Source organism: Paenibacillus sp. IHB B 3084 (assembly GCF_001447315.1).
Lineage (GTDB): Bacteria > Bacillota > Bacilli > Paenibacillales > Paenibacillaceae > Paenibacillus.
Window position 1 is genome coordinate 5,261,405 of sequence record NZ_CP013203.1, and the last position, 230,686, is coordinate 5,492,090.

146 protein-coding genes, 36 pseudogenes and 1 riboswitch (1 of these 183 only partly in view) are annotated in these 230,686 nt (G+C 47.2%); of the genes and pseudogenes, 49 read left to right on the forward strand and 133 right to left on the reverse strand.

Annotated features, from left to right (window positions below):
- Positions 1-175 carry the 5' portion of an IS3 family transposase gene (locus ASL14_RS29695; protein WP_223264391.1) on the reverse strand. Its footprint begins 92 nt before the window's first position, so 175 of the gene's 267 nt are visible here — the first part of the coding sequence; the start codon lies at positions 173-175; its stop codon lies beyond the left edge, outside the window.
- Positions 176-562: 387 nt separating this feature from the next.
- Here ASL14_RS29695 and ASL14_RS24605 point away from each other — a divergent pair, with 387 nt between their 5' ends.
- From ASL14_RS24605 to xerS, 3 genes and pseudogenes are all read left to right on the forward strand, one after another.
- A complete protein-coding gene (locus tag ASL14_RS24605; protein WP_134914065.1) occupies positions 563-1,162 on the forward strand; it encodes a TetR/AcrR family transcriptional regulator in 600 nt (199 codons plus the stop codon).
- Positions 1,163-1,228: 66 nt separating this feature from the next.
- A complete protein-coding gene (locus ASL14_RS24610) occupies positions 1,229-2,455 on the forward strand; it encodes an MFS transporter (protein ID WP_134914067.1) in 1,227 nt (408 codons plus the stop codon).
- 257 nt (positions 2,456-2,712) lie between these two features.
- A pseudogene (gene xerS / locus ASL14_RS24620) lies at positions 2,713-3,782 on the forward strand (tyrosine recombinase XerS).
- Between the two features lie 161 nt (positions 3,783-3,943).
- Here the strand turns inward: xerS and ASL14_RS29700 are convergent.
- Both ASL14_RS29700 and ASL14_RS24630 read right to left on the reverse strand, forming a co-directional pair.
- Entirely contained in the window at positions 3,944-4,069 is a 126-nt protein-coding gene (locus tag ASL14_RS29700; protein WP_134914069.1) for a TnpV protein, read from the reverse strand.
- 113 nt (positions 4,070-4,182) lie between these two features.
- On the reverse strand, positions 4,183-4,458 hold the full coding sequence (locus ASL14_RS24630; RefSeq protein ID WP_134914071.1) for a hypothetical protein: 276 nt from the start codon (positions 4,456-4,458) through the stop codon (positions 4,183-4,185).
- 92 nt (positions 4,459-4,550) lie between these two features.
- Here ASL14_RS24630 and ASL14_RS29705 point away from each other — a divergent pair.
- A pseudogene (locus ASL14_RS29705) lies at positions 4,551-4,673 on the forward strand (hypothetical protein); the annotation flags it as partial.
- A 43-nt stretch (positions 4,674-4,716) separates the two neighbouring features.
- Positions 4,717-5,214 carry an SIS domain-containing protein gene (locus tag ASL14_RS24640; protein ID WP_134914072.1) on the forward strand — a complete coding sequence of 166 codons (498 nt, stop codon included), beginning with the start codon at positions 4,717-4,719 and terminating at the stop codon, positions 5,212-5,214.
- Positions 5,215-6,323: 1,109 nt separating this feature from the next.
- On the opposite strand, the gene ASL14_RS28540 is transcribed toward ASL14_RS24640, so the two are convergent.
- Complete coding sequence (locus ASL14_RS28540) at positions 6,324-6,542, reverse strand: hypothetical protein (protein WP_223264121.1); 219 nt, start codon at positions 6,540-6,542, stop codon at positions 6,324-6,326.
- Positions 6,543-6,577: 35 nt separating this feature from the next.
- Entirely contained in the window at positions 6,578-7,474 is an 897-nt protein-coding gene (locus ASL14_RS24645) for an epoxide hydrolase family protein (RefSeq protein WP_223264122.1), read from the reverse strand.
- Positions 7,475-7,960: 486 nt separating this feature from the next.
- On the opposite strand from ASL14_RS24645, the gene ASL14_RS24650 reads away from it, so the two are divergent.
- From ASL14_RS24650 to ASL14_RS24660, 3 genes and pseudogenes are all read left to right on the forward strand, one after another.
- Positions 7,961-8,866 carry a LysR family transcriptional regulator gene (locus ASL14_RS24650; protein ID WP_134914074.1) on the forward strand — a complete coding sequence of 302 codons (906 nt, stop codon included), beginning with the start codon at positions 7,961-7,963 and terminating at the stop codon, positions 8,864-8,866.
- 354 nt (positions 8,867-9,220) lie between these two features.
- Complete coding sequence (locus ASL14_RS24655) at positions 9,221-11,383, forward strand: amidase (protein WP_134914076.1); 2,163 nt, start codon at positions 9,221-9,223, stop codon at positions 11,381-11,383.
- Between the two features lie 210 nt (positions 11,384-11,593).
- Positions 11,594-12,722, forward strand: a pseudogene (locus ASL14_RS24660) (LLM class flavin-dependent oxidoreductase).
- A 415-nt stretch (positions 12,723-13,137) separates the two neighbouring features.
- Here the strand turns inward: ASL14_RS24660 and ppsA are convergent.
- Together ppsA and ASL14_RS24670 are read right to left on the reverse strand one after the other, a co-directional pair.
- The gene (gene ppsA / locus ASL14_RS24665) at positions 13,138-15,750 is read right to left on the reverse strand and encodes a phosphoenolpyruvate synthase (protein WP_134914078.1); all 2,613 of its coding nucleotides are present in this window, start codon (positions 15,748-15,750) and stop codon (positions 13,138-13,140) included.
- 303 nt (positions 15,751-16,053) lie between these two features.
- A pseudogene (locus tag ASL14_RS24670) lies at positions 16,054-16,326 on the reverse strand (transposase); the annotation flags it as partial.
- Here ASL14_RS24670 and ASL14_RS24675 point away from each other — a divergent pair.
- Together ASL14_RS24675 and ASL14_RS24680 are read left to right on the forward strand one after the other, a co-directional pair.
- A pseudogene (locus ASL14_RS24675) lies at positions 16,320-16,502 on the forward strand (substrate-binding domain-containing protein); the annotation flags it as partial. The pseudogenes ASL14_RS24670 and ASL14_RS24675 overlap by 7 nt on opposite strands.
- Before the next feature lie 22 nt (positions 16,503-16,524).
- A pseudogene (locus tag ASL14_RS24680) lies at positions 16,525-16,775 on the forward strand (PfkB family carbohydrate kinase); the annotation flags it as partial.
- A 322-nt stretch (positions 16,776-17,097) separates the two neighbouring features.
- Here ASL14_RS24680 and ASL14_RS24685 read toward each other — a convergent pair.
- Genes ASL14_RS24685 through ASL14_RS24695 form a run of 3 tightly spaced genes read right to left on the reverse strand, consistent with a single transcriptional unit; the run spans position 17,098 to position 20,067 of the window.
- Complete coding sequence (locus ASL14_RS24685; protein WP_134914080.1) at positions 17,098-17,328, reverse strand: hypothetical protein; 231 nt, start codon at positions 17,326-17,328, stop codon at positions 17,098-17,100.
- A gap of 5 nt (positions 17,329-17,333) precedes the next feature.
- Positions 17,334-18,557: a Ger(x)C family spore germination protein gene (locus ASL14_RS24690; RefSeq protein WP_134914082.1), complete on the reverse strand. Its 1,224-nt coding sequence runs from the start codon at positions 18,555-18,557 to the stop codon at positions 17,334-17,336.
- Positions 18,544-20,067 (reverse strand): spore germination protein, encoded by a 1,524-nt coding sequence (locus ASL14_RS24695; RefSeq protein WP_134914084.1) that lies wholly within the window; start codon positions 20,065-20,067, stop codon positions 18,544-18,546. The genes ASL14_RS24690 and ASL14_RS24695 overlap by 14 nt, the downstream gene beginning before the upstream one ends.
- A 120-nt stretch (positions 20,068-20,187) precedes the next feature.
- Here ASL14_RS24695 and ASL14_RS24700 point away from each other — a divergent pair, with 120 nt between their 5' ends.
- The gene (locus tag ASL14_RS24700; protein ID WP_223264124.1) at positions 20,188-21,357 is read left to right on the forward strand and encodes a GerAB/ArcD/ProY family transporter; all 1,170 of its coding nucleotides are present in this window, start codon (positions 20,188-20,190) and stop codon (positions 21,355-21,357) included.
- A gap of 195 nt (positions 21,358-21,552) precedes the next feature.
- Here ASL14_RS24700 and ASL14_RS28545 read toward each other — a convergent pair whose 3' ends face one another.
- The 3 genes and pseudogenes from ASL14_RS28545 to ASL14_RS29710 form a co-directional block, all read right to left on the reverse strand.
- The gene (locus ASL14_RS28545) at positions 21,553-21,966 is read right to left on the reverse strand and encodes a hypothetical protein (RefSeq protein WP_237171659.1); all 414 of its coding nucleotides are present in this window, start codon (positions 21,964-21,966) and stop codon (positions 21,553-21,555) included.
- A gap of 593 nt (positions 21,967-22,559) precedes the next feature.
- Positions 22,560-22,892 (reverse strand): chaperone CsaA, encoded by a 333-nt coding sequence (gene csaA, locus ASL14_RS24710; protein ID WP_134914086.1) that lies wholly within the window; start codon positions 22,890-22,892, stop codon positions 22,560-22,562.
- 57 nt (positions 22,893-22,949) lie between these two features.
- Positions 22,950-23,854 (reverse strand): annotated as a pseudogene (locus ASL14_RS29710) (DMT family transporter).
- Positions 23,855-24,011: 157 nt separating this feature from the next.
- Here ASL14_RS29710 and ASL14_RS24720 point away from each other — a divergent pair.
- Positions 24,012-24,902 (forward strand): annotated as a pseudogene (locus tag ASL14_RS24720) (AraC family transcriptional regulator).
- 584 nt (positions 24,903-25,486) lie between these two features.
- On the opposite strand, the gene ASL14_RS28560 reads toward ASL14_RS24720, so the two are convergent.
- The 9 genes from ASL14_RS28560 to ASL14_RS24765 all read right to left on the reverse strand — a co-directional run bounded on the left by ASL14_RS28560 (position 25,487) and on the right by ASL14_RS24765 (position 34,179).
- Positions 25,487-25,717 carry an HAD-IA family hydrolase gene (locus ASL14_RS28560; RefSeq protein ID WP_237171593.1) on the reverse strand — a complete coding sequence of 77 codons (231 nt, stop codon included), beginning with the start codon at positions 25,715-25,717 and terminating at the stop codon, positions 25,487-25,489.
- 302 nt (positions 25,718-26,019) lie between these two features.
- Complete coding sequence (locus ASL14_RS24730; protein WP_189338204.1) at positions 26,020-26,490, reverse strand: hypothetical protein; 471 nt, start codon at positions 26,488-26,490, stop codon at positions 26,020-26,022.
- Positions 26,491-27,061: 571 nt separating this feature from the next.
- A complete protein-coding gene (locus tag ASL14_RS24735) occupies positions 27,062-28,183 on the reverse strand; it encodes an acyltransferase family protein (RefSeq protein WP_134914088.1) in 1,122 nt (373 codons plus the stop codon).
- A 79-nt stretch (positions 28,184-28,262) separates the two neighbouring features.
- Positions 28,263-28,883, reverse strand: a complete 621-nt coding sequence (locus tag ASL14_RS24740) for a malonate decarboxylase holo-ACP synthase (RefSeq protein ID WP_134914090.1) — start codon at positions 28,881-28,883, stop codon at positions 28,263-28,265.
- Entirely contained in the window at positions 28,877-30,550 is a 1,674-nt protein-coding gene (gene mdcD, locus ASL14_RS24745; RefSeq protein ID WP_134914092.1) for a biotin-independent malonate decarboxylase subunit beta, read from the reverse strand. The genes ASL14_RS24740 and mdcD overlap by 7 nt, the downstream gene beginning before the upstream one ends.
- Positions 30,540-30,839: a malonate decarboxylase subunit delta gene (locus ASL14_RS24750; RefSeq protein WP_134914094.1), complete on the reverse strand. Its 300-nt coding sequence runs from the start codon at positions 30,837-30,839 to the stop codon at positions 30,540-30,542. Before ASL14_RS24750 ends, mdcD begins: the two co-directional genes overlap by 11 nt.
- 28 nt (positions 30,840-30,867) lie before the next feature.
- A complete protein-coding gene (locus ASL14_RS24755) occupies positions 30,868-31,692 on the reverse strand; it encodes a triphosphoribosyl-dephospho-CoA synthase (RefSeq protein ID WP_134914631.1) in 825 nt (274 codons plus the stop codon).
- Positions 31,693-31,696: 4 nt separating this feature from the next.
- Positions 31,697-33,343 (reverse strand): malonate decarboxylase subunit alpha, encoded by a 1,647-nt coding sequence (mdcA, locus tag ASL14_RS24760; protein WP_134914096.1) that lies wholly within the window; start codon positions 33,341-33,343, stop codon positions 31,697-31,699.
- Positions 33,340-34,179 (reverse strand): ACP S-malonyltransferase, encoded by an 840-nt coding sequence (locus ASL14_RS24765; protein ID WP_335338607.1) that lies wholly within the window; start codon positions 34,177-34,179, stop codon positions 33,340-33,342. Before ASL14_RS24765 ends, mdcA begins: the two co-directional genes overlap by 4 nt.
- A 200-nt stretch (positions 34,180-34,379) precedes the next feature.
- Between ASL14_RS24765 and ASL14_RS24770 the strand changes: the two genes are divergently transcribed.
- Entirely contained in the window at positions 34,380-35,246 is an 867-nt protein-coding gene (locus ASL14_RS24770) for a LysR family transcriptional regulator (RefSeq protein WP_134914100.1), read from the forward strand.
- 437 nt (positions 35,247-35,683) lie between these two features.
- Here the strand turns inward: ASL14_RS24770 and ASL14_RS24775 are convergent, their stop codons facing one another.
- Positions 35,684-36,724 (reverse strand): NAD(P)-dependent alcohol dehydrogenase, encoded by a 1,041-nt coding sequence (locus ASL14_RS24775; RefSeq protein WP_134914102.1) that lies wholly within the window; start codon positions 36,722-36,724, stop codon positions 35,684-35,686.
- A 304-nt stretch (positions 36,725-37,028) separates the two neighbouring features.
- On the opposite strand from ASL14_RS24775, the gene ASL14_RS24780 reads away from it, so the two are divergent.
- Positions 37,029-37,433: a MerR family transcriptional regulator gene (locus ASL14_RS24780; RefSeq protein ID WP_134914104.1), complete on the forward strand. Its 405-nt coding sequence runs from the start codon at positions 37,029-37,031 to the stop codon at positions 37,431-37,433.
- 151 nt (positions 37,434-37,584) lie between these two features.
- On the opposite strand, the pseudogene ASL14_RS29715 reads toward ASL14_RS24780, so the two are convergent.
- From ASL14_RS29715 to ASL14_RS24805, 5 genes and pseudogenes are all read right to left on the reverse strand, one after another.
- Positions 37,585-37,691, reverse strand: a pseudogene (locus tag ASL14_RS29715) (hypothetical protein); the annotation flags it as partial.
- Between the two features lie 505 nt (positions 37,692-38,196).
- Positions 38,197-38,511, reverse strand: coding sequence for a DMT family transporter (locus tag ASL14_RS24790; RefSeq protein WP_134914108.1), 315 nt, complete (start codon positions 38,509-38,511; stop codon positions 38,197-38,199).
- Positions 38,512-38,514: 3 nt separating this feature from the next.
- Positions 38,515-38,856: a DMT family transporter gene (locus ASL14_RS24795; RefSeq protein ID WP_134914110.1), complete on the reverse strand. Its 342-nt coding sequence runs from the start codon at positions 38,854-38,856 to the stop codon at positions 38,515-38,517.
- Between the two features lie 95 nt (positions 38,857-38,951).
- Positions 38,952-39,050: riboswitch (guanidine-I (ykkC/yxkD leader) on the reverse strand.
- Positions 39,051-39,132: 82 nt separating this feature from the next.
- Positions 39,133-39,651 (reverse strand): spermidine/spermine N(1)-acetyltransferase, encoded by a 519-nt coding sequence (locus ASL14_RS24800; RefSeq protein WP_134914112.1) that lies wholly within the window; start codon positions 39,649-39,651, stop codon positions 39,133-39,135.
- Positions 39,652-39,677: 26 nt separating this feature from the next.
- Positions 39,678-40,130, reverse strand: coding sequence for a MarR family winged helix-turn-helix transcriptional regulator (locus ASL14_RS24805; protein WP_134914113.1), 453 nt, complete (start codon positions 40,128-40,130; stop codon positions 39,678-39,680).
- 113 nt (positions 40,131-40,243) lie between these two features.
- Here ASL14_RS24805 and ASL14_RS24810 point away from each other — a divergent pair.
- A pseudogene (locus ASL14_RS24810) lies at positions 40,244-40,923 on the forward strand (YczE/YyaS/YitT family protein).
- 857 nt (positions 40,924-41,780) lie between these two features.
- Here ASL14_RS24810 and ASL14_RS24815 read toward each other — a convergent pair.
- The 4 genes from ASL14_RS24815 to ASL14_RS24825 all read right to left on the reverse strand — a co-directional run bounded on the left by ASL14_RS24815 (position 41,781) and on the right by ASL14_RS24825 (position 45,657).
- A complete protein-coding gene (locus tag ASL14_RS24815; protein ID WP_237171594.1) occupies positions 41,781-43,283 on the reverse strand; it encodes a glucose PTS transporter subunit IIA in 1,503 nt (500 codons plus the stop codon).
- Positions 43,284-43,324: 41 nt separating this feature from the next.
- Complete coding sequence (locus tag ASL14_RS28565; RefSeq protein ID WP_223264130.1) at positions 43,325-43,645, reverse strand: PTS transporter subunit EIIB; 321 nt, start codon at positions 43,643-43,645, stop codon at positions 43,325-43,327.
- Positions 43,646-43,749: 104 nt separating this feature from the next.
- On the reverse strand, positions 43,750-45,195 hold the full coding sequence (locus tag ASL14_RS24820; protein ID WP_134914115.1) for a glycoside hydrolase family 1 protein: 1,446 nt from the start codon (positions 45,193-45,195) through the stop codon (positions 43,750-43,752).
- A gap of 21 nt (positions 45,196-45,216) precedes the next feature.
- Positions 45,217-45,657 carry a DMT family transporter gene (locus ASL14_RS24825; RefSeq protein WP_134914117.1) on the reverse strand — a complete coding sequence of 147 codons (441 nt, stop codon included), beginning with the start codon at positions 45,655-45,657 and terminating at the stop codon, positions 45,217-45,219.
- Between the two features lie 377 nt (positions 45,658-46,034).
- On the opposite strand from ASL14_RS24825, the gene ASL14_RS24830 reads away from it, so the two are divergent.
- A complete protein-coding gene (locus tag ASL14_RS24830) occupies positions 46,035-46,928 on the forward strand; it encodes a LysR family transcriptional regulator (protein ID WP_134914119.1) in 894 nt (297 codons plus the stop codon).
- A gap of 672 nt (positions 46,929-47,600) precedes the next feature.
- Here the strand turns inward: ASL14_RS24830 and ASL14_RS24835 are convergent.
- From ASL14_RS24835 to ASL14_RS24910, 16 genes and pseudogenes are all read right to left on the reverse strand, one after another.
- Positions 47,601-48,561, reverse strand: a pseudogene (locus ASL14_RS24835) (alpha/beta fold hydrolase).
- A gap of 234 nt (positions 48,562-48,795) precedes the next feature.
- Positions 48,796-50,163 carry a sensor histidine kinase gene (locus ASL14_RS24840; RefSeq protein WP_134914120.1) on the reverse strand — a complete coding sequence of 456 codons (1,368 nt, stop codon included), beginning with the start codon at positions 50,161-50,163 and terminating at the stop codon, positions 48,796-48,798.
- A complete protein-coding gene (locus ASL14_RS24845; protein ID WP_134914122.1) occupies positions 50,160-50,834 on the reverse strand; it encodes a response regulator transcription factor in 675 nt (224 codons plus the stop codon). The genes ASL14_RS24840 and ASL14_RS24845 overlap by 4 nt, the downstream gene beginning before the upstream one ends.
- 476 nt (positions 50,835-51,310) lie before the next feature.
- Positions 51,311-52,891 (reverse strand): gamma-glutamyltransferase, encoded by a 1,581-nt coding sequence (ggt, locus tag ASL14_RS24850; protein ID WP_134914632.1) that lies wholly within the window; start codon positions 52,889-52,891, stop codon positions 51,311-51,313.
- 72 nt (positions 52,892-52,963) lie between these two features.
- Entirely contained in the window at positions 52,964-54,277 is a 1,314-nt protein-coding gene (locus ASL14_RS24855) for an amidohydrolase family protein (RefSeq protein WP_134914124.1), read from the reverse strand.
- Positions 54,274-54,714 (reverse strand): cupin domain-containing protein, encoded by a 441-nt coding sequence (locus ASL14_RS24860; protein ID WP_134914126.1) that lies wholly within the window; start codon positions 54,712-54,714, stop codon positions 54,274-54,276. The genes ASL14_RS24855 and ASL14_RS24860 overlap by 4 nt, the downstream gene beginning before the upstream one ends.
- Positions 54,715-54,760: 46 nt before the next feature.
- Entirely contained in the window at positions 54,761-56,443 is a 1,683-nt protein-coding gene (locus ASL14_RS24865) for a CocE/NonD family hydrolase (RefSeq protein WP_134914128.1), read from the reverse strand.
- 95 nt (positions 56,444-56,538) lie between these two features.
- A complete protein-coding gene (locus tag ASL14_RS24870) occupies positions 56,539-57,873 on the reverse strand; it encodes an FAD-binding oxidoreductase (protein WP_134914130.1) in 1,335 nt (444 codons plus the stop codon).
- Positions 57,874-57,924: 51 nt separating this feature from the next.
- Positions 57,925-58,955 (reverse strand): annotated as a pseudogene (locus ASL14_RS24875) (ABC transporter substrate-binding protein).
- A 24-nt stretch (positions 58,956-58,979) separates the two neighbouring features.
- Positions 58,980-59,858, reverse strand: a complete 879-nt coding sequence (locus ASL14_RS24880; protein ID WP_134914132.1) for a fumarylacetoacetate hydrolase family protein — start codon at positions 59,856-59,858, stop codon at positions 58,980-58,982.
- Positions 59,855-60,697 carry a creatininase family protein gene (locus ASL14_RS24885; protein WP_187644822.1) on the reverse strand — a complete coding sequence of 281 codons (843 nt, stop codon included), beginning with the start codon at positions 60,695-60,697 and terminating at the stop codon, positions 59,855-59,857. The genes ASL14_RS24880 and ASL14_RS24885 overlap by 4 nt, the downstream gene beginning before the upstream one ends.
- Before the next feature lie 75 nt (positions 60,698-60,772).
- The gene (locus ASL14_RS24890) at positions 60,773-61,951 is read right to left on the reverse strand and encodes an amidase (protein ID WP_134914135.1); all 1,179 of its coding nucleotides are present in this window, start codon (positions 61,949-61,951) and stop codon (positions 60,773-60,775) included.
- Positions 61,952-61,973: 22 nt separating this feature from the next.
- Complete coding sequence (locus tag ASL14_RS24895; RefSeq protein ID WP_134914137.1) at positions 61,974-62,786, reverse strand: cysteine hydrolase family protein; 813 nt, start codon at positions 62,784-62,786, stop codon at positions 61,974-61,976.
- A gap of 60 nt (positions 62,787-62,846) precedes the next feature.
- Positions 62,847-63,875 (reverse strand): ABC transporter substrate-binding protein, encoded by a 1,029-nt coding sequence (locus ASL14_RS24900; RefSeq protein ID WP_134914139.1) that lies wholly within the window; start codon positions 63,873-63,875, stop codon positions 62,847-62,849.
- A 25-nt stretch (positions 63,876-63,900) separates the two neighbouring features.
- Positions 63,901-64,779, reverse strand: coding sequence for an ABC transporter permease (locus tag ASL14_RS24905; RefSeq protein WP_134914141.1), 879 nt, complete (start codon positions 64,777-64,779; stop codon positions 63,901-63,903).
- Positions 64,780-64,809: 30 nt separating this feature from the next.
- Positions 64,810-65,607, reverse strand: coding sequence for an ABC transporter ATP-binding protein (locus ASL14_RS24910; protein WP_134914143.1), 798 nt, complete (start codon positions 65,605-65,607; stop codon positions 64,810-64,812).
- Between the two features lie 274 nt (positions 65,608-65,881).
- Between ASL14_RS24910 and ASL14_RS24915 the strand changes: the two genes are divergently transcribed.
- Entirely contained in the window at positions 65,882-67,486 is a 1,605-nt protein-coding gene (locus ASL14_RS24915; protein WP_134914145.1) for a PucR family transcriptional regulator, read from the forward strand.
- Positions 67,487-68,089: 603 nt separating this feature from the next.
- Here the strand turns inward: ASL14_RS24915 and ASL14_RS24925 are convergent.
- The 6 genes and pseudogenes from ASL14_RS24925 to ASL14_RS24950 form a co-directional block, all read right to left on the reverse strand.
- Positions 68,090-68,857: a hypothetical protein gene (locus ASL14_RS24925; RefSeq protein WP_134914147.1), complete on the reverse strand. Its 768-nt coding sequence runs from the start codon at positions 68,855-68,857 to the stop codon at positions 68,090-68,092.
- A 29-nt stretch (positions 68,858-68,886) separates the two neighbouring features.
- Positions 68,887-70,032 (reverse strand): FtsX-like permease family protein, encoded by a 1,146-nt coding sequence (locus ASL14_RS24930; RefSeq protein WP_134914148.1) that lies wholly within the window; start codon positions 70,030-70,032, stop codon positions 68,887-68,889.
- A 91-nt stretch (positions 70,033-70,123) separates the two neighbouring features.
- Positions 70,124-70,771 (reverse strand): FtsX-like permease family protein, encoded by a 648-nt coding sequence (locus ASL14_RS24935; protein ID WP_134914150.1) that lies wholly within the window; start codon positions 70,769-70,771, stop codon positions 70,124-70,126.
- A 64-nt stretch (positions 70,772-70,835) separates the two neighbouring features.
- Positions 70,836-71,609 (reverse strand): ABC transporter ATP-binding protein, encoded by a 774-nt coding sequence (locus tag ASL14_RS24940; protein WP_025682142.1) that lies wholly within the window; start codon positions 71,607-71,609, stop codon positions 70,836-70,838.
- Positions 71,610-71,749: 140 nt separating this feature from the next.
- Positions 71,750-72,745, reverse strand: coding sequence for a sensor histidine kinase (locus tag ASL14_RS24945; protein WP_134914152.1), 996 nt, complete (start codon positions 72,743-72,745; stop codon positions 71,750-71,752).
- Positions 72,742-73,442: pseudogene (locus ASL14_RS24950) on the reverse strand (response regulator transcription factor). The gene ASL14_RS24945 and the pseudogene ASL14_RS24950 overlap by 4 nt, the downstream one beginning before the upstream one ends.
- 290 nt (positions 73,443-73,732) lie before the next feature.
- Here ASL14_RS24950 and ASL14_RS24955 point away from each other — a divergent pair.
- Together ASL14_RS24955 and ASL14_RS24960 are read left to right on the forward strand one after the other, a co-directional pair.
- Positions 73,733-75,234: pseudogene (locus tag ASL14_RS24955) on the forward strand (alpha/beta hydrolase family protein).
- A 358-nt stretch (positions 75,235-75,592) separates the two neighbouring features.
- Positions 75,593-75,799, forward strand: a complete 207-nt coding sequence (locus ASL14_RS24960) for a helix-turn-helix domain-containing protein (RefSeq protein ID WP_134914154.1) — start codon at positions 75,593-75,595, stop codon at positions 75,797-75,799.
- 218 nt (positions 75,800-76,017) lie between these two features.
- Here the strand turns inward: ASL14_RS24960 and ASL14_RS28575 are convergent, their stop codons facing one another.
- A complete protein-coding gene (locus ASL14_RS28575) occupies positions 76,018-76,182 on the reverse strand; it encodes a hypothetical protein (protein WP_223264401.1) in 165 nt (54 codons plus the stop codon).
- Here ASL14_RS28575 and ASL14_RS29720 point away from each other — a divergent pair.
- Positions 76,120-76,269 carry an IS3 family transposase gene (locus tag ASL14_RS29720; protein ID WP_223264393.1) on the forward strand — a complete coding sequence of 50 codons (150 nt, stop codon included), beginning with the start codon at positions 76,120-76,122 and terminating at the stop codon, positions 76,267-76,269. The genes ASL14_RS28575 and ASL14_RS29720 overlap by 63 nt on opposite strands.
- Before the next feature lie 226 nt (positions 76,270-76,495).
- Here ASL14_RS29720 and tnpC read toward each other — a convergent pair.
- The 8 genes and pseudogenes from tnpC to ASL14_RS25015 form a co-directional block, all read right to left on the reverse strand.
- Positions 76,496-78,042 (reverse strand): annotated as a pseudogene (gene tnpC, locus ASL14_RS24975) (IS66 family transposase).
- A gap of 69 nt (positions 78,043-78,111) precedes the next feature.
- Positions 78,112-78,465 carry an IS66 family insertion sequence element accessory protein TnpB gene (gene tnpB, locus ASL14_RS24980; RefSeq protein ID WP_134914158.1) on the reverse strand — a complete coding sequence of 118 codons (354 nt, stop codon included), beginning with the start codon at positions 78,463-78,465 and terminating at the stop codon, positions 78,112-78,114.
- Entirely contained in the window at positions 78,459-78,800 is a 342-nt protein-coding gene (gene tnpA / locus ASL14_RS24985; RefSeq protein ID WP_134914160.1) for an IS66 family insertion sequence element accessory protein TnpA, read from the reverse strand. Before tnpA ends, tnpB begins: the two co-directional genes overlap by 7 nt.
- A 374-nt stretch (positions 78,801-79,174) precedes the next feature.
- A pseudogene (locus tag ASL14_RS24990) lies at positions 79,175-80,160 on the reverse strand (aldo/keto reductase).
- A 199-nt stretch (positions 80,161-80,359) separates the two neighbouring features.
- Positions 80,360-81,346, reverse strand: coding sequence for an aldo/keto reductase (locus ASL14_RS24995; protein WP_189338281.1), 987 nt, complete (start codon positions 81,344-81,346; stop codon positions 80,360-80,362).
- A 41-nt stretch (positions 81,347-81,387) separates the two neighbouring features.
- A pseudogene (locus ASL14_RS25000) lies at positions 81,388-82,427 on the reverse strand (NAD(P)-dependent alcohol dehydrogenase).
- A 326-nt stretch (positions 82,428-82,753) separates the two neighbouring features.
- Positions 82,754-83,341, reverse strand: coding sequence for an SDR family oxidoreductase (locus tag ASL14_RS25010; protein WP_134914633.1), 588 nt, complete (start codon positions 83,339-83,341; stop codon positions 82,754-82,756).
- A gap of 27 nt (positions 83,342-83,368) precedes the next feature.
- Positions 83,369-84,463: an MFS transporter gene (locus ASL14_RS25015; RefSeq protein ID WP_223264394.1), complete on the reverse strand. Its 1,095-nt coding sequence runs from the start codon at positions 84,461-84,463 to the stop codon at positions 83,369-83,371.
- A 265-nt stretch (positions 84,464-84,728) separates the two neighbouring features.
- Between ASL14_RS25015 and ASL14_RS25020 the strand changes: the two genes are divergently transcribed.
- Complete coding sequence (locus tag ASL14_RS25020; protein ID WP_134914166.1) at positions 84,729-85,646, forward strand: AraC family transcriptional regulator; 918 nt, start codon at positions 84,729-84,731, stop codon at positions 85,644-85,646.
- A 145-nt stretch (positions 85,647-85,791) separates the two neighbouring features.
- Here the strand turns inward: ASL14_RS25020 and ASL14_RS25025 are convergent, their stop codons facing one another.
- The 4 genes and pseudogenes from ASL14_RS25025 to ASL14_RS25035 form a co-directional block, all read right to left on the reverse strand.
- Entirely contained in the window at positions 85,792-86,529 is a 738-nt protein-coding gene (locus ASL14_RS25025) for an aldo/keto reductase (RefSeq protein ID WP_250636799.1), read from the reverse strand.
- Entirely contained in the window at positions 86,514-86,774 is a 261-nt protein-coding gene (locus ASL14_RS29020) for an aldo/keto reductase (RefSeq protein ID WP_250636800.1), read from the reverse strand. Before ASL14_RS29020 ends, ASL14_RS25025 begins: the two co-directional genes overlap by 16 nt.
- Positions 86,775-86,796: 22 nt before the next feature.
- Positions 86,797-87,542 (reverse strand): annotated as a pseudogene (locus ASL14_RS25030) (SDR family oxidoreductase).
- A gap of 77 nt (positions 87,543-87,619) precedes the next feature.
- Entirely contained in the window at positions 87,620-87,949 is a 330-nt protein-coding gene (locus ASL14_RS25035; protein WP_134914168.1) for a carboxymuconolactone decarboxylase family protein, read from the reverse strand.
- A gap of 202 nt (positions 87,950-88,151) precedes the next feature.
- On the opposite strand from ASL14_RS25035, the gene ASL14_RS25040 reads away from it, so the two are divergent.
- Positions 88,152-88,694 carry a TetR/AcrR family transcriptional regulator gene (locus ASL14_RS25040; RefSeq protein WP_023988832.1) on the forward strand — a complete coding sequence of 181 codons (543 nt, stop codon included), beginning with the start codon at positions 88,152-88,154 and terminating at the stop codon, positions 88,692-88,694.
- A 40-nt stretch (positions 88,695-88,734) separates the two neighbouring features.
- Here the strand turns inward: ASL14_RS25040 and ASL14_RS25045 are convergent, their stop codons facing one another.
- Together ASL14_RS25045 and ASL14_RS25050 are read right to left on the reverse strand one after the other, a co-directional pair.
- Complete coding sequence (locus ASL14_RS25045; protein WP_134914170.1) at positions 88,735-89,727, reverse strand: Gfo/Idh/MocA family protein; 993 nt, start codon at positions 89,725-89,727, stop codon at positions 88,735-88,737.
- A 1-nt stretch (position 89,728) separates the two neighbouring features.
- Positions 89,729-90,537 (reverse strand): annotated as a pseudogene (locus tag ASL14_RS25050) (Gfo/Idh/MocA family protein).
- Positions 90,538-90,719: 182 nt separating this feature from the next.
- Between ASL14_RS25050 and ASL14_RS25055 the strand changes: the two are divergent.
- Positions 90,720-91,586, forward strand: a complete 867-nt coding sequence (locus tag ASL14_RS25055) for a MurR/RpiR family transcriptional regulator (RefSeq protein ID WP_134914172.1) — start codon at positions 90,720-90,722, stop codon at positions 91,584-91,586.
- Between the two features lie 171 nt (positions 91,587-91,757).
- Here the strand turns inward: ASL14_RS25055 and ASL14_RS25060 are convergent, their stop codons facing one another.
- On the reverse strand, positions 91,758-92,885 hold the full coding sequence (locus ASL14_RS25060) for an NAD(P)/FAD-dependent oxidoreductase (protein ID WP_134914174.1): 1,128 nt from the start codon (positions 92,883-92,885) through the stop codon (positions 91,758-91,760).
- A 117-nt stretch (positions 92,886-93,002) separates the two neighbouring features.
- Between ASL14_RS25060 and ASL14_RS25065 the strand changes: the two are divergent.
- A pseudogene (locus tag ASL14_RS25065) lies at positions 93,003-93,188 on the forward strand (IS256 family transposase); the annotation flags it as partial.
- Positions 93,189-93,336: 148 nt separating this feature from the next.
- Here ASL14_RS25065 and ASL14_RS25070 read toward each other — a convergent pair.
- The gene (locus tag ASL14_RS25070) at positions 93,337-94,299 is read right to left on the reverse strand and encodes an alpha/beta hydrolase (RefSeq protein ID WP_134914176.1); all 963 of its coding nucleotides are present in this window, start codon (positions 94,297-94,299) and stop codon (positions 93,337-93,339) included.
- Positions 94,300-94,340: 41 nt separating this feature from the next.
- Positions 94,341-95,363 (reverse strand): peptidoglycan DD-metalloendopeptidase family protein, encoded by a 1,023-nt coding sequence (locus ASL14_RS25075; protein ID WP_223264131.1) that lies wholly within the window; start codon positions 95,361-95,363, stop codon positions 94,341-94,343.
- A gap of 221 nt (positions 95,364-95,584) precedes the next feature.
- Here ASL14_RS25075 and ASL14_RS25080 point away from each other — a divergent pair, with 221 nt between their 5' ends.
- Genes ASL14_RS25080 through ASL14_RS25090 form a run of 3 tightly spaced genes read left to right on the forward strand, consistent with a single transcriptional unit; the run spans position 95,585 to position 98,132 of the window.
- On the forward strand, positions 95,585-96,337 hold the full coding sequence (locus ASL14_RS25080; RefSeq protein ID WP_134914178.1) for a response regulator transcription factor: 753 nt from the start codon (positions 95,585-95,587) through the stop codon (positions 96,335-96,337).
- Positions 96,334-96,792 carry a hypothetical protein gene (locus ASL14_RS25085; protein ID WP_134914180.1) on the forward strand — a complete coding sequence of 153 codons (459 nt, stop codon included), beginning with the start codon at positions 96,334-96,336 and terminating at the stop codon, positions 96,790-96,792. Before ASL14_RS25080 ends, ASL14_RS25085 begins: the two co-directional genes overlap by 4 nt.
- Positions 96,793-96,827: 35 nt before the next feature.
- Complete coding sequence (locus tag ASL14_RS25090; protein WP_134914182.1) at positions 96,828-98,132, forward strand: sensor histidine kinase; 1,305 nt, start codon at positions 96,828-96,830, stop codon at positions 98,130-98,132.
- 102 nt (positions 98,133-98,234) lie between these two features.
- Here ASL14_RS25090 and aguB read toward each other — a convergent pair whose 3' ends face one another.
- From aguB to ASL14_RS25150, 11 genes and pseudogenes are all read right to left on the reverse strand, one after another.
- Positions 98,235-99,110, reverse strand: a complete 876-nt coding sequence (gene aguB / locus ASL14_RS25095) for an N-carbamoylputrescine amidase (protein ID WP_134914184.1) — start codon at positions 99,108-99,110, stop codon at positions 98,235-98,237.
- Positions 99,111-99,140: 30 nt separating this feature from the next.
- The gene (locus ASL14_RS25100) at positions 99,141-100,172 is read right to left on the reverse strand and encodes an agmatine deiminase family protein (RefSeq protein ID WP_134914186.1); all 1,032 of its coding nucleotides are present in this window, start codon (positions 100,170-100,172) and stop codon (positions 99,141-99,143) included.
- A gap of 166 nt (positions 100,173-100,338) precedes the next feature.
- Positions 100,339-100,890: a phosphodiesterase gene (yfcE, locus tag ASL14_RS25105; RefSeq protein WP_134914188.1), complete on the reverse strand. Its 552-nt coding sequence runs from the start codon at positions 100,888-100,890 to the stop codon at positions 100,339-100,341.
- Positions 100,891-101,098: 208 nt separating this feature from the next.
- The gene (locus tag ASL14_RS25110) at positions 101,099-101,479 is read right to left on the reverse strand and encodes a VOC family protein (protein ID WP_134914199.1); all 381 of its coding nucleotides are present in this window, start codon (positions 101,477-101,479) and stop codon (positions 101,099-101,101) included.
- Between the two features lie 186 nt (positions 101,480-101,665).
- The gene (locus tag ASL14_RS25115) at positions 101,666-103,081 is read right to left on the reverse strand and encodes a glycoside hydrolase family 1 protein (protein WP_134914201.1); all 1,416 of its coding nucleotides are present in this window, start codon (positions 103,079-103,081) and stop codon (positions 101,666-101,668) included.
- A gap of 175 nt (positions 103,082-103,256) precedes the next feature.
- The gene (gene treR / locus ASL14_RS25120; RefSeq protein WP_134914203.1) at positions 103,257-104,012 is read right to left on the reverse strand and encodes a trehalose operon repressor; all 756 of its coding nucleotides are present in this window, start codon (positions 104,010-104,012) and stop codon (positions 103,257-103,259) included.
- A gap of 86 nt (positions 104,013-104,098) precedes the next feature.
- The gene (gene treP, locus ASL14_RS25125; protein ID WP_134914205.1) at positions 104,099-106,051 is read right to left on the reverse strand and encodes a PTS system trehalose-specific EIIBC component; all 1,953 of its coding nucleotides are present in this window, start codon (positions 106,049-106,051) and stop codon (positions 104,099-104,101) included.
- A 96-nt stretch (positions 106,052-106,147) separates the two neighbouring features.
- Positions 106,148-107,875: an alpha,alpha-phosphotrehalase gene (gene treC / locus ASL14_RS25130; protein WP_134914635.1), complete on the reverse strand. Its 1,728-nt coding sequence runs from the start codon at positions 107,873-107,875 to the stop codon at positions 106,148-106,150.
- Positions 107,876-108,221: 346 nt separating this feature from the next.
- Positions 108,222-109,673, reverse strand: coding sequence for an IS1182 family transposase (locus ASL14_RS25135; RefSeq protein ID WP_134910922.1), 1,452 nt, complete (start codon positions 109,671-109,673; stop codon positions 108,222-108,224).
- A 576-nt stretch (positions 109,674-110,249) separates the two neighbouring features.
- Positions 110,250-110,851 (reverse strand): annotated as a pseudogene (locus ASL14_RS25145) (DUF1349 domain-containing protein).
- A gap of 35 nt (positions 110,852-110,886) precedes the next feature.
- A complete protein-coding gene (locus ASL14_RS25150; protein ID WP_134914636.1) occupies positions 110,887-111,795 on the reverse strand; it encodes an ROK family protein in 909 nt (302 codons plus the stop codon).
- A gap of 382 nt (positions 111,796-112,177) precedes the next feature.
- Between ASL14_RS25150 and ASL14_RS25155 the strand changes: the two genes are divergently transcribed.
- The 5 genes and pseudogenes from ASL14_RS25155 (at position 112,178) to ASL14_RS25175 (ending at position 116,907) form a co-directional block, all read left to right on the forward strand.
- Positions 112,178-112,513 (forward strand): ribosomal protein L7/L12, encoded by a 336-nt coding sequence (locus ASL14_RS25155; protein ID WP_134914209.1) that lies wholly within the window; start codon positions 112,178-112,180, stop codon positions 112,511-112,513.
- Positions 112,514-112,596: 83 nt separating this feature from the next.
- Positions 112,597-113,076: a Cys-tRNA(Pro) deacylase gene (ybaK, locus tag ASL14_RS25160; protein ID WP_134914211.1), complete on the forward strand. Its 480-nt coding sequence runs from the start codon at positions 112,597-112,599 to the stop codon at positions 113,074-113,076.
- Positions 113,077-113,164: 88 nt separating this feature from the next.
- Complete coding sequence (locus ASL14_RS25165; RefSeq protein ID WP_189338282.1) at positions 113,165-114,358, forward strand: oxalate decarboxylase family bicupin; 1,194 nt, start codon at positions 113,165-113,167, stop codon at positions 114,356-114,358.
- Positions 114,359-114,402: 44 nt separating this feature from the next.
- A pseudogene (locus ASL14_RS25170) lies at positions 114,403-114,910 on the forward strand (hypothetical protein); the annotation flags it as partial.
- Positions 114,911-115,494: 584 nt separating this feature from the next.
- Positions 115,495-116,907 carry a hypothetical protein gene (locus ASL14_RS25175; RefSeq protein ID WP_134914215.1) on the forward strand — a complete coding sequence of 471 codons (1,413 nt, stop codon included), beginning with the start codon at positions 115,495-115,497 and terminating at the stop codon, positions 116,905-116,907.
- Between the two features lie 68 nt (positions 116,908-116,975).
- Here the strand turns inward: ASL14_RS25175 and ASL14_RS25180 are convergent, their stop codons facing one another.
- From ASL14_RS25180 to ASL14_RS25190, 3 genes are all read right to left on the reverse strand, one after another.
- Entirely contained in the window at positions 116,976-117,773 is a 798-nt protein-coding gene (locus ASL14_RS25180) for an NmrA family NAD(P)-binding protein (protein ID WP_223264395.1), read from the reverse strand.
- A 179-nt stretch (positions 117,774-117,952) separates the two neighbouring features.
- On the reverse strand, positions 117,953-118,537 hold the full coding sequence (locus tag ASL14_RS25185) for a TetR/AcrR family transcriptional regulator (protein WP_134914219.1): 585 nt from the start codon (positions 118,535-118,537) through the stop codon (positions 117,953-117,955).
- A gap of 193 nt (positions 118,538-118,730) precedes the next feature.
- Positions 118,731-119,450, reverse strand: coding sequence for a YebC/PmpR family DNA-binding transcriptional regulator (locus tag ASL14_RS25190; protein ID WP_134914221.1), 720 nt, complete (start codon positions 119,448-119,450; stop codon positions 118,731-118,733).
- Positions 119,451-119,675: 225 nt separating this feature from the next.
- On the opposite strand from ASL14_RS25190, the gene ASL14_RS25195 reads away from it, so the two are divergent.
- The 3 genes from ASL14_RS25195 to ASL14_RS25205 all read left to right on the forward strand — a co-directional run bounded on the left by ASL14_RS25195 (position 119,676) and on the right by ASL14_RS25205 (position 121,281).
- The gene (locus ASL14_RS25195; protein ID WP_223264132.1) at positions 119,676-119,978 is read left to right on the forward strand and encodes a phosphatase PAP2 family protein; all 303 of its coding nucleotides are present in this window, start codon (positions 119,676-119,678) and stop codon (positions 119,976-119,978) included.
- A 100-nt stretch (positions 119,979-120,078) separates the two neighbouring features.
- On the forward strand, positions 120,079-120,489 hold the full coding sequence (locus ASL14_RS25200) for an alkaline phosphatase family protein (RefSeq protein WP_223264133.1): 411 nt from the start codon (positions 120,079-120,081) through the stop codon (positions 120,487-120,489).
- A 27-nt stretch (positions 120,490-120,516) separates the two neighbouring features.
- Positions 120,517-121,281 (forward strand): spermidine synthase, encoded by a 765-nt coding sequence (locus ASL14_RS25205; protein ID WP_134914637.1) that lies wholly within the window; start codon positions 120,517-120,519, stop codon positions 121,279-121,281.
- Between the two features lie 109 nt (positions 121,282-121,390).
- Here the strand turns inward: ASL14_RS25205 and ASL14_RS25210 are convergent, their stop codons facing one another.
- The 3 genes from ASL14_RS25210 to ASL14_RS25220 form a co-directional block, all read right to left on the reverse strand.
- Positions 121,391-123,103 (reverse strand): proline--tRNA ligase, encoded by a 1,713-nt coding sequence (locus tag ASL14_RS25210; protein ID WP_134914223.1) that lies wholly within the window; start codon positions 123,101-123,103, stop codon positions 121,391-121,393.
- Between the two features lie 495 nt (positions 123,104-123,598).
- Positions 123,599-124,642, reverse strand: a complete 1,044-nt coding sequence (locus tag ASL14_RS25215; protein ID WP_134914225.1) for a carbohydrate kinase family protein — start codon at positions 124,640-124,642, stop codon at positions 123,599-123,601.
- 412 nt (positions 124,643-125,054) lie between these two features.
- Complete coding sequence (locus tag ASL14_RS25220) at positions 125,055-126,344, reverse strand: glycoside hydrolase family 27 protein (protein WP_134914227.1); 1,290 nt, start codon at positions 126,342-126,344, stop codon at positions 125,055-125,057.
- A 222-nt stretch (positions 126,345-126,566) separates the two neighbouring features.
- Between ASL14_RS25220 and trhO the strand changes: the two genes are divergently transcribed.
- Positions 126,567-127,460 carry an oxygen-dependent tRNA uridine(34) hydroxylase TrhO gene (gene trhO / locus ASL14_RS25225; RefSeq protein WP_134914229.1) on the forward strand — a complete coding sequence of 298 codons (894 nt, stop codon included), beginning with the start codon at positions 126,567-126,569 and terminating at the stop codon, positions 127,458-127,460.
- A 219-nt stretch (positions 127,461-127,679) separates the two neighbouring features.
- Positions 127,680-128,603, forward strand: coding sequence for an AEC family transporter (locus ASL14_RS25230; protein WP_134914231.1), 924 nt, complete (start codon positions 127,680-127,682; stop codon positions 128,601-128,603).
- 26 nt (positions 128,604-128,629) lie between these two features.
- Here ASL14_RS25230 and ASL14_RS25235 read toward each other — a convergent pair whose 3' ends face one another.
- From ASL14_RS25235 to ASL14_RS25250, 4 genes and pseudogenes are all read right to left on the reverse strand, one after another.
- Positions 128,630-129,409, reverse strand: a complete 780-nt coding sequence (locus ASL14_RS25235; RefSeq protein ID WP_134914233.1) for an ABC transporter ATP-binding protein — start codon at positions 129,407-129,409, stop codon at positions 128,630-128,632.
- Between the two features lie 268 nt (positions 129,410-129,677).
- Positions 129,678-130,571: a cupin domain-containing protein gene (locus ASL14_RS25240; RefSeq protein WP_223264134.1), complete on the reverse strand. Its 894-nt coding sequence runs from the start codon at positions 130,569-130,571 to the stop codon at positions 129,678-129,680.
- A 76-nt stretch (positions 130,572-130,647) separates the two neighbouring features.
- Positions 130,648-131,055, reverse strand: a pseudogene (locus ASL14_RS29725) (DUF421 domain-containing protein).
- Between the two features lie 643 nt (positions 131,056-131,698).
- Positions 131,699-132,070: an iron chaperone gene (locus ASL14_RS25250; RefSeq protein WP_134914235.1), complete on the reverse strand. Its 372-nt coding sequence runs from the start codon at positions 132,068-132,070 to the stop codon at positions 131,699-131,701.
- Between the two features lie 438 nt (positions 132,071-132,508).
- On the opposite strand from ASL14_RS25250, the pseudogene ASL14_RS25255 reads away from it, so the two are divergent.
- Positions 132,509-133,435: pseudogene (locus ASL14_RS25255) on the forward strand (ISL3 family transposase).
- Positions 133,436-133,636: 201 nt separating this feature from the next.
- Here the strand turns inward: ASL14_RS25255 and ASL14_RS25260 are convergent.
- Complete coding sequence (locus ASL14_RS25260) at positions 133,637-134,458, reverse strand: YheC/YheD family protein (RefSeq protein ID WP_134914237.1); 822 nt, start codon at positions 134,456-134,458, stop codon at positions 133,637-133,639.
- A gap of 211 nt (positions 134,459-134,669) precedes the next feature.
- Between ASL14_RS25260 and ASL14_RS25265 the strand changes: the two genes are divergently transcribed.
- Together ASL14_RS25265 and ASL14_RS25270 are read left to right on the forward strand one after the other, a co-directional pair.
- Entirely contained in the window at positions 134,670-135,545 is an 876-nt protein-coding gene (locus ASL14_RS25265; RefSeq protein ID WP_134914239.1) for a DUF6492 family protein, read from the forward strand.
- A gap of 26 nt (positions 135,546-135,571) precedes the next feature.
- Positions 135,572-136,915, forward strand: a complete 1,344-nt coding sequence (locus ASL14_RS25270) for a sugar phosphate nucleotidyltransferase (RefSeq protein WP_134914241.1) — start codon at positions 135,572-135,574, stop codon at positions 136,913-136,915.
- 134 nt (positions 136,916-137,049) lie between these two features.
- On the opposite strand, the gene ASL14_RS25275 is transcribed toward ASL14_RS25270, so the two are convergent.
- A complete protein-coding gene (locus ASL14_RS25275) occupies positions 137,050-137,778 on the reverse strand; it encodes a succinylglutamate desuccinylase/aspartoacylase family protein (RefSeq protein ID WP_134914243.1) in 729 nt (242 codons plus the stop codon).
- A 15-nt stretch (positions 137,779-137,793) separates the two neighbouring features.
- Positions 137,794-138,819: a glycosyltransferase gene (locus ASL14_RS25280; RefSeq protein ID WP_134914245.1), complete on the reverse strand. Its 1,026-nt coding sequence runs from the start codon at positions 138,817-138,819 to the stop codon at positions 137,794-137,796.
- Between the two features lie 394 nt (positions 138,820-139,213).
- Here ASL14_RS25280 and ASL14_RS25285 point away from each other — a divergent pair.
- Positions 139,214-139,641 (forward strand): annotated as a pseudogene (locus ASL14_RS25285) (C40 family peptidase).
- 82 nt (positions 139,642-139,723) lie between these two features.
- Here the strand turns inward: ASL14_RS25285 and ASL14_RS29405 are convergent.
- Positions 139,724-141,099, reverse strand: a pseudogene (locus ASL14_RS29405) (sensor histidine kinase).
- Positions 141,096-141,808, reverse strand: a pseudogene (locus tag ASL14_RS25295) (response regulator transcription factor). The pseudogenes ASL14_RS29405 and ASL14_RS25295 overlap by 4 nt, the downstream one beginning before the upstream one ends.
- A gap of 146 nt (positions 141,809-141,954) precedes the next feature.
- On the opposite strand from ASL14_RS25295, the gene ASL14_RS25300 reads away from it, so the two are divergent.
- The gene (locus ASL14_RS25300) at positions 141,955-142,560 is read left to right on the forward strand and encodes an undecaprenyl-diphosphatase (protein ID WP_134914247.1); all 606 of its coding nucleotides are present in this window, start codon (positions 141,955-141,957) and stop codon (positions 142,558-142,560) included.
- Positions 142,561-142,713: 153 nt separating this feature from the next.
- Here the strand turns inward: ASL14_RS25300 and ASL14_RS25305 are convergent, their stop codons facing one another.
- The 5 genes and pseudogenes from ASL14_RS25305 to nadA all read right to left on the reverse strand — a co-directional run bounded on the left by ASL14_RS25305 (position 142,714) and on the right by nadA (position 146,714).
- Complete coding sequence (locus ASL14_RS25305) at positions 142,714-143,385, reverse strand: phosphatase PAP2 family protein (RefSeq protein ID WP_134914249.1); 672 nt, start codon at positions 143,383-143,385, stop codon at positions 142,714-142,716.
- A gap of 171 nt (positions 143,386-143,556) precedes the next feature.
- Positions 143,557-144,136, reverse strand: a pseudogene (locus ASL14_RS25310) (GNAT family N-acetyltransferase).
- A gap of 256 nt (positions 144,137-144,392) precedes the next feature.
- Positions 144,393-145,229, reverse strand: a complete 837-nt coding sequence (gene yidC / locus ASL14_RS25315; RefSeq protein ID WP_134914251.1) for a membrane protein insertase YidC — start codon at positions 145,227-145,229, stop codon at positions 144,393-144,395.
- The gene (locus ASL14_RS25320; RefSeq protein ID WP_134914253.1) at positions 145,195-145,515 is read right to left on the reverse strand and encodes a hypothetical protein; all 321 of its coding nucleotides are present in this window, start codon (positions 145,513-145,515) and stop codon (positions 145,195-145,197) included. The genes yidC and ASL14_RS25320 overlap by 35 nt, the downstream gene beginning before the upstream one ends.
- 92 nt (positions 145,516-145,607) lie before the next feature.
- Positions 145,608-146,714: a quinolinate synthase NadA gene (gene nadA, locus ASL14_RS25325; protein ID WP_134914254.1), complete on the reverse strand. Its 1,107-nt coding sequence runs from the start codon at positions 146,712-146,714 to the stop codon at positions 145,608-145,610.
- A 168-nt stretch (positions 146,715-146,882) separates the two neighbouring features.
- On the opposite strand from nadA, the gene ASL14_RS25330 reads away from it, so the two are divergent.
- Both ASL14_RS25330 and ASL14_RS25335 read left to right on the forward strand, forming a co-directional pair.
- Complete coding sequence (locus ASL14_RS25330; RefSeq protein WP_134914256.1) at positions 146,883-148,037, forward strand: IscS subfamily cysteine desulfurase; 1,155 nt, start codon at positions 146,883-146,885, stop codon at positions 148,035-148,037.
- Positions 148,034-148,573: a transcription repressor NadR gene (locus tag ASL14_RS25335; protein ID WP_134914258.1), complete on the forward strand. Its 540-nt coding sequence runs from the start codon at positions 148,034-148,036 to the stop codon at positions 148,571-148,573. Before ASL14_RS25330 ends, ASL14_RS25335 begins: the two co-directional genes overlap by 4 nt.
- Positions 148,574-148,732: 159 nt before the next feature.
- Here the strand turns inward: ASL14_RS25335 and greA are convergent, their stop codons facing one another.
- Positions 148,733-149,212: a transcription elongation factor GreA gene (gene greA, locus ASL14_RS25340; protein WP_134914260.1), complete on the reverse strand. Its 480-nt coding sequence runs from the start codon at positions 149,210-149,212 to the stop codon at positions 148,733-148,735.
- Between the two features lie 255 nt (positions 149,213-149,467).
- On the opposite strand from greA, the gene ASL14_RS25345 reads away from it, so the two are divergent.
- Positions 149,468-149,821: a hypothetical protein gene (locus tag ASL14_RS25345; protein WP_025685804.1), complete on the forward strand. Its 354-nt coding sequence runs from the start codon at positions 149,468-149,470 to the stop codon at positions 149,819-149,821.
- Between the two features lie 29 nt (positions 149,822-149,850).
- A complete protein-coding gene (locus ASL14_RS29145; RefSeq protein WP_257721136.1) occupies positions 149,851-149,985 on the forward strand; it encodes a hypothetical protein in 135 nt (44 codons plus the stop codon).
- A 147-nt stretch (positions 149,986-150,132) separates the two neighbouring features.
- Here ASL14_RS29145 and ASL14_RS29410 read toward each other — a convergent pair.
- From ASL14_RS29410 to ASL14_RS25415, 23 genes and pseudogenes are all read right to left on the reverse strand, one after another.
- A pseudogene (locus tag ASL14_RS29410) lies at positions 150,133-153,164 on the reverse strand (endonuclease).
- Between the two features lie 98 nt (positions 153,165-153,262).
- Positions 153,263-153,679: a hypothetical protein gene (locus ASL14_RS28600; protein WP_223264137.1), complete on the reverse strand. Its 417-nt coding sequence runs from the start codon at positions 153,677-153,679 to the stop codon at positions 153,263-153,265.
- Positions 153,680-153,754: 75 nt separating this feature from the next.
- On the reverse strand, positions 153,755-154,000 hold the full coding sequence (locus ASL14_RS28605; RefSeq protein ID WP_223264138.1) for a hypothetical protein: 246 nt from the start codon (positions 153,998-154,000) through the stop codon (positions 153,755-153,757).
- 50 nt (positions 154,001-154,050) lie between these two features.
- The gene (locus ASL14_RS28610) at positions 154,051-155,160 is read right to left on the reverse strand and encodes a serine hydrolase domain-containing protein (RefSeq protein ID WP_223264139.1); all 1,110 of its coding nucleotides are present in this window, start codon (positions 155,158-155,160) and stop codon (positions 154,051-154,053) included.
- A 435-nt stretch (positions 155,161-155,595) separates the two neighbouring features.
- Positions 155,596-166,770, reverse strand: a complete 11,175-nt coding sequence (locus ASL14_RS25360; protein ID WP_134914262.1) for a non-ribosomal peptide synthetase — start codon at positions 166,768-166,770, stop codon at positions 155,596-155,598.
- 168 nt (positions 166,771-166,938) lie between these two features.
- Positions 166,939-168,357 carry a condensation domain-containing protein gene (locus ASL14_RS29730; RefSeq protein ID WP_442953273.1) on the reverse strand — a complete coding sequence of 473 codons (1,419 nt, stop codon included), beginning with the start codon at positions 168,355-168,357 and terminating at the stop codon, positions 166,939-166,941.
- Between the two features lie 4 nt (positions 168,358-168,361).
- Positions 168,362-176,458, reverse strand: a pseudogene (locus tag ASL14_RS29735) (non-ribosomal peptide synthetase); the annotation flags it as partial.
- A pseudogene (locus ASL14_RS29740) lies at positions 176,432-182,680 on the reverse strand (amino acid adenylation domain-containing protein); the annotation flags it as partial. The pseudogenes ASL14_RS29735 and ASL14_RS29740, both read right to left, overlap by 27 nt.
- 60 nt (positions 182,681-182,740) lie before the next feature.
- A pseudogene (locus ASL14_RS29745) lies at positions 182,741-192,253 on the reverse strand (amino acid adenylation domain-containing protein); the annotation flags it as partial.
- Positions 192,227-193,264 (reverse strand): annotated as a pseudogene (locus tag ASL14_RS29750) (amino acid adenylation domain-containing protein); the annotation flags it as partial. The pseudogenes ASL14_RS29745 and ASL14_RS29750, both read right to left, overlap by 27 nt.
- Positions 193,265-193,278: 14 nt before the next feature.
- Positions 193,279-195,261 (reverse strand): condensation domain-containing protein, encoded by a 1,983-nt coding sequence (locus ASL14_RS29025; protein ID WP_250636802.1) that lies wholly within the window; start codon positions 195,259-195,261, stop codon positions 193,279-193,281.
- Complete coding sequence (locus ASL14_RS28895; protein ID WP_442953274.1) at positions 195,243-207,857, reverse strand: amino acid adenylation domain-containing protein; 12,615 nt, start codon at positions 207,855-207,857, stop codon at positions 195,243-195,245. Before ASL14_RS28895 ends, ASL14_RS29025 begins: the two co-directional genes overlap by 19 nt.
- Positions 207,846-209,167, reverse strand: a pseudogene (locus ASL14_RS29755) (condensation domain-containing protein); the annotation flags it as partial. The gene ASL14_RS28895 and the pseudogene ASL14_RS29755, both read right to left, overlap by 12 nt.
- Positions 209,168-209,169: 2 nt before the next feature.
- Positions 209,170-211,035 carry an ABC transporter ATP-binding protein gene (locus ASL14_RS25370; RefSeq protein ID WP_134914638.1) on the reverse strand — a complete coding sequence of 622 codons (1,866 nt, stop codon included), beginning with the start codon at positions 211,033-211,035 and terminating at the stop codon, positions 209,170-209,172.
- Positions 211,010-212,905 carry an ABC transporter ATP-binding protein gene (locus tag ASL14_RS25375; RefSeq protein ID WP_134914264.1) on the reverse strand — a complete coding sequence of 632 codons (1,896 nt, stop codon included), beginning with the start codon at positions 212,903-212,905 and terminating at the stop codon, positions 211,010-211,012. The genes ASL14_RS25370 and ASL14_RS25375 overlap by 26 nt, the downstream gene beginning before the upstream one ends.
- A 215-nt stretch (positions 212,906-213,120) precedes the next feature.
- A complete protein-coding gene (locus ASL14_RS25380) occupies positions 213,121-213,945 on the reverse strand; it encodes a thioesterase II family protein (RefSeq protein ID WP_134914266.1) in 825 nt (274 codons plus the stop codon).
- An 803-nt stretch (positions 213,946-214,748) separates the two neighbouring features.
- A pseudogene (glpX, locus tag ASL14_RS25385) lies at positions 214,749-215,725 on the reverse strand (class II fructose-bisphosphatase).
- Positions 215,726-215,805: 80 nt separating this feature from the next.
- Complete coding sequence (locus ASL14_RS25390; protein WP_134914268.1) at positions 215,806-216,609, reverse strand: pyruvate, water dikinase regulatory protein; 804 nt, start codon at positions 216,607-216,609, stop codon at positions 215,806-215,808.
- 13 nt (positions 216,610-216,622) lie between these two features.
- The gene (locus ASL14_RS25395) at positions 216,623-217,243 is read right to left on the reverse strand and encodes a helix-turn-helix transcriptional regulator (RefSeq protein WP_134914270.1); all 621 of its coding nucleotides are present in this window, start codon (positions 217,241-217,243) and stop codon (positions 216,623-216,625) included.
- Between the two features lie 236 nt (positions 217,244-217,479).
- Positions 217,480-218,689: pseudogene (locus ASL14_RS25400) on the reverse strand (ABC transporter permease).
- Positions 218,686-219,405 (reverse strand): ABC transporter ATP-binding protein, encoded by a 720-nt coding sequence (locus tag ASL14_RS25405; protein WP_134914272.1) that lies wholly within the window; start codon positions 219,403-219,405, stop codon positions 218,686-218,688. Before ASL14_RS25405 ends, ASL14_RS25400 begins: the two are co-directional and overlap by 4 nt.
- A 6-nt stretch (positions 219,406-219,411) precedes the next feature.
- The gene (locus ASL14_RS25410) at positions 219,412-220,869 is read right to left on the reverse strand and encodes an efflux RND transporter periplasmic adaptor subunit (RefSeq protein ID WP_134914274.1); all 1,458 of its coding nucleotides are present in this window, start codon (positions 220,867-220,869) and stop codon (positions 219,412-219,414) included.
- Positions 220,870-220,882: 13 nt separating this feature from the next.
- Positions 220,883-222,058, reverse strand: coding sequence for a TolC family protein (locus ASL14_RS25415; protein WP_134914276.1), 1,176 nt, complete (start codon positions 222,056-222,058; stop codon positions 220,883-220,885).
- Between the two features lie 322 nt (positions 222,059-222,380).
- On the opposite strand from ASL14_RS25415, the gene ASL14_RS25420 reads away from it, so the two are divergent.
- Positions 222,381-222,569 (forward strand): hypothetical protein, encoded by a 189-nt coding sequence (locus ASL14_RS25420; protein WP_014281398.1) that lies wholly within the window; start codon positions 222,381-222,383, stop codon positions 222,567-222,569.
- A 97-nt stretch (positions 222,570-222,666) separates the two neighbouring features.
- Here ASL14_RS25420 and ASL14_RS25425 read toward each other — a convergent pair whose 3' ends face one another.
- The 3 genes from ASL14_RS25425 to ASL14_RS25435 form a co-directional block, all read right to left on the reverse strand.
- Positions 222,667-222,993, reverse strand: a complete 327-nt coding sequence (locus ASL14_RS25425; protein WP_134914278.1) for an MGMT family protein — start codon at positions 222,991-222,993, stop codon at positions 222,667-222,669.
- 142 nt (positions 222,994-223,135) lie between these two features.
- Positions 223,136-224,296, reverse strand: a complete 1,161-nt coding sequence (locus ASL14_RS25430; protein WP_134914280.1) for a rhamnogalacturonan acetylesterase — start codon at positions 224,294-224,296, stop codon at positions 223,136-223,138.
- A gap of 304 nt (positions 224,297-224,600) precedes the next feature.
- Positions 224,601-225,023 carry a hypothetical protein gene (locus ASL14_RS25435; RefSeq protein ID WP_134914282.1) on the reverse strand — a complete coding sequence of 141 codons (423 nt, stop codon included), beginning with the start codon at positions 225,021-225,023 and terminating at the stop codon, positions 224,601-224,603.
- Positions 225,024-225,193: 170 nt separating this feature from the next.
- On the opposite strand from ASL14_RS25435, the gene ASL14_RS25440 reads away from it, so the two are divergent.
- On the forward strand, positions 225,194-225,601 hold the full coding sequence (locus tag ASL14_RS25440; protein ID WP_134914284.1) for a CHRD domain-containing protein: 408 nt from the start codon (positions 225,194-225,196) through the stop codon (positions 225,599-225,601).
- 239 nt (positions 225,602-225,840) lie between these two features.
- A complete protein-coding gene (locus tag ASL14_RS25445) occupies positions 225,841-226,200 on the forward strand; it encodes an acyltransferase family protein (protein WP_223264140.1) in 360 nt (119 codons plus the stop codon).
- A gap of 179 nt (positions 226,201-226,379) precedes the next feature.
- Here the strand turns inward: ASL14_RS25445 and ASL14_RS25450 are convergent, their stop codons facing one another.
- The 3 genes from ASL14_RS25450 to licT form a co-directional block, all read right to left on the reverse strand.
- A complete protein-coding gene (locus ASL14_RS25450; protein ID WP_134914286.1) occupies positions 226,380-227,810 on the reverse strand; it encodes a glycoside hydrolase family 1 protein in 1,431 nt (476 codons plus the stop codon).
- A gap of 19 nt (positions 227,811-227,829) precedes the next feature.
- Positions 227,830-229,719, reverse strand: a complete 1,890-nt coding sequence (locus ASL14_RS25455; protein ID WP_134914288.1) for a beta-glucoside-specific PTS transporter subunit IIABC — start codon at positions 229,717-229,719, stop codon at positions 227,830-227,832.
- A gap of 116 nt (positions 229,720-229,835) precedes the next feature.
- A complete protein-coding gene (gene licT / locus ASL14_RS25460) occupies positions 229,836-230,678 on the reverse strand; it encodes a BglG family transcription antiterminator LicT (protein ID WP_134914290.1) in 843 nt (280 codons plus the stop codon).
- Positions 230,679-230,686 lie beyond the last annotated feature (8 nt).

Consider the following 230,686-nt stretch of genomic DNA (forward strand, 5'->3'; position numbering starts at 1 on the left):
ACTTACACTGGTGGGGGTACGACTTCTCAGTTTTGAGATGCGAAAAGAAAGATTCAATGCAGGCGTTATCCAGACAGGTAGCTTTGCGAGAGTGACTGCCCTTGACGCTGAATTCTTCAAGTCGTGTGTTGTACGCTTGAGACGTATACTGGAAGCCTTGATCCGAATGGAGCACAGCTCCAGATACGTCTCTTTTTCGTGTCCACTGTTCAACTGGCTCTAGGGATTCCAGCAATGTCTAAATTAATCAGAATGAATTTTCAAATAAACAATTATTGAATTTTATTCTTGTCCAAAAAACAGGGATAGTCCGCAATTGGCTTAAAATTTTTATAGGGGGGTCAATTTTAGATAGACGGATAACCAGAACCAGGTATATTGAAGATACCTGTCCGTTTCAAAAGAGTATTTGGTCTATAAATTTAATTAGATGCTTGATGTATGGATGCATGTGGAGAGAAAAGGAAGGAATAGCTTTTCTACTTTTTAGTTTACTTCTTTAGGCATCTAATGATAAAATACAGAATGAACGTTCAGTATTCATGAAAGAGAAGTGGATGGAATGAACAAAAAGCAGCTTCAAACCGAGCAAACCAAACGCAGGCTTGCCGAGGCTTCCAAAGCGCTGTTTGCCCAGAAGGGATACAAGGCAACCTCGATCGAGGACATCGTGGCGGCAACGGGCAGCAGCAAGGGCAACATCTATTATCATTTCAAAAGCAAAGAGGGGCTCTTCCTCTATCTGATTGATGAATGGAATCGGGAATGGGAAGAGAGCTGGGCATCCAATGAGCATTTGTACCAAACCTGCACCGAAAAAATATACGGGCTAATGGAACAGCTTGTGTTGGACGATATGAATCACCCGCTAACGAAAGCGGCGGATGAGTTTTTTACAGGGGAGAAGAAGGAAAACGATATTGAGGAACGGATCGACCAAATTCTGAAGCATCACATCCAATTTAACCGGCAACTGGTACAGCAAGGAATCGAAAACGGGGAATTCAAGGCGGATCACGCGGCTCGGCTCGCCATTATACTGGAAAGCACTATTATCGGTCTGAGCCAGCTGTCACGCGAGCTGGAGCCGGAGGAGGCGCTTACGCTCTATCGCCAGGCGGCTGACGTGTTCCTGCACGGCATCTCTCGAGGGGTAAAGTAAGCTCAAGCCTGAGGGATGGTTGCCGGTAAACAAGACGTATTTTGAAGAAACATGGAGGAAGTAATCATGGCATTGCTAATACGTAACAGGGGCGCATTGCTGCTGTTGATGTTTAATATTTTTCTAGTATTTACGGGCATCGGCTTGGTAGTACCTATTATGCCGGCCTACATGGATTTGTTGCACATTACAGGCACGACGGTAGGCCTGCTGGTGGCGGCGTTCTCGTTCACCCAGTTCCTGTTCTCACCGATCGCGGGCCGATGGTCCGATGCGTGGGGACGGAAAAAGATAATTGTCATCGGTATGCTATTTTTCGCCGTATCTGAATTTATGTTCGGCGCCGTAAATGCACCTGTCCTGCTGTTTGCGGCTCGAATGCTTGGGGGTATCGGCGCGGCGATGATCTTCCCAGCGGTGATGGCGTATACGGCCGACATTACGTCCGAAGAGGAGCGCGGCAAGGGCATGGGACTTATTAATGCCGCCATTACGACCGGATTCATTATCGGACCGGGAATCGGCGGATATATCGCCGAATACGGCATCCGGGTACCATTCTATGCGGCGGGTATTGCCGGATTGCTTGCAGCCATCATCACGCTAATCATATTGCCGGAGTCTACTCGCCTAACCGGACAGCAGGACGTTATCGCTGCAGCGGGCGCGGCGAGAGCGAAAGGCCCGGGGCTGGTTACCCAATTGCTCCGCTCCTACCGTGAGCCGTATTTCTTCAGCCTGATCATCGTTTTTGTCATGGCCTTCGGACTTGCTAATTATGAAACAGTGTTCTCGTTGTTCGTCGATCACAAATTTGGTTTTACAACCCGGGATATTGCATTTATCATTACGTTTGGCTCCATTGCGGGCGCGGTTGTGCAGGTTTCCTTGATCGGCTGGCTGTTGAACCGCTTTGGTGAGAAGAAGGTTATCTCGGTATGCCTATTCTTCGTTGCGTTGTTCATCTTGTTGACGTTGTTCGTCCACACGTATTGGCTCATTTTCGTCGTGACTTTCATCGTATTTCTAAGCATGGATATTTTGCGCCCAGCCGTCAGCACGAATATGTCGAAGCTGGCCCAGGACCAGCAGGGCTTCGTCGCAGGCCTGAACTCAGCATATACCAGCCTTGGAAATATCGCAGGCCCGATCGTAGCCGGGGCGCTGTTTGACGTGAACATCAATTATCCATACGTTTCTGCCGCAGTCGTGCTTGGCCTCTGCTTCCTTCTGTCCTTCGGGGAACGAGGCCGGTGGGCCAGCTCAAGGCGGAAATGTAATCTCTTCACTTAAGCATGGAGTAAAATTGAACGAAATCGGAAGGATTATTGAAATCGAGGCTAAAAAAGGCGGCTATAATGTAATTGCGCAGCAATATTGGGGAGCGGTAATCGGCCCAAGTTCTTGTCGTCCGCAATAATAATTTTTGTGTCGTTATTTAATGGGGCATTTAAAAGGGTTGTTTATTGGGATATAATAATTACGTAAAATAATAATTTGACGAATAAATGTAAATCAGATATATTGAAAACACGGAGGTATGTACATATATGGATAAACAAATGAAAATGCACTATATGCAACGAATTGATGATAAACTATCTGATTTACCTTGGTACGTTACAGAATTTATCGATAGTAAGAAACGAAAGTTATCTCCAACCACACTTCTTAATTATTGCCATGATTACATTATCTTTTTTGATTGGCTTATCGTTGAGAATATAACTTCATCAACTCGTAAAGAAATACATTTAGAAACATTAGAACGATTAACCATTCGTGAGGCGGAAAACTTTATGTCATTCCTGGATTATCAGTTGGGAAACAAAGGCTTACAATTAATCGAAAATTGTCCTCACTAAAATCTTTGTTCGATTATCTGCAAAATAAGGCTGAAACCCGCGATCTAAAGCCTTATATTCAACGAAATGTTATGGCCAAGATGGACTTGAATACTATAAAAGAAAGCCAGGAAACTATCGCAAATCGCATTGAAGGAAAAATTCTAAGAGAAGACGATTTTGAATTGTTCAGACAATTTGTAGCCCATGATTTTGGCGAAAAGCATAAAGACAATAAACGGATCTTTTCGTTTCATCAATTTAACCGTGAACGTGACACCGCAATTGTTTCGTTGATATTGGGTTCGGGGCTTAGATTATCCGAAGTTGCAGGGATTAATACGGATGACTTAGATATGAATAAAGCTTTAGTCCGAGTGATACGCAAAGGTGATAAAGAACAATATGTTTACTTTAGCAGGCAGGCGTTAATGGATTTAGAAAGTTATCTTCAGATCAGAGAAACAAAATATGTGCCTGAAAAAAACGAGAACTATTTGTTCATAGCAGCTCCTGTAGGCCGTAAAGGAAAAAGCCGGCGTTTGACACAACGATCAATCGAGAAACTCGTTGAAAAGTATGCAACAGCCTTTGGAAAGCCTTCGTTAACAGTGCATTCTCTCAGACACTCCTTTGCAACACGATATCATCTGGAGAATAACGATGTACCCAGGTTAAAGAATCAGTTAGGACATTCGTCGATACAAACGACAATGATATACACACACCTAACTGATGAAGAGATGCGTAATGCAGTAAATAACATGGATCGATAAACCCGCGGCACTATGCGGTTTTTCTAAGACTATTACACAAAATCCGTATTTTGACTAATAGTCTAGAAAGTTAAAGGTAATACCTTTAAGGACTATGATAAACATCCTCAGGCTCGTGTTTTTATCCAGGCGGCAAGAGCAACACTCTTGCTGCCATATTCTTATGAGTATATTAAGTTATGATTTATGATATCTGTTGCTCGTACGTAGATGCTGTTCATTTGCTGTACCCACAACATTTGTTCCTGAGCCTCGAGCTGTTCGGTCACGCCCTCATGCTCTGCCATCTCTTTGTCAGCAGGAGCATATGTTCTTCTGACTGATTATTGATGTCAACAAGGTAGACATCTAGTCTGCCGCTTGAATATACCGGATATAAACAAACTTAAAGTTACTCACGTTACTTCTCATAGTCATCGTCATAATGACGTTCTTGCCAGAAAGCTTGAGCTTCCTTATGTCGCTCATACTCTTCGTCAGCTCTATTATATTCATCTTCACTTACATACTCTTCTCTAGCAGCTTGTTCATCCAAATACCTTCGGTGTTCCTCCTCCTGCTGTTCAAAATCAATATCTTCTTCATGATCAGGTTCATTTCCTTGCTCATCATCGTCATCGTTGCCTAATGGATCTGTCGAGTCTATTACTTCAATATCTAAAAATTCAATTTCCATCGAATCAAATCAATTATCTTAATATGCTCATTGTGTTCTCCTGATAAAACGTAAAAATTAACGATCGCATTTAAGACCCCTCTTTTGTAGCTAGAAGTGGGATTGTAGGATTAGCAGAATGGTGTGGAGTTTCTCAGCCCACCATTACTCGATTTTGTAAAAAAGTTGGTTTCAAAAATACTCTGACTTTAAATACACCATGTATCGTTATGTAATGATGAAAATAATCCTATACAAGCTGAAAACCAAGTATCCTCAATGTTTCAATATTATAAGGATTTAATTACTTTATCGGAACAAGTACTAACTAAAGAATTGATGATCAATCTTTCTAATTATATTCTTTCCTCTAAACATCTTTTTGTTTCGGGTATTATGGAAAGCTTTGTTCCTGGAAAGTTTCTCGAAACCAAGTTAAGAAAACTTGGATTGTATATATCATCCATTCATTCATCAGAATTAAATGATGTATTCAATTATGCTCAGACTGATGACCTACTCATTTTATTTTCTATGAGAGGAAACACATCTGTTTTAGGACAGTTTCTTTCTCAAAGAGAAAGTTTCAAGGGAAAGGTCCTTCTGATTACCATGAATAGAAATAGTAAATACAAAGATCTTGTAGACAAAATGGTCGTTTTACCACAAATTACTCTTAGTACTTCGCTCAATCAAACAAAAACAGATATCTTATTTTATGTCTTTGTTGAAAACTTAGTATCATATATCGCCTATCTTTTAAATGATTCACAATAGTAACGAGGGTAAGGTTGATTTCTTCCAAGGAGAGGTTTGGTGCATTGTTTTCTGACTGTACAAAGAGGCTATCTGTCTTCAAAGTGCCCCCTAATTCAAAGTTATCTCTATATGAATCTAGAGAAGTTGGGCCGATTTACCCTGTGATTGAAAATAGGATCTTGATATTGACTATACTGGTAAAGCGTGAATATATTGACTTATTTTAAATGTCCACCAGTCCCTTCAATCAGTATTGCACTAAATTTGCATTTATCGGAGGTTTACGCAATTTGGGATTCGAAATGAATTACTACTCCACGCTTTCACCTATGCAATTTGTAGCAAACAAGTCAGGGTACCTTCACCGTGTACTAAATTAAAAAGGCTCAGCGTTTCCACATGGAGACGCTGAACCTTTTTTTCATTTATTGAAATAAGTTTTCATTGTATCCCACATCCGGTTAAACACACTTTATTCCATAGATTGGCTTCCTGTAAGCAGTTCAGGCTTTTCATTGGTCCCCGGATAAAAGGCTAAAATTCCTCACAAAAATTATTCTTCAATGTGGCTACCTATTTATATAATCACCAAAATCATTAGTCGGACAAATTTTGATAAGTCGCCTATTGTGAATAATTTTCTGCCTATTCAAATCTCTAAATTAGGTAACCTTCTCATTTTTTTGTGAACATACAAATTAAGGGAGTTGCATAACATGGAAGTTTTTTAGTACATATAACCCAAAAGATTAGCGACTAAATAATGCCATGTACTGTGTCCGATGCATCCGTATTCCATTGAAAAGAAGAAAAGCTGCCACTTGGTAGTTTACTCGCCTTATCCACGATTTCATTCTCTGTTCTTGTCACTGAATTACTGCCTGCTGGTGTACTTCCTGAAATGAGTGCTGATCTAGAGACTTCAGAGGCGCAAAATTGAAATTTGGTTTTTGTATATGCCATCGTATCAGCAATCGTCTCTGAGACTAGGTTTAAGGGCCAACTTTGTGTCATTTCCCTTTTAAGGGATAAATATATGTCTGGTAAAAAAGCACCTGAAGAGTTGCATTCTGAAGACGGTAACCAATTGTACTGGTTGCTCATAACCCTCTCAAGGATAGAGACTATCAGATGCTTAATGAATGAAAAAAATGATTTAGATGGTCGGCAAACAATTTAGGATTTTCCATAGCGGCGAAATGACCGCCTTTATTCGCTTTCTCCCAGTACGTAATATTATAGACGCGTTCTACCCAGCTTCGGGGAGGCGTGGGCAGCTCCTTGGGAAATAAGGAAACCCCTGTTGGAACAGTAACACGCTGACCTTCGGTGAAATGCAGTGGCATTTTGGTACCTTCAGTATATATTCGTATGGAAGAAGCTATCGAATTGGTAAACCAGTAATCGATATGTTGGTGAGGATATGATCAAGTGAAAAAGACCTTTCCATATCTCCGTCACAGTCACTCCAACCTTGAAATTTTTCTACCATCCAGCTGGCAAGACCGGTTGGGGAATCACTTAGTGCAAAAGCCAGTGTTTCCGGCTTCGTTCTATGAAGAGCGCTATAAGCACCTTCTCGGTCCAACCACTCAGCTACGATGTCAAAGTAAGCTTGCTCTTCTTCGCTAACAGATGGTGTATTTTGAGTGAGGGGTGGCTTGTAGCTTCCAGGAATATAATTGAGATGAAGTCCCCTCACCCGTTCAGGGTACATGAATGCTAACCATGTTGAGACCCCTGCTCCAATATCCTCTCCCTGAACCAAATACCTTTCATAACCCAAACGATCCATAAGTTTTGCCCAAAGCGTGGCTACGTATTTGGACCCCACTCCCGGCCGTGAGGGTTTACTCGAAAATGCAAAGCCTGGCAAAGAGGGAATAATAACGTCAAATGCCTCTTCAGCATGTCCACCATATAGCGATGGGGTTGTTAGATAAGGTATTAGTTCTAACATCTCTACAAATGATCCTGGCCACCCATGAGTCAGCAACAGTGGTCGTTCGGATGTCCCTTCACCCCGAACGTGCACAAAGTGTATATCGAAGCCGTCCACATGTTCAATAAACTGTGGGAAACGGTTTAACCATGCTTCCTGTTCACGCCAGTTGTATTCCGAGCCCCAATAATCAACTAATCCCTTCAAAAAGGAATAGTCTGTCCCCAGAGCCCATGGTTCTATAGAGAAACTTGAAGGCCATCGAACCTGTTTTAGTCTGATAGATAGATCGTGCAATTGTTGCTCTGGAATTGAAATTTTGAACGGCTCCATCATTGTTTCCTCCCTCTATTCGTGTTAAATAAAAATACGTATCGCTGAATATATCAACAATAAACACATAATCAATCGAAATGACTTATCGTGTATAGCAAAGAATGTTTTGAACATGGAGCCGAACGCTGACCATAAAAGTAATGCCAGACATCCGATTACAATGGATAAACTCAAATAAAAAACGATGGTTCCATATGAATGAGTAAATGGCAAAATAAAGGCACTCATGACCGTTAGAAAAACAAAATGCTTTTGACGTTGATGAGTTGAAGCATGAAATCGGATAAGAATGAGGATTGCGCCTCTCTATAATCCTTTCCTGAACTTTTATGCCAACCAATCTGCACTCATAGATTCCTCTCTTGTAGATTAATTTACGATCAGAAGGATTCTATTGTATGATGGATCTGTTCATTAATAAAATTTAAATATTCAAAATCATTATCATTTTTATCGATAGAAATTAAACCTAAGGAGAACACCGCGATGGAAATTAGACACCTTATTACATTTCAGACGATTATCGAAATCGGAAGTTATATAGGGGCTGCATCGCAATTGGGATACACTCAGTCCACGATCACTGCCCATATGCAGTCGCTTGAAGAAGAGATTGGCGGGGAGCTTTTCACTTACGAAAGAAGGCATTTGAAACTTACTCAATTAGGGAGAGAATTAATACCTCTGGCAGAAGATCTACTGGCTACTCATGACCAGATTAGAAATATACGAAGCAACCAGGAGGTTAAAGGTGTTGTAAAGGTGGCTGCACCAGAGTCTTTAACGATTTCTAGATTAAGTCCGATTATAAGGGAATTCTCTTTGAAATATCCTCATGTCAAATTCATCCTTATCAACGGTACATGTGAACAAAACCAGGTTGACTTAATCAGTGGACGTGTAGATGTGGCTTTGATGGTCTACCCGGAAATACATCCGGAAAAATACATTCATTATTCTTTGGTTGAGGAGAACATTGTCCTGGTGTGCAGCAATGACGGCCCAGACCATTTCGATGAATATAAGCGAGAGAACACCAACCATTTTTTTATTACGAATGAAGAAGGCTGTAGTTATCGGACCATGTTTGAAAGATATCTTGTAAAGCATGATATTCATCCATTTCAAACCATGGAGTTATGGAGTATAGAGGCGATTAAACAAACCGTTATGAGTGGGCTTGGATTTTCTTTTTTGCCTTATATTACAGTTAAAGAAGACGTGGATAGAGGAAAACTTAAAATTGTAAGTCATTCCGAAAAGTTCGATCCGATATACTCCCATATGCTGATTAAAAAGAAAAAGTGGCTATCTCCAACAGTGAAAGCTTTCTCTGAACTTGTCATAAAGTCGATCCGTGAAACGGATAACGAGATCGAAAGATCAAGATGACCACCATTTGTTGGATAATTGGTATTATCTACTCGAATCATAATATTCTTTTTGCCTTTGGCTGCATGAGATGTCGTATCAGGTAATGAAATGACCATGTATTTATCTTAGCCTAGCGAATGATTTATTTAGAACAATCACTTTATCGTATCTGAGATACATATGCTGTTCTCAAAGAGGACAAAAACTTCTTGTATCGTTAGCCGAACTTCCCCGCTTTTTTTCATTACAAAAATTGACATTTCACATGAAAATAAGTAGTATAATTAGAAACAATTATACTGTAAAAGAGGCCTTTTCTCATTCCCCTCTATTCAAATTCCTGATCCTACCTATTTAAGGAGTGAAAATGCTATGTGCGCACGAACGCTAAAAGCGAATACAAGGTATGTAATCGGTAACTATTGCAAATGGATCGCAGTTGGTATGATTTTAACTTTCACGGGATGCCCGCTTGCATCCGCCGCTCCTTCACCCTCATCCTCTAGTAAAACTAGTGAACCCACGTCCTCCCTAGTTACATTTCAATTGCAAGAGGCTACGATTGCTCAAATGCAGGAAGCGATGAAGTCAGGGGCACTGTCAAGTGTCGAGCTCACCGCCCTGTACCTTAACCGGGTATATGCCTATGATTCTAGTGGCATTCGGCTGAATTCCATCCCTGTTCTGAACCCCGACGTACTAAAAGAAGCTGCTCAGGCTGATCAACTAAGGGCACAAGGTATTAAGACCGGGCCTCTGCAAGGCATCCCCTACACGGTTAAAGACAGCTACAAGGTTAAGGGACTCACTGTCGCTTCTGGATCTCCGGCTTTCAAAAACCTAATGGCAAAGGACGATGCCTTTACAGTAGAGAAGATACGCAAATCCGGTGGGGTGCTCATTGGTAAAACCAACATGCCGCCAATGGCAGCAGGGGGAATGCAAAGAGGCGTTTATGGCCGTGCTGAAAGTCCGTACAATTCAGATTATTTGGCTGCAGCCTGGTACTCTGGCTCCTCTAACGGATCTGGCGTATCAACAGCCGCCAACCTCGCTGCCTTCGGTATGGGGGAAGAAACGGTATCTTCTGGAAGATCACCAGCATCTAACAATGGTTTAATTGCCTACACGCCATCGCGGGGCCTAATCTCCATTCGGGGGAATTGGCCGCTCTTCCCTATACGGGATGTCGTTGTCCCACATACGAGGACTGTCGAGGACATGCTCCGCTTGCTTGACGTGATCGTTGTAGAAGATAAGATCACCAAGGGTGATTTCTGGCGAGAACAGAAAGCCGTTCGGCTCCCTTCTGTCAATAGTGTCCGTCCCAAATCCTATTTAGAGCTGCGAGACATTCAAGCTTTGAAAGGCAAACGCATTGGCGTTCCGAAAATCTATATCGGTAAGGACCATGAAACCACAACTCCGATCAAATTCAGACCTTCGATACAGGCATTATGGGAAAAAGCTGTAAGGGATTTAACTGCTCTTGGAGCTGAGGTTGTGGAAGTTGACTTCCCCTTGCAGGAGAACAGCGAGAAGGACCGGGCAACAGCGAAAACACCTGAGGAACGTGGTTTGATGCCGGCAAAGTGGGTTGAAAAGGAATTCGGGCTGCTTAATCCTTATGCAGCTGAGGAATTCCTTAAAAGTGTGGGCGATCCGAATTTCCCGTCATGGGCTAATATCGACCCTGCAACCGTCTTCCCGAATCCGCCCGGTTCGGTAGATGCCAAACGTGGCAGAGACCTTGGCCACTATGACGTATTCATTGAAACCATAAAGAAAGGCGTCACCCCTTACGAACAAATTCCTCAGTTTTATGAAGGGCTGCGGGGGCTTGAAAATGTACGAAAGATTGATTTTGAAGATTGGATGAAGCAAAACAACCTTGATTTTATTGCATTCCCGGCAAATTCGAATATCGGCAAAGCTGACTCCGATGTGAATGAAACATCCTATGAGGAGGCTTGGGAGAATGGCAACTATTTCTCCAATACGAATTTCATTCTACGCGAATACGGGATTCCAAGTGTATCTGTGAGTATGGGCGCTATGAAGGATACCGGTATGCCCGTTAATCTGACGATGGCAGGTGCCGCATACAGCGATAATGACCTGCTTCGTTACGCTTATTCCTATGAGCAGGCGACCAAAAACCGTCCTATTGCAGCACGCACGCCAGCGCTTGAGGATGAAACCTTTTCCTATAACCCGCAAACTGCTCTCCCACCCTCTAAACGTAAGGAAACAGGAGCCCCTGCACTTAAGTTGAATGCTTCGATCAAGGACGATGTTCTCGCTTTGGAAGGTTCAGTCACAGATCAAAGCGATATCGCACAGCTTAAAGTTTATGTCAATGGCATTCGTGCCGTTATTACAGAAGATAAAGCCAATTGGTCAGCAACGCTTCCAACTACTAAATACAAACAGGGTGGTGCCTCCCAAGCCGATACGCTGCATATTCTCGTGCTGGCCAAGGATATTTACGGAAATACCTCTGCTCAAGTCAAGTCTGTCACTTTACCCCAATGACGAAGGACATCATAGAACTCACTATAATTGCGGGTTCATTATTAATATATTCGAGAGGGTCGCATTATGATCACCGAGCGCTTGTTGCCCTGGAAAGGCGTCGATGCTGGATATTAACTCGGTTGGCTTCGCCTACTTGAGCATGCACTGATCGGAATATTTCCTAGGCGTAACATTATTTTTCTATAGAAAAAGGTTGATAGAGTTGAGTTGACTACAAATAGACAATTATGCATTGGATTATCCTTATCTGCAACTTGGATGAAAGGAGACGGTTGGCGGCGCCCAGACAGCGGTGTGGAAAAGATGGGGTCAATTGACTATTACATTGATTTGGCAAATATGGCGGAGAAGGCAAAGCTCGATTTTCTTTTCAAGGCGGATTATCTTTATGTTAGCCCGCAGATGCTGGGCGATTCCGCTAATTTTGGCAGTCCCGATCCTACAATGATTTTTGCGGCGATTGCTCGTGAAACCGAGCGGATTGGATTAGTGACAACGGTTTCCACTACTTTCAATCCGCCGTATGTGTCCAAATGAAGCCATTGTGATTGACCGCGAGTCAGGCATTTTTTCTGATAAGGATAAGGTTTCTTCAATTAATCATTCAGGTGATTTTTTCAGTGTCCAAGGACCGCTTACTTTGCCTGCCCATACATCGGGATCTATTCCTATATTTCAAGCAGGCGCGTCAGATACAGGACGAAATTTTGCCTCTTCAATAGCGGATGCTATTTTTGCGGCGATGCCAGACCTTGAATCCGGAGTGGAATTGCGAAATGATCTAAGAAAAAGAGCCAAAGAACATGGACGCCATCCGAACGCCATCAAAGTTTTGCCTGGATTATATTTTTTCTTGGCAGAAACTCGCGAGGAAGCGCATGAATTACATAAGTCAGCACATGCGCATTTGAGTATGGAGCGCAGACATGCACTGCTCAAGTCAGTGCTTGGCCTTGATTTAAGCAGCTTTGCTTTGGATCATCGCGTAACTGCCGATATGCTTCCCGATCCGAATCAGCCAGTCCGTAGCCGGACACATGCTGAACTTTTGCGCCGGTATATTATAAACCATCAGCCTACAGTGGAAGATATGTTGGCAAGGCCCGAGGTCGTCGGATCTGCTCATTGGGTTTCCGTTGGAACGGTTGAGGACGTATTGAACGATATTATTGAGCGGTTTGAGGCTGGGGCTATAGACGGATTTATAGCTCTTCCGGGCGGTTCAGAAGAATCTATGAAAATATTTTTTGAAAAACTGATACCGCAGTTGGTTGAAAGAGGCTTGTTCAGAAGCGAATATGCAGGTTCGACTCTGAGGGCACATTTGGGTATTTAACACCTGATACTGTCGAGGGACAAGAACATTAAAAGTCGCTATTTTAGCGGCCATTTTGTTTTAACGGTACAAGTTCTTGTCTCGAGTCGAGGACAAGAACTTGTACCTATCGCCGTAAAGGACAAGAGATTTAGATCGGATCGGCTATGTATAAATCATTGTGTTGTTTTGAGAATAATATTATTATGCTTCATTGAACTACATAGAATCGCAGCAAGGGAAACCGTCGATAACTCCTAAAGGCTCCTGATTATTGTTAAAGTACAGCCCCAAATTAAAATCATTTGGTTTTTTTGGGGTGCTTTGTGTCACGGGTAGATAAAAGGACGAACAGGGTAACCGCCCTTTTATCCATGACAGGTTGCATTTAATGCCGTCCATTATGATAAAGGCTCTTACTTGACGAATTCAGCCATTACAATATTTCGATATACCCTTCTGTTCCATGCACGCGAATTCGTTGCCCATCTTTTATCAGTTTGGTAGCATTCTCCACTCCGACAACTGCTGGTAAGCCATATTCACGTGCGATAACGGCTCCATGGGTCATCAGTCCACCAACTTCGGTGACCAGGCCTTTTATGGATACAAACAATGGTGTCCAGCTGGGGTCAGTAAAGGAGGTGACTAATATATCTCCAGCTTCTAGATCAGCATCGTCCATGTTTAAGATGACACGTGCTCGTCCTTCTATAAGTCCGGAAGAAACAGGTAGACCTACAATAGCTTCGGCTGGGAGATTTTCTCGTTTGTACTCACCTGCAATGATTTCACCATCAGACGTGATAACACGTGGTGGAGTTAGTTTTTCATACAATTTGTACTCGTCTTTTCGTTTGCTAATGATCTGGTAATCTAGTTTATTTGTGCGTACGACTTCGTGAAGTTCTTCAAAAGTGAGATAGTATATATCTTCTTTTTCATGAATAACGCCCGCTTGTACGAGTTGTTCGGCTTCTTTCAGTAAAGCCTGCTTATAAACAAAGTAGCGATTAACCATGCCGTATTTTGGATATTCCCGATAACCGATGAAATTTCGGATGAGGTCGATCATTCGTTTTGTTTCTTTGGCTTTTTGTTCACCATCCGGTAATTGCTTCAATTGATCTAATAACTCTTGTTCTTTTTTCAAAGCTTCCTGTCGCCCTTGCTCAAATTTCCGATGGCTAGCATTAGGCTCAAAGTTTTTGATATTACCAAGAATCATGGGGACAAGTGTAGTTGGTTTTTCGCTCCAACGAGTTCTCGAAATATCGATTTCACCGGCACATCGCATTCCGTATTTGTTGAGATAAGCATAGATAGCGTCTTGAGTTTCCTGTCCACCATCAAACTTAACCAGTTCATCCAAAAAATTATCATCTTTTACATGTTGTAAATAATCAATTATTTCCGGATAAGGACGAATCACATCTGCGACATCCAATAGCGCCAGACCCATTTCCGAAGTAATGTTGTTTGGTACAGATTGAGAAAGCGTATCTGCTGCGTTTTTTTCACCTAACCACTCGTACATTTTTTCATTGATCCATGACGAAGCATTCATAGCAGTCATAAAAACCTTTGAACTTTGTGGGTCAAATAAGATCTTCTTTAATTCCTGGAGATCTTCCAGAATAAAATCAAATAAATCTGCTCCTGATTTCGTTTGGATGTTTTGTTTTAATTCTTCTATCGATGTTTGACTGTTCTTAATCAAATCAGAAACGATTGCCGGATCGTTTTCGATTTGTGCTTGAAAACCTGCAGCCGACCTACCTTTACTGCTATTACCGGGACTCCGTTCTTTTCTATCATCTGGTAACGATTTTATAAAATCTCGCTCTATTAGGGTCATAAATGCATCTTTTATGAGCGGATCGGATTTTCCCAGGGTATTTAAGAAAGTTTCTCTGCTGACAGGTGAAGCCAGCATATGTGTAACATCAACAAACAACCTTCCACCGGCTTTACGCATGGGTGCAGGAGTTATTAACAGGTAAAAAGACAATCCCAATGGTTTTATCGGGTCAGTCATCATTTGTTGATGACCGACGGATACATAAACGTGATTTTCCTGATCATTTACTTCAGGGATCGGGTATAAAGTCGTGATTGGCCGACTCTGGACAATATAAAATGTATCATCAACCAAACACCATTCGATATCTTGCGGGTAACCAAAATAAGCTTCGATCTGTCTTCCGATGCGTGCCAGTTGCAAAATTTGTTGTTCAGTAAGTGTTTGAGTCTTTTGCTGATCAGGATCGATCTGCTTTGTCTCTGTTCCGCCTTCTTTTCGTCCGTAGATAGCTATTTTTTTGGTTGCTATCCTCTTATCGACAATTTCCCCATCCTGTACTCTATAACAATCGGCAGATACCAAGCCAGATACCAGCGCTTCTCCAAGTCCAAAACTGGCATCAATTGATAGCAGCTTTCGGTTGGAAGTAATCGGATCAGCGCTAAATAAAATCCCCGAAGCCTGTGGGAAAACCATCCTTTGAACGATAACGGACAAATAAACCTGACTGTGGTCAAATCCATTTTGCATACGGTAGATTACCGCACGGTCCGTAAATAGGGAAGCCCAACATTTGCTAATATGCTGCAAGATCGCTTCTTTGCCGATGATATTTAAATAGGTGTCTTGTTGACCGGCAAATGAGGCATGCGGCAAATCTTCAGCAGTCGCACTAGAACGCACTGCATATGCATGTTCATCGCCAAACTGGGAGAGATAGTGAGTCACTGCTTTCACAACATCGGAAGGAATTTCTACTTCCATAATGATTTGTCGAATTTTCCTGCTGATTTCACCAATTTGATCTCGATCTTCTACTTTTAGCATTGTTAGTCGATCCAACAAAGTATGATACGTTTCGTTTTGTTCGATGGCTTTTTGATATCCCACTGTTGTAACACAAAATCCTTCTGGTACTTGTATTCCTTCAATTTTTGATAATTCCCCTAAATTTAATCCTTTTCCGCCAACGAGCAAAAGCTGCGTTTTTTCCATTTCCTGAAAACCGAGAACCAAAGAACTCATTCAATATCTCTCCTAACCATTAAATTGAGAAAAAACATTTGACAAGAGTTTATCGGCATGGTACACTTAAAGTGTAAGATGTAATAATTATGTCAATTTAAAATGCAAAAGTCGTAATCTGATTATATCATCGTGTCTGTTTATATGCAATATAAAAGAACCTGATAAAACTACGAGGCCACTGAAAAACTTGTGTTTTTCTGGTGAGTAACCATAAAGGACAAAACAAAAGACGACCCTTATCCAGATATTTGGATAAAAGGTCGTTTTTTGCTGTTCCAGAAGGTCTATGGATCCGTTATTTTATTTCATCAGTTTCAATATTCTCTTTAGGTTTACAGTGAAAATGGCCATGGCACCTTGTAACTCCATGCCAACTAGACCCGAGGAAGACGCTACGTTATACCCGTCACTGTGTTTAAGCTCGCTGTTCTTTGCTTCGATTTTGTAGCGTTCTTTGGCTTTCTCCTTGAAGTACTCGCTTTCTTGAAATGCCATTTGTTCGGTATGCTCGGCAGATTTAATACTCACGGAATAGGTTTTGCTTTTTGCTCCTTCTTTGTAGCACTGATGCTTCGGAATCCCGGGTTGTCGAGCCCCATCTTACAACCGTGCATATTTACAGTAGTCAGATGGGTATTATTGCAGCCGAAATGTTATTGTCCAGAATCAAAGACAATACCATGCCATACCGAGTGACCCATGTTGCAACGGATATCGTATACCGGGACTCGACGCCCGTTCTAAACTAAATCTGCCAAGAGGTGAATCAAAGTGAAAAATGTCGGAACGGTTCTTTGTGTGGGCGAGCTGCTCATTGATTTTTTTGCACGGATATTGATGTTAATCTTGCCAAGGGTCAGCATTTCTCCAAGCAGGCCGGCGGCGCTCCAGCGAATGTAAGCGCAGCCGTAGCCAAGCTCGGAGGAAAAGCGTCATTCTTGGGGAAAGTCGGAGCCGATCCCTTCGGTATGTACCTGAAGCAAACGTTGGATGAGCAGCATGTGGATACGTCCATGCTCCTTTTTATGATAGAGTTGCAAATTTCTTCGATTCGGCGAAAAATTTCGCTTGAAGTTTCTGTGTCCATAGGATCATTCATCCAAGCCTTGTGAAAACAAATTCTTTAACGAATTCACTTTTAAAGAAATGATGAATCATCTATACAATTAAACCTGCACGTTTAGCAATGAATTCAATCTTCGCACAGCTGTTGCCTTTCCAAACTCTTCCTTCTCCGCATCGAGTATTTCACCCAATTTTCATAGAGTTTCAACTCAGAAGCAACTCGGGAAATCTTCTCTCAATTACAGTATTCATTATAAACGGCTGTGATTCCCTTACAACCTAATAAAACCAGGATGTAAACAGATTGTTAACCGGTTTATAGATCATCATGACCAGAAACAATGGGCTCGGCACATTGATCTTGTACAAGGAGCAGACCACCACACCAATGCCCGTGATCCAGAACAAGCCCCAGACCAGAAGGTCGCGGCGCCTGCTTCCTCGTGTCAGCAAAGGCACATCGATGACCGCACAAACCGCCGCTGTTGCCAGAAAAAGCAGTAACACCATTGCGCTCACTCCTTGATATCTTCAATAAAAGATTTGTCTGTAATGCCAATTCGGTTAATCGACACGCTGGCTTGGTAATGGATAGGTAGCGATTTTAGGTAATTGTCCCCTTTTTCCTGTTGTAGCCTAGCCCAAGCTTGGGGGTTGGCACGGTAGATCAACTGTCCAAAGCCCATAATATCAACATTATAGCGCTCACTAATTTGCTTAACTGCAGTTTTCATCCGCAAGATAATTCGTTCTTCCGATTTCCTTTCCAGCTCTGTAATCACGCGCTCTGCCTCCAGATTATCTTTGCTCATTACCTCTTCCACATTACACAAGGCCTTTACATGGATGTAAATATGGGGTTCGCCGTCAATCATCTTGACTTTACGTTTGGTCTCTGTATGTAGTGCTTCAATGACGATGGGCCGTCCGTCGTCTCCTGTTACAGGACCTGAGCTTTTGACAACGTTATTGGTGATATAATTGTAGCCGATCGTCTCGTTATCGCTTAACCACCCGATCATCTTATCCTTCCGAAATACGGCTACATTACTGTAATGTAATCTGGCTGTGGGCGAGCTATCTTCCACATTGCCCTTATTTTCGCCCTCACTAACACTGCCGGACATCTTCACTCCGGTCAACACCGGGTTAATCCCCTCGTACAGCAAATCTTCAATAAATTTGTTCAAAGAAACAGCGACTGTTTTTGCTGATGACTTATATGATTTGTCCAGGGAATTATACAATTTACTTGCCGGCAATCTCTCTAGCGGGGTAAGGACCTTCAGGACATCTTCGGCAGTGGTGTCTTTGGCGACCATAGCGTAGAAGTCATTACGCGGCTCTCGGCTCCGCTTCAGCATATCAAGTGCCTCGCCAATTCCGGCCCGGGCAAGCTCCTCTCCGATCACCAGTATACGTATATGTCCATAGTAGCCAGCTCTCGCACTCTCGAGACTGTACTTGCGCTGGGCTTCATAAATCGTGGGGACCGTGAAGGTAGATACAATCACCGGCACCCCGGGCCCTCCCGTCCCTCCTGCCGCCTGCGAGGCAATTGCTGAAGGAATAACTACCTGCAGTGTAACCTTATAGCCAGATTCAGCCTTATCTAGCCCCATTCCCAGCACAAAGGCCATTTCATTTAACTCCTGTCTTTCCCAGCACCCGCTGAGCAGCATAGGGACCAAAAGGGCAAGCAGCAGTCGCGGAACAGTTTTACGTTTATTTAGGCTCATCTGCCGACTCCTTTCGCCTGTTTGTGCTTTGACGGTCAAGGTTTTGAATCATACTATCTGCTGGCCTTGTCTTTAAAAGCGGCCAAGGAAAACGGAAGATGGAATCCTTCAGATCATTTGAACGGTATGGCCCGATCGGGCTCATATAGGGCATGCCGAAAGAACGCAGACCCGCTAAATGCAGCACAATCAAAAAGACACCGAATAGTATTCCGTATAGTCCAATAAAGCCAGCTAGCCCGATAAGAACAAAGCGAATGATTCTTGCAGCGATCGACATGCCTGTCTCTGGTATGACAAAACTGGATATGGCCGTAATAGATACAATGATAACCATTGCTGATGAGATAAAGCCCGCTGCAACCGCCGCCTGGCCTATTACAAGTGTTCCAACAATGGATATCGCCTGTCCTATATTTTTCGGAATCCTCACTCCCGCCTCCCGCAGAATCTCATACGTTAATTCCATGAGCATCGCCTCCACAAATGCGGGAAAAGGAACGTTTTCCCTCTGTGCAGCAAGGCTAATAACCAGATTGGTAGGGATCATCTCCTGATGATAAGTCGTAACCGCCACATAAAAAGAAGGGGCAAGCAACGTAATGAAAAAGGAAAGAAAACGGATAAACCGCAGCAAGGTGGCAATATCGGCCCGCTGATAATAATCTTCGGCAGATTGAAAAAAGGCGACAAAAAAGGTAGGCACCAACAGGACAAATGGTGTTCCATCCACAAGAATCGCCACTTTGCCTTCTAGGATTCCCGCTGCGATGGTATCCGGCCGGTCGCTGTTATAGATCGTGGGGAACGGCGTAGCAGCCGTATCTTGAATAAACTCCTCAATATATCCGCTCTCCAGGATACTGTCCGTATCTATTTTGGCCAATCTGCGCTTCACCTCCTGCACCAGGTCAGGATTTGCGATGTTGGCGAGATACATAATGGATACACTGGTTTGAGTCACCTTACCAATTTGGAAGGTTTCTAGCCATAGCTGGCTATCTTTAATTTTCCTCCGGATCAGCGCCGTGTTTGTCCGCATATTTTCCGTGAACCCTTCCATCGGCCCACGTACAACTGATTGTGAGCTTGGTTCGCTTACATTGCGGTCCTCCCATCCAGGCAGTCCGATCCGTAGGGCGCTGGATGTTCCGTCAACCAGCACCATGATATTACCGGATAACAGCTCATGAACAAATTGCCCAAGGTCACGGGTGACAGACAGATCCCCCGCAATCAGCATACGTTTTTGCAAAAGTTCAATCTTCTGATTGGCATCAAGATCTCTCATCTGATCAGGGGTACAGCGTTCCTGAAGCGAAAATAATATGGAGTTATGCAGAACCTGTGTATCCACTAGACCATCAATATAAAGCAAAGCGATATGCGTAGACTCATCCAATTCCAGCTTTTTAGTTATAAAGTCCGTGCTTGTCCCGAGCAGTTGAACCAACTGCACCAAATTGTCCTCCAAGCGGTGTGATAATGTGCCAGTAATTGTATCCTTCATGTCACAACCTCCGCATTCCGTGAGCAAACTAAAAATAGTATGACAGAAGAAGTTGATAATTATCCCCTTACCATTCCTTTTCGACTATCAATTATAATTATGTTATAAAATCACATACTAATGGAAATGACAAAAGAAAACTTGAGGGGCAGTTTGCAGCAGATTTGGAGGAATCTCATGAATCTTGAAAAAGACCGGATCAGTACGGCTCAAATGATAATGCTTGGGTTTTTCTCGCTCATCGGGGAAATGGCACTTGTTTATCCTGCGGCAATGACAACAGGAGCCCACGAGGACGCGTGGATTGCCGCCTTGATTAGTATTCCACTAGGACTTGCATGCGTAAAGCTGATGGTATCTACATCAAATATTGATCCAACTAAAACGATTATTGAGCTTTCATTACAAATATTAGGAAAATGGGTGGGTGGAGCTGTAGCGTTGAGTTATTTATTCTTTTTCCTGATCGCAGCCTCCACCTATGTCAGAGAAATGGAAGATTTCATGTGCACACAGATTTACGAAGGGACACCCGGCGGGGTCATTCGCTTCATGGCGATTTTTCTACTGGTGTATGGCTTGCGGCTGGGTCTTGAAACGCTGGGCAGAGCAGCCCAGATTTTTTTTCCTTTCTTTGCGTTTTTTCTGATTTGCCTAATCGTTCTCCTGTTCCCCGATGTCCAGATAGAGCGTATCTATCCTATTTTGAATACACCGTTCCCTGACATGCTACACACCATTATGTTCGGCGTATTTTATCCCTTTGGAGAAATGTGCGTGTTCTTCATGGTGTATCCCTATGTCCAAAAACAAAGCAATACGAGCCGCAATATATTCATCTCCCTGTTGATCGGGGCTGTTGGACTCAACCTCATTTTGTTTCTCTCCCTAACAGTACTCGGGGCATATTTCTCAGAACACGAATTTTACGCTGCCTATATTCTTGCCCAGAGAATCAACATTGCTAATTTTCTGCAGCGGATTGAGGCTTTAATGGCCACCACGTGGATCATTAGCACGTATTTCAAAACAGCGCTTTTCTTTTACGCATTTGTTTTGGGGACAGCTCAGCTACTAAAGCTAAAATCCTACCGACCATTGATCTTTCCAGTGGCGTTTCTGATTTACGGACTGTCGCATCTGATTGCAAAAAATATTATTTTCTACGTCAAGGAGATCCCAACCTACTGGGTAGATTGGGATCTCACCCATGCCTTCGCTTTCCCTCTAATTCTGCTCGTTGTTTATCATATCAGGAAACGTATCAGTCACAACAACCAGCTAACGTAACCCTCGGGGCAAAGAAGAAATGCCGTTAAAACAAAGCAGGTCTTAAGAAATTTCAACGAAAAATGAGGAAGACAACTGAAAATAATCCTTCATTGGCATGAAGGATTATGGATAATTGTAGGAATTAAATGTGGTAGGGTTGGTCTTTATTAAGGATGGCGTAAACGTGATGGAGTAGCTTGTTGGCGCAAGCAATCACAACCACCTTGTAGGCTTGCCCTCTTTTCTTTTCATATCATAATCCACTTCCGGTAATGTCGCGGAAATTTCCTCCATGGTTTCTTCCAGCCTACTTAATTGCTTCTGGAACTCAAGTAGGAGGGATACCATCCCCACAAGGGCCATGCTTTGCGTTATGCTCCTTTTATTATTGGCCCATTCAAGTAATGCTTGTCTCAACTGATTTGCCTTCTCTCCTACCCCATCTTTCGAATGAGACTTCCCGGTTTGTTCCTGAATGATAGATTCTACCTTTTCAAACTCGTCGTTCAGACAACTCTGCAGCACTCTAAGTGCAGTAGCTGAGAAGAGATTACTGAACACCTTCTCAAACGCGGGAAATACCTGATCCAGTAAAGCTCTCGAGTTTAGCTTTGCCTGAACATACATCGAGGTTATAAACTCATGTTGTCTCGTCACATGCTGTAGCTCGGTGTACAACTCGTCCCATGTACGATGTGGCGTTACATCACCCCGAGAGTACCTTCAATTCATCAAGCAATTCTCCCAATCGTTCAAAACCGCTCTCCTCGTGCGTAACTCTCCAATATTCCGTAAGGTTCATTCCTTCCTAGAAAAGCCTGAACGACGCTGGCTCCTTTAGCCACATCTAATCCTACAACCGGCTCCATAACACACTCCCTAATTTTAAAGTTGCCGTCACTCCCACGATGGTTCCAAACCCATAGCTTCGCTTGTGATACGAGATCCCTGTCTCAACCAGCTCAAACATGGTCATTGGGGGCAGTGAGAGAACTGTTTTCACGACGGGGTTGACCCCAATAAATTCCACGTTCTCTCGGCTACCGCCATCATATGACGCCTAAGAAAAAAGGCCAACCAGAAATCTCTGGTTGACCTAATAATACGAAATAAAGTCCTAGACTGCCGCTGTTTTATTGAACTATCGTTTCTCTTAGTTTCAATGCCTTGCCTTTGGTGAAGTTGTATATTTTTACGCTAATTAAAACAGGAACGATGTATCACCCAATTGGTGTTCCATCAGGTAGTTTAATATCTGGTTTCAATAGAACCACATCTCCCTTTTCGGGTATTCCTCCAAGGACTAATACCTCTGAATTAAAGCCTGCTATCCGTCGAGGAGGAAAGTTGACTACACCTATTATTTGTTTGCCTATAATATCTTCAGCCACATATCTTTTTGTAATTTGTGCACTCGAAGTTTTTATTCCGATATCTTGTCCAAAATCAATTTCAAGTTTAATAGCAGGTACTTTTGCTTCTGCAAAAAACTCAGCTTTAATTATTGTTCCAACACGAATATCGAGTTTCAAAAAATCATCAATCGTTGCCATTTAAACATTCTCCTCATCTATTGTTATCTTAAATTTCGCGAATAATCAGTTACAATGTTAATATTTTGCAACTGTAGTATACTTTAAAGATTTTGCCCAAAAATACATCCCCATACCGAATAAAGTCATGATTCCACCTATGAATTGAAATGCAGAAATTATTTCTCCCAAGAATAAGTAGGCGAGAATTATGGCAAGAACAGGCTCTCCAATAATACCAACTGAGACAGTAGTTGCACCCATTGATTTCAACAACAGATTAAAAATATATTGTCCAAAAATAGTTGGGATTACTGCAAGTAACAAGAAATACATCCAATCCGACGAGTCATATTCAATCAAGGAATAATTATTCAACAAATTGTAGACCAGCATGACGCTGCCACCAATAAAAAAAACAATAACACTATATAAATTTGCATTTATTTTGTGGCTTACTTTCTGTCCTGCCAACATATATGCTGAAACCAAGATTGTTCCTAATAAAGATAATCCATCTCCTATTAATGCCTCTCTCGAAATCCCTATGTCTCCCCAAGCTATAATGATTGAACCAACAAGAGCGGCGATCAAACAAAGAATGGTCAATATGTTTGCTCGTTCTCTGAACATAAAGTATGAACCATCATTACAAATAAAGGCTGTAAGGATAAGATGACCATAGAGCTCGCAACTGAGGTATATACTAAAGATTCCATCCAGAATAAGAAATGTAACCCGAGAAAAAGACCAGCTATGAAAACGGTACTCCAATCTTTTTTGTTCATTTCTAAGGAACGGAACATTTTCCAAGGTACAAAAGGAAGCATTATGAGTACTGACATATACAATCTGTACATCCCAGCCACAGAGGTTGGAGTATCTGAGGATTTTATCATGATGGATGAGATGGAAACAGACAGTATGCTGATTAAAAGTAAAATATACGGATGAAACGGTAACGACGATTGATTTATTTTCACATGTACGCCTCCAAGATGTCTTATCCAATCGCCTGTGCACAGGATTGTAATGATAAGCCGAAGATCTGGTATAATAATATCACCACTTTTATTTTATTTGTGTAACTATATCTTTAATTTATATAGAAATATCGTCATCAGAAAGGACCTCGCTAAAATGGAAAAACAATTGCACGAGACCATTCTATATCCCGATGTTTCATTTCCATACATTATGTACACCCATACTATTCATGCAAGTAATCCTGAAGGTAGAGGATTCAACGATTTACATTGGCATGAGGAACTACAAATCACTTTGGTTACCAAAGGAAAGCTAGTGATACAAGTTAACGGGATTGATCATGAATTAGAACAGGTCAGGCCATTTTAATTAATAAAGGTGTTCTTCACGTTACTACACACCTTACACATAACGGTCAATATGTCAGTTTTAATTTCCCTGAGAAGCTGCTGGCCTTTTATGCAGATAGTGCGATGGAAAAAACTATGTACTGCCTTATACAAACTCTCTCTTATTGTCATTAGTAATCAAAGGAGATGTTGAATGGCAAATTCAAATACTGCAAATGCTTTGGGATATGAAACAGAAATTTGATATGAAAAAAAATGGGGCTGGGAATATGAGGTTTCCATCAAAACGGCACAATTATGGTTAGTCTTAATATCTAATATTTCGCTTTCTTCTGAGGAAGCACCTAAATACATGAAATTGCAACAAGAGAGGCTTCAATTGATGCTCAGCTTTATCCATCAAAACTACTCAAACAATATAACACTGCAAGAAATTGCTGATGTAGTACATCTGAGTGTGTCAGAGTGCAATCGTGGTTTTAAGAGAACCATTCATATGACACCTTACGACTACTTAATTAAGTACCGTATCAAGAAAAGCAGCGAGTTATTAATTTCAACAGATTCTACAATAACTGAAATAGCCTACAGAGTGGGGTTCAATCATGTAAATCACTTCATTCAGTCTTTTAAGAAACATCATAAAAAAACACCTAATGAATTCCGGAAATTTAGAAATGAATTCATTAATTAAGGAATGAGGCAGCCGATGGAATGTTGGCACTTCGTTCAAAAAGGCAGCCGGTTTAACTGACCGGCCGCCTTCTCTAAAACCTCACCCTTAGTTTTCTATAACAAGCTCTACCCTCGTTAAACTATCCTGTCCGTTCGTATTATGAGGTAACCATTTCATTCTGGTTGATCCTTTTTGCATTTGCTTTGAGGATTAAGTACAGTTAAATTGCAGGTGAAGATCGGCTCTTCTTTATCCAGTCTTGTCTGGACATTTACGGCCGTTCTGTGTTCGCTTACCATATTGGCTTGCGATGTGAGGAGCAAAGACGTCATTCGCACGCTTCAAATGGCCTTTTTTAAGCGACACGGGCTATTTTTAACCTGTGATTTGCTCTAACAATGGCCCTCAGTTTATTTCTCATGGGTTTGAAACTGCCTGTGAAATCTTCTGGTAATACCTTCATAAGCTCCGCTTCTTTTATTATTCGCAAATTTGCAACAGTTCTCTAAATGAATTCATGCGATAAGTCGCCAGATCATACTGTGCAGCGTCTCCAATCGCAGCTGAATCCATTTTGGCGTTAACAGCAGCCTTGATGCCAGCTATGCGTCTTCAACTACCAGACAATCCTTCTCGGAAACACCAATATATTGAGCAGCTTTAATAAACACTTCAGGATCTGGTTTGGAATTAGCAATGTTGCTGCCATCCGACACAGCATCAAAGAAGTCGCCCAAGCCAATTCGTTCCAAAATATACCGTGCATTTTGACTTGACGAGTCGATAGCCAGCTTCAGACCCTGTTCTCTCAGTTGAAGTAAAGTCTCTCTCACTTCATCGCTTAAATCAGCAGGAGACATTTCTGTAAGAAGCGTTTTGTAATAAGCATTTTTTATCTTCGGCTATTGCCAATTTCTCCTCTTCCTTCAACTCCCGGGGATGGTTCTCCAGGATTATATTCAGACTCTCCATGCGGCTCACCCCACGAAGACGATTGTTAACTGCTTCGTCAAAATTAATTCCGAGGGAATCGGCAACTTTTTTTCAGGCTTGATAATGGTAGTCATCTGTAAAACAAATTACTCCGTCCAAATCAAAAATGACAGCTTTATACTTCATGCCTCTTCTCCCCTTCTTATAATTTAGTATCCCAGTAAGAACAAAAGGGATCAATGGGATTTTTACCTTTGAATTCGCTTTTTCCTACCAATTTTTCTACAATCAGCTTAGGATTATATTCATTTGCCGTATAAGCATTGATGTAGGTTTTGATCATAGGAACATCCTGCAAATGATATGGATTGGCAACCGAAACAAAGATTGTAGGAATCTCGTGAACAAACCACGGAGTGTCCAGCCCCATAGGAGGCAGCCAGTTTATTCTTACAGTCGTCTGGTTGCTTGCAGTTTTAATATTGGCAAAGTAAATAACCAGATCGTACTGTTTTCTAATATCGGCGATCGGTCTCTTTCTGAATAAATCACTATGGATGTCGGCATCGAATTTATCTACTTGGAATCCTTCATCTTGCAAGGTTTGTATAAATAAATTACTAACCGGAGGTTTACCGCTGGCACTTACGATATCTCCAAGAACAAAAACCATAATTTTTTTATATTTTTCCTTGTCAATAGGAAAAATATGTTGCGTATCTTTGACGAGTGTTATGGATTGATCCGATAATTCTATCTATTCCTCCTTGTTAAAAATCATTTGAGAATTATCATTCTAATATGCCTATAAGAGCTCCACGGCAAGATCTCACACCACTTCTCATAACTCTTGGCTTCTTATGGGAGAATGTGAAGCTGAACACTGTTCAGATTGTTGCGAAGATTGCTCTTGAGCTGATTGCTGCTGATGGGTCTTCTTCATTCATTGGATCATTGATCAACAAACAGATTTCTATGGAATTATACTTCCTGAAAAATATTCATACACAATTGTTAAAAATATAAAATTCTCTCGACCGAGCCTGAACCAGGGTCCGCGAAAGTGTATGTTCGTTCCGTATGAACACATTCAATATGAAATGGGAGGAACACAAAAAAGGTATCTCTTCAATCATCGAGATACCCTTTATGGTTGCCGTCTTATATATCAATAACTTAGATACACCCAAATTATAGCGTCATATACACGATGTTACGTGAATTATTTGTATTAAGCACCTATCTTAGTGATTAATGCTGTGTGCTCCTTTTTGTTTTAAGAATAACCGCTCACCCCATACCTTTAGCTGCGCAAAAGCATAAACGACGCCGAACGAGCATGCTAAAGTCGAAAGATAAACCAAGAGCAGCGCCACGAAGAAAGGAAGCTGGCCTATCAAATTACCGAACAAGCGCAGCACGATGACCAGAATGAACACGTTCGCTGTAAAGGCCCGATACGCGTAAGTAGAGAGCCATTTATAGTATGGAAGTGAACGGGAATTCAGGTTGATCAAATGTCTGGCCAGCATGTATATCAGGAAGATCACTAACAGACTGTACAAGGTCATGGACGGCTTCAGATAAATCAGATTTCCGAAGGACATATCCTCAAATCCAAAACTGAAAAACTCGCGATTTGTCCAAATGAGAATAAGCAGCATTACCGGAATGAGTATGAACTGAATCCGGCGAATCACTCCGTCAAACTGTTCCTTATATACCCAAGCGATTCCACCTAGTAAAGCATAAATAAAATAACTGACGAAAAAGCGGTCAAGGTAACGCAGACTAATCGCATATGCTCCTTGGAATACGAAGGTATCGTACATCCATAGCCACGCTCCGAAGATCACGAAGCTCACAATAAGCAGCGGAATAACCCGCTTAGGCTTAGCCAGGTATTTGTAGCAGATGAAAATAAGGACCGGCATCAGCAATTGAAATTGCAGCATCATCACGGTGTACCAATACTGTGATGATGCATTACCGAGCACAAATGACTCGATGAGCGTCCAGAATGATGTAACGTGCTGATTAGCCTGAATTTCGGGGAAGAAGATTAAGCCAGCCGATGCCCACAGTAAATAAGGAATCACGAGCTCACCGAATTTTTCCTTATAAAAATGGGATACCTTAGTATGCTGATTATTTTTCACCATCCCATATACGATGGCAAAAATAAAGACTGGTGCAGTATACTTCACTATATTGAAAATAACGCCTAATAAGGCTAGATCATCATTAGTGTGTGCATACTTCAGAAACATTCCCAGAACGCTTTGCAAGACCGCTCCGCTGACGGCAAACACCTTTAAGATATCGCTCTCATTAATATTAATATTCCGCTCTTCAGTGTTTTCCATAATACGCACTTCCCCTTTGACAGCTTGCCTGAAGCCAAATGGTCGTGCATTCCTCCCTTTTGCCGTTGATTATAGCTCCTCATTGCCAAGGATTACGGACGAGCTTGGGGCCCGAAGAAGTTCGCAGCACCACAGTGCTGGCCCGTCTCTCAATAATTTCGTGCAGGACGTAGGCACCGTCTCTTGTCTCCAATTGAATATCAATTCGAACATCCAGATGCTCCAACTTGTGCACAAGTCTTTCAGCTGCAGCATAATCAATAACCTCCGAGCCATCTATAACAAGGTCAAGATCACTCGTTTCCTTCACAGTGTGGTCTTGCGTCACTATTTCGAACCCCGCACTTCCCACTGGTCCCCAGCGCCAATCCAGCATGATTTCCGCTAATAAATCCATCACCTGCAGGACAGGCTGTTGCCGTCTTGTTGTAAATAAAGAGTTCCACATCTGACGCTCCGCTATCGCATAAGGAGACACGAGCTGGCATACGCCCTCCGGGTCAAGGAAGGCAGCTTCCCGTTGATTCCGCTCTGGCCCACGTATTCCGACGGGAATCCAACCATTCGCTAACAGTTCAGCCCTACGAACGACTACAAAGGGGGCCCGCCTCAGCGAGGCGGTTACCCACTCCTTGTCTTCGTAGAAGGAGAGATATTTCAAATTGGACACTTCAATCAGATCATGTGGCCGAATTACCATTGCTCCAAAAGCGCTTTTCGAACGTTCCGAGTTGCCGTACGTCCACCTGCCAGAGCTTCCTTGGTCTGTAAGCGGAAGCTAAGGTCACGAGGCGCTCCTTTCGTACTCTCAATGGCCTCGAAAATGGTCCGTTCCACAATGGCTACATCACTGTTCTGTGGATCGTCCGCATGGATCCCGCTCAGCAGCTGATATAGTGCTCCCAGAGTACTGTAGCTGCGCACATCGTAGGCCATGGCTGGGACTTTCTTGGTAGCTTCATCCAGCTCTGCAATCGTCCGCTTGGTGATTCGGGCAGCAGAAGCCTTGGACATGGCCTGGATGTTGACCTTGCTGTCATCCAGTGCGATCAAGCGATTCGATTGCAATCCATGTGCAAGGAACCCTCCAGAAATCGCGTTGCCAACGATTACACCGATGACTGGATGTCCTTCTAATCTAGCGGTTGCATAAGCGTCTGCGCTTGCTGCGAGAGCAAGACTAATACCGATCAATTCCTCCTTATAGCCATAGGCTTGACTCGGTACGTCGATGATAGCGATGATCGGACGTTTGATGGCTTGATGCTCATCCTGACGAATAGCGTCTCTGACGATTTGGGCCACTGTCCAAGCTTCGCGCATACCGACCTCGCCATTTCTGACACGCGGAAAACGGTTAGAGGCATCTGGAACAATCGCAATATATCTACACAATTGTCCATTCTTCTCCACATCAGTCGCTAGCACAGAAGGAACATCACTGATGGGGTGATTTATGCCCGTCAAATGTGAGAACCAGTAGTAACCTCTGCTATCCGAAGCGTCAGATGTACCTTCTCTTGCCAGCGGAACAGGCTGCTGTACTGGCTGGATCTGCTTGTAAAATTCACGATAGCGCTCAGGTGTCCAAAACTCTGTAGGATCAAGGTCGCTTAGCAGGGTCAGATAGAAATCGATTTGTTCGGTTCTAGCAGGCTTCGCAGGTGCCTTAAGTGCGTTATCAATCGCTTCGATAACTGCATCCGTCGTATCTTCCACCACTTCGTCAATCAATCCGGTATGGAAGCGCTGGTTGGCTCCGATTGTGTTCCAAATCAAGGCCTTATCGCTGGAATCGAACTCCATGACCCCTGCTTCCTGTTCGATTACCTCCGGCCCATTGAGGCCAAGACGCGCCTTCTTCGTAGCAAGCAAAGTGGTGAACAACTCAGCAGTAATGGACATTCCCCCGAATGCCCCTACGCGGCCTGGGATCAGCCCGATAACCGGAACGTATTTACGCAGACCGACGATCTGTGTCGCAATCTCCGAAATCGACAACAACCCATAGTTCGCTTCCTGTAGCCGAACACCCCCTGTATCGAAGATCATGATGGGATATAGTTTGTTTCCGCTCTTATTCGCCTCCAGTGCTAGTTCGAGCGCTCCGGAAATTTTGGCCCCGCTGACTTCTCCAATGCCCCCTCCTTGAAAAGCGCCTTCCATCGAAATGATCAAGACTTTCTGCTTGCGTATTTCGCCAAAAGCCAGAATGATTCCGTCATCGCTCTGAGGAACAATACCTTGCGGTTCAAGGTGCGGGGATTGGATTTTGTCTAACGGCCCAAGCAACTCCCTGAAAGTCCCCTCGTCCAGTAGCGCCCTGGCTCTCTCGCGTCCATTCAGCTCCACAAAACTATTCTGCATAGTCAAGCACCTCCAGCACTTGCGTAAATCTAAGCATTACTACCCCCGGAGTGGCTCCGAAGTCATGAACCGTAATATTGGCAGTAATCGGATAACGAGTAAAAAAACGTGTCAGCACATTTTCCCATACTTGTCCAAACCCTTCACTGCCTGTTAAAATGCTGATGTTGGTGGTCTGGCCCTCCACAGGCTCTACAATAATCTCCAAATCCCCCGAACCGACGACACCGACATGTGCCGGCTTACGGATGGGCTTCGTCGTTTGATATTGAAACTGTAATTTTTCCATCCTTCAGGAACACCTCCAAGTAAAAGTATCAATCGATGAGAAACAATGTGGCGGCTAGCAGGTCGGCGCTGCCTCCAGGTGAGAGCCGTCTAAATTTACAATGCTCGGACAATCGGTAAAACAGCTTTCTGCCCGACTGGGTTCTGAATCCGTCTGCAGCAAGGAAGGCACCGGACATTCGCTTGATCGTTATCAGGTCTGACCAACGGCCGCGATGTAGGATGCAGGTATCGTCTACACTTGCCATCAAAGCCAATAATGCTTCGATGCGTGCTTCCTCCTCCGTCTTGCCACAAGCTCTGGCGTGCAGCAAAGTGGGCAGGGCATTATCACGGATGTGCGGAAAACCGAGCCTCGCCTCTTCCTCTGCTCCCATTACCGCGTATCTCTTCTTCACCGATTGTCCATTCGTCTGCTGCACAGGGCGATACCGGTCATGGAACGACGCGATTCTTCCTGCAATGCTCATAATTTGTAATGGGTCCCGTTCTTCGGGCAAGGCTGCCCTTGCACTCACTAGAAGGCCAAGGGCCCAAATGGCCCCCTTATGTGTATTCACTCCATTGGTTGTACGGAGCATCACTTTCTCGCCATCTCTCCCGATTTGAGCAATTTTCTCGCGCAATGTCTGGTTCACCGGATGTTGGTAGGACACATTGGCTATTTCCCGAAATGTATTCTCCAATGATCTCGCGGATCCAAGCATCAAATCAATGGACATGTCGCTATGAGAGCCATTGTCCCTGGCATCCACAAGCCCAGGCTTGGGCGTAAGCAACGCCTCTTCCATCAGTGCCTTTACAGCCTTGGCAGCCAGGGAAACCGCAAGAGCTGTATGTTTGGTCGCGAGCATGGCTTTAAGACCAGCTCCGGAATTTAGCAGGCGGATCATATAACCCCTCTGACCAATCCACGAGATCGTTAATCGTCTGCGCAGCCAGCAGCGAGCGCTTAGCTTGTCTACGCATGATCCCAAGATCCTCAGGGTAGGCCACAATTCCTCTGTCACGCAGCAAGCTTACATCGCTCTCATGGCTTTCCATACCCAATGGCGTTACGCCTGCAATCGCCGCTAGTGCCTTCGTTCTCTCCTCAACGCTGTCTGTTTTGTAGAGATATGCGATACCTTCCTCTGTGAGGACGTGGGTGACATCATCCCCATAAATCATGACTGGAGTAGTGGCGAGGCCAGATTCATCCTTCACCTTGATGGCATCGAGCGAATCGACGAATACTGGCTTTTTGTTGGCACCATAGGTTTCAACCATCTGCACGACCAGCTTGCGTCCTTTGGAGAGTTCCGTCGGACGCTCAATCATGTCAAGCCAGGCAGGAGTCGCATGTCGCCGACCACGGGGATCATGTCCCATATTCGGCGCTCCTCCAAAGCCGGACAGTCTGCCGGAAGTAACAGTAGACGAATTGCCTTCGCCGTCCATCTGTAACGTCGATCCGATAAACATGTCCACTGCAAATTGGCCAGCAACCTGACACATCGCCCGGTTGGAGCGCATAGACCCATCCTTGCCGACGAAGAACACATCCGAGCGAGCGGCAATGTATTTCTCCATGCCAACCTCGCCTCCAAAGCTATGAATGCTTTCAACCCAACCGGATTCAATCGCCGGAATCAAGGTTGGATGCGGATTTAGGGCCCAATGCTTGGCAATTTTCCCTTTCAAGCCGAGCTGCTCGCCATAGGTCGGCAGCAAAAGCTCAATCGCTGCAGTATTAAAGCCGATACCATGATTAAGCGACTGAACCTGATGCTTTCCATAAATGCCCTTGATCGCCATCATGCCCATCAGGATTTGCAGCTCTGTAATGTTTTGCGGATCGCGGGTAAAGAGTGCTTCCAGCGCATAAGGTCTGTCAGCTTGTACGATCACGTCAACCCAGGACGCCGGAATATCCGTTCTCGGCAGCACGTCCACAATTTCGTTGACTTGTACGATTACAATGCCATCCTTAAAAGCCGCCGCCTCAACGATCGTTGGAGTTTCTTCCGTGTTGTTTCCTGTATACAGATTGCCCTCACGATCCGATTTGTCCGCCGCTACAAGCACTACATCTGGTATAAGGTCAATGAAGAGACGACCGAATAATTCCAAATACGTATGGATGTCGCCGAGCTTCAGCGTTCCGTCATCAATCATTTGTGCGACACGCAAGCTCTGGGAGCCACTATAGGAAAAATCCAACTTCCCGGCAATGCCTCTCTCGAAAATATCCAAATGCTCAGGTCTTGAAATGCTGGACATAATCATGTGCAGGTCATGCACCTTGCCTGGATCGACCTCCAGCAGCTTTTGGGACAGATAGGACGCCTGCTTCTGGTTATCCCCCTCCAAGACGACCTTCGCACCTGGCGCGATCAATGTCTCCAGCAGATCGACGATCCGGGATGAGTCAACGTATTTTCCATCCAGCCATTTGCTCACCTTTTCTAGCTTTTCCCGTTTTTTGTCACGATTCTGTGACCAAGAACGCAGCACCTTATTCATTCTTCTTGCTCCTTCCATTTTCTAATCAGATACTGGGTCGCTTCCAGACCAATCTCGCCCACGGCTATCTGCCGGGTATCCTTGTGGGCCTGCTTGACGAGTACAGAAAGAGTCTGACCCGGAGGCATCTCGATGAAACAGTCAGCTCCCGATTCTACACAGACAGCCGCCATATCCATCCACAGGACGGGATAAGCTACGTTTAGGGCAAGGTCCTTCGCAATTTTTTCCCTGGCTGTCGTCTTTCTGCCCGTATGATTCACCAAATATGGAATCTGGGCATCCTGCAAAGGAAAAGTGTGTATTTGCTCCAATAGTTTCTTGGCTACCTCTGACATCAGCGGGGAGTGTGAAGGAATCGGAACCTTCAGAAGCACTGTCTTAGCGGCCCCAAACTCCTTCACATGCATAAAAGCTTTATTTATCCCTTCCAATGAACCGGATACGACGATCTGCTGCTCTGCGTTCATATTCGAGAGGTAGACAGGCGTCGCCTCGCTATGAGAAAGATCCACGACTTGTTGAACCTCTGTCTTCGTAAGTCCGATAATCGCACCCATTCCATAGCCCTCAGGGAAAGCTTCTTCCATCAACCGGGCACGGAGCCACACGATCCGAAGCGCATCCTCGAACGAAAGAACTCCCGCGATGACCGCCGCAGGAAATGCACCAATGGAATGCCCTGCCACGAATTGGGGCCGGATACCCTGCTCGATCAACCGATAGGCTATTGCCGTCTCCTTAACGAAGAGTGCAATCTGAATCCAGACCGTTGAGCCCATAGCCTCCTCATCATCACGCAGTTCAGTTTCGATGATACTTGTTGCCTTTTTCACATACTCGGGCACATCTTGGAGCATTCCAGGAACCTGTGACCCCTGGCCGGGAAATGTAAAAACGATGTTCAGAATCTCACCACCTTTAGCGGATTCATTTTCTTTACATTGTCAATTGTAATAAGTGAGCAAATACCTGTAAAATATATATATTCACATATGATCGATAACTTAATGGTTATAAAGGGGATTACTTCACTATGGATTATTTGCAGCTTAGGTATTTTCAAGTCACCTCCAAGTATGAGCATGTCACACGTGCCGCGAACGAGCTGTTTATCTCACAGCCTGCCTTAAGTAAAATGATTAGAAACCTGGAGACGGAATTGGGTGTGCAGCTATTTGACCGCGAAGGAAAACATATCGTGCTGAATGAATATGGGAAAAAATTCCTAAAAAGAGTAAACCAGTCGCTATCAGCGCTAGAGCAAGGCATATCCGAAGTCAAAGAAATGAAAAATGAAAAGGTAGAGGTCATCACGTTATACGTAGCCGTCGGCTCTATGCTATTGCCCAAGATTGTCGGTAAGTTTCGCGATCTCTACCCTCAAATTAGATTCAACCTGACCCAGCACCCTGCGAAGATGAAGAAAGGACTAGCGTACGATTTTGCGATTACGTCCGAAGAGTTGACGGACAACGAGCATGCGGTCCTGCTGGAGGAGGAAATTTTGCTTGGCGTACCCACATCTCACCCTCTGAGTTTTCAGGACACCGTATTCCTGAAAGATCTAGAGCATGAGAAGTTTATCAGCCTTACACCTGGCAATTCGCTTAGGAAGACAACAGACCGCTTTTTTACTCACATCCCTTATGAACCGGACATCGTCTTTGAAAGTGATGATCCGGCTACGGTAAGAGGGTTGATTCAGACAGGACTTGGCATCTCCTTTATTCCTTCTATCCTGTGGAGGAACGGCGTAACCGAAGGCATCAAACTGCTTCCAATCAGCGAGCCTCGATGTATGCGAACGATCTATCTGTCCTGGCCTACTGGGGAACTGCACACCGATATAGAGAAATCGTTCTTCGAGTTCATCATTAGATTTTTCCGAGATATTGCTTAGCATTGACAGTGACGTTTAACCAAGTGGATAGTCTGTAGCGTACGTTTATTTCATAACTTAGTCATAACCACCACGATGGTTCCAAACCCGTAGCTTGGCTTGTGATGCGGGGCCACCAGCCCCTACCAGCTGAAATATGGTCTTTTGGAGGGTTGTAGGAGAACTGTTTTTGTTACGGGATCACTGCCCCTAAAGCCACCACGTTTTCTCGGCACCCTATCGTAAAACGACGATAAAAAAGGCCAACCAGAAGATTCTGGCTAACCCGATAATACGAGAAGACACTAAATTAATGACTTTCAATGGTACCATGATTTTGTCCCTCAACAGCATCAAAGATTTGATAAGATCATAGATAGAATAAAGTGAAGTTGTCTCAAAAACTTTTGTTTTGAGACAACTTCACTAAAATCAATTATAGAACTTATCAACACAACTCATATTGTGCTAGTGTCAATCACGAATCTGTACTTCACATCTGAAGCTAAGACGCGTTTATAGGCTTCGTCAATTTGGTCAGCTGAAATGACTTCGATCTGAGGAACGATGCTATGTTTTGCACAGAATTCTAGCATTTCCTGAGTCTCACGGATGCCTCCGATCATTGAACCTGCAAACGAACGACGGTGACCGATGAGAGACATCACGTTTACTGACAACGGCTCCCCAGGAGCACCCACGTTAACCAGAGTGCCATCCAGAGTGAGCAGTGCGAAATATGCATTGATGTCGATATTCGCACTTACTGTGTTAATAATCAAATCAAAGGACCCAGCGAGTTTTTCGAAAGTTTCTGGTTCGCTTGTAGCGTAGTAGTTATCTGCCCCGAATTGCAAGCCATCATCCTTTTTCTTCAATGACTGTGACAGAACAGTTACCTCTGCACCCATTGCATGTGCAATTTTGACAGCCATGTGACCAAGACCACCCATACCCACAACCGCTACTTTCTTACCTGGTCCAGCTCCCCAATGATTTAGCGGCGAGTATGTTGTAATACCTGCGCAAAGTAGAGGTGCAGCGACATCAAGCTCGATGTTGTCAGGAATTCGGACGATGAAGTCTTCCGTTACGACAATGTGGGTGGAATACCCGCCTTGCGTAGGTTCGCCGTACTTGTCAACACCCGCGTAGGTAGGAATATTTCCTTTGAGACAGTACTGCTCTTCTCCTTGGCGGCAATTTTCACATTCGCCACAGGAGTCAACCATGCATCCGACTCCTACTCGGTCACCAACCTTGTACTTTGAAACTTCGGCTCCTACTTCTGTGACAATTCCTGCGATCTCATGTCCAGGTACGAGGGGATAGTTTACTGGGCCCCATTCGCCGTGAGCAGTATGGATGTCAGAGTGGCATATGCCAGCATATTTAATTTCGATCAGGACATCATACGAATCAAGATCACGTCGTTTAATCTCAGTCGCCCGGAACGATTGGTCCGGACCGTCAACAGCTCGTGCTTTAGCAGTTATCATAATAAAACCTCCTAAGGTTATCATTTTCCAAGAGAATTACGCTCATAGGGTACAAGTGCAAGACTCGACTTGAATTTCATTGAATTCATCCCTACTTTTTCTCTTGTAAAACCATCTTAATCCCTCTAGTTAACTCTAGGTCAAATGTCTTTGGAAAATTGATGTTCTTAAGAAGCTTAAAAATGAAACGTCTATATTGCAACATGTTTATGTTAACTTTGACATCCCGCATACAGCATGGTAGAATTCCCACATATCCTAGAGTTAACTCGAAGTCTATGCCAATAAGAAAAGGGGAAAATGAATGTCGTATTCTATCAGCGAAGTTGCAAAGGAACTGGATCTCACAGTGTATACCTTGCGTTACTACGACAAGGAAGGACTCATTCCTTTTGTAGAACGTACCCCTAGCGGAACTCGAATATTTAAAGAATCAGATATCGACTTTTTAAAGATCATTCAATGCCTGAAATCTACCGGGATGCCGATCAAGGATATCAAAGATTTCATTGAGTGGTGTTCCGAGGGCGATTCCACCTTGCAGGAAAGATATGACATGTTTACAGAACGTAAAGCTAGTGTAGAAGCACAAATGGAAGAACTAAAAAAGACCATGGAAGTCATTGAGCACAAACGCTCCTATTACAAGACTGCCCTTGATGCTGGTACGGAAAAAATTCATAAAAACAATAGAATCGGGAATGATTAGGCAATCATCAAATCGGCAATAGTACCAAGTTCTTGTCCTTTACGGCAAAGGTGGACTTGTCATTACAAGATATGGACGGTGTAATCAGACAAGTAAAACGGATGCGTTCATGTACCCGACTTTGAATGGGACTATGTTTTAGTCTCCTGACCAGCGCCGTGGTCGCTTCATCGCGGATCAGGTTCTCAGAAACATGCGGGCGATCACCAGCCACTGCCTTTGTCCGCCGGACAGCTTCACGCCCTGCTCGCCGATCATATTCATGTCGTTCGTCAGACAGCGACCAGATGCTGGTTTTCGTGTTGTAAAAAAACGGAACGACAGCTTTGGAATATGTGAAACAGCTTACAGTGCATATCCGTTTCGATGTTGATGCCCAGTATGTTCCCCAATAATTAACGATGTATATCTTGGTTCCGCTCAAGAAATACAGAGCGATCAGACCAAACGAAACCCAAATCAGCGTTCTTACCGATATCAGGCGCAAATTGATACGAACCTCCATATGGGACAACGCTCAATCCGACCCAACTCCGCATCCAATCGGCGATCCGCTGTGTAAGAAGAAAGAGATGACAGGGAGTAAGCTCCATCAGTTCTGCGCATTATTGTTAATTCTTTTATTAATTCATCTTTCTCATATTCCAGAATTATTCCAGAAGGATCTGAAGTGGTTTCTAGATACCATGTCGTTACAGTCCATGAGCATTCAGATAGTTCGCTGCTATTCTAAAATGACCAATTTATCTAATACCATCATTATTCAGCTTACCAGCTTTAAACCAACTGCTGAACCGAGTACCATCGCGATGAACAGAATTCTCGCGGTATTACGCGGTTCACCGTAAAAGATCATGCCCAATATGGCCCCGCCCGAAGCTCCAATACCGGTCCAGACAGCGTAGGCTGTTCCCATTGGTAATGTTTCCATGGCCAGGGATAGAAACAAAAAGCTCAATCCAAATCCTGCAAGCAGGTAAAAAGTGGACAGGAAATTCCGGTCTTTATGGAGCTTATTAATCATGAGAACTCCCATCATCTCAAATACGCCTGCCAAAATTAGAAATACCCAGTTCATACGTCAGTGCACCTCTTTTCCTTGTTTCTTCTCTTTGCTCTGTATTTTGAGCCCTATAACTCCGAGCAGAAGCACCCCGATCAGCATTAATTTAGATCCCTGTACCTCGGCACCAAACAACAAAATTTCTCCCAATACAGTGCCGGCCGTTCCCAAACCGACAAACACTGCATAGACTGTTCCTACCGGAATCGTACGGGAAGCCATAATCATGAGTATGAAACTTACTAAAATGGAAACTAAAGTGCCTCCCCACTCTAACCATCCACTGGCATGTTTCAAGCCGATGACCCATCCAACTTCAAATAATGCCGCAATTACAACAGATAACCATGTCTTGTTCATTCTGTGCTTCCTCCTTTTTGATAATGCTGCAATATAATATGGATTTAAAGCAGCAATAAAAAAAAAGCCTGAGAGAATACTGCATACAGCAGTTTTTCTCCCAGGCTTTTATCCCTCCGTGGCACAGTACGACGACTGTGAGTTTTCTCTCGGACCAGCCGATATTACATCGCGGAACCCTAGAAAACATTTTGAATTCAATTATAGCTAACATTATACACATTAGTGAATAAATCACAATATAAAATTAATAAGAATTCGTATATCATCCTAAACTTATATCATTGTTTTGGTCATTATGAAATCAATTTGTTCTTCATCACCCATATAAAAAGAGTGTGCGCCAGTTTGAACAAACCCCATTTTCTTATAAAAAGCAATAGCGTTTTCATTTTTTTCCCATACGCCGAGCCAGATTTTCTTTTTATTATGTTCCGTCGCAATTTCCATAGCTTTATTTAGCATATATTTACCAAGCCCATGGTTTTGAAATTTCTTTTTTACATAAATCCTCTCAATTTCGAGTGACTTATCACCCATTTTTTCGGATTGGGCATCATTCATATTTACCTTTAAATATCCAGCAAGTTCTTCATTAAAATAGATGAAAAAGATTTCTGAAGAGACGTTAGACAATTCCTCCTCCAACTGTTTAAAGTTAAATGCTCTTTCCAGATAGGCTTTCATATTTTCAGGTGAATTCTGATCTTTAAAAGTATCGTTGAATGTTTCAATACTTATTTCTTGGAGTATTTGTAAATCTTCACGGCTGCACTTTATTATTTTTACAGTCACTTTAATGTATCGCTCCTTCATGTAAATCAATAATTTCTCTTGTTCCCCTTTTTTACAAATTCCCAGTCTTCCCCTATATTTTCTCTTACTCTTTGAAGAAGATTGAAAATGGTTTCTACTTCTCTTTCCGAAAATCCCTCTAATGCAACGTTATTGGAATAATCATTTTCTCTTTTTATAAAAGGATAAACATTATTCCCCTTCTCTGTTGGAAAGAGTTTTTTAATTTTTTTGTTATGGTTATCCTCTTTCTTTTCAATAAATCCATTAATTACAAGTTTTTTTATAGCACGAGATGCAGTTGTTCGATCTACTTTTATCATCTCAGCTAACTTTTCTTGAATGATTCCTGGGTTTTCACATATTCGCACAAGGTACAAATACTGCCCTTTTGTAAGATCATATTCTTTAAATTCTATATTACTTATAGAATCTAATGCCCTTGCGATCATTCCAATTTCACGAAGTACATCCTTCATAGTTAACTCCTTTGCACCTATTTTGTTGCAAATGCAATAAAAATGGTATATATTAAATTTACCCTAATTTTGTTGCATTTGCAACATGAAATTATGATAAAGAGGTCGAGTAAATTGAAATATGTTTTTTCGTATTAGGAATTTTTATTTTATCCCTTGGAATTTCGTTCACTATACAATCAGACCTTGGGACTTCACCTTTTGATGCACTTTTGGTAGGACTGTCCATAAATGTGGGGCTTACTGTGGGAAGTTGGGAAATCATAATAGCTATAATATTGATATGTTGTAATTCACTTTTAAAAAGACAAAGACCAGAATTTTTAGGGTTGTTAACAGCATTTATAACGGGTATTGGTATTGATATGTGGCTTTTTTTATTGCAAAATTTGATAACACCTGAACTATGGTACAGCAAAGTTGTTTGTTTTGGAATTGGTTTAGTTGTTGTAGGATTAGGAACTGCAACATATTTACAGACAAATTTTGCACCCATTCCAGTTGACCGATTAACATTAATCATACAAGAATTAACTAGAACAAATCTATTTTTTTCGAGAACATTCATCTACCTTATATTCTTGATCATAGCAGCCATTTTAAATGGACCCATTGGCATTGGAACTTTGTTAACCGTTTGTTTAGGGGGCTAATACTCAATTACTTTATGCCATTTACCGGAAAAATACTAAACCGCATATTAACACACTCTGGTACATCACCAAATTATGAGAAAGATAAAAGCATTCTACATAGAATGCTTTCTTTCTTGTTCAACTACCTGATCCGTTAAAAGATGTAATATCATAACGTTGATTTCGATACAAAATTGTACTTTGTACTTAGTTCCAGACCTACGGCCGAGGAAATTCCCTACATATTGAACCTCATTTTTTCCAAGTTGACACTGAAGCTTGATGCTCATATTTCTTTATTTCGATCTTAAGTTTCTCTAGAAGAATTGGTACTATTATTTATCTCTCAATTGGTACTTTAATTGTGTCTAATTCATTTTTATAATGTGTTTGTATTTTGAAGGTCAATTAATAAAGGAGTGCTTCTTCGATCACTTGACAGATGCATTTTGCAATGCCCAACCTTCTCTAGTCCGACTTCACTATTACGTACTCGAGGAAAACGATTATACGGATTAGGAACAACTGAAATGTAACGGTCCTGAGACTCTCCTAATTGAACGTCTCCATATAGAACAGAAGGGAAGTTCCGTTTTTGGTTTATCCACTCCGGTTAAAGGTGTAAACCCGGTTCTACACGGCTTTGAGGCATGTCTCCTATATTGTTAGTACGCTGTTCATTTACAGATGAAAAGTTCACGTATAATTGATTTCCCTGTTCCCACAAGGCCTGATACAATTGTGGGCTTGCTTTTTGTTCTGAATCAACGTGTTTCAAGAGGCTTTGAATTACATTGTCCTGGAAGCAGACTCATTACCTCTCGAAGTCGATAAGGCTATTTCGAGACTTTATTGTCCAATACTTTGCTGAACTACTCAAGCATTCGTAATATCTCAATCCTTTTCTTCGTTAGCAACAGAACTATCTACTAGAAAAACAACCAGCTATAGTAGCTATATCTGGTTGTTATACGTTTTTAATTTACTTCCAAGATCAAATTCATGTTGGCCTGTGTTAAACCAAATTTGAAGATGAAACCCCAGCTTCTGTAGGAATCACATGTAATAACTGTTTTGAATTTGGATCCTCCAGATTCACATGCACTTGATCATAATTAAATGAATTCGTAACAATAACCATTACCGTAGGATCATAACCTGCAGCCTTGATTTGCTCTAAGTCAAACTCAACTAATTTGTCTTCAATCCTAATTCTGTCATTTTCCTTAACCAATGGTTTAAAGTGTTGTCCCTTTAATTTCACGGTATTAATACCGATATGGATCAAAAGTTCTACACCGGAATCAGATACAATGCCAATCGCATGCCCGGTTTTGTACACGCTGCTTACCGTTCCGTTTACCGGAGCTGTAACAATTCCGCTTATTGGAACAATCCCTGCTCCTTTACCCATCGCTTCAGAAGCAAACACCTCATCGCTTACACTGCTTAAAGGAACAATTTGGCCATCCACAGGTACCACAACGTCGTTTGGATTTGCTTGAACGCTTATGGAATTCGTCCCAGACTTATTAGATACACCGAAGAAATACGTTAAAATAACTGCTCCAAAGAATGCAATAATCAATCCGATGACTTCTCCAATAAAACCTTGTCCTAAATACGTTGGAATTGCCAACAAGCTAGGAAATGTGAAAGTGGATGCATGTACTTCAAACGACCCAATGACAGCGCCTCCAATACCGGCAGCGATCATTGCACAGTAGAATGGACGCTTTAACTTAAGGGTTACGCCGTAAATTGCCGGTTCAGTGATACCAAAAATGGCTGTGATCGCTGCAGAACCCGATAGGCCTTTGATTTTGGCATCCTTGGTTTTCAAAAATACGCCTAGAGCAGCACCAGCTTGGGAAAGTACGGCTGCACATACGATAGGTAGCCATTGGTCGTATCCTTGATTAGCAACATTGTTTATCATTAGCGTAATCAACGCCCAATGGATTCCGAAAATAACGATCGATTGATGGAAAGCCCCTAACACTAACCCAGCGAATAACGGCGAAAAACCGTATATTGCTAACAATACCATGGCGAACAGGTCACTGATCTTTGTGCCTACAGGCCCAATTACAGCCAAAGTTAAAGGCAACATAATCATTAGCGAAACCAGAGGGGTTAACATGTTACGAATTGATTCCGGAAAGAATTTATTCAGCACAGGTTCCAGGTAAGAGAGGCCCCAAATCGATAACAGAATAGGAAATACAGACGCCGTATACGTAATTGGAACAATCGGAATACCGAAGAAATCAATCGTTTGTGAATTGGATACGATCTCTACTAAAGATGGATGAATGAGTGCACCAGCTAACGAAACGGCTACGAATTGATTGACTTTCAGCTTCTTGGCCGCAGTAAATGCCAAGAAAATCGGCAAATAGTAGAAAATGGCATCACTTGCTGCGTTCCATATTTTATATGCACCACTGTTGGTCGATATCCAGTTCATTGTTATAAATAAAGCCAGAATACCTTTTAAAATTCCGGCTCCAGCCAAGGCTCCCAGAAATGGCGTGAACACGGCCGAAACAAAATCCATCAACTGACTGACAGGATTAAATTTCCCAACTCTTTTTCTGAAGCGCTTTCATTGTTGGTAGAAGCATGTAATGTCATCCCAGGTAATGATGTTAGTGCATCATAGACTTGAGCAACGGAATTACCAACAACCACCTGATACTGTCCGGCACTATTGACGACGGTAATGACCCCATCTGTGTTTTCAATCTTTTTGGTATCTGCAGTACTCACATCATTTAATTTAAATCTCAATCTAGTGGCACAATGCCACACCGCATTGACATTCTCTTTTCCTCCTACGCCATCCAGAATATCCTTTGCCAATTTTTGATAACTCATAGTTGTCCCCCTATTATAAATGCCCGGACCATTTTCCACATACCGTATTACTGAAACGATACAAAATGATCCGGGGGTGCCTTAATTATTTAGTGATTCTCATCCTAATCGTTGGTGGTTCTATGAAGATCCTCGCCGTTTGTATCAATAACTTGCTTATACCAGTAAAAACTATTTTTATAATGGAATTGCCCATTTCCATTACCTTCATCATCATAGTCCACATAAATAAAGCCATATCTTTTGCTCATTTCAGCAGTACCTGCACTGATGATGTCGAAAGGGGCCCAGGTACAATAAGCAAAAATATCTGCCCCTTCACGTATTGCCTCTTTCAGTGCTGCAATATGCTCCTGATGGTATTCGATGCGATAATCGTCATGAACTTTATTGTCTGCTGTTAAAACATCTTTAAATCCAAGACCATTTTCAGCCACCATCATGGGAACATGATACCTGTCCCAATACTTGGACATGCAGAGATATAATCCTGACGCATTGATGGACCAGCCCCAACGATTCGCTTCCAAATGGGGGTTTTTGACGATAGAATTAGGGTCCATCGTATTCTCGCTAGCTTTAACAGTATTTGACCAATAATAAGAGACTGCAATGAAATCTGCTGTGTTGTTTCGAAGCAGCTCCTTCTCTGCTTCAGTAATTTCCAGCTGGATGTCATGGTCTTCGAAATACGTCAATGCATATTCTGGATACTCTCCTCGAATCAGAACATCGCTGTAGAAATATTGCATTCGATTCCGTCTGAAATTCAGTTCGACATCTGCAGGTTCACATGAATAAGGGGCGGTTAACGTATCGGCCAACATCATTCCCATTTGAAGGGATGGGTTTAGCTTGTGGCCAAATTCGGTGATCTTTGCAGAAGCAACGAATTGGTGATGAACCGCTTGAAACTGAGACTGCTCGTAATGATCAACTTTATCTTTCAGTATGCCAAGGGAGGCAAATGCCTCTTTGTGGACAAGGTTAATTTGATTGATAACGATCCAATATTTAACAGTTTGGTGATATCTTTGCAGGACGGTTTGCCCATACTTCACGAAGAAATCAATCAGGTTCGGGTTCGTCCAACCGCCATATTGCTCAACCAAATTTAAAGGCATTTCATAATGGAAAATCGTGACGATTGGCTCAATATTTTTTTCTTTCATGTACTCAAATAATCGATCATAGAAGGCCAAACCCTGCTCGTTTGGAACGGTATCATCTCCATTCGGAAAAATCCTGCTCCAAGAAATAGACAACCGCAATGTTTTTACATGCATGTCTGCTAACGCATCGACATACTCACGGTATCGTTCGTAGAAATGTACTCCTTGGCGTTTAGGGAAATAGTATGTCCCATGTTTGTATTTTTCGTATGTTTCTGAATCCATGTTATTAAAATGTAGATCAGTAGGATCAGCCCCTGGAATAAACGGCTGAATATCAGCAGTACTTAACCCTCTTCCATCCCTGCGATGGGCACCTTCTGCTTGGTTAGCAGCAATAGCTCCTCCCCACAGAAAGTCTTTTCTTATTTTGCTCATGTACGTTTCCCCCAAGTGTATTTAAAATTTTTGTACGATAAAGACTCCTGCAATAACCAAAAAAGCTCCCAATAATCGAGGAATATTCAAAGTGTGCATACTAGCACCAATTAATCCAAAATGATCAATGATCACCGACACGATTATTTGTCCAGCTAAAACGTATCCAACCGTAGCTGCTACTCCTATTCTGGGCATGAGAATGGTTGTCGCCAATACATAGAAAGCACCCAGTAGTCCTCCTGTCCACATCCACCAGGGAGCTTCAAACCATTCTTTTTTGAACAACGGTCCTTTTACAAAAAAAGATATGATTATTAATGAGATGGCACCTACTGTAAAAGAAATGGCCGAAGCAACAATAGGTGATCCCACCACCGTCCTTAGCTGCGCATTAACACTAAATTGTGTAGGCAAGGCCATTCCTGCCAATAATGCGAAAATTATGAATACGATAGCCATGTATGTTCCCCTTTCTCTTACTTTGATCGATTAGCCAATCGGAAATTGAACGAAGTGCTTCATTAAATCGTTTATCCGATTTTAGAACCACGAGAAAATACCAAAAGAACGGTTTCAAGTGTGTCCATTGCAAAAGTAATCCCATCTCCTATTTAGAGAGCAATGGAATAGAAATCAGAAACATTCAGTATTATCCCCTCTCAAATTCTGAAGATTGAATATCCCCTACAGATGAGTCAATAATATATCTTAAATATGGGAATACTAGATTGATCACCTTCTCAATTTATTGATTAATCATTGACAACCCGAGTATAATTCACGCAATATAATAAGTAAAATTAATAATAAGTATAGGAGGTATACTAATTACTTATATGGATATTAATCATGAACTCTATAAGATCTTCTATATCACAGTAAAAGCTGGAAGTATGTCTAATGCGGCAAAGGAACTGTTTACATCACAATCGGCAGTTAGTCAGTCCATAAAACTGCTTGAAAATAAGCTAGGTGGACAGTTGTTCCATAGAAGAGCACAAGGAGTGTCCCTTACTGCGGAAGGAGAGATATTATTTCAATATGTAGAACAAAGCTATGAGTTATTACAGGCGGCTGAAAGGAAATTTTTGGAATTAAGAAATTTAGATGCTGGCCAACTAAGAATAGCCGTAAGCACAACAGCTTGTAGTAACTTCTTGATGCAATACCTAGAAACATTCTCCCTGGCTTACCCTAATATCGAGATTTATATCAAAGATCAATCTACTCATTCTACAATTAAGCAGCTAGAGTCAGGCGAAGTTGACATAGGAATCATCAATCTGAACGGAAGCAGAGATTCTCTGACGGTGATTGGAAAAATAGAAATACAAGATTGTTTTGTAGTAGGTGAGAGATTTAAAGAAATATGTGATAAACCAATATTCTTAAAAGAACTAGTAGTAAATTACCCGATCATTCTGATGCAGAAAGGACTTAATACAAGAAAATATATTGACAACTTTTTCACTTCATATGGCTTAAAAGTAATACCTAAAGTAGAGCTGAGTACCATGGAACTGTTAATTGAGTTTGCTAAAAAAGGTTTGGGCATATCATGTGTAATCGAGGATTTTGTTCGCAGCGATTTGGATCAACAACAGCTATTCATAGTACCAATCCAAGAAACCATACCTAAAAGGTTTCTAAGTATTGCTATCAAAAAAGATTTGCCCCTTTCTTCAGCAGCTCAAAGGTTTATTGAGCTTTTTCAAAGCAGTACAGTATAAATTTAATTATATAAAGGGCTTCTTTTTGAAGAATACGCTCCTAGAATCTTAACTACAGTAACTAGAAAGCGATCTAATAGAGCATCGTTCGTCTATATTAATTCTCTTGTTCAATAATCAAGCGATTTTTTAAATCCGAAATGACTTTTCAGAATATCTTGAAATATGGTTCTATCATTTTCTGCATCTGTCCATCCACCCATTCAGTGAACGAGGTTACCGATCTGCAAAAAGATCATGTTTATGTCCTTTACGGCAAAGGGGAACAAGTTCTTGACCGAAGTTCGACGCACTTGTGATCGAGGCTTCCACCGCGTGCAAAGATCTATTTCACAGCAATAGCAATATGAATCCATGCTGGAGCAGATCGTATCCACAGCTTATACTATGACAATTATATATAACATCAATTCTGAATGCAGCTTGTATGATTTAATTTGAAAATTAAAAGAAATGCGGGTTTTGTGAACAAGGAAGAGACGAAAATTATCGTTAGCCGAACTACCAGTGATTTCAGTCTAAACTCAAACAGCGCGCACCGATTGAGTATCGGCACGCGCTGGCTGCATTGCTTTTTTCAACTGTCTACTTGACAGGGATATGACCAAAGGACGTTTTTTTATTTCACTTATACATTTGTAGAAAATAGTGAAGGTGCCTTTTTCAGTGCACTTATTTTATTTCTTTCATAAAGCTCCTGAAGTTTTCAGCGATTTCCTTTGATTTGGTATGGTGTAAATAATGTTCTCCTTCAAGTGTCATTACTTTTCCATGTACAGAATCTTTGACTTGCTCTTCATGCAGTGGTATCCATCTTTCCACACCTGTATTATTTGCTTGTATAAAGAAATAAGGGGCAGATTTTTTGGAAATTTTAAATTTTTAGCTGCTTTAAAATTAGGATAAATATTTTCCATTTCGTTTGAGGTGCTGGAATTATACATGTTTTTGAGAGAAAGAATTCTCATTTGTTCTTTTGTTTCATCATCATATGGTAGTCCAGCATATGGGTCACCAGTTAGTTTCATTACCAATCTGGCTAAACCTGATTTTTTGAGAATTTAAACGTTTTTATTGGTAATTCAGCATCCATACCACCTTGTGTTGGAACACTGCTATCAATCCCGACAAATGCACTCACTTCGTTTTCATATTTGTTCACATAATCCAGTCCGTAAATGCCTGCAATGGAATGACCCATTAGAATATATCGGTCAATTTTAAGACTCTGTAAAGCTTCATGAATTTCACTTACAATATTCTCCGTGTTTCGTTCCTTTTCGGTTAGATCACTTAATCCATAACCAAAAGGCTCAATAACGACGACTTTGTAAAATGGAGATAGCTCTTCTACTAGCGGCTTAAAATCAAGTGCTGGTGCTGCTGTTCCATAACCCGGTAGTAACACGACGGTCTCTTCGCCTTTTCCTTGAATCAGAACATTCATTTTCTTCCCATCTACAGGTACGAACTGACCATAGGATTGTATTTTTCCTTGCTCTGATTTGCTGCTGATAATATTAACTGTATAAACAATGGCTAGAAAAAGCACGATTGCTATAATTATTGTTCCTATTATTTTAAGCAAAATGCTTCGTACTTTAATTGTTCTCGTTCCATTCCTCGTTTTCATTACCTCTCTTCGTTTCACGCTCAACTTCTCCTGTCCTCATCTGTTTGTTGGGCTACCTTAACGAGCCGCTAATGAAAGCTTAACCAAAGAAGATGTACTCCCTATGACGACAATATGAACGGAGTATGAACAAGCAAAAAAAATGCTACGTCGTCACATGCAAGGAAGCTGCACATAATGCTGTATCATGGAAAATGCGGTTTAGATAATCCGAATGATACCCTATGAATCTAACTAATCTGTTGGCGTTGTGATTGGCAAGGTGACCATGACGGTCGTTCCTTGGCCGGGTTCACTTTCCACTCGGATGTCGCCTTGATGAAGCGATACGATCTGTTTAACGATGGCGAGTCCCATACCGCTACCGCCATATTTACGACTGTGGGAACGATCAGCTTTAAAAAATCGCTCGAATATACGCTTCTGGTCCTCAAGGGAAATACCAATGCCCGTATCGGATATTCGGACTGTTACGCTTTTAATATCTTGCTTGATGCTGATGTTAATAACGCCGCCATCCTTGGAAAATTTGATGCTATTACCGAGTATGTTCGTCCATACCTGGTTTAATTGATCTTGATCCGCCAATAGGCGAACGGCCTTCAAATTGAGCTCGAAACGGATGTTGCGAGCCGACCATTGTGGCTGGATCGCGACGATGACTCGTCTGATCTGTTCATCAAGGCTGAACGTGACCAACCGCATCTGCTGTGACTGCGATTCAAGCAAACTCAGCTTTAGCAGGCTATCGCTCATCTTGGACATCCGATCTGCTTCCGCGATGATGATATCGAGATACCGGCTTCGCTCGTGTTCTGCTATGTCTACTTGCTTGAGTGCTATAGCATAACCGGATATCGAGGTGAGCGGCGACTGAACTTCATGCGACACATTCGTGACGAACTCCCTACGCATCTGCTCAAGTTGCTGTAGATCATGCATCATTTCTTCAAAGCTGCGAGCCAAAGTACCTAGCTCACCCTTTTGCTTAATATTCAGCTTGACGTTGAAATCTCCAGCTGCTATACGTCTGGTCGCTTTTGTCAGCTTTTTGATCGGTCTAACTAGGAATATAGAGGCAACCAAAATCAATAGGCTTCCTGTTACCAACGAATAGGTCAAAAAAGTAAATAACCATTTTTGGGTAAAAGAGGCGGAAGGATACATAAGCGGCTCCACAAACATCGCTTTCATTCCCATTTCCGTTTTCAACCGCAGTCCCAAGAGGTTCGTTGAAACACTACTCGGATTAACTTGAACAACTTCTCCACCCAATACTTTCCTTACTTGATCCATCGTCACAGTAGCAGGATTTTGTCCGTTAAGCGTTCCGTAAGACTGGAACTGCCCCGTTTCATCGAAAATTCGAATATAATAGGAATCGAGTTGTTTCATTCCACTTACGAATAAGTCCGCTTCACGTAACGGAATGGTTTCGTAAACCCGGACAATATCCTGACCAAAGTTAAATAAGGTGGTTTGCAAATTTTCGTTCAATTTCTCTTCAAACACCAAAAATGTTACAAAAAAAGCAATGATCGTGCCCGTGAGGACGGAGACCAGAAATGTCAGGACAACACGTGTATATAAGGATCTGATCATTCGTAAACCTCAAGCCGGTAGCCAAGCCCACGCACCGTCTCGATACGAAAATCGGGTGTAGACGCGAACCGTTCGCGCAGGCGTTTAATATGTACGTCTATCGTTCGATCATCTCCAGCGTAATCGATCCCCCAAATTTGATCGATCAACTGCTCGCGAGTATACACTTGTCCAGGTGTTCCAGCGAGCTTATACAGCAATTCGAACTCCTTTAGCGGCAACGTGAGCGACTCCGTCCCTCTCATCACCTTATAGGTCTGTCGATCAAGGATGACGTTGCCGAACTGGATCGTCTGCGTGGTGCCAATCCGGTAGCGTTTCAGCAGTGCTCTGACCCGAACTGTCAATTCCAGTGGATCAAATGGTTTCGTCAAATAATCATCTGTTCCAAGTTCGAAACCTTTCACTTTCTCCCATGTTTCGCCTCTCGCAGTCAGCATAAGTAAGGGAAGATCAGGATTGGCTCTTCTGAGCTCCTTGCATAACGTCCAACCATCCATAATCGGCATCATAATATCGAGCACGACAAGATCGACATGCGTTGTGGCGTAGACGGTCAGTGCTTCCTTGCCGTCTGCGGCTTCGGCTGTTGCGAATCCGTCGTTGCGTAGAAATAAACAGACGAGTTCGCGAATGTTGGCATCGTCGTCAGCAACCAGTATAGTAGGCATTCGTTTCCTCTTTCCCTGTTTTCCATCCCATATTGAAGTAATCATTATACTATAAATAACATTGAATTACTCCTATTCTCCCTATAATCTTACAGTGTTATTCCTCGCAGTATCCGCGGGCCTCAAAGCTCTCATCATGGTTCTGTTGTCCTGACAAGGCGCGGGGTTCTTCTGTAGGTTTTTGTTCAATATTTTTCTCTTCGATACCAAAATCGAATCTTTACCAATACCCAAAGGGCGGGCACTGCGGGACGTCTTAAATCCCTGCCTCGGTTATACCTCCCGTGTCATCAACCTCCTTATTCATCGCTTATAAGTGACCCGGTGAACATGGCGAAAATATTACGAAAGAGCAAAATATTCACGTGGGCTGCATAGAAAAAGCAAAAAACACCCTGATCAAGGAAAGAAAACAGTTTTCTTCCAGATCAGGGCGTTTCTAATGTGTACTGTTAAGGCTATGTCCCGTTCCCGGATCACCAGCCGATGGCTGCTCCATCGCAGCGGGGGTCCGTGCCGCCGATCCGCAAGCCGCTGTCATCGATCAAAATGGCATGCGCGTGCCCCATAGCTCCGGCAAAATCCTCAACCGGTTTTACCACGTGCCCGGCCAGCTTCAAACGACGCTGCACTTCTTTAGCGATCCGGCCTTCCAGTCTCAGATCCTGCGTTTCCTCCCCCCATGTTCGGCCCCACACCCAGCGCGGTTCATGTACGGCGGTCTGCGGGTCCATGCCGTAATCGACCATGCGGGTCAGCAGCGCGGTCTGCGTCTGCGGCTGGCCTTCCCCTCCCTGGGTGCCATATAAAATATATGGCTTTCCATTGCGGCAGGCCATCGCCGGCATCAGCGTATGAAATGTTCTCTTGTCCGGTTCAAGCCTGTTCACATGCGAAGGATCCAAGGAAAAGAACGAGCCCCGGTTTTGCAGCAGAATGCCGGTGTCTCCTCCCGTCACAGCCGATCCGAATTCAAAATACAGGCTTTGGATAAAGGAGACGGCATTTCCCTCTCCGTCTACAACCGCCCCGTACGCCGTATCATTGCCTACAGGCTGGGTATCTATCGACAGAGAGTGGTCCATATCGATGCAGGCTGCCAGATCCGCGCTGTAGGACTTGGACAGCAGACGGTCCAGAGGGATGGAGGAAAATCGTGGATCTGTCAAATACCGGTTTCGGTCACGGAAGCTCAGCTTCAGCGCCTCCACAAGCAGGTGATAGTACTCATAGGAACCGTGCTCTATACTGCCCAAATCAAACTGCTCGAGAATATGAAGCGCCATGATGCCGGTAAAGCCCTGTGAGTTCGGCGGGACCTGGTAAAGGTCAAGACCACGATAGCTCCCCTTGATCGGCTCCACCCATTCACCTCTGTGCCTCGCAAAATCCTCCAGCGTCAATAGACCGCCCTGCTCCGCAAGTGAGCGAACAATCTCCTGACCAACACTGCCTGAATAAAATTCGTCCCGGCCATGGTCCGCAATCTGCAGCAGGCTGCTTCCCAGAGCAGACTGCACAAAGCAGCTGCCCTGCTCCGGGACCTTTCCTCCGGGCAGATAGATGGCGGCCGTCTGCGGATAAGCCGCCAGCACCTCGAAGCGCTCGGCCGTATTGGCATGCTGGTCCGGCGACAGCGGGAAGCCTTCCAGCGCATAGCGGATCGCGGGCTCTAGCACCTCTGCCAGTGTCTTCGAGCCGTATTCCCGCAGTACGGCATCCCAGCCGTCCACCATGCCCGGCACGGTAATGACGCTGCGGGGTCCCCGCTGCGGGATGGCAGATTCGCCCGCAAAACAGGCTGCTGTAACCCGGCTGCCCGAACGGCCACTCGCGTTATAGGCCCTGACTTTTCCCTCCTGGCTGCTATAGGTCAGCCAGAAGGAATCGCCACCCAATCCCGTCATATGTGGGTATACGACGGCAAGACAGGCACTCACCGCCACGGCGGCATCAAAAGCGTTACCTCCCTGCTGCAAAATAAGCGATCCGGCCGCGCTTGCCAAATAATGAGGGCTGACAACCATCGTCTGTGTTCCTGTAATCGGTGCAACCATTATGCCCCCCACTTTCTCTCCCCTTTATAACTGATAAATCAATTCTGTTTGATGCCATTACTTTATACGGCTTTACGCATATGCCTGAGATGCATGCAGAGCGGACTGCCAGCCGCCGCAGGCATACACCCAGCGGCTCATTTTTGTGCCTGACAGCAGTTGCGTCGCATCAGCCGCATCCGTTACAACAAAGTTGCAGGCATACCCTTCTTCTATTCCGTACCCTTCGCAGCCTGTAATACCAGCAGGTATATCCGTGATCATCCGCAGCAGCTGTACCAAATCCCGTTCACTGCCCATGTGGGCCGCATACGATGTAATTTGGGCGATTTGTATCAGATCCCCGCGGCCGAACGGATGGAACGGGTCTTGAATGTTGTCGGAGGCCGCCGCCAGCGGAATGCCCACCGCAAGCAGCTCGCGAATTCGCGTTGTGCCCCGTCTTACCAGGCCGCGATCTTCCCGTCCCTGAAGATACAGGTTCACCGCAGGCAGCGTTACCGCGTTAAGACCGGCTTCCTTCATCTTCCCCATCACATGCTGTGCATCCTTATCCGTCATCGCGGACAGCGAGCACAGATGATCTGCCGTCACCCTGCCTTGATAGCCGCAGCAAATCGTATGCTCTGCTATGCTCAGCACGGTTCTTTTTTCGGGGTCGTCACTTTCATCCGCATGCAGATCAACCGGTACCCCGAAACGTTCCGCCAGCCGGAAAACCCTGCCAATCTCCCTTTCAGGGTCGTCTGCCAGATGAGGAGCTCCGCCCAGTACATCAATCCCCATCCGCAGCGCTTCCTCGACTGCCTCATCCGCAACTTCATGATTGCCGCGAAACGGAACCATCAACGCATATTGGATCACCATACTGCCCTTTAGCTTCTCCCGTACCTCCAAGGCTGCCTCAATTGTCCGAAAGGCCACCTCTCTCCCCAAATGAACAGGGAAGTCAAGGTGGCTCCTTATGGTCGTGGTCCCGTAGCTCAGTGCCATTCTGGCGGCTGTCAGCATGCGTTCTGTCAGCTGCTCCTTGCTGAAGCTCTGTACGGCCTGGCTGTAATTATGAATGGCTTCCTGAAGCGTGCCGGAGCGGTTCGGCACCTGCACGAGCGAAAAGGCTTTGTCCAGATGCATATGACAGTCGACCAATCCGGGAAGCATAATGCCGCCCCGCAGATCGATGCAATCCGCGTCCGCCAGCCGTTTCAGGTCCGATCCAGCCTGCTGCGGGGCAATCAGACGGGAACCGCCGCTATCCCCCGCATCAAGGAAACGGTCTTGTCGCCGGATGCTAACCCATTTCCCACCCTCCGCCTTTAGTTCATACAGACGGGAGTCTTCCCGATGCGGAAGGTGTACATTAATGAAATGCAGCCCTGTACTCATTGCGCGGTAGCCAGCGCCTGAAGCACGGCCAGATCCTCCTCATCCAGCTCGGCGACAGGACCTGCTTTGATCATATCCGAGAACAATTCGTCCGGTACCATGGTCGTCAGACAATACAGGCGTGTGCTGCCCGTGTTGATAATATCGTGATGGTTGCCCGGCGGAATAATAATGAATGAGCCTTGGCGGATCGGAGTCTCATATTCGTTGCCAACTTTGGCAACCCCCTCCCCTTTCAGCACATAAAAATATTCATAAGCTTCCCGGTGTTCATTGGATGGAGTTCTGCCTCCCACCTCGAAGATCTCTACAAATGAAGTGAAAGGCACCTGCTCCCTGTCGCACAGCAGTATGAACTTGTTCGTATCCTGTGCGGAAATTTTGTGGACGGGACAATTCTCAAAGTTACCGGCAACCAGTCCTGGAATGTTCACCATATACATTCAACCTCACTTTGATTGATTTTAATTTATGCTTCGCTTGTCATCTTTTCACCGGCAGCTTCAAACAGGATATGTCCTGTTCCGTGCTGCGCACAGCCGTGGTGGCAATCTTCAGCCCGCCTGTTTCCGTACTGTTCGACTCACCCCTGACACCGTTCGGATGCCGGGCGAACAACGGGAAGGCGCTGCCTGTCAATTCAAGCCGGACATACGTGCCAGCCGGCAGGGTGGCCGCCAAGGGACGCAGCCGGATCCGCGCCGTTTTCCATTCATTGGAGGCTTCTGCTCCTTCACTGCAGATTTCCGTACGGCCCACGCTGAGCAGCCGGGCCGTTCCATTCTCGGATACGGTCGTGAGGACGGCCACCAGATCCGTCGGACCTCCCAGTGTCTGGTACTGAACGGACAACTCCGGTGACCCAAAAATCGGGATATCCTCTGCAAGCGGTCCTCCCGTATATACCAGAATCTCTTGCCGTTCCTGAATGGCCATGCGGTCGGACGGCAGGTAAGAGTCCAGACGCATCGGCAGACGCGAGTCGTATACGAATACATCCGGTACAGCCTCCTCCACGTCTTCCTTATGCCTTTCGAGTCTGCCGCCTCCTGCCGCACCGTTTGCCGGGGTCTGTGACCCCGATAGATAGAACCATTCGGACGGGGAGGGCTCACCCTCAAGTACAAAAGGTAGCTGCTCCGCCGTATGCCATTCATGACTCAATTGGTCAAAATAACGGATCGGCGGTTCTCCGGACAATTCCGTGTCTTCCTTGCCCTTCAGCCAATAATCAAACCAACGCAGCTGCTCCAGATGATGACCGCCGTCCGCCTGCTCGCCATGATCGATTCCGCCCGCTCTACGCCCCCATGGAATGTGGGCCCACGGGCCGACGATGAGCCGATGAAAGCAATCCGGTGTGGCAGTAGCTTGCAGAGCCTCAAACGACTGCAGCGTGCCCATCAGGAAACCGTCATACCAGCCGCCAATATGCAAAGCTGGCACCGGCTCCCCGACGATCTCGTCGATCCAGTTCATCCGCTCCCAGTACTCATCGTACTCTATACGATCGATCCAATCATAAAATGCAGGAAAGTATTGCTCCAGAATCGGATGTCTTTCATTCAGTGGCATCTTCCACAGCATCTCCTCGGGGCTGCGCATAAACCGTGAGCATTGCTCGGCCGTCTCGAAGTCACCCGCCCTTTGCGCCGTATCACGAGCCAGTTGGAAAGCCCACGGCAGGTGATTGCCAAGCGCGAAGGAGCCATGCGGGTAAAATAAGCCATGGTACATGTCTGCCGGGCACATGCTCGGCGCAATCGCCCTGAGCGCGGGCGGGTGAAGGGAAGCCGCAGCCCATTGTGTGAGCCCTTGATAAGAGAAACCATACATGCCTACTTTCCCGGTCGAGCCGGGCAGAACTGCTGCCCATTCGATGGTATCAAAGCCGTCCTCAGCTTCCTGTACAAACGGTTCAAATTCGCCTTCCGACTCTCCCCGTCCCCTGACATCCTGGATTACCACGATGTATCCCTTACTGGAATACCAGACGGGATGGGCATGCGTAACGGTAGAGGCAATCGACCGGCCGTAGGGCTGGCGCATCAGCAGCACGGGATATTCTCCCGTCTCATCAGGCATGTATATATCTGAATACAACGTTACACCGTCACGCATCGTACAAGGAACCTTGCGGTGGATGACCACATCTCCAAATTTCATGCGACCCGCTCCTTTGCTGTAGATCCGGATTTACTATAAAAATCCGTATGGTAAGCCTGCTGCTGCTGTGTGGAAAATCTCCCATCAACCGTTGATCAGATGCCGCTGACAGCCGGTCGTTTTAATTTCTCCTGATTTAGAATTCCCTTCGGATCGTTGTGGTGTTTGATCTCCCACAAACGGTCGTGGGCGTATGATCGTCCACCTTCCTTCAAATCCCAGGTATGCGGATTATTGACTACAACCCCGTTTTCCTCGTAACGCTCCATCAGTTGATTCAGGCGTTCCTCCGTTGTGAAGGGAACCAGCGGCAGGCCGGAAATCAGCAAATTTCTGCTTTGCCGGGCAAATTCTATATGATTCATCACTTCCGGATATTCCTTTTTCATAGCCGAGATTTGCTCAAGGGCATGGGCAGGATCAAAATTCAGTTGCAGGTAAGTCAAGCCCGGATCTGCCTTGCGCGCCCACAGGGTTGTATGGTTCCATGTAAAGTCGGATACACCGACGCCTTTATGATACTGCTCGGCGGAGACCTTTTTAGACGTCAGCCCGCTGTTTTCCGCTATGGCATGCTCCAGCCGCGATTCACAGGCCGTATCCATTTCAAGCAGTACAGCGGTACGCCCTTCGGGAATATCGAGAGGTACAAAATAGGATGAAATCGGCCATTCATGAATAGAAATGAGCCTCTTTATAAAGGACGTATCTTCGGCAACCAACTGCCCGAAGCGAAAAGCTTGTTCAAAGCTGTCAAAGGTTACTGCCCACTGCATCCATTCCACCCGCGGAGCCAGATTAATTTCCACCTCGGACAGAATGCCAATCGTACCGTAGGTATGCAGGTAAGGCAGCACCTCTTCTCCTTGAAGCTCAATGGTACGGGGCTGAACCTCGACGGTCTTGATTTTCAGGGAACGTACCAGACCGTCCCAGATGGTTCCCCAACTGATCGAACCGATGCCGCCAAAACCACCGCTCAAAAAACCGCCGATCGTCGCAGTTTGAAAGGTGGAAGGCATCGTTCGCAGCTCATAGCCCGCCTTGCGGGCAGTGGATTCCATTTTGCCTAGCCTTGCTCCAGCCTGAACCCGCATTATGCCTTCTCCCGTTTCGAGAACCTCGTTGTACTTCGCCAGATTCAGCACGATTCCGCCTGTGACCGGGACACATTGGCCATAGTTGCCAGTACCATTGCCCCTGACGGTAAGTGGAACCCCCAGCTCCGCGGCAATGGATAGCAGAGTGTCAAACTCATCCTCGGTGCGTGGACTGGCGATGCACTCGGCGACCTTGCCCTGCAGCTGACTGGTTAGCACAGGGGAGAAGTGATGATAATCCATCGAATATTTGGCAATTGCTGGCTCCTCCCACTGCAGTAGCTCAGGATCGATGCGTTCTTTCAGAATAGCTGTCCAATGTTCATTCATTCGGTTCCCCTCCCGTATGTTTTCATTCAGCCCGCCTAAAGGCCCTTCCTCCTAAGAATGCGGCAAGAACTTATCCGTGAATACCTTGCTGACATCGGGCTCTTTTTTCAATGCTCCAATCTTCATCAACTGCTGTCCCAGCTCCGCCCAGCGCTCTTCTTTCATATAGCCGACACCATGTTCCGCCGCATCACCTTCATATACGAACGGGATGAGCGCTTCCGCCGCATAGTTCAGCTTTTCTTTCGTAAAATCCGGGTTTTCCTTTAAAATGACGTCATTCACGCTATCATAATTGGTCTTGTAATAATCCCAGCCCTTCATCGAAGCCTCGACATAGGCACGCACAAGATCGGGATGGTCCTGAATATACTGCTCTGTCGTGAACAGCACATTGGAATACGGATTATAACCGGCATCCGCCAGCAGCAGGAATTTAACATCCACATTCTGCTGCTTCATCTCGTACGGCTCACTGGTTACATATCCCTGTATGGCAGCCGTTTCATCGGGTATAAAAGGAGCCAGAGAACCGGTATAAGCCATTTCCTTCACATTATCCAATTGGTATTTGCTCTTCACATAATCCCAGAACACCGAGCCTGCCCCCACGTAAACGGCACGGTTGTTCAAATCGGCAAGGGAGGAAATGTTCTGGTTGGCATGAACCATAAGTCCCTGAGGGCTTTTTTGGAAAATCGTCGCAACCGCTACCAAGGGGATTCCCTGTTCACGGGCGACCAGCAGTTGATCCGCCGTGGTAAGTCCGAACTGCGCTTTGCCGGAAGCCACGATCTGTGTAGGAGACACCTGCGGCCCCCTGCCTGGATGGTCATATCCAGACCAGCCTCTTTGTAATACCCCTGCTCCTTTGCCGCATACAGACCGCCGTGCTCAGCCTGGGCAAACCAGTTCGTCACCTGTGTGACTGCCGTGAGTTCCCCGCTTTCGCTCGTGGAACCCGGTGTCTCAGCAGCGGCATTCCGAGCAGTTTGCTGATTGCCGCAAGCAGCCAGTAATGTTGATAAGGAAAGCATTGCTACCAGTAAAACAGCAGATCCCTTTTGTCTGTACTTGTTCATCTCATTACCACTCCCCAAGGAAAATTACTGATGGTTGTATTCTGCATCCGCTACCGGATTACGAAGCGTCATAAAGCCACTGATTCTGCATTCGGCAACATCTCCGTGCTGAATCTGGACGGACCCTGGTGTGCCCGTCATGATCACGTCGCCTGGATAGAGAGTCATCATCTGTGAAAAATACGAGACAATAAACCATGGATGATAAATCATGCGAGACACGGTATTGCTATGAATAACCTCATCGTTCAATACGGTTTCAACAGCAAGGCTCTGCAGATCGCTTATTTCGTCAGGTGTTATTAGCTGTGGCCCGAGACTGAAAAATGTGTCGAATACCTTGGATCGCTGCAGAAATCTGGGATTCCGTGCGTGAATGTCCTGGCTTGTCATATCCAGGGTTACGGCAAAGCCGGCGATGACGTCCCGCACGCGTTCTTCCGGCACATTTTTGCAGTTTCGGCCGATAATAATGCCAAGCTCCGCTTCTGATGTCACATTCACGGACTGAGCCGGTAGCCGGATATGCTCTTCCGGCCCGATCAGGCTTGAGTCCGGCTTCATGAAGCAGATCGGCTCAAGCTCTGGAGGAGTGGAGGCGAGATCGATCGCTTTTTGTACATAATTCATGCCAATTCCCCATATTTTGCGGGGGTGGCGGAAGAGAGGGGCTGGTATCGCCTCCTCCGCTGGTATGAAAGGGCTCGATGACCATGCTCCGTTCCCGTGCTTCTGATACCACAGGACAAGCTCCTCCAACTGACCCTGCTGCAATATCTCCATGACGGAGGTTCCCCATGCGCTTCCTTCCGCCCTATTGATCTCTTCCAGTAGGAAAAATCGGCCTTCATGCTCAATTGCGGCCTGTTCCCCATCGCCGTGTTTAAGACTGACGAGCTTCACGGGCGGCTTCCTGCCGGCTGCTGAGCCGTCTCAGTCCCGCGGACATCGGTGATTTCAAAATCACACAGCTCCTCCAGCGCCTCCGACAAAATCGCCGTAATTCTGTCCTGAATGATCCTGCCCTTCTCAGGCGTGGCCATCGTAGCATCCCCGGCAATGCCGGTAGCGGATATATCAGCCATCTTCCAGGCGAAGCGGATTTTCCCTTCTAATGTAAGAAAACGGTAAGAGGACATATCGGGAAGCTCTTTGACAAGGAACTCTTTCTGCACCCAGTCCGGTTTAATGGACATGACCAGAGAAGTCTCATAATCGCCGCCGTGAATTCCGTATTCCAGTTCCTCGGGAGACAGGAGGTCCTCCGCCACATTCAGACTGCTGGGACTGAGATAGAAAACCATCATCCCCGTTCTAATCCGGATTTCCCGTGATACGGTATTCAGCAAATCCACGTTGCCGCCATGCGTATTAAACAGCAGTAGCTTGCGAAAACCGCTGGCCTTCAGACTTTCTGCAATGTCCAGCATTATGGCATGTAGCGTGCCCGCAGACAAGGAAATGGTGCCCGGCAGCCCGATATGCTCATTGCTTTTGCCATACGAGACCGGAGGCAACAGCCATATCTCCTTATCCGGCCGCACCCGCTCCAGCGTTTGTGTTAATGTCGCCTCCCCAATCAGAGTGTCCGTATATACAGGCAGATGGGGCCCATGCTGCTCCACAGCTCCGACCGGCAGAATAACCAGCGCCTTCTCCTTCGGCAGTTCTTTGACCTGTTTGCTTGTCAGACGGGGCAAAAAGCGCTCCTCCCATGTCGTTCCTTCATATCGTTGAAACATAACTGACACCCTTTCTCCTGCGGCTTTGATGTTCTTTTCGCGCAGCTTAATGGCCTTATATATCGAATGATAATCTTATCCTTTTACTGCCGGAACAAGGGATGTAGCCCATTCCAGCAGACACCGATCCTGTCCCGGGCCGGCGATGAGGGAAATACCGACCGGACAGCCCAGTATCCCGGCAGCGGGGATCGTAAGCTGCGGCAGTCCCGACAAGCCAGCAATGCAGGTCAAACGCATCGTTCGCACTCTTCGTTCTTCAATGAGCGGCCCGGCCAGCCCCAGCTTCGGGGCCGCTCCGGTAGTCGTCGGTATCACAAGCACAGCATCTGTTCCGAGCAGGTCAGCCATGTGCTTGCGCACCTCAAGCCGGCGTTCTGCTTCCTTCTCCTGATCGGCACGTTCAATGGTGCCTGCCCAGGAGAAACGCCCGGCTATATCCGATCCGAAGACCGGCTGCTCACGTTCAATCCAGGTCCCATGCTCCTGCCATATTTCGTAGCCCTGGATCGTCCTGAACATGGCCATCCATTCAGGCAGACCCTGCGGGGCGATGCGAACAGCTTCATGGCTCTCAGCCAAGCCGCACAGCAACTCCAGGCAAGAGGCAAGCGCCTCTTTGCTCTCGGTATCAGCCAGCTCCCAGGCATCCTCACCGATCAGCACCCTGCTAAAGCCGAAACCCGAGGCTGCCTGCGGCAGAAGCACTTCACCTACCCGGCGCAGCGTCTCGGGATCGCCTGCCATCCAGCCGACGGTGTCGAAGCTGGGAGCGAGCGGGATAACGCCTTTCTCGGAGACGATCCCATGCGTCGGACGTATTCCATAGACTCCGCAGTACGAAGAGGGCACCCGTACCGATCCTCCCGTATCCGTTCCAAGGGCAAAGTCGGCAAGCCCTGCGGCGACGGCGACCGCCGATCCGCTGGATGAACCGCCAGGGATACGGTCCGGGGCCTTCGGATTCACCGGTGTTCCGTAATGGACATTTTCACCGTTCAGGCTGAACATCAGCTCATCCGTATGTGTCGTGCCTGTTAGCCGCGCCCCCTGCTGTAGCAGCAGGCTGAGCGCTTCCGCGTGCTCCGCCGCCGGGCTGTGTGTCTCCAGCCAACACGGATTGCCCGCGCCGTTTGTATAATCACGGACAGCAAACACGTCTTTGACCATAAAACCGAGTCCGCTCAGCGTCCCCTGTCCTGTCGGTTCAACCGTCACCTGGTGGTTTACAACGGCGTTCCATTGATCTTTCATCGAGTCCCCCCCTCCCATCCGCTCACCCTTCCAGAGGAGCCAGCTCTTCCGGTGTATTTCCCTCTTTATGGGCCGCTGCCCCGTCCAGCTCCTCCACCAGCCAGGTGGAATCGGCGACGAAGCCATAGCATTGCTTGATATTGTATAAGGTGGCTTCCATGCAGAAAGCCGGGGAGTTCGTTGCCGAGCAGTCCTCCAGAAGTATACCGTCATATCCGAGGCAAGCTGCGTCCTGCAGTGTATGCATGACACACTGATCGAGATTTACCCCGGCAAACAACACCGTCTGAATATGCAGATTGCGCAGGATGCTGTCCAGTGGTGTGTCCCAAAACCCGCTCATGCGGTATTTATCCACATAGATATCGTCAGGGGCTGCATCCAGGCCGTCGACAATGGCCGCTCCCCAACTGCCTTTCTCCAGTACCTTGGAGCCGTTCCCCGGCAGCGCATCCCCGATGCCGTTGCCCCGTCCGTCCAGATTGTATACATGGAGCACGGATGGCGGCACGTTCATCCGGTCTTCCCGGTTGCCCCAGTTCACCCAGATGACGGGCACACCCTCTTTACGCAGCTCAGGCAGCAGCCGATTCAGCCGACTGACCGGGCTCAGGAGCGGCGATGTATCCGCCCCGATGGAATCCAGCCAGCCTCCTGGTGTGCAGAAATCATTCTGCATATCAATGACAATGAGCGCCGTATGTTCCAGATCAAATATGATTTCCTGCGGCTGTGCAGGAAGGGTTACGGGCTTGCCGTACTTTTGCGTCCGCCTTAGATCCACAAGCGTTTCGGACACTTGCCAATAGCTCTTTTGATTTCCAAGTTTGAACATATAAAGTCCCCTCATTTTTCTGAAAATTCTGGTTTGAGGCTATAAATACTCGGTTCACACTCATGGCTTCATCAGATATTCGGTCTTGAACGCCTGGGCAACATCCTGTGCCTTCGTTAATCCTCTGCTCTTGATCATCTGATCCTGCAGGGTGCTCCAGCGTTCCTCTGTCATATAACCGATACCGTTTGCCTCGGATTCCTTGTTAAGAATAAAGGGCTTTTCCTGCACCGCCTCATAATTCATTGCTTCTACCGTCATATCCGGATTGTAGGTATGAATGAACGGGTTTACCTTTTTATAGTTGTCAAGATAATAGCTCCAACCCTTCTGGCTTGCCTGAACCACAGCCTCTACGACATCGGGGTGATTTTTGAGGTAGTCTTCCGTTGTAAAAAGAACATCCGCATAGTTCGCATAACCGGAATCGGCGATTTTCAGATAGTCCACCTCAACCCCCTGCTGGGAAAGCGCGTAAGGCTCGTTCGTGATGTAGCCCTGATTCAGCGAATTGGGGTCATTAATAAAATTGACAAGCTGTCCGTTATACTTCATTTCTTTTACATCCGTCAGATTGTATTGGCTCTTGATATATTCCCAGTAAGGCACCGCTGTACCGATGTATACGGTTTTGCCGTTCAGGTCGGTGAAATCCTGGATGTCTTGCCCTTTGTGGTACATAAGAACCTGCGGTGTGCTCTGAAAGCCGGCAAGGATGCCAACAACAGGGATTCCCTGTTCCCGCGCCTTCAAAATTTCATCTGCATAAGAGATACCGAATTCGGCTTTGCCCGCAGCGACAAGCTGCATGGTTGACACCTCGGGACCTCCCGGTTGAATCGTCATGTCGATCCCCTTGTCCTTGTAGTAGTTCTGCTGCAATGCCGCAAAATAGCCTCCATCTTCCCCTTTGGCGTACCAGCCCTCGATCAGTCTCACCTGCTTCAGATCCGTTCCGTCTTCCCCCTTCGCCGGGGCCGAGGATTCCGGAGCGCCGGAATTGGAGCATGCGCTCAGAAGCAACATGATCAAAGCTGCAGCCAACAGCAGCCACTTCTTGTACCGTAAGTTCATAAGATATTTGGACATGTTGGACCCTCTCCCGGTTCTGGTATCATTTCATTGCCGACTCATGCCAGGACTTCAAAAGCTTGTTCGATACCATGTTAATGATTAGGAAAAATGCTATTCCCAAGATGGATGCTGCCAAACCGCAGGCGAACAGATAAGGAGTTTGCAGGCGGGTTGCCGCAACGGTAATCCCGTATCCGAGTCCACCCTGTCCGCCGCCAATGCCGGCAATGTATTCACCCACGATCGCTCCGACAACTGAACTGGAGCATGAAATTTTCAGCCCCGCCATAATGTACGGGAGCGCCGCCGGAAATCGCAGCTTCCAGATGGTCTGCAGCTTGCTCGCATTATACAAATAGAATAAATTTTTCATGTTCTGATCCGTTGAGTTCAACCCGATCAGCGTATTCGATAAAATCGGGAAAAAGCTGATCAGGAATGAGATGATCACAATGGCATTAATCCCCGCTCCGAACCAGATCACAATGATCGGGGCTACCGCTACGACCGGAATAGTCTGTAGGATAATGGCGTACGGATATACGCTTTTTTCCACCGTTTTGGACAGCGCCAGCAGAATGGCTAATGAAATGCCGAGCACTACACTAATCACAAAACCGATCAACGCCTCTACAATGGTTGTGCTTACCGACGTAATCAGATTCGTGCTGTTCTCGGCGGCCGCCGCCGCAATATCGGATGGCTTGGGCAAAATATACGGAGGCATTCCGATCATCCGCACGATGATCTCCCATCCGCCGATAAACAGGACAAACACCACAAATGGCGGCAGAACTTTCTTTAGCAGGCTCAGGACCTTATTCTCGACTGCCGGATAACCACTGCGGGCATTTCCCTTCGCGGAAGCCTGGATACCCACTGCCGTTTCAACGGCTGAAATGGATGCGATCTCTTCCATTTTTCTTCACTCTCCTCTCATTTCTGGCTATCAATGTTTCAGCACAGCGGACACGCTACGTACATATTCACTGAATTCCCGACGGGTCCGGAATCCATCATTCCTTGGATAAGCAAACGGGATATCGATGATGTCCGAAATTTTACCGGGACGGGGCGTCATCACCACTACTCTTGTCGATAGAAACACACTTTCAAACACGTTATGCGTAATGAACAGAACCGACATCTTTTTGTCCTGTTCCCAAATATTCAGCAGTTCATCCTGTAGCGTCTGCCTGGTAATTTCATCAAGAGCGCCAAACGGTTCATCCATTAACAGCAACTGGGGTCTGGATATCAACGCTCGTGCAATCGATACCCTCATCTTCATTCCGCCTGACAGCTCACGGGGCAGCACTTTCATATATTCCTTCAGACCTACCAGCTCAAGAACCCGCTCCCCTTCGGTAATACGCTCCTTCTTGGATACTCCGCGCAAAGTAAGAGGCATGGTGACATTATCAATCAGCTTGGCCCATGGCAGCAGGGTATGCTCCTGAAACACAAAGGCAATCTCATTCTGCTTGCGTGCTTCCTTCGGTGAGGTGCCCAGCACAGACAGATGACCGGAGGTCGGTTCCGTCAAACCGGCAATCATATTAAAAATAGTCGATTTACCGCAACCGGAAGGGCCGACAAAACAGAGAAATTCCCCTTCCCCTACATGCAGATCCGCATGCTGCACAGCTACAGTGCCATTGGGGTAGATTTTGCCGACATCATCGATAACAAGCATGGAACGGCTGTCCTTTTCGGCCGCAGCCTGTTGATTTTGGGTAAGCTGCATCTGAATCCCCTCTTCTCTTTGAAGTTGTGTCCTATCATAAAGCTAAAAAATATGAATGTAAATATTCCTAACATAATTTTGGTTTTTAATCTAACAAAGAGGGCTATTGGTTGGTTAAAAAACAGAATTACCAGTAAATAATGTTAACTTATATTACATATAAGAGACGAAAAGGATTGCATAAAGTCGAGGAAACCCTATATAATTGCTTAAAAAGTTACGTCGTGTCCGGGACCTGAATCATATACGCATCATTTTGGGGGAGTGATTTGACATGCATTTAACTATAGAAGACGCCTTGATGGTCTATCCGTTATCGGAAGGGAAGCTGGCTGCTGGTATAAAGGGAATTTCCCGAACAATCACCTCCATTAATTTGATGGATGCCCCGGATGTGATCAATTGGCTAAAGGAAGGGGAGCTGCTGCTGACTACGGCTTATGCGATCAGGGATTCACCCGAGGAATTTGTCAATTTACTGCAAAAGCTGAATGAACGGGGGGCCTCCGGGCTTGGCATCAAGCTTGGCCGCTACTGGACGGAAATTCCCGAGATTGCCCTGCTTGAAGCCGACCGTTTGAGCTTCCCCCTGATTGAGTTGCCTTTTGAATTCACCTTCTCCGAGCAGATCACTGCTCTTTTCCAATCCGAGTTCCAACGTGATACCCGCCGGCTGAATGAATTGCTTGAAACGCAGAAGAAGCTGGTTGATTTTGCGATGCAGGCGGATGAGTACACCAATTATTTTCAAAGTATCACCAGCATTTTGGGACATCCTGTAGCCATCGTCTCCTCCGAGGGACAGGCCTTGTATAACGTGACAAGCTGTTCCGAAATAGAGCTATTGAGTCACTGGCCCTGGCATCAGGACAATCGGTTTTATAAGGCAGCCAACAACCTGTTGTATCGGGTCCACCTGCTGAAAAACGGAAAATCATACGGTTACTTGCTGGTTCAGACCGAAAATCTGCAGGAAGCACATGATATGGAGGGCATTTTTCACCAGGCTGCCGTTATTCTTTCCTATCATCTGGAGATCATCTGGAATCAAGAGGCTTCTGCGGCGGGCAGTCGTCTTGGTGCGGCCATGGAGCGTTACTTGAAGGGAAACGCCTCTCGGGAAACGGTTCTCGAATTTGCCGAAGCGTTGGGAAGCACATTTTGGAGCACTCCCTACGTATGCATGATATCCTCCACAGGAGCTGATACATGGGACCATGAGAGTCAGCGACGCAGACTGAAGGAGATTCGGGATAAGCTTCAGGACCATCCAAAGACGGCCTCCTTGGAATCCCATCATTTCTATGTGATGAACCGCGTATATTCCCTCTTTCCCATTCCGGAAGAGGAGGCCAAGAAGCGCAGACAGTATGAGAATTCCGCGCGTTTGTATGCGGATTTGATGCACGCATGGGACCACGGAGCAGGAGCAAGGACATGTTACATCAGCAAAGTCAGGATGGGTATGGAGGAGTTCATCGACGGCTTCCGGGAGTGTGCCGAGGCCGAGAGAATCAGCACGGAGCTCGGTTCAAGCGAAACGGTTGTCATGTTTGCCGACCTGGAATTCATTTATCTATTCAAACATATTCCGAAGCAGGTCATGAGCAGGTACTGCTCTTATCTGTTCCGTCCACTGTTGGACAAGGACGAGGAATATGCCTGCGAGATGATGCACACGCTTGAAGCCTATTTCGCCAACAACGGCCATGTGAATGATACCGCGCGTGAGCTGTTTATCCATCGCAACACGGTGCTGTACAGGCTGGAGAAAATTTCGGGGCTGCTGAATCTGGATTTGAAGAATACTGACCACCTGCTACTGTTAAAGCTGGGGCTTATGTTTAGACATTTGATGCCGCACGACAGGCAGGCTTGATTTGAAAATATCTACAAGAAGGGTATCCCGAGAAGCCTTCCGGCTGCGGAATACCCTTTTTTACCTCTTATCCACGCAACTGCTTCCAGGATGATCAAAATTGCTTGCTTTCCGATTTTCAGACTCATTCCGCGAATTCCCACTCCGGATTTTCAGACGACTTCCCATAAATGGCCGTCCGTGTCCTGAAAATAGCCCGAATACCCTCCCCAAAAATATCATGTGTTGAAAAAAAGACTCACTTTTTATGAAGAATATGCAGTGGTGCTCCAAGCTTCCCCTTAACCTTTGTTCTGTAATGCCCATCTATTATTAACACCAGAATTAATTTTTTCACGAGTTACCCTCTCTTTATATGTAAGCGTCAAACCCTGCACACCTTCAACAGCTTAAACATTCATGAGAGGATGAAGGTAACCTAATTAAACAGGAGGTTACCTCATGTCGACCAGAGAAAGACGCCGCCAAGAATGGACAGCCCTATTGTCTGGATGAATCACCTTTGTTACAAATCCAATAGCATCATATTCGTAGTTTGTAGGGTTGGTATTTCCATCAATAAACGTTTTAAGTTGACCAGTCAATGTGTTGTAGTCGTACTGTTTAATGATCGTTGAAGCAGCACCATTTGCATCTGTGACCGCGATGTTTGTTTTGTTGGGTATGCTCCAGAATAAGGTGCTGTTGTTTTGTATTCTGTTTGAAAGGTAACGTAGTTCGCTGCATCCTTTTGACTCTCGTTTGCAACGTGTTCCCAAACGCATCATAGTTCTCAGTAATTGTTTCCTGGAGAATTGCTCCCGTTACATTACCTTCACGAACACGAATTGTTGTCACATTGCCATGAACTGCATCACGTACATATTCCGTATATTGTGTTTGAGTAGCAGAAATTGGTTTCGAGACACCAACAAGTAAATGCGACGTTGCATCATAGGTGTACGTTGTTGTTACACCCAACACGTCAACAGCGCTTGTGATACTACCATAGTCGTTATAAGTCTGTGATGTATTAACCACATACTTATTGGTATTTCCTGATTCTTCCTTGGTTACCTTTGTTGCAATAGGTGATGTCCAGCGCCTTGGTTCGTCATACGTGTAGTCAGTCGTATGGGTATAGGTTTTTCCACCATAAGAAAAAGTTGTTACAATACTCATGTTGTAGAATACAGCTGGTGTATTCTCATCAATAAAATCTTTCTTATTTGTGAGCGTGGATTGAGTCAAACCATCGTAAACCCCGACAGAGAATGAGATATCTGTATCATAAGAACTTCCAATATCACTTGTTGGATAAGAGACGTCTTTATGGTTGTTACTTTTTGGGGTCGTATGAGACCATTGAAAAGTCTTGCGATCCGGTTCCAAGCCGACGGTCCTTTCAGAAATAGGGGCAATCAGTTAAAACCCGCTGATTGTTTCAAATGCTTTAAATAACGGGCACGGATCAGTAGAAAGTACAGGAATTGCGCGACAAGGAAAACGCTGTAGACCGTAATGGCCGAATGAATCACCGGCGAATGGAGCAGATTATGCAGAGCGTATAGCGCAACCGAGCTGTGGATGAGCGCGACCGCGAGCGGTACGAAAAACAACAGCGCCATCTGTAGAGTCGCCACCTTCTCAAGTTCCTTGTCGGTCAACCCGATCTTCGTTATGGAACGGTACTTCTGCTTGTCATCATTCAGGTCGGTAAACAGCCGGAAATATAGAAAGCTTCCCGATGCAACAAAAAATACGCAACTGACAAACAATCCGACGAAAAGCATCAGATTATAGGTCCGCTTCATCTGTTCCTCCAAATAGGCAGGAGATGTGAACCAAAAACCGGAGGTTTGTGCATATCCTAGCTGTTGAGCGATGGCCTCCCCCGTGTCCGCCGTTGAATCGGCGCTGTCCGTATCGTAAGCGGTTAAAAGATGTTCTTCTTTCGGATTGCCAAAGGAGTCAAGCATCTCATCCTGAACGATCAACAGCGGTTCATCGACAATGGGAGGCGTGACCGGCTTTCCGACGGTTTGTTTCATGTTGAATGTGATGGATGTTCCCTTCACTGACCACTCGCGTTCCGGCAACGGCCGGTTTCTCATGGTCCAGATGGTCGCGGCTTCATTTCCCTGCAGCGACAGTACCGGGTAATCCAAGGCTTTGGCAAGCTTGGTATACTCGGACAGGCGGATGAAGTTCAGTGATTGTCCATTTATCGAATCGAAGTTCGCTAAATGGACGGACAATTTATCATAACGAATTCCCCGTTCTTTGAGCACTTGTTCGATTATTTTCGTTTGATAGGCTGCTTGCCCGACATCGCCGGTGGTTTGAATGTAATTATAGGCAAACGGGTACGCATCCGAGATTTGTTTGTGGATTGTTTCCTGATATCCCATCAAGCCGCCCATGGCGCAAATGGCGACTGTCGAAACGATCGTCACGAGAAAGAACATGCGGGCGTTGTCCTTCATGCGGTAAGCCATGTCGGAAAAAACGAGCACATTCGTTTTGTGCAAAAAGACAGAGCGGTTGCTTCTCAAAGTGCGAATCACAAACACGCTCAACTGAGTGTATAAAAGTAAGTACCGATGATGACTATGACCGTGACCGGCAAAAGAGCGATAACGACCGTGGCGCCTTTAACTAGAAACGATATGATGTATCCGGCAAGAAGAAGGCAGAACGCTGTAATTGAAAGAAAACGGATGATTTAGGCTCAGGCTTCGGTTTGGCGCCACCTTTCAGCAGATCGATCGGCTTGCTGGCCCGTACGAATGCGGCAGTGAACGCGGAGATGACGAGAAACAACAGCACGAATGCGGACAGAGTGAGCAGAATTGCTTTGCTTGGCATGTAGTATGGCAGCGGGCTCATCTGCATCACATCGGCTCCGATCATCATGAATAGCTTGGCGAACAGCATGCCGGCGGCAAGACCTGCCACAATGGAAGCGAAACCGATCACCGTGCTCTCGATAAAGACTATGCGTCGCAGCTGATTGTAGGTCATGCCGTGCATGATGAGCACGCCGAATTCCCGTTTGCGGGATTTCAGGAAGGCACTGACGGAATAGAATACGAAGAAGATGGAGAACACATAGACGATATATTCCGCAACCGTCATTGCCGTAACGGCCGACCAATTGAAATCAGAATTTTTAATTGCAGGGTGAAAAATAAAAAAAGCATAAATGAAAAAGATCATCACCGAAAACGCGCTGCTCAGAAAAAAAGCGGCATACGTTCGTTTGTTCCGGCTTACATTGCGGAAGGCAAATTGTCGAAACGTCATTTATTGACCCTCCCGACCTATTGCCGTAATGGTCATCATGGAAAGGATAAGCCGGGAACTCCTCTTAATTGACACGAAGCGGTGAAAGCTCATGTGCATTCCCTCCCATTAGTGAAAGCATATCGATAATCTGTTGGAAGAAGGCCTGCCGGTTGTTTCCCCGGTAAAATTCATTATAGAGCCGACCGTCCTTGATGAATACGACCCGGTGGCAGTAGCTAGCCGCGAGAGCGTCATGGGTGACCAGCAGCATGGTCGTATGATCGGTTTGGTTGATGGCCTCCATGGTTTCCATCACATCTCGAGAGGATTTGGAGTCGAGATTTCCTGTCGGCTCATCGGCCAGCAGCAGCGAAGGGGAATGAATGATGGCCCTTGCGATGGCAGCCCTCTGCCGTTGCCCTCCCGACACTTCATAGATTCGTTTATTCAGAATTTGGGTGATGCCCAGTTTTTCGGCCACCAGATGAAGCTTGGCGTCCATCTCCTTCACGCTTTTCCCATCCAGCGTAAGAGGGAGAATGATATTTTCCCCGATGGTCAGCGTATCTAGCAAATTAAGATCCTGAAAGACAAAGCCCAGCTTCCGTCTGCGGAACAGGGCCAGATCGTGTTTGGATAACAAATGGGGGTTTTCCCCATTAATCAACACTTCCCCGGAGGTAGGCGTGTCGATTGTGGATACTACGTTCAGCAGCGTTGTTTTGCCGCTGCCTGAAGGACCCATAATCCCGACAAACTCGCCTTTCTCGACAACCAGATTCATGTCGCTCATCGCCCTATACGCGATACTGCCATCATAAACTTTTCCCAGATTGCGCACGATTAACATATCCATATCAAGCATTCTTCCTTTCATACGGTCGGAATTTCGAATTTCCAAGGCTCTCTCGCATAATCATAACCGATCCTCAATCGCTATCCCATCGATTATTCTTAAACAAATCTTACAATGCTGTAATAAAAAACAAAGCATGTTCATAGAGCATGAACATGCGCGATTCCCATCCATATACGTACTGCTGTTCCTTGTCCCTGCTCGGATTCAAGCTCGACGCGATGATCAAGCCGCGAGGCGATCTCCCGAACCAGGTAGAGCCCCATGCCGGTGGATTCGCCGAACCATCTACCGTTTTCCCCTGTAAAATACGCGTCGAAGACCCGCTTGATATCCTGTTTCGGGATTCCGGCGCCGTTGTCCCGAATCTCAAGAACGGCTCGCTGTCCGCGCACATCAGAGGTAATCATGACACGGCTGCTTGCGCCGGCCGAATACCGTACCGCATTGGTGATTAATTGGCCGAGTGCGAATGCAAGCCACTTGTCATCGGACATGACCATCAATCGGTCATCCACCTGGATTTCCGGGAAGACCTTATTGCGGATAAATAAATTTTTGTGTTCAGCCGTTACTTTCCCGACCAGCTGACGAAGATGCACCGGCTCCGCCACGAAATCCTGCTCGAACGCATCCAATCGTGAGGTATACAGCACCGTGTCAAGCCCCTTCTTCAGCTTGTCTATTTCCTCTCGAATGCTGTCAAAGAAGGGGTCGGTTTCTTTCTGAACCGCAAGGTGCATAACGGATAGCGGGGTTTTCATCTGGTGCACCCACTGATTGATAAAGGTGATGTGATCGTTTAGCTTCTTACGGTATCGTTGGATATCGTTCTGATAAAGACGATACTCCCCCTGGAGCAGATGCCCAAGTGCATCCGCGAGCGGTGCGTTCCCGACAAATTCGGCCGATTCGTCAATTGACGAAAGAGGACGAGTCAGTCTCCGATAAAATCGAAAATGGCGGATATAACGGTATATCAAGTAAAAAGCGAGCAAGGCCGTATTTACCATGCAGATGTACACAAGATCGAAGGTATTTCGGAAACCGGATAAGCGGCACATATAAACAGTCAGCAGAAGCTGTCCGGCATACATGAACACTAACGGAACATGCTCTCTCCAAAACAGCTTCATGGCTCCTCCCTCCAGAAAGGCCGCAGTTTATACCCGGCTCCCCGCACGGTTTCCAACGCTTCTTCAACGCCGAGCTCGGATAATTTTTTGCGGATGCGCGTGATATTGACATTAAGCGTGTTGTCGTCAACTAACTGTTGACCGTCCCACAGCTTGTTCAGAAGCCAATCGCGGCTGACCACCTTGGAGCTGCTTTCCATCAGTGTTTCCATCAGCAAGGATTCTTTATGACTGAGATCTACGGTTTTGCCGGATAAGGTCAGCTCAAGCCTTTCGGGATACAACACGAGTCCTGTGCATTCCACAGTCCGTTCCCTCTTGTTGGGGCGTATGAGCCATAAGCGCGGCGAAGCTGGCTCTTGATCTTGGCCATTACCACTTCATAATCGAAGGGCTTGGCGATATAATCGTCCGCCCCGTTCTCCAGCGCCATGACCTGCTCCATCTTGCCGTCGCGGGCGGAGATAAACAGAATCGGGCAGGTGGAGACCGTTCGGATTTGCCTGCACCAGTAATAGCCGTCGTAACGGGGCAGATTGACGTCCAACAGCACGAGATCCGGACGAATGCTCTGGAACACCTCCATAACTCGGTCGAACTCCTGGACCGCTTCAGCTCGATACCCGTATTTATCCATATATGATTGAAGCAGCTGCGCCAGCTTAAGATCGTCTTCTACAATCAGGATACTAAACATAGGACTTGGCTCCTTTTCTGATTTAAAAAAACACCAGCATGCCTTCGCCGAAGAGCGATTGGAACTTACTGTGTTTCTATGGTTTGAATAGGCTGGATTAGGTTCCGTTGTAAACTATTATAACCTTGCTCTTTCAAGCTGAAAAGAAACCGTTTTACTAGTCCTCCAAAACCGCAAGATCGAATTACAAAATTGTAAGGTAGATGTAAGGCAAATCGATAGCTTTGGCCAGCCTGACAGGATAAGATTGGAACAAACGAAAATAGAAATTTTTTAAAAGGAGAATCGAGATGAGGCTGTTTGAACTGTTGCTTTTTTTGTCAAACATCGGCTTGTTTGCATTAACAGTCCTATTAAAAAAAGGACGGCGTAGAATTCCAGTATTCGTTGCAAGCGGGATCGCCACACTTTTACTGGTCATTCATTGGATGGTGGAAGGATACAGAATTCAGCTATTTTTCCCATATTGCATAACGATCATTTTTTTAGCCATTTCAGGTTATAGCTGGTTTAAAAAAACCGGCCAAAAAAAATCCCACGATTCATGTTGGGTTCAGCTTATACCGCAATAGCGATAATGCTGGTCGTAACAGCGGGTCTCATGTATGCCTTTCCTGTATTTAGACTACCTGAACCGACAGGCGAATTTAAGGTAGGAACGCAAACTTTTCATTTCGTGGATACAAATAGGGAAGAGATTTTCGACGAAGCCAGAGATGGCAAGAGGGAATTGATGGTTCAGGTCTGGTATCCGACTCAAGCTAGCACCGGCAAGTACGCTCCCTTTATTCCCGATACCGAGATTTTACGTTATATGGCCGCGAACTATGGCCTTCCCGGGTTTACGTTTCAACACCTGAAGTACGTATCCAGTCATGCTTATTCGGGAGCGAAAGTCTCTTCGGCACAGACTTCATACCCGCTGATCCTTGCAAATCCCGGCAACGGCTCTTCCAGGTTCCTCCACACGTCGCAAGCCGAAAATCTCGCGAGTCACGGATATATCGTGGCAGTGATCGACCACACCTACAATACATTTGCAACCGAGTTTCCGGACGGTCGAATCACGACCAGCACAACCAACGACTTATTTTCGCCTGCCCATGATTACCGGACAGAAAGGGGAAATCGTGACAAGTTGGGAAAAGTTTTAACTGGCGATGTGGCGTTTACGCTGGACCAATTCGAGCTCATCCAATCGGGGCAGATTCCAAGTCATCTAAAAGGGAAGATTGATCTCGGTCATGTCGGGGTGTTCGGCCATTCCATCGGCGGAGCGACGGCCTATGACACTTCTTACGATCCGCGAATCACGGTTGGAATAGACTTTGATGGAGGGCTTTATCGACTGCGTGACAGAGAGGGTCTGCGAAAGCCGTTTTTGTTCATCAACTCGGAAAGCTATTTCGAAAAATTAAAAATGGTGATGGATAACCGGGTCTACACAGATGCAGAGCTTAACCGTATGGGATCAACAAGAGAGTGGGAGGATCAAGTAACGGAAGATAAAAAGTTGGAGCTTCAACGGATGCGCGAAACGGTCGACGAAGGGGGACAAGTCCTCTATATCGAAAATACGGAGCATTTGAATTTTACCGACGTACAATTCATTTCTCCGATTTTCAAAATGCTGGGCATTACAGGAAAGATTGCGCCCGAAAGAGCGAACTCCGTTATCAATGCCTATATGCTGGATTTCTTCGATAAGTATCTGAAAAATCAAGGCGGAATCTTAATGAAAGGACCGGATAGCCGCTTTCCGGAAGTGAAGTTCGTAACCTCGCTATTATAAATTACGGAACAGGCTACCCATTTTGATATGCTCCCCTTCAAGTAGACAGGTTTAATAAATAAACCGCTACTTGAAGGGGAGTTTTCCTTTGTCTAAGAAGAACGAATACAATAGGATTGAGAAACTAGCCATCATACAGGAGTTAAAAGCAGGATTGAGCAGTCGTGTGGAAGTAGCAAAAAACATAACATCAGCGTCACACCTTAGTGAAATGGCGACATCGCTATGAGTTGTACGGAATTGAGGGGTTAGAAATTCATTCCCACACTCGAGCGCCAGCCGAACACAACTCTCAGATTGGGTGAAGAAGTATAATGGTCATAGCAGCTTAAAAGCCTATAAAGGGGAAGCGAAAGCTATGAGCAAGGGGCGGCGGTCTACCAATCATCAGGAACGAATAGACATTGCTCTTTACTGTCTTGCCCACGATCATGACTACCGGAAGACAGCGGAACAGTATCAGGTTTCCTATCATCAAGTGTACCAATGGGTCAAGAAGTATAAGGAGCACGGTCCGGATGCTTTGCAAGATGGTCGGGGACGGAAAAAGCAGAAGAAGAGTTAACTGAATCTGACCGCCAGAAGCTTGAGATGAAGAAGCTGGAGTATGAAAATGAGCGACTTCGAGCGGAGAATGCTTTCCTAAAAAAGTTACACGAATTGCAAAGGAGGCGAGTCTAAGCGGACACCGGCAGAAAAGCATAATTACCTGGCTATCGAGTCCGTTCAACAGAAAGACTCGCTCAGCGTAAAGTGCTTTGTGAAGTGGCGGGGATCCCTCGGTCAAGTTATTACAAATGGCTGAGCCACAAACCAAGTTTGCGTCAGCAGTAAAATCAACGGCTTAGTCAAATCATGCTTCTTCTGTACGAGCGGGTTGGAGGTATTTATGGATACCGGAGATTGACTCTTCACTTGCGTCGACAAACCAATCAACCCATTAACCATAAGCGGGTAAACCGCCTTATGAAGTTGGCCGGAATCCAGTCGGTCATTCGTAGAAAGAGAAAGAAATATGCGCGTTCTACGCCCTAACATACTGCCGAAAATGTGTTGAATCGTAAGTTCCGAGCAGAAGCGCCGAATGAGAAATGGTTAACGGATATAACGGAATTTAGATACGGGAGTGCTCAAAAAGCTTATTTAAGCGCCATTCTGGATCTTCATGACAACACGATTGTCTCGTATGTATTAGGTCGGTAACCGTCCCATCACGTACAACTAGATCCATCTCCATCTAAGACCAAAAGTTTTGCGATACCTATCCCATAACGCGACAAGTAATCGGAAGCATAGATGACCATGGCAAATAAGGCTCGAGCGCCTCTGGATTTTGTGAATCCGGAAGCTGCGGAAGCTGCTCGAACAGGTACTTTAAATATTGAAATGGAAGAAGTCCGTTTTCCTTCGCCGTCTCGATGACGCTGTAGATCGACGCACTTGCCTTCGCGCCGCGAGGCGTATTCGCAAATAACCAGTTCTTTCTCCCGATTATGAATGGCTTGATCGAGCGCTCACTGCGATTATTATCGATCTCGAGCCGACCATCCTTCAGGAAGGCAGTCAATTTCCCCCACTGATTCAGGCTATAAGCAATCGCTTTTCCAACCAGACTCTTCGGCAGTGTTTGAGAGCGCTGTTGCTTGAGCCATACCGAATAAGCCTCCAGGATCGGAAGGCTTCGCTTCTTTCGCTCCGCATATCGTTCTTCTAGCGAAGCATCCTTCAGCTCGCGCTCAATGGCGAAGAGAGCATTGCAGTAAGCCAGTCCTTGACTAGCTATCGAATCCTTGTTACCTCTCGTCGCTGGCGGGGCTGCTTTCAATCGTATTTACGCCGCGCATGTGCCCAGCACCCCACAAGAGTCACACCAGGAACCTTATGATAGCCCGCATAACCATCGACATGCAGGTAACCTTTGAACCCGGATAAGAAGATTTGTGGATGCTTGCCGCCACGTGTCTTCTGGTAATCGTAGATGACCGCCGGCGCTACACCGCGTCCGGTGTGATACAGCCACAAATACGAGGACGATTGAGCAGACTTCCCAGGCTCACGCAGCACCTGCAGCGTCGTCTCATCTGCATGAAGCACATCCTGCCTTAGCAGATAAGCTTTCATCACGGAGACCAATGGCATGAGCCATTTCTGTGCACCATAGATCATCCAATTCGCCATCGTCTGACGAGATAACGTGTATCCAAGACGCGCGAAATGCTGCTCTTGCCGGTATAACGGCAAGCTGTCGACGTATTTCTGGCTCATAACGTAAGCCATGCTCGACGGTGATGCCAAACTTCCCGGATAAACAGGTTTTGGCATCGCAGCTGTGACGATCGGGGTTTCAATATCTTCACGTTCACAATGACGGCAGGCATACACATTTCGCACGTGACGGATGACCTTCACTTGTGGCGGTACAACGGCAATTTCATTACGCGTCTCTGTACTCATCTCGTGAAGGAACCCACCGCAGCACGCACATACTTGCTCGCCTTCCTCCAGTGAATAGGTGATTGTTTCTACTGGAAGCTTGGAGAGATCCTCTGTTCGCTTGCCGGATGATTTGCGCCGCTCGTAGGTAATTTGTTCAGACTGCGGCTCTTCACCAGCAGGTGCTGCAATCATTTCGGCTTCGTTGAACAACGGGAGTTCTAATTGATCCGGATGCGTCTGCTCGCTGGAAGCACCGAAACGCTTCTTCTGCGCTAAGCGGAACTGCTCTTCGTACCATTTGAGCTTGGCCGATAGTTCGATGATTTGTTGTTGTAGGGATTCGATGGTTGGCGTATCTGCATGTTTTTCCATACTTTACTCATTAGATAGAAAAACCCAATCCCTGTAAGTGCCTATGACGAAATGATTACAAAGATGTGTCTAAATGACGGTAACGGCATTAACCTTGGGATGGGCTTGCCGCTGGCTAAGTGAAAGACCATCCAGTAGCCAGCGAAGCTCCCTGCTGGAAATGGCTACTACTTCTTCCTTGCCTGTAGGCCATTGAAATCTGCCACGTTCTAGGCGGCGATAGTAAAGCCAGAACCCATTGTGATCCCAATATAGAATTTTGAGCTTGTTGCATGCCCGGTTACAGAATACGAATAAGCCGGAGGAGAACGGATTCAGACCAAAGCTTTCCTGAACGATGGCAGCAAGTCCGTCGATCGACCTGCGCAGATCGGTGGAATCACAAGCAAGAAACACACGCTGATTGCTTGGAAAGGTCAGCATGGTGAAGTAAGCGCGTGAATCACTTCGCGCAAAAGCATTGGGTCAAAGCCGGAATGAAGCTCGATACTGGCTTCACCGATATGAAGGATTAGAGAAGGAGAAGGAGAAACGCTGCCAGGTGGATCTACAGTGGCAAGAGGTACAAACTGTACGGGAGAAGTCTTTGGATTTGGAGTAGCTGAGGATGATACACGCTTTATTTTGTACAGCCAATATTTCAATTGTTCGACAGAACAATGATTTGCGGAGCACCAAGCTTTCATCGCGAGGCCACTTGCCCGATAGGCTGCGATACGTGTGTGCCAATCTTGTCTGCGTTGTTCTTTGGCATTCATGAGTTACCCTCCGTATTCAGGTTAATCTCATGATCTCATAGCTAGGTTAGTAGTTGAAGGTGTGGAGAGTTTGACGCTTACCTTTATATATAGATCTAGTCTGTATTGGTCGCAAGTTATAAAAAGGTTCATTTTTCTTTTGCAAACCCATTCAATTATCTTAAATTAGGATATTAACTATAATTGATCATAAATACACATTATTGTAATTCGGTTAGGAAAAGAACTTATATCGTTAAAACAAAAAAAGCCGCCAATATGGCGACTTCATAAGTCTATATGTCCTTGTCCTCCGACAAGTCCTTTTTAAAATACCTGATTACGCGCTTTGCGCTCACTGGTAGGATTTTTCGCTCAGTATTCCGCCTGCCTGTCTAGCTTAGATTGCCCGTCACAGGGTGCGGCACATAAGGCTCTTCCAGACTCGCAATTTCGTCCGCATCGAGCTTCACTGACAGCGAGGCAACCGCATCTTCCAGATGATGAAGCTTGGTTGCGCCGATAATCGGAGCAGTTACCGGCGCCTTCTGCAGCAGCCACGCCAGCGCTACCTGAGCGCGGGGAATGCCGCGTTTGGCGGCGACTTCAGCCACGCTCTCCACGACCTTGCGATCAGCATCAGCCATTGTTTTTCCGTAGAAAGCTTTTCCGACTTCGTCTTTCTCCGAGCGTGCCGTCTGCTCCTCCCAATCCCGGGTGAGCCTCCCTTTGGCCAGCGGACTCCATGGAATGACGCCGATTCCTTCTTCATGGCAGAGCGGCAGCATCTCCCGTTCTTCTTCCCTGTACAACAAATTCAAATGATTTTGCATGGAGACAAATTTCGTCCAGCCATTGCGTTCGGCTGTATGCTGAGCCTTCATAAACTGCCAGGCATACATGGAAGAAGCTCCGATGTATCTGGCCTTGCCGGCCTTCACGACATCATGAAGTGCCTCCATCGTTTCTTCGATCGGCGTTGTGTTATCCCAGCGGTGGATCTGATACAGATCGACGTAATCGGTGCCTAGCCGCTTCAGGCTGTTGTCGATTTCGTTCATGATCGCCTTCCTTGACAATCCTGTGCCGTTCGGGCCCGGGCTCATACGAAAAAAGACCTTCGACGCAATAACAACCTCGTCGCGCCGGGTGAAATCCTTCAGTGCACGTCCAACGATTTCTTCGCTGGTTCCGTCCGAATACACATTGGCCGTATCGAAGAAATTAATACCCGATTCCAGCGCTTTTTTGATAAACGGACGGCTTTCCTCCTCGTTCAGCGACCACGGAGCGATTCCGCGTTCTGGCAACTGTAGCTCATACAGCCAAGACACAGTCTTGAAACTTCCAATCCAGTACGGCCCAGCTTTACATATTCCATGTTTCACACACCCTTTAATGGATATGGAATAAGACAGTTGCCTTAATTCTCTTGCGCCCTTGCGTTCTAAAGTTTAACAGGACGGGCAACTGCTCAGATAACTTCTTCATCTTATTCACCCGCCATTCTACAATGTCGTTCCACGATTGAAAGAATCGCATCACTGTCGAATGACTTGAAGATCGGATCAAATACCAGTTCAAAGACCGGTTCTTCTCTCCAGTTCCTCTGTATATCTCTCGCCCATCAAAGGGATCTGCGAAGCTGCGTCGTTAATGTTCCGCACGTCTTCTGACGTAAGCTCAATGTCCGCCCCACCCAGATTTTCTTCCAGACGGCTCAATTTCCGCGTACCGGGGATTGGTACGATCCATAGTTTTTGGGCGAGCAGCCAGGCGAGTGCGATTTGGGCTGGCGTTGCTTTTATCTGCTCAGCCATTTCTTTCAGCAGGTCAACCAGCACTTGATTGGCCTCCAGAGCTTCAGGAGTAAAGCGCGGAAGAATGCTGCGCAAGTCGCCATGATCGAATGTCGTATTGGCGTTAAAACTTCCCGTCAGGTATCCCTTGCCCAAAGGACTGAACGGAACGAAGCCGATGCCGAGTTCTTCAAGGGTAGGTATTAGCTCCTCTTCAGGACGTCTCCACCACAGCGAGTATTCGCTTTGGAGCGCGGTGAGCGGCTGAACCGCGTGTGCACGGCGAATCGTTTTCACTCCTGCTTCAGACAATCCCCAGTGCTTCACCTTTCCTTCCCGAATCAGATTTTGCACAGCTCCCGCTACCTCTTCGATCGGCACATCCGGATCGACCCGGTGCTGATAGTACAGGTCGATGGCTTCAATCTTAAGACGTCTAAGTGATTCTTCGGCAACTTTCTTGATATGCTCAGGGCGGCTGTTCATCCCGGATTGCTTGCCATCCTGAATATTGAAGCCGAACTTCGTGGCAATCACGACTTGATCGCGAACAGGGAGGAGCGCTTCGCCCACGAGCTCTTCATTCGTGTAAGGTCCGTATACTTCGGCGGTATCGAAGAAAGTCACGCCGCGCTCTACGGCTTCCCGAATGACCGAGATCATTTCCTTCTTGTCTGAAGCAGGACCATAACCGTAGCTCATTCCCATGCATCCAAGCCCGATCGCCGAAACTTCCAGGCCGCTATTTCCCAATTTACGCTTTTGCATCATACATCTTCCTTCCTTAATATGATTTTATCTTTACCAAATTACAGAGTAGACATATCAATCACGAATCGATAACGTACATCGCTGCGAAGAACACGCTCATAAGCTTCATCCACCTGGTCGGCGCGAATGACCTCGATTTTAGGTGCAATGCCGTGTTGAGCGCAGAAATCAAGCATCTCCTGCGTTTCCCGGATTCCGCCAACGTTCGAACCGGCAATACTCCGGCGACCCATAATCACGGAAAAGGCATGGTAGTGATCCGGCTCAGCTGGTGCACCGACATTGACAAGCGTTCCATCCACGCGAAGCATGGATAAATACGCATTGACATCAAGATTGACGGAGACTGTATTCAGAATGAGATCAAAAGAGCTGGCCAATTCAGTAAACGCACCCGGGTCATTGGTTACAAAATAATGGTCTGCTCCCATCTCCAGCGCTTCGTCTTTCTTGTTTATAGAATGACTCAGAACCGTAACTTCAGCACCCATGGTATGCGCGAATTGGACCGCTATATGTCCAATACCGCCCATACCCACAATGGCGACCTTCTTGCCCGGCCCAACATTCCAGTGCTTCAAAGGAGAGTAGGTAGTGATGCCTGCACACAAGAGTGGGCTTGCTGCATCCAGTTCCAGAGCGTCAGGAATACGGACGACGAATCTTTCCTTTACTACGATTTTTTGGCTATATCCGCCGTATGTTACATTGCCTTCGTAGTCCGGTGTATTAAAGACCAGGACAACGCCTTTTGTGCAGAACTGCTCATCCCCCTGAGGCAATATTCGCATTCTCCGCAGGAGTCCACAAAACAGCCGACGCCAACGCGCGCTCCTACGGCAAATTGGGTGACTTCCGAGCCAACTGCAGTCACGATTCCTGTAATCTCATGGCCGGGAACCATAGGGAAGATGCCGGTTCCCCAGTCATTGTGTGCATTGTGAATATCAGAATGGCAAATGCCGCAGAACTTGATATCGATGTGGATGTCGTCCAGTCGAAGCTCTCTCCGCTCAATCATTGTCTTTTCAAAGGGCGCTTTTGCGCTTGGAACACTTAGAACATGAGTTTCGCACATATGTTTTTTCTCTACTCCTTCGCTCTAGTAAAGCAATAAAAGAACACAATTTGATTTATCAGTGATCAACTTAATTAAAGATGTCAATTATCTTTCTTTAGTTATTTGGCTTACTATCCTATCAAGAGAACTATTATATATTTGTTTGAAAGATTCATCCTCTTCAAACTCTATTAATGTGATAAGCCTTTGAACCAATAAATTCCCAAACCAACGATTCAAATTATTCATCTTCTCCCTTTTTAGAGACATCAGTCCCTTACTCCGCTCCAGCTTTAAACCCTCCACGACAGAGCACCTTAAAAATCCAGTTGCTTTATCTCTCCTTATTCGGGTTTGTTTATTCCTAAGCTGCGGCGAACTTCCAATTCAGGTGATTTAGCTAATTTAACGATCAAATCAGCAACACTCTTGCGCGAAACAACTGACCCTTTAAACGGTTCGCCTTTCTGAGTGGTCACATAGTCAATTTCATCTGAATTCGTAAACCATGCGGGTCTAAGGATTGTATATTCGAGGTCAGAGGCTTCAATGATTTGAGCTGATTTTCGATATGGATCTAGAATACTGCCATACTTCTCTCCCGGCACTTCATCATAAATGCCCATCGAACTGATAAAAATCAAACGTTTAACACCAGTGGCGCTCATAGCTTCTACGATGTTCTTGGCGTACTGTTCCAGATCACCAGCAAGATTGGCATAGACGACGTCCTTTCCAATCATGGCTTCTTTCAGCTTTTCCATATCCATGACGTCGCCTTCAATGACTTGTGCACGACTGGAATCAACATTTTCCAGTCGGCTGGACCTGCGCAAATAAAGTGCAAGCTGAGCATCAGTTTCCTTGAGGAACATGTCGATGGCCTGACGTGCAATTTGGCCGTTAGCGCCCAGGATTAAGATATTATTCATTTTCATCACTCCATCTACTTTTTTCATCTATTCGATTCTCGCGTAAGTGTGGGTACGTCCGAAGGAGACGGCAGCGATCGATAGACCTGTCAATACAGCGGCAGAACCGATCCAGCTAACGGCCATGACCGATGAACTTCCTACGGCGATTCCTCCAATGCCTGCGCCTGCGGCGAAGCCGAGCTGTACAAAAGAGCTGTTTAGGCTAAGCATGATACTGGAGGCTTCCGAAGCGATTGAAATCAGATTGAAGTTCTGTGTCGGTCCAAATGACCAAATCGCAATCGCCCAGAGCATGAGAAGAGAGACGCTCATGCTTACCGATTCTGTGAATAGAGATAGTAGCACCAACGCAACGACCTGGACACTCATACTGATGAGGAGCGTTCGGCTAGTGCCAATCCGGTCCGTCAGAAATCCGCCCGCTTTCGATCCGATCAGACTTGCGATGCCCAGAGCCAGAAGTACGGCACTGTTACCCTGCTCGCTTATCGGGATAAGTGTAGCCAAGAAAGGCGTGATATAGGTATTGACTGCCGAGTAGCCTATAAATACGAAGAAAGTCACGCCAAGGGCAGCAGCGATTTTCGGTTTCTTAAGATAGGAGAGTTGGCGACGTAAAGAAACGGGCGCTTCACTTTCGGAAGCCGGAATCGTACGGGCTACTGCAACGAGCGCAAGTAGGCTGAGAAATCCGAGTCCCCAGAAGATCGTCTTCCAGTCATACGCTCCAGCGACAACGCGGCCAATCGGAACGCCAAAGACCAGAGCAGCACTGAACCCCATAGCTACGTTGGACATCGCCCTTCCCTGCCTTCCGGGAGGCGCGAGCTGTGCAGCTGTCCCGTAGGCCGTGACGATAAACACTCCCGTCGCAACGCCGAGAGCGGCACGTGAGACCATCAGAAAGCCAAAGCCTGGAAGAGCTAGCGTGGAGACAACGCCGAGCAGCAAAATGCAGAGTGCAATCAACAGTTGGCGGCGTCGATCCAGCTTCGCCGCTGCCAGGATGACGAGCGGGGTGCCGATTGCATTGGCGAGCGAGAATGCAGTCGTAAGTTGCCCTGCCGCCGATACAGATACGCCGACAGAAGAAGCGACTTGATCCAGAATGCCGACGATAACAAATAAGCGACGTACCCACCAGGAAACTGATGAGAGTCAGCATGTAGATTTTCCAAGTATTATTCAAATGTAATCTTGCCTCCTTATTGCGGTGTTATCACCCCTTGCTTGATTCTGCGAGCTTAGTCTTATTATGCCGACCGGAGAAAGCGAAGCGGTATCTCATTCGTCTTAAATGATTGCCCAATCCTATCAAGACCACTTTTGCTACAGGCAGGTAAGTCTTATAATGGAACCAGACAAACCCGCAAGGAGGATTTGAATGTCCGAGAACATTCTTCAACAGCAGCAGGAGCTCACCGGATTGATCAAGCGTCACTCGCTTCAGAATAGCTCCAGGGAAACGGCGATCCCTTCCCTATTTTTCTATCAGCATTCCAGCATAACCGAGCCCGCTTATCGGGTTTACAAGCCTTCTTTTTGTGTTGTCGTTCAAGGTTTGAAAGAAATTTTGCTGGCACAGGAGAGATTTGAATATGGACCATCCAATTATCTGATCGCTTCCATGAATCTGCCTGTGATCGGTCAAATCATAAAAGCTTCTGCTGACTCTCCTTACCTGAGTCTCAAGCTCGAATTTACACAGAACCAGATCCTTGAAGTGCTGAACGATTGTGATATTAAGGTCACGTCAAAAGATAACGCCAAACGTGCCCTGTTCGTCGGCCAGATGGAATCGTCCATTCAGGACGCCGTGCTCAGGCTTGCCCGTCTGCTGGACACCCCGGGAGAAATCCCGTTTCTCGCCCCTCTTTACACGAAAGAGATTCTATACAGGCTGCTGCAGGGACCCTATGGAGCCGAATTGGCTCAGATTGCGGTCGAAGGAAGCAGCACCTATCGGATCCGGGAAGCTATCGACCATATTGTCCGAAATTGGGATCAGTCTTTTCGGATCGAAGATCTCGCGGAGACCGCCAGTATGAGCGTTTCTTCGTTCCATCGGCATTTTAAAGAGGTAACCGCTATGAGCCCGCTTCAGTTCCAGAAGCAACTGAGACTTCAGGAAGCCCGCCGCCTCTTATTGGCTGAATCGGCGGACGCCGCGGACGTCGCTTTCAGAGTCGGTTATGAGAGTTCCTCCCAGTTCAGCCGCGAATACTCCCGCATGTTCGGGGCCCCTCCGAGAGCGGACATCAAGCGATTGAAGGAAAAATACGACCAGGTCATGAATGACTGAGCATCCGGACCGGTCGGCGAAGAAGCCAAAAGGGGCGGTTACGGTCGTCCCTTTTTCGGTATGATTCGGTTAACTTCGCAGCGAGGTTCCTATTAAACCTGGAACGCCGACGACTCCCCAACATTATTTAGGTGGTCTTCGGTCTTCAAGCCCAATTCGGCAGCAGCGTCTCGCCCCGGTCTGTAGCAGGTACGGGAGTCATCGAAAGTCTGGAAATCTCATCGCGCCACTCTGGAGTCATCTCTACATCGACAGCGCCCAGCGAGTCTTCCAGCTGCGCGAGGTTTCTTGCGCCAATAATTGGCGCCGTGACCATAGGATTGGACATCGCCCAGGCTACCGCAAGCGTCGAGGGTTTCACGCCTCGTTCAGCAGCATGTGCAGTAAAGCGGTCGGCGACGGCAAAATTCATTTCATCCGCATAACGGTCCGTATACCGCTGCTCTTCGACCAGCCGCCCTTGTTCCGGTCGTTTGTTCGTTCCGTATTTGCCCGTAAGAATCCCAGCTCCCAGAGGGCTGTACGAAATGACCCCAATCTGCTCGGAAGCGGCAAGAGGTAGGATTTCTACCTCAGCCTGACGTTTGACCAGGTTGTACATCGGCTGGATCAATTCAAAGCGTGCCAGCTCCTCCTTGGCAGAGATGCCGAGCGCTTTGGCAATCTGCCAGGCCGACCAGTTGCTCACCGCTGGGTGAAGGATTTTGCCCTGCGCTTGAAGATCGTCGAGTGCACGAAGAGTCTCCTCCATTGGCGTATTTTCGTCGAACATATGCACGAAGTAGAAGTCGATGCGATCCGTCTTCAGGCGTCGCAGACTGTTTTCCACTTCAAGCATGATATGACGGCGGGAAAGCCCTCCAGCATTCACGTCCTGTCCCATCGGATAGAAACTTTGGTGCTCAGTACAATCTCATCCCGACAGTCCTCGATGCACTCGCCCAGAATTTCTTCGGAGCGACCCTGGCTGTAGACGTTTGCTGTATCAAAAAAGTTAATGCCAGCTTCGCGGGAGCGGTTGAACATTTTTTTGGATGTTTCTTCATCGGCATTTCCCCCGAAGGACATTGTGCCAAAACATAAATTTGAAACCTTGATTCCTGTTTTTCCTACTGTACGATAATTCATCGTCATTCCTCCTGCTGTTGACTTACGCCTGTTGTGTGGTAGGGCGAATAATCATTTCATTGATCGCAACGTCTCCTGGCTCTTCAATCGCAAAAGCAATCGCACGTGCGATACTTTCCGCTTTAATTGCTCCTTGATATAACTCATCGTACGCTTGTTTTAACTCTGCATCCGTGATTCCCTCCGTCAATTCAGTGCTGACAGCTCCTGGAGAGATATTCGTTGTACGAATCTGGGTACCACTGATCGCCTCTTCTTGACGTAAACCTTCCGTAATTGCCCTTACGGCATGTTTGGTCGCGCAATATACAGTGCCGCCTGGGTAGACATTATGTCCGGCAATAGAAGACAGATTAATGATATGACCAGATTTCTGTTCCCGCATCGCAGGCAGAACAGCAGCAATCCCGTATAATAGGCCCTTGATATTAATATCAATCATCCTATCCCATTCATTAATTTCTTCTTAAAGAGAAACGATTGCGGCATGACTCCGGCATTATTGATAAGTACGTCGATTTTCCCAAACTCTTGAAGTGCATACGAAGCCAACTCTTCCACTTGTTCATGCGATGTCACATCGGTTACTTTGTAGATGGCTGTACCCCCGCTTTGTTCAACTTCTTCTTGCAGCTTTTGTAAACGGTCTTCACGGCGAGCCGCCAGCACAAGCTTCGCACCTTTAGATGCCAGCTCTTTGGACGCTGCCTCTCCGATTCCGCTGGAAGCACCTGTAATAATAACGACTTTATCTTGAATATTGGACATAGTGAATGATCATCCTTTCTAATTTGAATTGCTTAATTGAGGTTCTGCGATTGGATATAAAATGTTTGCTTTGGGACTTAGTTTTCCTTTGCAAATACTTCTTTGGCCACTGTAATAGCGGACATCGCCTTCGGCCAGCCCGCATAAAAGGCAAGATGGGTAATGACTTCGATCAGTTCCTCTTCCGTAAGGCCGTTGTCTTTGGCTTTACTCAAATGAAAGCCCAGTTGTTCGGAATTTCCTCCGGTGATCAAGCTTGCTACGGTAATGAGACTGCGGTCGCGTGGGGCCAGCTCTTTGCGTTCCCATACGTCCCCAAACAGAACCTTGTCGGTCAGCTCGACGATCTTTGGTGAGAAGTCCCCAATCGTTCGCTGTGCAGCCGTAAGTTTTTGAGTATCTGACATGTGATATCTCCTCTTTCTTCATTTGCATTGATCCTTCATATAAATGCATCTATAATTGAAATAGATACATTATTGAACTTGTGTCTATTATTATAATCTGATACAGAATGCGTTCAATTGTTAAATGTGCTTGATTTGTTCATTAATAGACATATAAGTTAAAACAGTCAATTATCATTTAGAAATTTAGGGGTTGAACACAGTGAAAGTGGACCGGAGAATACTCAAAACACAGGAAGCCTTGAAAAAAGCGTTAACGGAGTTGATGGCCGAAAAGAGTTTCGACCATATTACAATTCAGGATCTATCCGACAAAGCGAATGTAAGCCGGGGAACCATCTATCTTCATTACGTGGACAAATATGATTTGCTGGATAAGCTGATCGCCGCACACATCAATGAACTTCGAAGATTATGTATTGAATCGGCTCATTTGAGCTTTACAGAGGCCGAAATTGTTTGGTTTGAATATTTTGAGGCTAACTATTTATTTTTCTCCACGATGCTGGTGAGCAAAGGCGCCCCTTACTTCCGCACTCAGTTTCTTGAATTTATGATCGATGAACTTCGGGAAGAGGTCGACATGAATGAAGCAAGAAATCGGGGACTAAACGAAGAAGTGGTTGTCCGTTATGCAGCGTCCGCTGTGGTGGGGATTATGGAGTGGTGGTTTTTGAACGATAAACCTCTCCCTCCTGTCGAGATGGCAGAGCAAATAGGCATGCTGTTGGACCGGAAATTGTAAATCTAGAGCGAAAAGAGTAGCAGACATATGTCTGCTGCTCTCAAAATGGTTTATCAGGGCCAAATACAAGATTGGCGGACTGCTTGGCTTTCTCAATGACATTCATGACCCTCTCGCTATGTTCAAGCATATCCGAGACTTTTTCCAAATCTTTTTCTCTGATAATACGGTCAAATTCAACGAATTCGTCATACATACGATGCGGATGATCTTTCAGGTCCACCCGAATTGGCGTTTCCTTATTCGCAGTGTAATCAAAGCAGTCGCATACATTAGCCGGACTTGCCATGTGTATATAGCCCTTATTACCTTGAATATTCACTGCATTGGGGGCCGTACTGTCTTTTGAACCTATGCAGACACACTTGAAATCACCGTAATCCAGCAGCAGCATACCTGAAGTATCAATTCCACGCTCCATGTTTGCCCAATACTCCACCTTCTTAGGGCTCCCGAAGAAACCAACAACCAAATGAATATTATATAAATTAATATCCATCAAGGCTCCACCAGACATTTCCGGATTAAAGGCAGGCCGGATTATTCCCGCTTTGAAAGCCTCATACCGAGATGAGTATTGAGAATAGTTGCATTCAACTATTTTGATCTCACCCAGCTTAGGTAGATATTCCTTCATTGACAAATAATTTTTCAGGTATTGATTCGTTATGGCTTCCACCAATACCAGTTTTCTTTGCTGAGCAATTTCTTTTAGCTCTAGAAATTCATGCAAATTGGAAGTAAACGGCTTCTCACAAATGACATGTTTACCACTCAATAATGCTTCTTTGGCATATGAATAATGAAGATGATTAGGCAGTCCGATATAGACTGTATCTACATCACTATTCATCAACATCTCGCTGTAATCCGAATATATCTGAGATATACCATATTTATTTTGCCAATCCAGTAATTTCTCCTCGTGGCTAGGTCTAGAACAAATGGCCTTTAATAATATGGTGGGGATTTCCTGAATAAAGCTCAATAGATCCCCTACGATCATCCCTGCTCCGACAATTCCCAACTTCATTTTAGTTACACTCCTCTATACCTTTGTCTAGTATTTCCATAGAAGCTATCGTTTCTTCGTCTTTAATCACTTTTTCTTTGCCAAGTACGATCGACTGATAGATATCGTCATACACTCGGGCATAGTCTCCCTTTTCAGAAACAACTTTTTCTTCATGGTACTCGCCTTCATCATCCAGATATGTTAAGATGCCGTAATGCTCGGGCTGGTCGATGCCGAAATCGGCGTGTCCCTTAGGCAGATAGTATAATTTCAGATACTCCTCCTGACGATCCTTCGTTTGCTTTATAAAAACGCCTTTTTTGCCATATACAACAAAACTCGGACGGTCTTTTAAGCGAAAAAAGCTGGATTTGATGGATACCTTGAGCGAGCGATAATAAAAATCCAGATCAAAGTAATCATTCATTCTCCCGGGACCCAGCAATTGACGAATCGTAATGGATCGTGTCCGGTTTCCCAAAATAGGAAAGAACCTGGTCAATGGTATGAGCGCCATGTCCATATAGGTAACTGTTATATTTGGAAAAATGAGAAGTGGAGTTCGGGATCTCAGGGCGAAATAATCGTAATGCATCTCCACCTCCAGTAAATCTCCAAGCTTTCCTGATTCAATAACCTTCTTGGTAGTGAGGAAATCCGAATCGTAACGTCTATTTTGATAGCATTGTATAACCAGATTTTTCTCTTTAGCATATTGGAAGATCGACACGGCTTCTTCTTTGGTTAACATAAAAGGTTTCTCAATGAAAAAGGAAGATGATAACGGTTCGTGCTTTTCCCATTTCCAATATAACCGATGGTAAGCATATTATTTCCCCCTTAGGCTCTTTTTCATTTATTATAGAAGAAGAACGTTGATCGTAAAGGATTTGCCGCCAAAATGGTACATTCAACCGATTATTTTTAAAAATGGTTGTTTATTTTTAAACAAAATGTTTATTTCATATTATTTATCGAACGTTATATTCAATTGAGTCGGGGTGAACCTGTTGAAAATACTGATGCAATTATCAGAAATGCAAAATTTTACACCAAACGAAAAAAGCATTGCTTCCTATATTTTGCTTCACAAGGAAAGCATCCTGCACCTAAATATTCAGGAGCTTGCAAAGGCTACGTATACTTCCCATTCCGCGATTAATCGATTAACGCATAAACTTGGGCTATCCGGCTTCAAGGATTTTATAATAAAACTTGCTCGTGAATTTCAGCAAAATACCCAGAACATTTCCAACGTGGACCCCAACTATCCATTCGGTCTTGATGAATCCCCACTTCAAGTGGCGAAAGAAATCGCAGAGTTAATGAAGGAAACGATCGAAAAAAACTTTGCATTCATGGATGATGACTTACTGTCGCAAACAGCCCGGTTGCTGGATCAAGCGAAAAGGATCTTTATATATGCGTTAGGAGATTCACAAATCCGAGCGAAAAGTTTTCAGAACAAATTGATTAAAATCAACAAATACGTAGTTATTGCCACGGAGCTGTACGAATGGGCTTACCATACGGCTAATCTTACGCCACAGGATTGTGCTATTTTTTTAACTTACCACGGGAAGTCGCCGATTTATTTAAAAGCAGCTCAGCATTTTACACATGAAAATATCCCTTTTATCACAATTACAGCAACTAATCAAAGTGAATTGGCAAAACTCAGTAATATCTGCATCCAGGTGCCTAATGACGAAGTAAAACATGCCAAGATTGGTACATTTTCGTCGCAAATTGCCTTTGATTACGTATTAAATGTGATTTACTCCTGTATCTATAAAATCGACTACTCGAAAAACATGCAAACCACAACACAATCGTTGAAGAATTTCTATATCAATGACATGATGAATGACGTATAGAATGAATAGCTAGGCATCCTCGGTGACTCCAGGCCATTAGTCAAACTTCTAATCGGCCATGAATACATGTTCTTGTCCCACCCTAAGGACAAGAACTTATATCGCTAAAACAAAAAAAGCCGCCAATATGGCGACTTCTTAAGCATATATGGTGTTGTCTGCAGGTAAGGATCAACTTTCATCTATTGCTTTTTGAATATCATAAGCATTGATATCGATATCCAAAGCCATTCCAAGTACCAACTTTGCCAACTGACTTCCAATATATGGACCCATAGTCAACCCGGATGCTCCAAGTCCGTTTGCCGCTATAAGGCCGTCCCACCCAGGAACAGCGCCTATCACCGGAAGAAAACCGGGTGTAAAAGGACGGAAACCAACTCTTACCTCCTGAAAATTGCTGTTTGCTAAACCAGGTGCCAATTCTAGACCTTTATTCAGAATTTCCTGCATCCCACCTGCTGTTACTCTCGTATCGTAACCTTCGATTTCATTTTCGTGAGTCGCCCCTATTACGATCTTCTGTTTATCAAAAGCCAGCAGATATTGATCAGAAGGCGGCATGATTACAGGCCAGGAGCCTGTGTCTTGCCTATTAGGAACCTGTAGATGCATGATTTGTGCTTTTTGAAAACTAACCTTAAAGTGAATGCCTAAAGGCTGCAGCAGTTGATTTGCCCATGCACCTGCACAAACAATGACTTCGTCAGACGAGAAGCTTTTTGCACCGACAGCTACTCCTGTTACATGGTCGGATTCATATTGAAGCACAGCATCCCCATGTACAAGGATGGCCCCGTTTCTTTGTGCTGATCGGAGCAACGCATCGCGCAGCGCACGACCATCTATACGGGCGGCACCACTAATATGAACAGAATGATAACCCTCTTCTAACAAAGGAAACCATTCATGGGTTTCTTTTTCATTTAGGCGGGTAATTTCACCAATTTCCGGTGCATCCGCTTGTCGTATGTGTGCCCGCTCTTCCATCTTTCTGATTTTCTCCAAATCATCATGGATACTAAGAGCACCCACTTGAGCATAGCCTGTTTCTGTTTCTCCCTCGCTTTTGAGTTCTTCAATCAGTCCAGGGTAAAAACGTGCACCAGCTTTTGCCAGCCGATACCAAGCCTGATTGCGTCGCTGTGATAGCCAGGGACAGATAATGCCAGCAGCGGCATCAGTAGCCTGTCCTTTATCTTTGCGGTCTACAATAATGACATTAGCACCCATTTTGGCTAACTGATAAGCTGTCGATGCCCCCAGAATCCCTGATCCAATTACGATGACCTTCTTCATGATTACATTCCTTTCCTAAATCACTGTATCCATTATAGCGGATACGGCATGAATGCATAATATTAACAATTTATTTCAATTGAGATAAACATGTTAGACGAACATCAACATCGGCTCCGCGAGCTTCGTAAAGTCACGAAGGGCAAGAGCATTTTCCCGACCGATGAAGCTCTGCTCAAGATGCTTTACCTGGGTACCATGGACGTCGTTCGCAAATGGACAAGTCGGGTTCAACACTGGGGACTAATGCTACTTCAATTGTCTATTTTCTTTCCAGACCGCGTAAGTCAGCACTTGCGATAAGGGGTATCCCCCCCCAACTGGAAATGTATCCCAAATGAGTTTACACAAAATTATTGACAGACCCTGAAAATATGATATTTCTGCTCTTCATATAAAAAGAGTCGAGTAATTCACAATATTCTGTGAATCGCTCGACTCTTAATATTTTTCATAGTGGAGGGGTCTTTTTCAGTTTCACTTCTTCCATAAAGCTTCTAAAGTCTTTAACGATTTCTTTGGATTGGGTATGGTGTAAATAATGCCCTCCTTCAAGCTCCACTACTTTTCCATGTACAGAATCTTTTATCTGTTCTTCATGTTTTGGTGTCCAGCCTTCAACCTCCGTATTATTTTTTTGTAAAAAGAATATAACAGGAAGATTTTTAGGGAATTTAAAGTTTTCAGCGGATTTAAAATTATTTTTTAAATTTTCTCCCTCGCTTATAATATTTGGATTCATCGCGTTCTTGAGAGAAATTATTCTAATTTGTTCTCTCGTTTCATCATCTACTTTAGGTGCAACAAGTTGGTCAGGATTTAGTTTCATTAGCAATCTGTTAAAACCTGAATTCTTAATCAGTTTATAGGCTTCTGTTGGAAACTCATCATCCGTGCCACCTTGCGTTGGAAAACTGCTATCAATCCCAACAAATGCACGGACTTCTTTTTCGTATTTGTTCACATATTCTAGTCCGTAAATGCCGGCAATGGAGTGACCCATCAGAGTGTATCGGTCAATATTTAGTTTTTGTAAACATTCATGAATTTCAGCTACAATATTTTCAACGGTTCGTTCTTTTTCGGTTACATCACTTAATCCATAACCAAAAGGCTCAATCACGACTACTTTGTAAAATGGAGTTAGCTGCTCCACAAGTGGCTTAAAATCTATACCTGGTGCTCCTGTTCCATAACCTGGTAGTAGTACGATCGTTTCTTTGCCCTTTCCTTGGATCAAAACATTCATATTTTTCCCATCTACTGGTACAAGCTGACCATAGGGCTCTATTTTTTCTTTCTCCAATTGGTTGCAGATAATATTAACTGTAAAAACAATGACTAGAAAAACTACTATTGCTGTAAGCATTATTCCTAGTGATTTAAGTATAAAGAAAAGCGTTTTTTTCATCATTTAATTCCTTCCCTAACGTTTCATTTAATTTGCCAAGCGGGTTACTCGACCTTTATCGTCTCGCCCTGTGCAGGAGCAATGTCATCCTTCCAATGAATGTTGATCGAACGAGACTTGAATAGATCCGCACCGTCTGACACCTGAAAATGAAGATGCGCTTCGCTAGAATTACCTGAATTACCAAGCAAACCAACTTCATCGCCGCTCTTCACCTTATCTCCTACCTTTACTTTAATGGAGCCGTTCTTCATGTGAGCCAGCACGCTATATTCCCCGCCATGATCAATGACAACCTCATTCCCCGCAGGTACCTTCTCGTTCATAACGCCGACAGGCTCGTTATCTGGAATATGATTTACGACTGATACCACGGTTCCACTTGCCGGAGCAAGAACAGGCTGGCCGAAGGCATAATAGCTTTCATTTTTCAGCCGATCGCCTTTATACGAATGGCCATCCTTGTTCTGTATAATGTCATAGGCGTATCGCTGACTTTCATATTCATAATGATAATTAACCAGTGCATTTGTTCCTCCCCATACAATAAACCAGTCCCCTTTTAAAGGCCAATCGTATTTGATTTTGGTCAGGATATGATCTGTTTGTGGGAAAGGAGAAAGTTGCTTGGCCTGAAGACCTGATATCTCTCCCTTTTCATCAAAAACAGTGGTCAGTCCCATTTTCCCGGAATCGCTTATCCATGTACGCTGATCGCTGCCATTGAATTGGATGACCGACGCCTGCTTAAACGACTTGACCCCTTTTAGAGAATCAGCAGCCATGCTTACAAAATCAGCTTCGCTGACCTGTTTTTTAAACTCATCACTAAAGTGGCCATACACCTCAGCATATTTGCCATCAAGAAGCTCTACCGGGATCTCCTCAGGCTTCAACGTTTGAGTCTTTGTGTTTGTTTTTTCAGTCTTTTCTTTCGGAATGTCTGTTGCCACTTCCGGATTTGCTCCTCCACATGCCGTGATCAGAGCAGCAAGCGCACCCATGACCCATATCATTTTGCTATAGTGGATGATTTCCATTCTGTGCTTTCTATTTGGTCTCTTCATTCCACACCCCGCAAGTATGTTTGTTCATAATATAGTATTTGTCTAACTCATTGTAACAAACCACTCTTAGGTCACGTGTAACCCTACTTTAACCGTGTCTTAACTCTTATCCATGACTACAGTCCACAATTAAGCTTTCGTTAAGACAACATCATAAGATCACGCTAAAGAAAGCATGATATGATGGTAGGAAAGATTACAGTGAAGAAAGGAACACAAGCATGAACCATGCGTCAATTTTACTTGTCGATGATGAGCACTCCATTCTTGAACTCTTGCTGACTGTACTCCGCAAGGAAGGCTACACGAATGTAGACACGGTCATGACAGGTGAAGCAGCGATTGCTGCCTGTGAAGAAAAAAAATATGATCTGATCCTATTAGATGTCCTTCTGCCTGGACGCAGCGGAATCGAAATTTGTCCGTTTCTCCGTCAAACGACGGATGCTCCCATCTTATTTCTTACGGCTCGGGAATCTGATTTTGATAAACTGACCGGTTTTGCCGTTGGTGGCGATGACTATATTACCAAGCCGTTTAATCCCTTGGAAGTTGTGGCACGTATACGCTCCCAGCTACGTCGTTACTTGGCAGCCAATCGTGCAATCAGACCATTTGGATCTGAGCAACCCACCAGTAGAATGAATGTTATTTATGATTACGGGCGTTTTCAGGTCGATGAAGCAGCGTGCGAGCTTCGCGTTGAGCAAAAGCTGGTAAGCTGTCCGGCGCTCGTCTTCCAATTACTGCTGTTCTTATGCAAAAACCCCAATCGTATCTTCAGCAAAAGCGAGCTATATGAATCGGTATGGGGCGAAGAAGCGCTGCGTGATGACAATACCGTCATGGTTCATATTCATCGCATCCGGGAAAGAATTGAGCCTGACCCCGCAAACCCGAGCTTTATCGTAAATGTTAGAGGATTGGGCTATAAGCTTGTACAAGCGGAAATAGGGAGCTCCCAGCGATCATGAACATCAAACGGAGGCTAACCATACGATTCGTGCTTCAACTGGCTACTGCCGGCGCATTCGTGCTTCTCATTGTTGCGGCTACGTTCTTTTGGGCTTTACAACGTGTTATTGATATCCGCATCTCCAGTGACTTTGCTTCTGTGGGATTAAATCAGCTTGTAGAGTCCTCCGAAATGGGCAAGGATGGCATTCATTTTGATCCCCAATTGCTAGAACAGGTCAAGAAAAATGGAGGATGGCTTCAAAGTCTTGATGAGAACGGCCAGGTGGAGCAGTCCTATAACACACCAAAAGATGTGCCGAAAAGCTATGCACCAGGCGAACTCGTCTCCTATTGGACAGGCGATCTTCCCTTCCCTTATGGGCTGTATCTGTGGGTACAAGAGAAGGATGGTCGTCCCTTCACTCTTCTCTATGGCGAGCCTAATCAGCTAGGCCCGTTATTAAAAAAATAAGAAGTCAGGGGATACTTTCCTCTAATGGATTACTGGTGCTGCCTACTGATGTTACCGACCGACTCAAACAGCTTGGTGGTTACGTTCAATTGCTGGATTCAAAAGGCTCTGAGCTTGCCTCCTACAATCGACCCGCATCTGTACCGACAGCCTATACCCTTTATGGACTTGCTCTTCGTAACATGTACAATGAAAGATACGGCTTCCATTTGGCATCCACTTATGATAAGGAAACAGGACATACCTGGGTCGTTAGTCTTCCTAATAGCAGTGGCTATGCCATCGGCAATAAATGGCTTCCGCCTGAGGAAGAAAGAATAATACTCATTGCCATGCTCGCCATGTTCACAGCTATTTTTGCATCCTTCCTGCTTCTCTCGTTATGGCAGGCGCATCGCTTTGGAGTTCCGTTGCTTCATATGCTCACCTGGCTCGACTCGCTTGGCAGGGCTGTATATCAGGAACCTGTGGATCATAGAGGCATTCACCGCAGCCGAATGCGTTCAGGAAAATGGAAGCGTCGTTACCGCATTTTTGTCGATGTGATGCATTCGATTGATAAGCTATCAGGTACTCTGCAGAGAGATCAGGCACTGCGTCAGCAAACCGAAAGCCTGAGAGAAGAATGGATTGCCGGGATAACCCATGATCTGAAAACACCGCTCGTTTCAATTAAAGGCTATGCGCACCTGCTGGCTGAACCTCAATATGATTGGACGGTGGCGGAGGTTCGTCAATTTTCCAGCACAATGCTGGAGAAATCTGCACATATGGAGATGCTGATTAATGATCTTGCGATGACTTATCGGTTAAAAAGCGGCGCCCGTCCGCCAGAATCCGAGGAGATTGAACTCAATAGCTGGCTAGAGGACGCATTAAAGCAAGCGGCTGCCGACCCTTTTTATAAAAAAGAAGCCATTTTGTTTCAGGCCGCTCCTTTTGACGTAACCATTAGGCTGTATACTCCTTGGCTGGAAAGAATCATTAACAATTTGGTAGCCAATGCTCTGCTGCATAATCCGCCGGATACGGTACTTATCGTCTCGGTTATACCGGGCGAAGGTGGCAAAGGACTCACCATTCAGTTCGCTGATAATGGCACGGGAATGGATGAAAATACAGTAAACCGATTGTTTGAGCGTTACTACCGGGGAACCGCTACCTCTGCGGCGGTGAATGGAACAGGACTTGGCATGGCTATATCCAAAGGGCTGATCGAAGCCATGGGTGGTAAAATTACGGTGGAAACAACTTTGGGGAATGGCACGGTCATTCGCCTTATTTGGGAAGAAGCTGTTGCTGGAAACGGAATAGAAAAGGACATTAATGAAAACTTGTGATCACAAACTAAAAATCCCCTTCCCGAAAAGCGAGGCGAATCCGAATGAGGGAAACGCCTTGGCTTGCCGGCAAGGGAAACTTTGTCTGTGTCCGTATAAAGATTATACTTTTAAATCACCGTCATAGGTAGCAATCGTTTTGTATAGCTCCGGGCGGCGGTCACGGAAAATACCCCATTCAATCCGCCCCACTTCCAGCTCGTCCAGATCAAATTCAGCAGTAAGCACTTCCTGATCGGTACGACCAGCTTCTGCAATCTTGTTACCCTGTGGCCCGGCAATAAAGGATGAGCCGTAGAACGTGATACTGGAGTCCTCATCTGTCTCCATTCCAATGCGGTTGGAAGCAATAACTGGCATCAGATTGGAAGCAGCATGACCGAGCATGCAGGTCTGCCAGTGATCCTTGGAGTCAATGGAAGAATCCTGCGGTTCCGAACCAATCGCTGTTGGATAGAACAATATTTCTGCACCCATCAGCGCCATACAACGGGCAGCTTCGGGATACCATTGATCCCAACAAACGCCTATTCCAATTTTAGCATATCGTGTATTCCATACTTTAAAGCCGGTATCACCTGGATTAAAATAGAACTTTTCCTCATAACCGGGACCGTCCGGGATATGGCTCTTGCGGTATTTACCCAACACTTCACCGTCTGCATCAATTACAGCAAGACTGTTGTAGCGGGCGTAATTTTTTTTCTCATAAAAACTGATTGGCAGCACAACCTGCAATTCTTTGGCAATCTTCTTAAAATGGTTAACCGCCTTGTTATGCTCCAGCTCGGTTGCATATGCAAAATAATCGGACTTTTCCTTCTGGCAGAAGTACGGAGTCTCGAACAATTCTTGCAATAAAATAATCTGTGCACCTTGTGCAGCCGCTTCACGCACCAGCTTCTCAGCTTTGCTTATGTTTTCATCAATGTTGGTAGAGCAGCTCATTTGGGTTGCCGCTACTTTTACTTTTCTCACGTCAGTCCTCCTCTTGGATATTTATATCATTTATTGATTCACAGCAGGCATCTGCTGGGTAGTGCAGTGTACGTTACCGCCTTCACGGATAACCGCCATGCCGTCCACGGTACGAATGGTACGGTCTGGAAATACATTTGCCAGCACCTGCTCGGCTGCGCGGTCGCTTTCAGCCGCAGTGCCGCCAAACACTGGCAAAATGATGCCGCCGTTCACAAAATAGAAGTTGATATAGCTCAGCGTCAACCGGCTGTCTTCATAATCCACGCGCGGCGGTTGCCCGATTTGGATCACTTCCAGCTTGCGGCCTTTTGCATCCGTTGCCTGCTCCAGAATACGCAGGTTTTCCTGTGTGATTTCGTAATTTTCATCCCCAGGATCATCGCATACTTGCATAATGACCTTACCGGGAGCAGCAAAGCAAGCAATATTGTCTACATGCCCATCCGTTTCGTCACCACTAAGTCCACGTTTCAGCCAGATAATCTTCTCAACGCCTGTATATTCGCACACATACCGTTCGATTTCTTCCCTGCTTAATTCCGGGTTGCGGTTCGGATTCAGCAAACACTCTTCTGTTGTAATTAAAGTGCCTTCACCGTCTACATGCAGTGAGCCACCTTCCATCACAAGCGGCGCATCAAACCTCGGTAATCCAAGCTTGTCCAAAATTTGCGGCGCTACCTGATCATCCAGGTCCCACGGAGCGTATTTGCCGCCCCAGGCATTAAACTTCCAGTTCACACCTGCCAACTGTCCATGCTCATTCGTTAGAAAAGTAGGACCGTTGTCGCGCAGCCACGCATCGCTATGCTCTATTGGAAGCAGCTCCACCCGTTCCCCGAGCTCAAGCGCCTGGACGCTCTCCAGATCATCTGGATTTACGACCACGGTAACTGGTTCAAACTCAGCCATGGCACGTACAATTCCAGCGTAGCCCTTGCATACATCGGCATGCATATCCGGGTAAACCATGGAAGACTGTACAGGCCAGGAAATATACGTACGTTCATGCGGCGCCCATTCAGGCGGCATCTTATAATGTGAATCCTTAATTTGCATGTATTGAAGCTCTCTTTCTTCATCATAATGTTGAGTCTTATCTGTAGCTGAAAAACGTTGTCTAATAACCGACGGACAGACTCCGTTCCTATCATACAATAATATGATCTTTGTCTCAATCAGATCGGAAAAGTTTTGAACGGATTCCATTCAAGTTAAAAATGAATTACATTGAAAATGTGATCGTTTTTATCGTGTCGCCATCAAAACCCTTAACCGTGAATTGCGCTCCCTCCAGTATGCCGTAGGATGGAGGATAGTTTTCCTTTGGCAGCGCTATCGAACCGGGGTTCAGCACAAAGATACCCTTTTCCACATCCGCTACCGGAATATGGGTATGTCCCTGAATGAACACATCCCCTGTTTCCAGTGGTGGCAAGTTCCCCATGCTAAAGCCATGTCCGTGCGTGACATAGATACGCCGACCTTCATGGTACAATAAAGCATAATCGCCCATCATCGGGAACTCCAGCAGCATCTGATCCACTTCTGCATCGCAATTACCGCGTACAGCTACTGCAATATGGGACTTGTACTGATTCAGTATAGCCGCCACCTCCGCCGGATTATACCCTTCCGGTAGCCGATTACGCGGTCCATGGTACATATAATCCCCGAGCAGGACAAGGCGGTCCGCTTTTTCCTCCCTGAACTTTTCCAGTGCCAGTTGTAACCAGTGTAGCGAGCCGTGAATATCAGATATACACATCAGTTTCATGATTGTTCTTTCCTTTCTGAATAGGTCATTATAATTTAGAAAATATTCCTCTTAAGTCCATTATTACATTATTCCCTGAACAAATCTGTGCAAAAATGGGTTTCTTCTCGTTTTGAATGAGCTGTAGTTTTATTGTTAATTCCCATCTGCCGTGATTTTTCGGATTAACTTGCAAGGGTTTCCTGCAGCAATAGAGCTGGAAAACTATTTACATTGTAATTTCTATCAAGTTGCCTTCTGGATCTTTAATTACGCTTTCATAATAGCCGTCACCTGTCAATCTTGGCTGGCCCACTACTTCATATCCTGCATGCATGAGCCGTTCTGTCTTTTCATTCACCAGTGCCTTACTTCCAACGGAAAATGCAACATGAGCCCAGCCAGTAATATTTATCTGTGGTGAATGCTCTATTCCCGTTTTACGCATAACCTCTAACCTGGCTCCATCCTCAAAGGTGATAAAATAGGACTCAAATCCCTTTGTAGCATTATAATATTTATCATTAGATTTTCCATCAAAATATTGTTCATAAAAGCTCTTCATTTTCTCTAAGTCTCTAACCCAGATCGCTACATGCTCAATCTTCATTATTTTCCTCCATCTGCATTAATTTATAGGCTCAATTTTTCCAAGACATTTTCAAACGGACTTAGCTTGACAATCGGTTGCTAATACCTAAAAAATTAGCGACCGCTTCCCCGTAAAAGAGCAGAAGCGGTCGCTACATAAAGCCTTCATTGTTATTTAAAACAAAATCACTGGTTTATTTATAAATTAACGTTTAAGGCTTTGGCCATTCGTGGCAATAACCTCTTTGTACCAGTGGAACGATTTTTTCCGGTATCTTTCAAGTGTGCCGCTACCGTCATCATGACGATCTACATAAATGTAACCATAGCGTTTTTTAAGCTGTGCGGTCGATGCACTGACAACGTCGATGCAACCCCAAGACGTATAGCCCATAACTTCTACTCCGTCGTCAATGGCTTCCCCAACTTGAACCAGATGATCATTCAGATAGTTAATCCGGTAGTCATCTTCAACGGTTTTCTCGCCTTGTTCGTTGGTGATAAGTTCGTCAACGGCGCCCAAACCATTTTCCACAATGAATAATGGTTTTTGGAAACGGTCATAGAACGTGTTCAGCACATAACGCAATCCTTGAGGATCGATTTGCCAGCCCCACTCGCTTGCCTCAAGATGCGGATTGCTGACACCACCGAGGATGTTGCCTTCACCTTTAGTTTTTTTAGCTTCGTCAGCCGTCTCACAAGTACTCATGTAATAACTGAACGAGATAAAGTCAACCGTATGCTTCAAATCTTCTGCATCGCCTGGTTCAAAGTGAATAGAGATTCCGTTTTCTCTAAAGAAACGTTTCATGTAGCCTGGGTATTGACCTCTGGCATGAATATCAGCAAACGCCATATTTCTGTGGTCAAATTCCATCGCAGCAATCACATCGTCCGGATTAGGTGTCAACGGATAAGTAGGCATACTCAGCACCATACAGCCGATTTTGAAATCCGGGTTAATCTGATGACCGATTTTTACCGCTCTTGCACTTGCTACAAGCTCATGGTGAATGGCTTGATAAAGGTCTTGTTCACTAAGCTGATCTTTAGGTGTGCTAATGCCTCCGCTCATGAATGGAGCTTCCAGAATGGAGTTGATTTCATTGAAAGTCAACCAGTATTTCACTTTATTTTTGTAGCGGTTAAATACCGTTGTAGCATAACGCTCATAAAAATCAACAAGCTTGCGGTTCACCCAACCATCGTATTCTCTGGACAGATGTAAAGGTGTTTCATAGTGAGATAATGTAACGAGTGGTTCAATTCCATATTTGTGAAGTTCATCAAACAAATCATCATAAAATTGCAAGCCTTGTTCGTTCGGTTCCAGTTCGTCGCCTTTAGGAAAAATCCGTGACCAAGCGATGGAAGTCCGGAACACTTTGAAACCCATTTCTGCAAAAAGTTTAATGTCTTCTTTATATTTGTGATAGAAATCAATACCGATCAACTTCATATTATCTTCTGTTGGCACATCCGTAACGGGTCCCCAACCACCACGAGGGGTTACATCCTGAATAGACCAGCCTTTTCCATCTTCTTGATAAGCGCCTTCGAGCTGGTTAGCAGCAACTGCTCCGCCCCACAGGAAATCTTTTGGAAACTGTGTACTCATATTCTCTCCGCCTTTACTATTGTGTTATAAAATACTTCTATATCAATACTAAGTTTTGTAACGCGTTTCATGTCAAGTATTTTTTTATATTATTCTTTTTCCCCGTTCATGAAGGTTTATCCGTTTTAATGTGCATTTTTCGAGTTCAACTTATACAGAAAAGAAACCCTCGTCTCTAAAGAGAGGGTTTCTCACTCGTTTTTTTCTCTTCCCCGTGGACACGTCGGGCAAAGTTGACAAATTGGAATTTATCCAGCCTATGCCGTGACTCGGTGTACTGGAACAAGGTAGTGTCTTCCAAATAAACATAATTACGCACTACTACCACATGAATATAGCCTTTGAGATCCATCAGCTTATGATCCTCTTCACTTGCATCTTCTACAGAGACTACTTTTTTGGCATAACTGATTTGAAGGTGAAGCTCATTCTCCAGATATTCATAAATGGATCCGCTGCTAATCTCCTTGGTAAGTACAGGCACGATGTCTGATCGAAAATAGTCTTTATCCAGAATTACGGATTCGTCCTCAATCATACGCGCGCGAATCACTTCCCAGACAAGATGCCTATGCTTGTCAAGCTCAAGATGACCGGCTATTTCTTCTGAAACCGGAATCAGGCGATTCTCATGTACAATCGTACGTGATTTACGCCCGATGCGCTCGGACATCTCTTTGAAGCTGACCAATCCGCCAACTGGAAAATCCATACGCCCAATATCCAGTACAAAGGAACCTTTAGCTTTTATTTTATGGATATACCCATTTTGCGCAAGCAAGTGAAGTGCCTTACGTACAGTCTCACGGGAAGTATTATATTCCCTGGCCAATTCATTCTCAGAGAGTATCTTTGTGCCTGGGGCCAATTCACCTGCCCGGATTCGTTCCACATAATCCTGATAAATTTGCAGAAATATATTCGTTGTCAATTTTCATCACCACGTTTATTGTAGCATTCTTTCACTTTGGCGACCTGTATGCTTTTAAAGTTTGTGATTAATCCTTGTCAAACAGATCAAGACTTGAAGTGAATTCTCATCGAGATATATTGCAAATCATTCGCCTCGCCTGGCAATTCTTCAATCGATTCAATCATTTCTTGACCATCCGGAACGATTACAGGTGTAATAACCGGATATCCGGATTTTTGGATCAGATCACGGTCGAATTCCATCAGCAATTGTCCTTGCTCGACGGTTTGGCCTGTCTCCACGTGCATAGTGAATCCTTCTCCCTTTAGGGATACAGTGTTAACGCCCACATGCACCAGAATCTGTACACCTGTCGCATGCTCCAAAATCAGGGCATGCTTGCTTTTCGTCATAATATGGATGACTTGGCCGCTGAAAGGAGCAAAAATCCGACCTTCTTCCGGTTCGACCGCAATGCCTTGTCCCATCTGACGCTCGGCAAAGGCCGGATCAGGAACCTGTTCCAGAGGCACGATGCGACCCTGCACCGGAGTCATAACTTCAAGCACATCGAGTGCAGAGGTCTTGTGGTTAGTGCTTTTTGGTGCGGAAGCATTTGCCGTCTTGGCAGGCGGGTTATTTTGCTGGCGCTTATTTAGTAATTTGCCATACGCTAAAGTTAAGCTGAACGGCAGAATTAACACGATCGCCATTCCAATGAAGAATACGCCCCAGTTCATAGGGAAAATAGACAGGAAACCTGGAATCCCCCCAACACCGATTGAAGAAGCCATGACATGATTCACCGTTAGCAATACACCCGCAATACCGGAACCGATCATTCCGAACACAAATGGATATTTATAACGGATATTCACCCCAAAGATTGCCGGTTCCGTGACACCCAGAAAAGCAGACACGGATGAGGTAAAGGCTAGCCCTTTGCCCTTCTGATCCTTTAATACCAGCATCATAGCCAGTGCACCAGCACCCTGAGCAATATTAGAAAGCGCCAGCATCGGCCATAGGAAGGTACCGCCCTGTGTTCCAATTAATTGTACGTCTACGGCCAAGAAAGTATGGTGCATTCCCGTAATGACGAGCAGCGCGTAAAGACCTCCATAAATCAGCCCTCCCAGCGCAGGAGCCAGAGCGAAAACGTATACAAGACCGCTCGTAATCGCATTACCGATCATAAAAGTAACCGGTCCGATAACCGTAAATGCAAGAAATCCCGTAATTAATAATGTAATCGGTGCGACTAATAACAGCTTAAATGAATCGGCTATTCTTTTGTTCAAGAATTTTTCAATTTGTGCCAACACGTAAGCGGATACGAGAACCGGCAGAACCTGGCCTTGATAACCGATTTTGTTCACTTCCCAGCCGAACAGATTCCATACTGGAACCGTTCCCTTCGTAACTGCATCTGCATAACTGTAAGCACTGAGCAAGTCTGGATGAACCAAAATCAGGCCAAGTACTATCCCGAGTAACGGGCTACCACCAAACCGTATAACTGCCGACCATCCGATCAAGGCAGGCAGGAACGTAAAGGCGGTACTGGCGATCGTATTAATAATAGCAGCAAAATCAGTCCATTGTGGATAGACCTGAACCAGAGACATTCCCTCGAAGAAAATCCCCTGGCCTGTCAAAATATTATTAATTCCAAGCAGTAAGCCTGCGGTCACAATGGCGGGCAGTATAGGGATAAAAATATCTGCCAGTGTCTTGATGGCACGCTGAATCGGATTCTGTTTCTTGCTGGCCGCATTTTTAACATCATCTTTGGAAGCCCGGTTGCCGCCTGTAATTGCAATCATTTCATCATACACCTTATCAACCAGACCTGGCCCAATGACGACCTGATACTGTCCTTGTGAGGAAAATTGGCCTTTGACCAAATCATTTTGATCCAATGCATCTTTATCGACCAGCTTGTCGTCATAGAGGGCGAACCTCAGACGGGTTACACAATGGGTAGCAGCCTCAATATTATCTTTGCCGCCAACGGCTTCTATAATTCGTTCCACCTGTGCTCTTTCAATCGGCATTTAACTCACTCCCTTAATTTTAATGAAGTAGCAGACCCGGTCGCCATGACAGTAAGGAACCCGGGGCTATTGGTTGAGGCCACACTATAACTGCGTCTAACGAAGGAGCCACATATAGGAAGCATATGGGGACAATGTGATAGACTGCTTTAATTCCGGCACTTGCTCGGTATTACCAATTAACAGTTCCGCTGAAGCCAATACCTGAGCTTGTAGTTGTGAGTAAAATGAATCAGGTAAATCGAATTCAGCCTCCTGCCCGCTAAAATTAGAGATGACGATCAGAGTCTCCTTTTCATTGCTGCGTTGGTAGGCATATATCTGAGGATGGGCTTCATCCAGTCGTTGATAATTTCCATCGGTAATGACTTGCACCGTCTTGCGCAGTCTGATCAGCTTTTGGTAATGATGGTAGATGGAGTTCGGATCCTTTAACTGGGCCTGCACATTAATTTGTGGATAACGCTCATCTACCTTGATCCAAGGAGTACCTGAAGTGAACCCCGCATTTGGACTATCATCCCATTGCATCGGCGTCCTCGAATTATCACGGGATCGCTCCCGGATCATATTTAATGCTTCTTCAGCACTCTTACCCTGTTCTTGCAGAATACGATACATATTTAGAGATTCCACATCTCGAAATTCTTGGATTTCTGACCACTTCGGATTGGCCATACCAATCTCTTCGCCTTGGAATATATAGGGTGTTCCTTGAAGTCCGTGTAGTGTGGTCGCCAGCAGCTTAGCGCTTTCGGCATGGTATACGCCATCATCCAGAAAACGGGAGATCGCTCGTGGCTGATCATGGTTGTTAAAGAATAATGCACTCCAGCCGCCACCCTGTTGCATGCCCATTTGCCATTCCGAGAATAGGCTTTTCAGCATTTCAAAATCATAGGGCATCAGTTCCCACTTTTGACCCTTCGGATAATCTACTTTCAAATGATGAAAATTGAAGGTCATGGACAATTCTTTTTTCTCTGGATTGGAGTAACGGATGCAGTGCTCCAGCGACGTAGAGGACATCTCACCCACAGTCACGTTATTATACTTTTGAAATACTTTTTCATATAATTCGTGAATGTACTCATGTACGCGCGGACCGTCCGTATAGTACTTGCGTCCGTCGCCAGGAGAAGTGCTGCGATCATCACTCAGGAATCGCTGATCTTTGGAAATTAAATTAATCACATCCAGCCGAAATCCGCTGACTCCCTTTTCAGTCCAAAACTCCAGCAGTTTTACGACTTCCTGACGTACTTTCGGATTTTCCCAGTTTAGATCTGCCTGAGTTTTGTCAAACAGGGTTAGAAAATATTGATCTGTTGTTTGATCATACTGCCAAGCAGGTCCACCGAATTTAGACTTCCAGTTGTTAGGGGGCCCACCATTGGGTGCAGGATCACGCCAAATGTAATAGTCCCTGTATGCATTATCCCTTGATTGTCGTGCCTCCTGAAACCAGACATGTTCTGTCGAAGAATGATTTACTACAATATCTATCATCAGACGCATTCCACGCGCCTGGATCTCCTGACTCAATTCCTCGAAGTCCTTCATAGTCCCAAAATCGGGGTTGATCCTGCAATAATCGGCTACATCATACCCGTTATCACGCTGCGGGGAGACATAAACCGGCTGTAACCAGATAATATCAACACCCAGTTCATATAAATAATCCAGCTTTTGCGTTAATCCTCGTATATCACCTGTTCCATTACCTGTAGTATCATTAAAGCTTTTGGGATAAACCTGATAGACCACCGATTTGCGCCACCAGTCCTTATCTTGGTGAACCAAGCCTTTGCTTGTCGTTTGCATCATACTCATTCCTTTCTCTCTAAATTAAATATTACAAGCACAAAGTACAGCGCTTTCAATCATTAATGTATATACAGGATTATAACATGTATATACAAGTTGTCAACGAACTTTAAATCTTTTCACATCGATCTGAGCAGCGACTAGTAAACACCTATGGATGGCAGTGGTCTGTGGAGATTAAACGATATTAAAAAAAGGAACTCCAGCTAAGGGAGGCCACTGAAAAACATGGTTCTTACAGATAGCTGAAAGAGAATCCATTAAAAAGACGACATTCATTCCTTTGTTTTTGAATGAGATGTCGTCTTTTTTTGCTTCCTCATGTCTACGAGTGCTCCTCTTTTTAGCTCATCAACTTCAAGATCCGCTTCAGATTCACCGCGAAAATCGCCATCGCTCCTTGCATTTCCATGCCAATCAGACCCGAGGAGGATGCCACATCATACCCGTGTCTGTGCTTGAGTTCACTGTTCTTGGCTTCAATTTTGTATCGCTCTTTGGCCTTGGTCTTAAAGACCTCACTCTCCTGAAATACGGCTTGAGCCAGATGTTCGTCGCTTTTTATACTTACAGAATACGTCTTGCTTTTTGCCCCGTCCTTGTAGCAGCCTTCCCGAAGAAGGCATCGCTTGCATGTTTCTACGTCAAAGTAATAGGTGTCGGTTTGGTTTTCTCCTCGGCCTTTTTTCCCCTGCCGCGCCCGGCGAGTTGCCAGATGACCAGCCTTGCACACATACATCCCTGCATCTTTATTGAACTCAAATTCGTCTTCCTTCTTTCGGTTTCCCTGAGTAATCAAAGGATGTAGTTTTGCGACCAGTTGGATGTTTTCTTGTGCACTGTAGGCGAGGTTATCTTTTTCTGAATAGGCTGCATCTCCAATCACCGTTTCCACTTTCATTCCTACCGCCTTACTTTTTTCAATCAAGGTTTGGAGTTGCTTGCCGTCGTGTTTTTCCCCGGTGGTAATTGTTGCCGCTGTTATGATTCGCTCTTCACTCATAGCGATGTGGGTTTTGTAACCAAAAAACGAGAAGTCCACACTTTTGTGACCCCTTTTGGCATCGGGATCCGCAGACGTTTGCAGATGCTCCACATCGTCGGTGACGGTTTCTTTCAATAAATTCAACGGTTCTGTAACCTTCGGCAGTCCGGTAAATCGCCCATCCTGTTCAATCACAGCGACCAGTTGCTGGCTATACTGGATTTCATCTTCTAGGACATCCGTGGCGGGTTTGGCGGGAAACTTACTTTTCATGGATTCATCCAGCGTGTAGATGGCCTTTCTGAGACGCTTGGAACGTTCCCGTAGCACGGCTTGCGGTGTTTTTTCAGTGTAGCGGGCTTGGGTATGAGTTGCGTCCACAATAATAGATTTACTGTGAATAACGCCTTTTTCGATGGCGATTTCCACCGTTTTGCCGATGAGCAAATCTAACAACTTCATACCTTTGAGCCGTAATTTGCGAAACTTGGTGAGTAGACTGGGATCAATGACAGCTTCTTCTGGAGCCATATGCAGAAAAAACTTGAATGACAAATCCGTTTTTGAGCGCTCAACCAGGTCGATGTCAGACAAGTCAAAGATGGACTTGAGTAGCAAATATTTAAACATCCGAACCGGATCTACAGCTGTACGTCCGTTGTCATGACAATAGTTGTCATGCAGTTCCTCATACACAAAGCTAAAGTCCACCAGTTCGTCCATTCTCCGCAACATATGATCTTTGGGGATGAGTACATCGTAAAGTGCTGTATACGGACTCAACAAAAAGCTCTGCTGTTTCGGGAGCACAGGGATCACCAACCTTGGATAAGATACTTCAATTATACCGAAAAAAAGAGACAGACTCTTCAAAAAATGAGGAACTGTCTCTTTTGGTGAGCTGGGAGACTTTTTCAGTGGCCTCCAGCTAAGGAGCTCCTTTTTTGTGATTCTAAAAAAACTGCCTCAAGAGTTATATTCACCTCTTAAGGGAATTCCTTCTACAATTGATGCGTTTCGAAATCGCCTCGTCGTCTTGCCAATGCTCAATCGTAACTGATAATTCCCTTTTCAAGACGAGAATTCTTGATTATTTCATTGATCTCTACAAATATTCCTTCTCTTTTTCAGGCTTCACGCTGATAAATACATTTAATACGATCATCTCTCGCTGATTTAACGTAATACGATCTGAAAGGGGAAAACACCTCACCATACAAATCTTGATGCAAGCAGTTATAGCCTCCCGCCTTTAAAATATAGTAGTGATTGGACATGTTAATTTTTGATGTAATCCTGTTATACAAGTAACAACCTGTTTCCGCTACAATATTTGGAAACGGGTTGTTACTCCGTACACTCTGGCCAGATTGCCAATGACTATTTTTACATGGGCGGGTCTGTATGAATATCGTTGTCCGGTTCAGTGCTTATCCAACGCGTAAAGGTAACTTGAAAACCGGCCCGGGTCGGCGCGCATATAAAAGGACCAGCCTGTTGCCCGGATTCGTAAGGAAAACGTGCCACACGCACGGTGCGCCAGCCATGATGATCTGTTCGCGCTCTAATAACCACAGCATCCTGAATTCGGGAAGCGCGAATCGTGACATGATCTCCTACCCATTCAGGTACAGGAGATAATGACCAATCGGAATAGTCGTCTGTGACAACGACAGCCAGTTGAGGAATTCCATCATTTAATTCAATGCCAGCTTTAATCCACTTTCCTGGTCCTTGATACAGCATGATTCCTGCCTGATCATAAAGCTCAGTAAATGAGCCTAACTGAAACGTGACTTCTATAGCAGAATCCCTCTCCCATGCTGCAAGCAGAGAATGTCCACTACTGCGTTCGAATCCATATAAGGTTTTTCCCAATAATCGCTTCCTTCGCTGGCTTCAACTTGGAGGAACTGGCCTTCTTGCAAGGATAACACAGGAGGGTTAGTCCAGATTCCTGCGTTCCATGAAATTGCTTTTTGAGTCATTGATCTCATCCTCTCTTGCTTAATGGAGCAATACCCTATTTTCTTTTTTCCACCAATTGCAAATTGTACGTCAGACTTTCGAGGGTCACCGAAATCAACCCGTTCATGTATTCGTCATTCGTATCACTTTTCACAAAAATCTCTGGCATATGTTCTTGGGGTATATCTTTTAGACAACCGTTATAAATATCGTCCAACAGAGTGGGCTTGGATAATTCTCCAGTCAAAGCGATAGATACAGGATCAATAATAGCAATAATGGAAGTTATCGTTTTGACAGCCAAAGGAACGAACCCCTGAGTATTTTTGCTCTGCTTTAGTTGTTCTTCCCTTGTCATATCAAAGGGCAAAAAAGAAACTTCTCCCGCAAATTTGGTATTTCCTTTTAACAGGTGTCCGTCGACAATAAACCCCGCTCCCGAGAAATTATCCTTGGGAAAATTAACAATCGCGAAGGATTTGTCTTCATCATAATTTTGCATTTTATAAAATCCGTAAACTGTTAGATGCATATCATTTTCAATAGTGATTTCCAGTTCGTATTTGTTGTAAAGCAGCGGGCCCAGAGGAATTCCTATGAGCGGGTCGATATCACACACACCGATAACCCCTTGATGTACAACCCCGGGAATACCAATGCCAACCGCTTTGACATTTCCATAGATGCTAATGAGCTCTCCAATTTGTTTCTCTATGACCTCATAATCAATATAAGGCACAATCGAGGTCTTCTCTACAATGACGTCGCCCAGCAAATTGGATACCGCATAAGTAAGAGAATCCAATCCGCCTTCCGTTTTCACATTTAAACAGAGAATATAGGAATAATCGGCGTTATATTTGTACCGCATTGCCGGGCGTCCACCGTTGGATTCCTCCAGCTCTGTCTCTAACACTTCCCCGGTTTGAAGAAGCTCCTTCAGAATATTGCCGCAAGTTGCCACACTGAGTCCAGTTATACTCGCTATGGACGACTTGGTGGCATATTCAAGAGACTTCAGTGTGTTTTTGACTAACTCCACATTAATTTGTTTGACTCGGATTGCATTATTGGAGACTGGCAGTATTTGAATCCTCTCCTTTTACGACACTTATTAAAAGCATTACAATATGCTGTAATATAACGCTCTGTCTACAAAAAGTCAATTCGTAGCCTTCCATGGATTCGGAGTAGCAACGGGTTCAAGAATATTCCTCCCTCCGTACTCATGTAAATTCAGCGATTCCAGATAATATAACGTAAATTATCATGCTATACTATTTATATTGAGCAGATTCCAGTGTGGCATCTCCGGGATAAAATCAAATGAAAAAGGGGGAACTCTAGTGGAAACTATGGAATTTATAGCATTGATCGCTTTGATCATCTCCGTCATTCTTTTGATCAAAGTCTACAGCTTGCAAGCTCGACTTAATGATTTGAAATCCGATGTAGAGCGTCTTGAGAATCGTTCTGGAGCGTCGGGAATATCACTATCTGGCCCAACCGCTACTGCACCACCACATGTGCTAAACACAGAAGTTTCGGAGGATATCAATGAAAGACTGCTCATGCTGATTAGAGAAGGCAAAAAGATTCAGGCGATAAAAGAGCTAAGAGTAGCTAAAGACCTCTCTTTAAAGGAAGCAAAGGACTATGTAGATGGCTTGGAACGCCTCTAATAATGAGATCCAAATAATTCCGCCGAGGTAAAGGATTGCAACAATTGCCTCGGCAAGAGCTTTAGAAAGGACGACGAAATAAGATGAGTGTGAGCAAAACGAACGCAATGCGAATATTGGATGGTCAGGACGTTAACTACAACATGCTGAGTTATGAGCATCAGGATGGAAAAATAGATGGTATGAACGTAGCTGAGAAAATTGGAAAATCCCCGGAAGCCGTTTTCAAAACGTTGGTTGCACATAGCAAACAACAACTGTTTGTTTTTGTGATTCCTGTACATAAAGAGCTTGATCTCAAAAAGGCAGCTAAATCAGCGGGCGAGAAGAAAATCGAAATGCTTCCAGTCAAAGAACTGCAAAAGCATACCGGGTATATCCGGGGTGGCTGCTCTCCCATAGGAATGAAAAAGCTCTATCCTACTTTTATTGACCAACCCGCAGTAGAGTTGGAAACCATTATTGTGAGCGCCGGAAAAATTGGAACCCAACTGGAGTTAAGTCCGCAGGACTTAGCCCGGCTCATTGATGCACAGTTTGCGGATCTGACTCAGAAAGCATAAAACCCTCCAACAATTCATAAAATCTTTATGCGGATTTTCTCTAATTCTAAGATAGATGAAGCTTCAACTTGGAGAGGAAGATCAAATGATGCATAATGATTCCCTGAAAAATGCCCGTGTGCCGCAGCCCATCAGAAGTGATGGTGCTGGAGGCATTGATAAGGGTCCCCGTGATGTGATGAGGGATTTGCAAAATCCCGACATGCTGGTTCCGCCCGTAACAGATAATGGACTCATTCCGAACATGAGATTTTCTTTTTCAGATGCTCATATGCAGTTGAATCACGGTGGATGGTCAAGAGAAGTAACCGTAAGGGAGCTACCCATTGCCACAACTCTTGCCGGAGTTAATATGAGTTTGACACCGGGCGGCGTGCGCGAACTTCATTGGCACCAGCAGGCGGAATGGTCTTATATGCTGTTGGGGAGTGCCCGTATTACTGCCGTCGACCAAGAAGGAAGAAATTTTATTGCTGATGTGGGCCCTGGTGATCTCTGGTATTTTCCACCCGGCATTCCACACTCAATACAAGGTCTTGAGGAAGGCTGCGAATTTTTGCTGGTTTTTGATGACGGCAGCTTCTCTGATTTGAACACTTTATCCATCTCCGATTGGTTTGCACATACTCCAAAAGATGTACTGTCTGCCAATTTTGGCGTTCCTGAAGCTGCTTTTTCATCCATCCCTCAAGAACAAGTATATATTTATCAGGACGCCGTTCCTGGTTCAATCCAAAGCCAGGCGGTTGCCTCTCCCTATGGTACGTTGCCTCAATCCTTTAAATATGAATTACTCGCTCAGCCTCCCATCAAAACACCCGGTGGAAGCGTACGAATCGTCGATTCCTCCAATTTTCCGATATCCCAAACGATCGCGGCTGCTCTTGTTGAGATTGAGCCTGGTGCAATGAGAGAAATGCACTGGCATCCCAATAATGACGAATGGCAATACTATCTTACCGGGCAAGGCCGAATGACTGTTTTTGGCGGAAATGGCGCGGCGCGCACATTTGATTTCAGAGCCGGGGATGTTGGATATGTACCTTTTGCTTACGGTCATTACATCCAAAATACAGGTTCAAGCACGCTATGGTTTCTTGAAATATTTAAAAGTGACCGTTTTGCAGATGTTTCCTTGAATCAATGGATGGCACTTACACCGACAGAGCTCATTCAGAGCAATTTACATGTTGGTGCCGATGTGACCTCTAAATTGCGGAAGGTAAAATGGCCTGTCGTCAAGTATCCTGGTTATTCTTTTTATCCAAAGGATGAACTCTGAAGAATCCGGTGAACGTGCGTCTTGTCCGTGCTCTCAGAAAAAAGCTCGTTTCAGATAACCTTGTGGATCACATAGGGATCTCGCTGCAAGTTACGACAACCGTCTTTGCCCTTGCTCTACTGGCGACTTTTACGCTTTGGTATGGGAGCGAAAAATCATTATCCATTCATTCTATTTACACGATCAAGCGTGAAATATTCTACTGGCAACGATATTCTTACCTTTGCCTTGGGTACAGCGGCTGGTGATCTTATATCAGAGGGCCTTGACTTAGGTTATTGGAGGTCGGCGTTTATGTTTGCGTCACTGATTGGTATCATAACGTTTGCCCACTATCGGCTTAAATTCAATGCCGTATGGTCCTTCTGGTTGGCTTACATTGTGACCCGGCCTCTCGGCGCCTCACTTGGGGATTATCTGTCACAATCTCACATTGATGGCGGGCTTGGCCTAGGTACGGCTGGAACTAGCGTGATTTTTCTCGTAACTATTTTAACCTTGGTGATCTACCTGACGAAATCCGGAATAGATCAAACCCAACCATCATCATAATCAGCTAAAAAGCATAGAAGAAAACGTACCCGGGACATAGCCGGAATAATCCCGGGTAGATTGCATCTTGACTCTAATGCTATATTTTCACAATAAAAATATAGTAAAAATATTGAAATTAATAACCAAATACCTTATAATTACAACAAATAATCTCTTCTAACAATTAAAATTCGCAAGTCTCAGCCAAATTTATGTTCAGGTTTTCTTTCTCTCACATCGCTAAATTTATACTATTTTTGCGTTATTATTCCATTATCAGGAGAGTGGCTGTAATTATGTTTAAAAAGAGATTTTAACAGGCTCACTACAGGAGCGCAAACTGATCGTAATCGACGATGTAGCAGCATTGGGCTACCCTTACAGTGAGTATGATCAGGGCCGAAAGGTCGGTGGTTATGCCGCTATGGCGCAATTTTCCAAAGGAGATATCAGCACTGGACTTGCCTACGTCAACATTCATTTGGATCGGAATAAAGACATGTTCTGGGGAATTAACGTAATGGAAGCTTATATGAAGTATAAAGAGTATTACACACCCGCATTAAAGGATAAAGTAAAAGCAAAATGCTCAGTTTTAACATTTGAATGCCGGTGGGACGGCTCTGTCGGGAAATACAGAAAATCAACGGCTCATGTATGCGGCAGTCGGGGTTGTCGGAGCGGAAGAATGGCCAGATTATCCGGTGAATTATGCTACCGTCGCCAGAAGTTATCTGCTGTCCGAACTTCCCACAATTACAAAACAGGGATACTTTGAATACGACTCCCCAACATATTTTATCCATCATGTAGGACCGCTATTGTTCATTACTGAACACTTGAAAGATGCGACATTGCGGAATATGGCCAAACTGACGTTGGAGTGGTATTTTGCCAGCATCGTAGGGGAGTGGCTGCATGGGTACTGGGTGACCAGTCAGGCCAGAACATATAATGCGCAGCAAGAGCCGGGATATACACTTGATGAGAGTGCAGTGCTACTGTGGATGTTGTTTGGAGACAGTCGTAAGCCGATATATCTCGGCAATGAAACCAATCTGAAATTTACCACGATTCCATTTACGGTTGCGAACTACGAGTTACCAGACATTTTCAAGAGTATAGCGACAGCCCGTTCTACAACTTACACACATAAGGAACGGATGCCTAGAAACAGTAACAAACCGTATAAGACAAGCTACATCACCCCGGATTACGCCGTATTCAGTCAAAAGGACAATCGGCTCGCACAAAACCAGCTTCATCGTTGGGGCATCAAATGGGTGGGAGATACATACAGTGACGAACCAAATACGTTCTTCATGAAGCAACACTTCAGTGAGCCGATTAACTTGAATCCGTCCAACTCGGAATATTGGATTGGCGGAACGAATATGGAGGAAGTGCTCCAGGACGACGGTGCACTCATTGCGGTATACAATATCACAAATTCAAATACATGGATCGACGGCCCTGTTTCATATAACGGAATCAAAGCAACGATCGAACAGGACCCATTCAATAGGAACGGCTGGATATTCTTCCATACAGGTAAAATGCTGATGGCTGTCAGGACGGCACAACCTTACGATTGGCCTTATGACACGGAATCGTGGAAATACGGAGGTCATCAGAGAGCGTTGCGGAGTGACGGGGCAAAAAATGCGGTCATCGTTGAAACAGCACCTCTTATGGACTACGCAGGCGGTTCTTGCATTAGAGAGCTTGACTGCTTTGCTGAGGCTGTGCTGACGAAAACCGTAGTGGATTTCAGCGGTGTTAACGATACCAATCCCCGGGTCTTTTACAAAGGATTAACAGGTAAAGAGATGGAAATCGTATATGCCACCTCACGTAAAATTCAGGGTGCAGAAGTCAATTATGCTAATTGGCCTCTGCTGGATGATCCGTGGATGCATCAGAATTATAATGGAAATAAACTCGATTTGGTTCATGACAGAGAGAGACGGACCTATGATTTCAATAACTGGAAGGTAACATCAAGCATTATGTAAAGTGTCTGTCGCCAACTGACAAGAGCGTCTCAACCAGGCTATCAGATCTGTTTGAGACGCCCCTACATTTACTTCCAGGTGCCTACATGGGTTTGCACAAACTGATCAAATGTGATCGGGCTGCGCCCAGTGACACGCTCCACGGTATCGGTAACTTGGTCTTCACTTCCATTTTCACGTATCCTTTGATCCAATCCCGCTAGCATGGCAGCGTAGTTCGCAGGCATACCTACCTGAATCATGCCGACTTTCAGTTCTTCGTCAGACAACGAGATGTGCTGAATCGTTTTTCCTATAACATGGCTGATCAACTGAGCAGCTTCACCATATGTCAACGAATGAGGTCCAGTAATCACATGAGCTGTGTTATGAGGCTTATCGTCAATCAGGGCTCTTACCCCCACTTCTGCAATGTCATCTGCGCTGACGAAACCCACTCTCCCTTCCCCTGTTGCACTATAAATCGTGCCGGTGTTTTTGATGGTGCTTACATGCTGACCTTCGGTAAAGTTCTGCATAAAATAGGATGGCTGTAATACTGTCCACTCAGGAGCTAAATTGCTGAGGGGTTGATGCACCGACCCGAATACCGGGCCATCCGCAGGGACAGATGCGCTACCCAGAAGCACGAACCTTTTCACGCCTTCATGAATGGCTTTTTCAATAAAAGGAATCATGACTTTGGCGGGATTTACGTCCAATATAGGCACAACCAAATAAATTTTATCTACATTCGTCAGCGCTTTTGTATGTGTTGATTCATCGTACCAATCGAAATGTATATGATCTGAGCCGGGCAAATTTGTCGAGTTACTGCGTCCCGCTAACCGGACAGGATGCTGAAGCTGCGTAAGTCTGGCAGCAATGCGACTACCGGTTTTACCGCTTGCCCTGTAATCAATGTTATATTTTTGTTTGTCATTGGACTTTTCTCCTTATCGAAAACGAAATTTTTCAGACTAAACAGTCTAGAATTTCTAAAAAAATTTGACTAATCGGTCCGGAATTATCAAAAAAATAAACGCTATAGAGCGCTCATAAAAAATCAATCCAAAATCGACAGCGTCGTACGCACGATATCTTTAAGCGCCTCAGGGCTTGCTCCTGTCTTGGCGGTAAATGTCAACGATAGCCGGGCATGATTTAGAAATCTGGCGATTGACCGTAGCTCAGACTCCGCGGAATGAATCTCTCCCTCTTTATGAGCACGGACCAGAGCGTTGTAGAAAGCAAGCTCAAGCCTTTCTGTACTCGCAGATATAAAGACTTTGATTTCATGATGATGCGGAACCTGTTCAATAGCACTGTTCATAATAAAGCATTCCTTGGATAGCTTGGGGTCCGTCAAAACCCTGACAGATTCATTAAAAATCATCGCTATGGCTTCCTTAATGCTCCCTGGTTGACTTAGAAGATGAACTACGGCTTCGGTTTTGTCACCTATATAGAGCTGAATAGCCGAGAAGAATAAATCATATTTCGTCCCATAGGTATCGTAAAGACTCTGCCGTGCTATACCCAATTGATCCAGTAAAATCGTCAGAGAAGTTCCCTCATAACCATGCTCTCCAAATACAGCCATGGCTTTTCGCAGTACACTCTGGGTATCAAATTCTTTAGCTCTTCCCAATCCCCATGTTCACCACCTTGCCTAAGATCATACTTTTATCAGACTAATCAGTCAAGAAAAAAAACCTATTCTCCCATTCAACAAACCAAGGCCGTTGCCTAATTACACAGAAATAGCTGCAAATACGCAAAAAACACCGTATCGGAATACGATGTTTTTATAAATTTACGGATTCAGGTCGTTCAGCTTGAAGCTATTCATCAGAATCTACATTATGGTAAACCTGTTGAACATCCTCCAAATCTTCTAATGCATCAATCAATTTATCAAATTGAAGCTGTGCATCTTCTGGAAGAGTAATATCATTTTGGGCAAGCATGGTAAGTTCGGCCACTGTAAATTCTGTAACTTCCGCCTGCTTGAAGGCTTCCTGCACAGCATGAAACTGGTCAGGCTCAGCATATACGATAACAGCCTCATCTTCTTCGATGATATCACGCACCTCTACATCTGCCTCCATCAACAGCTCCAACACTTCATCTGCGGTTTTACCTACCAAACCAATAACCGCCGTTGAATCAAACATATAGGCTACAGATCCGCTTACACCCAGGCTACCGCCATTTTTAGTGAAAGCAGAACGTACATCAGATGCCGTGCGGTTTACGTTATTGGTGAGTGCATCTACAATGACCATAGAACCGTTTGGTCCGAAGCCTTCATAGCGAAGCTCAACATAGTTTTCATCTCCGGCGCCTTTTGCTTTTTCAATCGCCCGGTCAATGATCGCTTTCGGTACATTGTACGTTTTTGCACGTTCTAGCACGACTCTGAGAACCCGATTGGATTCAGGATCAGGCTCGCCCTGTTTGGCTGCTACATAGATTTCTACCCCAAATTTAGCATATATACGACTCGTATTAGCATCCTTGGATGCCTTCTTTTCTTTAATATTGTTCCACTTACGTCCCATAATATCCCGCTCTCTTTCTATATGAATATACACAACGGTATTCATTATATCCTTGTATATTATATCTCCTAAAGGACGCTTGAACAAGTTCAAAGGATTTAGTGATAAAAAATGTCCTTTTCTCATGGAATTCTAATTTTCATCTAAAGGTGCTCCCATGTTCAAGAGTTAAGATCATATTACTTTCTACTTTTGAATCACGTAAGAAAAGGAGTAATCCCTAATATGTTATCTAACCTGGACTATCAGATTTTTCCCCTCATTAATGAACAAGCGAACAACTTTTCTGTTCTGAACGGGCTGATGCGTTTTTTCGCCGAAGATGCCCAATATGTGTTCGCTTTAGTCTTGCTCCTGTACTGGTTGTCAAGAAATAAACTCAACCGTAAGATGACCATATCGGCGGTGGTATCCGTATGTCTGGGCATGGGGATCAGCTTTATCATCGGGCATCTTGTGTACCGGGATCGTCCCTTCGTCACCCACGCCATTGGAGCTTTTGCGCTGGCGGCCACGTTTTGGCTGTAAAGTAAGAGGTTACGTTTGGGGGCTACTCAGAGGGATTGCCCAAAACCGGATTTACAGGCCCTTATGATCTGAAAACCCTGTATGCCAGAAAACATAATCCGTGGGTGAATTTCACCAACCTGCCTGCCTCGATCAATATGCCTTTAAGCAGCTTTCGCAAAATTTTAATCAGTTGCCGACTGTTTCTTTTGTCATTCCCAACCTGAACCACGAAATGCACGACGGCACGATTCGGGAAGCAGATCAATGGCTGCAAGCTCACTTGTCCTCTTATGCCCGCTGGGCGCCGCAGCATAACAGTCTTTTGATCGTAACATGGGACGAAGATGACATGAGCAGTAAAAACAAAATCCCGACTATGATTATAGGTCCTCATTTGAAAAACGGCCCTTACAACGGGAAAAGCAATCATTTCTCCGTGCTGCGCATGATCGAACAATTATACGGATTGGAGCTGCTGGGCAAGAGCAGAACGGCACCGCCGCTTAATATATGGACAACAGGCTCATAAATGTCTAATATGATGGTGGAGTATGACTTGAAGGAGATAGATCATTTGGAGGTACTATACAAAAAGCTGAGCAATAATCATGAAATAACGATATACGACACCACAGAGCTATATGGTGAAAAGGGATTATTCCGGGTGATGCAGTTTTCAAATGCAGCCGTACAAGGCGCGGTGGATTTGAATCATCCGCAACGCATTCTGTTCGAATATCCGAGAGCCATCATCCATCTGATGGAGCTGAACGATCCGTCATTTGAAGACGTGTTTGTGATTGGGCATGGTATAGGTACGATTGCGGGTCATTTTACAGATAAACGCTTCAAGATTGCAGAGCTGGATGCACAAGTCGTGGAATTCAGCCGAACATTCTTTGGATACGACAAGGACAACGTGACCGTTGGTGATGGACGTTGCATGTTGGAGAAGGAAGCGCCGGATGCATATGATTATATTATTTTGGACGCCTTCACAGATCAGGGAACGCCGCCTCATTTAATATCCCGGGAATTTTTCAGGATGGCCAAAGAAAAGCTGGATTCCGAAGGCTCCGTGATCATGAATGTAATGGGCAAAAGTGAGCACGATCATTTGATGAATGCCATTCATACAACGTTGCGTGAGGAATTCGCTTATGTCACAGCTTTCTCCCTCCCCTCGGAAGGCGCTGCCGACATTCAAAATATCATTATGATAGGTCGGGACAAGCCAATCCGGTTTCAGGCACGTCATATGGCAGGCTTTTATGAAATTGCACTTGGAGAAGGTCACATTCTACAGGACACAGACACGTAATGCTTGTACAATAATTGTTGGTAAAGATACGCCCAAACGATTGTAGTCCGGGCGCATTGGATTGTAGAACCGTATAGGGTGCAGGCTCGTAATTTATTAAGCCGAGTGACTATTGCTGAATAAGTTCCAATATCCGTCGCTCTACATCTTGGATATGAATGGTTTCTTTGTTGCTGGTTCTTCGCTCCACTAACTCTATTTTCCCGTGCTCAGCATCTTTACCAACGACGATGCGTACGGGAATACCCACTAAATCCGAATCTTTGAATTTAACCCCGGGGCGTTCCTCCCGATCATCCATCAACACTTCCACGCCAAGATCCTGTAGCTGGTTATACAAATCCTCGGCCATCTGCATTTGCAAGCTGTCTTTAACAGAGATCGGAATAATATGAACTTGAAACGGTGCCAGCGCATAGGGCCATATGATTCCGTTCTGATCGTGATTTTGCTCCACAATGGCAGAAAGGATTCGGGAAATGCCAATGCCGTAGCAGCCCATAATCATCGCCTGATCTGTTCCGGACGCATCCAGAAAAGTCGCGCCCAGCTTCTCGCTGTATTTAGTGCCCAGTTTAAACACTTGTCCAATCTCAATCCCACGATGAAACTTCAACTTCCCTTTGTCACAGCGAGGACATGGTTCCCCTTCCATGACGTTGCGTAAATCCGCCACATGGCGAAGATCCATATCGCGTTTTGGATTCACATGCCGATAATGGGTTTCCAACTCGTTCGCGCCTGCGATGCCACTGGACATTTGAACGACGGAGTAATCCACCCACACAGGGATCGTCAAGCCGCATGGGCCTACGAAGCCCGAGGGGGTTCCAGTCACCTTTGATACGGCATCTGAATTTGCTATTTCGAATTTTTCACTACCTAAAATATGTTTTAATTTCACTTCGTTGACCTCATGATCTCCCCTGACGACTACAGCAATGGGTTGATCGTCACTCATATAAATCAGTGTTTTGATCATATCTTTTGGCTGTATTTGCAGTGATTCAACCAGTTGATCTATCGTGCGCAGACCTGGAGTATGAAACTTTTCCATTTTGTCTGTATTGAGAGAAGGGTTGGTATCTGATTTTTCCATTCTCCGTGGCTCAGCTTTTTCAAGATTAGCAGCATAGTCACAGCAGGTACAAGCGGCTATCGTATCCTCTCCAATGTCAGCCAGCGCCATAAATTCATGTGTTCCGCCTTCGCCGCCAATAGCACCCGCATCTGCTTCAACTGCGCGAAAGTTCAGGCCACAACGGGTAAAAATACGATGATAGGCCTTAAACATGGTCCAATAAGCTTGATCCAGCCCTTCCCAGCTAGCATCAAACGAATAGGCATCCTTCATCAAAAACTCTCTGCTACGAAGCAAGCCAAATCGTGGACGTCGTTCATCTCGGAATTTGGTTTGAATTTGATATAGCGTTACAGGTAATTTTCGATAGGAGTTCACTTCATTCCGTACTAATGACGTAATGACCTCTTCATGAGTAGGACCCAAAGCGAATTCCCGACCATTCCGGTCTTGAAGACGTATCAGCTCTGGACCGTACACATCGTATCTCCCTGATTCTTGCCACAGCTCGGCAGGCTGCAATGCAGGCATTAACAGCTCCCCAGCCCCTGCACGATCCATTTCATCCCGTACGATTTGCTCCACTTTCCGGAGAACGCGTCTTCCAAGTGGCATGTAGCTATACACTCCGGCTGCGAGTTGCCGGATCAACCCTGCACGCAGCATAAGCTGATGACTGATCACTTCGGCTTCTGCGGGCGATTCACGTAATGTTGTCAGTAATAATCGACTTTGGCGCATGTGTGGCTGCCTCCTTGTATGGGCGATAAAATGTACGCAAAAAAGACACATCCGTCAGGGACGAATGCGTCGTGGTACCACCCTTAATTTGACCATATCCATAGTATGGAACGGCCCTTCATCAGATAACGGCGTCTAACCGGTAACGGTTTAAAATACATTCCGCTACAGCTCACAAGGCAGGAAAACGTCCATTCGCGGCGGAGAAACCTTTCAGCCCATGGGTTTCTTCTCTGTACGGCGATTGTTGAACCTTTGATCCTTGGTCTACACTATTCCTGTATATTACAATTTTTTGTTATCTTACACGAAACGAAAGCCGTGGTCAAGGAGCTTTTTTGAAATTCATCCAGGACATGAAACGGTTCAGCGAACGTGTCAACACCCCGTCATTGCTTCTCAAAAAGCGACGACGTATCTCACGTTATTCATCAGGCAACCTGCTCCTTATACCATTCTGAATGGACCTCGAACATACCTTGAACAAATACTGGTTTATGTATCTTTCTTTTTAAAATACACACCCTTAAAAACCACAAAGTTTTGCGCATACCTGCCATACAGCTCGTTGAACTTGGAACGGAGTGTATTCGAAGAGAGCATGTCTGAAACTGTCCGGTCGGTTTGGAGCGTTAATACGGCACAACTGATTCCAAATTGGCAAATTTGTTCCATAGGATAGCCTTGAATAATTCCATACATCATCCCGGCAATAAAAGCATCGCCTGCGCCCGTGACATCAACGATTCCTTGAACAGGCTGCACGCGAATTTGTCCGTGAGTTCCACCTTGAGATGCAAATAAGACGCTGTCTGCACCACCAGTAAGAACGACATGCTTAACTCCGAGCTTATGAAAAACTTGCGCCGCCTCCAGCATCTGCAGATCATCAGTTATCTTCAACCCCAAATAAGCTTCTGCCTCCACAACATTACATACCAGCCATTCCACTCCATTCAGATTACGGGGCAGCTTTCTCATTTTGGAGGCCGATACAGAAGAAACAACCAACGGAACTTGATGTTCGTGGCATAATCGGATTGTGGAAGCAAGTACGCTCGCGGAAAAATTGGTATCCAGCAGCACCAATCCGGATGAGGTGATCAAAGGGGCATTATCAAGGATAGCTGAGGCACGGATCTGGTCGTAAATCTCCATTTCTGCAGTTGCTACAATCATTTCACCCTGCTCGTCCAGCAGAGCGGTGTAGACCCCGGTAGATGGTTCGCCTTTGACTTGAAGAGGGACCACGTGGATGTAACGGTTGGACTGTTCAACTACAAATTCACCTTCCGCATCATCTCCAACTGCGGTCAGCAGACTGACCCACTGCCTCAGCCGTCCCAAATTTTCAGCCACATTCCGAGCTACCCCTCCGCAAGATTGCTGTCTGGTGCTGCTTGGATTGGAGGTGTGAAGCTGAAATGTACCTTTAATCATAATTTTACGGTCAATATTGGCCCCCCCGATACATAATATATGTTTTCGAACAGGCCAAGGCTCGTTCTGGCCATTTTTATTGAGCTGTTTAAAACTCATTACTTGACTCCTTTCGCGAGTCCGTTCGCATTGGATGATATATTTGTAATCAATTTACTTTCATGAAAATTGTTGGCTTTATAAATTGTCGCTTTATAAAATTAGCACGTTTCCAATGTCAAATTCCTGAGAATAATGTCGAGTTCATCAAATTAGTCCTTAAGATACATACAAGGCTAAACACAATTCAAAAAAAAGTTTGTTTAAACCTTGTTATGAGATATATATAATATTTTTCAATATCTATGTTTTTTGCAATACATATCTCTCCACTTATTTGTATCATAATATAACAAAATGTTCACGTAGCCAAACAAAAAATCGCCCGTGGTAAAATGGAAGTGCTACTGTCCACTTTAAAAGAGCGATTTCATCTAGAACATCTAAGATCAATTCAATCATTGCATGATGACTATTTTAACATAAATAAAGCGGCTCCATGAGGGGGTAAATCTGCGGACAATTCTAGCTCTAAAGTGCCCAGATCCACACGGTTCCATAAGTCTCTGCCACTTGTCTGTCCTTCAATGCCAAGGTCTTGCAGCGATACACGGACCCGCGAAGCTTCATCTCCAGCATTAAACAAAGCTGCATATATGTGACCTTCCTCGTTATGCGAAGTCCAGACGATATGCTCATCCTTTCTGTACACCTGCTGCGCATCCAAGCCGTTGCGGTGAGCATCCAGCACCTCTTCATTGGTCAGCAGAGAAAGTGTCCATGCATCGTTATCCCGCAGTTCTCCCCCAAACATCAGTGGGGACCGGAAAATACTCCACAAGGTCATCATCGTCAGTTGTTCATCCTTCGTAAAGCGTGTCCGGCGGTCATGGCTACCGGAATCTACAGAATCTACCGATCGAATACCCAGATGACCCAGTGGCAGCATGTCGCAATCCGGCCAGTGGCCAGGGCCCACGTGCTCTGCCCACTTCTCACAGCGCTCAAACATGCCGTGCAGCAAAGGCCATACATCCCAGAAATCGTCGGTCATGCGCCACATATTGGCGTTGGCGATTAATTCGGATGCATGCTCCAGCGGTGCCGGACCGGGCGACAGACTCAAAACCATCGGACGTCCGCATTGGGCGATGGCCTGCCTAATCAATTCAATTTCCGCCAAGTGAGTATCATAGAGTCGGGAAGCGGCAATGTCATCCACTTTGACAAAATCGACACCCCATTCCGCGTACAGGTCAAACAGCGAATTATAATATTCCTGGGCGCCTTCCTTGGAAGCATCTACCCCATACATATCTGTATTCCAGGGACAAATGGAGTTGGGATGCGCAATCTGTCTCGCTGTTGCCTGGGTTCCCAAAATCGGCGTATCCTGATGCACCGCCTGTCTCGGAATTCCTCTCATCATATGTATACCGAATTTCAAGCCCAGACTGTGTACATAATCCGCAAGAGCCTGGAAGCCGTGTCCATCCGCTGCGGAAGGAAATCGATTCGCCGCTGGAATAAGGCGCAAAAATGAATCCATTTCCAGTGGAACGAAAGAACGATACTGTGAAGATAAAGCTCCCGGCTCATACCACTGAATATCTACCACGATATATTCCCAACCGTAGTCCTTCAAGTGCTCCGCCATATACTGCGCATTTCCCCGCACTTCTTCCTCACGCACTGCTGCGCCGTAGCAATCCCAGCTATTCCACCCCATAGGCGGTGTATGCGCTGTCAAATGATGCTTCATGCCGATTCATCCTTTCATCTAAGAGAACTAAACCTGCTGCCAAAATCCACCTCGTCACTACGATATTATTATAATGTAAACCCTTACTCTTGTCGCTCGTTCACCTGCTTCTTTATTTTCCATTCCCACTTTTTATACAAATAAGTTGACTAACTTAAAGAATGTGGTACATTTAAAATTGTATGTTAAAAAACTTTGACTTGAATCAGAGGGTGATTTTACGTGTACGAGCATGCTTATCGAATTTTGTTGTTTTACAAATATGTCAATATTGAAGATCCTGCCACCTTTACGGCAGAGCATCTGGCTTACTGCAAGGAATTGGGCGTCAAGGGAAGAATTTTGATCGCTCAGGAAGGAATTAACGGAACACTGTCTGGTACGGTAGAGCAAACCGAGCAATATATCCGTGATTTGCGCGCCAATCCGAAATTCCAGGATATCGTTATTAAAATAGATGAGTCTGACAGTCATGCGTTCAAGAAAATATTTGTACGCCATCGTCAGGAGCTGGTGACGTTGCGCCATGAGGATGAGCTGGACCCTAACGTAATCAGTGGCAAGCGTTTGTCACCGAAGGAGTTTTACGAACAGCTTCAAGGTGAAGATGTGGTGGTACTGGACGGACGTAACGACTATGAATATGACATCGGTCATTTCCGTGGTGCCATTCGTCCGGAAGTCGAATCTTTCCGTGAATTTCCACAGTGGATTCGCGACAATATGAGTCGGTTTAAGGACAAGAAAATACTGACATATTGCACGGGTGGTATCCGCTGTGAGAAGCTGTCCGGTCTTCTGATAAAAGAAGGCTTTGATGATGTGGGACAGTTGGATGGTGGCATCGTGACCTATAGTAAGGACCCGGAAGTACAGGGGCGTCTGTTTGATGGTAAGTGCTATGTGTTTGACGAACGCATCTCGATCCCGATCAACCATACGGATGAAGACGTTGTTGTCGGTCATTGCTTCCATTGTGAAACGTCGAACGATCACTATATCAACTGTCCGGTGTGCAATCTCCAGCATATCGTATGTCCGGACTGCGAAGAGCAGCATCAACATTATTGCTCTGACGATTGCCGGACCAAAGCGGAAACTGCGGCTTCTGCGTAAGTATAATTCAGTAAGATCATTAGTTTCATAGTAAAAAAGGGATGTTCCTACTAGCCTTTCAACATGGCTGTGGACATCCCTTTTTGTTGTACACAAAAATATTTGCTGGAAGCTTCATAGTGTATTCCTATGGCCTTGATCGTATTTTCATCTTGGACGGGCTCGAAAGCTGCCTCTTATAATGGAAAAAGTCATTACAGAAAGGATTGGTGGATTTTAATGATTCAAATTGTACTTTCAACCCTTCTATCCGTTATCGTTCCGCTGTCCATTCCGGTAATCGCCGGGTTTTTACTCGGCAAATTCATGAAGCTGGAAACGAAGCCGCTCTCGACTTTATACTTATATTTTTTAAGTCCCGCAATGATTCTGGACACGCTACTGAAGGCACAGCTATCCTGGCATGATGTGGCGCAGACGGCCGCTTTTTCGATCCTGAATCTGCTACTGTTATGGGGAATTGCACAGATTGCAGGAAAAATGTTTAAGCTGAGCGCCCCGGAAACAGCCGGACTCACCCTAATCTCCACACTGACCAATAGCGCGAATTATGGCCTGCCCCTAATTTTACTTGCCTTTGGGCAGCTCGGTCTTGATAAAGCCTCCGTGTATGTCGTCATCCAGATGATCCTGGTCAATACGATTGGAGTTTATTTTGCGGCCCGCTCTGAGTTTTCCGTCCAAAGCGCCGTCAAGTCGGTATTTTCACTTCCCGCGATCTATGCAGCTCTGCTGGCGATGGGGCTTCGACTGTTGGACTTGCACCTACCCTCCGGCATTCAAGCGGGCGTTTCGATGATTGCTGCCGCCTATTCTCCGGTTGTACTGGCGATTCTGGGCACCCAAATGGCTTACGTAAAAATATTCAAGCTGGAGCCGTCCATTAAAAAAGCCAGCTACGCAGGACTAACAATCCGGCTACTGCTCTCTCCGCTTGCTGCCTGTCTTGCCATGCTGATGCTCGGAATTTCGGGACTTTTGTTTTCCGTCCTTTTCATCCTGGCGTCAATGCCGGTGGCCGTAAATGCCGTCATCTTAGCAGAAAAATTTAATGCATCACCCAAGCTCGTATCCACTTGTATTTTGTGGAGTACGCTTGCCTCATTCCTAATTTTGCCCGTGTTGATTATGGTGGCGGGGTAGATCCGAACTCGTACAGGTTGAACTCTCTAAACCATAGAGAGCCAAGCCCGATCCTGTCTCCACTCCACCTGCACTGGTGTTTCAAAAAAATCGCTAAGCGTTTCGCTGCTCAGAATATCTGTCGTTTTGCCTTTGGCAAAAACGGTACCCCGGCGAATCAGAATGGTATGCGTGTACATGGGTAGAATTTCTTCTATGTGATGCGTGACATACAGCAAATTCGGCGCACCCGGCGACTCGGACAATTGACGGATGCTGGTTAGTAAAGCTTCCCGGGAAAAGAAGTCCAGTCCGTTACACGCCTCGTCCAAAATCAGTAGCTTGGGCGAGGCCATTAATGCGCGGGCGATAAGCACCTTTTGTTTTTCTCCCTGTGAGCAGCCCTGATACAGACGATCCACGAGGTGAGCGCAGCCTAATTGGGTCATGAGGTGAACTGCCTGTTCATAATCCGTATCCGTCGTCTGATCGTAAAGCCCAATAGAAGCAAATTTGCCACTAATGACGACATCCTGCGTGCGCTGGCTACCATTGATTCTTTCCTGTAAAGAGGAACTGACCCAACCGATGGATTTGCGCAGCTCCCTCAGATCCACATCCCCGAAGGTGTGACCCAGGACACCGACACTGCCTGTAGTTGGCCATATGTAACCATTAATCATGTTAAGCATCGTTGTTTTGCCCGATCCATTCAATCCGAGTACAGCCCAATGCTCTCCTTCGGCTACTTGCCAGTTGATTTGATCCAGTATCGTACGGTTATCTCTTTTCCAGCTTACATTGTTCAGTTCAATGACAGAGGTCATGGCTGTACACCCCTTCTATTCATCATATCATCAGATGTTTATGAATGCAGAGAAAATCATCTTCACTTCGTTTATCTTCTCTTTAATATAAGGATAGCACAGGGTTACAGGTTGTTCAATTTCAAATTCATAAATACAAGTAGAAGCGAAACCATGACTAACAGCCCGCTCTCTGCCCCTTTTTGGGAGTAGAAGCGGGCTGTTTATTCGCTATTTCTCTAGGAAGGTTCAGATTCGTTGCTAATACATCAACAGGGTTCCCAGCCACTCACTCACTCAGATCAATGGCTTCGTAATGACCACTGTTAAAACCGATCAAAATGCGGCATATCTCCGATCCGGTATTTTTAATATAATGTCCGGCTCCCATCGGTACATAGTCCACGTCACCAGTTTCAAACTGCTCTGTCACTGCATTCCCTTCAGCAAGAAATACAGTCATTTCTGCGTTACCATCCAAATAATATTGCCATTCGTCTGCATTGGGATGCCAGTGCATTTCTCGCAATCCGCCCGGTTCCAGCTCAATTACGGACCTGCCCATGGTCGAAGAAATCGGAAAATCTTCTACAGTAACCGTCCGCTGCGTCCCGCCACCTGGTGCCAATCTGGGCTGTTTGGCCATTAAAGGATAACGGTGTTTGGTGAGCAGATCAGAAGAAATACGAGGATATGCATAATGAGAGCCGATAGAAGGTACAGGTTCCTTCACAAAATAGGCTTCCTTATCTGGCAAAAGAGCCAGTTCATCGGCTGTGAGTCCCAGATTCTGCATAACGACCTCCGCAGGAGTCCGAGCTATGAAATCAGTTACGCTGAACGTGTGATCCTCTGAAAAATCTTCATTATCAAAGATCAGGATAAAATGACATTCCCCAGGGCCAAGACCTTGAATAGAGTGACCATAACCGCGCGGAAAATACCATACATCACCAGGATTGAAGATATCGACATAGGAAGATCCGTCCGGATGGATAATGGTTGTCCGACAGGAACCGCTTACCACATAGGCCCATTCAGCCGCATTAGCATGCCAGTGGAGCTCACGCATCCCACCCGGTTCCAAACGCATGGAAACCCCGGCTATGCCTGTAGATACGGGAAAATCATGTACCGAAGCTCCGCGTGTGATATCATATACCTTTAATGTAAATAAAATCAAATCCTTCATTCTTTATCAATAGGATTTTGGATTTGATCCTTATACTCATCAAAATATATAGTTCCATCAGAACTGATTACTGCATAATTAATATTCTCAATAGAGAATCCCTTCTTTTCACCTGCGAAAATAGCCACTCTGTTGTTATGTCATTCTGCTTCAAATTGGCATCAATGATGTTACCGTCCATGATTAATTCTATGGGAAAAGTCTGTTTGGAAGGAGTGTTCACATGCAAATTTTTTCGGGTTACAGGCATGCTATCCGGCGTTGGTAATACAGAAATGTTCCCGTTCAGCTCAAGCACGGCATACTCCATCTTGTATATTAAATATATTTTTTTCTCTTAACTCCTGATTCAGTGTATCTAGCGTAATCTTAAGTTTCTCATGTTGTTCTCCAAAATTTTTCCTTCTTGAATCAACACGGTTGGTTTTCCCGAAAACCAATTTCGCAGTTTCCGGTTCTTCATTGCAAAAACCATCAGCAAATAAGCAATTCCGGTAAAGGTAAGTGTGGCTGTTAGTAAGTTCCAAATGCTTATTTTGTCATTAAAGGAAATATTCGCGGTGATCGCGCCCAATGTAATGGCAGCTTACAAAATCATGATAGGTCATTTGCGCAATGGTGGGTTTTCCCAATATACGTGCTTTAAGCATCATGATGGTAAACGCTAATACAGACCTTAACATTGTTTCCCATAACTCCATACACCGAGACCTCAATTCTCATTGTTTTCATATAGCTTTTCCGGCTCAAAACCGAAATCAGTGCTTGACGAAAAAAACGTAGACTAAAGATGGAAAAACATCTGTTAATCCTTTCAACCGCTCATAATCTTTTTTAATGGCAACAGCTGCATGAACTTTTTTGTTCATGTTCTCATATTGCTCGGCAGTTAAAATATAATTTCTTGTTTCTTTTTCAATTTCTTCTTACTGCAATAAGCCTTACTACTTTACAAAATTATTATTAATGCTATTCATCAAAACCCACCTTTTCTAAAATGTAAAAATGCCACAATGGCGAGCACTGCGGCAAACCCTAATTTTATACTTTCTTACCTTTTCAACAAACCCAAAAGGCCTTAAAACGCAAATATGAGCCTCTAAGGGCTATCCTATTTTTTATTGCCGCCAAAAAGTTGAACAGTCTGCCTTATCCAAAATATTAAACTCGATCAATTTCTCAAGTAATGAGAAATCAACTGAACTATCCCACTGGATACGTACCAACTGCTTGGTGTGATCATAGCCAGTCTGCACAATTTCATCAGAAAAATGATTAATCCCTGCCCTTTCAGGGGCAATAGCCAAATGATGTTTGGCTACGCTAAAGCCAATAATAAATGTGCCGTGATCGGTAAACATAGGCTGATTCCACGCAATTTTTGGCATTAAATTTGGAAATTTCTTAGTTACCCAAGCCAAAACTTCTTCCGTTCGGGCCCAATGTTGCGGGTTATCAATATGCGCTAAATATTCTGCAAAAACTTCCATGTTGTTCCCTCCTAAAATAAAATTATGTCGTTCAGAGAGGTTCCTCAAACCCATTCGTCGTTAAAACTCCTCACAGAATCGCTCAGACACGTTCTTAAACAACATCTATTTCCAACTATATATATTTTAACAACTTAGATAGTCAAAATGGCTTAAAACGCAAATTAGAGGTTTTAAAAAGTATCTGACTTGTATCGCCAGCGATAACTGGTCTGTCTAAAAGTATCTAACTACATGTCATCTATAGCTACATATCATAAATCCTATTTTTAATTTTCAACTTTGCAACAGAACCCACAAATATTTATAAAGCATTAGAAACAACAGATAAAAAAACAACAAAACAAAACAATTGCCCCATTTAAACAAGATAAGAAAAAACACGCTCAAACCCCTGTAATGTTGTAAGTCCCCACAAACAACAAAAGGAATAAACTGATGCAGACTAAATATATCAATGAAATGCTCGACTTACCAGAGCTACAGATTCACCAAATTTTGTCCATTGATACTAAAGAACTTCACATTAGAGGCGTACCGATAGGGTATAAACAGCGCTGCGCCATTTGTAAGTCCAATCAAAACGTCATTCGCAAAGGAAGTAGTACTGGTATTAGGTGTTGATGACTTTGCATAAAGAAAGGTCATACGTACAACACGGGCATTCACAATCTCAAAGGCGAAGCGATGCTAGACCTGCTACCGGGCCGAAAGTTGGAAGACTTGCGGACGTATGCGAGCAACCATTCAGACTTTCTTCTGTTGAAGCCCAAAGCGGTGGACATGGATTTAGCTAAGGCGTACCATACTTGGATCAGTGAATGCCTTCCGAGTGCGATTCGTATTGCCGATCGGTTTCATGTGCACAGTTATGTGATTGAAAGCGTGCAGGAAGTTCGAAAAACCGTCCAGAACACGTTAACTCCACGGGCGAAGACCTATTTGAAAACCCATCATCGCTTGCTAAATCCGCCTATGGAATCGTTGGATGAAGAAAGTAGAAAACGGCTGGAACTGCTGCTGAACTACTCTGTGCTGCTCCGCAGCGTATGGGCGTGGAAAGAAGCGTTCACGACTTGGTATGACTGCTCACCGAGCTTTGTCGTTGCCAAACTGGGATTTGAGCGTTGGTGTGAGCGAGGCGATCAACTTGACCATGCTGCTGTCCGAAGTGTGCTCAAGACGATGCGTAATTGGAAAGTGGAAATCGTGAACTATCATCAATGCCGATGGACCAATGGGACCGTAGATGGTCGCCATAATCGTATTAAAGCCTTTCAACGTCGCCATTACTTCAAACGAAATTGCAGCCGCTATAAAGCAGGCATTCTCATCGAATGTAACCGTTATCGGATGCTCGGGTAGCTGTCAAGCACTGATTATAAGGTTGAGCCGCTTTTCCAATTCCACTTTTTTCATTACATCAAATTCGTTGAGTTGTTTTTTACGCTCACAGAAAGGAAACCCGAAAAATCTAGTATATAAAAAGGATGAATTCATGGAACATTCATCCTTTGATTTCTACATATAGTCTGGCTTTATGTTATTTAAGAAATTCATTCTTCGTCATGAAGTTTTTGCTTTCTTAAGGTCTTTATCTTTGATTTTATCTTTGACCGGGACTGTGATTTTCTTCTTTTCATTGGCAAGTCGCCAATACCTTAACACTTTCCGATACATAGACTTATCTTTTAATTGGTTAAAAATATACGGGTCCGGCTTCGTATTCACCTCAATAATCCACGGGGTAAAGCCGCGATCCAGCCCGATGTCCACTCCAATTTGCCGGAAATTTGGATATGTTTTTTGTAGATGTGTCGCAATGGTGATGCCCAGTTCATTCAATTTTTTTACCAGTTCAGCCTGCTTGCTTTTGGTTAAATGGGATTCCAGCAGTTGCTCCAGTGCCATCGGCTTGCCGCCGCTATGATAGTTGGTTACAATTTTGCGGGGATGACCGAGCCGACCAATAATTCCGGTAGATTCCCATGGCCCTTTTGCATTGCGCTGCACCATGACCCGGATATCAAAATAACGCTTCTGATGCCGCAGTAAATGGATGCCTTTTTGAATGAGATAGCTTTGCTTGCCCGTTTTCTTCGACAGACTGGTAAACAGGCCCTCCAAACTTTTGAACTCCAGACGCTTTTCCTCATACTGATAGGCAAAACGTTGTCCTTCCTCCTGCTCTACTCTCATCACACCTTTGCCAAACGTGCCTCGCTCAGGTTTTACATAAACCATGCCGTATTGCTCCAGCATCGACTTCAGATTTGCTTTGTTGTATTTTTGAGTATTCGGTATAAAAGGCTTGATGCCGCGATGCTGGAGCAGCAATTTGGTTTTGTGCCACTTGCTGCGCAAGGCCTGCGCTTGTGAAAATTTCACTTGCCCCTCTCCTCTCTGCTGTCAGGGTAGAACGCTCCTGTATGAAAAGAACAATCCATCGTATGCACCAAATCCCCATCCGAAAGCGCCATCAGCCCTATTCCGCATATAAATGGACGACTGGCCTTGCCCGGTCGAAAGCGCCTGTCCGTACATACAATAATATAAGACGCCGAACGCGTACATTTTGCATAAATAGGGAGTGAATAACATGTCAGCGCAATCGGATGGGCAACGGAAAGGTTCCCTAACGATAGATGTTCTGATTCCTGCAATTGATAAGGATATCGCCACGCTTCCACTGGTGATTGACAGCCTGCGCCGTCACGTGCAGGACCGGATTGGAACCATTTATATCATTTCACCGCAAAGTGCCGGACTCCGCCGTCTGTGCGCACACAAGAAGTGTACGTTTGTAGACGAAAAGACCGTTCTGCCCATCACGAAAAAGGATATTCGCTACGGAACAACGCGTTGGGATCGCTCAGGCTGGCTGTATCAGCAATTGCTTAAAATGAACGGTGACAAAATCAGCAAAGCCTCTTTTTTTCTGGTCATTGACGCAGATACCGTCCTGATTCGTCCACATGTGTTCCGCAAAGACGGCAAAACGATATTTTACTATCGCAGCTGGAGTCAGCCGGAGTATTTCCGCACCTACCACAAGCTGATGGGCGTTAAGGCCCCTTCACCAAAGTCCTTTGTTACCCACTATATGCTGTTTGAAAAAGCGCGGCTCACCCGGCTCAAGCAAGTCATTGAAGCCCGCCACGGGATTCCCTGGTACAAAGCGATTATCCGCAGTATAGACCGGACGAAGCAGTTTGGATTTTCTGAATATGAAACATATGCCAACCACCTCTACAGCAGTGATCCCTCCCGAATGATTTTACGCAAGTCACTCAATAAAGGACTTCATAGTCAAGCGGCCTCCCTGTCGCAAAAACAGCTGGATACATTCGCTAAAAGCCACCGTTCCTTATCTTTTCATCAACGCAAGGTGTATCAGCTGGCAGCTAAAAGGAAAACCGAAGCATCTGTGAAAACGAAAGCGCTCAACATGGTTTCAACTCATGATCCAAAATAGATCTGAAATCGAAGGAGGAAGCGCCTGTGCGCATTGTTCTGTTATGCGGCGGTGCTGGAAAACGGCTGTGGCCGTTGTCCAACGATATCCGCTCGAAGCTGTTTCTCCGGCTGTTGCCTGCCCCGGACGGGCAGAAAGAATCCATGCTTGGCCGGGTGTATCGTCAGCTTACTGTGGCCGGACTGGATGCCTCTGCCCTGCTGCTGGCTCACCGGAATCAGGTAAATCTAGCCTTTCGCCATACGGAAAGTCGTCTGCCTGTTCTGGGCGAGCCTGCCAAGCGGGGCACCTTCACCGCTGCTGCGCTCGCGGCTGCTTATTTGCACACCAGAGGTACAGGATTGAATGAAATCCTCTGTATCGCTCCGGCCGATATGTTTGCAGGAGAGAATTTCTTTCAAAGTGTGGCAGGGCTCCCCGACCTGCTACTCGATAGTGGAGCTGATCTGGCCATGCTTGGGACAAGGCCCAGCCATCCCTCTGACCAATACGGCTATATCGTGCCGGATCAGGAGATAACACGGGCGCATAAGGCTTCTTATGCGTTGGTTGCCCGCTTCACAGAGAAGCCGGATCGCATCGGGGCGCAGCAGCTCATTAGCCAAGGTGCATTGTGGAACTGCGGCATTTACGCTTTTACGCTGAGATATATGCTGTCCTGTATGAAGCGCTGCAATTTGCCGCTGAATGATAAGGAACTGCGCGCAATGTATGACGACCTCCCTATTCGCAGCTTCGACGAGGAGGTCGCGGAGCATGCCGAACATGCCGTTGTCCTTCCTTACGATGGTGAATGGTGTGATATCGGAAGTTGGCAGGCGTTAACGGAACAGCTAGGCAGCCGGGTCATCGGGCGTGGACAGATCAGCGGTCCCGCTCAAGGAACGCATATCGTCAATGAGCTGCCCTATCCGCTTCATGTCATTGGCGTCGAGAATATTATCGCTGCTGCCAGTCCTGACGGCATCCTCATTGCCGCCAAGAGCTATGCCCATGCGATCAAGGAGCAGCTAGGGGCGCTTCCGCTATATCCTATGCATGGTGAAACCGCTTGGGGCAGCTATCGTGTGCTGGACGAGTTCGATCACCGTAGCCTGAACGATATCCTGGCTATACGCTTGACGGTACTGCCAGATCAACGCTTGAACGGCCGTATCCACGGCAGCGGGCTTAAAGTGTGGACGATTGTTTCCGGCCGGGGAGAGGTCATGCTGAATGGGGAACGGTTTTCGGCGGCAAGCGGCTCTGTGTTCAGTATCCCAACGGATACGTATCATACCGTCAGGGCCAGTCTGGATACGTCGCTGGAACTGATCGAGGTACGCTTGGGCAACAGTCTGGTGAGTGCCTTCTATAAGTCTGATTCCTGACGACACTACAGTAGGACTTACTAACGTAACTACTCCTTCATGAAACCACCAAACAAATAATCGCTTCTGTAGTAGTCAGGGGAATAAACTTCCCTTGCTTCAGGAGCGATTTTGCGTTGTAATGTTTTGCCTGACTAGGTTACACCTACACCTCTGACCTGAGCGGATAAATATACTTCGTTAGTCTTCATCATCCCTGCTTCTCTCAAAAAATGCTGTACGATCTGCATTTGATAATTTATGCGCACTTTCTTGGGCAGACTCCAGCCTGTTTCCACGGTAACCGAGCGTGCTCCTAGAATACGGGCTGCCGCCGTTCGAGAGGAACCTGGAAGCTCGCGCAGCCGAATGTTGAAATATTGGTCTTTCACCTTGATGGAACAATTCATTCGCTTTATAATCCGGTGCACCGTAGGGACCGCCGGATTGCCGCTATTGGTAATCAACGTCTGACCAAGCACCTTGGCATCCTTTTGAGATAATCCGTTGGCTTCGTGCAGATCCAGGTACCATTCGGGTCGATGCTTTCGTGCCAGTTCGAACACAGCCGCTGCCAGCGGTTGCGTGGCCGCTTTCTTTTTCGTACGCGGAAAGGTCCTGTTCAGATCAGGCACACCTCTGATCCGCTTGCGGTAGGCCACCTGGTTCACAATGGGTATGATCATGAGCTTACCTTGGCTGAGCCGCAGCTTCTGTTGATTCAACAGCTCCACCAGCTTCTCAGCGGCCCGAATGCTTGCCATTTCCTTGCCGTGTATGCCCGCAACCACCATCACATGCGGCCCTCCCTGTCCCTCAGTCGCTATATAATAAGGAGTAGCCCAGGGGGAACCCTTCCCAAGCATATGCTTTGTGACCCTCATTTCCTCCACCTCCGTTTAGGCTCTCGATGCCCCGTTCCTCTTTCCTTCCCGGCGAATGATTTCACGGTACAGCTTCAAATATTTATCGGTCATCTGCTTGTTGGTAAATCTTTGCATGACATACAAGCGAAGCTTGGCTGGAGACGGATAGTTTTTTTGCCGCACCTTTAGTACCATCTGGCCAACCGACTTGCAAATCAGCTGCGGAAAGCCTGCCAGCACCTCGGGAACCGAACCGTTTTTCAAAGCCAGCACAGGTGTCCCGCAAGCCATCGCCTCCACCATCACAAGTCCAAACGGCTCTTCCCACAATGTCGGAAACAACAGACACTCCGCGTGCTTGAGTAGCTTTTGCTTCTGTTGGCCCCCCACTGCTCCTATATAACGGATATTGGGATTGCGCTGAATCCGTTTTTGAATCTCCTGGCGAAAAAAAACCGGAGCTTTGATCGGCCCGGCAATCAGCAGCCTTTTTCCTGTTTGTTCTGCAACCTGAATGGCCTGCAAAACGCCTTTATTCCGTATTATTCTGCCCATGAACAGTAAATAGCCGTGCTTTTTGTCGCTAAACTCGTAATCATGTGTGTTGATGCCGTTATATACATAATAGCCTTTTCCCTCGCCCATCAACTGCCGTGCCCGCTTGCTAACATATACCGGATTGTTGCCATGCTTCTTCACAGGAAGATGAACCGTGGATACTGCCGGACAAGGGAGCTTTCTGTTTCCCAAAGCCGAACGAAAGGTATGATCATGAATCATTTGCGTTCCGGGAGGCATGTGCCGGAGTACGAATTGGGGGATTTGACCATGCTTCAAGCCCTTGGGATAGGTAATCAACCGGGCGCTGCTCTTACTTCCACGGGCGGCAAAAAGAGATACATGATGCCCCCGTTTTACCAGTTCCTCTGTTAATTCATACACAACCTTTTCCGTTCCGCCCTTAATGGAGGGCACCGGCTGTGCATTTGGAAAGTTAGAAATGACCTGAACAATGGTCAGACGTTGGCCTTTGATCGTTTTATCCTGCTTTGGAGCCATGTGAATTCCCCTTCCTGACCGGAAATACAGTGTGACTATTACAATAAGACGGGAGCTTGAGCCTACTCCCGTACAAGTTATAAATGTAGTATATAGGTATGTATATTTTGCATCATTGCTTGTGCGAATCGTCTTCAAGTCGGTTTTTGTCATACAGGCCCAGTGATAAGGGGAAGCTGTACATTTTGTCAATCCAGAATTAAGGAGAAAATTCTCATCGTTTTCTAATAAATAAGGGCAAAGCGTTGGGGTAACAGGATTGTAACCTTGAGTGGTAAATTCCGGATATTTATTTATGTTATTGTCATTTCAGGACATCAACAAATACGAAATAACGGAGGAACATCATGAAAAACATACTACTAAAAAATTATGGATGGGCATTTGCGTTACGATGACATTGGCTTTCAGTGCAGGCAGCTTCGTTGTAGGACCAGATACCATTCATGCGGCTTCCGCGAACAAAGCTAATCGGGTTATTGCTACGGGCTCCGAGTTCATGGGCGTACGTTATCAGCATGGAGCGCCGGCAGGCAACACAAATTCTTTTGATTGCTCTTCTTTCACTCAATATGTTTTGGACAAAATGGCATCAAGCTTCCACGCTCGTCCAGACAACAATCGACCGTTGGTACCTTTGTGCCACGCAGCCAGCTTCAAAAAGGCGATCTGGTCTTTTTCTATTCACCAATTCACCATGTAGCGATTTATATGGGAAATGGCAAGCTGCTGCACACGTTTGGTAAAGGCGGCGTAACGATTACCGATCTGAACTCAGGATGGTGGAATTCCCATTACACTACAGCACGCCGTGTTCTTTAGGACAAGCACCCGAGGGGCTGTTCAACCATTCATTCACACTATACTGGAATCAACAAAAGGGCTGTTCCGCGAGTAGATATGTCTACTGGAGGGACAGCCTTTCCTGTTGATTCTGCGGCAGTGTGACGATGACCTCGCTTCCTTTTCCCTCCACACTCTCCATCCGGATCGTCCCCTGATGGGCATCTGTAATAGCCTTGGCAATGGGCAACCCCAGCCCGGTTCCTCCCGTTTTACGGTGTCGGGAGCTGTCTACCCGGTAAAATCGTTCGAACACTCGCTTGACCTCTCCCTCAGGTATCCCGATTCCAGCATCCTTGACTCGAATTTGGACATGCTTTGCCTCTGTGGACAAAACGATTTCAATCTCATCTGAGCTGTATTTTAGAGCATTGTCGAGCAAGATAACTAGCAACTGCTTGATTTTTGCAAGATTGGCATCCAACCAGATTTCCGGTTCATCCATAAAAATGTTAATTTGCCGATCATGTACTGTCTTGAGATGAGCCACTACCTGCTGACAGCAGCCAACTAGCTCCATACGTTCATGCGGTTCGGGATTTCCCTGCTGTGAGGAAGCCAGTGCCAGCAATTGCTGTGTCATGGTGCGCATCCGCTGTGTTTCTTCATAAATGGATTGAATGGATTCCTGGTAGATATCCTCGTCACGCGTGCCCCACCGCCGCAGCATGTTGGCGTAGCCCTCAATAATCATAAGCGTCGTATTCAGCTCATGCGAGGCATCAGAGACAAATTGCTGCTGGCTTTGAAAGCTTTCCTCCAGCCTGCCCATCATTCGGTTGAAGGTGGCTGTCATTTGGGACAATTCGTCATGATTATGACTGCCAACGGGGATCTTTTTAAACTTCAGACTTCTTTCAATCTCCTGCATCGTCTCGATGCTGCTCGAAATAGGCAGCAATATGACGTTCGCCAAAATCGTGCTGCCTACCAGACTAAGTAACATGGCCCTACGGTTGATGTGATTAGGATTGTATTCAGAATATCGAGATTGGTTTCGAGCGCATCCCATTTTTCCACGATTTCCAGCGTTCCCTCCTGATTGCCCTCCGGGGAGAGAACCGGGAGATGGATGACCAAAATTTTATGTCCTTGTACATCCGTCAGCTCCGAGCTTTGAGAAGGGTTAAAACGTATATTACCCAGCTTGAAGCGGGACTGGCGGCTGACTTCATACAATAAGCGGGATTTCTGATCAAAAACTCTCAGGATCGTATCCCCTGAAAGCTCGTCCTTTAGCTTGGGGCTCCACGCATTTTTCAGGATCATGGTCGGACCGGCCTCGGCAATGATTTCAGTCCATTTATTTTGCAGCACTTCTCTTTCATTCCGGGTCGCAATTTTGACAAATAGCAGATGAACCGTTACGTCTACAAACAGGAGAATGGAGAGGACTAAAATAGAAGCAAGCAAAGTAATTTTCGTCCGCAGCTTCAATGCTCTTCCTCCCTGATGCAATATCCTATACCGCGTACGGTTTTGATCAGCTTCTTTTTGTAGCCATGGTCGATTTTTTGCGGACATACCGGATATACACATCAACGACATTCGTATCGCCGACAAAATCAAATCCCCATACGTCCTGAATAATCTGGTCCCGCTGCAAAACCTGATTTTGATGCTCCATGAGGTAGAGAAGCAGGTCAAATTCTTTGGGTGTTAACTCCATATGCTTCCCTTCACGCACCACAGACCGTGTCTTGCGGTCTAACACCAAACCATCGACCTGAAGCCGGGACGAGGGCTTGCTCTCTTCATGTGGAGGGATCGTCGCAGACTCCGGTTGATGTCTCATGCTCGCCCGCATCCGTGCCAACAGCTCCTCAATTTCAAAGGGCTTCGTAATATAATCATTCGCTCCCTCGTCCAAACCGGAAACCTTATCAGTTGTTGTGTTACGCGCGGTCACCATAATGACAGGTGTAAGTGTGTCGATTTTCCGTATCTCCCTTAACACCTCAACCCCGTTCATCTCAGGCAGCATTACATCCAGAATAATAATGTCCCAAGTGCGCGTCAAAGCCTTATCCAGTCCTTCTCTGCCGTTTTGGGCGATTTCGACCATATAGCCTTCATGGGATAGCTCCAATTGAAGCAGTCTGGAAATTTTCTCTTCATCATCGATCACCAGCACCGACTTCTTCACCACAAAATCACCTTTTTTCATAGAAAAAATAAATGATAAATGGAAATAACATTCATTTTTTATTTAATTTTAAGCTTTTAGTTGTCCGATCCCTATATAATATAACTTTGTAATTCAATTTTTTGATATTAAGGAGTATTTTATTCATGCTAATTAAGTTAGACTATGCCTTGTTTCACTGGATCAATGGGTTGGCTGAACACCTTGCCTTTTTGAATGGATTGATGCGTTTTATGGCGCAATATGCACCGTATTTATTTGGGGTGGCATTACTCATATACTGGTTCACCTTTAAAATGCCTAACCGGATGATGGTGCTGGAAGCGATTCTGACGGTATGTATCGGGTTTGTGATCAGTTGGGGGCTTGGACATTTGTTTTATAGAGATCGGCCTTTTGTCGGACATTCTGTGATCCAGCTGATCCATCATGATGCCAATGTTTCATTCCCGAGCAATCATGCACTTGGAGCCTTTGCATTGGCTTCTATATTGTGGCTTCACCATCAAAAATATCGTGTCCTCTGGGTTATACTGGCTGTACTCATTTCGGTGTCTCGAGTGTGGACGGGTGTACATTATCCTTCGGATATTTTGGCAGGCGCACTCATTGGAGCAGGTTGCGCTGTCGGCATTCATACATTCATTCGAAGCCGTAAGCTTCCTGCTATCTTCATACAGGCGGCTATTATTTTTTATGAGAATTGGGAGCAGAAACTGGGGCTCAAACCTGCCAAGCAGGCCAAAGGCTGATCGTTCTCAAACATATTTCTCGACTACAAAACAGACGCTGTTTGCGTCTGTTTTCTCTTTTTAGAGTTTGATTCAAGCATTTTTTTTGAAGTAACTTCATTCTTGTTCGACCCGTTTGTTTTTTATTCCTGTTCGTACGCTTGCACTTTCTAGCTATGCTGTCGATTTGGAGCGGAGAGGTGGCATACGTTCTTCATAACGCTGATAAAACCAGATACAAGCCGCCATCCAGCTTCCGCTCATAAAATACCCCCCCAGTACGTCGCTCGGGTAGTGCACTCCCAGATAAATACGGCTTGCCCCTATGGTTACAATCAGTAGCGCGCTGACCGCAACAAGCAGGATTCGGCCCAGCCTGGATGGGACATGCTTCCATATGAGAAAAGTGAGCGCTACGTACATCGTAAAGGCAGTCATGGAGTGTCCGCTGGGAAAGCTGTAGCCATTGGCTTCAATAATACGATTAATCTCGGGGCGTTCGCGCCGAAATAGCATTTTTAGTACGGTATTCAGCAACACTGAGCCCACCACGGCAATGGCTAAAAATAGCAGCTCTCTACGATGTCCCAACACTCTGTATAGTACAATCATGGCGATCACCAGAATGATAATAACCGGAACCTCGCTCCCTATGGTGGTGAAAAATTCCATGATGCGAGTCATAGCAGGCGATTCCAGTTGATGCACGGCCGTAATAATTCTAAGGTCAAAATACCGCACTTGCTGGTCGCTGACCCACAAGGCGATTAAACCGAAAACGAGCGCACATACTGCGCAGGTAAGTAATGCCAAGGAAACAGGCAACTTCGTTTGCGTTTGCTTCATGATGTTATTTGTCCTCTCCGTAATATTCGTTTCGTGGTAAAACGGGTGTATTTCGTGCTGCTTCGCTTATACAGTACCATTCCGCCTACACCGTTTTAAATGTGCATTTTCAGCTTATATAGTGTATTTATTTACTGTACCCATATTTCGTTTATCCCTATCCTGAAGGGATTATGTTTTAGAGTAAAGTAATTTCAGTTTTTTAGCAAAAGAACGTGGAGTTAGCCTGTGATACGAAATCAGTTCTCCGTTAAAAATTACATGGAATACACCGTAAGGTGTCGGAGACAGTTCCATCAGTTGTGGACGGTTATCCATAAGAATGATTTGGGGCTGTATTCCCAAAAGTTCGGCCGCTTCGATCACATTCTGTGTGGCAATCTCGAGATACGGGCATTGACGGGTTCGCAAGATGGTCAATCCTTGAGCAAAACGCTCCAAGCGTTGGGTCCAGTTATCAGGAAAATACGGATCCTATACCCACTCCCGTCACGCCAACCCATAAGCAATGAATCACAAGGTAGCCGTCTGCATGAACAGCTCTCCATGCCTCTTCTCCCGGCGTACATTCGACAAACCCAACCGGCTTGTTATCTTTTCTTAGTTGTATTTAAGTCAGACCACGACTGAGTTCCTGTTCTGTCCAATTCAACTTTTGAATATATCCTGGTGCTTTTTGCATACTTCTCATGCAGTAGCAGCCGCTCTCTCTAATTTGGTTCTCCTGCCATTCAAGGGTTGAAATGTTCATATAACCTCTCCCGACTTTAAAAATCTATACTATGAAACGGATGATTGTTATATAAGCTGAACTTAGAAGTTACTTTTCAGCTTATATAACATATAACCCCCTAATTTTCCAGGTGGCCTGACTCAAGGGAGATGGAACTGATTAGTTCAAAAAGAAGAGGACCGAAAATGAATAAATGCCTCCAACCTTAACGGTTCAAGAGGCATCTATTCATGATGTGACTAAATACGTGTAGGCTAAAGCCACTATACTCGTTCTAAGTTGTTGGGGTTACTTCGCCGAGCTTGACCTTATCCTCTGCTTCCTCCGTTGGATAGCGTCTACGGAACCATAGCGACTGGAGCAGCAAAAAGGTACCACTTACCGTCCAATATAACGGCATGGCAGCAGGCGCGTTAAAAGAAAAAACAGCCATCATGATGGGCGAAAGATATCCCATGATCGCAAACTGCTTGCGTTGCTCAGCCGTCATTTGAAGCTGGGATAGCTTGGCCTGTGCCAAGTAAACAACTGCGACGAAGATTGCCAAAATCCAGTCCGGCTGCCCGAGTCGGAACCATAGGAACGAATGAGACGCCAATTCCGGGGTAAGCCGGATGGCTGTGTACATACCGCTCAATATGGGTAGCTGAATGAGAATAGGCAGACAGCCGATATTCAGCGGATTAAATTGATGCTCTTTGTAAAGTGACATCATTTCCTGCTGCATACTCTGCTGGCTGGCAGCATCCTTCTTATTTTCGTACTTCTTCTTAATTCGGTCTAAGTCGGGCTGCATAGCGCTCATTTTGCGCTTCATCCCCTGTTGAGCACGAGTTTGGCGCATCATAAGCGGCAGTAACGTCAGACGGACGATTAACGTCAATGACATGATCGCCAGTCCAAAGCTTCCGCCAAACCATTGCGCTAGTTGCTGAATGAGCCAGGATAGTGGGAACACCACATAATGATTAAAAAATCCGGGTGTATGTGCATTAATCTCCGCAGCATTCGCGCCGCAGCCGGAAAGCAGCATAACCACCGCCAGCGCTACCATAATTCCGAATATCCGTTCTTTTTTACCCCAAAAGATGAATCCCTTGAATCGTTTCATATGTTCCTCCTCGTTGATTGGCTGTGCCATCGTTCAACGAGGGGGAACAATCTGACGCGTCTTCATCCGGCGCTTCCTTCCGCCGGATATGACGTGCCAGCCGGACAGGCATGTCCTGCCCGCGGGCAGTTAACGGCATCAGCGGAGAAGCATGCGACCGCACGGCCCCGCCTTCTATCCAGCACTCGGGCACATTGCCGTGCAAATGAGCGAGATATGCGTAGGTTACCGTACACAGCAAGCCGATCGTAAATAAGTAGGGGAGCAGGTCCTGAAGCTCAAACAAGGGATTCACCTCCTTCGATTCGTTGCTACGATTATAGCACGAAACCAGGCAAGCGACTAATCTTTAAATAGAGATACAGGCTGGAAAAACCCTTAACGGATAGCAAGCATACGATTCAGTGCCAGCACAGCATCCTGTCTAACCTGATCGTTGACACGAATCACACCCACAGGCTCTCCACGGTCAATCTGCTCCATCGCCCACAGCAGATGTGGAAGATCAATCCGGTTCATCGTCAGGCAGGGACACATATCGGGATTGAGCGATTCAATCTGCTGTTCGGGGTACTGCTGCCGGATACGCTGCACGAGATTCATTTCCGTGCCAACGGCCCATTTTGTCCCCGGCTCTGCCGCATGGATCGTGTCGATGATGAATTTCGTGGAGCCTGCGCAATCTGCAAGCTGAACAACCTCATAAGAGCATTCGGGATGAACAATGACCCGGATGCTCTCGTCGCGCTCACGGATACGATGGATATTCTCGACTGTAAATTTTTCATGAACAGAGCAATGCCCTTTCCATAAAATAATTTTTACGGCTGCCGGGTCACGGTCCGTCTCCAGTTGATCGGTCATTGGATTCCACACCGCCATTTCATTCAGCGGAATGCCAAGATCATAAGCTGTGTTGCGGCCCAAGTGCTGATCCGGCAAAAACAAAATGCGTTCCTTCTGCTTCAGCGCCCAGTCCAGCACTTGCTTGGCATTCGAAGAGGTCACCGTAGCCCCTCCATGTCTCCCCACAAAAGCTTTAATTTCTGCCGTGGAATTCACATAGGTCAGTGGGATGATCGTATCGCCCACCATCTCCTTCAAATGCTTCCAGGCCCGCTCTGTCTGCTCCATATTCGCCATATCTGCCATCGAGCAGCCTGCGCGCATATCCGGCAGCACGACCGTTTGCCGATCCGTAGTCAGCATATCCGCTGTTTCTGCCATAAAATGTACTCCACAAAACACAATAAATTCTGCTTCCTGATTTTGTGCCGCCATTTGGGCAAGCTGAAGGGAATCCCCTGTTATATCTGCAAACTGAATAACCTCATCCTTCTGATAGTGATGGCCCGGAATAAGCAGCTTTTGTCCCCATTTTTGCTTCAATTGGGCGACACGCTGCTCCATATCAGCAACCGTCAGTGTCTTATAATACTCTGGCATGAGTCCACGATTTCCTTGTAAAACGTCAAGCATAGACATTTGAATCCCTCCATTATCTCTGCGACTGTCTGACCCGTCTTCCCACGAACAGACAAGCGCTGTGTGTACCAATATGTTTACAAGTGTCTTGACACTTATATTTACACATGCCTACAATAATCTCAAGGTTTTTTGGATGGAATTATTTTTAGCAGGGGGAGATTCGCCATGATTTATCTGGACTATGCGGCTTCTACACCGATGTGTGACGAAGCATTGAATATGTATAACACATTAAATAAGGAAATGTTCGGAAATGCCAGCAGCCTCCATGATGCAGGCGGTCAAGCAGCTTATGCACTGGATTATAGCAGACAACGGATCGCAGACTTGATTGGAGGTCAAAAGGAAGGAGTTTATTTTACAACAGGGGGAACGGAGTCTAACATGCTGGCTGTACAGTCCATCCTGAACGGATTGCCACAGCATAAAAAACACTGGATCATGAGCGCCCTGGAACACCATTCGATGTACAATCTGGCTGCTTTGCTGGAGCGGCAGGGCTATGAGCTGACTATTGTGCAGCCGGACAAGGAAGGACGAATCACCCGGGATGTCCTCTTACCTCATCTCAGAGAAGACACCGGGCTTGTATCCATACAACACGCCAATTCAGAGACCGGACTTATTCAGGATATTACTGCCTTGTCTCCCCTGTTACGCGAACGGGGGATTTTGCTGCACAGCGACGCGGTACAAACCTTTGGCAACATTCCAGTTCATGTAGATCTGCTAGGGGTGGACGCTCTCTCCATATCGAGCCATAAAGTGTATGGTCCCAAGGGTGTGGGGGTGGTATATCTCAGACCGGGAACGCCGTGGCGCCCTGTGTATCCTGATACACTGCATGAAAACGGATTTCGCCCCGGAACGGTCAACGTTCCCGGGATTGCGGCGTTTGTTGCGGCAGCGGAAATGATGACAGAACAAATGGAACTGCATCGGGAACAATATGCCGCGCTGAGACAGTATTTTTTCACCAAAATTCAGGAAAGATCAATTCCATTGCGTTTGGCCGTACAGGAAAACAATAGGATTGCCAGGCTCAGTCATATTCTGGGATGTTTTTTTCACGGTTATGAGGGACAATATGTTATGCTGGAATGTAACCGTAGCGGTGTCTGTATATCCACCGGAAGCGCCTGTGCCGCCGGACATCACGAGCCTTCACCTGCTTTACAGGCGCTTGGAGCATCCGGTCGGGAGGCATTGCAATTTATTCGTATTTCCTTCGGAAGAACAACAACCACCGGGGATCTGGATGTGTTGGTGGATATTTTAACAGACCTGACAAGCAGACAAGAAAGGAGCTTATCCCGTTGACTGAATCTTTAAAACGGATGGGCACGGAACGCCGCGAACAGCTATTACTGTGGCTTAAGAGCGAATCCCCGCTGACCGGGAGCGAACTGGCACGCAGGGCTTCCGTCTCCAGACAAGTAATCGTACAGGATATTTCGCTGTTAAAAGCAAGCCAAGAGCCTATTCTTGCGACAAGTCAAGGATACATTTATATGGAGCCAGCAGGTCAGGCTGCCCCTCCAGCCTCACGTATTATCGTGTGCAAGCACCGACCTGAACAGACAGAAGAGGAACTAAAGCTGATCGTCGACTATGGCGTAAGTGTACAGGACGTTATTGTAGAGCATCCGGTATATGGTGATCTGACTGCTCTGATTCGGGTTGGAACCCGCAAGGAAGTAGACGATTTTATCCGTAAAATCAGCTCCACCCAAGCGATTTATCTGTCACAACTGACCGGAGGTATTCACCTTCATACCTTGCACGCCCCGGATGAAACCAAAATTGATGAAGCCTGTGCTGCATTGGAGAAAGCAGGCTTTCTAATAGCGGACTAGCTTGCAGTGTGTTATAGCAGCAGATAGTAAATACTATGTAGTCCCTGTTTCGCATGTGGAGCGCACTCTGCGCTCCGGTGGGGGCGGCTTTAGCCCTGAAATTATGCTCATTAAAAAGTAAAAATCCCGGCCCCCTCATACAAGGGAATCGGGAACGGATTACGTTAACTTAATTTCGAGCAGTTCGTATTTGATGACAGCCATAGGTGCATTCACATGAACGATACTGCCCACTTCTTTACCCAAAAGCTCCTTGCCTAGAGGGCTTTCATAGGAAATTTTGTTATCCAGCACGTCCGCCTCCGCAGGACTTACAATCTTGTATTCCATCTTTTCGGAAAATTCAATATCGTTCAGAATAACTGTTGATCCGATACTAACGGTTCTAAGGTCCAAATTACTCTCATCCACGACCCGGGCTTTGGTTAGCATCTTCTCCAATATGAGAATCCGGGTTTCCATAAACGCTTGGTCGTCCTTGGCTGAGTGATACTCACTATTTTCTTTCAAATCGCCGTAGCTGATAGCCAGCTTAAGCCGTTCGGCGAGTTCCTTGCGTTTTACGGTCTTCAGTTCCTTAAGCTCATCCTCCAGCTTGGCCAATCCCTCTTTAGTCAACAAAACTTCTTCATTCGACATATTTTATCTACAACTCCTATTTGGCTTGCTTTATAGTAGTTTAACCTATATTGGAGCAACATGCGAAAAGAAATTATAGGGTAATAGGAGTCGAGGTCACTCAGACAGGGTTATTCTTACAGTAACCAACACTTTCTTGTTCGCATATTATATGAATATAACGGCATTTTGAATGAGCACGCGCAGTTCCGTTGTCCTTATACCTCACTGGCATAAAAGACGGGCAAGGACAGCATATGGCGGGAGGAAGATTCAATGACTTCCTTAGGAAAGAATGGAAACCGTAATCGCAATCAAAAATCCAAATCATCCCCTAACCCCAATGGACAAAAGAAAAACGGGTTAAACAGTAACTCGGCTATCTTCTCCGCCCTGCATGGAAAAAATGTGGAGGTCATCGTAGCAGCCCTATTATTAACAGGAAAGCTACATGTCGATTCCGTTACTTTATACAGACAAGCAACGCTGCTTGTGGGATTAACGGGAAAATACAAAACATTAGCAGCAGACCCTTCCAACGTCGATAACATGGTGAAATTTTTAAATGATAACGGGAATATGACGCTGGATCAAGTGATACAAGCCTTTCAAAAGAAAATGCAAAAGTAATATGCCGATTACGAAAGGGGTTATTTGTGGTGAGTGAGCTTGCGCCAAGTGAGTTTGATGGAGAGCATTTTGCAGAGTTTATCATTATCACGATTCTGATTGTTTTATTCTTCTTTGGCTCCACCAATATAGATAATCTCTCGGCTCAACCAACTCAATCTTAAATATGCAGGTCCCCGTTCCCGGGGGCTTTTTTTGTAATAATACCGATATTCGGGATGAGAACCGATAGACAGACATATGAAACGACAGCCCGAATAAGTAAAAAGAGCATCTAGCGACTCTCAAAAAGTCAGTAGATGCTCTTACATTTAGCGTTCTTTCACTTCAACGATCATCGTTTTGCTAGAAGTTTCTCCTGAAGCATTGACTAGCTCGGCCCGATACTCATAAGTGCCCGATTTGTGGCCTTGGATGTCTGTGACTGCGCTTTGGGCCTGCGGCGTTTGGTTCGGCAGCTCTTGCGTGTCGATCAGCTCTCCATTTTCATATAAATTGTATTGGGTCGCATTCGTGCCCCACCACATGTTCATAGCAACGGTGTAATTGCCGTCACCATCCCAGTTGTTGTGAGACAGCACCGGAATGCCGGGCGAAGCATCGGTCACTTCGACGGTTAACGGGTCACTAACCATTTTACCGAAAGCGTTGATCAGCTCAGCGGTGTACGTATAAGTGCCATTTGCCTTGCCCGTTACCGGGATGACTGCGTTCTGTGCCCCGGGGGAAGCGGGTTTCAGCGGTTGAGTTCCGATCAGCTCGCCGTTTTCATACAGCTTGAGTTCATCACCGTTCGTACCCCACCACAGATTCATGGTGATCTTATAATCGCCGTCCTTCAAACCGTTATCATGTCCATTGTCATGAGACAATACAGGCTTGCCCGGCACTTCGCCTGCAACAGCTTTCTGTACTGTAACGGTTACAGGATTGGATACGACCGTTTTACCGTCCAAGGTTACGCTGGCCGTAATTTCGGCGCTCCCCTCTTTTTCCGCCTTAATTTGTCCATACGTATCAAGGGTAACGGACTCATGGCTGCTGGCATACTGGACAGAAGCATGACTTAAATCCGCTTCACTGCCATCCGTGAGCAACCCACTGAGATGTGTTACTGCTGTATCCCCAACATTAAGGGTTGTTTGATCCAACGAAAGCTTCACTTCTTGTAATGCCGCACCTGCCTGAACTGTAAAATCATCAAGACTACGCGGTTTTAACTGATAATTCCCTTTGAAAATCGCTGAAATTCCCTTGATCTTCACTTGCTGTCCTTCTTGATACGGAAAAGAGGTCCGTATTACGCCTGTACGTGCATCCACGCGTACATGTTGGCTTACCTCGCCGGACACCGCATCAAATTCGAACGAACCAACGGGAGTCGCGTCTACTACATTACGAATGATGGCATGTGGAAGTTCGACCAACTGTCCTTGGTTCGTATCGCTAAGTTCGGTAATCTGTAGAGCTTTCGGAAGCTGTCCTTCTCCTGTTTTTTCAATGGCTACCGGATCGGTCAGCTCCAATTCGCTGTTATACAGCGCCAGGGTTGCCGTAATCTTCACCTGATCGCCTTGGTGAAAACCGCTTTGGTTTTGATATACATAAATACCGCCGCTTCCATCCTGCACATAAAAGGCTTGACCGCCATATGCACCCGGCTCGGTCGTCACAGTGCCTTCCAGTGTAACAACTTTGCCAGCCGCGAGGCTCCGTGCTTCTGCAACACTAATACGGGCCGGAACGGTATTCCCTTCCTCAGGCAACGGCTGGGCCGGAACATCTGCCAGCACGACCGATTGGGTCAGCAGGTTGCTGCCGTTTTGTCTCAGCCTAAGATTGGCCGAGCCGCTGGTTCCCGGCTTGATCCGCACTGTGAGGTCTTTGTAGGCATGCCCCTTGCCGTCGGACTCCAGGCTGAATGTTCCGCTATAGCCGTAAGAGGTCGGCCAGCTTCCATCCGGGTTTTGAATCTGGGCTACCTGATTGCCGCCCGCTACATAAATACCTGTGCTGAATCCGCTAACCGTGGTATTCGGTGCAAGTTGATCGGCTGCAATCCGAATTTGAAAAGGCTCTGCATTCGGCAGCTGTTCCTGACGAACGATACTGTACACGGGCTGCGCACTGGCAGTAGGTCCGCCATAGGCTCCGGCCTTAAAAGTTTGCTGATCCCACCACTTGTAACCGGCTGCGGGAGCGGACCAAGGCTCGGCTTGTGGCTCCGTCGAAGCCTGCGGCTCTTCAAAAGGCAGCAGTGCTGTCGGCTGATCAAGCTGCAAGCTTTTCACATCCGTCAGACTGGTGTAGTTCTCCTGCTTGGATAACCAATCAACGATATTAACCAGCAACACGGCATCATCCTGCTCCTTAAAGCCGTCATACGTCGTCTTCTTGGTTCCTGTCTCTTCGCGCAGATATTTCGGCGTCGCATCTTCAACAGGCGATGAATCTCCAGGAAGGCTGCTTTGCCGAGTCCTACTTTGGATACGGCTGCATAGGGTCCTTCCGGTATGCCGCCTCCGTTATAGACGCCCTGATCTACAGCGTTACCCCAAGCCTGGTTTGTTTCGGGCAGGTATACGATGCCCTTGGCTTTTGACGGGTCGATAATCGCCAGCGTTGATCCCGCATGCATGGCTACATTGCTTACGCCCGCTGTAATGCCGAACGCCTGCGCAGGCTGGACAATCTGATTGGCGGTAATATCGCCTAATGCATTATAGCGAAAACGCACACCAAACTGGCTCCCCAGCCAATCCGAGCTGACTACGCCTGCATCGCTGCCGAGCTTCTTTCTTCCGCGCTCATTCCCTTGGCAGGATCCTCCCATGCTCCGCGACGGTAACCGTTAATACTCTCTGATCCGTCCCAACGGTTCTTGTTGCGGTCCGCATTATAATGATCTCCAATGAAGAAAATGCTGTTGCCTGCTTTGACATACTGCTCCATCGCAGCCTGTTCACTTTGTTTGAAAGGAATATTCGGCTCTGCCGTTACAAAACATCATAATCTTTCAGGTCATTGTAAGTAATCGGCGTAGATTTGCGAAGCTCATGCACATCATAGCCGTTGCTTGCGAGGGCTTGGCCAAGTCTGAAAATCCGCCGTTAATCACCCAGTCTGCCGCACCAGCCGTCTGTCCGTGTGTATTATCGAACAACACTTTTTTGCCAGCGTTTTCATTGACCACTTTGGCGGCAATGAAAGGGGCCGGATCAGCCGGGCCTTCTGCCCATGCCGGTTGTATGCTGCTCGCAACACCAGCGTACAATGACAAAGTGAATACCATAGCGGTTGCATATTTGAAGCCACGGGATGTAAAACTGCGAAAGATTCCCATTCTATTCCTCCTGTTTGTTGGTTATGGCCCCGATGAGGGGGATCAAATACAAATTCTAGCATTCATTTATGTTCGGACATGCGATGTTTTGTAAATGTTTAGGAGTAATGAACAGGAAGGAAGTTCCAGTAAAAAAGATATACCGTGTGCAATAACGTGATGATCGCAAACAGGGCTTTTCCGGTGGCTCTGGCCTTCCTCTCTCCTGTAATCAGCCTTGCGCTGTTCACGATCAATACCCATACGGCAATTAGGGCTGAAATCAACGGAAGCGTGCAAATCCCCAAGATATACCAGGCGGGATAGCCATATACAATCTGACTGTTACCATAATTAAACTGCACGCCGAGAAATATCGTATTAAGTAACGCGATGAATGCAAGGGTGGAAGAAATGTGAGCTTTATTTTTGCGGATAGCTCTTATCACATACCTTACGATCCAAATCAGCAGGGTTGTGATGAAAAACAAGGAGGCGCAGCGTAGCTGACAAGTAATGTCCAGGTACGGTGCCAAAGTGTCGTCTGCTTCATGGTCTTGCTATCCGGGGCGATCATCATCCATGTACCGTTTTGCTGATACAGCAAAATTTTAAGCTGTCCTCCTTTTCCGCAAACAGCCCATCGCCTGCCGCTTGAAAGATTTTGTCCGTTGTTTCATTTCATTTGGGTACTCTCCGTTGACGATCAACGTGTGATCATCCTGAATGCTAACGGTGTATTTAATGCTTCCCAGCATCCGAATCCATTTGCCCCAACCATGAACGGGGTTCAGACTTACCTGATATACTCCCTCAACCTCTGGCGAAAGCTTCACTTCCGTGGCAGAACGAGCCAATGATCGAGGAGCAGCCTGCGACTCTGCGGGCAGCAATTTGGCTATCGAATTTATGACTTCTCCATGAAGCAGGGTGCCCGATCAGCCGCATTGATGGTTACAAAAATACCTATTTTTCGGGATGGAATCAGTACCATTTCGGAAATAAAATCATCAATTTCCCCTGTAGCCCACAGCATGGGTACTCCCGTCTCCAGTTGACCGCGAAAAAATCCGTAGCCCACGCCATCCAGACGCGCATCAGCTGCAAATTGCAGTGCATGCATGGCTTCTGCGGTTTGTGGCTGGAGCACCACCTGTTCCCCATACTTTCCTTCATTCAAATGAGTGATCAGATAATGTGAAAATTCATTTGGCGTGACGTTTAGCGCCCCCGCTCCAGGCAGATTGATATAAGAAAAAGGTTGCTTCTGGTATACTCCATCGTTCCACTGATACGATTGAGCCAATGCCGGATTGTTTAGCGGCAAATCCAGTGTCGCGCTAGGCATATCCATCGTCTGGAACAGATGTGTACAGAGGTAATCATCCAGTCCTTGACCGCTCACTTGCTCCACCAGATTACCAACCAGCCCGTAGGCCACATTACTGTAGTCATACTGAACGCCGGGCTTACGAATGGGAGGCTGATTTTGAAAATAGGTACTGAGATACTGATCTGTGGGCAAAGAGCCTGCTTTGGTCGGACTGTTAATGCCATACACCGCTTCGTCCAATCCAGATGTGTGTGTCAAAAGCTGATGCAGATTGAAAGGCTGATTTTGAAATTGAGAAGCTTTATAGCTTTTGAGATAGTTGTTCACGTCCTGGTTTAGATCAAGCTTGTTCTGCTCTACCAGTTGCATAGCGGCGGTTGCACTGAACGACTTGGTCAGCGAGCCGACGGGTACAATCGTCTTGGTCGGGTCGAAAGCCGTCTTCTGCTCCAGGTCCGCATATCCGTACCCTTTGCTGAAGTAAATCTGATCACCTTGGGTCACAACGACAGCGGCCCCCGGAATATGCAATTTTTCCAGCTCCGTACTCATGATTTGGTCCACTGTCTTTTCCATTTGATCCGGCGTTATGCTGTTTGCTGCCCATGCCGGAGCAATGAGCAGGTTCCAGAAAAACAACGATGCTATGAATGCTGATAGGCAAAAAATGCCTTTTTTCTTCATGTGAAGTACCATCCTTACGTGTGAAGTGGTCTATACAAGCCTAGTCAAAAATTCACATGGTGTGCCACTGCGCAGGCGGATGGTGCTTCCCATCGCTGTTGCCCCCAGATTTTTTGAATGAACTCACAATGGTCGAAATCTGGGGGCAAAGGCGACCGCTATCGCTTGTACAGCACCATTCCGACCACTCCGTTTTTGATGTGAATTTTTTAAGTTCAGCTTGTATAGCCATTTTTGATGAAATAGTTGATTCATTAACGGTGCGGTGATTGCATAGCGGAGCAGGTCATTCCGGTCGGTCTTGGAGCAACCAGCATGGCGCTATGGAATCATCGCACTTCCCATAGGGGCGGGCAGATGATAGAGCGAATCCTGATCGAATCGCGTAAGCGGTAGGCTTCTTACATGTTCGATCAGGATTCTGACAAATCATAATTAACGAATTTCAGACAAATCATCGACCATTGGTTTTGATGAGCCAGGATGAATCATATTTTGTGCCCTGTTCCGGGTTATATTTTGTATTGTGGCACGAATACTTTTTACATTTTCCTCGATAAAGCCAGGTTCCAGCACCTCATAGTGACCGCCAATCAAGGTGTACTCTGCATAGCTGCCTTGTGTAGCGTTTTTCCATAAAAGTCGGTTGTCTCCTGTTCCCTTAACCGTTTCTGATCCAGCCGCGACAAAGCCGTGAATATTCGCCTGAACGCTCTCTGTATTCAGAAGCTGGTTGCCATACACCGCGTAAGCAATCATTTTACGTTGGTACGTGTCATTTAACAGCTCACGGTAGGATTCGGGAACCTGCTCCAGCATAGCATGAATCTCCTGCTCTGTTTCTTCCGCTGTGAAGGACAGGGCTTCTGTGCTTTTGACCGAGTCGATCATAAAAATGTCAGATACAGCATGGCCTTGACGCTCCAACGCATCGGCAACTTTATGCGCTAGATTACCGCCCATGGAATAACCAAGCAGCACATAAGGACCTTGCGCTTGCGTGCTGACGATCAAATCAACATACCGTGCCAACATTTCCTGCTCATCCGCAGCATCATCTATGAACTCCAATCCATAGACGACTGCGTCCTGATCCAGTTGTTTCGCCAACTCAGCGAACGACAGCCCGTATCCGAGCATTGGCGGAAAGCAGAAGATGGAGACAGGACCATGTTCATTCAATTGAATGATTGGACTATCTGCCTTGGATTCCAAATCTGATTTCAATAATGCGAGTGCCTGTTCTTCTATGGTTGGGAACTCCAGAACACTACGAATAGGTAGCTCGATGTCTGAGGCAAGGTGAACTTTACGAATGAGCTCTAGCACCTTCAAGGAATGCCCTCCCAACGTGAAGAAGTCATCGTGGACACCCACTTGCGGGATTTCGAGCACTTCCTGCCAAATTGTTGCTAGCAACTGCTCCACATCTGTTCGCGGCGCCACATATTCTGTACCTGTGTGCAGCGTTGTTTCTGGCGCAGGTAACGCTTTGCGGTCGATCTTACCGTTAGTCGTCAGCGGAATACGATCCAGCTGTACAAATGCGGATGGAATCATATAGCCCGGCAGAGTGGCTGACAACACGCCTCGAATCTCACGGACGGTCAGCTGCTCATCGGCTGTAAAATATCCGCATAATTGCTGTTGGCCTGCTCCATCCCGCAAGGCGATGACCACACTATCCCTCACAGATGGTACGTTTGCCAGTTGCGCTTCCACTTCGCCCAGTTCAATGCGATAGCCGCGAATTTTGACCTGATCGTCGATCCGTCCGACGAACTCGACGTTGCCGTCTGGAAGCCAGCGGGCCAAGTCGCCTGTAGCATACATTTTTTGACCGGGTGCATACGGATGGTCTATAAATTTCTCGGCGGTCAGCTCTGGACGGTTCAGATAGCCTTTGGCCAAACCTGCACCTGAAATGAACAATTCTCCGATCACCCCGACAGGCTGGAGTTGTTTATCGCTATTCAGGATATATGCTCCCGTATGACGGATCGGCCTGCCCAGATGTACCGCTGTTCCCGGCTCGCAAACGGCAGCCAGCGCATCAATGGTCGTTTCTGTCGGTCCATAATGGTTATGCAAGCTATACCCTTTTATAACGATTTTTTCCTTCAATGAATCTTCCAGCCGCTCACCTCCGCAAATTAACGTATTCAGGCAAGGGATTTTCGGCTCATTGGCCAGAAATTCTCTCATCAGCACTGGAGGAATGTCCAGCAGGCCGATTTCCTGGCTGGTGATATACTCCAGAAGCAGTTGCTTGCTCAATAGCGTTTCACGCCGGATGCAATGCAGCTCACCCCCGTGAAGCAAGACCCCGAAGATTTGCTCCACGCTCGGGTCAAACGTATATTCTGCCGTTAAAATCAGTCGGTGTGTGACATACGCCGCATAACGCTCAGCAAACCAGCTCACCGTGTTGGCTACACTCCGATGAGCGACCATGACCCCTTTGGGCTGTCCTGTCGTTCCTGAGGTGTACAATACATACATGAGCTGCTCCGGCCCGGTAACGGCTACTAGGTTGGAGCCGTCTTGTGCGTAGGCCTGAGGATCATCCAGCGCTACGATAACTCCACCAAAGGAAATGCGATCTGCCAGTGCCTGTTGCAGTAATATGATGGGTGCGCCCGAATCCTCCAGCATATAACGAATACGATCGGCTGGATATTCCGGATCGATTGGCACATAAGCGCCGCCTGCCTTAAGAATCGCCAGCAGGCCGACAATCATTTCAATGGAACGCTCTGCTAGCAGCCCGACACGCTGATCAGGCTTCACCCCCTGACTACGAAGTGTTCTCGCCAGCTGATTGGCCCGTTCGTTTAACTCACGGTAGGTGAGTTTCGCATCCTCAAATACAACAGCGATGTGATCCGGTGTACGTGCAGCCTGTTGCTCAAACAACCGGTGCAAGGTATACCTCGTCGTATCATCCGATATCGTATTTGGTGAAGCACCTCTGTTAAACACGTTCAGGATTTCAGACTCTTCCTGCGGTGTTGTCAGTTTTATTTCGCTTACAGCGATGTTCGGGTTGACTGTAACTTGCTCCAACAGATGAATAAAGTGCCCGGCGATTCGGCGAATATCAGCTACATCATAAACCTGTGTGTTATAGCCGAAGCTGAGACGCAGCGCCTCACCCGGCATCACTGCAAGATTAAAATCGTAGTTCGTCTGTTCAAAAACCGTCACGTTGTCAATCACGAAAGGAGCCTCGTCATTTTGGCCCAATTGCTCGACCTGCTCATCCACCGGATAATTTTCAAACACCATAATATGCTGAATTAAATTCTGCTTCTGGTCAGTCAATGCCTGAATTTCAAACAGTGGATACGTATCGTATGCATGAGAGGCCAACGCCTGTTCCTGCATTTTCTTCATGACTTCTGCAAAAGATTCCCCTGCCTCGCTACGGATGCGGACTGGAATGGTATTAATGAACAAACCGATAATATTCTCCGCCCCGCTAATATCCGATGGACGGCCTGAGACAACACTGCCAAATACGGCATCATTGTGATCGTTATATTTTTGCAGCACAATCCCCCATGCAGTTTGTAATAACGTATTCATGGTCACCTGATACCGCTTAGCCGTCTCCTCCACCCGGGTGGTCAGCTCACGCTCCAAATCCGTCACCCAATCGCTGGCAGTGTAGCCTTCACTCTTGCGACCGGATTTTACAGCAGGTAGTGCTGTTTGCTGCTCATACCCGGACAAATAGCTGCTCCAGTAGTCTGCTGCCACCTCGCGATCCTGCGCTTCCAGCCATTCAATAAAGCTGCTGTATGGCACTGCCGGCGCCAGCTCTGGCACTCTGCCTTCTTGAAGTGCAGCATAGCTCTCAAACACTTCTTTGTTCACAAGGGACAGGCACCAGCCGTCCATGACGATATGATGGAAGCTCCATACAAAATGGTAGCTGTCTTCTCCGGTGCGCAAAATCGCCACACGCAGCAGAACATCCCGACGCAGATCAAAGCCCCGTGCTTTATTTTCCAGCTTGAAGCTTTTCAGCCAGGTATCCCTTTGATCCACATCCAGCTTGCGTAAATCTTTATATTGAAAGCCGCAATCCCGGCTTCGATACACAACCTGCAACGGTTCTGTATCCCGGCCAAAGTAAAAGTGTGTACGCAGCGCCTCATGCCGCCGAACCAGTATATTCATGCTTTCTGCAAAAGCCTGGATGTCCAACTGACCTCGCAAATCGTAAGAGAACTGCTCAAAATATGCATCATTCGCGGCTGCTTGACTATCGAGCTGGCTATGAAATAGCATCCCCTTTTGCATCGGGGTCAGTGCATATACATTGTCTACTTCACCCGCAGTACCCATTTCGGATAACAGGCTGTCCAAGCCTTCCACACTCAGTCCTTTATAGGAAATATCACTTGGGGTCAGCTCCGGGTGTTCTTTATGGATGCAATGCGTCAAAATTTCACGCAGGCTCGATTCCAGTAATTTCGCCAATCGCTCTATCGTCTCCGGTCGATAGCTGGTACGGCTATAGCTGATCGTCAAACCCAGCTGGCCACCCGAAATCATGCCGCTAAAATCCAGCGTATACGTCCGTGCCATGGTTGGACTAAGCGGCATGCCCCCACCGAAAGAGGATGACTGCAGGTCGTTCCCCTTCATATCCTGATCGAACTGTCCCAAATAGTTAAAGCTGATTTCAGGATCTGCTGTAAAAATGGCTGGAGATGCTGCCTGTCCCTGGCGATCGGCTAAGTATTTCAGTACGCCATAGCCGATCCCTTTTTGCGGGATGCTGCGCAGTCCTTCCTTCACATGCTTAATCCGTTGCGAAAGAGCAACTTCTTCCGGCATATCGAGCAAAATAGGATATTGGCTTGTAAACCATCCTACCGTCCGGGTAATGTCCACCTCAGGTAAAATGGCTTCGCGCCCATGCCCCTCCAGATGAATCAGGAAACGCTCATTTCCGCTCCACGCTTGCAATGCCATCCCTACAGCCGTCAGCAACAGGTCGTTAACCTCCGTGCGGAAGGCACGATTGGCCTGCTTGAGCAGCTGCTCTGTCTCCGCACTTGTCCATACAGCCGTAACCGACTCACTGTCGCCAATCAACGGCTTTTCGTGCTCGTTATGCCTGTAATCCTGCGGCAAAGGAGACAGTTCCGCTTGCCCAAGCTCCTCCCAATACGCCCGCTCACGTTCAATGACTGGACTGTCGGCATAAGCGTACAGTTGCTCGGCCCACGTTTGGAACGAATCCGTTTTATGAGGCAACTGAATCACCTGTTCACCCTTGGAGGCTTGCTCATAAGCAGTCGCCAAATCCTCGAATAAAATGCGCCAGGATACCCCGTCCACTGCCAAATGATGAATCACTACCAGCAGATGATCTCCATCTGGACAACGGAACAGCCCCAGCCTCATGAGAGGCCCTTCACTTAGAGAAATGCCGGATTGAATTTCATTGCATTTCGCTTCAATAACCTTCGCCAAATCTCCCTCGTTTACGTGGCTATCCCTATAATCAAAGCTCTCCAGATGATATGTTTCGCCTTCCTCTACACTGCGGTTCCATGCCGTACACCCGTTCTCCGACGAACGAAAAACGATACGCAATGCATCATGGTGAGCCGTAAGATGATTGAGCGCCTGCCGAAGTGCCTGTTCAGCATAGCCTTCCTGTCGATAGAGCATGACAGATTGGTTAAAGTAGTGCGGCTCTGCCGTTGGCTGTTCAAAAAACCAGCGCTGAATCGGTGTAAGCAAAACACGTCCTGTAACTTCGCCCTGCTCCGCTATCCGGTTAACAGGCTGAATATGTGTACTTAACCCCGCGATCGTCGGGTATTTGAACAAGTCCTTCATTTCCAGCTTGTATCCAGCCTGGAACAATCGGGACGACACTTGAATGGCCTTGATGGAGTCACCACCCAGATGGAAAAAGTTATCCTGTATGCCAACTCGCTGGATACCAAGAATTGCCCCCCAAGCCGCAGCCAGCGCTTGCTGGACATCGGTTTCGGGTGCCACATAATCCATGCCTGTATCCACATTGTGCTCAGGTGCAGGCAATGCCTTGCGGTCTACTTTACCGTTCGGCGTCAAAGGCAACTCGGAAAGCTGCACAAAGTAGGAAGGCACCATATAGCCAGGCAGATCCTGTGACAAAACGTTACGTAAGTCGCTGGCGCTCAATTCGCTGTCTGTTACGAAATATGCACACAGCTGTTTTTGCCCGTTATCGTCCTGCCGTACTGTAACAATGGATTCCTTCACACCTGCAATGGTGGATAATCGGGTCTCAATTTCACCCAACTCGATACGGTAGCCACGAATTTTGACCTGCTCATCCATTCGTCCCTTGTACTCCAATACGCCATCTGCACGCCAACGCGCCAAATCCCCTGTACGATAGCAGTACTCTCCGGGCCGGAATGGACTTTCTATAAACTTTTCCGCCGTTAGCTCCGGCCGATTCAGATATCCTCGCGCCACGCCGTCACCACCGACGATCAGCTCCCCCCATGCCCCGACAGGCTGCAGCTTCAACGAACGATTTACCACATAAGTGGTCGAATGATGAATTGGACGTCCAATGGGCACCGCCTGGGTTTGCGGTTCTGTAATGTCATAGGTGGTGGAGAAGGTGGCGTTCTCCGTTGGACCGTAAGCATTGATCACACGAAGCTGCGGGTACTCCTTCAGCACACGGTTGATATGTGGTACGGATAACACATCACCGCCCACGATCAATTCCTTCAGGGACGCAAACAATCCAATATCTTGCTGTGAATGCTGATTGAATAAAGGCGTGGTCAGGAACAACGTATTAATGTTGTGCTTGTCAATTGCCTGTTTGAGCTTGGCAGTGTCCAAAATGGTGTCATAGCTCACCAGATACAGTTGACCCCCGTTCAGCAGCGTTCCCCAGATTTCAAACGTGGAGGCATCGAACACCACTGCACCCGTTTGCAGCAAACGCGTATTTTCGTCGAGTGTGGCATGGCTTTTATTTTTTACCAAACGCACGATATTACGGTGCTCGATCATAACGCCCTTCGGTTTTCCTGTTGTACCAGAGGTGTACATGACATGCGCAAGATCTGAGGAAGATCCCTCAATGGGAGTAACAGCAGCTTCATCCGTAGGATCGTCAAATACATTTTCGCTGCTCCATAGTTGTTCATCACTCAAATCTATGACCGGAATACCTGGTTCAAAAAGAACCTGCTCACGTCGCTGTGACAGTAACAGCCCCGCACCGGAATCCTCCAGTAAATAACGGATACGCTCCTCAGGATAATCGGGATCAATGGGAACGTAAGCCCCTCCAGCCTTCAAAATCGCCAGCATACCCACGATCAATTCAATAGAACGTTCAGCCATAATCCCCACCCGCTGTATCTCCGGTTCGGAGCCGCGCCGTATTCCATGGGAAACCAATGTGTGTGCCAGACGAGTGGAACGTTCATTCAGCTCGCGGTAGGTGAGCTGTGTGTCCGCAAAGGTAACTGCCAGCCGATCCGGTGATTGTGCTGCATGTTCCTCGAACAACACATGCAGCGCTTTATTCCGTGGATATGGATAATCTGCTACGGTATCGTTGAATTGCTGCACAATCTGTTCTTTTTCACGGGACGAAACCATTTCTATAGCCGAAAGAACGATATCCGGCTGGTCTATAACTGCATGGATAAGCTGCTGCAAATGTATCGCAAGTCGTTCGATAGTTTCCCGTTTGTACAACCGGGTTCCATATTGGAGACCGCAAGCAATTTGCTCCCCATCCTCCAGCGCGAACAGACTCAAATCAAATTTCGCCGCCGTTTGTTCACTCGGATAGGGTGTCAATTGCAATCCTTCCAGCTGCTGCTCCTTTTGCTCCAGATTTTGCAGAGCAAACATGGTATCAAATAGCGGATTACGGCTTAAATCTCGATCCACGCCCAGCTTGTCCACCAGCTCTTCAAACGGGTAATCCTGATGCTCAAAAGCTTTCAACGCGTTTTCCTTGACCTCCAGCACATAATCGCGGAAGGTTTTCCCGCCTTCCGGGTAATTGCGGATCGCCAGTGTATTCACGAACATCCCGATCAGACTGCCAAGATCAGCATGGGGCCGCCCCGCAATCGGCGAACCGACGATAATATCCTCTTGCCCGCTGTAGTGGCTAAGCAAAGCCGTATAAGCAGCCAATAGCACCATATATAATGTCGATTCCGTCTGTACCGCAATGCTTTTTAAACCTTCGCTCTGCCGTTGATTGAGCGTAAATTCCAGCACATCTCCTTCAAAGCTTCTCACCGCCGGACGTGGATAATCGGTCGGTATATCCAGCACGGGCAGCTCTCCCACGAAGGTATTCAGCCAGTAGCTTTCCTGCTGCCGGTAGCGTTCACTTTGCTGCTGATCCTGTTGCCAGGCGGCGTAGTCCTTATACTGAATGCGCAGCGGTGGCAGCGTGTCGCCTGCATATAAACGGATGAAGTCCTGAATCAGCACATTTATAGAGGTACCGTCCGAAATAATGTGGTGCATATCCAGCAGCAAAATATGATGCTCTGGATCTGTTTCAATCATACCGACTCGGAATAGCGGAGCCTGTCCAAGATCGAACGGCTGGACAAAGTCGCGTACCAGCTCATCCGTCTCCTTAGGGTCAGCTCCGTGGGCATGAATCAACTCCATGCGAAAAGGAACCTCGTCATGTACTCGCTGGACAGGTTCACCGTTCATGGTCTCAAAGCTTGTACGCAATGTTTCATGGCGGTCAATAAGCTGGCGGAACGCATTATCCAGTGTCTTATGATCAAGTGAACCGGTCAGTGTCAGAGCACCAGGGATGTTATAGCTAATTCCCGCTCCATCAAGCTGATTGAGGATATACATCCGTTTTTGTGCCGAGGATACCGCATAAAATGGCTTATTCTCCGAAACAGGTATGGATTCATAGGTGGTTTGCTCCAGCGCTTCAATAACATGTGCAAGCTGTTCAATCGTCGGGTGCTGAAACAGGTCCTTTAGCTGCACATTTTTATGCAGTTCCTTATGAATAAGCGATATGACATGTGTCGCCCGCAGGGAGTGCCCTCCTGCTTCAAAAAAGTTATCCTTAATCCCGATGCGCTCAAGCTCCAGCACATCTTTCCAGATACTCACCAGTTGTACTTGTAATTGATTTTGAGGAGGTACATATTCTGCGCCTGAGCTTACACTTCCCTCCGGCTGCGGCAACGCCCGGCGATCCACCTTGCCGTTGGGCGTCAGTGGCAATTGCTCCAGCTGCACGAAATACGACGGCACCATGTAGCCCGGCAGCTCCTGGTTCAAAGCGCTTCGCAGCTCACTTGCCGCTACATCCCCATGGGTCACCACATAAGCACAGAGCTGCTTTTGCCCCTGCTCATCCTCTCGTGCAATCACGACGGCTTCTCGCACCGCCTCCAACTTTAACAGCTGCGTTTCCACCTCGCCCAGCTCGATCCGGTAGCCCCGGATTTTCACCTGTGCGTCGATCCGTCCCTTGTATTCCAGCGTCCCGTTCGCACTCCACCGCACCAAGTCGCCTGTACGGTAGCAGCGTTCTCCACTGCGGAACGGACTATCTATGAACTTTTCGGCCGTCAGGTCCGGGCGGTTGCGGTATCCACGTGCCACCCCGTCACCGCCGACGAGTAGCTCACCCCATGCCCCGATAGGCTGGAGCTGCATCGAACGGTCTACGACATACGCCGTCGAGTTATGGATCGGGCTGCCAATCGGCACTGATTCTGATTGCACGCCAGTAATCGCATGTGTTGTGGAAAAGGTCGTGTTTTCTGTCGGCCCGTAGCCGTTGATGATCCGCAGGGAAGGATGGGCCTCCAGCACCCGATTAATAGGCGGGACGGACAGCACATCACCGCCGACCAGCAGCTCCCGTATCCCCTCAAACAGTTCCAGGTCCTGCTGGGACAGTTGGTTAAAGAGCGGCGCTGTCAGCCACATCGTGGTAATGCCATGGCTGCGAACAGCTTCCTTGAGCTTCGGCGCGTCCAATATGACATCCTGACTCACCAGTACCAGCTGTCCACCATTCAATAGCGCACCCCAAATTTCGAAGGTGGACGCGTCGAAGACAACAGCCCCGGTCTGCAAAATGCGCGTATCAGTATCCAATTGCGCATAGTTTGTATTTTTCACCAGACGCACGACATTGCGGTGCTCCACCATAACGCCTTTCGGCTGGCCTGTTGTCCCTGAGGTGTACATGATGTATGCCAAGCGATCAGCAGCGGTTGCCTTCGCTTGTTCTGATTGCGTGGTTGTAGTAGAAGCAAGCCCAGAATTAGCGGAAATGGAATAGAGCGGGTTTAAGCAATCCACGTATCCTATGTCAGCTGTGTCAGTATACGTCCCGTTATCGTTCAGCAAAACAGGATCGATACGATGAGCATCATCCGTTCCATAGATTGCGGAATCGCTCAGGTCGAGCACAGTTCCTGTAAAATCAGCGGGCCGATGTTCCATTCGCTGTACCAGCAGTATTTTGGCATCGGAATCCTCCAGCAAATAGCGCACGCGTTCGTCCGGGTAATCGGAGTCAATCGGCACATACGCTCCGCCTGCTTTGAGGATCGCGAGCATACCGACGATCATCTCAATCGAGCGTTCAGCCACAATGCCGACAGTCTGCTCGGTGCAGATCCCCTGCTTACGTAGTGTATGAGCCAGACGATTGGCCTTTTCGTTCAATTCTCCATAGGTCAGGCTGTCTCTTCCGAACACTACCGCCACCTGCTGCGGTGTCTGCTTTGCCTGTTTCTCGAACAACTCATGAATGGACGCATGACGTGGATAATCCGCAGCTGTATCGTTGAAAGTATGAACCAGTTGCTCCACTTCTTGCTCTGACAGCACTTGTGCTGCGGAAATCGCCAGCTCTGGCTGATGCAAAACAATGGTGTACAACCGCAACAGCTGCTCAACAAAGCGTTCAATCGTCGTCTCGTTATAACGGTCGCTATTATACTTCACGTTCAGAGAAACAGCTGCATTTTCCCATTGAAATTGAAAATCCAGCTCAGACTGTACATGATTCAAAAAATCGGGAATATGGATATTTTGCAGGGACGCCGTGGTGTGAATAAGAGGCTGTTCATCCTCGTTACGTGGAATTTCAAGCCCCTCGGTATAGTTCCAAAAAGGAATATTTTGGTGCTCAATAGCTTCGCTGACGGAGGTTTTGATTTGAGACAGCAAGGCTTTGAAGGTCGTTGTGGAATCCAGCGTGTTTTTCAGTAAAAGTAGATGATTCATCGGCTTTGTAGCACCGTTGCCAGACTTGGCTACCGGGATGCCCAGCAGCACACGTTCCTCACCTGTGTATTTATGTAATAGGCTTTCTACTCCAGCAAGCAGAATCATAAACACAGCCCATGGAGCGCCACCTGTTATAGACGATATTCGCCCGGAAATTTCAGATGGAAATGTGAGCGTGTACGTATGGGAATTTGAGCTCGTTGCAGTTGTATCCTTGGACACGTTGTTGGTGTATGGCAGGCAGATGATATGATCCTCAGATTCCAGCTTATGACTCCAGTAATTTTTTTCCTTCTCAAATAAGGCTTTCAATGACATCCCTCCTGCTTTATGGGGCCTGTGCCCCGGTTGGAATGGTGCGTTGTTGATACGTAAATGACCGTTGTGTCGGAAAAATAATACTTTGCAGGCAAGGGCAGTCGGACAAGCCGCCGCCCTCTGCACACGCAAAGTGAAATCATTGCATTTTAGAAAACTGATTTAGAAAACAAAGTCGATGGAATCCGGTGAGAAACCTTCCGGCTTGTCGTCGGAGGTCACCTGAATATCGCTTAACAGCAGATCTGGGTTTTCCCCAACCTGTGACAGAATCGCTATCAAATCTTCGGTTAATCGTTCAATAGCGTCTGTTCCAAACAGCTTTGTGCAATATTCAAAGGAACCCTTGATTACCCCGTCTTCATCGCTCATGGACAAGGTCAAATCAAATTTGGAGATGCTATGCTCCTGAACATATGGACTGAAGGACAGGGTCTCAAGCTTCGCTTCCTGCGACTCTGTATTTTGCAGTACAAACATGGTGTCAAACAACGGATTACGGCTTGCATCCCGTGCTACATCCAGCTTTTCCACCAACTCTTCAAGTGGATAATCCTGATGCTCGAAGGCTTGCAGCGTACGATCTCTGACTTCCAGCAAGTAGCTGTGGAATGTTTGGCTGCCCTTCGGCTGATGCCGGATGGCTAGCGTATTGACGAACATTCCGATAAGTGGCTCCAGCTCAGGCAGCAGGCGGCCTGCTACCGGAGTACCGATAATCAAATCGTCCTGACCACTGTATTTGGATAATAGAACGGTGTAAGCACTCAAAAGTACCATGTATAGCGTGCTTCCGGTCTGAGCCACAATTCGGTGCAGCTGCTCGGATACATTCGGGTCAACTGTAAATTCATACAGTGCTCCCTCGAAGCTGCGAACAGCAGGTCTTGGATAAGCAATCGGCAGATCCAGTACTGGTAATTCTCCGGCTAAATGCTCCAGCCAGAAATGTTCCCGGCGTTGGTATGACTCACGCTGCATTTCCTGCTGCTGCCACACGGCAAAGTCCTTGTACTGAATTTGCAACGGCTCCAATTCTTGCTCCTCGTACAGCTGTACCAGCTCCTGCACGATATTGTCAGACGATACACCATCCGAAATAATATGGTGCATGTCGTACATCAAAAGGTGGCGCCCTGGTCCGGTTTGAATGAGACGAACACGCAGCAGCGGTGCATGTCGAAGATCAAAGCTGCGTACAAATGACTCGATATACGCTTCGGCTTCGGATTCACTGACCTGCAGACGTTCTACTGCAAATTCAACCTGATCGTAAACCCGCTGAACGACCTCGCCTTCCACCATTTCAAAGGAAGTCCGCAACGTTTCATGACGGTCAATTAACTGACGGAACGCAGCCTCCAGTCGATCTGCCTGGAGCGGACCTTCCACCGTTAACACACCCGGCATGTTGTAGCTGACATCCCCACCTTCCAGATGGCTCAAAATATACAGCCGTTTTTGAGCCGAGGAAACCGGGTAGTAGGCCTGTTTCGCCACTGCAGGGATCACCGTATAGGTGTCTGTGCCGTGCGTAGCTATGAGCTGGGCTTGCTGCTCAATCGTAATGTGTTGGAACACCTCACGAAGTGTAATCCGGCTGTCCAGTTCCTGATGGATTTTGGCCACCAGCGTTGTTGCCCGCAGGGAGTGTCCACCCATGTCGAAGAATGAGTCGGTGACTCCTACGCTGGACAGCTTCAATACATCCTGCCAGATTTGAGCAAGCTTGGCTTCCAGCGGCGTCCGCGGCGCAACGTACTCCAGGCCTCCTTCGAGGCGTGCTTCCGGCGCAGGCAACGCCTTGCGGTCGATTTTTCCGCTTGGGGTCAGCTGGAAGCGATCCAGTTGTACAACATACGTCGGAATCATGTAGTCCGGCAGCTTCGGCTGCAGCGCGTTGCGCAGCTCCGGCAGACTCAGCGGTGCTGTGGCTACGATGTAGGCACACAGATCCTTGTGTCCATCTTCGTTTTCCCATGCAGTGACCACAGCTTTCTGAATGCCGTCCACAGTCAGCAGCTGTGCTTCCACCTCGCCCAGCTCGATCCGATACCCCCGAATTTTTACCTGGTGGTCGATCCGACCCAAATACTCGATGCTGCCATCCGGCAGCCACCGTGCCAGGTCGCCCGTCCGGTACATGCGGTTTGCGTGAGTGCTGTCCGCTTGATCGGCTGCTGCCGCATCAGCGAACGGATTCGAGATGAACTTCTCTGCCGTCAGTTCCGGCAGATTCAGATACCCTCGTCCTACACCTGCACCCCCGATATAGAGCTCACCTGCGATACCGATCGGCACCAACTGTTGTCGGGTGTTCAAGATGTACACGGACTGGTTAGCTATCGGCGTTCCGATGGATACCGTGTGCTCACCTTTTTCCAGCAGCACGTTCAAGGCTTCCACATCTTCGATCGTATAAGTTGTCGCATCTACCGTCGTTTCGGTCGGACCATACACGTTGGTAATCACCGGGCGGTACCCGGCCCACTTGTGCAGGAACACGTTTACCAGCTGCACAGGTAATGCTTCGCCGCCGATCAGGTAGTGCTTCACTTCCGGCGCTTCCGTCACGTTGACGCTTTCGTTCAAAATATGCAGATGCGCAGGTGTGCCGTCCGTCAGGTCGATCCGGTGCATGCGGTAGTAAGCGATCAAATGCTCCCCGCTCAGGCTTACGTCCCGGGATACCACATGCAAGGTGTGGCCTAATAACAAGCTGGCAAAGATTTGCTTCACCGAAGCGTCAAATACAAACGCCGACAGCCATGCAACGTGAAGCGGCTGCTCATAGTGGCTGTATACCCGCTCGGATAAAGCATCTACCAGATTGCTGACACTGCCCTGCTCGATCATGACGCCTTTCGGCTGGCCGGTTGTACCTGACGTGTAAATCATATAGGCCAGGTTATGCGGGCCGGCGACAGGCATCAGATTGCTCGCATCCTGTCCGTTCAGCTGAGCCTGAACGTCCTCGTCATCAAGGACCACAGTCTGTACTGTGGATGGCAGGCTGAGCGAGAGATTCGCGACTCTGCTTGTAATCACGACCTTTGCCCCACTGTCTTGAAGCATGTAGTCAATGCGTTCCTGCGGATACATGATATCCATCGGCACATACGCGCCTCCGGCCTTAAGTACCCCATAATGCACACCAGGATATCCGCAGAACGTTCCAGTAATACGCCTACCGGTTGATCTGCTTCGACCCCTTTCGCTCGTAACACACGGGCCAATCGGTTCGCACGCTCATTCAGCTCAGTGTAGGTCAGTGCTGTGTCCCCAGACACGACTGCTATCCGCTCAGGGCTGTGCTCCGCTTGCTCTTCAAAGCGCTCGCTGAGCGAACGGCCTTGTAATGCTCCAAGCACGATATGTGCGTTCGGATCGTTGAACACCTTCAGAATCCGCTCGGTTTCTTCTGTTGTAATCAGTTCCAGCTCACCCAGCTTCGCATCCGGATTCGCTGCCACGGCTTCGGCCAAACGAATGAAGTGACGTGTCATCCGTTCTACGGTTTCCCGTTGATACAGCGCGGTTGCATACTGCAATCCGAACTGAATGCCTGTCTCTTCCTCTCTGGCTTCCAGCGTCAAATCAAACTTGGCTGGCGTTTGTTCCAAGCCGTATGGATGGAAGCTCAGGTCTGCCAGCTGCAGTTCGCTTTCCTCAGTGGTTTGCAGCGTAAACATCGTATCGAACAACGGATTGCGGCTCATATCCCGCTTCACATTCAGCTTTTCCACCAGTTCTTCAAACGGATAGTCCTGATGTTCGTAGGCTTGCAGGGCACGAACTTTCACTTCTTCCACGTAGCTGCGGAAGGTATGCTCCGAAGTCGGATAGTTCCGTAGGGCCAACGTGCCGACGAACATCCCCAAAATCGGCCCAGATCCGCATGTGGTCGTCCGGCAATCGGCGTACCGACCACGATATCTTCTTGTCCGGTGTATTGATGCAGTAGCGCTGTGTAAGCTGCCAACAGCACCATATACAGCGTCGAGCCGGTTTGGGCCGCCAGTTCTTTCAAACGTTCGCTGACTTCACGTTCCAATCCGAATACCACGGTATCGCCTGCTGTACTTCGCACCGCTGGACGGGCAAAGTCGGTTGGCAGATCCAGCACAGGCAGCTCACCCCGGAAGGTGTCAAGCCAGTACGCTTCCTGACGCTGCATCCACTCCTGATGGGCTTCGCTTTGCTGCCATACCGCATAGTCTTTGTACTGAATCCGCAATGGTGATAGCTCTTCACCACCATACAAGCGGACAAATTCATCGGTCAGTACCCCCATGGACACGCCATCCGAGACGATGTGGTGCATATCGAGCATGAGCAAATGCTGGGATTCTTGCTCGTGTCCTTGTACGCCCAGGTCCACCAAGCCTACCCGCAGCAGCGGCGTAGCTTGCAGATCGAACGGACGGACAAAGCGCCGCACCAGCTCTTGCGTTTCCTTGCTGACCATCGTGTCCGTATCCGTAATAGTCGACCCCTCTGCCTGTACCTTCGCATATTCCACCTTGAACGGCACGATGTCCTCAATCCATTGCATCGGCTCACTGTCGACCAGTTCAAAGCGGGTACGCAGGGTCGCATGGCGGGCAATCAGTTGACGGAACACGTCTTCCACTCGTTTCACGTCCAGCGGGCCGCTCACTTGCAGCACCGACGGCATGTTGTAGTTCACATCATTCACATCGAACTGATGCAGCACATACAGTCGTTTTTGCGCTGAGGACAAGGGGTAGAAGCTGCGTTCTTCCGTCACCGGAATGGACGCGTACGCCACTTGATCCAGACTCTCTATAACCGCTGCCAGCTGTTCAATCGTTGGCGCTTCAAAAATGCTGCGTAATGGAATCGGCTTGTTCAGCTCCTTGTGAATCTTCGAGGCCAGCGTCGTTGCCCGCAGCGAGTGTCCGCCAATCTCGAAGAAGTTTTCCTTCACGCCAACCTGTGCCAAGCCCAGCACGTCCTGCCAAATTTGCGCCAGCTTCGCTTCCACCCACGTCCGTGGTGCGACATAGTCGGCTCCACTTTGTAGGCTGCCCTCCGGTGCTGGCAGTGCCTTACGGTCGATTTTACCGTTTGGTGTCAGTGGCATGTGCTCCAGCTGTACCAAATAGGAAGGTACCATGTAATTTGGAAGCTCCTCGCCCAGGAAGCTGCGCAGCTCACCTGCGCTCACTTCCCGTTCAGCAACATAGTAGGCGACCAGTTGATTTTGCCCCTGCTCGTCCGCTTGTGCCAGTACGATGACCTCTTGCACGTCTTCCACTTTCAGCATTTGTGCCTCAACCTCGCCCAGCTCAATCCGGTACCCCCGGATTTTCACCTGATGGTCGATCCGGCCCAAATATTCGATGTTGCCATCCGGCATCCATCTCGCCAAGTCACCTGTACGGTACATCCGTTCATAGCCTGCTTCGCCACCTGCAAACGGATTCGGTACAAATTTCTCAGCCGTCATTTCTGGACGATCCAGATAGCCACGTGCCAGACCCGGACCAGATACGCACAACTCACCCGCTACGCCCACAGGCGCCAGATGTCCATGCACATCCACCATGTATATCCGGTGATTCGGCATAGGACGTCCGATCGAAATCATCTGTCCTGCTCTTTCATCCTCGGATACCGACCATGCCGACGTCGCTACCGAGTTTTCCGTTGGACCGTAAGCATTGTAGTATGCTACCCGATTCTTCCACTTGTAGATCAGCTCTATTGAAGTGGCTGAACCCGCAGTGACCAGAATGCGCAGGTTTGGCATCCGTTCCGGCTCCAGATATACCGCATAGGTCGGTGGTAACGTCGCCGCCGTAATCTGATGCTCTGTCATGTAATGCTCGAATCTCTCATAGTCCAATATCGTCTCTGACGTTGGCACATACAACGTGGCTCCGCAGAACAGCGCCTGGAAAATTTCCCAGCAAGCCGCATCAAACGAATAGCTGGCGAACAGCAACGCATGATCCGACGTGCTGATCCGGAGCACCTGATCAAAATACGTTTTCAGATTGCACAGCCCCTGATGCTCCAGCATAACTCCCTTCGGTTGACCCGTGGTTCCTGACGTATAAATGACATAGGCCAGATCGTTCGGACCGGACAACGGCTCCAGATTGGAACCATCCTCGTGATACACACCCTGTGCCCCATCCAGAACCAGCACATGGCCCTCGAAAGCTGCTTTGTCCACCAGATGGCTTTGCGTTAACAGCAGCTTCGTACCCGAGTCGTCCAGCATGTAGCGAATACGCTCTTCTGGATACGTCGGGTCAATTGGCACATATGCGCCCCCGGCTTTCAAAATCCCGAAGATGCCCACGATCATGTCCACCGAACGCTCGGTCATCAGACCCACCAAACGATCCTTCGTCACGCCTTGACTGCGCAAGGTACGAGCTAATCGATTCGCACGTTCATTCAGCTCGCGATAGGTCAACTGCTCTCCTTCGAAGAACAACGCTGCCTGGTCCGGCGTCTGCGCTGTTTGCGTCTCGAACAAGCCATGAATGGTCTGCTCGCTTGGATACTCGGCCGCTGTATCTCCCCATACGCCCAGAATTTGCTCGCGCTCCTGCTCGCTTAAAATATCCAGCTCATGCACCCGTATGTTCGGATTCGCCGCCACTTGCTCCAGCAGCTGCACCAGATGGCCCTGAGTCCGTTCAACAGCTTTACGATCATATAGCTTCGCATTGTATTCAAATCGGATTTTCATCGCTTCCTGCGGAATGACGACCAGATTGAAGTCATAGTTGGTTTGTTCAACCATACCTGCATTGCTTATTTCAAAATCCGACTCTGCACCTTCGCCAAGCTGCTCGACCTGTTGTTCCACCGGATAGTTTTCGAACACCATAATGTGGTTGATCAGGTCTTGCTTCTGCTCGGTCAAGGCTTGAATTTCATATAGCGGATACGTTTCATAAGCTTGAGAAGCCAGCGCTTGCTTCTGATTCACTCTTATCATGTCGGCAACTGTTTCCCCAGCTCCACTGCGGATACGTACCGGAATGGTGTTAATGAACAAGCCCACCATATTTTCGATGCCCGGAATATCAGCCGGACGACCAGACACTACGCTGCCAAAAACAGCGTCGTCACTGCCGTTGTACTTGTGAAGCAGCAAGCACCATACCGTTTGCAGCAATGTATTCGTGGTCACGTGGTGCTGCTTGGCAATGATTTCGATGCGGCCCGTCAAGTCTTTGCCCAGATCGCACAGCACATGCTCGAATTGCGCACCTTCGGCTTTGGCCCCTACTACTTTTCCGGTCGGAATCGAAGTTTGTTGATCATAGCCGAACAAATAACGGTTCCAGTATTCCGTCGCAGCCCCTAAATCCTGTGCTTCAAGCCACTCGATATACTGACTGTATGGTGAAACCGGGGCAAGCTGTGGGTCTCTATGCTCCACGGCTGCAAAATAAGCCTCAAACACCTCATCCGTCACCAGTGCCACACACCAGCCGTCCATCAAAATGTGATGAGAGCTCCATACGAAATGGTAGTCCTCGTCACCTGTCCGCAAAATCGCCACGCGCATCAACGCATCCCGAGATAAATCGAAGCCGGTTGCCTTGTCTTTGCGAATAAATTCCTTCACATATGCGCTTCGCTCCACATCATCCAAATGACGCAGGTCTTCACATCTGAAACCAATATCCTTCCGGCGGAAAATGACCTGCACGGGCTCATCTTGCCAACCGCTGTAGAAATTAGCTCTAAAAATCTCATGCCGCTGCGCCAAATGATTCAAACTGTCTTGGAAAACATCCACTTGGAAGCGTCCACGCAGATCAAATGTCGTTTGTTCAAAATAAGCTCCCGACTCTGTATCCATCAGACTATGGAACAGCATACCTTTTTGCATCGGCGTCAACGCATATACATTTTCCAGCTCGCCAATGTTACGGGTTTGTTCTACCAATTGATCCAGTTCAGCCATGGTTACATTTTTAAGCATTACATCGCTTGGAGTCAGTTCCTGCTGTTTGCGTCCTGTGCAATGCGTAATGATTTCCTGCAAGCTGGTTCTGAATTCTTTGGCTAGCTGCTCCATCGTTTCACGGCGGTATTCCTGGTTGCTGTAGCTGATCGTCAATTGCAGTTCGCCTTCTGAAATCAGCCCGTTAATGTCCAGCGCATACGATCTTGCCGCATGTGCGCTAAGCTCTGCACCGCTTGAGTAAGGAGATACGCCAATCGATTGATTTTGCAAATCTTGATCAAATTGCCCCAAATAGTTAAAGCTGATTTCCGGTTCGGTTACAAAGCGCTCATGCTCACGTACTGCGGACAGGTATCTTAAAATTCCGTAGCCGATCCCCTTTTGCGGAATGTGGCGCAGCCCTTCTTTCACATTTTTGATATGCTGTGAAAGGTCTTGCCCCACGCTCATATCCAGCACAACCGGGAATTGAGTCGTAAACCAGCCAACGGTGCGAGTAATATCCAACTCTGGCAAGATGGACTCTCGTCCATGACCTTCCAGGTTGACAAGCACTCGTTCGATGCCCGCCCAGCGATGAATAGCCATTCCTAATGCGGTAAGCAGCAAATCGTTCATATCCGTGTTGTAGGCACGGTGCGCCTGTTTTAACAGCTGCTCCGTTTCCTGACCTGTCCACGTGGCAGTAATGATCTCGCTGTCCCTATTCAAGGAATAGGGCTGTGGCTGGTCTTTTGGAAGCGGCTCATACATTCCCTGTTCAATCCCCTTCCAGAACACGTGTTCTGATACTACTGCCGAACCGTTCGCATATTGAGACTGTTCATCAGCCCAAGTGCGGAACGAATCCGTTTTGTGCGGAAGACGAATGGCTTGTCCGTTCAATGCTTGCTCATAGGCTGTCGTAATATCTTCGAACAAAATGCGCCAGGATACTCCGTCCACCACTAAGTGATGAATAGCAATCAGCAAATGATCTCCGTCACTGCTGCTGAACAGCCCCAGCTTCACCAGCGGTCCTTCGCTTAGATCAATCCCCGCTTGAATTTCATTCGCTTTGGCCTCGATAGCTGCGGACACCTCAGCCTCATTTCTGAAGTCCGTCCGTTCCAGCGTATACAGCTCACCCTCACCAATCGCGCGGTTCCATGCTTCGTATCCGTGTTCGGTATGACGGAAAATGGTACGTAGCGCGTCGTGATGGCCAACAATTTGATCCATCGCCTTACGCAATGCCGCTTCATCGAAACCATCCTTGCTGTACAGCATGATGGACTGGTTATGATGATGAGCTTCCGTCAGATTTTGCTCAAAGAACCATTGTTGAACGGGTGTCAGCTTCACATCGCCGACTACTTCGCTCTGATCCGCCAATCTTGTAACAGATTGGACTCTCAGCGCCAATGCCGATACCGTTGGATGACTGAACAGGTCCTTCATATCCAATCGGTAGCCTGCTTGCAGCAATCGGGACGATACTTGCAGCGCCTTGATCGAATCGCCGCCCAGTTCAAAGAAGTTATCCTGCGTTCCTACCGCTTCGACTCCCAGCACCCCGGCCCATACCGAAGCCAATACCTGCTCGACCGTGGTACGCGGTGCCACATAGGCTGCACCTGTATGGATGCTTCCTTCCGGCTCCGGCAGCGCTTTGCGGTCGATTTTGCCGTTGCTGGTCAGTGGTAATGTGTCCAAACGCATCAAGCGTGCAGGTACCATATGTGCTGGCAGCCCTGCTTCCAGCTGTGCCTGTACCTCCTCGATCCGCAGCTCTGATTCTCCGGTGATGTATCCACACAAATACTTGTGTCCACGCTCATCCGTCCGGTCGATCACTACGGCTTGACGCACACCCGGCACGCGCTGGATCGCCGTTTCGATCTCGCCCAGCTCGATCCGGTAGCCCCGGATTTTCACTTGATAATCCATCCGGCCGATAAAGTCCACATTGCCGTCCGGCATCCACCGCGCCAAGTCACCTGTGCGATACAGTCGTTCACCCGGTACATACGGATTCGCTACGAATTTTTCGGCCGTCAAGTCTTCACGGTTCAGGTATCCCCGTGCCACCCCGGCACCGCCGATGCATAGCTCGCCCAGTACGCCGATAGGCACTGGATTCAACTGGCTGTCCACGATGTAAAACCGTGCGTTCAGCCACGCCTGACCAATCGGCACACTGCCGCTGTCCGGCAGCTTCGACAGTTCTTCGTCATAGAAGCTGGAGTCAATCGCCGCTTCCGTCACGCCGTAGCTGTTAATAATCCGAATATCCGCGCCAAAGCGCTCTTGCAGCACCCGGTAATCCGTTACGCTGCAGCTATCCGAGCTGGTGATGAGTAGTTCCAGACTGCTCATGTCCAGTCCATGCTCATACACATGCTGCATGAACGGTATGATCAAGGCCGGTGTCGATTCGAACACCGTAATTTGGTAATCGTGAATCCAGCCGTACAGACGGCTTGGATCAATCCGGTCGTCTTTCGGACAGATGACCATCGTGCCGCCGTTGTACAAAGTCCGTGCGATATCCCCAACGAACACGTCGAAGGAGAAGCTTGCCAGTTGCAGCAATCGTACCGGAAACTGGTTCAAACGGTAATCCCGGCGATACGCCGCAGCCGTATTCACCAAGCTGCGATGCTCGATCATGACACCCTTCGGACGTCCTGTTGTACCGGACGTGTAGATCACATACGCCAAATCCTGCGGCTCGTTGATGTGTTCGACATCCGTGGTATCCCCGGTGTACAGCGACTCATCGTCCAGCGCCAGTACAGTCTGCAAACGCAGTCCAGTTGCTGGTTCGGATGTGACCTTGCTTTCATCCAGCCATACCTGCGCACGCTCCTGCAAGCCTGTTTGGGTCAGCAGCACCGTCGCGCCGCTATCCTCCAGCATGAAACGAATACGCTCAGACGGATAGTCCGCATCCAGCGGCACATACGCGCCTCCAGCCTTCCATACCGCCAACACACCCACCAGCATGTCCATCGAGCGTTCGCTTAAGATGCCGACAATCGACTCACGTCCAATGCCCTCACTCCGTAATTTACGCGCCAATTGGTTCGCACGCTCGTTCAGTTTGCGGTACGTAAGTTGTTGCTCCTCGTACACAACCGCCACATGATCCGGTACAAGCTGTGCCTGTTCTTCCACAAAGGCATGGAACAGGGCTCCTGCTTCAACAGCAGCAACATCCGATACTCCCACATCTCCAAAACCGTAGATGATTTGTGCTTTTTCCTCGACGGTTACCATATCCGCAGCTGCCAGTGGCTGCTGCGGATGAAGTGTAATGGCACGAACAAGTTCGGTAAAATGCTTTGCCAATCGTGCGATGGTCTCTGGCTTGTACAGCGCCGTGCTGTATTCCAGACTGCACAGAATACCTTCCGGCTGCTCCACTGCATCCAGGGTCAGATCAAATTTGGCAGTATTATTGTCCGTCGGATACGGCCTAAAGGTCAGACCTTCCAGTTGGAACTCCTGCTGCTCAAATGTTTTCAACTCAAACATCGTGTCAAACAGTGCATTCCGGCTCGTATCCCGCGTTAAATTCAGCTTTTCAACCAGCTCTTCAAAAGGATAGTCCTGATGCTCATAAGCACTGAGCGCGTGCTCTTTGACCTCTTGCAGGTAATCAAGGAACGTTTTGTCGCCAGACGGATAATTGCGGATCGCCAGCGTGTTGAGGAATACGCCTACCAGGCTCCCCAGTTCCGCATGTGGTCTTCCGGCAATTGGCGTTCCGACGATCATGTCCTCCTGCCCTGAATATTTATGCAAGAGCGTGCTATACGCTGCCAGCATCACCATGTACAAGGTGGAGCCAGTTTGCGCGGCCAGCTGTTTCAACTGCTCGCTGTCCTCCAGGCTGATCGCAAAATCCAATCGAGCTCCTTCCAGACGCTGTACGGCTGGTCTTGCAAAATCCGTTGGCATATCCAGCGCCGGAATTTCACCAGCCATTGTTTTCAGCCAGTAATTTTCTTGCTCACGAAGACGGTCACTTTGCATATCTGCGTGCTGCCAAACGGCATAGTCCTTGTACTGGATGCGAAGTGGCGGCAGCTCCTTGCCTTCATACAATTGAGAGAACTCCTGCACGATAATTCCTGCAGTCACGCCGTCCGAAATAATATGGTGCATGTCATAGAGCATAACGTACCGTTGCGGTCCGTTTTCCACCAACTGAACCCGCAGCAACGGCGCTTGTGCGAGATCAAAGGCGCGTACAAAATCCAGTACGTACTGCTGTGTCTCTTCTTCGCTTGCCTGCACATGCTCGACGTGGAATTCGACGTTTTTATCAATCCGTTGAACAACCTCGCCATCCACCATTTCGAATCTGGTTCGCAGGGTTTCATGACGGGCAATCAGCTGGCGGAAGGCTTGCTCCAGTCGCGTTTTATCCAGGGACCCTTCAATAATCAAAGCTCCCGGCATGTTGTAGCTAACTTCTCCACCTTCCAGATGACTTAGCACATACATCCGTTTTTGCGCCGAGGAAACTGGATAATATGCGCGCTCCTCCACAACAGGTATGGATGCATACGTTTGCTGTGTCTGTTCACCCATCACCTGTACCAATTGCTCAATCGTCGGATATTGGAAAATATCTCGTAGCGCCAGCTTGTGATGCAGCTCCTGATGGATTTTCGCCACCAGTGTTGTAGCGCGCAGAGAGTGTCCCCCCACTTCAAAGAAGTTATCCGTAATTCCAATCTGCGGATGATTCAGCACGCTTTGCCAGATACGCACAAGCTGTTCTTCCAACGGCGTCCGCGGCGCAACGTACTCCATGCCTCCTTCGAGGCGTGCTTCCGGCACAGGCAACGCTTTGCGGTCGATTTTTCCACTTGGCGTCAGCGGGAAACGATCCAGTTGTACAACATACGTCGGGATCATGTAGCCCGGCAGCTTCGGCTGCAATGCGTTCCGCAGCTCCGGCAGACTCAGCGGCGCTGAGGCTACGAGATAGGCACACAGGTCCTTGTGCCCGTCTTCGTTTTCCCATGCGGTGACCACGGCTTCCTGAATGCCGTCCACGGTCAGCAGCTGCGCTTCCACCTCGCCCAGCTCGATCCGGTACCCCCGGATTTTCACCTGATGGTCGATCCGGCCCAGATACTCGATACTGCCGTCCGGTAACCATCTCGCCAGATCACCCGTCCGATACATCCGGTTGGCGTGAGGTTTTGCTGCTTGTTCCGCTTCCGGTTGGGCAAACGGATTCGGGATGAACTTCTCTGCCGTCAGTTCCGGCAGATTTAGATAACCGCGTCCCACACCTGCACCACCGATATATAACTCGCCCGCGATACCGATCGGCACCAGCTGTTGTTGTGTGTTCAAGATGTACACGGACTGGTTCGCCAGCGGCGTTCCAATGGATACCGTATGTGCACCTTTTTCCAGCAGCACGTTCAAATCTTCCACGTCTTCCATCGTATAGGCGGTCGCATCTACCGTCGTTTCGGTCGGGCCATACACGTTGGTAATCACTGGGCGGTACCCGGACCACCTGTGCAGGAACCCGTGAACCAGTGGTACAGGTAACGCTTCGCCACCGATCAGGTAGTGCTTCACTTCCGGCGCTTCGGTCACATTGACGCTCTCGTTCAAGATATGCAGATGCGCTGGTGTGCCATCCGACAGGTCAATCCGGTGCGTACGATAGTAGGCGATCAATTGCTCCCCGTTCAGGCTTACGTCACGGGATACCACATGCAAAGTATGGCCTAACAGCAGGCTGGCAAAGATTTGCTGCACCGAAGCGTCAAATACATACGCCGACAGCCATGCGACGTGAAGCGGCTGCCCATAGCGGCTGTATACCCGCTCGGATAAAGCATCCACCAGATTACTGACGCTATGTTGCTCGATCATGACCCCTTTCGGCTGGCCAGTTGTACCTGACGTGTAAATCATATAGGCCAGGTTGTGCGGGCTGGCTACAGGGATCAGATTGCTCGCATCCTGCCCGTCCAGTTGTGCTTGGACAACCTCGTCATCCAGAGCTACAGCACGTACGGTGGCTGGCAAGATGAGCGCCGGATTGGCGATTGTATCTTCTGCACCTGTGATGGTCGCTGGTGAAGCATTCACCGTTACACCAGCATTTTCGGTTACTGGCGTTTGCAGGCTGTTGCTTTGGCCCACGGCAGCTTTGGACGTAATCACGACCTTCGCCCCGCTGTCTTGGAGCATGTAGTGAATGCGTTCCTGCGGATACAGCGAGTCCATCGGCACATACGCGCCTCCGGCTTTCAGTATCCCGAGGATGCTCACCAGGATATCCGCAGAACGCTCCAGCAATATGCCTACCGGTTGATCCGCTTCTACCCCTTCCGCCCGTAACACACGGGCCAATCGGTTCGCCTGCTCGTTTAGCTCGGCGTAGGTCAGCACCGTGTCCTCGAACACCACTGCTACCCGCTCAGGGTTGCGCTTCGCTTGCTCTTCAAACCGTTCGCTGAGCGAACGACCTTGCACCTGTCCGTGTTCAGCATCACGCACGCTATGCGCATTCGGATCGTTGAACACCTTCAGAATCCGCTCGGTTTCTTCCGCCGTAATCAGTTCCAGTTCACCCAGCTTCGCATCCGGGTTCGTCGCCACTGCTTCGGCCAAACGAATGAAATGTCGTGTCATCCGTTCCACGGTTTCCCGTTGGTACAGCGCTGTCGCATACTGCAATCCGAACTGAATGCCTGCTTCTTCCTCGCTGGCTTCCAGCGTCAGGTCGAACTTCGCCGGGGTCTGCTCCATGCCATATGGACGGAAGCTCAGGTCTGCCAGTTTCAGCTCGCCTTCCTCGGTGTTCTGCAGCGTAAACATCGTATCGAACAGTGGATTGCGGCTCATATCCCGCTTCACATTCAGCTTTTCCACCAGTTCTTCAAACGGATAGTCCTGATGTTCGTAGGCTTGCAGCGCACGGGCTTTCACATCTTCCACGTAGCTGCGGAACGTTTGCTCCGAAGTCGGATAGTTACGCAGGGCCAAGGTGCCAACGAACATTCCGAGGATCGGTCCCAGATCGGCATGTGGTCTTCCCGCAATCGGTGTCCCGACCACGATGTCCTCTTGCCCGGTGTATTGATGCAGCAGCGCTGTGTAAGCCGCGAGCAGCACCATATACAGCGTCGAGCCTGTGTGCGCCGCCAGTTCTTTCAGGCGTTCGCTGACTTCATGCTCCAATCCGAATACCACGGTATCCCCTGTCGTACTCCGCACGGCCGGACGGGCAAAGTCGGTTGGCAGATCCAGCACAGGCAGCTCACCCCGGAAGGTATTAAGCCAGTACGCTTCCTGACGCTGCATCCACTCCTGATGGGCCTCGCTTTGCTGCCATACCGCATAGTCTTTGTACTGAATCCGCAATGGTGATAGCTCTTCACCACCATACAAGCGAACAAATTCATCGGTCAGTACCCCCATGGACACACCATCCGAGACGATATGGTGCATGTCGAGCATCAGCAGATGCTGAGATTCCTGCTCCGCTCCTTGTACGCCCAGATCCACCAAGCCTACCCGCAGCAGCGGCGCAGCTTGCAAATCGAACGGACGGACAAACTGCCGTACCCGTTCTTGCGCCTCCTTGCTGACCATCGTGTCTGCATCCGTAGTCGCACCCTCTGCCTGTACCTCCGTATATTCCACCTCGAACGGCACGGTGTCCTCAATCCATTGCATTGGCTCACTGTCCACCAGTTCAAAGAGGGTACGCAAGGTCGCATGGCGGGCAATCAGTTGACGGAACACGTCTTCCACTCGTTTCACGTCCAGCGGACCACTCACTTGCAGCACCGACGGCATGTTGTAGCTCACATCGTTCGGATCGAACTGATGCAGCACGTACAGTCGTTTTTGCGCTGAGGACAGTGGGTAGAAGGCACGGGCTTCCGTTACCGGAATGGACGCATACGCCACTTGATCGAGACCTTCCAGAACGGCTGCCAGTTGTTCAATTGTTGGTGCTTCAAAAATACTGCGCAGTGGAAGCGGTTTATTCAGCTCCTTGTGAATCTTCGAGGCCAGCGTCGTCGCCCGCAGCGAATGTCCGCCAATCTCGAAGAAGTTTTCCTTCACGCCCACCCGTGCCAAGCCCAGCACGTCCTGCCAAATTTGTGCCAGCTTCGCTTCCACCCACATCCGCGGTGCGACATAGTCCGCTCCGCTTTGCAGGCTGCCTTTCGGTGCTGGCAGTGCCTTGCGGTCAATTTTGCCATTTGGACTCAGAGGCATCTGCTCCAGCTGTACAAAGTACGATGGCACCATATAGCTTGGCAGCTCCCGGCCCAACTCACTTCTCAGCTCGCTGGCACCGATTTCCTGCCCGGCGACGTAGTACGCCACCATTTGTTTTTGACCTGTTTCATCCGCTCGGGCCATAACTACGGCTTCTCGTACAGACTCTACTTTCAACAGCTGCGATTCGACCTCGCCCAGCTCAATCCGGTAGCCCCGGATTTTCACCTGGTGATCGATTCGGCCCAGATATTCAATATTTCCATCCAGCATCCATTTCGCCAAATCTCCGGTGCGGTACATGCGCTCATAGCCCGCTTCACCACCCGCAAACGGATCGCTGACAAATTTCTCCGCCGTTAATTCTGGACGGTTCAGATAGCCACGTGCTACCCCTACACCGCTGATGCACAGTTCGCCGGCAACCCCAATCGGCTGCAACTGCACCGTGCCTTCCTTGACGATGTACAGACGGATGTTCTGAATCGGTTTCCCGATCGGAATGACCGAATACTCTTCATTCGGCCCGCAATCGAAGTACGAGACATCCACCGTCGCTTCCGTCGGTCCGTACAGGTTGATCAACTTCGCTCCGACGATACCCGACAAGAGGCGTTGGAAACGTGCCACATGCTGTGGTGGCAACGCTTCGCCACTGGCAAACACATGTCTCAGGGTTCCCAGCTTCGCTTGCACCACTTCCAACGGCTGTTGCTCCACGTACTCCAGGAACGCATGCAGCATCGCAGGTACAAAGTGCATCGTGCTGACCCCGCCATGGGCAATCGCCTCCACGATGTCCTCCGGATTCTTTTCTCCGCCAACGGACAGCAGACTCACTTTCGAGCCAACCATGGACCACCAGAACAGCTCCCACACCGACACGTCGAACGTGAAGGCGGTTTTCTGCAAAATCGTATCTCCCGCCCTCAAGCCGTACCGATCATGCATCCACAAAATCCGGTTGATCACCGAATGGTGCTCGACCATAACGCCCTTCGGTTTTCCGGTCGAACCGGAGGTGTAGATCACATAGGCTACATTCCGCGGCCCTGCCAACGGTTCCAAATCCGAGCCGTCTTCATGGTAAATTTCTCCGCTATCCAGCACCAGCACTTTGCCGTCAAAGCTCAGCGTCGCTTGCTCTACCAAACGCGATTGCGTCAACACCAGCTTCGCTTCCGAGTCCTCCAGCATGAAACGGATACGGTCTGCAGGATAGTCCGGATCAATCGGCACATATGCGCCACCCGCTTTAAGAATCGCATAGATGCCCACGATCATTTCCAGCGAGCGTTGTACCAGAATGCCCACAGGCTGATCCGGTCCAACTCCTTCCGCACGCAGCGTCCGCGCCAGACGATTCGCCCGCTCGTTCAATTCATGGTAAGTCAACGTCTCCGATTCAAACAGCACCGCCACCTGATCTGGAGTTTGCTCTACCTGTTCCTCGAACAACGCACTTAACGTCTTATTCTGCGGATAAGCTGCCGCCGTATCTCCCCAAACCTGAATAATCTGCGCTTGTTCTTCCGGTGTCACCAATTCCAGTTCATTCACACGGATATGCGGATTGTTCACGATTTGCTGAATCACATGCAGCACATGTCCCTGCATACGCTCCACGGTAGCCCGATCGTACACATTAGCGTTATATCTGAACATGATGCTGAAGACTTCATCCGGCATCACAATCAAGTCCAGATCATAATTGGTCTGTTCCACGACCTCTACATTCGTAATCTCAAAAGCGGACGGACGAACTTCGCCAAGCTGCTCCACCTGCTGCTCTACCGGGTAATTCTCAAATACCATAATATGGTTAATTAAATTCTGCTTCTGCTCAGTCAGCGCCTGAATCTCATACAGCGGGAAACTGTCGTATACTCCCGAGGCCAGTGCCTGCTCCTGCGTTTTCCGCATAACCTCCACAAAAGTGGCATTCCGTTCACTTTGAATCCGAACCGGTATCGTATTAATGAACAAGCCGATCATATTCTCTACACCGACAATATCCGTCGGACGTCCAGATACGACACTACCGAAAATAACATCCTCATTGTTGTTATATTTCTGCAAAATAACGCCCCACACGCTTTGCATCAGCGTATTAATCGTTACCTGCTGCTGTTTCGCAATCCGGTACATGGCTTCGCTCCACGTTTGATCCAGCTCCACCGTTATTTTTTCAGAAATATATTCACTGGCAACACTTGCTGGAGTGGATTGGACATTTTCCTTGCTGTCCACCGCTTCGTCTTTCAATGAAGCATCCGAGCCAGGTAACAAAGTCTGCTGTTCAAAGCCCGTCAAATAGCTGCTCCAATACTCTTTTGCCGTACGTTCATCTTGACGCCCCAGCCATTCGATATATTGGCTATAAGGTGTGATCGCAGCAAGCTCCGGCTGCTTCTGCTCCAGCAGCGCAAAGTACGTACCAAACACTTCGCCTGTAACCAGCGACAGACACCAGCCGTCCATGACAATGTGATGGAAGCTCCAGACCAAGTGATACGTCTCTTCATCTGTTTGCAACACCTGTACACGCATGAGTGCATCGGTACCGAGATTAAAGCCTCGAGCCTGATCCTCCAGCTTGAACGCTTGAATATACGCCTTCCGCTCCGCTTCCTGCATTCCGCGTACATCCTTGAAGGAAAGATCGCTATCTTTGTGGCGGAACACGATCTGCAATGGCTCCTGACTGTGCCCTGTCTCAAACATATGGAAATTCGTCCGCAGCGCTTCATGCCGCTGTGTCAGTAAATCCAGACTCTTCCGGAAAATAGCAACATCAAAGCTGCCTTTTTGATCAAACGACGCTTGCTGGAAGTATGCGCCTGACTCTGGCTCCATCAAGCTATGGAAAAGCATCCCCTTTTGCATAGGCGAGAGGGCATAAACATTTTCCAGCTCACCCACAGAAGCCGTTTGCTCAGTCAATTGTTCCAGCTGCTTCAACGTCAAGCCCTTAAACAATACATCGCTTGGTGTTAACTCACTCCGCTCCTTGGAGACGCAATGAACGATCACTTCCTGCAAGCTTTCCTGCAGCAACCGCGCAAAGTTCTCTACATTTTCAGGATGGTATACCTTACTGTCATAGCGAATTTCCAACGTCAGCACGCCCGCTGTAATCATTCCGTTCACATTCAGCGGATGCTCCAAAAGGGTACTGTCGCTCATCGGCTCTCCACCTGTATGTGAAGACAGACTGATATCGCTATTTTCCAAATCCTGATCGAATTGTCCTAAATAGTTGAAGCTAATTTCAGGCTGCAAGGTAGAGGAATGACTTTCATCATCTTGAGACATATATTTTAAAATACCGTAGCCAATGCCCTTATGCGGCACATGACGCAAGTCTTCTTTCACCCGCTTGATTCGCTGTCCCACTTCTACCTTTCCGTCAACATCTAGCAGCACCGGATATTGGCTTGTAAACCAGCCCACCGTACGTGTGATGTCGATATCCGGAATGATCGCTTCCCGGCCATGTCCCTCCAGATTGACCAGCACACGCTCTTGACCGCTCCAGTTATACAATGCTGTGCCGAGTGCGGTTAACAGCAGATCATTGACCTCGGTGTTGTACGCACGGTGCGCTTCCTGAAGCAGCAATCGTGTTTCCTGCTCGCTCCAGGCCACTGTCACAGTCTCACTGTCTCTCAGCAGAGAATGTTGTCCTTCTGCTCTTTCATGATCCTTAGGCAACGATACGAGTTCCGTTTGGGCAAGGTTCTGCCAGTATTGGCGTTCGTCTTCGATGGCCGGACTAATCGCGTATTGAGACAAGCGCTCTGCCCAAGCGGAGAATGAATCCGTTTTGTATGGCAGACGAATGGCTTCTCCCTGAACGGCCTGTTCATACCCGGTTGCAAAATCCTCGAATATAATCCGCCATGAAATGCCGTCTACGACCAAATGATGAACCGCGATCAACAAATGATCTCCATCCGTGCAGCGGAACAATCCCAGCTTCAACAGCGGTCCTTCGTCCAGACGAATGGAACTTTGAATGGCATTCGCTTTCACTTCAATCGTCGTCACCACATCTGCAGAGTCTCCTAGGTCTGTCAGGTCAACAACGTCCAGGCTATATAGCTTGCCTTCGTTCAAACCGCGATTCCACGCTTCATAGCCCTGTTCGGTCTGACGGAAGACCATACGCAACGCATCATGATGCTCGGTAACCTTGGTCACCGTTTGACGCAATGCCGCTTCGTCGAAACCTTGTGCTCTATACAGCATCACCGACTGATTAAAATAATGCGGCTCTGCTGCTGATTGTCCAAAGAACCATTGCTGAATCGGGGTCAGTTGTACCGCCCCGGATACCGCCCGTTGATCGGCTGTACGGCTGACCTTGTGTACATGACCGCTCAGCAGTGACACGGAAGGATATTGGAACAGGTCCTTCATTTCCAGCTTGTAGCCCGCTTGCAGCAAACGGGAAGATACTTGAATCGCCTTGATCGAGTCGCCGCCCAGATCGAAGAAATTGTCCAAAATGCCGACTCTCTTCGCGCCCAGGACCGACTGCCACACCGAAACCAATGTCTGCTCCAGCGCTGTGCGCGGCTCTACATAATCCGCTCCGCTTTGCAAACTTCCCTGCGGTGCTGGCAGTGCTTTGCGGTCAATTTTACCGTTCGGAGTCAACGGCATGTTTTCCAGCTGTACGAAGTACGAAGGCACCATGTAGTTTGGAAGTTCCTCGCCCAGCAAGCCACGTAGCTCACCCACATTCACTTCCCGTTCTGCCACATAGTAGGCGACCAGTTGATTTTGTCCCTGCTCGTCTGCATGTGCCAGCACGATAACCTCTTGCACATCTTCGACTTTCAGCATTTGGGCCTCGACCTCGCCCAGCTCAATCCGGTATCCCCGGATTTTCACTTGATGGTCGATCCGGCCCAGATATTCGATATTGCCATCCGGCATCCATCTCGCCAAATCACCCGTGCGGTACATCCGTTCATAGCCCGCTTCTCCAGCCGTAAACGGATTTGGTACGAATTTCTCAGCCGTCAGCTCTGGACGATCCAGATATCCGCGTGCCAGACCCGGCCCGGATACACACAGCTCACCCGCTACGCCCACAGGCACCAGATGTCCATGCGCATCCACCAAGTACACCCGATGATTCGGCACAGGACGTCCGATGGAAATCAGTTGCCCCGCTCTCTCGTCTTCGGACACCGGCCAGATCGACGTCGCTACCGAGTTTTCCGTTGGACCGTAACCGTTATAGTAGGCTACCTGATCCTTCCACTTGTACACCAGCTCTGTCGACGATGCTGATCCGGCAGTGAACAGAATACGCAGGTTCGGCATCCGCTCTGGCTCCAGATATACCGCATAGGTCGGCGGCAAGGCTGCAACAGTAATTTGGTGATCCGCCATGTACTGCTCGAATCGCTCATAGTTCAAAATCGTCTCTGACGTTGGCACATACAATGTGGCTCCGCAGAACAGCGCCTGGAAGATTTCCCAGCAAGCCGCATCAAACGAGTAGCTGGCGAACAGCAACGCATGATCCGACATGCTGATCCGGAGTGTCTGATCAAAATACGTTTTCAGATTGCACAACCCGTGATGCTCCAGCATAACGCCCTTCGGTTGACCCGTGGTTCCTGATGTATAAATCACATAGGCCAAATCGTTCGGACCGGACAACGGCTCCAGATTGGAACCGTCCTCGTGATACACCGCCTGCTCCCCATCCAGCACCAGCACTTTACCATCAAAAGCCACTTTCTCCACCAAATGATTTTGCGTCAACAGTAGATCCGCTCCTGAGTCGTCCAGCATGTAGCGAATACGCTCCTCTGGATACGTCGGGTCAATTGGCACATATGCGCCCCCGGCTTTCAAAATCCCGAAGATGCCGACGATCATGTCTACCGAACGCTCGGTCATCAGACCGACCAATCGATCTTTCATCACGCCTTGACTGCACAAGGTACGAGCCAGACGATTAGCACGCTCGTTCAGTTCGCGATAGGTTAACTGCTCTCCTTCGAAGAACAACGCTACCTGCTCCGGTGTCTGTGCCGTTTGCGCCTCGAACAAGCCGTGAATGGTTTGCTCGCTTGGATATTCAGCCCCCGTATTGCCCCATACGCCCAGAATTTGCTCGCGCTCCTGCTCGCTTAAAATATCCAGCTCTTGCACCCGAATGTCCGGCTTCGCTGTCACTTGCTCCAGCAGTTGCACCAGATGGCCTCGAATTTGCTCTACACTTTCATGTTCAAATGCCAGCGCATTATAGCCAAAGCTCATTTGGATTGTATTCCCCGGCAGTACCACCAAGTTAAAGTCATAGTTGGTCTGCTCGACCGACTCGACTCCCGTAATGCTGAAATTGGACTCCTCACCATCACCCAGCTGCTCCATTTGTTCTTCCATCGGAAAGTTTTCAAATATGAGTATATGGTTGATCAAATCCTGCTTCAGCTCTGACAGCCCCTGAATTTCATACAGCGGGTACGTGTCATAAGTATGAGAAGCAATAGACTGCTCTTGATTTTGCTTCATCAATTCCGAGAATAGAGGGTCCTCACCGCTTCGAATGCGTACAGGTACCGTGTTAATGAACAGGCCAATGATATGCTCCACATTCGGAATATCCGCCGGGCGTCCAGATACGACGCTGCCAAACACCACATCATCCGTGCCATTATATTTTTGAAGCAAAATGCCCCAGACCGTTTGCACCAGCGTATTCATCGTTACCTGATAATGCTTGGCTATTCGCTGAATCCCGGCCGTCAATCGCGTGCCCAAATCAAAGTCAAGACGCTCCGCCTGATACCCTGTTTTGCCCTGCTTTTTAGCCTGCGGCAAACGAGACTGCTCCTCATACCCGTTCAGATAGTCACTCCAGTAGTTCGACGCTTCCTGACGGTCCTGCTGCTCCAGCCATTCAATATACTGGCTATACGGCGTGACAGGGGCCAGTTCAGGTTGCTTGTGGGCCAGAGTGGCAAAGTAACTCGCAAACACCTCATTCGTCACCAGTGACAAGCACCAGCCATCCATCACAATATGATGGAAACTCCACACAAACCGATATGAATCCTCACCCGTACGTAAAATAGATACACGCATCAAGGCATCCTGCGCCAGATCAAAGCCTCTCTGCTTGTCTTTGCGCGTAAATTCGAGGATGTAATCGTTTTGCTTCTCTTCCTCCACATCCCGCAAGTCCTCTACATACAGCTCACTGCGCTTATTCCGGTACACGACCTGAAGCGGTTCGTCCTTCCAGCCGCTGTAGAAATTCGTACGCAGTGCCGTATGCCGCTGCACCAATACATCCAAACTTGCTGCAAATGCAGCAACATTAAAGTTTCCTTGCAGATCAAAGGATGCCTGTTCAAAATAAGCTCCCGATTGCGAATCCATCAGATTGTAGAACAGCATCCCCTTCTGCATCGGCGTCAGTGCGTATACATTTTCCAGTTCACCAGTACGTGCAGCCTGCTCCGCAATTTCCCCCAGCTCGCCATTCGTCAGACCCTTGAAAGACACATCACTCGGGGTTAACTCCGGCTGTTCCTGAGCGATGCAATGCGCAATCACCTCTTGCAAAGCGGCTTGAAGCAGTCCCGCCACCCGTTCCAACGTTTCCTTACGATATTGCTTACGGCTGTAAGCGATCGTCAATCGCAGCGTACCCTCCGAGATCATCGCGTTCAAATCCAGCGTGTGTGGCAATGGTGAATTCGCATCGTCAGTCTCACCCACACCATAGGATGACAGCGTGATTCCGCTATTTTGCAAATCCTGATCCACTTGTCCCAAATAGTTAAAGCTGATTTCCGGTTCTGCTAAAATTGTACGCTCTTCATCTGCTGCGGACGCATGGGACAAGTAACGCCATGTACCATACGTCAGCCCTTTATCCGGAATCCCGCGCAGACCTTCCTTCGTTTCCTTGATCCGCTGTGCCAGTGTCATTCCCTTGCCCGTTTCCAGCAGCACCGGATACAAGCTTGTAAACCAGCCTACCGTACGCGTAATATCCACCTCTGGCAGGATCGCTTCCCGGCCATGTCCCTCCAGGTTCACCAGCACACGTTCTGCACCTGTCCAGCTATGAATCGCCAAGCCGAGCGCGGTCAGCAGCAAATCATTGACCTCCGTGTTATAGGCACGGTGCGCTTGTTTCAAGAGCTGCTGTGTTTCGGCTTCGCTCCACGCTACCGTCAGCACTTCGCCATCTGTATTCAAGGAGCCGTCATAGGAAAAATCCTTAGGTAAAGGTGCAACTCCCTCGGCTTTGGCCTGTTCAAGCTGCTGCCAGTATGCTGCGTCTGATTCGGCCGCCGGGCTGTTTGCATAAGACGACAGCTCGCGTGCCCATGTTTGGAAGGAATCCGTTTTATAAGGCAATCTTACAGGCTCGCCCTTCTGTGCTTGCTCATAGCCTGTGGAGAAATCCTCAAACAGAATCCTCCAGGAGACCGCATCCATCACCAGATGGTGAACCGCCATCAGCAAATGATCGCCATCAGCACCATGGAACAAACCAAGCTTCACCAAAGGTCCTTCGGACAGATTAATGCTGCTTTGAATTTCGGTTGCTTTGGCTTCAAGCACCTCCGCATACGCCGTCACCTCACGGAAATCCGCTGTTTCCAGCGTATACAACAATCCTTCCTCTACCCGGCGCGTCCAAGCTTTATAACCAGATGATTGCTTGCGGAAAACCGTACGCAGAGCATCATGATGCTCCACAATACGGTCCATCACCCGGTGAACCGCCGTCTCGTCAAAGCCTGCCGCACTGTACAGCATGACCGCCTGATTAAAGTGCTCTGGACGCTCACGCTCCTGGGAAAAGAACCAGTGCTGGATTGGAAGCAATGCGGTTTCCCCACTGACTTCCCCTTGATCCGCGATCCGGCTGACCTCATGAATATGTGGTGCCAGTACCTCTACCGTCGGATATTGGAACAAATCCTTCATTTCCAGCTTGTAGCCTTTTTGGAACACACGGGATGAAATTTGGATCGCCTTGATCGAATCTCCACCCAGATCAAAGAAATTGTCCAAAATACCGACGGTTTTCACGCCCAATACCGACTGCCACACCGTCACTAGTGCCCGTTCTGCCACCGTACGTGGCTCAGCATAGTCCACTCCGCTTTGCAGACTGTCTTCCGGCGCTGGCAGTGCCTTACGGTCGATTTTTCCGTTGGGGCTAAGCGGCATCTGATCCATCTGCACGAAGTACAACGGAACCATATAGCTTGGCAGTTCCTGACCCAGCTCGCTTCTCAGCTCACTTGCAGGAATTTCCTGCTCCGCAACATAGTAAGCTATCATTTGCTTTTGTCCCGCTTCGTCTGCGCGGGCCACCACAACCGCTTCCTGCACATGTGCCACTTTCAACAAGTGCAATTCGACCTCGCCCAATTCAATCCGGTACCCCCGAATTTTTACCTGATGGTCGATCCGTCCGAGATACTCGATGTTTCCGTCCGGTAGCCATTGGGTCAAATCCCCTGTCCGGTACATCCGCTCATAACCCGGCTCACCAGCCGCAAACGGATCGGTCACAAATTTCTCATCTGTCAGTTCAGGCTGATTCAGGTAACCGCGTGCTACACCGACACCACCAATGCACAGCTCGCCCGCTACGCCTACAGGCTGCAACTGCTTCGTGCCTTCCTTCACGATGTACAGACGAATGTTCTGGAGCGGTTTACCGATTGGAATTACTTCATACGATTCCTCTGGATCACAATCGAAGTAGGCTACTTCTACCGTGGCTTCCGTTGGACCGTACATATTGGTTAGTTTCGTCCCGACCCTACCCAGCAGGCCCCGTTGGAAACGCGCCACATGCTGTGGCGGTAACGCCTCACCGCTGGCAAACACATGTCGTAGCGTTTCCAGCTTCGTTTTCACCGCTTCCAGTGGCTGCTGCTCCAGATATTCCAGAAATGCATGCAGCATCGCAGGTACAAAGTGAATCAGACTTACTCCATCACGGGCAATCGTCTCCACAATTTGCTCAGGGCTTTTTTCCCCACCCGGCGACAACAGGCTCAGCTTCGAGCCGATCAGCGACCACATGAACAGCTCCCACACCGATACGTCAAACGTAAAGGCCGTTTTCTGCAAAATCGTATCCGCAACACTCACATCATACTGGTCACGCATCCAGACCAGACGGTTAATGACCGAATGATGTTCGACCATAACTCCCTTCGGTTTCCCCGTGGAACCGGAGGTATAGATGACATAGGCCATATGGTGCGGCCCTGCTAACGGTTCCAGATTCGATCCATTTTATGGTAAATGCCTTCGCTATCCAGCACCAGCACCTTACCGTCAAAGCTCAGGCTCGTTTGCTCTGCCAGATGCGATTGTGTCAGTACCAGCTGTGCTCCCGAGTCCTCCAGCATATAACGGATGCGCTCCGCAGGATAATCCGGGTCAATCGGTACATAAGCCCCACCTGCTTTGAGAATCGCATAAATGCCTACCATCATCTCCAATGAACGCCTTACGAGAATACCCACGGGTTGTTCCGGTCCGACTCCTTCTGCACGCAACGTCCGCGCTAGACGGTTCGCCCGCTCGTTCAGCTCGCGGTACGTCAACGTCTCCGTTCCAAACAGCAGTGCTACCTGATCCGGGGTCCGCTTCACCTGTTTCTCGAACAGTGCGCTCAGCGTCTGATCGTGCGGATAATCTACCGCCGTATCTCCCCAAACCTTCAGAATTTGGACTTGTTCTTCCGCTGTCACGAGTTCCAGCTCATCCACTCGAATGTGCGGATTCTCCGCAATTTGCCCGATGACATGAATCAAATGCCCCTGAATGCGCTCTACCGCAACCCGGTTATACACGCGAGCATTGTAATCCAGCAAAATGGAAATCTCCTCGTCAGGCACCACGATCAGGTTAAAGTCATAGTTTGTTTGCTCGGCAATTGCCACATTAGCAATGGAGAAGCCAGCTTGTGTACCTGTCTCATCGGAACTGCCCACCTGCTCCATCTGCTGCCCGATCGGATAGTTTTCAAAGACCATAATATGATTGATCAGGTCTTGCTTTTGCTCGGTCAGCGCCTGAATATCGTACAGCGGGTACGTGTCATACGCGCCGGAAGCCAAGGCCTGCTTCTGTGTACGTTGCAATATTTCCGCAAACGTGGTATTTCGCTCACTGTAAATACGCACCGGAATCGTATTAATGAACAGTCCGATCATGCTTTCCACACCCGGAATTTCCGCTGGACGACCGGATACAACACTGCCGAACACGACATCCTGATTATTGTTATATTTTTGTAAAATAACGCCCCAGACGCTTTGCATCAGCGTATTAATCGTCACCTGCTGCTGCTTCGCAATCCGGTTCAACGCTTTGCTTCGTTCCTTGCCCAGCACAAAGGAAATCTTTTCCGAAACGTAATCTGAACTTTGATCCTCAGTAGTCTCAGCCGTCACCGTCCCAATGGACTGTGCGTTCGCTCCAGGCACCAGCGTCTGCTGCTCAAAGCCCGCCAAATAGTTGCTCCAGTAGCGGCTCGCTTCCTGTCCGTCCTGCCGTTCCAGCCATTCAATATAATCACTGTACGGCTTGACAGGTTTAAGCACAGGCTGCTTCTGCTCCAGCAAAGCAAAGTACGTGCCAAACACCTCACCCGTCACCAACGACAGGCACCAGCCGTCCATCACGATATGATGGAAGCTCCACACAAAACGGTACGTACTCTCTCCTGTACGGAAAATAGTCACACGCATCAATGCATCCTTGCTCAGATCAAAGCCTCGTGCCTTGTCTTGAGCTACAAAAGCAGCAACGGCCTCATCACGTTCTCTGGCATCCTCATAACGGAAACCCAGATTTTTGTGGCGATAGACGACCTGCACGGGTTGATCATGCCATCCACTATAGAAATTTGTCCGGAAAATGGCGTGTCGTCCTGCCAGCAGATTCAAACTTTCTTCAAACACAGCTGGCTCAAAGCTGCCTTCCAGATCAAACGTTGCCTGCTCAAAATACACCCCGGATTTGCTATTCATCAGGCTGTGAAACAGCATGCCCTTTTGCATCGGCGTCAGCGGATATACATTTTCCAGCTCCCCGATGGTCCGTGTCTGCTCCACAATCGTATCCAGCTGCTCCACCGTCAAGTTTTTCAGCAACACATCACTTGGCGTCAGTTCTGTCTGCTCTCTAGAAACGCAATGCTCGATAATTTCCAGCAAATTCGCCTTCAGCAGATTAGCCAGCAACTGAATCGTATCTTCACGGAACGCCTTGCCGTTATACCGAATGTCCAGCTCCAGCGCGCCGTCCGTGACGATTCCCCCACATCCAGGGCATACTTCATTTCCGTCCGGTCGCTAACAGCCGCTCCAATTGGATACGACGACATGCGGATATCGCTGTTTTGTAAATCCTGATCAAACTGTCCCAAATAGTTAAAACTCACCTGCGGCTCGGGATACATCCCTCTAGCTTGTCCTACACCCGCTTCACTCAGATACCTCCAAATGCCATAGCCGATACCTTTATTCGGAATGTGGCGCAGGTCTTCTTTGACCTGTTTGATACGCCCGGACAGATCAGCCTCTTTGCTGATATCGAGCAGCACCGGATATTGGCTTGTAAACCAACCTATTGTCCGCGAAATATCCGTATCCGCTACAATGTCCTCACGCCCATGCCCTTCCAGATTGATCAAGGTACGTTCTTTGCCCGTCCAGGCATACAGCGTCATCCCCAGAGCGGTCAGTAGCAGATCATTCACTTCCGTGTTATACGCGCGGTGCGCCTGCTTCAAGAGTCGTTCCGTCTCTTCCTCCGTAAGCTTTACGGCAACCGTACCTGTATCCAAAATCGTAAATTCGCCATCATGCTCCTGATCCTCCGGCAACGTGATCTGATCAGACCCGGCGGTTTCGTTTAATGCCTCCCAGTGCGCGCGTTCGCTCTCCATAGCTGGACTACTCGCATAAGCAAACAGTCGTTCAGACCAGGCACGGAAAGAATCGGTTTTATCCGGTAAACGAATCGCTTCTCCGTTCACGGCTTGCTCATAAGCTGTCGCCAGATCCTCAAACAAAATGCGCCACGATACCCCGTCCACCACCAAATGGTGAATCGCGATCAGCAGATGGTCCCCGTCGGCACAGTGGAACAAACCAAGCTTCAGAAGTGGGCCTTCACTCAAATGAATGCTGCTCTGTATCTCGCTGGCTTTGGCCTCAAGGGCTTCACTTAAATCCGTTCCTTCGCCTACATCCTTCCAATCCAGCACTTCCAGATGATACAGCTCACCCTCCTGCATCCCACGGTTCCACGCTTCATAGCTGTGATCGGTTTTACGGAATACCGTCCGCAAAGCATCATGATGCTCTACCAGCTTCGTCAGCGCCTGACGCAGTGCAGATTCGTCAAAGCCTTGCTCCCGCTGGAGCATAACAGCCTGATTGTAATGATGCGCATCCAATTGATCCTGCTCAGCAAACCAGTGTTGGATCGGCGTAAGTGTCACCTTGCCCGTCACTTCTCCCTGCTCGGCAGCTCTGATCCCAGCCGAACGCAGATGTGGAGCCAGCTCTGCCACATTTGGATATTTGAATAAATCCTTCATCTCCAGCTTGTATCCGGCTTGAAGCAGGCGGGAAGATACTTGAATCGCCTTGATCGAATCACCGCCCAGATCAAAGAAATTGTCGAGCAAACCGATTCGTTCCGCGCCCAGCACGGTTTGCCATACCCATGCCAATGCCTGTTCCGCAGGCGTTTGTGGAGCGACATATTCACTTCCGCTCAGAAGATTTCCTTCCGGCGCAGGCAGCGCTTTGCGATCCACCTTCCCGTTGACGGTCAGTGGAATTTGCTCCAATTCCACGAAATAGGAAGGAACCATATATCCTGGTATTTCCTGCGTTAGCAAGCTTCTCAGTTCTCCAACGTTCCATTCCCGATCAGCTGTAAAATAGGCACATAGCACCTTTTGATCGAATTCGTCCTCACGCGCTACTATGACAGCTTCCCGAATCGAATCTATTTTCAACAGCTGTGCCTCAACTTCACCCAACTCAATGCGGTATCCGCGGATTTTGACCTGCTCATCCATCCGGCCCTGATACTCCAGCATGCCGTCTTCGCGCCAACGCACAAGATCGCCTGTACGATATATGCGCTCCCCGGATGCAAACGGATCAGTGATAAATTTCTCATCCGTCAGCTCAGGGCGGTTTAAGTAGCCACGCGCTACCCCATCCCCGCCGACAACCAGCTCGCCCCAAGCGCCTATCGGCTGGAGGTTTAAGCCATGATCCACAACATAGGCCGTAGAATTACGAATTGGACGACCAATCGGCACCGCTTCGAACTGCTCCCCAGTAATGAGGTGAGTCGTAGAAAAGGTTGTATTTTCCGTCGGGCCATAACCGTTAATGATGTGGAGACCCGGATTCGTCCGCAGCACCCGGTTAATATGCGGCACCGACAGCACATCACCACCAACCAGCAATTCTTTTACACCCTCGAACAATGCACTGTCTTGCTGAGAAAGCTGATTGAACAGTGGCGCAGTCAGCCACATCGTCGTAATGCGGTGGGCACGAACAGCCTCCTTAAGCTTCGGTGCATCCAGCAGCACATCCTGATGAACCAGCACCAGTTGTCCACCGTTCAACAACGCACCCCAAATTTCAAACGTAGACGCATCGAACACAATCGCCCCTGTTTGCAAAATCCGGGTCGTTTCGTCCAGCTGCACATAATCCGTATTGCGTACAAGCCGCACCACATTGCGATGCTCGACAATAACGCCCTTTGGCTTACCTGTGGAGCCCGAGGTGTAAATGACATACGCAGCCTGCTCACCCTCACCTGCAAGCTCCAGATTAGAATTTATTTCGTGGGAGGCCCCGATACCCTGTGTATCCGTCTCATTTGAATTAGAGCCTTTCAGTTCAACAATCTTCCCGTCAAAATAGCAACGATCCAGCAAATGCTGCTGTGCCAGCACCAGTTTTGCCCCCGAATCCTCCAGCATGTAACGGATGCGATCCTCTGGATACTCCGGATCTACAGGCACATATGCGCCCCCGGCTTTTAAAATAGCGAGCACTCCGGTAATCATATCCAGCGAGCGTTCTGCCAAAATACCGACCGTCTCATCGGCCTGCACACCTTCAGCACGTAATGCCCAGGCCAGTCGGTTTGCCGCTTCGTTCAGCTCACGATAGGTCAGTGATTCTTTTCCGTTCACAACGGCAATATGATCAGGTATACGTGCCGCCTGCTCCTCAAACAGCTCATGGATCGTCCGATGACGCGGATACACAGAAATCGTATCGTTGTATTCACGGATAATCTGTGCTTTTTCCGCTGCTGTGACCAGTTCCAGCTCTTGAATACGAATGGATGGATTAGCAGCAATTTGTTCCAACAGGCGGGCAAAATGTCCATGCAGCCGCTCAATACCTGCCTGATCAAAGCTCAGCGTGTTATAGGCGAAACGTATTTTGATACCCTCTCCCGGCATGACGATGACGTTGAGATCATAGTTCGTCTGCTCTGTCGCCACCACATTGGAGATCGTGAACGTATCCTGACCGCCGCCTCCTAACTGTTCCACTTGTTGTTCCACCGGATAATTTTCGAACACCATAATATGATTGATTAAATCCTGCTTTTGCTCCGTCAGCGCCTGAATTTCATACAGCGGGAACGCGTCATAGGCATTGGAAGCCAGCGCCTGGCGCTGTGTTCGTTTCATCAGTTCGGCAAAGGCTTCGCCGTCCACAGAATGAACGCGCACCGGAATCGTATTGATGAACAGCCCAATCATGCGCTCCACACCCGGAATATCGCCCGGACGACCCGATACGACGCTGCCGAACACGACATCCGGACTGTTGTTATATTTTTGTAACAGAACACCCCATACCGTCTGAATCAGCGTGTTAATGGTCACCTGATTTTGCTTCGCCACCCGTTCGATCTGAGCGACCAGCCCCGGCTGGAAGTCACAATCCAGCTCTCCGGCCACATATTCCCCGGCTTGCTGCGATTTCGGCTGTGTTTTTTGTTGCGGAAGCGTAATTTGCTGCTCATAATCCGCCAGATATCCGCTCCAGTATTGCAAAGCCGCCTCACGGTCCTGACGCTCCAGCCATTCAATAAAGCGACTGAACGGCGTGACAGGCTCAAGCTTAGGCTCTTGACCTGCACGAAGCGCCAGATAGCCGCCGAATACCTCCTGTGTCATAAAGGACAAGCACCAGCCATCCATCAAAATGTGATGGAAGCTCCAAATAAAGCGGTACGCTTCATCTCCGGTTTGCAGGATAGACACACGGATTAGCGCATCCTTAGCGAGATGGAATCCTTTGGCTTTATCCGCAAGGGTAAAAGCTTCAACACGAGCTTCACGTTCTTGTTTTTCAAGTACGCGTAGATCCTCGTAGTACAATTCTCCGCTGCGGTTGCGGAAGACGACCTGCACAGGCTCATCTTTCCACGAACTGATAAAGTTCGTCCGTAGCGCCTCATGACGTTGTACGAGCAGATCAAAGCTTTTGCCGAAAGCGACCACATCAAAACGTCCGTTCAACTCAAAGGTTGCCTGCTCAAAATAAGCCGCCGAATCCTCATCCATCAGACTGTAGAAGAGCATACCCTTTTGCATCGGCGTTAAGGCATACACATTTTCCAGCTCACCCATATCTCGCGTATCTTCCACCAATTGCTCCAGCTCATCCAGTGTTACGTTGTTTAACAGGACATCACTTGGTGTCAATACCGTTCTTTCTTGAGCGACACAATGGCTAATCACCTCACGCAAGCCGGATGCCAGCAGCTCTCCAAGCCGTGCAATCGTTTCATGACGGAATTGCGTTGTGCCGTAGCGAATAGTGAAGATCAGCTCGCCTTCCTCGATCACTCCATTGATATCCAGCGCAAAATCCATAGCCGCGTTTGTGCTGACAGGCACACCCATAGAATAGGAGGAAGGCTCCAGATCGTTGCCTTTATAATCCTGATCAAACTGGCCCAGATAGTTAAAGTTGATTTCTGGGGTCAACTGGAGCTGTACGCCTGCTTGCGCGAAAGCCTCAGCATTTGACAGGTATCGCAAAATACCATAGCCAATGCCTTTTTGCGGAATATGGTGCAGCCCTTCCTTCACCCGTTTGATCAAACGGGCGATATTCCCGCCTTGTCCCAGGCTTCCATCCAGTACAACCGGGAATTGACTCGTAAACCAACCAACCGTGCGCGTAATATCCACATCAGATAAAATGGATTCCCGTCCATGACCCTCCAGGTTGACCAGCACTCGTTCAGAACCGGACCAGTCATATACGGCTTTGCCGAGTGCAGCCAGCAACAGGTCATTCATTTCCGTGCTATACGCGCGGTGAGCTTGCTTGAGCAACAAATCGGTTTCCTGCTTCGTCCAGCGGACAGTGACAACTTCACTGTCTCCAAGCAGGGCATTGTCATTCGCAAAATCCTTCGGCAATGGCTTCGCCAGGCTTGCTTCTGCTTGTTCGACATGCTGCCAGTAAGCAAGCTCCCGCTCCACCGTCGCACTGTTCGCATAGGCTGACAGATGCTCAGCCCATGTCTGGAACGAATCTGTTTTCAGCGGCAATCGAATAGCTTTGCCCGTTTTACCTGCAACAGCCTGCTCATAAGCGGCTGCCAAATCCTCCAGCAGAATGCGCCACGATACACCGTCCACGACCAAATGGTGAATGACAATTAACAAATGGTCGCCTTGGGCGCATTGGAACAGACCGAGCTTCACAAGCGGACCCTCGTTCAAGTCAATGCTGGCTTGAATTTCACTCGCCTTGGCTTCTACAGCGGTAGATTCGTCTTCAATTCCGCTAAAATCTACGATTTCCAGCGTGTATAGCTCGCCTTCTTCCACACTGCGGTTCCAAGCTACGTAGCCATGCTTCGTCTCGCGGAATACAGTACGCAATGCGTCATGATGTTGGACCATGCGTTCCATTGTATGGCGCAGCGCATCTACGTCAAAGCGCCCGGCTCGATACAGCATCATCGCCTGGTTGCTGTGATGCAGGTCAACCGGCTGCTGCTCAAAGAACCACCGTTGAATTGGTGTCAGCTCTACCTCACCGGCTACCTCTTCCTGACTGGCGATTTTGCCATCTGTGCGAAGCAAAGGACTAAGGGACGCTACCGTCGGATTACTGAACAGGTCTTTCATGTTCAGTCGATAGCCTGCTTGCAGCAATCGGGACGATACCTGCAAGGCCTTGATCGAATCGCCGCCCAGCTCGAAGAAGTTATCCTGCGTACCTACCGTTTCCACGCCCAGCACCCCGGCCCATACCGAAGCCAATACCTGCTCTACCGTTGTACGCGGTGCCACATAGGCTGCACCTGTATGAATACTGCCTTCTGGCTCCGGCAAGGCCTTGCGGTCGATTTTGCCGTTGCTCGTCAGCGGCACCGTCTCCAGTCGCATCAAGCGTGCTGGCACCATGTGCGCTGGCAGCCCTGCTTCCAGCTGGGCCTGTACCTCCTCGATCCGCAGCTCGGCTGCTCCCGTGATATAGCCGCACAAATACTTGTGCCCACGCTCATCTGTCCGGTCGATCACGACGGCTTGACGTACACCCGGCACCCGCTGGATCACGGTTTCGATCTCGCCCAGCTCGATCCGGTAGCCCCGGATTTTGACTTGATAGTCCATCCGGCCGATGAAGTCCACATTCCCGTCCGGCATCCACCGTGCCAAATCGCCTGTGCGATACAATCGTTCACCCGGCACGTACGGGTTCGCCACGAATTTCTCGGCCGTCAGGTCGGCACGGTTCAGGTACCCGCGTGCTACCCCGGCTCCGCCAATGCATAGCTCGCCCAGTACGCCGATAGGTACCGGATTCAGCTGGCTGTCCACGATATAAAAGCGGGCGTTCAGCCACGCCTGACCAATCGGCACACTACCGCTGCTTGGCAGCTTCGATAGCTCTTCGTCATAGAAGCTGGAGTCAATCGCCGCTTCCGTTACGCCGTAGCTGTTAATAATCCGAGTATCTGCGCCAAATCGTTCTTGCAGCACCCGGTAATCCGTCACGCTGCAGCTATCTGAGCTGGTGATCAGCAGTTCCAGACTGCTCATGTCCAGCCCCTGTTCATGCACATGCTGCATGAACGGTACGATCAGGGCTGGTGTCGATTCGAACACCGTAACCTGATAATCGCGAATCCAGCCATACAGACGGCCTGGATCAATCCGGTCGTCTTTCGGGCAGATGACCATCGTTCCGCCGTTATAGAGCGCTCGGGCGATATCGCCGACGAATACGTCGAAGGAGAAGCTCGCCAGCTGCAACAACCGTACCGGGAACTGGTTCAGACGGTAATCCCGGCGATATGCCGCAGCCGTATTCACCAAGCTGCGATGCTCGATCATGACTCCCTTCGGACGTCCCGTTGTTCCGGAGGTGTAGATCACATACGCCAGATCCTGCGGCTCATTGATATGTTCGACATCGGCAATATCCCCGGTGTACAGCGACTCATCGTCCAACGCCAGTACAGTTTGCAAACGCAGTCCTGTTGCTGGTTCGGATGTTGCTTCACTGTCAGATGGCGAATTTAATGTTAAACTCAGGCCTCCATGGAGGGTATCTGATTCCACCGTCTCAGCGCTAACCGCCGTTTCCAGTTGGCCCTCAGACTTCCCTCCGGTCAAGGCCCATGGGCTTTCCTCCAGCCATACCTGCGCACGCTCCTGCAAGCCTGTTTGAGTCAGCAGCACCGTCGCACCGCTGTCCTCCAGCATAAAGCGGATACGCTCTGACGGATAATCGGCATCCAACGGCACATACGCGCCTCCAGCCTTCCATACCGCCAGCACACCGACCAGCATGTCCACCGAACGTTCGCTCAAGATGCCGACAATCGATTCGCGCCCGATGCCTTCATTCCGCAATCTACGGGCCAGCTGGTTCGCACGCTCGTTCAGTTCACGGTACGTAAGCTGATTCTCCTCGTACACAACCGCCATGTGATCCGGTACAAGCTGCGCCTGTTCTTCCACATAGGCGTGGAACAACAATTCTACTTCCTTCGCATCACTCCACGCAGACACGCCAACTGAACCAAAACCGTCAATGATCTTCGCTTTTTCCTCAGCAGTCACCAGCTCAAGTTCATCTACCAGCGCATTCGGTCTGTTAATCGCTTCCTCTACGATATGCAGCAAATGCTCGCGGATTTGCTCAATAGCTGCGCGTTCAAACACCAGCGCGTTGTATTCCAAATGAACACCGATTTCATCACCCGGCACAATTGTAATGTTAAAATCATAGTTCGTTTGCTCCGACACGGAAGCATTCGCAATCGTAAAGCCGTTCGTGTCACGGTTGCCCATTTGCTCCATGCTCTGTTCCACCGGATAGTTTTCAAACACCATAATATGGTTTACCAAATCATGCTTCTGCTCTGTCAGGGCCTGAATTTCATACAACGGATAGGTTTCATAGGCACGGGAAACAAGCGCCTGCTCCTGTGTCTGCTTCATCAGCCCAGCGAACGTAGCATCTTCCTCGCTATGAATCCGTACAGGAACCGTATTAATGAACAAACCGATCATTTTATCGATGCCTGGAATATCCGCCGATCTACCGGATACAACACTACCAAATACAACGTCCCGACTATTGTTATACCGTTGCAGCACAACGCCCCATGCTGCTTGCAACAGCGTATTGACCGTCACTTGCTGCCGCTTGACCAGTTGGTTCATCCGTTCCGTCACTTCACGGCTCAGTGTAAACGAAAGCTTGTCAGCCTCATATCCCTTAGCGTGACCGTCCACTTGTTTTGCCTGCGGCAATACCGTCTGCTGCTCGAAGCCAGCAAAATAGTCACTCCAGAACCGTTCTGATTCCGTGTTGTCACTCCGTTCCAGCCATTCAATATATTCGCTGTATGGCGTTACTGGTGCAAGCTCCGGCTTCCGGCCTTCAAGCAGGGCAAAATACGTATTGAAGGCTTCCCCGACAACCAGGAACAAGCACCAGCCGTCCATCAAAATATGGTGGAAGCTCCACACAAAACGGTACGATTCCTCGCCTGTACGTAATATAGATACTCTCATCAGCTCGCCTGAGCTGAAATGAAACCCTTCCGCTTTATCTCGCTCAGTAAAATCAGCAATGTACGCGTCCAGTTCTCCTTGCTCCATCGAACGCACGTCTTCAAATCGGAATCCGGCAGCTTTATGACGGTACACCACCTGTAAAGGCTGCTCATTCCACCCGCTATAAAAGTTCGTTCTGAAAATTTGATGGCGATTCACCAGCAGATTCAGGCTCTCGGCAAAAGTGTCCACTTGAAAGCTGCCCTGCAGATCAAATGTTGCCTGCTCAAAATACGCCCCGGATTGCGGCTCCATCAAGCCGTGGAACAAGATCCCCTTTTGCATCGGCGTTAGCGAATAAATATTTTCCAGTTCTCCCACAGCAGCGGTTTGCTCTACAATGTGCTCCAGTTCTCCAGCCGTTAGTCCTTGGAAGGACAGATCGCTTGGTGTCAACTCTGGCAGATCTTTGTCCACGCAATGAGCTAATACCTGGCGCAAGCTTTCCTGAAGCAAATCAGCTAGTCTTTTGATTGATTTTTTCATGAACGTTTTGCCGCTGTAGCTGATCGTCAGCTCCAGCGCACCGTCCGTGATCATGCCGTTGATATCAAGGGCATACCGCTTGGTCAACGTGTCACTAATGGAAGCCCCGAGGGAATAAGGAGACATACGGAATGCATTATTTTTCAAATCCTGATCGAATTGTCCGAGATAGTTAAAGCTAATTTCCGGCTCGGCGACAAAAGCTGCCTCCCCTTCTTCAGCAGCAGAAAGATATCTCAAAATCCCGTATCCAATTCCTTTATGCGGCAAACGGCGCAGCCCTTCCTTGACGTTCTTGACACGTCGTCCCACATTCCGATCCTCGCCCATATCCAGCAAAACTGGGAATTGGCTGGTAAACCAACCGACCGTACGTGTAATATCCACGTCTGGCAAAATAGCTTCCCGTCCATGACCCTCCAGATTCACAAGCACCTGACTGATGCCTGCCCACTCGTGAACCGCGGTTCCCAGAGCCGTCAGCAATAGATCGTTCGCTTCCGTATTATAGGCACGGTGTGCCTGCTTCAAAAATTGTTCTGTTTCTTCAACTGTCCACGCTACCGTGAGTGTGCGGTCATCGCGGAGACGAGGCTTGGCCTCGGATTTGCGAGTGTAATCCTTGGGCAAAGCTGCTTGAGTAGCACCAGCTTGCTCCAGCTCTTGCCAGTACGCACGTTCCTTCTGCAATGCTGTGCTGTTCGCATAAGCTGACAGCTGATCAGCCCACAGGCGGAAGGAATCCGTCTTATTCGGCAAACGGACAGACTCGCCCCGTAAAGCCTGCTCATAGCCGGCTGCCAAATCCTCCAGCAAAATACGCCAAGACACGCCGTCGACCACCAAATGGTGGATCGCCACCAGCAAATGATCTCCATCCGGGCAACGGAACAGACCGAGCTTTACCAAAGGACCTTCATTCAGACGAATACTGCTTTGAATTTCGCTGGCTTTGTTCTCCAGCAAATGAGCAAAATCAGGCTCATTTGTAAAATCCACCACTTCGAGACTATACAGTTCTCCTTCTTGTACGCCACGGTTCCATGCTTCATATCCACCGTCTGCATTCTGACAGAATACGATACGCAAAGCGTCATGATGCTCGACAATGCGTTGCAGTGCCTGACGAAGCGCCGTTTCGTCCAAACGATCCTCACGGTGCAGCATCAATGCCTGATTATAGTGTTCAGGCTTGGACGGCTGCTGCTCAATGAACCAGTGTTGAATCGGTGTCAACGCCACTGTTCCACTGACTTCTCCTTGATCGGAAACGCGGCTCACCCGCTGCACCCGTCCATTCAGCTCAGCAATCGTCGGATACTGGAACAGCTCCCTCATTTCCAGTTTGTAACCATTTTGCAGCAGTCTTGAAGACACCTGGATGGCCTTAATCGAGTCGCCCCCCAGATGGAAAAAATTATCTAGTACGCCAATGTGCTCGATACCCAGTACAGATTGCCATACCGATACCAACGTCCGCTCCACATCAGTTCGCGCTGCTACGTAATCCTCACCGGAATCCACGCTTCCCTCCGGTTGCGGCAACGCTCGACGATCCACCTTGCCATTCGGTGTCAACGGCAATTGCTCCAGCTGCACGAAATACGACGGCACCATGTAGCCCGGCAATTCTTGGCTCAAGGCGCTTCGCAGCTCGTTTGCCGCAATATCCGCATGGGTCACCACATAAGCGCAGAGCTGCTTTTGACCCTGCTCATCCTCACGTGCAGTGACGACGGCTTCACGCACCGCTTCCAGCTTCAACAGCTGCGCTTCCACCTCGCCCAGCTCAATCCGGTAGCCCCGGATTTTCACCTGCGCGTCAATTCGTCCTTTGTACTCCAGCGTTCCGTCTTCACGCCAGCGTACCAGGTCGCCCGTACGGTAGCAGCGTTCTCCACTACGGAACGGGCTGTCTACGAATTTCTCGGCCGTTAGATCCGGACGGTTCCGGTATCCACGTGCCACCCCGTCGCCGCCGACGATCAGCTCACCCCATGCCCCGACTGGCTGAAGCTGCATGGAACGGTCCACGACATACGCCGTCGAGTTATGGATCGGACGCCCAATCGGCACCGCTTCCAATTGCACGCTGGCAATCGCATGAGTTGTAGAAAAAGTTGTATTTTCCGTCGGGCCATAGCCGTTGATAATCCGCAGGGACGGATGAGCCTCCAGTACCCGGTTAATGTGCGGTACGGACAGCACATCACCACCGACGAGCAACTCTTGTACCCCCTCGAACAGCTCCAGATCCTGCTGGGAAAGCTGGTTAAAGAGCGGTGCAGTCAGCCACATCGTTGTAATACCGTGGCTGCGTACGGCTTCTTTAAGCTTCGGCGCGTCCAAAATGACATCCTGACTCACCAGCACTAGCTGTCCGCCATTCAGCAGCGCACCCCAAATTTCAAAGGTGGACGCGTCAAAGACAACAGCCCCGGTCTGCAAAATGCGCGTGTCAGCATCCAATTGTGCATAGTTTGTATTCTTCACCAGACGCACAACATTGCGATGCTCCACCATAACACCTTTTGGCTGGCCAGTAGTTCCCGAAGTGTACATCAAATAGGCAAGTCGATCCCCGAATTTACCCGCTTGTGAAATCTCATTTTTCAGATTTGTATAATGGGTATATTCCGCATAATTAGCCTCGTTTTGTTTCCATTGTACGGTATTTAAGCCTTGCTCATCCTCTGCCCCGTATACAGTAGCATCGCTCAGATCCAGCACAATTCCGCTGTAGTCATCTGGCTGCTGCTCCGCATGCTGCACCAGCAGTAGCTTCGCACCTGAATCCTCTAGCAGGTAGCGTACACGCTCTGCCGGATAATCCGGGTCAATCGGCACATATGCGCCGCCCGCCTTGAGGATTGCCAACATGCCGACGATCATATCTGTGGAACGCTCAGCGACGATTCCTACGGTTCGTTCAACAGTAACACCGTAACCGCGCAGCGTGTGAGCCAGTCTGTTGGCCTGTTCATTCAGTTGCCCATAGGTTAGACGACGGTTTCCAAACACAACCGCAGTCTGATCCGGCATACGCTCTGCCTGTTGCTCGAACAGTTCATGAATCCCTGCATCGTGTGGATATGGCACTGCTGTAGCATTGAATACATCCACAATTTGCGCCCGTTCCTCGTCACTAATCAGTGACAACTCCTGTATCCGCTTCTGTGGACCTTTCACCATATGCTCCGCCACACTCAAGAATTGTCGGATAATTCGGGCGATCTCCTGCTCGCTGAACAACTCGGTCCGATAATCCAGTTGCAATACAAGTTTATCGTCATCCAGCATGTCTATCATGGCAATATCGAAGTCACTCACCGTATCTCCACAGAAATCGGTATGCACCTGCTGAACGGCTTCATCAAAACGGGAGAAGCTCAGCGTACGGTACTGAATGGTAACGCCAAACAGACGGCGAATATCCGTGCCGCTTTGCTGTTCACGCAAATCCTGAATAATTTTGTTGTACGGGTAACGCTGATGCCGCAAAATGGACGACTGCTCCTTGCCCACACCTTGCAGGAAGGTCAGCAGCTCGGATTCCGGCTCAACCAGCAGGCGCGTAGCCACGGTGCTGACGAACATGCCAATCGTATCCTTCTCCTTCTTCGACGTACGGTTAGCGTACAGGGTACCTACGGTTAAATCCTGTTCCCCCGTCACTTTATGTAAATAAATATACAGGGCGGCCAGGAAGAACGTAAAAATACTGATTTTATGCTCCTCGCAAAAAACCGTGACACCACGATACAGTTCATGCTCCAGTGTATAGCTCTCCCGGCGTGCAGCTGTGCTCAGCGTTAGCGGATTGTATGATTTTAAACCTGTCGTCTCTGGCAAATCGGCAAACTTTTCCGTCCAATATGTCTTGTCCTTCTGGTAACGGTCAGATTGCTCATAGCTTTGCTCCACCTGAATGAAATCCAGATATGGATTCGCTTTGGTCGGTGTAGCTTGACCTGTACCATGGACAATATCCATGTAATGCGTGGTAATTTCATTAATGGCCTGATTCATGGATACACCATCTGAAATAATATGGTGCATTGTGAAATTGTACCAGGTTTCTTCTGCCCCAGCTGCAAAATAACAAATTGGTACAGCTGAGAATCCAGCAATAAAAAGGGCTGTGAATTAAGACGGTTTACTAATAGTTCAGCTTCCCCCGGGGTAACCTGGAGCGTTTCTATGCTTTGAGCGGCAAATGGCTCTACATATTGATATGGAATACCGTCCTCAGCAGTGATTTTGATACGAAAAGAATCGTTTTGCGCAATGACCTGGTTCATCGCCTGCTGCAATGCATCTATACGAACAGTTCCCTTAATTTTAACAGTTGTAATAAGCGTGGACGTGTTGCAATTGGGATACAGAAGCTCCGTATACCAAATACGTTGCTGTGGCTGGCTTAATGCAAACAATTGAATATCGTGCTGAGTCATATGTCTCTCTCCTCGCAAAATAGATAGTAGTAAAAAGAAACTTCGCATATTTATGCGGTTTGTTCCTCAGGATGCTTTCGAAACTGAAGCTCATACAGCTCCGCATAATGACCGCCCTCGGCAAGGAGCTGGTCATGGGTACCCTGTTCTTTCAGCTCGCCTTCGGCAAGGACACAGATCGTATCCGCCCGCTCAATCGTAGACAATCGATGGGCAATGACTAATGTCGTACGATCCTTCATCAGCTCATTTAAGCCCTGCTGAACTTCATATTCCGATTCTGCATCCAGGGCCGAGGTCGCTTCATCCAGCAGCAAAATCGGTGCATTTTTGAGCAAAGCACGGGCAATCGCGATCCGCTGTCTTTGACCGCCGGACAAGTTGGCTCCGCGTTCACCGACAATGGTGTCGTAACCCTCCGGCAGCTCGGCTATGAAGCCGCTGGCATAGGCCGTTTTGGCCGCAGCCTCTACTTCCTCATCTGTGGCATCCGGTGAGCCAAAACGGATATTATCCGCTACTGTACCGTGGAACAGCGTAGCCTCCTGTGGTACATAGGCCATCAAATCCCTGACCTCATCCAACCGAAATTCTCCTGCCGAACGACCACGGACCCGCAGCACACCCTCATCCGGTGGGTAAAAGCCCAGCAACAGCTTCATGACTGTGCTTTTGCCACCACCACTCGGGCCGACAAGCGCGGTTACCTGCCCTTCCGGCACGATCAGATTCAACCTTCGCAGCGTTGGACGGTCCGGCTGATAGCCAAAGGTGATGTCGTGCAGCTCCAGCGCAGCCGGAACTTGTTCAATGACGCGGCCTGGGCCCACGGTCTCGACATCACCATAGGATCCCTTAGGCTCACTGGCTGATAAAGCTGCCGCCTCCGGGCCGATAAGCCCAGTCCGCGGTCCCTTCTGTTTCGCTGCTGGAAAGTGCTCCTCTTCCTTCGACTCATCCAGAATTTCGCGGATACGCGCCAAACCCGCCAAGGAGTTTTGCAACAGTGATATAGCCGCCCCCAGTTGCAAAAACACCGTGGAAATACCGCTTTGCAGCTGCACAATCTGTCCCAGTACTCCCAGCTCCATTTGCTTCTGCGAAACCAGAATCAGTCCGGCGACAAGCACACCGCCCAGCGTAATGAATTCAATTATAAAATTGCACATATCCTGCAAGCCCATATGACGTCCCTGCCGGATGCTGATGCTGTTTATGTCCTCGCTTGCATCGTTACAAAGGCCGCCTACCTTTGTCCGCAATCCAAACAGCTTCACTGTCTGCAAACCGGAAAGCAAATCACTCAACCGTTCCGTGAACCTGCTCATCCGTCCCTGTAACTCTTCACTCGTCTGTCGCATCTTCTTCGCGAAATGAGAATTTACCCAAGCTGAGGCCAGCCCCAGTAAAACCGCCATAATCCCAAATCGCCAATCCAGCGCCATCATAATGACCAGTGAGCCAAAGAAAAGCGAAATTTCCAGTATAATCGAGCGAATATGAACGGTGTAAGCCTGCTCCAACGCCTGTACATCGTTCGTCATGCGGGATACAAGATCACCCGAATGTCGTTTTTCGGCCTTTTCATACGATAGCTTGACGATATGCCCGAATAGTCTCATCCGTACGTCGGCAATCGCCAGCTTCACACACCGCTTATACATGTAGCTGCACAGCGGGGAAATAAGACTTAATGCCAAAAATGTACCGCTGACCAAATAAACCGCCTGGTATAGCTCCTGCACATCGCCATCAACCGCAAAATTTAGCAAATAATGCACCACAAAGGAAAGTAAAATCGTGATGCTCGCATTGGTCAGACTGTTGCCAATCAGCCCGGTAAAATACCATTTCCGGTGCGGCCTCATCAGGGACATCAACTGCTTAAGCTCATAAAACCCCTGCTTGAAGGTCACGATTCTCACTCCTTTCCTCCGACATAGAATTTCCGTTTTCCATCGTATGCTGTTCTTCTTCGAAATTTTTCAAATACAGCTTTCGGTACACACCGTCACGGCCTAGCAATTCCTCATGGGTCCCCGATTCCACAATGCTCCCCTCATCGAGTACAATAATCCGGTTCGCCTGACGCACGGTTGACAGTCGATGAGCAATGACCAGTACCGTCCGGTTTTGCATTGCCGCATTCATCGCGATCTGCACCTGAGCCTCCGACTGGCTATCGAGCGCTGAAGTTGGCTCGTCCAGTAGAAGCAGCGGAGCATTTTTCAGCAATGCTCTTGCTATGGAAATACGTTGCTTTTGTCCGCCGGACAATCCGCCTCCCCGCTCGCTCAAAAGGGTTTCATAGCCCTCGGGAAGCTGAACAATAAAATCATGCGCATGTGCCGCTTTCGCCGCCTCGACAATTTCTTCCCGGGTCGCCTCCAGACGCCCATATCCGATATTTTCTGCAATGGTGGCCGGAAAAAGAGACGGCTCCTGAGATACCATCGAAATATGGCTGCGCAGGCTTGTTAAATTCCAATCTGTCAAACTCTTTCCAAATAGTTGAACGGTGCCAACATGCTCTCCCGGTTCATTAAATCCGCAAAGCAATTTGAAAATCGTGCTTTTGCCGCCACCGCTGGCGCCGACAATCGCTACCGTTTCTCCTTGTCCTACCTGGAAGCTAATATCCTTCAGCACCGTGTTCCCTTCGTTGTAGCCAAAGGTTAAATGCTCAAAGCTGACCACAGCAATGTCATCGTTGCTTTCTGCTCCGCCTGCCTCACTTCCACTAGTTTGGTTGGCTTCCCTATCTGCATCGTCTTCCAAACGGCGGGCCTTATCCCCTCGATCTTGACCGACTGAAGTGATTTCGCCGCCTTGACGTTCATCCGGCCAATCCAGTAGCTCAAACAAATGCTTCGCCGCTCCCCCTGCTTCCTTCATTTGCGAGATGATCGTCGGCAGCATTGAAATGGGCTGCAATATGAACGAAATCAGATATAAAAATAGGACAATACCTCCAGCATTCAGCTCTCCTTGTTGAATCAGGTATCCTCCGTACGCAATGACCAAAATAATCGGTGTTGCCAGCATCATCACACCTACCGGAGTAATGAACGCATAGCGTTTTTCCAGCCGCAAGCCGCGCTTGACGACCTCCTCCATAATCACCATATACTTCTTCAACAGCACAGCCTGCATATTGAATGCCTTGACGATAGGAATTCCTCCGATCGCATCCTGCCCCACCGCGTTCAAATGAGCCATTTTCTCCTGAAGCTCCTCGGAATATTTTTCAATCGGCTTGCTCATCAGTGATGTTATGATCATTCCTACAGGCATGAGCGCAAGACTTGCCAAAATCAGTTTCCAGCTTGTCAGTAAAAGCAACGTTAACGATGCCGTAAACACTAGCGGTAAATAAAACAGATTGGCAAACTGCTGGATAAAAAAGTTCTGTAACACCGCCGTATTGTTTGTTAGACGGGATACCAAATCTCCGGTGAACTTCCTCTCCACGCTGGAAACCGGTAAATCGCAAAACTTATGTACGAGGTCGCCTCTCAAGTCCCGCAGAGCGCTAACGCTAAATCGCGCCGAAGCGTACCTCATCACAAACTTACAGGGCATTCCAATTAGCGTCATACCAACAACCAGATAGATCATGTTCTGGGCGGAGGAGAATGTCCCCTGTGCCATTTGCTCAATGGCCTTACCCAAAATAATGTCTATGGCTGCCAAACATAAGGAGGCGATCACCGTTATGAGAACCCATAGATTGTACGGTCTTACATAACGTGCGAGTCTCCGAAAAGCAGAATTAGATCGAAACAAGGACATCCCTCTTTTTCGTTGCTCACACTTTCGCAGTGCGAACTTTTTTTAGTTGCAATGGACACGGTGAGATAAACTCTGCTCTGGATGTAGGAGTGTTTGCATGGAATGAAATTGTTCTTGAATTATGCTGGGAATTGCAGCATGGTGGTGGGTTGGCTGTCGGATTGTTGCCGAGATGTTAATAACGTAGTGTATCGTGATGTGTGGGACATTTAACTCTGTCTGAATCGTGGTTGTAGGGTATTGGTGCTATAAGATGTTTGAGCTGCGGCAGCGTGGTTCAGAGCTGAAGATGCGGACAAAATATTCACGACTGCGCTTATCACTTCTTGCTCTTGTTCATGGATGAAAAAGTGATTGCCTTCGAACATTCGCACATCTATGGGTGATGTGGTGTGCTGCTGCCAGGCATGGAGTGAATCAGTCGTCACCTCATGATCCTTCATGCCGCCTAAAATGGTCATCGGACAGGCCAAGGGGCTTCCCGGCTGATAAACATACGTTTCGCACACCTTAAAATCTGCACGCAGACGAGGCATAATAATTTGCATTAACTCTGCATTTTGCAGTACTTCTTCGGGTGTTCCCTGCATCAAACGAAGCTCTTCGGTGAAAGGTTGATCTGCTAAATCATGGAGTTGTTTTTTGGAATACGGAAGATGTGGTGCGGATTTACCGGATACGATGATATGGACAGGCAAAGTCCCGGTTTTGTTATACAACTGCCGTGCTGTTTCAAATGCAATCAGTGCTCCCATACTGTGTCCGAAAAAAGCAAACGGCTTATGTACGTATGGAGCCATAGCGGGAATCAACGATTGCACGATGTCCTGAATGGTGTCCATTGGAGCCTCTGTTGAGCGACTTTCACGTCCTGGAAGTTGTACAGGTAACACAGTAATGTCGGGCGCAAGTCTAGACTTCCAGGAATTAAATATGGAAGCGCCGCCACCGGCATAAGGGAAGCAAAATAGTTGGAGCTTCTCAGCCGGATGGACCGCAGTTTTCGCAAACCAAGATTGTGACCGAGTCGTCATATGAATTCCTCCATCCTCTATGCAGTTCAGGATTTTACAGTAAATCCTTATATCGCTTTTTTTCTTCCAACACTTTCTAGCTGTTTTTAAATATACAAACTTTAAAACCGCTTGGCATGGGACAAAAGATCTAACTTGATAGAGTTCATAAAAATAAAACAAAATACATATTATGCTATTTATTTCCATACTTTAAAAGCAACAATTCACTTTTCGCATGAATTTCCTGCTGATTATGATCTGTTAATTGGATTCAAGACGAGCTTTCAGATTTTCATGAATTTTGTAAAATCAAAATGTGATGATTTGCAATAAATCTAGAAAGCCTTGTACTACAACAATTTTACCTTTACATGCCATTAACATAAATGTAACAAATTCAGCCTGATATCATCCGACAAATTCCGCCTTTTTCCGCAACAGCCTTTAGCCTCCTATTTATGGCATTAAATTTCATCAAGCTCACATCAATCAAAATTAATAACTATTTAATTTTTAATAAATTATATTGTTTTATAGTTCTATAGAACCAATTTTCACACAAATTTTTTTGACTCTCCGTCTAAAAATTTCAGTTCAGATTGAATTTTTCTCCCCTAAAGCTATGAATTTTCTTTTCAAACTTTAATAGAAATGTTTATCTTCCTTCAAAAGTGTCGATTTTTAGGAAATTTATATCTTTGGTTCTGGCCCTTCTGCAATCGGCAAACGAACCGAAAACATCAAACAGCAAGTCTCCATGTGTAAGAGACTTGCTGTTTTTAAGCTTATTATGACTTGGTCTTTGATGTAGCTGTGAAGACTTAAGAGGATGCGGCTGCAGCGAGCGTACCGGAAGAGTCAGCCGTATGGTGAATACTCCGTACAAAGCGGATCGTTTTCGTTTCCGAGTGCATCACGACCGAATGGGTTTCCGCTCTATGACCAGGGAGGGAACGAACCCCTTGCAGCCACTCGCCCGGTGTCACGCCAGTAGCCACAAACATTACGCCTTTACGTCCGACCATATCCTCCATGGACAATAAAGCCCCCGGATCAGCAATGCCCATACGTTTGCACCGTTCGATCTCTTCTTCACCATGAGGCAACAGGCGACCTTGAATCTCTCCACCCATGCATTTCAGCGCTGCCGCAGCCAGCACACCTTCAGGCGCTCCACCGGAGCCGATATGCAGATCCACACCGCTATCCAGGCATGTTTCAATTGCACCCATTACATCTCCATGCCCAAGCAGCTTGATCCGAACGCCGCTTTCCCGCAGCAGCTTGATGATTCCGGCGTGACGTGTACGATCCAGAATGGACACGGTAAGTTCGGGCAAGGATTTACCCAATATCCGTGCTGCCTTTGACAGGGTAGCCGGAATCGGATCATCCAGTGACAGCTTTCCAGCCAGTGCCGGGCCTACGGCCATTTTTTGCATATACATATCCGGAGCATGGAGCAGACCACCACGGGGGCAGCAGCAATGACCGAGAAGGCATTGTTCAATCCGTTCGCCACCGTTTCGGTTCCCTCCAGCGGATCGACGGCGATATCTATGGCCGGCCCTCTGCGATTGCCTACTCTTTCCCCGATATACAGCATGGGAGCCTCATCCATTTCTCCTTCGCCAATGACGACTGTACCGTCCATAGATACTGCGTTAAAATGAGTGCGGATGGCAACCGTAGCCGCCTCGTCCGCGCTGTTCTTATCTCCACGTCCTATCCATTGCGCTGATTGCAGCGCTGCCGCCTCTGTAACCCGAACGAATTCCAATGCCAGTTGACTCTCCATACCTATCCCTCCACCTCTTTATTTATCTATAACACTCCTGTATCCTACAGCAACTATTATCTATTGAGCAGCTACGGCTTCTATAACATCCTGATAATCAAACCCGCTGTTTCTTCAATCGCTTTATCGGTGACATCAATGATCGGGCAACCTAATTCCGTAAATAGGGATTGCGCATACGCAATCTCTTCCTCCACCCGCGTCGATGTAGCATATTGCACATTGTTAGGCAGCCCCATCACTTTGAGTCGCTCACTACGTATTTTTAGCAGCAGCTCCGGCTGGATCGTCAACCCAAACACCCGACCATGCTGTACATCCTTTAACTGTGCGGGTGGGGTCAGCTCCGGTACAATGGGAATGTTGACCGTTTTATAACCTTTATGCGCCAGAAACATCGACAAAGGAGTTTTGGAAATACGGGATACGCCTAGCAGTACAATATCTGCTTTGAGAATGGCACTCACATCTTTGCCATCATCATATTGAACCGCAAAATCCATGGCTTCCACTCGGCGGAAATAATTATCGTCCATCCGATGCAGCAGACCGGGTTTTTCCTTGGGATCATCATGGAACGTGTCAGCAAACGCCTGCATCATCGGGCCCATGATATCGACAGCCCGCACATTCAGCCGGACAGCCTCCTCTTTCATTGCTTCTCTCAACTCAGGCTGTACCAGCGTATAGGCTACAAAGCCTCTACGCTCGGCCACCTCTTCCATCACCCGGCTTAGTTCGTCTTCATCTCTTACATTCATAAATCTCTTGATCTCTGTGTCCGGTAGCTCGAATTGGCGCATGGTCGCATGAACGACGGCTTCTGCCGTCTCGCCAATCGAGTCTGAACAGATCGCTATAAAATGACTGCGCGCCTGAACCATTCGATTCCTCCCATTAATCCTCTGCTACCATATCGAGCAACATTTTGATGATATTTGTTTTCGTAATGCGTCCCACCACTTTCCAATGCTCTCCTGGTTTATCAGAGCTGGAAGGGACGACGACAGGCAGACTGTCGATTTGACGGGCAATGATTTTGCGCGCTGCCTCCAATACAGTGTCTTCCGGGGAAACAGTGACGACATTCGCCTGACGGGTCATCACGAGACTGACAGGGATGGTTGCCGCATTCGGATTGCCTAGCGTAACCTTGAGCAGATCCTTGCGGGAAGCTACTCCTGCCAGATTCCCCTCTTCATCGGTAACGATCAGGTTACTCACGTTCTCCAGAAAAAGAGCAACCACAGCTTCCTGAATCGTTGTTGTTTCACGTACGATGACTGGAACCCCGTGAAGATCGCCGACCTTCATTTGCATGAGCCGGAATTTTTCCTCCCGGTTCGGTGTGCCCCGCTTTCCGACAAAATAACCAACCTTGGGCTTCGCATCTATATAATTCAGAATGCCCAGCTTGGATAGGTCGGTCCGAATGGTCGCCTTGCTGAGATTGAGCATTTCCGCAATCTGATCACCGGTAATCGGGGCATGCTTTTGTACGATGTTTAAAATTTCCACTTGTCTTGCCGTAAGGTCGATGATGAACGCCCCTCCTTTTTTTTCCTTGCTATCTGATATTAAATATAATACGTCATATATAATTATAAATCAACCTTTAAAAGCATATAAAACATCACATATATAAAATTAAAGCGGTTATTGATGGTTTTCTATCGTTTAAAACACTTATACCACACCAAAAAAGCGGATACTTCATACCCTGCTCTTTCGAGTAAGACGAAGTATCCGCTCCTTTATTCGTATCTTAAAGCATCAATCGGACGCAGCTTGGACGCCTTCCGCGCCGGGTACACTCCAAACAGTACACCAACCCCCATGCAGCACAGAAAAGAGTACAGCACAGGTTCCATCGTATACACAATTGGCATATGGACAAATTTCTCCAGCAGCTTCGCGCCCCCAAGACCCGCCATAACGCCAACCAGTCCGCCCATCAGACTGAGAAAAACAGCCTCGGCCAGAAATTGCAGCATAATATCACTGCGCTGCGCACCAATCGCCTTGCGAATCCCGATCTCTCTTGTCCGTTCGGTAACGGACACCAGCATAATATTCATAATGCCAACACCGCCAACACCGAGCGCAATCGCAGCAACGCCGAGCAACAGCATATTCATAACCTTGTCTACACCTGAGACCGTTTTTAGGATCTCCGTCTGGGTCATGATCTGAAAATCATCGCCCTCTGATGGCTTCAGCTCATGCCGGGCACGCAGCACCTGTCGGATTTCAGCACTCGCCTGGTCAATCTTCTCCTCCGTTGTTGCAGAAGCATTCACCTGCTGAATGCTCATATTCCCCAGCCGTTCCATCCCTGTTGTAATCGGCACATATACCTGCTGCCCGCTGTTACCCATATTGGAATTGGAATTCGTCAGTACCCCGACCACCTTAAAAGGAAGCTGCTTGATCATGATCGTTTCCCCCACCGCCCTGGAGGCATCCGGACCAAAAATATTACGGGCTGCATCGCTCCCTAGCACCACGACATTCAGTCTCTTTTCCACTTCATAGTGGGTAAAAGACCTGCCCTGAGCGAGCGACAGCTTTCTCACATGGATGAAAGCCAGCGAAGTCCCCTCAATCTGCCCGCTGACCTTATTGCGGCTCCACGTAATATCCGCATTGGTCATGGCACTTGGAGCTACCTCGGCTACGGCTTTTTGCTGCTCTAGCGCAGCGATATCCTCCAGAGATATTCCTTTCGTCTGATTGAACGACATGGAGCTGGACCCATCATATGGGGCATAAGGATAAATCATGAGCAAATTATCCCATACTGTTAATCTGCGACGTAATCGTGGCCGTAGAGCCTTTACCGATGGCTACAATCGCGATTACAGCAGCCACCCCAATAATAATACCCAGCATGGTCAGCAAGGATCGCAGCATATTGGTTCGCAAACTGTTGAGCGATACCCGGATAATTTCCCGAAATTTCATGCCTTCACTTCCTCTGCCGCCATTCTTCGGTTCCCAACAGGCTGATCCTTTTCAATCCGTCCATCGCGAAAATGAATTAGACGCTTGGCGTATTCCGCAATTTCCTGATCATGCGTAACGAGCACAACCGTTTTACCCCGATCGTTCAGGCGTTGGAAAATCTCCATAATTTCAACGCTTGTTTTAGAGTCCAATGCGCCTGTCGGTTCATCCGCCAAAAGAATGACCGGATTGTTTACAAGTGCGCGGGCAATGGATACCCGTTGCTGCTGACCGCCTGACAGCTCATTCGGCTTGTTGTTCATCCGATCGCTCAGCCCCACGCTGGTCAGCGCCTCAATGGCACGCAAGCGCCGCTCCTTGGCTGATACCCCGGCATAGATCATGGGCAACTCTACATTATCCAAAGCCGTTGCCCTTGGGAGCAAATGAAATTTTTGAAATACAAAACCGATTTTCTGATTACGGATAATAGCCAGCTCATCTTCACGTGCATCCAGTATGGAATAACCGTCCAAATAAAATTGCCCCGAGGTAGGCAAATCCAGACAACCAATGACATTCATCATCGTGGACTTGCCTGATCCAGACGGTCCCATGATCGCAACAAAATCACCGTCAGCAATATCAAGTTGTACCTCCCGCAGGGCATGAATTTCCTGATCCCCGACCTGGTACACTTTTTTCAAATCCTCAATCTGAATGACGTATCTCATAACCGTTTAAAAGCCTCCCTGCATGCCCATAGCGGAAGGGTCCGGCGGAGGTTCAGGAGCAGGCACAATAAGAGTGTCACCCTCCTTCACACCCGACTTGAGCTCGACTCGATCTGGCGTGTAAAATCCGAGTTCTACGGGCTTGAATGTGCGTGCCCCTGGATTTGCAGAGTTATTAGAGGAAACATACACGCCGTCCTGTCCCCCCTCTGATCTTAGGGCAGTCGCTGGTACGAACAACACATTTTTGTGTACCCCCAAAATAACAGCGACATTCATAATCATGCCCGTTTTCAGCTTGCCCTTCGGATCATGAACAGACAGTTCCATCAGATAAGTCGTCATGCCTTCATCTGTGGATGCCTCCGGTGAGACGAATTGCACCTTCCCAGGGAACGACTCACCCGGATAAGCATTGGTGGATAACACCGCTGAAAGTCCTTTTTTCACCTTTACAATATCGTTCTGACTAATTTTCGCAACAATTTTGAGATTGTTGGAGTCCGAGTTGTTCATGACGATAAAAGGAGCCGTCGGACTGGTCCCGACATCCCCGTTCACCTTTAAAATGACTCCGTCCCATGGTGCCGTGACCTGAAGCTTGTTCAGGTCATTTTTTTTCTGTTCCAGCTCGGTGGCCAGTCTTCTAACCTCAATCCGTGCGGATTGGATATTGGAGGCATCGGCTGGAACCTCAATTTTGCGAAGCTCAGCCATAGCCGAACGATAGCCGATTTCAGCCTCTGCGATAGCATGACGCTTTTGCGACATGATTTTACGGAATTGTAAATCCAGACCGTCATAATCTGTCTGTGCCTTATCCAGTGCTTGCTCTGCCTGCTCCATTTCACTGTTGGACACCGCCCCGGCATCATGTAAAAACTTTTGATCTTCATATGTCTTACGCGCCTGCTCCAACTGCTTTTTGGAAGCCTTTTTCTGACTTTCCGCTTCTTCCAGCTCAAATGATTCCTGCGCTGTATCGACAGCCATTTTAGCCCGAAGCACGTTTGTCTTCTGAATTTCAATATCCTCCGCCTTCGGTCCCTTTTCCAATTCAGCCAGCTTGGATTTGGATATTTCCAAACTATCGGATGCGCTCTGGATTTGCATCTTAATTTCAGAACTGTCCAGAAGAGCCAGGACTTGTCCTTTTTTCACCTTGTCTCCGGCCTTCACGTTTACCGCCGCCAGCTTATTTTCGCCTGCACTTGTGAAATTCAGCTTTACTTCCTTGGAGGCCTGCACGGTACCAGATGTATCCAGCTTCTCGCTCACATCCCCGCGCTCCACTTTAAGTATCTCGTCCTGAACTAATGGTGCAGCCTGCTCTTTGGGCAGCTTCAAATACACTGCTGTTCCGCCCCCGCCTATAACCAGCAGCACAACCGCAGTCCAGATCCACTTTTTCCTCCGTTTTCTTCGTAACTTTAACAAGGCATCGTTTAAAACCGTTTCTGCCAACTTCGTTTCCTCCTTATGTGCTCCATGGCTTGCTCAACGTATATTCATTCTGACTCAGCTCAACCGCCAGCTCTTCCATTTGCCGTTCAATTTGGTCCACCTTCAACTGGTTATTTTTCAGCTCCAGCTCGATAATTAAGCCTCTGGCCCACTTTTTGCGAGACAGCTCCAACCCCTCTTTCGCCGTGCGCAGGCTTTCATCCAGTTGAGCGTATTTTTTTTGGTTTTCCTTGACCGTGGCATATAAATTGCGGAGCGATTCGGCAAAATCCTTTTGTCCCTTGTCCAGCTCCTCCTTGGCTGTATCCACGTCCATTTTGGCTAGATCGTAAGCGCCTGCACCGCTGTTAAAATCGAAATATCTCACATTGAGTTCCGAAGTCTTGATGCTATCCTCCAGCTTCCACAAGTTCGGATTCATATCCATCAGCTGTTGTATATGTATTTCGATATCCAGCTTCTTCGGTTCCTTGTACACTGGTCGATCCACCATTTCATAGGCTGTTCCGTTAGGCTGGCCCATCAGAAAATTCAGAGCGTCACGTGATTTTTGCAGCGCAATTTTCCCCTGCTCGACCGTCTGCTCGGCCTGGCTTCTGGCCTGTGTACTCTCGTTTTTCGCATACTCAGACAGCTTGCCACGCGCAAATTTGGCGAGTGCAATCTTTTCCTCCGCTTGAGCAATTTCAAGCGCTTCCAGATTATTTTTCACCTGATTCTCTGCCACGAACACGCTTTGATAGCTTTTCATCACATTAAAATAAATCTGATCCTTGGCGAACTGCGCCTGCTTTTTGCTGGCTAGATAGGATAATGTCGAAGAGTTATAATTTCTCCAGGATGACTCATCACCAACATATTCACCGTCTATAAAATCGACGAATGCATTTCCCAGGTCCTTTTCTGCATTCTTAAACTCAATTCTTCGACGCTCCACGTCCCGCTCGGCGGTACGCGTGTTGTAGCTATTCGTCTGTGCCCATTCCGCTGCCTGCTTGAGCGTTAATGGAGGTAAAGCCTGACCCGTTACAGAGGCGGTCTTCGATATAACCGCAGCAGACGAGGTTCCTGATATACTTGCTGACGTATTTCCTGTTGAACTCCCTGCTGCACTATCAGCCTGAACGGTGGAAATCAAGCCTGACGACATCGTCAAAACGAGCAGCGTGGCAGCCACTTTTTGCTTCATAAGATGAATCTCTCCCCTTTCAGTGAAATCTTTCGAATTATTTCCATAGATTTCGACATAAATTTCCACAGTCTATCCGCCACCTAATTGTACTTTCAGGTTAATGTTGGTACAAGGTGTCAAACCAATACATTTTTGTAACCTTTTTTTGAGCATATTGTCGAAGTAAGCTGTTCTCTTACAAATCCGATATAAAACGAATCTGTTTTTACCTGAACTTTACCTAAATTTCAGCTAATTTTAAGGAAACCAACAGCATCTATTAAGGTTAGGAGCATATACTAGAGAAAGAATAGCAGCCGCTCACTGGGAGGGTTAATAGATGATAAAAGAATCTCGCATGACAACTACGAACGAACCATCTGATTTGTGGATGACCCGATTTTTACGTGAATCCGAACAGCAAAAGAAGCAACTGATCCGGGAAGCCCGGAAAAATAACGATATACCACTTATAAATAGTATTTCTTTCCACCTTGCCCAACGGAATCAGCAGCATCTGATCAGCTAGGGATGATTTTAATAGAGATGTATCTCACTTCTAACCTAAAATGCCGATCAACGTCGCTTGCATGCGTACGTGATCGGCATTTTTAGGTTGTTTCTATCTATTCGTCTTCTGTCATCGCTTGAGAATCATGCAAGTATTTTTCCAGTGAAATTCGTCCGTTCGCCATAAACTGTATACCTTCTGCTTCCAAAAGCAGCCTTTGTAAAGAAGCTCCTTCATCGTCCTGTAGCGCGATTTCTCCCAATCGATTTACGACTCTCTGCCAGGGCAAGCGGTGCTTGCTGCTAAGCGTATGCAAAATACGCACCACCTGACGCGCCCCTCTCGGACTCCCTGCTTCCGTTGCAATTTGTCCGTAGGTCATGATTTTCCCCTCAGGGATGGACTGGACTATTTTTAATACACGAGCTGTAAAAGGCTGCATGTGATCGTCGAATCTCCTTTCTCCTAGCCGCAACTGTGGTCTTCACGTCTCAAAACAGTGCTGATACCATACAACAAAACCATTCCGGTTCTCGCGCTGTTTTTCTATCATTATAGCACCCACAGTCTTCGGTTGGCGAAGGCTAGAATCCGCTTAGACCCTGCCTTTTTAAATCCTTAGCTACTAGACGTGCCAGTTCCTTTGCTCCCGCAACATTCGGATGCAGCGTGTCACCGTTCATATACAGGGCAAGCGTGGCTTGCGGGCCAATGGAGGTAAAATAAGCTGAGCTGAGCACATTCAGATCGACCAAAGGCGTTTGTTCCTCTTGAGCCAGCGCTAAAATAGAGCTTCGATACCATCTATTTTCAGCAGTGTGTACATTGTTGGCGTTAAAATCCGTAGCTCGCCCCTGCGGTGTTGACAGGATTAGGGTCGCCCCCTTGGCCTTGACTTGTCGGATCATATCCCGCATCCAGTCCTTAAACTCCGCTTCGCTTTCGTTATGCTTCGGGTTGGTGTCATTAATGCCCAACTGGAGAATGAAATAATCCCCCGGCTTAATGTATTTGACGATGGCCTCAAGCTGACCGTCCTGATGAAAGCCCCTTGCAATTTGACCACCTGACGCCATGTTACGGATCTGGAATGTATTGGTGTTTACGAATTGCGGCAATAACTGACCCCATCCGGCCTGCACACTGCTATCCAGTGGATAGTAATTGCAGACGGTAGAATCCCCGCCGATGTAAATCGTCCGATTCGTAACGGGGTTGTTAGACAATCGCCTGATCTCCAATGCACTTATTGCAAAAGAGGTTCCCTCTTTACCTTCAGTAATCAGCAAATTCAATTGCCCATCGGTCACGGGAATTTGAAAACGGTCCTTCGCTCCGTCCCCCGTCATATTGATGACCTGATAGACTCCCTCGGCGGCAACGCTCGCTCGGGTCGTATTTCCTAGCGTGACCGATACCTCATATAATCCTGGATCAAGATCCACATCAAATGTATTTTCGCTCTTCGTACCGGTCGTCAGAAACCGTACCGCATCACTAGCGACGCCAGTACCGGATGCTCCTACATTGCGTACGTTCTCGGGTGTACGAAAGCCATAACCGCGCGTCGCATCGTATCGCAGGGATGCGTTCACCCCGGTATAGCCTGATTCCACTGGCCCCGCGCCAAAATCAAATTTGTAATCGCCAGCCGCTCCATACGCAGGCGTAGTCCCATTCAAGCCCGGCGTACTACATAATAAAGCGACCAAGAGCATACTGGTCATTCCTTTCATCCACTTCATATCATCATTCCTCCTTCAAAATGTAGAATACCCTAAGGACGTTTCGACTTTTTTGTAAGCGCATACAAAAAATTACGTTCGTTTACCTCATGGATACAGGTTTGTACCCATTGATTCCTATGCAGTCGAAGGCCTGCTTATTCATCTGATCACTCCCTTTCAAATCAATCGCACTCTTAAATATTATAGAATAAATGGGCATATTATGTAAATATCCCAATGTGAATAAGCCCCGCAGATATTCACCTGCGGGGCCTCGTACAGAAGGAACCTTTTTGAAATTTAATTCATTTATAACATTACATTAGTCTCCAACCAAAATACCGTCGAAGCTCTCTGGACCTACCCGTATCGTACCCAGCAGGTTCGAAGAAACAAAAGCGGTATACACCAGCAGTGGCGTAATCGGCGGGTTAAAGTCATCAGCCGAGAACGTGATGACCTGCGGAGCCAGTATACTCAAGCTAAACGTAGACGTTGCCGAGTAAACAAGTGGATCGGTTGGCAAGGTCCCTCTTACAATAGTGATCGTAATTCCTACTAAAGCGAGTGGCAGTTGAACCGACAGAGTCCCTTTAAGCAGAACCCGCGGCGTGCCTGTAATTCCCAGTGTGTTTAATCCGATCTGCCCAAACAACTGCGGCGTATTCAAAACAGTAATCGGAATGGCAATAGAGTTTGCATATGAGGCATTTTGAGATGTTCTTCCATCAATAAATGTTCCCATGGTTTTTCCCCCTTTCTCTACCAGATACTCATAGTCTATGAAGAGGAAGATTATATGCTTGGACTTAATAACTTGCTTAAACACACAACTTTCTCTTTATAGGCGAATGTACAGCCCTTTCCCTGGCCCCATGAATACACTAAACCAACACTGGGAAAAGGAGCGATGTAATGTCTACGTTTAAAGCCACTCTAAGGGGGAGTCATGAAGTACCTCCTGTCAGAACAAATGCCACGGGAAATGCGGAGTTTCATTACCATAAGGAACGTCGGCAATTAAAATTCGAACTTACTGTACGCAACATTTCACGGGTAACCCAAGCGCATATTCATCTGGGACGCAAGGGTGAAAATGGTCCGGTCGTAGCTGTCCTGTTCGGCCCTTCCAAATTCGGAATTACAGTCAAAAGAGGCGTTGTCAGCGGCGTGCTGCGTGCATGTGACCTCGTCGGTCCACTCAGAGGAAGAACCATTTATGATTTAGTTTGCCAAATCAGAGAAGGCAATGCTTACGTTAATGTCCACACCGTTCGGTATCCAGATGGAGCCATTCGTGGACAGATCAGACGTTGCAAGTAACCACCGTATGACGAAAATTAAATATGAAAAAGAACTTTCATAGCTACCTTGAAGTGCTTACATGCACCTTTCATGTGGATTGAAAGTTCTTTTTTTCTATTCCCCCTCAATTCTTAACAAAAGTTAAGAACTTCATAAGCGTTTCTTAAGTCCTTGCCTTCCGGGTTGTTAAGAACTTTAGCTTTTAATAGAGAGAGTTCATACAAGAGACAGTTCACACCCGAAAGGAAATGAAGCTTATGAAGCCCCTTATAAAGCCTACGACCAAAGAAAGAATTCCCGAGTTGCAGTTGGTCAGAGCCATGGCGATTCTCGCCGTCATCATAGTACATGCCACCTCTTACGCAACCGTTCAACTTACAGATTCCAGCCTATATTTTGTGTATAATGCGCTCAATGTGCTCATGAAGTACGGCACACCTGTATTTATCGCGCTAAGCAGCATGGTATTGTTCTACAACTATAAGGATCGTCCCATGGGACGAGAGCTGCTGATCCGCTTTTATAAACAGAGACTACGGTACATTCTCCTGCCTTATATTATGTTTTCTCTGTTTTATTTCATCCTGTCCCTTACGGCTGGCAGCTCTGAAACCTGAAGCGTGGCCGCACTGGCGGAGAGCTTTGCAGTGAAGCTGGCAACAGGCAAGGCGTACACGCATTTAACTCGCTTCCCTCTCTATCATTCTCGCTAGTCCATATACAAACGAAACCAGCCATAGATCGTATCTTTGGCTGGTTCATTCCTGACTTTTATGGAATTAAGGATTGTATCCCTTTATTTTTGGGAATCGAACAAAACCTCCCCGTTGGATTCGATAATCTTTTGGTACCAGTAAAAGCTGTTCTTTTTTCTTCTTTCCAGCGTACCTGAGCCATCATTGTTTTTGTCCACATAGATAAAGCCGTACCTTTTTTTCATCTCTCCTGTTCCCGCGCTGACAATGTCGATTGGGCCCCACCAGGTATAGCCAAGCACTTCGCAGCCATCTTCAATAGCTTCATGGAGCTGGATCAGATGCTTGTTCAGATAGTCTACTCGCTCGGGATCATGAATTGAACCGTCTTCCAGAATTTCATCATGACTGCCGTAGCCGTTCTCTACAACGAATAGAGGCTTCTGGTAACGATCGTACATTTCATTACACACATAGCGGAAGCCTTTCGGGTCAATCGGCCATCCCCATGGCGTTTTTTCCAAATAGGGATTGTCGAGTCCCATAATTCCCCCGGTGTTGCCCAAGATGGGCATACCTGCTTTATGTGTCGTACTTCGATAATAGCTAAATCCCAAATAATCAGCTGTATGCTCCCGCAGTAATCGTTCATCTCCGGGCTCCATTTGAACCATGATGTTATGCTCTTTCCAGATCCGTTTGGCATAGCTTGGATAATAGCCTCTAAGGATCACATCGGAATAAAATAAGGATCTTCTTCTCAGCTCATAGGCTTCAAACACATCGTCCGGATTGCAGGTATTCGGATAGATCGGACTCAGGGATAACATAGCGCCCATCATCGCGCCCGGGATAATTTCATGACACAGTTTAGTAGCCAGAGCGCTGGCAACAAAAACATGGTGACTGGCCTGATAAATCGTCGGCAGCTTGTGCTCATCGTCTTGAACGACAATACCTCCTGCCGCCAAAGGAATCGTGTGAAAATGGTTGATTTCGTTGAAGTTCATCCAATATTTCACTTTGTTTTTATAACGCTTGAAGACAACTTCGGCATATTTTGTGTAGAATCCGATTAGCTCGCGGCTTTTCCAGCCTTCGTATTTGCGGATCAGATTCAGGGGCAGCTCAAAGTGGGAAATGGTGATGACAGGCTCAATTCCATACTTCAATAGCTCGTCAAACAGATCATCGTAAAATTGCAGCCCTTTTTCATTGGGCTCGGCATCATCCCCATTCGGGAAAATTCGGGACCATGCAATGGAGGTTCGAAAGCATTTCATGCCCATCTCTGCGAACAGGGCGATATCTTCTTTATAACGATGGTAAAAATCAATCGCTTCATGGCTGGCATAATACTTGTTCTCATCAATCGTATCATCAAACGTTCCGCCTACAATTCCTCCCCGAAATGCGTCACTGATCGCTGGTCCTTTACCGTCTTCGTTCCACGCCCCTTCGGCCTGATTCGCCGCTATAGCACCACCCCATAGAAAATTCTCAGGAAAACTTTTGGATATTTGTTCTGTCATGACTCATTTCCTCCTTTATTTAATGTATTGTGAGCAAAACACTTTGCAAATCTACGGATTTTTGCTGTGTTTGGGTAACCTTTTGGTAAGCAGTACTGTTGGTAACAATAATTGGAGTGGTCAGGTCATAACCGGCTGCCTGGATTTTCGGAATATCAAATTCAAGCAGTAAATCACCCCGTTCAATCCGTTGCCCTTGCTCCACATGCTTTGTGAAATAATTGCCTTTCAGCTTAACCGTATCGAGTCCCACATGAATTAACAAGTCCAGATGGTTGTCGGAGGTGATGGCTACCGCATGGCCGGTTCGGAATACGAGCGAGACAACCCCGGACACTGGTGAATATACCTTCCCTTCGCTCGGTAAAATGGCTATCCCTTGACCCATCGCTTCCGTAGAGAAAGCCGGATCAGGCACTTCATGAAGCGGAACAATTACGCCATTTATAGGAGCATAGACACTCTCAATGACTACGGTTTGTCCAGATTCAGTCTGTAAGGCAGGCTCGGGTTTTTCTGGTTCCGTCTTTCCTGTCTCCGCATCCGTTGCCCCGTTACCTTCATTAAAGCCCAGAATATAAGTTAATACGGTAGTAACCACGAATGAAATGGTGATGCTGATCAAATAAAAAGCAATGGTATTCGTAAAGAACGCTGGAATAGTCGTGATGGCCGGGAACACATAAGCAAGCACGGTCGTCTGGAAATGCCCGGCAATGGCCCCTCCGATTGTTCCCCCGATTACGGCGGCAATCATTGGTCTTTTCAGCTTCACGGACAGCCCATAAACGATAGGTTCTGTAATACCGGCGAACAGTGAAGGGAAAATAGATGACAGCGCGTAAGCTTTCAGCTTTTTGTCCTTGGCTTTCAGAAAGACCCCAAGAGCGACACCGGATTGGGCAAAGGTCGCGGAAGCCATCATGGGCCGGATCGTATCAAACCCTTTGAGGGAAAGATTGTTGATCATCGCAGGCGCGATCCCCCAGTGTAAACCAAACATCACCAGGAAGGTCCAGCCGCCTCCCAGTATGGCCCCGGTCAAGAGACCGCTTTGCGTACTTAAAAATTCAATACCATCAGCAATACCTTTGCCGGTATACACTCCCAGCGGACCGATCACAATGGCGGTAAGAGGAACCATAATTAATAAGGAAACGAGCGGGACCATAAATAATTCAATGCTTTTCGGAACCACCCGCTTCAGGAACCGTTCCAGATATGAATACAGCCAAATGGCTAAAATCGCTGGAATAATGGATGTCGTATAACTCATCAGGACAACGGGGATGTGGATAAAGGAAGAAATATCGCCCGTGCTTTCCATCAGCTTGGTGAAGTTAGGCTCCAGCAAAGCGGCCATAATTGCGGCAGATACGATAGGCTGGGTCTTGAACGTTCTCGAAGCTGAAAACGCTAACATCAGTGGCAGGAAGAAAAACACGCCGTTACCTGCGGCAGCAAGGATAGCATAGGTGCTGGAGGCACTGTCCAGCCACTCTAACTGCGTAAGAATAACCAGTATAGCTTTCAGCATCCCTGCACCAGCCAAAGCAGGTACAATCGGCTGGAAGATTGAGCTCATGACGGTAAAGGCTCGACTGATGAAATTACCTTCTTTTGAAGTCTCCTCCTTCTCATTGTTGCCGCTTTTTACCTGAAAGTTGTAATTCACCGCAATCGCATCATATACCTCGCTAACATGATTGCCAACAACCACCTGATATTGGCCCCCGCTCTCTATCACGGAAATGACCCCGTCGGAATTTTCCAAAGCCTGTTTATTGGCCTTTTGCTTGTCCTTGAGTGTGAATCTCAGACGGGTCATACAATGGTACAGATCACGGATATTTTCCTCTCCGCCTACATTTGTTACAATGAATTTCGCTAATTCATCATGTTTGCTCATAACGGTTGCCTCCAATGCTCTCTGGTTGATATAAAAAAACCTGAGTAATCTCCGATACCAAAATGCACTTTAGTATCGAAATCACTCAGGTAATGCCCACGAATGGTAACACCCTGCTAGTTTTCTGTTCTGTTGACCAATCTGGAAATGTGGATCATAAGGTACATCATTTCATCATTGGTTAATTTCTGTTCAAACTGCTTATTCACATAAACCCCTATTTTTTGTACGCATCTGTGTTCTTCCGGAAATTTGATTTTCAGATCCTCGAACAAATTCATGTACTGTGGATCTGCCGATTCGTGGGCAAAAAGCCGCTGGGCAAAAAATTTAAGATGAGTTACAAATCGGTTGTAATTCCATGAATCTTCATCAAACTCGACATTGAAGTGATATTTTACAATATCCATAATATCCTTGATGACTCTTGACGTTTTTAGCGTCAGGTCAAGCTTCTGGTTATCAAGGCGAGCGTTGACGAAATGCAGGGCAATAAACCCGGCTTCATTCTCATCGAACGTGATGTTGATCCTGTTACGGATCATCTCCAGCGCATGTTTTCCAATAGCAAATTCTTCGCGATAAAACCGCTTGATTTCCCATAGAAACCGATTTTCAATCGGAGTGCCTCGTTCATGCCGTTCAATGGCAAATGAAATATGGTCAATCAAGGCCAGATAAATATAGTCACTAATGTCTCCCGCCAATCTCGGTCTGGCATACTCCACGATTTCATCTGCAATTTCAATACATTCCATCTTCACATCTTTCAGCAAATCTGCCAGCTTCGTGGATAAATCCTGAGTTTTAACTACAAACAGCTTGGTGATTTTCCGCTCATCGATGGTATCTCCGGGCTTCAGGTTGAATGCGATTCCATTCCCTGTCGCAATGACCTCTTGGGCGTCCTCTTCCTCTGCTAATACGACATTGTTGTTAAGCGCTTTCTTCAATATCATGCGACCAC

Bases quoted from the DNA above. Each gene is read 5' to 3' on its own strand.
- ASL14_RS24605 (WP_134914065.1), top strand. From the start codon at position 563: ATGAACAAAAAGCAGCTTCAAACCGAGCAAACCAAACGCAGGCTTGCC.
- ASL14_RS24610 (WP_134914067.1), top strand. From the start codon at position 1,229: ATGGCATTGCTAATACGTAACAGGGGCGCATTGCTGCTGTTGATGTTT.
- ASL14_RS29700 (WP_134914069.1), bottom strand. From the start codon at position 4,069: ATGGCAGAGCATGAGGGCGTGACCGAACAGCTCGAGGCTCAGGAACAA.
- ASL14_RS24630 (WP_134914071.1), bottom strand. From the start codon at position 4,458: ATGGAAATTGAATTTTTAGATATTGAAGTAATAGACTCGACAGATCCA.
- ASL14_RS24640 (WP_134914072.1), top strand. From the start codon at position 4,717: ATGTTTCAATATTATAAGGATTTAATTACTTTATCGGAACAAGTACTA.
- ASL14_RS28540 (WP_223264121.1), bottom strand. From the start codon at position 6,542: ATGCCACTGCATTTCACCGAAGGTCAGCGTGTTACTGTTCCAACAGGG.
- ASL14_RS24645 (WP_223264122.1), bottom strand. From the start codon at position 7,474: ATGATGGAGCCGTTCAAAATTTCAATTCCAGAGCAACAATTGCACGAT.
- ASL14_RS24650 (WP_134914074.1), top strand. From the start codon at position 7,961: ATGGAAATTAGACACCTTATTACATTTCAGACGATTATCGAAATCGGA.
- ASL14_RS24655 (WP_134914076.1), top strand. From the start codon at position 9,221: ATGTGCGCACGAACGCTAAAAGCGAATACAAGGTATGTAATCGGTAAC.
- ppsA (WP_134914078.1), bottom strand. From the start codon at position 15,750: ATGAGTTCTTTGGTTCTCGGTTTTCAGGAAATGGAAAAAACGCAGCTT.
- ASL14_RS24685 (WP_134914080.1), bottom strand. From the start codon at position 17,328: ATGGTGTTACTGCTTTTTCTGGCAACAGCGGCGGTTTGTGCGGTCATC.
- ASL14_RS24690 (WP_134914082.1), bottom strand. From the start codon at position 18,557: ATGAGCCTAAATAAACGTAAAACTGTTCCGCGACTGCTGCTTGCCCTT.
- ASL14_RS24695 (WP_134914084.1), bottom strand. From the start codon at position 20,067: ATGAAGGATACAATTACTGGCACATTATCACACCGCTTGGAGGACAAT.
- ASL14_RS24700 (WP_223264124.1), top strand. From the start codon at position 20,188: ATGGAAATGACAAAAGAAAACTTGAGGGGCAGTTTGCAGCAGATTTGG.
- ASL14_RS28545 (WP_237171659.1), bottom strand. From the start codon at position 21,966: ATGTATGTTCAGGCAAAGCTAAACTCGAGAGCTTTACTGGATCAGGTA.
- csaA (WP_134914086.1), bottom strand. From the start codon at position 22,892: ATGGCAACGATTGATGATTTTTTGAAACTCGATATTCGTGTTGGAACA.
- ASL14_RS24730 (WP_189338204.1), bottom strand. From the start codon at position 26,490: ATGGTTTTTGTTCTTGGAGATATCGTAAGTGCCAGCGGTAAACCTCCG.
- ASL14_RS24735 (WP_134914088.1), bottom strand. From the start codon at position 28,183: ATGGAAAACACTGAAGAGCGGAATATTAATATTAATGAGAGCGATATC.
- ASL14_RS24740 (WP_134914090.1), bottom strand. From the start codon at position 28,883: ATGGTAATTCGGCCACATGATCTGATTGAAGTGTCCAATTTGAAATAT.
- mdcD (WP_134914092.1), bottom strand. From the start codon at position 30,550: ATGCAGAATAGTTTTGTGGAGCTGAATGGACGCGAGAGAGCCAGGGCG.
- ASL14_RS24750 (WP_134914094.1), bottom strand. From the start codon at position 30,839: ATGGAAAAATTACAGTTTCAATATCAAACGACGAAGCCCATCCGTAAG.
- ASL14_RS24755 (WP_134914631.1), bottom strand. From the start codon at position 31,692: ATGCTCGCGACCAAACATACAGCTCTTGCGGTTTCCCTGGCTGCCAAG.
- mdcA (WP_134914096.1), bottom strand. From the start codon at position 33,343: ATGAATAAGGTGCTGCGTTCTTGGTCACAGAATCGTGACAAAAAACGG.
- ASL14_RS24770 (WP_134914100.1), top strand. From the start codon at position 34,380: ATGGATTATTTGCAGCTTAGGTATTTTCAAGTCACCTCCAAGTATGAG.
- ASL14_RS24775 (WP_134914102.1), bottom strand. From the start codon at position 36,724: ATGATAACTGCTAAAGCACGAGCTGTTGACGGTCCGGACCAATCGTTC.
- ASL14_RS24780 (WP_134914104.1), top strand. From the start codon at position 37,029: ATGTCGTATTCTATCAGCGAAGTTGCAAAGGAACTGGATCTCACAGTG.
- ASL14_RS24790 (WP_134914108.1), bottom strand. From the start codon at position 38,511: ATGAACTGGGTATTTCTAATTTTGGCAGGCGTATTTGAGATGATGGGA.
- ASL14_RS24795 (WP_134914110.1), bottom strand. From the start codon at position 38,856: ATGAACAAGACATGGTTATCTGTTGTAATTGCGGCATTATTTGAAGTT.
- ASL14_RS24805 (WP_134914113.1), bottom strand. From the start codon at position 40,130: ATGAAGGATGTACTTCGTGAAATTGGAATGATCGCAAGGGCATTAGAT.
- ASL14_RS28565 (WP_223264130.1), bottom strand. From the start codon at position 43,645: ATGAGTTATCAAAAATTGGCAAAGGATATTCTGGATGGCGTAGGAGGA.
- ASL14_RS24820 (WP_134914115.1), bottom strand. From the start codon at position 45,195: ATGAGCAAAATAAGAAAAGACTTTCTGTGGGGAGGAGCTATTGCTGCT.
- ASL14_RS24825 (WP_134914117.1), bottom strand. From the start codon at position 45,657: ATGGCTATCGTATTCATAATTTTCGCATTATTGGCAGGAATGGCCTTG.
- ASL14_RS24830 (WP_134914119.1), top strand. From the start codon at position 46,035: ATGGATATTAATCATGAACTCTATAAGATCTTCTATATCACAGTAAAA.
- ASL14_RS24840 (WP_134914120.1), bottom strand. From the start codon at position 50,163: ATGATCAGATCCTTATATACACGTGTTGTCCTGACATTTCTGGTCTCC.
- ASL14_RS24845 (WP_134914122.1), bottom strand. From the start codon at position 50,834: ATGCCTACTATACTGGTTGCTGACGACGATGCCAACATTCGCGAACTC.
- ggt (WP_134914632.1), bottom strand. From the start codon at position 52,891: ATGGTTGCACCGATTACAGGAACACAGACGATGGTTGTCAGCCCTCAT.
- ASL14_RS24855 (WP_134914124.1), bottom strand. From the start codon at position 54,277: ATGAGTACAGGGCTGCATTTCATTAATGTACACCTTCCGCATCGGGAA.
- ASL14_RS24860 (WP_134914126.1), bottom strand. From the start codon at position 54,714: ATGGTGAACATTCCAGGACTGGTTGCCGGTAACTTTGAGAATTGTCCC.
- ASL14_RS24865 (WP_134914128.1), bottom strand. From the start codon at position 56,443: ATGAAATTTGGAGATGTGGTCATCCACCGCAAGGTTCCTTGTACGATG.
- ASL14_RS24870 (WP_134914130.1), bottom strand. From the start codon at position 57,873: ATGAATGAACATTGGACAGCTATTCTGAAAGAACGCATCGATCCTGAG.
- ASL14_RS24885 (WP_187644822.1), bottom strand. From the start codon at position 60,697: ATGTTTCAACGATATGAAGGAACGACATGGGAGGAGCGCTTTTTGCCC.
- ASL14_RS24890 (WP_134914135.1), bottom strand. From the start codon at position 61,951: ATGAAAGATCAATGGAACGCCGTTGTAAACCACCAGGTGACGGTTGAA.
- ASL14_RS24895 (WP_134914137.1), bottom strand. From the start codon at position 62,786: ATGTTCAAACTTGGAAATCAAAAGAGCTATTGGCAAGTGTCCGAAACG.
- ASL14_RS24900 (WP_134914139.1), bottom strand. From the start codon at position 63,875: ATGTCCAAATATCTTATGAACTTACGGTACAAGAAGTGGCTGCTGTTG.
- ASL14_RS24905 (WP_134914141.1), bottom strand. From the start codon at position 64,779: ATGGAAGAGATCGCATCCATTTCAGCCGTTGAAACGGCAGTGGGTATC.
- ASL14_RS24910 (WP_134914143.1), bottom strand. From the start codon at position 65,607: ATGCAGCTTACCCAAAATCAACAGGCTGCGGCCGAAAAGGACAGCCGT.
- ASL14_RS24915 (WP_134914145.1), top strand. From the start codon at position 65,882: ATGCATTTAACTATAGAAGACGCCTTGATGGTCTATCCGTTATCGGAA.
- ASL14_RS24935 (WP_134914150.1), bottom strand. From the start codon at position 70,771: ATGACGTTTCGACAATTTGCCTTCCGCAATGTAAGCCGGAACAAACGA.
- ASL14_RS24940 (WP_025682142.1), bottom strand. From the start codon at position 71,609: ATGGATATGTTAATCGTGCGCAATCTGGGAAAAGTTTATGATGGCAGT.
- ASL14_RS24945 (WP_134914152.1), bottom strand. From the start codon at position 72,745: ATGAAGCTGTTTTGGAGAGAGCATGTTCCGTTAGTGTTCATGTATGCC.
- ASL14_RS24960 (WP_134914154.1), top strand. From the start codon at position 75,593: ATGAGCAAGGGGCGGCGGTCTACCAATCATCAGGAACGAATAGACATT.
- ASL14_RS28575 (WP_223264401.1), bottom strand. From the start codon at position 76,182: ATGGTTAATGGGTTGATTGGTTTGTCGACGCAAGTGAAGAGTCAATCT.
- tnpB (WP_134914158.1), bottom strand. From the start codon at position 78,465: ATGCTGACCTTTCCAAGCAATCAGCGTGTGTTTCTTGCTTGTGATTCC.
- tnpA (WP_134914160.1), bottom strand. From the start codon at position 78,800: ATGAATGCCAAAGAACAACGCAGACAAGATTGGCACACACGTATCGCA.
- ASL14_RS24995 (WP_189338281.1), bottom strand. From the start codon at position 81,346: ATGCAAAAGCGTAAATTGGGAAATAGCGGCCTGGAAGTTTCGGCGATC.
- ASL14_RS25010 (WP_134914633.1), bottom strand. From the start codon at position 83,341: ATGAATAATATCTTAATCCTGGGCGCTAACGGCCAAATTGCACGTCAG.
- ASL14_RS25020 (WP_134914166.1), top strand. From the start codon at position 84,729: ATGTCCGAGAACATTCTTCAACAGCAGCAGGAGCTCACCGGATTGATC.
- ASL14_RS25025 (WP_250636799.1), bottom strand. From the start codon at position 86,529: ATGGGACAGGACGTGAATGCTGGAGGGCTTTCCCGCCGTCATATCATG.
- ASL14_RS29020 (WP_250636800.1), bottom strand. From the start codon at position 86,774: ATGAATTATCGTACAGTAGGAAAAACAGGAATCAAGGTTTCAAATTTA.
- ASL14_RS25035 (WP_134914168.1), bottom strand. From the start codon at position 87,949: ATGTCAGATACTCAAAAACTTACGGCTGCACAGCGAACGATTGGGGAC.
- ASL14_RS25045 (WP_134914170.1), bottom strand. From the start codon at position 89,727: ATGAAGTTGGGAATTGTCGGAGCAGGGATGATCGTAGGGGATCTATTG.
- ASL14_RS25060 (WP_134914174.1), bottom strand. From the start codon at position 92,885: ATGAAGAAGGTCATCGTAATTGGATCAGGGATTCTGGGGGCATCGACA.
- ASL14_RS25070 (WP_134914176.1), bottom strand. From the start codon at position 94,299: ATGATGAAAAAAACGCTTTTCTTTATACTTAAATCACTAGGAATAATG.
- ASL14_RS25075 (WP_223264131.1), bottom strand. From the start codon at position 95,363: ATGAAGAGACCAAATAGAAAGCACAGAATGGAAATCATCCACTATAGC.
- ASL14_RS25080 (WP_134914178.1), top strand. From the start codon at position 95,585: ATGAACCATGCGTCAATTTTACTTGTCGATGATGAGCACTCCATTCTT.
- ASL14_RS25085 (WP_134914180.1), top strand. From the start codon at position 96,334: ATGAACATCAAACGGAGGCTAACCATACGATTCGTGCTTCAACTGGCT.
- ASL14_RS25100 (WP_134914186.1), bottom strand. From the start codon at position 100,172: ATGCAAATTAAGGATTCACATTATAAGATGCCGCCTGAATGGGCGCCG.
- yfcE (WP_134914188.1), bottom strand. From the start codon at position 100,890: ATGAAACTGATGTGTATATCTGATATTCACGGCTCGCTACACTGGTTA.
- ASL14_RS25110 (WP_134914199.1), bottom strand. From the start codon at position 101,479: ATGAAGATTGAGCATGTAGCGATCTGGGTTAGAGACTTAGAGAAAATG.
- ASL14_RS25115 (WP_134914201.1), bottom strand. From the start codon at position 103,081: ATGAGTACACAGTTTCCAAAAGATTTCCTGTGGGGCGGAGCAGTTGCT.
- treP (WP_134914205.1), bottom strand. From the start codon at position 106,051: ATGCCGATTGAAAGAGCACAGGTGGAACGAATTATAGAAGCCGTTGGC.
- treC (WP_134914635.1), bottom strand. From the start codon at position 107,875: ATGCAAACGACAAGCAAAGGCTTGGTTCACCAAGATAAGGACTGGTGG.
- ybaK (WP_134914211.1), top strand. From the start codon at position 112,597: ATGAGTGTGAGCAAAACGAACGCAATGCGAATATTGGATGGTCAGGAC.
- ASL14_RS25165 (WP_189338282.1), top strand. From the start codon at position 113,165: ATGCATAATGATTCCCTGAAAAATGCCCGTGTGCCGCAGCCCATCAGA.
- ASL14_RS25190 (WP_134914221.1), bottom strand. From the start codon at position 119,450: ATGGGACGTAAGTGGAACAATATTAAAGAAAAGAAGGCATCCAAGGAT.
- ASL14_RS25195 (WP_223264132.1), top strand. From the start codon at position 119,676: ATGTTATCTAACCTGGACTATCAGATTTTTCCCCTCATTAATGAACAA.
- ASL14_RS25210 (WP_134914223.1), bottom strand. From the start codon at position 123,103: ATGCGCCAAAGTCGATTATTACTGACAACATTACGTGAATCGCCCGCA.
- ASL14_RS25215 (WP_134914225.1), bottom strand. From the start codon at position 124,642: ATGAGTTTTAAACAGCTCAATAAAAATGGCCAGAACGAGCCTTGGCCT.
- ASL14_RS25220 (WP_134914227.1), bottom strand. From the start codon at position 126,344: ATGAAGCATCATTTGACAGCGCATACACCGCCTATGGGGTGGAATAGC.
- ASL14_RS25230 (WP_134914231.1), top strand. From the start codon at position 127,680: ATGATTCAAATTGTACTTTCAACCCTTCTATCCGTTATCGTTCCGCTG.
- ASL14_RS25235 (WP_134914233.1), bottom strand. From the start codon at position 129,409: ATGACCTCTGTCATTGAACTGAACAATGTAAGCTGGAAAAGAGATAAC.
- ASL14_RS25250 (WP_134914235.1), bottom strand. From the start codon at position 132,070: ATGGAAGTTTTTGCAGAATATTTAGCGCATATTGATAACCCGCAACAT.
- ASL14_RS25265 (WP_134914239.1), top strand. From the start codon at position 134,670: ATGTCAGCGCAATCGGATGGGCAACGGAAAGGTTCCCTAACGATAGAT.
- ASL14_RS25275 (WP_134914243.1), bottom strand. From the start codon at position 137,778: ATGAGGGTCACAAAGCATATGCTTGGGAAGGGTTCCCCCTGGGCTACT.
- ASL14_RS25280 (WP_134914245.1), bottom strand. From the start codon at position 138,819: ATGGCTCCAAAGCAGGATAAAACGATCAAAGGCCAACGTCTGACCATT.
- ASL14_RS25300 (WP_134914247.1), top strand. From the start codon at position 141,955: ATGCTAATTAAGTTAGACTATGCCTTGTTTCACTGGATCAATGGGTTG.
- ASL14_RS25305 (WP_134914249.1), bottom strand. From the start codon at position 143,385: ATGAAGCAAACGCAAACGAAGTTGCCTGTTTCCTTGGCATTACTTACC.
- yidC (WP_134914251.1), bottom strand. From the start codon at position 145,229: ATGAAACGATTCAAGGGATTCATCTTTTGGGGTAAAAAAGAACGGATA.
- nadA (WP_134914254.1), bottom strand. From the start codon at position 146,714: ATGTCTATGCTTGACGTTTTACAAGGAAATCGTGGACTCATGCCAGAG.
- ASL14_RS25330 (WP_134914256.1), top strand. From the start codon at position 146,883: ATGATTTATCTGGACTATGCGGCTTCTACACCGATGTGTGACGAAGCA.
- greA (WP_134914260.1), bottom strand. From the start codon at position 149,212: ATGTCGAATGAAGAAGTTTTGTTGACTAAAGAGGGATTGGCCAAGCTG.
- ASL14_RS25345 (WP_025685804.1), top strand. From the start codon at position 149,468: ATGACTTCCTTAGGAAAGAATGGAAACCGTAATCGCAATCAAAAATCC.
- ASL14_RS28610 (WP_223264139.1), bottom strand. From the start codon at position 155,160: ATGAAGAAAAAAGGCATTTTTTGCCTATCAGCATTCATAGCATCGTTG.
- ASL14_RS28895 (WP_442953274.1), bottom strand. From the start codon at position 207,857: ATGGTGAAAGGTCCACAGAAGCGGATACAGGAGTTGTCACTGATTAGT.
- ASL14_RS25380 (WP_134914266.1), bottom strand. From the start codon at position 213,945: ATGACGACTCGGTCACAATCTTGGTTTGCGAAAACTGCGGTCCATCCG.
- ASL14_RS25390 (WP_134914268.1), bottom strand. From the start codon at position 216,609: ATGGTTCAGGCGCGCAGTCATTTTATAGCGATCTGTTCAGACTCGATT.
- ASL14_RS25405 (WP_134914272.1), bottom strand. From the start codon at position 219,405: ATGAGATACGTCATTCAGATTGAGGATTTGAAAAAAGTGTACCAGGTC.
- ASL14_RS25415 (WP_134914276.1), bottom strand. From the start codon at position 222,058: ATGAAGCAAAAAGTGGCTGCCACGCTGCTCGTTTTGACGATGTCGTCA.
- ASL14_RS25420 (WP_014281398.1), top strand. From the start codon at position 222,381: ATGATAAAAGAATCTCGCATGACAACTACGAACGAACCATCTGATTTG.
- ASL14_RS25425 (WP_134914278.1), bottom strand. From the start codon at position 222,993: ATGCAGCCTTTTACAGCTCGTGTATTAAAAATAGTCCAGTCCATCCCT.
- ASL14_RS25430 (WP_134914280.1), bottom strand. From the start codon at position 224,296: ATGAAGTGGATGAAAGGAATGACCAGTATGCTCTTGGTCGCTTTATTA.
- ASL14_RS25435 (WP_134914282.1), bottom strand. From the start codon at position 225,023: ATGGGAACATTTATTGATGGAAGAACATCTCAAAATGCCTCATATGCA.
- ASL14_RS25440 (WP_134914284.1), top strand. From the start codon at position 225,194: ATGTCTACGTTTAAAGCCACTCTAAGGGGGAGTCATGAAGTACCTCCT.
- ASL14_RS25445 (WP_223264140.1), top strand. From the start codon at position 225,841: ATGAAGCCCCTTATAAAGCCTACGACCAAAGAAAGAATTCCCGAGTTG.
- ASL14_RS25450 (WP_134914286.1), bottom strand. From the start codon at position 227,810: ATGACAGAACAAATATCCAAAAGTTTTCCTGAGAATTTTCTATGGGGT.
- ASL14_RS25455 (WP_134914288.1), bottom strand. From the start codon at position 229,719: ATGAGCAAACATGATGAATTAGCGAAATTCATTGTAACAAATGTAGGC.
- licT (WP_134914290.1), bottom strand. From the start codon at position 230,678: ATGATATTGAAGAAAGCGCTTAACAACAATGTCGTATTAGCAGAGGAA.